The organism is Kaistia soli DSM 19436, from assembly GCF_900129325.1.
GTDB lineage: Bacteria > Pseudomonadota > Alphaproteobacteria > Rhizobiales > Kaistiaceae > Kaistia > Kaistia soli.
In genome coordinates, this window is sequence record NZ_FQUP01000002.1 from 78,668 (window position 1) to 305,692 (window position 227,025).

The 227,025-nt window shown below is 65.5% G+C and carries 222 protein-coding genes, 3 tRNA genes and 2 pseudogenes (1 of these 227 running past the window's edge); 97 read left to right on the plus strand and 130 right to left on the minus strand.

Features of this window, described 5'->3' with window-relative positions; genetic code table 11:
* The 4 genes from BUB39_RS25765 to mmsB form a co-directional block, all read left to right on the plus strand.
* Window positions 1-540: substrate-binding domain-containing protein (locus BUB39_RS25765; protein WP_244540214.1), on the plus strand; the 540-nt coding region annotated here is incomplete at its 5' end.
* A gap of 282 nt (window positions 541-822) precedes the next feature.
* Window positions 823-1,893 carry a multiple monosaccharide ABC transporter substrate-binding protein gene (chvE, locus tag BUB39_RS09765; protein ID WP_073054105.1) on the plus strand — a complete coding sequence of 357 codons (1,071 nt, stop codon included), beginning with the start codon at window positions 823-825 and terminating at the stop codon, window positions 1,891-1,893.
* A 105-nt stretch (window positions 1,894-1,998) separates the two neighbouring features.
* Window positions 1,999-3,534, plus strand: a complete 1,536-nt coding sequence (gene mmsA / locus BUB39_RS09770; RefSeq protein ID WP_073052969.1) for a multiple monosaccharide ABC transporter ATP-binding protein — start codon at window positions 1,999-2,001, stop codon at window positions 3,532-3,534.
* Window positions 3,531-4,820, plus strand: coding sequence for a multiple monosaccharide ABC transporter permease (gene mmsB / locus BUB39_RS09775; protein ID WP_210187059.1), 1,290 nt, complete (start codon window positions 3,531-3,533; stop codon window positions 4,818-4,820). Before mmsA ends, mmsB begins: the two co-directional genes overlap by 4 nt.
* Window positions 4,821-4,865: 45 nt before the next feature.
* On the opposite strand, the gene BUB39_RS09780 is transcribed toward mmsB, so the two are convergent.
* From BUB39_RS09780 to BUB39_RS09790, 3 genes are read right to left on the minus strand one after another with little or no spacing between them, the layout of a single operon-like run.
* Window positions 4,866-5,849, minus strand: a complete 984-nt coding sequence (locus BUB39_RS09780; protein ID WP_073052971.1) for a cupin-like domain-containing protein — start codon at window positions 5,847-5,849, stop codon at window positions 4,866-4,868.
* Window positions 5,850-5,882: 33 nt separating this feature from the next.
* Window positions 5,883-6,977, minus strand: a complete 1,095-nt coding sequence (locus BUB39_RS09785; protein WP_073052972.1) for a GNAT family N-acetyltransferase — start codon at window positions 6,975-6,977, stop codon at window positions 5,883-5,885.
* A 38-nt stretch (window positions 6,978-7,015) separates the two neighbouring features.
* Window positions 7,016-8,449 carry a lipopolysaccharide biosynthesis protein gene (locus BUB39_RS09790; RefSeq protein ID WP_073052973.1) on the minus strand — a complete coding sequence of 478 codons (1,434 nt, stop codon included), beginning with the start codon at window positions 8,447-8,449 and terminating at the stop codon, window positions 7,016-7,018.
* A gap of 151 nt (window positions 8,450-8,600) precedes the next feature.
* On the opposite strand from BUB39_RS09790, the gene BUB39_RS09795 reads away from it, so the two are divergent.
* The 11 genes from BUB39_RS09795 (at window position 8,601) to BUB39_RS09850 (ending at window position 17,033) form a co-directional block, all read left to right on the plus strand.
* Window positions 8,601-8,858, plus strand: coding sequence for a sulfurtransferase TusA family protein (locus BUB39_RS09795; RefSeq protein WP_073052974.1), 258 nt, complete (start codon window positions 8,601-8,603; stop codon window positions 8,856-8,858).
* 100 nt (window positions 8,859-8,958) lie between these two features.
* On the plus strand, window positions 8,959-9,897 hold the full coding sequence (locus tag BUB39_RS09800; protein ID WP_073052975.1) for a Gfo/Idh/MocA family protein: 939 nt from the start codon (window positions 8,959-8,961) through the stop codon (window positions 9,895-9,897).
* A gap of 580 nt (window positions 9,898-10,477) precedes the next feature.
* The gene (locus BUB39_RS25000; protein WP_073052977.1) at window positions 10,478-11,233 is read left to right on the plus strand and encodes an extensin-like domain-containing protein; all 756 of its coding nucleotides are present in this window, start codon (window positions 10,478-10,480) and stop codon (window positions 11,231-11,233) included.
* 59 nt (window positions 11,234-11,292) lie between these two features.
* Window positions 11,293-12,126, plus strand: coding sequence for an SDR family oxidoreductase (locus BUB39_RS09815; RefSeq protein ID WP_073054107.1), 834 nt, complete (start codon window positions 11,293-11,295; stop codon window positions 12,124-12,126).
* 32 nt (window positions 12,127-12,158) lie between these two features.
* A complete protein-coding gene (locus BUB39_RS09820; protein ID WP_244540215.1) occupies window positions 12,159-12,701 on the plus strand; it encodes a TspO/MBR family protein in 543 nt (180 codons plus the stop codon).
* Window positions 12,702-12,772: 71 nt separating this feature from the next.
* The gene (locus BUB39_RS09825) at window positions 12,773-12,964 is read left to right on the plus strand and encodes a twin transmembrane helix small protein (protein ID WP_073052979.1); all 192 of its coding nucleotides are present in this window, start codon (window positions 12,773-12,775) and stop codon (window positions 12,962-12,964) included.
* Between the two features lie 7 nt (window positions 12,965-12,971).
* Window positions 12,972-13,544, plus strand: a complete 573-nt coding sequence (locus BUB39_RS09830) for a cob(I)yrinic acid a,c-diamide adenosyltransferase (protein WP_073052980.1) — start codon at window positions 12,972-12,974, stop codon at window positions 13,542-13,544.
* Window positions 13,545-13,553: 9 nt separating this feature from the next.
* Window positions 13,554-14,273: a rhomboid family intramembrane serine protease gene (locus tag BUB39_RS09835; protein WP_073052981.1), complete on the plus strand. Its 720-nt coding sequence runs from the start codon at window positions 13,554-13,556 to the stop codon at window positions 14,271-14,273.
* Window positions 14,274-14,367: 94 nt separating this feature from the next.
* Complete coding sequence (locus BUB39_RS09840) at window positions 14,368-15,117, plus strand: electron transfer flavoprotein subunit beta/FixA family protein (RefSeq protein WP_073052982.1); 750 nt, start codon at window positions 14,368-14,370, stop codon at window positions 15,115-15,117.
* A 1-nt stretch (window position 15,118) separates the two neighbouring features.
* Window positions 15,119-16,057, plus strand: a complete 939-nt coding sequence (locus BUB39_RS09845; RefSeq protein ID WP_073052983.1) for an electron transfer flavoprotein subunit alpha/FixB family protein — start codon at window positions 15,119-15,121, stop codon at window positions 16,055-16,057.
* Between the two features lie 94 nt (window positions 16,058-16,151).
* Window positions 16,152-17,033, plus strand: a complete 882-nt coding sequence (locus BUB39_RS09850) for a 3-hydroxybutyryl-CoA dehydrogenase (RefSeq protein WP_073052984.1) — start codon at window positions 16,152-16,154, stop codon at window positions 17,031-17,033.
* Window positions 17,034-17,078: 45 nt separating this feature from the next.
* On the opposite strand, the gene tlpA is transcribed toward BUB39_RS09850, so the two are convergent.
* Window positions 17,079-17,717 (minus strand): thiol:disulfide interchange protein TlpA, encoded by a 639-nt coding sequence (tlpA, locus tag BUB39_RS09855; protein WP_244540216.1) that lies wholly within the window; start codon window positions 17,715-17,717, stop codon window positions 17,079-17,081.
* A 47-nt stretch (window positions 17,718-17,764) separates the two neighbouring features.
* Here tlpA and argH point away from each other — a divergent pair, with 47 nt between their 5' ends.
* The 6 genes from argH (at window position 17,765) to BUB39_RS09885 (ending at window position 25,174) form a co-directional block, all read left to right on the plus strand.
* The gene (gene argH, locus BUB39_RS09860; protein WP_073052986.1) at window positions 17,765-19,165 is read left to right on the plus strand and encodes an argininosuccinate lyase; all 1,401 of its coding nucleotides are present in this window, start codon (window positions 17,765-17,767) and stop codon (window positions 19,163-19,165) included.
* A gap of 95 nt (window positions 19,166-19,260) precedes the next feature.
* The gene (gene lptM, locus BUB39_RS09865) at window positions 19,261-19,458 is read left to right on the plus strand and encodes an LPS translocon maturation chaperone LptM (protein ID WP_244540217.1); all 198 of its coding nucleotides are present in this window, start codon (window positions 19,261-19,263) and stop codon (window positions 19,456-19,458) included.
* 43 nt (window positions 19,459-19,501) lie between these two features.
* Window positions 19,502-20,770: a diaminopimelate decarboxylase gene (gene lysA, locus BUB39_RS09870; protein WP_073052987.1), complete on the plus strand. Its 1,269-nt coding sequence runs from the start codon at window positions 19,502-19,504 to the stop codon at window positions 20,768-20,770.
* 121 nt (window positions 20,771-20,891) lie between these two features.
* Complete coding sequence (locus BUB39_RS09875) at window positions 20,892-22,091, plus strand: MFS transporter (protein ID WP_073052988.1); 1,200 nt, start codon at window positions 20,892-20,894, stop codon at window positions 22,089-22,091.
* 37 nt (window positions 22,092-22,128) lie between these two features.
* Window positions 22,129-22,512: a VOC family protein gene (locus BUB39_RS09880; protein WP_073054111.1), complete on the plus strand. Its 384-nt coding sequence runs from the start codon at window positions 22,129-22,131 to the stop codon at window positions 22,510-22,512.
* An 88-nt stretch (window positions 22,513-22,600) separates the two neighbouring features.
* Window positions 22,601-25,174, plus strand: a complete 2,574-nt coding sequence (locus BUB39_RS09885; RefSeq protein ID WP_175561813.1) for a TIGR02302 family protein — start codon at window positions 22,601-22,603, stop codon at window positions 25,172-25,174.
* A 10-nt stretch (window positions 25,175-25,184) separates the two neighbouring features.
* Here BUB39_RS09885 and BUB39_RS09890 read toward each other — a convergent pair whose 3' ends face one another.
* The 3 genes from BUB39_RS09890 to BUB39_RS09900 are packed head-to-tail and all read right to left on the minus strand — an operon-like array spanning window position 25,185 to window position 26,616.
* Window positions 25,185-25,577: a response regulator gene (locus BUB39_RS09890; RefSeq protein ID WP_073052989.1), complete on the minus strand. Its 393-nt coding sequence runs from the start codon at window positions 25,575-25,577 to the stop codon at window positions 25,185-25,187.
* 18 nt (window positions 25,578-25,595) lie between these two features.
* On the minus strand, window positions 25,596-26,135 hold the full coding sequence (gene hpt, locus BUB39_RS09895) for a hypoxanthine phosphoribosyltransferase (RefSeq protein ID WP_073052990.1): 540 nt from the start codon (window positions 26,133-26,135) through the stop codon (window positions 25,596-25,598).
* Window positions 26,136-26,139: 4 nt separating this feature from the next.
* The gene (locus BUB39_RS09900; protein WP_073052991.1) at window positions 26,140-26,616 is read right to left on the minus strand and encodes an FxLYD domain-containing protein; all 477 of its coding nucleotides are present in this window, start codon (window positions 26,614-26,616) and stop codon (window positions 26,140-26,142) included.
* A gap of 259 nt (window positions 26,617-26,875) precedes the next feature.
* On the opposite strand from BUB39_RS09900, the gene ftsE reads away from it, so the two are divergent.
* The 4 genes from ftsE to BUB39_RS09920 all read left to right on the plus strand — a co-directional run bounded on the left by ftsE (window position 26,876) and on the right by BUB39_RS09920 (window position 30,133).
* Window positions 26,876-27,535 (plus strand): cell division ATP-binding protein FtsE, encoded by a 660-nt coding sequence (gene ftsE / locus BUB39_RS09905; RefSeq protein WP_073052992.1) that lies wholly within the window; start codon window positions 26,876-26,878, stop codon window positions 27,533-27,535.
* Window positions 27,528-28,490, plus strand: a complete 963-nt coding sequence (locus BUB39_RS09910) for a cell division protein FtsX (RefSeq protein WP_073052993.1) — start codon at window positions 27,528-27,530, stop codon at window positions 28,488-28,490. The genes ftsE and BUB39_RS09910 overlap by 8 nt, the downstream gene beginning before the upstream one ends.
* A 79-nt stretch (window positions 28,491-28,569) precedes the next feature.
* Window positions 28,570-29,322 (plus strand): YdcF family protein, encoded by a 753-nt coding sequence (locus tag BUB39_RS09915; RefSeq protein ID WP_175561814.1) that lies wholly within the window; start codon window positions 28,570-28,572, stop codon window positions 29,320-29,322.
* Window positions 29,323-29,356: 34 nt separating this feature from the next.
* Window positions 29,357-30,133 carry a lysophospholipid acyltransferase family protein gene (locus BUB39_RS09920; RefSeq protein ID WP_073052994.1) on the plus strand — a complete coding sequence of 259 codons (777 nt, stop codon included), beginning with the start codon at window positions 29,357-29,359 and terminating at the stop codon, window positions 30,131-30,133.
* Window positions 30,134-30,147: 14 nt separating this feature from the next.
* Here BUB39_RS09920 and BUB39_RS09925 read toward each other — a convergent pair whose 3' ends face one another.
* Window positions 30,148-30,684: a gamma-glutamylcyclotransferase gene (locus tag BUB39_RS09925; protein ID WP_073052995.1), complete on the minus strand. Its 537-nt coding sequence runs from the start codon at window positions 30,682-30,684 to the stop codon at window positions 30,148-30,150.
* Window positions 30,685-30,755: 71 nt separating this feature from the next.
* Between BUB39_RS09925 and BUB39_RS09930 the strand changes: the two genes are divergently transcribed.
* The 5 genes from BUB39_RS09930 to BUB39_RS09950 all read left to right on the plus strand — a co-directional run bounded on the left by BUB39_RS09930 (window position 30,756) and on the right by BUB39_RS09950 (window position 37,038).
* On the plus strand, window positions 30,756-32,027 hold the full coding sequence (locus tag BUB39_RS09930; RefSeq protein ID WP_073052996.1) for a DUF2125 domain-containing protein: 1,272 nt from the start codon (window positions 30,756-30,758) through the stop codon (window positions 32,025-32,027).
* Between the two features lie 39 nt (window positions 32,028-32,066).
* Window positions 32,067-32,945, plus strand: coding sequence for an aldose 1-epimerase (locus BUB39_RS09935; RefSeq protein ID WP_073052997.1), 879 nt, complete (start codon window positions 32,067-32,069; stop codon window positions 32,943-32,945).
* Window positions 32,946-33,218: 273 nt separating this feature from the next.
* Window positions 33,219-33,773, plus strand: a complete 555-nt coding sequence (locus BUB39_RS09940) for a hypothetical protein (protein ID WP_139251434.1) — start codon at window positions 33,219-33,221, stop codon at window positions 33,771-33,773.
* A 2-nt stretch (window positions 33,774-33,775) separates the two neighbouring features.
* Window positions 33,776-34,525 carry a hypothetical protein gene (locus tag BUB39_RS09945; protein ID WP_073052999.1) on the plus strand — a complete coding sequence of 250 codons (750 nt, stop codon included), beginning with the start codon at window positions 33,776-33,778 and terminating at the stop codon, window positions 34,523-34,525.
* Window positions 34,525-37,038: a phage head spike fiber domain-containing protein gene (locus BUB39_RS09950; protein ID WP_073053000.1), complete on the plus strand. Its 2,514-nt coding sequence runs from the start codon at window positions 34,525-34,527 to the stop codon at window positions 37,036-37,038. Before BUB39_RS09945 ends, BUB39_RS09950 begins: the two co-directional genes overlap by 1 nt.
* Before the next feature lie 33 nt (window positions 37,039-37,071).
* Here BUB39_RS09950 and BUB39_RS09955 read toward each other — a convergent pair whose 3' ends face one another.
* The 3 genes from BUB39_RS09955 to BUB39_RS09965 are packed head-to-tail and all read right to left on the minus strand — an operon-like array spanning window position 37,072 to window position 40,019.
* Window positions 37,072-38,034 (minus strand): prephenate/arogenate dehydrogenase family protein, encoded by a 963-nt coding sequence (locus BUB39_RS09955; protein ID WP_073053001.1) that lies wholly within the window; start codon window positions 38,032-38,034, stop codon window positions 37,072-37,074.
* Window positions 38,034-39,152, minus strand: a complete 1,119-nt coding sequence (locus BUB39_RS09960; RefSeq protein ID WP_073053002.1) for a pyridoxal phosphate-dependent aminotransferase — start codon at window positions 39,150-39,152, stop codon at window positions 38,034-38,036. The genes BUB39_RS09955 and BUB39_RS09960 overlap by 1 nt, the downstream gene beginning before the upstream one ends.
* A gap of 3 nt (window positions 39,153-39,155) precedes the next feature.
* Entirely contained in the window at window positions 39,156-40,019 is an 864-nt protein-coding gene (locus tag BUB39_RS09965) for a chorismate mutase (protein ID WP_175561816.1), read from the minus strand.
* A 186-nt stretch (window positions 40,020-40,205) separates the two neighbouring features.
* Between BUB39_RS09965 and metX the strand changes: the two genes are divergently transcribed.
* Window positions 40,206-41,384, plus strand: a complete 1,179-nt coding sequence (metX, locus tag BUB39_RS09970) for a homoserine O-acetyltransferase MetX (RefSeq protein WP_073053003.1) — start codon at window positions 40,206-40,208, stop codon at window positions 41,382-41,384.
* 9 nt (window positions 41,385-41,393) lie between these two features.
* Window positions 41,394-42,053 (plus strand): methionine biosynthesis protein MetW, encoded by a 660-nt coding sequence (gene metW / locus BUB39_RS09975; protein ID WP_073053004.1) that lies wholly within the window; start codon window positions 41,394-41,396, stop codon window positions 42,051-42,053.
* A gap of 14 nt (window positions 42,054-42,067) precedes the next feature.
* Here the strand turns inward: metW and BUB39_RS09980 are convergent, their stop codons facing one another.
* A complete protein-coding gene (locus BUB39_RS09980) occupies window positions 42,068-42,847 on the minus strand; it encodes a class I SAM-dependent methyltransferase (RefSeq protein WP_244540218.1) in 780 nt (259 codons plus the stop codon).
* 104 nt (window positions 42,848-42,951) lie between these two features.
* On the opposite strand from BUB39_RS09980, the gene gloB reads away from it, so the two are divergent.
* The 5 genes and pseudogenes from gloB (at window position 42,952) to leuC (ending at window position 47,302) form a co-directional block, all read left to right on the plus strand.
* Window positions 42,952-43,725 carry a hydroxyacylglutathione hydrolase gene (gene gloB / locus BUB39_RS09985; RefSeq protein WP_244540219.1) on the plus strand — a complete coding sequence of 258 codons (774 nt, stop codon included), beginning with the start codon at window positions 42,952-42,954 and terminating at the stop codon, window positions 43,723-43,725.
* Window positions 43,722-44,162 carry a cupin domain-containing protein gene (locus BUB39_RS09990; RefSeq protein ID WP_073053006.1) on the plus strand — a complete coding sequence of 147 codons (441 nt, stop codon included), beginning with the start codon at window positions 43,722-43,724 and terminating at the stop codon, window positions 44,160-44,162. The genes gloB and BUB39_RS09990 overlap by 4 nt, the downstream gene beginning before the upstream one ends.
* 155 nt (window positions 44,163-44,317) lie before the next feature.
* A pseudogene (gene rplS / locus BUB39_RS09995) lies at window positions 44,318-44,692 on the plus strand (50S ribosomal protein L19); the annotation flags it as partial.
* Between the two features lie 97 nt (window positions 44,693-44,789).
* Window positions 44,790-45,605: a class I SAM-dependent methyltransferase gene (locus tag BUB39_RS10000; protein WP_073053008.1), complete on the plus strand. Its 816-nt coding sequence runs from the start codon at window positions 44,790-44,792 to the stop codon at window positions 45,603-45,605.
* Between the two features lie 278 nt (window positions 45,606-45,883).
* Window positions 45,884-47,302, plus strand: a complete 1,419-nt coding sequence (gene leuC, locus BUB39_RS10005) for a 3-isopropylmalate dehydratase large subunit (RefSeq protein WP_073053009.1) — start codon at window positions 45,884-45,886, stop codon at window positions 47,300-47,302.
* A 44-nt stretch (window positions 47,303-47,346) separates the two neighbouring features.
* On the opposite strand, the gene BUB39_RS10010 is transcribed toward leuC, so the two are convergent.
* Complete coding sequence (locus BUB39_RS10010; protein ID WP_073053010.1) at window positions 47,347-47,655, minus strand: hypothetical protein; 309 nt, start codon at window positions 47,653-47,655, stop codon at window positions 47,347-47,349.
* A gap of 136 nt (window positions 47,656-47,791) precedes the next feature.
* Here BUB39_RS10010 and BUB39_RS10015 point away from each other — a divergent pair, with 136 nt between their 5' ends.
* Together BUB39_RS10015 and leuD are read left to right on the plus strand one after the other, a co-directional pair.
* A complete protein-coding gene (locus tag BUB39_RS10015) occupies window positions 47,792-48,205 on the plus strand; it encodes a metallopeptidase family protein (protein ID WP_073053011.1) in 414 nt (137 codons plus the stop codon).
* 95 nt (window positions 48,206-48,300) lie between these two features.
* Window positions 48,301-48,906, plus strand: a complete 606-nt coding sequence (gene leuD, locus BUB39_RS10020; RefSeq protein ID WP_073053012.1) for a 3-isopropylmalate dehydratase small subunit — start codon at window positions 48,301-48,303, stop codon at window positions 48,904-48,906.
* A gap of 84 nt (window positions 48,907-48,990) precedes the next feature.
* On the opposite strand, the gene BUB39_RS10025 is transcribed toward leuD, so the two are convergent.
* The 4 genes from BUB39_RS10025 to BUB39_RS10040 all read right to left on the minus strand — a co-directional run bounded on the left by BUB39_RS10025 (window position 48,991) and on the right by BUB39_RS10040 (window position 51,190).
* On the minus strand, window positions 48,991-49,266 hold the full coding sequence (locus BUB39_RS10025; RefSeq protein WP_073053013.1) for a DUF1344 domain-containing protein: 276 nt from the start codon (window positions 49,264-49,266) through the stop codon (window positions 48,991-48,993).
* A 65-nt stretch (window positions 49,267-49,331) separates the two neighbouring features.
* Window positions 49,332-49,604, minus strand: a complete 273-nt coding sequence (locus BUB39_RS10030; RefSeq protein ID WP_073053014.1) for a DUF1344 domain-containing protein — start codon at window positions 49,602-49,604, stop codon at window positions 49,332-49,334.
* A 68-nt stretch (window positions 49,605-49,672) separates the two neighbouring features.
* Entirely contained in the window at window positions 49,673-49,945 is a 273-nt protein-coding gene (locus BUB39_RS10035) for a DUF1344 domain-containing protein (protein WP_073053015.1), read from the minus strand.
* 360 nt (window positions 49,946-50,305) lie between these two features.
* The gene (locus BUB39_RS10040) at window positions 50,306-51,190 is read right to left on the minus strand and encodes an HpcH/HpaI aldolase/citrate lyase family protein (RefSeq protein WP_139251435.1); all 885 of its coding nucleotides are present in this window, start codon (window positions 51,188-51,190) and stop codon (window positions 50,306-50,308) included.
* A 97-nt stretch (window positions 51,191-51,287) separates the two neighbouring features.
* On the opposite strand from BUB39_RS10040, the gene pdxY reads away from it, so the two are divergent.
* From pdxY to BUB39_RS10060, 4 genes are all read left to right on the plus strand, one after another.
* A complete protein-coding gene (pdxY, locus tag BUB39_RS10045; protein ID WP_073053017.1) occupies window positions 51,288-52,151 on the plus strand; it encodes a pyridoxal kinase in 864 nt (287 codons plus the stop codon).
* A complete protein-coding gene (locus tag BUB39_RS10050; protein ID WP_073053018.1) occupies window positions 52,148-52,864 on the plus strand; it encodes a DUF429 domain-containing protein in 717 nt (238 codons plus the stop codon). Before pdxY ends, BUB39_RS10050 begins: the two co-directional genes overlap by 4 nt.
* A gap of 102 nt (window positions 52,865-52,966) precedes the next feature.
* Entirely contained in the window at window positions 52,967-53,383 is a 417-nt protein-coding gene (locus BUB39_RS10055) for a DUF3830 family protein (RefSeq protein ID WP_073053019.1), read from the plus strand.
* Between the two features lie 94 nt (window positions 53,384-53,477).
* Window positions 53,478-53,987, plus strand: a complete 510-nt coding sequence (locus BUB39_RS10060) for a heme-degrading domain-containing protein (RefSeq protein ID WP_073053020.1) — start codon at window positions 53,478-53,480, stop codon at window positions 53,985-53,987.
* Window positions 53,988-53,999: 12 nt separating this feature from the next.
* On the opposite strand, the gene BUB39_RS10065 is transcribed toward BUB39_RS10060, so the two are convergent.
* A complete protein-coding gene (locus BUB39_RS10065; protein WP_073053021.1) occupies window positions 54,000-54,839 on the minus strand; it encodes an SDR family oxidoreductase in 840 nt (279 codons plus the stop codon).
* 133 nt (window positions 54,840-54,972) lie between these two features.
* Here BUB39_RS10065 and BUB39_RS10070 point away from each other — a divergent pair, with 133 nt between their 5' ends.
* Window positions 54,973-55,347 (plus strand): winged helix-turn-helix transcriptional regulator, encoded by a 375-nt coding sequence (locus tag BUB39_RS10070; protein ID WP_073053022.1) that lies wholly within the window; start codon window positions 54,973-54,975, stop codon window positions 55,345-55,347.
* Between the two features lie 7 nt (window positions 55,348-55,354).
* Here the strand turns inward: BUB39_RS10070 and BUB39_RS10075 are convergent, their stop codons facing one another.
* From BUB39_RS10075 to BUB39_RS10100, 6 genes are all read right to left on the minus strand, one after another.
* Window positions 55,355-56,221: an RNA polymerase factor sigma-32 gene (locus tag BUB39_RS10075; protein ID WP_073053023.1), complete on the minus strand. Its 867-nt coding sequence runs from the start codon at window positions 56,219-56,221 to the stop codon at window positions 55,355-55,357.
* 215 nt (window positions 56,222-56,436) lie between these two features.
* Complete coding sequence (locus tag BUB39_RS10080; RefSeq protein WP_073053024.1) at window positions 56,437-57,036, minus strand: CarD family transcriptional regulator; 600 nt, start codon at window positions 57,034-57,036, stop codon at window positions 56,437-56,439.
* Between the two features lie 459 nt (window positions 57,037-57,495).
* Window positions 57,496-57,834, minus strand: a complete 339-nt coding sequence (fdxA, locus tag BUB39_RS10085) for a ferredoxin FdxA (RefSeq protein ID WP_073053025.1) — start codon at window positions 57,832-57,834, stop codon at window positions 57,496-57,498.
* A 116-nt stretch (window positions 57,835-57,950) separates the two neighbouring features.
* Window positions 57,951-58,349, minus strand: a complete 399-nt coding sequence (locus BUB39_RS10090) for an RNA-binding S4 domain-containing protein (protein ID WP_073053026.1) — start codon at window positions 58,347-58,349, stop codon at window positions 57,951-57,953.
* A gap of 17 nt (window positions 58,350-58,366) precedes the next feature.
* Window positions 58,367-61,651 carry a helicase-related protein gene (locus BUB39_RS10095; protein WP_073053027.1) on the minus strand — a complete coding sequence of 1,095 codons (3,285 nt, stop codon included), beginning with the start codon at window positions 61,649-61,651 and terminating at the stop codon, window positions 58,367-58,369.
* Window positions 61,652-62,258: 607 nt separating this feature from the next.
* Entirely contained in the window at window positions 62,259-63,116 is an 858-nt protein-coding gene (locus BUB39_RS10100) for a DUF3108 domain-containing protein (RefSeq protein ID WP_073053028.1), read from the minus strand.
* 273 nt (window positions 63,117-63,389) lie between these two features.
* Between BUB39_RS10100 and rpmB the strand changes: the two genes are divergently transcribed.
* Window positions 63,390-63,692, plus strand: a complete 303-nt coding sequence (gene rpmB, locus BUB39_RS10105; RefSeq protein ID WP_073053029.1) for a 50S ribosomal protein L28 — start codon at window positions 63,390-63,392, stop codon at window positions 63,690-63,692.
* 65 nt (window positions 63,693-63,757) lie between these two features.
* Here the strand turns inward: rpmB and BUB39_RS10110 are convergent, their stop codons facing one another.
* The 4 genes from BUB39_RS10110 to BUB39_RS10125 form a co-directional block, all read right to left on the minus strand.
* Window positions 63,758-64,792, minus strand: a complete 1,035-nt coding sequence (locus BUB39_RS10110; protein ID WP_084527219.1) for an esterase-like activity of phytase family protein — start codon at window positions 64,790-64,792, stop codon at window positions 63,758-63,760.
* On the minus strand, window positions 64,789-66,684 hold the full coding sequence (gene cobT, locus BUB39_RS10115) for a cobaltochelatase subunit CobT (protein WP_073053030.1): 1,896 nt from the start codon (window positions 66,682-66,684) through the stop codon (window positions 64,789-64,791). Before cobT ends, BUB39_RS10110 begins: the two co-directional genes overlap by 4 nt.
* 13 nt (window positions 66,685-66,697) lie before the next feature.
* Window positions 66,698-67,684, minus strand: coding sequence for a cobaltochelatase subunit CobS (gene cobS, locus BUB39_RS10120; RefSeq protein WP_073053031.1), 987 nt, complete (start codon window positions 67,682-67,684; stop codon window positions 66,698-66,700).
* Between the two features lie 92 nt (window positions 67,685-67,776).
* Entirely contained in the window at window positions 67,777-68,394 is a 618-nt protein-coding gene (locus tag BUB39_RS10125) for a J domain-containing protein (RefSeq protein ID WP_073053032.1), read from the minus strand.
* Window positions 68,395-68,464: 70 nt separating this feature from the next.
* Here BUB39_RS10125 and BUB39_RS10130 point away from each other — a divergent pair, with 70 nt between their 5' ends.
* The gene (locus tag BUB39_RS10130; protein ID WP_073053033.1) at window positions 68,465-68,728 is read left to right on the plus strand and encodes a BolA family protein; all 264 of its coding nucleotides are present in this window, start codon (window positions 68,465-68,467) and stop codon (window positions 68,726-68,728) included.
* 7 nt (window positions 68,729-68,735) lie between these two features.
* Here BUB39_RS10130 and BUB39_RS10135 read toward each other — a convergent pair whose 3' ends face one another.
* From BUB39_RS10135 to BUB39_RS10145, 3 genes are read right to left on the minus strand one after another with little or no spacing between them, the layout of a single operon-like run.
* On the minus strand, window positions 68,736-69,422 hold the full coding sequence (locus tag BUB39_RS10135) for a cyclic nucleotide-binding domain-containing protein (RefSeq protein ID WP_073053034.1): 687 nt from the start codon (window positions 69,420-69,422) through the stop codon (window positions 68,736-68,738).
* A 12-nt stretch (window positions 69,423-69,434) separates the two neighbouring features.
* A complete protein-coding gene (gene aroB / locus BUB39_RS10140) occupies window positions 69,435-70,562 on the minus strand; it encodes a 3-dehydroquinate synthase (RefSeq protein ID WP_073053035.1) in 1,128 nt (375 codons plus the stop codon).
* Window positions 70,559-71,185 (minus strand): shikimate kinase, encoded by a 627-nt coding sequence (locus BUB39_RS10145; protein ID WP_073053036.1) that lies wholly within the window; start codon window positions 71,183-71,185, stop codon window positions 70,559-70,561. Before BUB39_RS10145 ends, aroB begins: the two co-directional genes overlap by 4 nt.
* Before the next feature lie 162 nt (window positions 71,186-71,347).
* On the opposite strand from BUB39_RS10145, the gene BUB39_RS25465 reads away from it, so the two are divergent.
* The gene (locus BUB39_RS25465; RefSeq protein WP_175561820.1) at window positions 71,348-71,494 is read left to right on the plus strand and encodes a hypothetical protein; all 147 of its coding nucleotides are present in this window, start codon (window positions 71,348-71,350) and stop codon (window positions 71,492-71,494) included.
* 2 nt (window positions 71,495-71,496) lie between these two features.
* Entirely contained in the window at window positions 71,497-72,465 is a 969-nt protein-coding gene (xerD, locus tag BUB39_RS10150) for a site-specific tyrosine recombinase XerD (RefSeq protein WP_073053037.1), read from the plus strand.
* Window positions 72,466-72,469: 4 nt separating this feature from the next.
* Here the strand turns inward: xerD and BUB39_RS10155 are convergent, their stop codons facing one another.
* Window positions 72,470-73,105, minus strand: a complete 636-nt coding sequence (locus tag BUB39_RS10155; RefSeq protein ID WP_073053038.1) for an NrsF family protein — start codon at window positions 73,103-73,105, stop codon at window positions 72,470-72,472.
* 16 nt (window positions 73,106-73,121) lie between these two features.
* Entirely contained in the window at window positions 73,122-73,670 is a 549-nt protein-coding gene (locus BUB39_RS10160) for a sigma-70 family RNA polymerase sigma factor (protein WP_073053039.1), read from the minus strand.
* Between the two features lie 190 nt (window positions 73,671-73,860).
* Here BUB39_RS10160 and BUB39_RS10165 point away from each other — a divergent pair, with 190 nt between their 5' ends.
* Window positions 73,861-74,961 carry an AI-2E family transporter gene (locus BUB39_RS10165; protein WP_073053040.1) on the plus strand — a complete coding sequence of 367 codons (1,101 nt, stop codon included), beginning with the start codon at window positions 73,861-73,863 and terminating at the stop codon, window positions 74,959-74,961.
* Window positions 74,962-75,070: 109 nt separating this feature from the next.
* Here BUB39_RS10165 and BUB39_RS10170 read toward each other — a convergent pair.
* Window positions 75,071-75,147 (minus strand) — tRNA-Arg (locus BUB39_RS10170).
* Between the two features lie 352 nt (window positions 75,148-75,499).
* On the opposite strand from BUB39_RS10170, the gene BUB39_RS10175 reads away from it, so the two are divergent.
* Both BUB39_RS10175 and BUB39_RS10180 read left to right on the plus strand, forming a co-directional pair.
* Window positions 75,500-76,186, plus strand: coding sequence for a thermonuclease family protein (locus tag BUB39_RS10175; protein WP_210187060.1), 687 nt, complete (start codon window positions 75,500-75,502; stop codon window positions 76,184-76,186).
* Window positions 76,186-77,691, plus strand: coding sequence for a M48 family metalloprotease (locus tag BUB39_RS10180; RefSeq protein WP_084527222.1), 1,506 nt, complete (start codon window positions 76,186-76,188; stop codon window positions 77,689-77,691). The genes BUB39_RS10175 and BUB39_RS10180 overlap by 1 nt, the downstream gene beginning before the upstream one ends.
* Window positions 77,692-77,731: 40 nt before the next feature.
* Here BUB39_RS10180 and BUB39_RS10185 read toward each other — a convergent pair whose 3' ends face one another.
* Both BUB39_RS10185 and ilvD read right to left on the minus strand, forming a co-directional pair.
* Window positions 77,732-78,025 (minus strand): hypothetical protein, encoded by a 294-nt coding sequence (locus tag BUB39_RS10185; protein WP_073053042.1) that lies wholly within the window; start codon window positions 78,023-78,025, stop codon window positions 77,732-77,734.
* Between the two features lie 40 nt (window positions 78,026-78,065).
* A complete protein-coding gene (ilvD, locus tag BUB39_RS10190) occupies window positions 78,066-79,916 on the minus strand; it encodes a dihydroxy-acid dehydratase (RefSeq protein ID WP_073053043.1) in 1,851 nt (616 codons plus the stop codon).
* Between the two features lie 264 nt (window positions 79,917-80,180).
* Between ilvD and BUB39_RS10195 the strand changes: the two genes are divergently transcribed.
* A complete protein-coding gene (locus tag BUB39_RS10195; RefSeq protein ID WP_073053044.1) occupies window positions 80,181-81,224 on the plus strand; it encodes a TerC family protein in 1,044 nt (347 codons plus the stop codon).
* Here BUB39_RS10195 and BUB39_RS10200 read toward each other — a convergent pair.
* The 10 genes from BUB39_RS10200 to BUB39_RS10245 form a co-directional block, all read right to left on the minus strand.
* Window positions 81,211-82,623, minus strand: coding sequence for a glycosyltransferase family 4 protein (locus BUB39_RS10200; protein ID WP_073053045.1), 1,413 nt, complete (start codon window positions 82,621-82,623; stop codon window positions 81,211-81,213). The genes BUB39_RS10195 and BUB39_RS10200 overlap by 14 nt on opposite strands.
* A gap of 102 nt (window positions 82,624-82,725) precedes the next feature.
* Window positions 82,726-83,895: a M20 aminoacylase family protein gene (locus BUB39_RS10205; protein WP_073053046.1), complete on the minus strand. Its 1,170-nt coding sequence runs from the start codon at window positions 83,893-83,895 to the stop codon at window positions 82,726-82,728.
* 80 nt (window positions 83,896-83,975) lie between these two features.
* The gene (ureG, locus tag BUB39_RS10210; RefSeq protein ID WP_073053047.1) at window positions 83,976-84,602 is read right to left on the minus strand and encodes an urease accessory protein UreG; all 627 of its coding nucleotides are present in this window, start codon (window positions 84,600-84,602) and stop codon (window positions 83,976-83,978) included.
* A complete protein-coding gene (locus tag BUB39_RS10215) occupies window positions 84,599-85,312 on the minus strand; it encodes an urease accessory protein UreF (protein WP_175561822.1) in 714 nt (237 codons plus the stop codon). The genes ureG and BUB39_RS10215 overlap by 4 nt, the downstream gene beginning before the upstream one ends.
* Complete coding sequence (gene ureE / locus BUB39_RS10220) at window positions 85,309-85,929, minus strand: urease accessory protein UreE (RefSeq protein ID WP_073053048.1); 621 nt, start codon at window positions 85,927-85,929, stop codon at window positions 85,309-85,311. Before ureE ends, BUB39_RS10215 begins: the two co-directional genes overlap by 4 nt.
* A 58-nt stretch (window positions 85,930-85,987) precedes the next feature.
* The gene (ureC, locus tag BUB39_RS10225) at window positions 85,988-87,700 is read right to left on the minus strand and encodes an urease subunit alpha (RefSeq protein ID WP_073053049.1); all 1,713 of its coding nucleotides are present in this window, start codon (window positions 87,698-87,700) and stop codon (window positions 85,988-85,990) included.
* A 12-nt stretch (window positions 87,701-87,712) separates the two neighbouring features.
* Window positions 87,713-88,021: an urease subunit beta gene (locus tag BUB39_RS10230; RefSeq protein WP_073053050.1), complete on the minus strand. Its 309-nt coding sequence runs from the start codon at window positions 88,019-88,021 to the stop codon at window positions 87,713-87,715.
* Between the two features lie 17 nt (window positions 88,022-88,038).
* Entirely contained in the window at window positions 88,039-88,308 is a 270-nt protein-coding gene (locus BUB39_RS10235; protein ID WP_073053051.1) for a DUF1272 domain-containing protein, read from the minus strand.
* Window positions 88,309-88,317: 9 nt separating this feature from the next.
* On the minus strand, window positions 88,318-88,620 hold the full coding sequence (locus BUB39_RS10240; protein WP_073053052.1) for an urease subunit gamma: 303 nt from the start codon (window positions 88,618-88,620) through the stop codon (window positions 88,318-88,320).
* A gap of 30 nt (window positions 88,621-88,650) precedes the next feature.
* Window positions 88,651-89,523 (minus strand): urease accessory protein UreD, encoded by an 873-nt coding sequence (locus BUB39_RS10245; RefSeq protein ID WP_084527223.1) that lies wholly within the window; start codon window positions 89,521-89,523, stop codon window positions 88,651-88,653.
* Between the two features lie 231 nt (window positions 89,524-89,754).
* On the opposite strand from BUB39_RS10245, the gene BUB39_RS10250 reads away from it, so the two are divergent.
* On the plus strand, window positions 89,755-91,068 hold the full coding sequence (locus tag BUB39_RS10250; protein ID WP_073053053.1) for a D-alanyl-D-alanine carboxypeptidase family protein: 1,314 nt from the start codon (window positions 89,755-89,757) through the stop codon (window positions 91,066-91,068).
* Complete coding sequence (locus tag BUB39_RS10255; RefSeq protein WP_073053054.1) at window positions 91,065-92,186, plus strand: CobW family GTP-binding protein; 1,122 nt, start codon at window positions 91,065-91,067, stop codon at window positions 92,184-92,186. Before BUB39_RS10250 ends, BUB39_RS10255 begins: the two co-directional genes overlap by 4 nt.
* 26 nt (window positions 92,187-92,212) lie before the next feature.
* Here the strand turns inward: BUB39_RS10255 and BUB39_RS10260 are convergent, their stop codons facing one another.
* The 3 genes from BUB39_RS10260 to acnA form a co-directional block, all read right to left on the minus strand.
* Complete coding sequence (locus tag BUB39_RS10260; protein ID WP_073053055.1) at window positions 92,213-92,875, minus strand: HAD family hydrolase; 663 nt, start codon at window positions 92,873-92,875, stop codon at window positions 92,213-92,215.
* Between the two features lie 35 nt (window positions 92,876-92,910).
* The gene (locus BUB39_RS10265; RefSeq protein WP_073053056.1) at window positions 92,911-93,675 is read right to left on the minus strand and encodes a DUF1223 domain-containing protein; all 765 of its coding nucleotides are present in this window, start codon (window positions 93,673-93,675) and stop codon (window positions 92,911-92,913) included.
* 134 nt (window positions 93,676-93,809) lie between these two features.
* Complete coding sequence (acnA, locus tag BUB39_RS10270) at window positions 93,810-96,503, minus strand: aconitate hydratase AcnA (protein WP_073054129.1); 2,694 nt, start codon at window positions 96,501-96,503, stop codon at window positions 93,810-93,812.
* A gap of 1 nt (window position 96,504) precedes the next feature.
* On the opposite strand from acnA, the gene BUB39_RS25470 reads away from it, so the two are divergent.
* The 3 genes from BUB39_RS25470 to ccmB are packed head-to-tail and all read left to right on the plus strand — an operon-like array spanning window position 96,505 to window position 98,065.
* Entirely contained in the window at window positions 96,505-96,807 is a 303-nt protein-coding gene (locus BUB39_RS25470; protein ID WP_175561824.1) for a hypothetical protein, read from the plus strand.
* Complete coding sequence (gene ccmA / locus BUB39_RS10275) at window positions 96,807-97,400, plus strand: heme ABC exporter ATP-binding protein CcmA (RefSeq protein ID WP_073054131.1); 594 nt, start codon at window positions 96,807-96,809, stop codon at window positions 97,398-97,400. Before BUB39_RS25470 ends, ccmA begins: the two co-directional genes overlap by 1 nt.
* Window positions 97,397-98,065 carry a heme exporter protein CcmB gene (gene ccmB, locus BUB39_RS10280; RefSeq protein ID WP_073053057.1) on the plus strand — a complete coding sequence of 223 codons (669 nt, stop codon included), beginning with the start codon at window positions 97,397-97,399 and terminating at the stop codon, window positions 98,063-98,065. Before ccmA ends, ccmB begins: the two co-directional genes overlap by 4 nt.
* On the opposite strand, the gene putA is transcribed toward ccmB, so the two are convergent.
* Entirely contained in the window at window positions 98,062-101,913 is a 3,852-nt protein-coding gene (putA, locus tag BUB39_RS10285) for a trifunctional transcriptional regulator/proline dehydrogenase/L-glutamate gamma-semialdehyde dehydrogenase (RefSeq protein WP_073053058.1), read from the minus strand. The genes ccmB and putA overlap by 4 nt on opposite strands.
* A gap of 319 nt (window positions 101,914-102,232) precedes the next feature.
* Here putA and BUB39_RS10290 point away from each other — a divergent pair, with 319 nt between their 5' ends.
* The 5 genes from BUB39_RS10290 to BUB39_RS10310 all read left to right on the plus strand — a co-directional run bounded on the left by BUB39_RS10290 (window position 102,233) and on the right by BUB39_RS10310 (window position 107,174).
* Complete coding sequence (locus tag BUB39_RS10290) at window positions 102,233-102,793, plus strand: F0F1 ATP synthase subunit delta (RefSeq protein ID WP_073053059.1); 561 nt, start codon at window positions 102,233-102,235, stop codon at window positions 102,791-102,793.
* Window positions 102,793-104,322 (plus strand): F0F1 ATP synthase subunit alpha, encoded by a 1,530-nt coding sequence (atpA, locus tag BUB39_RS10295; RefSeq protein WP_073053060.1) that lies wholly within the window; start codon window positions 102,793-102,795, stop codon window positions 104,320-104,322. Before BUB39_RS10290 ends, atpA begins: the two co-directional genes overlap by 1 nt.
* Window positions 104,323-104,385: 63 nt before the next feature.
* Window positions 104,386-105,267: a F0F1 ATP synthase subunit gamma gene (locus BUB39_RS10300; protein ID WP_073053061.1), complete on the plus strand. Its 882-nt coding sequence runs from the start codon at window positions 104,386-104,388 to the stop codon at window positions 105,265-105,267.
* Window positions 105,268-105,293: 26 nt separating this feature from the next.
* Window positions 105,294-106,742 carry a F0F1 ATP synthase subunit beta gene (atpD, locus tag BUB39_RS10305; RefSeq protein ID WP_073053062.1) on the plus strand — a complete coding sequence of 483 codons (1,449 nt, stop codon included), beginning with the start codon at window positions 105,294-105,296 and terminating at the stop codon, window positions 106,740-106,742.
* Window positions 106,743-106,769: 27 nt separating this feature from the next.
* Entirely contained in the window at window positions 106,770-107,174 is a 405-nt protein-coding gene (locus BUB39_RS10310; protein ID WP_073053063.1) for a F0F1 ATP synthase subunit epsilon, read from the plus strand.
* A 76-nt stretch (window positions 107,175-107,250) separates the two neighbouring features.
* Here the strand turns inward: BUB39_RS10310 and BUB39_RS10315 are convergent, their stop codons facing one another.
* From BUB39_RS10315 to phaR, 21 genes and pseudogenes are all read right to left on the minus strand, one after another.
* The gene (locus tag BUB39_RS10315) at window positions 107,251-107,769 is read right to left on the minus strand and encodes an RNA pyrophosphohydrolase (protein WP_073053064.1); all 519 of its coding nucleotides are present in this window, start codon (window positions 107,767-107,769) and stop codon (window positions 107,251-107,253) included.
* A gap of 67 nt (window positions 107,770-107,836) precedes the next feature.
* Complete coding sequence (locus tag BUB39_RS10320) at window positions 107,837-108,112, minus strand: hypothetical protein (RefSeq protein WP_073053065.1); 276 nt, start codon at window positions 108,110-108,112, stop codon at window positions 107,837-107,839.
* A 61-nt stretch (window positions 108,113-108,173) separates the two neighbouring features.
* Entirely contained in the window at window positions 108,174-109,508 is a 1,335-nt protein-coding gene (locus tag BUB39_RS10325) for a S41 family peptidase (protein ID WP_073053066.1), read from the minus strand.
* Window positions 109,505-110,860, minus strand: coding sequence for a murein hydrolase activator EnvC family protein (locus BUB39_RS10330; protein ID WP_244540220.1), 1,356 nt, complete (start codon window positions 110,858-110,860; stop codon window positions 109,505-109,507). The genes BUB39_RS10325 and BUB39_RS10330 overlap by 4 nt, the downstream gene beginning before the upstream one ends.
* A gap of 123 nt (window positions 110,861-110,983) precedes the next feature.
* Window positions 110,984-111,463 (minus strand): 23S rRNA (pseudouridine(1915)-N(3))-methyltransferase RlmH, encoded by a 480-nt coding sequence (gene rlmH, locus BUB39_RS10335; RefSeq protein WP_073053067.1) that lies wholly within the window; start codon window positions 111,461-111,463, stop codon window positions 110,984-110,986.
* 15 nt (window positions 111,464-111,478) lie between these two features.
* The gene (gene rsfS / locus BUB39_RS10340) at window positions 111,479-111,880 is read right to left on the minus strand and encodes a ribosome silencing factor (protein ID WP_073054136.1); all 402 of its coding nucleotides are present in this window, start codon (window positions 111,878-111,880) and stop codon (window positions 111,479-111,481) included.
* A gap of 153 nt (window positions 111,881-112,033) precedes the next feature.
* Window positions 112,034-112,681, minus strand: coding sequence for a nicotinate-nucleotide adenylyltransferase (locus BUB39_RS10345; protein ID WP_073053068.1), 648 nt, complete (start codon window positions 112,679-112,681; stop codon window positions 112,034-112,036).
* Window positions 112,678-113,973: a glutamate-5-semialdehyde dehydrogenase gene (locus BUB39_RS10350; protein ID WP_073053069.1), complete on the minus strand. Its 1,296-nt coding sequence runs from the start codon at window positions 113,971-113,973 to the stop codon at window positions 112,678-112,680. The genes BUB39_RS10345 and BUB39_RS10350 overlap by 4 nt, the downstream gene beginning before the upstream one ends.
* An 11-nt stretch (window positions 113,974-113,984) precedes the next feature.
* A complete protein-coding gene (gene proB / locus BUB39_RS10355; protein ID WP_073053070.1) occupies window positions 113,985-115,160 on the minus strand; it encodes a glutamate 5-kinase in 1,176 nt (391 codons plus the stop codon).
* Window positions 115,157-116,200, minus strand: coding sequence for a GTPase ObgE (gene obgE / locus BUB39_RS10360; protein WP_073053071.1), 1,044 nt, complete (start codon window positions 116,198-116,200; stop codon window positions 115,157-115,159). Before obgE ends, proB begins: the two co-directional genes overlap by 4 nt.
* The gene (locus tag BUB39_RS10365) at window positions 116,197-116,751 is read right to left on the minus strand and encodes a GNAT family N-acetyltransferase (RefSeq protein WP_175561825.1); all 555 of its coding nucleotides are present in this window, start codon (window positions 116,749-116,751) and stop codon (window positions 116,197-116,199) included. The genes obgE and BUB39_RS10365 overlap by 4 nt, the downstream gene beginning before the upstream one ends.
* Window positions 116,726-117,451, minus strand: a complete 726-nt coding sequence (locus BUB39_RS10370; protein WP_073053073.1) for a GNAT family N-acetyltransferase — start codon at window positions 117,449-117,451, stop codon at window positions 116,726-116,728. The genes BUB39_RS10365 and BUB39_RS10370 overlap by 26 nt, the downstream gene beginning before the upstream one ends.
* Before the next feature lie 117 nt (window positions 117,452-117,568).
* Window positions 117,569-117,841, minus strand: a complete 273-nt coding sequence (gene rpmA, locus BUB39_RS10375) for a 50S ribosomal protein L27 (protein WP_073053074.1) — start codon at window positions 117,839-117,841, stop codon at window positions 117,569-117,571.
* Window positions 117,842-117,961: 120 nt separating this feature from the next.
* A pseudogene (gene rplU, locus BUB39_RS10380) lies at window positions 117,962-118,264 on the minus strand (50S ribosomal protein L21); the annotation flags it as partial.
* A 181-nt stretch (window positions 118,265-118,445) separates the two neighbouring features.
* Window positions 118,446-119,150: a tRNA (guanosine(37)-N1)-methyltransferase TrmD gene (gene trmD / locus BUB39_RS10385; RefSeq protein ID WP_073053076.1), complete on the minus strand. Its 705-nt coding sequence runs from the start codon at window positions 119,148-119,150 to the stop codon at window positions 118,446-118,448.
* A complete protein-coding gene (rimM, locus tag BUB39_RS10390) occupies window positions 119,147-119,701 on the minus strand; it encodes a ribosome maturation factor RimM (RefSeq protein WP_073053077.1) in 555 nt (184 codons plus the stop codon). Before rimM ends, trmD begins: the two co-directional genes overlap by 4 nt.
* Before the next feature lie 195 nt (window positions 119,702-119,896).
* Window positions 119,897-120,259: a 30S ribosomal protein S16 gene (gene rpsP, locus BUB39_RS10395; RefSeq protein WP_073053078.1), complete on the minus strand. Its 363-nt coding sequence runs from the start codon at window positions 120,257-120,259 to the stop codon at window positions 119,897-119,899.
* 61 nt (window positions 120,260-120,320) lie between these two features.
* Entirely contained in the window at window positions 120,321-121,859 is a 1,539-nt protein-coding gene (gene ffh / locus BUB39_RS10400) for a signal recognition particle protein (protein WP_073053079.1), read from the minus strand.
* 279 nt (window positions 121,860-122,138) lie between these two features.
* The gene (locus BUB39_RS10405) at window positions 122,139-122,654 is read right to left on the minus strand and encodes an invasion associated locus B family protein (RefSeq protein WP_073053080.1); all 516 of its coding nucleotides are present in this window, start codon (window positions 122,652-122,654) and stop codon (window positions 122,139-122,141) included.
* A gap of 197 nt (window positions 122,655-122,851) precedes the next feature.
* Window positions 122,852-123,241 (minus strand): YkvA family protein, encoded by a 390-nt coding sequence (locus tag BUB39_RS10410; protein ID WP_073053081.1) that lies wholly within the window; start codon window positions 123,239-123,241, stop codon window positions 122,852-122,854.
* Window positions 123,242-123,359: 118 nt separating this feature from the next.
* A complete protein-coding gene (gene phaR, locus BUB39_RS10415; protein WP_073053082.1) occupies window positions 123,360-123,953 on the minus strand; it encodes a polyhydroxyalkanoate synthesis repressor PhaR in 594 nt (197 codons plus the stop codon).
* A 288-nt stretch (window positions 123,954-124,241) separates the two neighbouring features.
* Between phaR and BUB39_RS10420 the strand changes: the two genes are divergently transcribed.
* Together BUB39_RS10420 and phbB are read left to right on the plus strand one after the other, a co-directional pair.
* The gene (locus tag BUB39_RS10420) at window positions 124,242-125,423 is read left to right on the plus strand and encodes an acetyl-CoA C-acetyltransferase (RefSeq protein WP_073053083.1); all 1,182 of its coding nucleotides are present in this window, start codon (window positions 124,242-124,244) and stop codon (window positions 125,421-125,423) included.
* A 55-nt stretch (window positions 125,424-125,478) separates the two neighbouring features.
* Window positions 125,479-126,207 carry an acetoacetyl-CoA reductase gene (gene phbB, locus BUB39_RS10425; protein ID WP_073053084.1) on the plus strand — a complete coding sequence of 243 codons (729 nt, stop codon included), beginning with the start codon at window positions 125,479-125,481 and terminating at the stop codon, window positions 126,205-126,207.
* A 43-nt stretch (window positions 126,208-126,250) separates the two neighbouring features.
* On the opposite strand, the gene BUB39_RS10430 is transcribed toward phbB, so the two are convergent.
* From BUB39_RS10430 to htpX, 5 genes are all read right to left on the minus strand, one after another.
* Complete coding sequence (locus BUB39_RS10430) at window positions 126,251-127,987, minus strand: NYN domain-containing protein (RefSeq protein ID WP_073053085.1); 1,737 nt, start codon at window positions 127,985-127,987, stop codon at window positions 126,251-126,253.
* 97 nt (window positions 127,988-128,084) lie between these two features.
* Entirely contained in the window at window positions 128,085-129,701 is a 1,617-nt protein-coding gene (gene purH / locus BUB39_RS10435; protein WP_073053086.1) for a bifunctional phosphoribosylaminoimidazolecarboxamide formyltransferase/IMP cyclohydrolase, read from the minus strand.
* 80 nt (window positions 129,702-129,781) lie between these two features.
* A complete protein-coding gene (locus BUB39_RS10440; protein WP_073053087.1) occupies window positions 129,782-131,554 on the minus strand; it encodes a heparinase II/III family protein in 1,773 nt (590 codons plus the stop codon).
* 148 nt (window positions 131,555-131,702) lie between these two features.
* Entirely contained in the window at window positions 131,703-133,070 is a 1,368-nt protein-coding gene (locus BUB39_RS10445) for an RsmB/NOP family class I SAM-dependent RNA methyltransferase (protein WP_084527229.1), read from the minus strand.
* Window positions 133,067-134,014, minus strand: a complete 948-nt coding sequence (gene htpX / locus BUB39_RS10450) for a zinc metalloprotease HtpX (protein WP_073053088.1) — start codon at window positions 134,012-134,014, stop codon at window positions 133,067-133,069. The genes BUB39_RS10445 and htpX overlap by 4 nt, the downstream gene beginning before the upstream one ends.
* Before the next feature lie 118 nt (window positions 134,015-134,132).
* Between htpX and BUB39_RS10455 the strand changes: the two genes are divergently transcribed.
* Both BUB39_RS10455 and BUB39_RS10460 read left to right on the plus strand, forming a co-directional pair.
* On the plus strand, window positions 134,133-135,434 hold the full coding sequence (locus tag BUB39_RS10455; protein WP_073053089.1) for an SAM-dependent methyltransferase: 1,302 nt from the start codon (window positions 134,133-134,135) through the stop codon (window positions 135,432-135,434).
* Window positions 135,435-135,460: 26 nt separating this feature from the next.
* Window positions 135,461-135,652 (plus strand): DUF1674 domain-containing protein, encoded by a 192-nt coding sequence (locus tag BUB39_RS10460; RefSeq protein ID WP_073053090.1) that lies wholly within the window; start codon window positions 135,461-135,463, stop codon window positions 135,650-135,652.
* A 78-nt stretch (window positions 135,653-135,730) separates the two neighbouring features.
* Here BUB39_RS10460 and acs read toward each other — a convergent pair whose 3' ends face one another.
* From acs to tsaD, 7 genes are all read right to left on the minus strand, one after another.
* Window positions 135,731-137,683, minus strand: a complete 1,953-nt coding sequence (acs, locus tag BUB39_RS10465) for an acetate--CoA ligase (RefSeq protein WP_073053091.1) — start codon at window positions 137,681-137,683, stop codon at window positions 135,731-135,733.
* A 138-nt stretch (window positions 137,684-137,821) separates the two neighbouring features.
* The gene (locus BUB39_RS10470) at window positions 137,822-138,427 is read right to left on the minus strand and encodes a class I SAM-dependent methyltransferase (protein WP_425292902.1); all 606 of its coding nucleotides are present in this window, start codon (window positions 138,425-138,427) and stop codon (window positions 137,822-137,824) included.
* Between the two features lie 71 nt (window positions 138,428-138,498).
* Window positions 138,499-138,918 (minus strand): EVE domain-containing protein, encoded by a 420-nt coding sequence (locus BUB39_RS10475; RefSeq protein ID WP_073053093.1) that lies wholly within the window; start codon window positions 138,916-138,918, stop codon window positions 138,499-138,501.
* 12 nt (window positions 138,919-138,930) lie between these two features.
* On the minus strand, window positions 138,931-139,209 hold the full coding sequence (locus BUB39_RS10480; RefSeq protein WP_073053094.1) for a YciI family protein: 279 nt from the start codon (window positions 139,207-139,209) through the stop codon (window positions 138,931-138,933).
* A gap of 83 nt (window positions 139,210-139,292) precedes the next feature.
* Window positions 139,293-140,261, minus strand: a complete 969-nt coding sequence (locus BUB39_RS10485) for an NAD(P)H-dependent glycerol-3-phosphate dehydrogenase (protein WP_073053095.1) — start codon at window positions 140,259-140,261, stop codon at window positions 139,293-139,295.
* Complete coding sequence (locus BUB39_RS10490; RefSeq protein ID WP_244540221.1) at window positions 140,258-140,746, minus strand: NUDIX domain-containing protein; 489 nt, start codon at window positions 140,744-140,746, stop codon at window positions 140,258-140,260. Before BUB39_RS10490 ends, BUB39_RS10485 begins: the two co-directional genes overlap by 4 nt.
* Before the next feature lie 23 nt (window positions 140,747-140,769).
* Window positions 140,770-141,861 carry a tRNA (adenosine(37)-N6)-threonylcarbamoyltransferase complex transferase subunit TsaD gene (gene tsaD / locus BUB39_RS10495; RefSeq protein WP_073053096.1) on the minus strand — a complete coding sequence of 364 codons (1,092 nt, stop codon included), beginning with the start codon at window positions 141,859-141,861 and terminating at the stop codon, window positions 140,770-140,772.
* Window positions 141,862-141,991: 130 nt separating this feature from the next.
* On the opposite strand from tsaD, the gene hemC reads away from it, so the two are divergent.
* The 6 genes from hemC (at window position 141,992) to ku (BUB39_RS10525) (ending at window position 147,424) form a co-directional block, all read left to right on the plus strand.
* The gene (gene hemC, locus BUB39_RS10500) at window positions 141,992-142,933 is read left to right on the plus strand and encodes a hydroxymethylbilane synthase (protein WP_073053097.1); all 942 of its coding nucleotides are present in this window, start codon (window positions 141,992-141,994) and stop codon (window positions 142,931-142,933) included.
* 4 nt (window positions 142,934-142,937) lie between these two features.
* Window positions 142,938-143,639 carry a uroporphyrinogen-III synthase gene (locus BUB39_RS10505; RefSeq protein WP_073053098.1) on the plus strand — a complete coding sequence of 234 codons (702 nt, stop codon included), beginning with the start codon at window positions 142,938-142,940 and terminating at the stop codon, window positions 143,637-143,639.
* Between the two features lie 63 nt (window positions 143,640-143,702).
* Complete coding sequence (locus BUB39_RS10510; protein WP_073053099.1) at window positions 143,703-144,839, plus strand: COG4223 family protein; 1,137 nt, start codon at window positions 143,703-143,705, stop codon at window positions 144,837-144,839.
* A gap of 9 nt (window positions 144,840-144,848) precedes the next feature.
* Window positions 144,849-146,363, plus strand: a complete 1,515-nt coding sequence (locus BUB39_RS10515) for a heme biosynthesis protein HemY (protein ID WP_073053100.1) — start codon at window positions 144,849-144,851, stop codon at window positions 146,361-146,363.
* A gap of 92 nt (window positions 146,364-146,455) precedes the next feature.
* Window positions 146,456-146,531 (plus strand) — tRNA-Thr (locus tag BUB39_RS10520).
* An 80-nt stretch (window positions 146,532-146,611) separates the two neighbouring features.
* Entirely contained in the window at window positions 146,612-147,424 is an 813-nt protein-coding gene (gene ku, locus BUB39_RS10525; protein ID WP_073053101.1) for a non-homologous end joining protein Ku, read from the plus strand.
* A gap of 6 nt (window positions 147,425-147,430) precedes the next feature.
* On the opposite strand, the gene ligD is transcribed toward ku (BUB39_RS10525), so the two are convergent.
* Both ligD and ku (BUB39_RS10535) read right to left on the minus strand, forming a co-directional pair.
* Window positions 147,431-150,031, minus strand: a complete 2,601-nt coding sequence (gene ligD, locus BUB39_RS10530; protein ID WP_073053102.1) for a DNA ligase D — start codon at window positions 150,029-150,031, stop codon at window positions 147,431-147,433.
* Window positions 150,032-150,034: 3 nt separating this feature from the next.
* Entirely contained in the window at window positions 150,035-150,895 is an 861-nt protein-coding gene (gene ku, locus BUB39_RS10535; RefSeq protein WP_073053103.1) for a non-homologous end joining protein Ku, read from the minus strand.
* Between the two features lie 158 nt (window positions 150,896-151,053).
* Here ku (BUB39_RS10535) and BUB39_RS10540 point away from each other — a divergent pair, with 158 nt between their 5' ends.
* Entirely contained in the window at window positions 151,054-151,437 is a 384-nt protein-coding gene (locus BUB39_RS10540) for a GFA family protein (protein WP_073053104.1), read from the plus strand.
* A gap of 15 nt (window positions 151,438-151,452) precedes the next feature.
* Here BUB39_RS10540 and BUB39_RS10545 read toward each other — a convergent pair whose 3' ends face one another.
* From BUB39_RS10545 to BUB39_RS10605, 13 genes are all read right to left on the minus strand, one after another.
* Window positions 151,453-152,388: a GGDEF domain-containing protein gene (locus BUB39_RS10545; protein ID WP_073053105.1), complete on the minus strand. Its 936-nt coding sequence runs from the start codon at window positions 152,386-152,388 to the stop codon at window positions 151,453-151,455.
* A 115-nt stretch (window positions 152,389-152,503) separates the two neighbouring features.
* The gene (locus tag BUB39_RS10550) at window positions 152,504-154,393 is read right to left on the minus strand and encodes an ABC transporter ATP-binding protein (protein ID WP_073053106.1); all 1,890 of its coding nucleotides are present in this window, start codon (window positions 154,391-154,393) and stop codon (window positions 152,504-152,506) included.
* A complete protein-coding gene (locus BUB39_RS10555) occupies window positions 154,390-156,252 on the minus strand; it encodes an ABC transporter ATP-binding protein (protein WP_073053107.1) in 1,863 nt (620 codons plus the stop codon). The genes BUB39_RS10550 and BUB39_RS10555 overlap by 4 nt, the downstream gene beginning before the upstream one ends.
* A gap of 313 nt (window positions 156,253-156,565) precedes the next feature.
* A complete protein-coding gene (locus tag BUB39_RS10560) occupies window positions 156,566-156,763 on the minus strand; it encodes a hypothetical protein (protein ID WP_073053108.1) in 198 nt (65 codons plus the stop codon).
* 215 nt (window positions 156,764-156,978) lie between these two features.
* The gene (locus BUB39_RS10565) at window positions 156,979-157,356 is read right to left on the minus strand and encodes a COG4315 family predicted lipoprotein (RefSeq protein ID WP_073053109.1); all 378 of its coding nucleotides are present in this window, start codon (window positions 157,354-157,356) and stop codon (window positions 156,979-156,981) included.
* 90 nt (window positions 157,357-157,446) lie between these two features.
* Window positions 157,447-158,085 (minus strand): hypothetical protein, encoded by a 639-nt coding sequence (locus BUB39_RS10570; protein WP_073053110.1) that lies wholly within the window; start codon window positions 158,083-158,085, stop codon window positions 157,447-157,449.
* A 67-nt stretch (window positions 158,086-158,152) separates the two neighbouring features.
* On the minus strand, window positions 158,153-158,959 hold the full coding sequence (gene xth, locus BUB39_RS10575; RefSeq protein ID WP_073053111.1) for an exodeoxyribonuclease III: 807 nt from the start codon (window positions 158,957-158,959) through the stop codon (window positions 158,153-158,155).
* Window positions 158,960-159,293: 334 nt separating this feature from the next.
* Window positions 159,294-159,944, minus strand: a complete 651-nt coding sequence (locus BUB39_RS10580; protein WP_073053112.1) for a LolA family protein — start codon at window positions 159,942-159,944, stop codon at window positions 159,294-159,296.
* Window positions 159,945-160,030: 86 nt separating this feature from the next.
* A complete protein-coding gene (locus tag BUB39_RS10585; RefSeq protein ID WP_084527231.1) occupies window positions 160,031-162,574 on the minus strand; it encodes a DNA translocase FtsK in 2,544 nt (847 codons plus the stop codon).
* A gap of 22 nt (window positions 162,575-162,596) precedes the next feature.
* Window positions 162,597-163,772, minus strand: a complete 1,176-nt coding sequence (locus tag BUB39_RS10590) for an aminotransferase class I/II-fold pyridoxal phosphate-dependent enzyme (protein WP_073053114.1) — start codon at window positions 163,770-163,772, stop codon at window positions 162,597-162,599.
* Between the two features lie 221 nt (window positions 163,773-163,993).
* The gene (locus tag BUB39_RS10595) at window positions 163,994-165,343 is read right to left on the minus strand and encodes an ammonium transporter (protein ID WP_073053115.1); all 1,350 of its coding nucleotides are present in this window, start codon (window positions 165,341-165,343) and stop codon (window positions 163,994-163,996) included.
* A 154-nt stretch (window positions 165,344-165,497) separates the two neighbouring features.
* Window positions 165,498-165,836: a P-II family nitrogen regulator gene (locus BUB39_RS10600; RefSeq protein WP_073053116.1), complete on the minus strand. Its 339-nt coding sequence runs from the start codon at window positions 165,834-165,836 to the stop codon at window positions 165,498-165,500.
* A gap of 276 nt (window positions 165,837-166,112) precedes the next feature.
* Window positions 166,113-166,976: an acyl-CoA thioesterase gene (locus BUB39_RS10605; RefSeq protein ID WP_073053117.1), complete on the minus strand. Its 864-nt coding sequence runs from the start codon at window positions 166,974-166,976 to the stop codon at window positions 166,113-166,115.
* A gap of 110 nt (window positions 166,977-167,086) precedes the next feature.
* Between BUB39_RS10605 and BUB39_RS10610 the strand changes: the two genes are divergently transcribed.
* Window positions 167,087-168,328, plus strand: a complete 1,242-nt coding sequence (locus BUB39_RS10610; RefSeq protein WP_073053118.1) for a ubiquinone biosynthesis hydroxylase — start codon at window positions 167,087-167,089, stop codon at window positions 168,326-168,328.
* Between the two features lie 6 nt (window positions 168,329-168,334).
* Here the strand turns inward: BUB39_RS10610 and BUB39_RS10615 are convergent, their stop codons facing one another.
* The 4 genes from BUB39_RS10615 to BUB39_RS10630 are packed head-to-tail and all read right to left on the minus strand — an operon-like array spanning window position 168,335 to window position 170,770.
* The gene (locus tag BUB39_RS10615; RefSeq protein WP_073054141.1) at window positions 168,335-168,493 is read right to left on the minus strand and encodes a Trm112 family protein; all 159 of its coding nucleotides are present in this window, start codon (window positions 168,491-168,493) and stop codon (window positions 168,335-168,337) included.
* A gap of 51 nt (window positions 168,494-168,544) precedes the next feature.
* Window positions 168,545-169,219: an LON peptidase substrate-binding domain-containing protein gene (locus tag BUB39_RS10620; RefSeq protein ID WP_073053119.1), complete on the minus strand. Its 675-nt coding sequence runs from the start codon at window positions 169,217-169,219 to the stop codon at window positions 168,545-168,547.
* A 12-nt stretch (window positions 169,220-169,231) separates the two neighbouring features.
* The gene (gene trxA, locus BUB39_RS10625) at window positions 169,232-170,203 is read right to left on the minus strand and encodes a thioredoxin (protein WP_425292903.1); all 972 of its coding nucleotides are present in this window, start codon (window positions 170,201-170,203) and stop codon (window positions 169,232-169,234) included.
* Between the two features lie 36 nt (window positions 170,204-170,239).
* Window positions 170,240-170,770: a prolyl-tRNA synthetase associated domain-containing protein gene (locus BUB39_RS10630; RefSeq protein ID WP_073054143.1), complete on the minus strand. Its 531-nt coding sequence runs from the start codon at window positions 170,768-170,770 to the stop codon at window positions 170,240-170,242.
* A gap of 214 nt (window positions 170,771-170,984) precedes the next feature.
* Between BUB39_RS10630 and BUB39_RS10635 the strand changes: the two genes are divergently transcribed.
* The 4 genes from BUB39_RS10635 to BUB39_RS10650 all read left to right on the plus strand — a co-directional run bounded on the left by BUB39_RS10635 (window position 170,985) and on the right by BUB39_RS10650 (window position 176,558).
* Window positions 170,985-171,059: transfer RNA gene (locus BUB39_RS10635), tRNA-Gly, on the plus strand.
* 541 nt (window positions 171,060-171,600) lie between these two features.
* Window positions 171,601-173,628, plus strand: coding sequence for a hydantoinase/oxoprolinase family protein (locus tag BUB39_RS10640; RefSeq protein ID WP_073053121.1), 2,028 nt, complete (start codon window positions 171,601-171,603; stop codon window positions 173,626-173,628).
* Window positions 173,628-175,346 (plus strand): hydantoinase B/oxoprolinase family protein, encoded by a 1,719-nt coding sequence (locus tag BUB39_RS10645; RefSeq protein WP_084527233.1) that lies wholly within the window; start codon window positions 173,628-173,630, stop codon window positions 175,344-175,346. Before BUB39_RS10640 ends, BUB39_RS10645 begins: the two co-directional genes overlap by 1 nt.
* 147 nt (window positions 175,347-175,493) lie before the next feature.
* Window positions 175,494-176,558 carry an Ldh family oxidoreductase gene (locus BUB39_RS10650; RefSeq protein WP_073053122.1) on the plus strand — a complete coding sequence of 355 codons (1,065 nt, stop codon included), beginning with the start codon at window positions 175,494-175,496 and terminating at the stop codon, window positions 176,556-176,558.
* Window positions 176,559-176,578: 20 nt separating this feature from the next.
* Here BUB39_RS10650 and BUB39_RS10655 read toward each other — a convergent pair whose 3' ends face one another.
* The 14 genes from BUB39_RS10655 to BUB39_RS25880 form a co-directional block, all read right to left on the minus strand.
* The gene (locus BUB39_RS10655) at window positions 176,579-177,013 is read right to left on the minus strand and encodes a DUF1810 domain-containing protein (RefSeq protein ID WP_073053123.1); all 435 of its coding nucleotides are present in this window, start codon (window positions 177,011-177,013) and stop codon (window positions 176,579-176,581) included.
* Window positions 177,014-177,034: 21 nt separating this feature from the next.
* A complete protein-coding gene (locus tag BUB39_RS10660; RefSeq protein ID WP_073053124.1) occupies window positions 177,035-178,321 on the minus strand; it encodes a DUF763 domain-containing protein in 1,287 nt (428 codons plus the stop codon).
* A gap of 63 nt (window positions 178,322-178,384) precedes the next feature.
* Entirely contained in the window at window positions 178,385-181,849 is a 3,465-nt protein-coding gene (locus BUB39_RS10665; RefSeq protein WP_073053125.1) for a YhaN family protein, read from the minus strand.
* Window positions 181,849-183,126 (minus strand): metallophosphoesterase family protein, encoded by a 1,278-nt coding sequence (locus BUB39_RS10670; protein ID WP_073053126.1) that lies wholly within the window; start codon window positions 183,124-183,126, stop codon window positions 181,849-181,851. The genes BUB39_RS10665 and BUB39_RS10670 overlap by 1 nt, the downstream gene beginning before the upstream one ends.
* Window positions 183,127-183,193: 67 nt before the next feature.
* Window positions 183,194-183,955 (minus strand): ABC transporter permease, encoded by a 762-nt coding sequence (locus BUB39_RS10675; RefSeq protein WP_073053127.1) that lies wholly within the window; start codon window positions 183,953-183,955, stop codon window positions 183,194-183,196.
* Window positions 183,952-184,884: an ABC transporter ATP-binding protein gene (locus BUB39_RS10680; RefSeq protein ID WP_073053128.1), complete on the minus strand. Its 933-nt coding sequence runs from the start codon at window positions 184,882-184,884 to the stop codon at window positions 183,952-183,954. The genes BUB39_RS10675 and BUB39_RS10680 overlap by 4 nt, the downstream gene beginning before the upstream one ends.
* Before the next feature lie 110 nt (window positions 184,885-184,994).
* Window positions 184,995-185,948 carry an SIS domain-containing protein gene (locus BUB39_RS10685; protein WP_073053129.1) on the minus strand — a complete coding sequence of 318 codons (954 nt, stop codon included), beginning with the start codon at window positions 185,946-185,948 and terminating at the stop codon, window positions 184,995-184,997.
* A gap of 39 nt (window positions 185,949-185,987) precedes the next feature.
* Window positions 185,988-186,845, minus strand: coding sequence for a carbohydrate ABC transporter permease (locus tag BUB39_RS10690; RefSeq protein ID WP_073053130.1), 858 nt, complete (start codon window positions 186,843-186,845; stop codon window positions 185,988-185,990).
* A complete protein-coding gene (locus tag BUB39_RS10695; protein ID WP_244540223.1) occupies window positions 186,845-187,771 on the minus strand; it encodes a carbohydrate ABC transporter permease in 927 nt (308 codons plus the stop codon). Before BUB39_RS10695 ends, BUB39_RS10690 begins: the two co-directional genes overlap by 1 nt.
* A complete protein-coding gene (locus tag BUB39_RS10700) occupies window positions 187,768-189,024 on the minus strand; it encodes an ABC transporter substrate-binding protein (RefSeq protein ID WP_073053131.1) in 1,257 nt (418 codons plus the stop codon). Before BUB39_RS10700 ends, BUB39_RS10695 begins: the two co-directional genes overlap by 4 nt.
* Window positions 189,021-190,028, minus strand: coding sequence for an N-acetylglucosamine kinase (locus BUB39_RS10705; RefSeq protein WP_073053132.1), 1,008 nt, complete (start codon window positions 190,026-190,028; stop codon window positions 189,021-189,023). Before BUB39_RS10705 ends, BUB39_RS10700 begins: the two co-directional genes overlap by 4 nt.
* Window positions 190,025-190,861 carry a DeoR/GlpR family DNA-binding transcription regulator gene (locus BUB39_RS10710; protein ID WP_073053133.1) on the minus strand — a complete coding sequence of 279 codons (837 nt, stop codon included), beginning with the start codon at window positions 190,859-190,861 and terminating at the stop codon, window positions 190,025-190,027. Before BUB39_RS10710 ends, BUB39_RS10705 begins: the two co-directional genes overlap by 4 nt.
* Window positions 190,862-190,961: 100 nt before the next feature.
* On the minus strand, window positions 190,962-192,473 hold the full coding sequence (locus BUB39_RS10715; RefSeq protein ID WP_073053134.1) for a glycosyltransferase family 39 protein: 1,512 nt from the start codon (window positions 192,471-192,473) through the stop codon (window positions 190,962-190,964).
* Window positions 192,470-192,595, minus strand: coding sequence for a hypothetical protein (locus tag BUB39_RS25880; protein ID WP_280174646.1), 126 nt, complete (start codon window positions 192,593-192,595; stop codon window positions 192,470-192,472). Before BUB39_RS25880 ends, BUB39_RS10715 begins: the two co-directional genes overlap by 4 nt.
* Window positions 192,596-192,785: 190 nt before the next feature.
* Here BUB39_RS25880 and BUB39_RS10720 point away from each other — a divergent pair, with 190 nt between their 5' ends.
* Complete coding sequence (locus BUB39_RS10720) at window positions 192,786-193,109, plus strand: rhodanese-like domain-containing protein (RefSeq protein WP_073054149.1); 324 nt, start codon at window positions 192,786-192,788, stop codon at window positions 193,107-193,109.
* Between the two features lie 2 nt (window positions 193,110-193,111).
* Here the strand turns inward: BUB39_RS10720 and BUB39_RS10725 are convergent, their stop codons facing one another.
* A complete protein-coding gene (locus tag BUB39_RS10725) occupies window positions 193,112-193,840 on the minus strand; it encodes a FadR/GntR family transcriptional regulator (protein WP_073053135.1) in 729 nt (242 codons plus the stop codon).
* 412 nt (window positions 193,841-194,252) lie between these two features.
* On the opposite strand from BUB39_RS10725, the gene BUB39_RS10730 reads away from it, so the two are divergent.
* The 4 genes from BUB39_RS10730 (at window position 194,253) to arfA (ending at window position 198,905) form a co-directional block, all read left to right on the plus strand.
* Entirely contained in the window at window positions 194,253-195,530 is a 1,278-nt protein-coding gene (locus tag BUB39_RS10730; RefSeq protein ID WP_073053136.1) for an ABC transporter substrate-binding protein, read from the plus strand.
* An 84-nt stretch (window positions 195,531-195,614) separates the two neighbouring features.
* The gene (locus tag BUB39_RS10735; RefSeq protein ID WP_084527234.1) at window positions 195,615-196,493 is read left to right on the plus strand and encodes a carbohydrate ABC transporter permease; all 879 of its coding nucleotides are present in this window, start codon (window positions 195,615-195,617) and stop codon (window positions 196,491-196,493) included.
* Window positions 196,490-197,317, plus strand: a complete 828-nt coding sequence (locus tag BUB39_RS10740; protein WP_073053137.1) for a carbohydrate ABC transporter permease — start codon at window positions 196,490-196,492, stop codon at window positions 197,315-197,317. Before BUB39_RS10735 ends, BUB39_RS10740 begins: the two co-directional genes overlap by 4 nt.
* A gap of 67 nt (window positions 197,318-197,384) precedes the next feature.
* Window positions 197,385-198,905 (plus strand): arabinosylfuranosidase ArfA, encoded by a 1,521-nt coding sequence (gene arfA, locus BUB39_RS10745; protein ID WP_210187072.1) that lies wholly within the window; start codon window positions 197,385-197,387, stop codon window positions 198,903-198,905.
* A gap of 68 nt (window positions 198,906-198,973) precedes the next feature.
* Here the strand turns inward: arfA and BUB39_RS10750 are convergent, their stop codons facing one another.
* Window positions 198,974-199,414 carry a winged helix-turn-helix transcriptional regulator gene (locus BUB39_RS10750; RefSeq protein ID WP_084527235.1) on the minus strand — a complete coding sequence of 147 codons (441 nt, stop codon included), beginning with the start codon at window positions 199,412-199,414 and terminating at the stop codon, window positions 198,974-198,976.
* Window positions 199,415-199,511: 97 nt separating this feature from the next.
* Here BUB39_RS10750 and BUB39_RS10755 point away from each other — a divergent pair, with 97 nt between their 5' ends.
* The 4 genes from BUB39_RS10755 to BUB39_RS10770 all read left to right on the plus strand — a co-directional run bounded on the left by BUB39_RS10755 (window position 199,512) and on the right by BUB39_RS10770 (window position 201,849).
* Window positions 199,512-200,270 (plus strand): SDR family oxidoreductase, encoded by a 759-nt coding sequence (locus tag BUB39_RS10755; RefSeq protein ID WP_073053138.1) that lies wholly within the window; start codon window positions 199,512-199,514, stop codon window positions 200,268-200,270.
* 63 nt (window positions 200,271-200,333) lie between these two features.
* Window positions 200,334-201,077, plus strand: coding sequence for a heme ABC transporter permease (locus tag BUB39_RS10760; RefSeq protein ID WP_073053139.1), 744 nt, complete (start codon window positions 200,334-200,336; stop codon window positions 201,075-201,077).
* Window positions 201,074-201,256 carry a heme exporter protein CcmD gene (gene ccmD, locus BUB39_RS10765; protein ID WP_073053140.1) on the plus strand — a complete coding sequence of 61 codons (183 nt, stop codon included), beginning with the start codon at window positions 201,074-201,076 and terminating at the stop codon, window positions 201,254-201,256. Before BUB39_RS10760 ends, ccmD begins: the two co-directional genes overlap by 4 nt.
* Window positions 201,253-201,849 (plus strand): DsbE family thiol:disulfide interchange protein, encoded by a 597-nt coding sequence (locus tag BUB39_RS10770; RefSeq protein WP_073053141.1) that lies wholly within the window; start codon window positions 201,253-201,255, stop codon window positions 201,847-201,849. Before ccmD ends, BUB39_RS10770 begins: the two co-directional genes overlap by 4 nt.
* Before the next feature lie 4 nt (window positions 201,850-201,853).
* Here the strand turns inward: BUB39_RS10770 and BUB39_RS10775 are convergent, their stop codons facing one another.
* The 4 genes from BUB39_RS10775 to dapF all read right to left on the minus strand — a co-directional run bounded on the left by BUB39_RS10775 (window position 201,854) and on the right by dapF (window position 205,829).
* Window positions 201,854-202,480, minus strand: coding sequence for a septation protein A (locus BUB39_RS10775; RefSeq protein ID WP_073053142.1), 627 nt, complete (start codon window positions 202,478-202,480; stop codon window positions 201,854-201,856).
* Window positions 202,481-202,514: 34 nt separating this feature from the next.
* Entirely contained in the window at window positions 202,515-203,603 is a 1,089-nt protein-coding gene (ftsY, locus tag BUB39_RS10780) for a signal recognition particle-docking protein FtsY (protein ID WP_073053143.1), read from the minus strand.
* Entirely contained in the window at window positions 203,600-204,853 is a 1,254-nt protein-coding gene (mtaB, locus tag BUB39_RS10785) for a tRNA (N(6)-L-threonylcarbamoyladenosine(37)-C(2))-methylthiotransferase MtaB (protein ID WP_073053144.1), read from the minus strand. Before mtaB ends, ftsY begins: the two co-directional genes overlap by 4 nt.
* A 91-nt stretch (window positions 204,854-204,944) precedes the next feature.
* The gene (dapF, locus tag BUB39_RS10790) at window positions 204,945-205,829 is read right to left on the minus strand and encodes a diaminopimelate epimerase (RefSeq protein ID WP_073053145.1); all 885 of its coding nucleotides are present in this window, start codon (window positions 205,827-205,829) and stop codon (window positions 204,945-204,947) included.
* Window positions 205,830-206,101: 272 nt separating this feature from the next.
* On the opposite strand from dapF, the gene BUB39_RS10795 reads away from it, so the two are divergent.
* On the plus strand, window positions 206,102-207,418 hold the full coding sequence (locus BUB39_RS10795; protein WP_073053146.1) for a nicotinate phosphoribosyltransferase: 1,317 nt from the start codon (window positions 206,102-206,104) through the stop codon (window positions 207,416-207,418).
* Window positions 207,419-207,702: 284 nt separating this feature from the next.
* Window positions 207,703-209,220: an ABC-F family ATP-binding cassette domain-containing protein gene (locus BUB39_RS10800; RefSeq protein WP_073053147.1), complete on the plus strand. Its 1,518-nt coding sequence runs from the start codon at window positions 207,703-207,705 to the stop codon at window positions 209,218-209,220.
* Between the two features lie 18 nt (window positions 209,221-209,238).
* Here the strand turns inward: BUB39_RS10800 and BUB39_RS10805 are convergent, their stop codons facing one another.
* Window positions 209,239-210,498: a glucoamylase family protein gene (locus BUB39_RS10805; RefSeq protein ID WP_073053148.1), complete on the minus strand. Its 1,260-nt coding sequence runs from the start codon at window positions 210,496-210,498 to the stop codon at window positions 209,239-209,241.
* Window positions 210,495-212,282 (minus strand): ABC transporter ATP-binding protein/permease, encoded by a 1,788-nt coding sequence (locus BUB39_RS10810; protein WP_073053149.1) that lies wholly within the window; start codon window positions 212,280-212,282, stop codon window positions 210,495-210,497. Before BUB39_RS10810 ends, BUB39_RS10805 begins: the two co-directional genes overlap by 4 nt.
* 225 nt (window positions 212,283-212,507) lie before the next feature.
* Here BUB39_RS10810 and glpK point away from each other — a divergent pair, with 225 nt between their 5' ends.
* The 3 genes from glpK to BUB39_RS10825 all read left to right on the plus strand — a co-directional run bounded on the left by glpK (window position 212,508) and on the right by BUB39_RS10825 (window position 216,844).
* Window positions 212,508-213,995: a glycerol kinase GlpK gene (gene glpK, locus BUB39_RS10815; protein WP_073053150.1), complete on the plus strand. Its 1,488-nt coding sequence runs from the start codon at window positions 212,508-212,510 to the stop codon at window positions 213,993-213,995.
* Window positions 213,996-214,071: 76 nt separating this feature from the next.
* Window positions 214,072-214,404 carry a hypothetical protein gene (locus BUB39_RS10820; RefSeq protein WP_073053151.1) on the plus strand — a complete coding sequence of 111 codons (333 nt, stop codon included), beginning with the start codon at window positions 214,072-214,074 and terminating at the stop codon, window positions 214,402-214,404.
* Window positions 214,405-214,456: 52 nt separating this feature from the next.
* Window positions 214,457-216,844 (plus strand): carbohydrate-binding family V/XII, encoded by a 2,388-nt coding sequence (locus tag BUB39_RS10825; RefSeq protein WP_073053152.1) that lies wholly within the window; start codon window positions 214,457-214,459, stop codon window positions 216,842-216,844.
* Window positions 216,845-216,945: 101 nt separating this feature from the next.
* On the opposite strand, the gene BUB39_RS10830 is transcribed toward BUB39_RS10825, so the two are convergent.
* On the minus strand, window positions 216,946-217,428 hold the full coding sequence (locus BUB39_RS10830; protein ID WP_073053153.1) for a cyclic nucleotide-binding domain-containing protein: 483 nt from the start codon (window positions 217,426-217,428) through the stop codon (window positions 216,946-216,948).
* Between the two features lie 16 nt (window positions 217,429-217,444).
* Complete coding sequence (locus tag BUB39_RS10835) at window positions 217,445-218,128, minus strand: response regulator transcription factor (protein ID WP_073053154.1); 684 nt, start codon at window positions 218,126-218,128, stop codon at window positions 217,445-217,447.
* On the opposite strand from BUB39_RS10835, the gene BUB39_RS10840 reads away from it, so the two are divergent.
* Window positions 218,063-218,800, plus strand: coding sequence for a L,D-transpeptidase family protein (locus BUB39_RS10840; RefSeq protein WP_244540224.1), 738 nt, complete (start codon window positions 218,063-218,065; stop codon window positions 218,798-218,800). The genes BUB39_RS10835 and BUB39_RS10840 overlap by 66 nt on opposite strands.
* 99 nt (window positions 218,801-218,899) lie before the next feature.
* Window positions 218,900-219,478 (plus strand): nucleoside 2-deoxyribosyltransferase, encoded by a 579-nt coding sequence (locus tag BUB39_RS10845; protein WP_073053155.1) that lies wholly within the window; start codon window positions 218,900-218,902, stop codon window positions 219,476-219,478.
* A gap of 12 nt (window positions 219,479-219,490) precedes the next feature.
* On the opposite strand, the gene BUB39_RS10850 is transcribed toward BUB39_RS10845, so the two are convergent.
* A complete protein-coding gene (locus tag BUB39_RS10850; RefSeq protein WP_073053156.1) occupies window positions 219,491-220,159 on the minus strand; it encodes a YggS family pyridoxal phosphate-dependent enzyme in 669 nt (222 codons plus the stop codon).
* 163 nt (window positions 220,160-220,322) lie between these two features.
* Here BUB39_RS10850 and leuS point away from each other — a divergent pair, with 163 nt between their 5' ends.
* The 3 genes from leuS to holA all read left to right on the plus strand — a co-directional run bounded on the left by leuS (window position 220,323) and on the right by holA (window position 224,670).
* Entirely contained in the window at window positions 220,323-222,941 is a 2,619-nt protein-coding gene (leuS, locus tag BUB39_RS10855) for a leucine--tRNA ligase (RefSeq protein WP_073053157.1), read from the plus strand.
* Complete coding sequence (lptE, locus tag BUB39_RS10860) at window positions 222,928-223,530, plus strand: LPS assembly lipoprotein LptE (protein WP_073053158.1); 603 nt, start codon at window positions 222,928-222,930, stop codon at window positions 223,528-223,530. Before leuS ends, lptE begins: the two co-directional genes overlap by 14 nt.
* Window positions 223,531-223,620: 90 nt before the next feature.
* On the plus strand, window positions 223,621-224,670 hold the full coding sequence (holA, locus tag BUB39_RS10865; RefSeq protein ID WP_084527237.1) for a DNA polymerase III subunit delta: 1,050 nt from the start codon (window positions 223,621-223,623) through the stop codon (window positions 224,668-224,670).
* A 1-nt stretch (window position 224,671) separates the two neighbouring features.
* On the opposite strand, the gene BUB39_RS10870 is transcribed toward holA, so the two are convergent.
* The 3 genes in view from BUB39_RS10870 to rsmG are tightly spaced (at most 31 nt apart) and all read right to left on the minus strand, a layout consistent with a single transcriptional unit that may run on beyond the window.
* The gene (locus BUB39_RS10870; RefSeq protein ID WP_073053160.1) at window positions 224,672-225,538 is read right to left on the minus strand and encodes a ParB/RepB/Spo0J family partition protein; all 867 of its coding nucleotides are present in this window, start codon (window positions 225,536-225,538) and stop codon (window positions 224,672-224,674) included.
* Between the two features lie 31 nt (window positions 225,539-225,569).
* Window positions 225,570-226,418, minus strand: coding sequence for a ParA family protein (locus tag BUB39_RS10875; protein ID WP_073053161.1), 849 nt, complete (start codon window positions 226,416-226,418; stop codon window positions 225,570-225,572).
* A 22-nt stretch (window positions 226,419-226,440) separates the two neighbouring features.
* Window positions 226,441-227,025: the 3' portion of a 16S rRNA (guanine(527)-N(7))-methyltransferase RsmG gene (gene rsmG / locus BUB39_RS10880; RefSeq protein ID WP_073053162.1), read on the minus strand. The gene runs 51 nt beyond the window's last position; only the last 585 of its 636 coding nucleotides appear in the window; its start codon lies beyond the right edge, outside the window — the gene reads right to left on this strand; it ends in the stop codon at window positions 226,441-226,443.

A 227,025-nucleotide genomic window follows, 5' to 3' on the forward strand; every position in this document is an offset into this window, starting at 1 on the left:
GCGATGTCGGTCCTGCAGCCGCTGATCGACAACGGCACGATCAAGATCGTGTCCGGCCAGACCGGCATGGACAAGGTCGGTACGCTGCGTTGGCTGGCCGCGACCGCCCAGGCCCGCATGGACAACCTGCTCTCGGCCAACTACTCGGACGGCAAGCGCGTCGACGGCGTTCTCTCGCCTTATGACGGCCTGTCGCGGGGCATCATCGCCTCGCTCCGCGGCGTCGGCTACGGCACCGCCGACCAGCCTTGGCCGATCATCACTGGTCAGGACGCCGAGACCGCCTCGGTCAAGGCGATCATCGCTGGCGAGCAGTATTCGACCGTGTTCAAGGACACGCGCGAACTCGCCAAGTCGACCGTTGAGCTCACCGACACCGTCCTCTCGGGCGGCAAGCCGGCCAATCTCGACACCACCACCTACAATAATGACGTCAAGGTCGTTCCCTCGATCCTGCTGACGCCGCATGAAGTGGACAAGTCGAACTACCAGGCACTCGTCGTCGACTCTGGCTACATCAAGGCCGACGAACTGAAGTAAGCACCAAGGACTAAGGGAGGCTCCGCCAAGGCGGGGCCTCTTTTCTTACCCTAGCCAGTCGTTGCAGGCCTGAATGGACCGAACCCGGCATTGACGATGCGCTTCGTCGATCGCTCACCAGCGATGCCGGTCGGGAAATCCGCGACCGCCAGGATCGGCTTCAGCCAGGGGAACGGGCGGCGCACGAATGCGCCGGCCGTGAAGGTCGAAGCAAGTTAGCGAATTTGCGTCGTGCAGGCGCCGCTGTCCGGCGCAGGCATCCTCAACCGGGAGAGAAATATCGTGAAGTTTTATAAGGCAGCGATCGGCGCCCTTGCGCTGGGCGTGGCTGCTCTGTCGACGGCCGCTCATGCGGAAGACAAAGGCCTGATCGGCGTGCTGATGCCGAGCAAGACGGTCCAGCGCTGGATCAATGACGGCGACTTCGTCAAGTCGCAGCTCGAGGCGAAGGGTTACACCGTCGACCTTCAGTATGCGCAGGACAACATTCCGAACCAGCTGAGCCAGCTCGAGAACGAGATCACCAAGGGCCCGAAGGCCCTGATCATCGCCTCGATCGACGGCACCACGATGACCGATGCGCTGCAGAAGGCTGCCGATGCCGGCGTCGTCGTGGTCGCCTATGACCGCCTGATCAAGAAGACGCCGAATGTCGATTACTACACGACCTTCGACAATTTCGGCGTCGGCGTCATCCAGGCCAACTCGCTCGTCAAGGGCCTGAAGGAACGCTTCCCCGATACGAAGCCCTGGAATGTCGAGCTGTTCGGCGGTTCGCCCGACGACAACAACGCCTTCTTCTTCTACAACGGCGCGATGTCGGTCCTGCAGCCGCTGATCGACAACGGCACGATCAAGATCAAGTCCGGCCAGACCGGCATGGACAAGGTCGGTACGCTGACATGGCTGGCCGCCACCGCCCAGGCCCGCATGGACAACCTGCTCTCGGCCAACTACTCGGACGGTTCGCGTGTGGACGGCGTTCTGGCGCCGAATGACGGCCTTGCGCGCGGCGTCATCGCCTCGCTCCGCGGCGTCGGCTACGGCACCGCCGACCAGCCCTGGCCGATCATCACTGGCCAGGACGCCGAGACCGCCTCGGTCAAGGCGATCATCGCTGGCGAGCAGTATTCGACCGTGTTCAAGGACACGCGCGAACTGGCCAAGTCGACCGTCGACCTGCTGGATACCGTCCTTTCGGGCGGCACGCCGACCGGCCTCGACACCACGACCTATAACAACGACGTCAAGGTCGTCCCGTCGATCCTGCTGACCCCGGTCGAAGTCGACAAGGCGAACTACGAGAAGCTCGTGGTCGACTCGGGCTACATCAAGGCCGACGAACTCAAGTAATCACGATCCTGAACGGGGGGCTCCGCCACGGCGGTGCCCCCTTCTCGTCGTGCGGGCGAGGCGCTAACGTCTCCGCGCCCGATGCCTTTGCCGGAGCGGCTCTCCATGTCTTCATACATTCTCGAGATGCACGACATCACCAAGACCTTTCCAGGGGTCAAGGCACTGTCGAACGTCAATCTCAAAGTCGAGGAAGGCGAAATTCACGCCATCTGCGGCGAGAACGGTGCCGGTAAGTCGACCCTGATGAAGGTGCTTTCGGGCGTCTATCCGAGCGGCGACTACGAGGGCAAGATCGTCTATCGCGGCGAGGAATGCCACTTCAAGGGCATCCATGACAGCGAGGAAAAAGGCATCGTCATCATCCACCAGGAACTGGCCCTGGTCCCGATGCTGTCGATCGCCGAGAACATCTTTCTCGGCAACGAACATGCGCGCTGGGGCGTCATCAACTGGCACGCCAACGAAGCGCGCACACGGCAGCTGCTGGCCAAGGTTGGCCTCGGCGAAGACCCGAAGACCCTGATCACCAATATCGGCACCGGCAAGCAGCAATTGGTGGAGATCGCCAAAGCGCTCAGCAAGGATGTCGAACTCCTGATCCTCGACGAGCCGACCGCGAGCTTGTCGGAAAAGGACAGCCAGGCCCTGCTCGACCTGCTGCTCGAGTTCAAGCGGCAGGGCATCACGTCGATCATCATTTCGCACAAGCTGAACGAGATCAATCGCGTCGCCGACCATGTCACGGTCATTCGCGACGGCCGGACGATCGAGACGCTTGATCGCAGCCAGATCAGCGAGGACCGGATCATCACCTCGATGGTGGGCCGCTCGCTGGAAGATCGCTATCCGCCGCGTGACCCGCAGATTGGCGAGCCGATCTTCGAGGTGAAGAACTGGTCGGTCTATCATCCGCTGCATGCCGAGCGGCAGGTCATCAAGAATATCGACATCACTGTCCGCAAGGGCGAGGTCGTCGGCATCGCCGGGCTCATGGGCGCAGGGCGCACCGAATTCGCCATGAGCCTGTTCGGACGCAGCTATGGCCGCAAGATCAGCGGCGAGGTGTTCCTGCACGGCAAGGCGATCGACGTCTCGACGGTCGGCAAGGCCGTCGAGCGCGGCCTTGCCTATGTCACCGAGGACCGCAAGGTCTTCGGGCTCAACCTGATCGATACGATCAAGAACAACATCACGATCGCCAATCTGAAGGGCGTCTCGAATGTCGGCGTCATCGACGACCTGAAGGAACTCGACGTCGCCAACGACTATCGGCGGAAGACGAATATCCGCTCGCCGAGCGTGTTTCAGAAGACCGGCAATCTCTCGGGCGGCAACCAGCAAAAGGTCGTGCTGTCGAAATGGCTCTTCTCGAGCCCCGAAGTCCTCATTCTTGACGAGCCGACGCGTGGCATCGACGTCGGCGCGAAATATGAGATTTACACGATCATCGCGCGCCTCGCCGCCGAAGGCCGAGCGATCATCGTCATCTCGTCTGAAATGCCCGAACTCCTTGGAATCTCCGACCGCATCTACGTGATGAACGAGGGCCGCATCGTCGGGGAGATGGCCGCGAGCGACGCCAGCCAGGAGAAGATCATGCGCGCCATCGTGCGCGGAGAAGGAAAAGCTGCATCATGACCGATACTGCACCCACACCGCAGACCGGGGTCGCGCAGGACGTAGCCGGCGGGCCGCGCGTCCCCGTGTCGACCTTCGCATCCAATCTGCGCGAATACGGGCTCGTGCTGGCGCTGATCGCCATCATGGTGTTCTTCCAGTTCACGACCGGCACCCTCTTCAAGCCGGTCAATCTCAGCAATCTCGTCCAGCAGAACAGCTTCATCATCGTGATGGCGCTCGGCATGCTGCTCGTCATCGTCTCCGGCCATATCGACCTCTCCGTCGGATCGGTCGCCGGCTTCATCGGCGCGCTCGCGGCGATGATGATGGTGATCTGGCCGCTGGGCGGCTTCCTCGGCAACCCACTGGTGGTCTCGATCATCTGCCTCCTGATCGGCGGCGCGATCGGCGCGGCGCAAGGTTATTGGATCGCGTATCACCGAATACCGAGCTTCATCGTGACGCTGGCTGGCATGCTGGTCTTCCGCGGTCTCTGCCAGGGTCTCCTCGGCGGCGGTTCTTCGGTCGGCCCCCTGCCGGACAGCTTCAAAGCGCTGAGCTCCGGATTCCTTCCGGAAGTCCTGGGCACCTGGACACTGATTCCCCCGACGGTGAACGCGGCTGGCAAGACGATTTTCGGCAGCGGTGTCACGCTCAACCTGACGACGGTCGTGATCGGCATCATCGCCGTACTCGCTTTTGCGATCTCTGGCGTCAGCGCCCGCCGGACGCGCGAAAAGCATGGCTATGAGGCCGAGCCCTTCGCCCTCTTCGTCGTCAAGACGGTGGTCATTGCGGCGCTGGCTCTGTTCTTCGTGTACCAGTTCGCAGTCTATCGCGGCTTTCCGATCGTCCTCGTGGTGATGGGTATCCTGGTCGGAATATTCGTCTTCATCACGCGGCACACCACCATCGGCCGCCGTGTCTACGCCATGGGCGGCAACATCAAGGCGGCGCAGCTCTCCGGCATCAAGACCGAGCGGCTGACGCTGTTCGTGTTCATCAATATGGGCGTGCTTTCCGCGCTCGGCGGACTGATCATCGCCGCCCGCCTCGGTCAGGCCGTTCCGGCGGCGGGTCTCGGCAGCGAACTCGACGTCATCGCGGCGGTGTTCATCGGCGGCGCCTCCGCAATGGGCGGCGTCGGCCAGGTGATGAGCACCGTCGTCGGCGGCTTCATCATGGGCGTCATGAACAACGGCATGTCGATCATGGGTGTCAATGTTGACTGGCAGCAGGTCGTCAAGGGCCTGGTGCTGCTCGGCGCCGTCATCTTCGACGTCTACAACAAGAACAAGGGCTGAGCCCTATACCCGGGCCGCCGCCGGCGGCTCGGGTCTTCTCTGGGATCAGGTCTTCCCGGCCTTTCCGTAATAGTAATTCGCGGCCCGGCCGAACAAGGCTGTCCGCAGCATCCGCCGCATGGCTTCGCCGCGGCGCAGAGGCTCCAGCGGCAGCCGCGCGATGTCGTACAGCGCCACCTTGACGCCATCGAGCCAGCGGCGCTGCCCAGGCGGAGCCTGTGGTATGCCAAGCCGCCGCAACACGGCGTTGGCGAAATAGAGCTTGTTGAGCCTCCGGCCCTCGGGCGTCTTCCAGGTGATCGCCATCGAGATCGACCAGTCGTCGCCGGTCTCGACCCAATGCGGCCAGGTGTAGGGCAGAAACATGCCATCCCCCGCCTTGAAGGCGAACACCTGTTCGCGGCTCGCATAGTGATCCCGGAAGCGGTGGTTGCGATGCTTGCCCGGGAAGGTCTCGAGACCCTCTTCGTCTATGATCGAACGGTCGCGGTTGTCGAACACATGCATCGCTTTGTCGCCATGCAACTGGACGAAGAGGTTCTCCTCATAGTCGAGATGGAATGGCGTCACGGCATGAGCCGAGGAGACGAAGATGAAGCCCATCGGCTCCGTCATTCCCGCGCTCCTGCGGTCCCGATGACCTGACGCACGGGCGGCCTCATCAAGTACCGCTTCGACGACGCGTCCATATTCGGGAATCGTCTCGACATTTTTCAGGACCATCCAGGCCCCAGCCGTCTCGATCTGACGCACGATCTCGGTCGGCTCCAGATCGACGCCTGGCGTCTCTTCCGGCTTCTGATCGACCTTGAGACGTCCCGAGTTATATTCGAGCCGGTCGCGCGGCATCCCCGCCGCAAGCTGCGCGAGCGCGTCAAGCTGCAACAGCGGGTGCGCTGCCAGGAAATGGCGGTAGGCAAAGGGTTCGGCGGGGAAGCTGCGCGCCATCTTGCCGGGATCGAGCGCGATCAGGCGCGCTTCACCCGAGCCATTTTGTGTCTCCGCACGCGTGGCAACGAATGCTGTCATCCCATGCACTCCCCTGCTTGCCTTCGCGGCCGGTCACGACCGCCGGATCAAGGCACGCAGGTCAGTACGCGCCCCCAGCTCCGTTTCCGCAAGAAGGACGCCAAGAGAGAAGAACCGCCCGCCACCGATTGGTCCTATGGTTAAGGTGCCGACCGCCTGACGCTCCGGCCACAGCCTGTCGATCATCGGATGACCGGCGCTGGCGAGTGAATCGACGATCTTGAGGGCTGGATCGGCGGTGAAGGCCTCGGAGGCGGCGAGCATGACCTGCACGCCGGGGGAGAAGCGGCCGAGGCTTTCGTCATGCGCGATCTTCCACGTCACCATCGTTCCGCCGCTGCGAAACGACGTCAACATGGCAGCAGGCCGTCCATCGACGGCAAGTGTATCGATCCGTATCTGCCCGGGCTCCGCCGCGGCAACGACCGCGCGGACGAAGGCGAGCGCCTCGCCCTTCATCGCCAGAGCAGTGCCGCGCGTGCCCTTCCAGCCGCTCTGCTCAAGAGCTAGGAACGCATCGAGCGCCACCATGAGACCCGGCCCGGCTGTCACCGTCGAGAAGGTCACCGAGCCGCTATCGCCGAGCCGGCGCAGTTGGCGGCCGAGTTCTTTACGGGTCTTAGCCGGTAAGGACGCCCGGACTCCGCCTTCGAGAGAGCCGGGATGCAGAACCGCCCGACGATGCTCACCAATGATCCGCACTGGCCGTCCAGAGGCTTCGGCGTGCCGCCGGAGCGCCTCTGCCGCGACACCGCCGAGCGGCAGATCGGGGAATACCAGGATCCGCCGGCCCGACCTTTTACCGTCCATCGCCGCGACGAGGCGAGCGACCGCGAATTCGGGATCGTCGGGATCGATCAGCGGCGTGCCGAGCGGGCCGTAGAGGTGCGTCCAGACACCAACGGCCGGTGCGATGCGACCGAGCCGCATCGCCGCCACCGGCGCCAGAGCCGCGAGACGGCCCGTCTCGCCCGTCGGCGCGAGAATGGCGACAGAAGTCGCGGCCAATGTGTCGAGCGCGGACCGAAGGACCGTCGGCGCGAAGAAGGGATTGGCGTCCGGCGATAAATTCGCGAGGTCGCGCCAGCCTTCCTCTATTTCGGACGGAACGTTTGGACGTTGCGACACGCTCGAAGAGGCAGTTCTATCCGCCGGTCCGCCCCGGCTCACCGCGCCTCTCCGTCACGAAGGACGATCGAGGAGCCGGGGACGAGGACATGCACGATCGAGCAGCGCAGCCGCATGCGCCAGCGAACCGCGAGATAGACGGCGATCGACTCGACCGCCAGCGCTGTCGTCGTTGCGATCGCCGCGCCCTCGAGGCCGAAATGCGGGATCAGCGAGTAGTTCAAAACCAGATTGACCAGGAACGTCGCGGCATAGACGGCGGCGCATATGCGCTGCTCGCCCGCCATGGTGAGGATGCTCTCGGCCGGACCGATCGATGCGCGAAAGAGGAGCCCGATCGAGAAGATAAAGAGCAGTCCATAGCCGGCGGTGAAGCTCGGGCCGAAAAACGACAGCAGCAGGCGGCCTGCGACGAGCAGGACGATAACGGCGCCGACAGACGGCCAGAAAGTCCAGTGCAGCGAATCCCGCACCACCGCCTCGAAGCGGGCACGGTCTCCGGCCGCATAATATTGCGAGAAGCGGGGCATCAGCGCGGCACGGACGGCAAAATAGACAAAGTGAACCAGCGCCAATGTCTTTACCGCCGCGAAATAGACGGCGACCTCTTCCGGCGGCCGCAGTTGGCCAACGATCAGGATGTCGACATTGGTCAGGAGATTGAAGAAGCCTTCGACCAGAAAGATCGGCAGGGCGATGGTGATCCAGGTGAGCGACTTGAAGCGCCTGATACCATCTGGCACCACCTTTGCGGTGCGGCGGCGTATCGCCAGCATCTGCCACAGACCGGTGGCATAGGTCGCGACGATGGCAGCGGCCATCGCCGTCGTAGCGTCCGCTGCCGCGCCGAGCCGGATCGTCCCCAAGGTAAAAGCGATGATCAGTATCGGGCGGATGATGAAGGTCGGCCAGAGCGCGAGATCCGGCCAGTTGAAGCCGCGGGCGAGACCATCCTGGATTTCACCCAGCGCCAGCATCGGAATGCAGATCGCCGCAAGATAGAGCGGCATCACGTAATAGCTTGCGATGCGATCGCCGAGCAGCCAGATGCCGAGAAGACCCAGTCCGGCGATGGCCGTGGAGCTGGCGATGCCCTGCAGGCGGCTGCCGAGAATGATGCCGCGCAGGAGTTCCAGCTCGCGCTGTTCGCCATATTCGGGGATGAAGCGGACAATGGCCGTCTGGATGCCGAAGCAGGCGAGGCCGCCGATGATCACGGCGCCGACCCAGACCACGACATAGACGCCATATTCGAAATCGCCCATCCAGCGCGCGAGCAGAACCTGGCTCAGATAGGCGATGAATGCACTGACGATGCGCACGAGGAAGGTCGTGACCGCGATGCGCTGCGTGACGGCCCGCTCGTCCTTGCCGGTGACGAGCGCATCGATGCCGGCGGCCAGCCCCTTGAGCGGCTTCTTCAGCGGGGCGGGGGCCCAGCGCTCGACCATGCCAGCGAAGGAAAGGCGCAACGGAAGCCGGCTCCTCGTCAATCATCGGCCGCCGAGCGGGGATCGGCGGGCGCTGGAGTCTCTACAAGTTTCTGCTTTAAGAAAGCGTTGGTCGGAGCGCTCAGCGCCAGCCGAACCGGCAGCGTTGCTAAGATAGCGTAAAGGGCGGGATATGACGGAGGGAATATCGGAGCTCGATGCCATCGGTCTCGACTGTCCCTTGCCGGTGCTGAAGGCGCGCAAGCGGCTTTCGTCGATGCAGCCCGGCGAACGCCTTGCCATTCTCGCCAGTGACCCGATGGCGGCGATCGACATGCCCCATCTCTGTCATCAGGACGGACATGCCCTGATCGAGCGCACGGAGAGCGAGGCGAACGGCGTACGAATCCTTTGTTTCATCGTGGAGCGCGGGCAGAACCGCCCCGCTTGATCTCGACCCCTGCCGCTATTGCGCATAGTTTCGGGCGAAAGCCGGCGCCGCCGGTCAGGACCATGACAAAGCGGGCCGTCGCCGACGGCGCGGAGGGGATATGACAAGACGAAAGATCGCCATCATCGGGCTCGGCAAGATTGCGCAGGACCAGCACCTGCCGGTTGTCGACAAGAACCCGGCTTTCGAACTGGTGGCGGTAACGAGCCAGCGCGGTATCACCCATCGTGGCCTGCCGACCTTCAAGACACCGGCTGAAATGTACAAGGCGATTCCCGATATCGACGCGGTCGCCATCTGCACGCCGCCGGATGTACGTCATGCGATCGCCATCGAAGCGCTCGATGCCGGCAAGGACGTGCTGCTCGAAAAGCCAACCGCCGCGACCCTCGCCGAGGCGGCGGATATCGAGGCGCATGCGCAGAGGCGCGGCCGCGTCATCTTCGCCACCTGGCATTCGCAGTATAATCCGGCAGTCGAGGAGGCGCGGTCCATTCTCGCCGGCGCTGGCGTGAAGTCGCTCAAGATTTCCTGGCGCGAGGATGTGCGCAAATGGCATCCAGGCCAGGACTGGGTATGGGAGCCCGGCGGCTTCGGCGTGTTCGATCCCGGCATCAATGCTTTGTCGATCTTCGTGCGCATTTTGCCGGTGACGCCCTTCGTCAAGAGCGCCGAGCTGACCTACCCGGCCAATCGGCAGACGCCGATCGGCGTTCAGATCGTCTTTTCGAGCACGGATCCGGATGGGCCTGCGCTTGCCGCGGACTTCGACTGGCGCGAGCAAGGTGACGAGAAGTGGCATATCGAGATGGAGACGAAGAGCGGCCACAAGCTGCGGCTCTTCCGCGGCGGTGCTTCGCTGAGCGTCGATGGCAACGTCACGGTCGAACAGCCCAGCGAAGAATATGAGCGCATCTATGAGCGCTTCGCCGAACTGCTCGACAACCGGCAGAGTGATTTCGACATCACGCCGCTGCGCCTCGTCGGCGACGCGATGATGATCGGCAAGCGGCTGACCACCGACGCCTTCGACTGGTAAAATTCCTTCGACATTTGAAGCCTAATCCAGCGGGCAACCGATATGCTCCTGCGCCGTTTGCACTAGAGAGCGGCGCGGGAGAGAGCATTTGCAGTGGAAATCGGGCGCCAGGGCTGCCGTCGCATCGGCCATGATGTTTCTGGCAACGTCAGCCGTTGTGCCTCAACCCGCGATAGCCCTGACGCCGGGTGAACTGCTTCAGAAGATCATTCCGCGCGGCCAGCAACCGCAGCCGCACAAGCGCTCGCGCATGAAGGCACAGTCAAAACCGGCGCCGGCGCCCCCGAAGCCGCCTCTGCCGGCGTCAAAGCCCGACACCGGCTCTGCGCCGGCATCACCTGAGTCGCCAGCGAAAGAGACGAAGCCGGCGACGTCCGAGGCGCCGCCGTTACCACAGCCTTCGCCGGTTCCTGAGGCCGAGCAAGCTTCTCCCGCCGCGGCACCCGATCGGGAGCCGCTTCCCGAAACACCGCCAAAGCCGACGCCAGAGCCGAAGGCGGCACCATTGCCCGAACCGAGCCCGCCGCCGCCCGCGCCGCCCGCGCCTGCCACCGAGTCGACGATTCCGCCGACGCCGCCATTGGCCGAGCCCACCCCGCCAGCCGGCACCGTCATTCCTCCGGCGGATGCGCTTGGCCCGGTCATCCCACCCGTGCAGCCGTCGATTCGACCGCCCACCCCGCCGGTGCTGGCGACGCCGCCTGCTGCAGAGCCTGCTGCGCCTCTGCCGGAGGAAAAGCCCGAGACGACAGAAAAGGGTCCGCCACGTCAGCAGCCTAGCGCCGCGGAACTCGCCGCGTGCCGCAATGGTCTTGCGAGCCTCGCGATCACGGCCGAGGCAGAGCCACCGCTGTTCGAGGGAGAATGTGGCGCGCCCGATCCCTATAAGGTGACCGGATTTCAGTCAGATGCCGTGACGCTCGTCCCGGCGGCGACGATCGACTGCGGCGCCGCGACAGCACTGACGCACTGGGTCGCCGAAGACGTTCAGTCGGCGGCCAAGGCTGCATTCGGCGCGCCGGTGACCAAGATCGCCGTCGCCGGATCCTACACCTGCCGCGGTCGCAACAATGTGCCGGGTGCCCGACTTTCCGAACATGCCTTCATGAATGCGATCGACATCAGCGGCTTCACGGTTGCCGGTCGGATGATCACCGTTACCGAAACCGAAGGGCAGTCTGCGGCTGACGCAGCCTTCATCACGACCGTGCGCAAAGCTGCCTGCGCCCGCTTTACAACGGTGCTTGGCCCCGGCTCCGACCCGGAACACGCCACGCATCTTCATCTCGATGTGCTGAAGCGTGGCCGCAACGGCGATTACCGCATCTGCGAATAGGCATCGACCGCTTGGCGGCAGAACGGCCCATCCTGTAGCCTCCCGCCATGGCTGAAACCTTGTCTCTCCAACGCTCCATCCTCATCACCGGTGCCTCCTCCGGCATCGGGGAGCACGCCGCCCTGACGCTGAAGGCGCGCGGCTGGCGCGTCTTCGCGACCGCCCGGAAGGACGAGGATCTTGAGCGCCTGAGGGCCGCCGGCATCGAGGCGCATGCCCTCGACTACGAGGATGAGGCTTCGATCGAGCGAACCGCTGAAGCCGTGTTAACAGCGACGGGCGGCCGGCTCGACGCCCTGTTCAACAATGGCGCCTACGGCCAGGTTGGCGCCGTCGAGGATCTCTCGACCGACGTGCTGCGGCGGCAGTTCGAAGTGAATGTCTTCGGCTGGCATACGCTGACGCGGCTCGTGTTGACGGCCATGCGGCGTGCCGGCAGCGGGCGTATCGTGCATTGCTCATCCGTGCTCGGCATCGTCGCTGGCAAGTATCGCGGTGCCTATGTCGGCTCGAAATTCGCATTGGAGGGGCTTGCCGATTCGATGCGGATCGAACTTGCGGGCAGCGGCATCGACGTCGTCCTGATCGAACCCGGCCCGATCGCCACGCGCTTCACCCAGAACGCACTCGCCAATTTTCATGCGACGATCGACATGACCGCCTCGGTGCATCACGCCGGCTATGAGGGGCAATTGGCGCGCCTCACCGGCCAGCGGAAGCCCTCCCGTTTCAAGCTCGGGCCCGAGGCCGTCACAGCGGCGCTGATCCATGCGCTCGAAAGTCCGCGCCCGCGCATCCGCTACCGCGTGACGATGCTGACGAAGCTGGCGGCGATCATGAAGCGCCTGCTGCCGGCGCGATGGCTGGATGCGCTCATCGGACGCAACTCATGACGGGGAACGAACGCTGAAAGCAGGCGTTTCGGTTGCTGGTTCGTCAGTTTGGTGTCTTGATGTTAGTGAGCTCCCTCGGCGCGAGTCGATTGAACGTGCCCGCAAGTCGATTTCCGATCGTCAGCCTGATCGCTTGTCTTGTCGTCTGCTTCGCTGCCGCAGCCATTGGCTCGGCGGCGACACTTCCGTCGATTCCGATCTGGTATGAGGGGCTCGCGAAGCCCGACTTCAACCCGCCGAACTGGCTGTTCGGGCCAGTCTGGACAATTCTCTACGCTCTAATGGCTGTCGCGCTTTGGCGCGTGGTGAACAATTCCGCCGGGGCCACCCGTCGTCGCGCCGTCGCCATCTTCTCGGTCCAGCTCATCCTCAACGCGGCTTGGTCGGTGGTGTTCTTCGGCCTGCATTCGATCACCGGCGGCCTCATCACTATCGCACTGCTCGACGTCGCGATCCTGGCTACGATCGCGCAGTTCGGCCGTATCGACCGGCTGGCAGGCTGGTTGCTTGTGCCCTATGTCATCTGGGTGAGCTTTGCCGCCCTGCTGAACCTCGCGATCTTCATTTTGAACTGACCCGATTGGTATGTCGGCGGCGGCGCAGCTAGAGTGGCGCGCGTCGCGCAGACTGCAATTGGTCGGAGTTCATGAGCACCCTTTTCCATTTTCTCATCCCGATTGCCCTCGCAGCGGTCGTGATCGTGCTGTTGCTCGGTCTCTTCAACATGCTGCGCGGTGGTTCGCCCAACCGGTCGCAGCAGTTGATGCGGCTGCGGGTCCTGCTGCAGTTCGTGGCGCTCTGCATCATGATGCTCGCCCTGTATTTCTCTTCTCGCTGAGGTCGACATGGTCGCGCTCAATCGCATCTATACCCGCACCGGTGATGACGGCTCCAGCGGCCTCGTCACCGGCGAGCGGAGACCGAAATCGGACCTGCTGTTCGAATGCATCGGAACGGTGGACGAGGTGAACGCGGCGATCGGCGTCGCGCGCACCGAACTCGAGGCCGAACCGATTGTCGATGCTATGCTCGGGCGCATCCAGAATGATCTGTTCGATCTCGGCGCCGACCTCGCGACGCCCGAGGAAAGCCTGAAACCCGGACGGCCGGCGCTTCGCGTCAGCGACCGGGAAGTGGAGCGGCTGGAAGGCGAGATCGACGAGTTGAACGATGTGTTGGAGCCGCTGCGCTCCTTCGTGTTGCCCGGCGGATCGCGCGCTGCGGCCGCGCTGCATGTGGCGCGGACGGTCGCGCGGCGCGCCGAAAGGCTGACCGTCGCGCTGGCGGCGCGGGAGCGCGTCAATTCGCCCGCCTTGCGCTACATCAATCGCCTGTCGGATTTTCTTTTCGTCGCGGCACGATTCGTGAATGATCGGGGCACAGGCGACGTTCTCTGGGTGCCTGGCCAGAATCGCTGAAGGCGCCCGATGTTCGTTCCGCTGCACGACCAGAATCCGCTGCGCTACATCAAGTTTCCCTGGGCGACGCGCGGCATCGTCGTGCTCAATGTGCTGGTCTTCATGTTCTACCAGCGCGGTGGCAACGCGGACGCCGAAGCGGCGTCGGTCATGGCCTTCGGCCTCATTCCCTCGACATTGATGGGGATCCATGTCCGCACGCCAGGAATCTTCCATGCGCCGGAATGGATGACTTTCATCACGTCCAGTTTCCTGCATGGCGACATCTGGCACCTCGCCGGCAACATGCTGTTCCTCTGGGTCTTCGGCGACAATGTCGAGGACGCGATGGGCCATTGGCGCTTCATCCTGTTCTATTTCCTCTGCGCCATTGGCGGGGGACTGGCCCATGTCGCCGTCGCGCCAGGCTCTGACATGGCGCTGATTGGGGCATCAGGTTCGGTCGCCGGTGTCATCGCCGCCTATTTTCTCCTGCATCCGCGGGTCAAGATCTGGATCCTGCTGCTGTTCCGCATTCCGCTGCGGCTTCGAACCGTCTGGGTGCTCGGCTTCTGGATCCTGCTGCAGCTTTACAATTTCCTGTTCGGCCCGCCCGGCGAGATCTCGTGGGCGGCGCATCTCGGCGGCCTGACGACCGGGGCGGTTCTGATCCTGATGATGCGGCGACAGGGCGTGCCCTTGTTGGCGCGCGAGGAGCCCGAACTCATCACCGCCGAGCCAGTCGTCTGACGGCCGCGGCCGCGTTGACTCGCCGTTTTTGCACCGATACCGTCCGCGGCCGTTGACAAAGGGGCAACGCCCCGAACGAGAGCGACATCCGACAATGAAGATTCTGGTGCCCGTCAAGCGGGTCGTCGACCGCAACGTGAAGGTCCGCGTCAAGGCGGACGGCAGCGGCATCGACCTCGCCAACGTCAAGATGGCGATGAACCCGTTCTGCGAGATCGCGGTCGAGGCGGCGCTTCGCTTGAAGGAAGCTGGACAGGCAAGCGAAGTCGTCGTCGTCTCCGTGGGCAACGAGAAATCGGCCGAGACACTGCGTACTGGTCTCGCAATGGGCGCCGATCGCGGCATCCTGATCAAGACCGACGCCGAGCGCATCGAGCCGCTTGCGGTCGCGAAGCTGATCAAGGCGCTGATCGCGACCGAAGCGCCCGGCCTTGTCATTCTCGGCAAGCAGGCGATCGACGACGACAGCAACCAGACCGGCCAGATGCTCGCAGCCCTGCTCGGTTGGCCGCAGGCGACCTTCGCCTCCAAGATCGAGCTCGGCACCGAGACGATCGAAGTGAGCCGGGAAGTCGATGGCGGCACCGAAACGTTGAGCCTCGCACTGCCGGCCGTGGTCACGACGGATCTCCGCCTCAACGAGCCGCGCTATGCCTCGCTGCCCAACATCATGAAGGCCAAGAAGAAGCCGCTCGACGAGACGACGCCGGACGCGCTTGGCGTCGATATCGCGCCGCGCCTCGCGGTTCTGAGGACGGTCGAGCCGCCGCGCCGCGCCGGCGGCGTCACGGTCGCGTCGGCCGCCGAGCTGGTCGCTCGGCTCAAGGAAACGGGAGTTCTCTGAGATGTCGACGCTGCTGATCGCCGAACATGACGGACAGAGCCTCAACCAGGCGACAGCCAAGGCCTTGACGGCCGCCCGCGCCCTCGGCGCACCGGTCGACATTCTCGTCGCCGGCTCTGGCGTCCGTACGATCGCCGAGGAGGCGGCAAGGCTCGACAGCGTTTCCCGCGTCCGCCTTGCCGATGATCCCGCCCTCGCACATGCACTGGCCGAACCCCTGGCGGAACTGGTCCTCTCAATCGCTGGCGACTATGCCGCGATTGTTGCACCGGCAACGGCGAACGGCAAGAATCTGCTGCCGCGTGTTGCCGCACTGCTCGACGTCATGCAGGTTTCCGAAGTCACGGCCGTCTTGTCGCCCGACACGTTCGAGCGTCCGATCTATGCCGGCAACGCGATCGAGACTGTCCAGTCGCACGATAAGATCCGCGTCCTGACCGTCCGCACCGCCGCATTCCCGCCGACTGAAGCGGGCAGCGCCACAGCGCCGATCGAGACCGTTGGCGCCGCTCCGACACCGCCGCGTTCTCATTTCGTCAGCGAGGCGCTGACGACATCCGAGCGTCCCGAGCTCGCCGGCGCGCGCATCGTCGTCTCCGGCGGACGAGCGCTTGGATCGGCGGAGACGTTCGAGGCCGTCATCGCGCCGCTGGCCGATCGGCTGAAAGCTGCCATCGGCGCCTCACGGGCGGCCGTTGATGCGGGCTATGCAGGCAATGACCTGCAGGTCGGACAGACCGGCAAGGTCGTCGCGCCCGACCTTTACATCGCGGTCGGCATTTCGGGCGCAATCCAGCATCTCGCTGGCATGAAGGATTCGAAAGTGATTGTCGCCATCAACAAGGATGGCGAGGCGCCGATCTTCCAGATCGCCGATTACGGTCTGGTCGAGGATCTCTTCACGGCGGTTCCGGCCCTCGTCGCGGCGCTCGACGCCTGAGGCGATGCTGCGGTTTGGCTTAGACGGGGCGGATGCTTTGCTCTAAGCTTTCTGCGAGCCCGTATCCGCCGAAGAAGAGGCGTCCGCCAGGACCATGAACAACGCGATTTCGACAATCGGCGTCATCGGCGCCGGCCAGATGGGCAATGGTATCGCCCATGTCAGCGCCCTCGCCGGCTTCGAGGTCTATGTGCATGACATCGCGGAAGAGCGGGTTCGCAAGGGCCTCGCCACGATCGACGGCAACCTATCGCGTCAGGTTCATTCGGGCCGGATCAGTGAGGAAGATCGCAAGAGCGCGCTCGCACGCGTCAGGCCGGCGGTGACGGTCGACGCTCTCGCCGGCTGCGATCTCGTCATCGAGGCCGCGACCGAAGACGAAGCGATCAAGCGCAAGATCTTTACCAGCATCTGCCCGGCGCTCAGGCCCGACGCGATGCTGGCGACCAACACGTCCTCGATCTCGATCACCCGCCTTGCCTCGGCTACCGACCGGCCCGAGCGGTTCATCGGCATTCATTTCATGAATCCGGTTCCCGTGATGCAGCTCGTCGAGCTCATCCGCGGCATCGCGACTGAAGACGAGACTTTTACGGCCGCTAAGACCTTCGTCGCCAAGCTTGGCAAGACGGTAACCGTCTCGGAGGACTTCCCGGGCTTCATCGTCAACCGCATCCTGCTGCCGATGATCAACGAGGCGATCTACGTCCTCTACGAGGGCGTCGGGTCGGTCGAGGCGATCGACGCGGCGATGCGACTCGGTGCCAACCATCCGATGGGCCCGCTGCAGCTTGCCGATTTCATCGGGCTCGATACCTGCCTTTCGATCATGCAGGTGCTCTATGAGGGCCTTGCGGATTCAAAATACCGACCCTGTCCGCTGCTGGTAAAATATGTCGAGGCTGGATGGCTCGGCCGCAAGACCAATCGTGGATTCTACGATTATCGCGGCGAGCATCCGGTGCCGACGCGGTAGGACCGACATCGCGCGTTCGGCGCTGCTTCGGGGCTGGAGTTAGAGTTACGCGCCTTTCCGTGCCGCGGTGATCAGCGTCTTGGCATCATCCGAATCCCACTCCGCCGGGCCGGACATCACGCCGAGGGCGCAGCCTTTGCCGTCGATCAACACGGTGGTTGGCAGGCCGACGGCCATCGCCTCGCTCTTAAGGCTGGAGAAGATCTTCGTCGTCGGGTCGGCAAAGAGCGGCAAGGCCTTGACGCCGATCTGCTCAAGAAAGGCCTTCGGCTTGCCAGGGTCCTGCGTGTCGATCGAGACGGGAACGACGGCAAAGTCGGCCCCGGCTTCGCTTTCCGCGAGGCGGTCGAGGGCCGGCATCTCCCTGCGACAGGGGACGCACCACGTCGCCCAGAGATTGAGAAGCACCGTCTTGCCGCCGAAATCGGCTAGGCTCGCCGCGGTCCCGTCGCCCTTCTGGAAGGCGAGATGGCTGAGCGAGACCGGCCGATCGGCGATCTGGAAGCCGGCAACCTCGCCTTTGACCAGCGGTTTCAGCAGGCTCGCGGCCTCCACGGCCGCCGAACAGTCGCCGCTTGCCACCGGGCCGACATTGCCATCAGCGCCTCCCCTCACGTATACGACCGCCAATCCCGCAGCGATGCCAGCCACCGCCGCGAGCCCGATCACCAGGGGAAGGCGCATCCTGCCGCCTCTATCAGCCATTCCGGATCTTTCCTGAGAGAGCGTTCATGAGCAATTCGATGTGGGGCGGCCGCTTCTCGCAGGGGCCCGCCGCGATCATGGAAGAGATCAACGCGTCGATCGATTTCGACAAGAAGCTCTACCGCCAGGACATCGCCGGCTCGAAGGCCCATGCGATGATGCTCGCACGCCAGGGAATTATCGGCGCGGACGATGCCGAAAAGATCGTCGCTGGTCTAGACACGATCCTGCGAGAGATCGAGGACGGCAGCTTCACCTTTTCGCGCGCGCTTGAGGACATTCACCTCAATATCGAGTCGCGGCTGAAGGAACTGATCGGCGAGCCCGCCGGCAGGCTGCACACCGCCCGCTCGCGCAACGACCAGGTGGCAACGGACTTCAAACTCTATGTCCGCGACTGGCTCGACGGCGTCGACGCGGCGCTCGCCGGCCTGCAATCGGCCCTGGCCGACAAGGCCTTCACGCATGCAGGCCTCGCAATGCCCGGCTTCACCCATCTGCAAAGCGCGCAGCCGGTCACCTTCGGCCACCATCTGCTCGCCTATGTCGAGATGCTCGCGCGCGATCGCGGCCGCTTCCGCGATGCACGCGCGCGGCTCAACGAGAGCCCGCTCGGCGCAGCAGCGCTCGCCGGCACGTCGTTCCCGATCGACCGCTTCGATACGGCGGCGGCGCTCGGCTTCGACCGCCCGACCGCCAATTCGCTCGACAGCGTCTCAGACCGGGACTTCGCCATCGAGGCGCTCGCGGCAGCCAGCCTCTGCGCGCTGCATCTCTCGCGCTTCGCCGAAGAGATCGTCATCTGGTCGTCGGCGCAGTTCCGCTTCATCCGCCTGTCGGACCGCTTCACCACCGGCTCCTCAATCATGCCGCAGAAGCGCAATCCCGACGCCGCCGAGCTGGTGCGCGCCAAGACGGGACGCATCATCGGTGCCCAGACGGCGCTGATGATCGTCATGAAAGGGCTGCCGCTCGCCTATCAGAAGGATATGCAGGAGGACAAGGAACAGGCCTTCGACGCCTTCGAGAGCCTAGAACTGGCCATTGCGGCCACCGACGGCATGGTGCGCGACATGGAGCCGGAGGCCGCGACGCTGAAGAAGGCGGCAGGGTCTGGCTTCTCGACTGCGACCGATCTCGCCGACTGGCTGGTGCGCGCCCTCGGCCTCCCCTTCCGCGAGGCGCATCACGTCACCGGCCGTATCGTAGGCCTTGCCGCAGACCAGGGCGTCGAGCTGGCGCGGCTCCCGCTTTCGGCGATGCAGGCGGTTCATGCCGCCATCGACGACCGCGTCTATTCCGTGCTCTCGGTCGACAAGTCAGTCCGCAGCCGCACCAGCTACGGCGGCACTTCGCCGAAGAATGTCCGTGCGCAGGCCAAGCGCTGGCAGCGGACGCTCGAGCGTGAGCTGCGCACGAAAAGTTAGGGGTGACGGCCGGCCGCGATCGTCTAAGATCGCCGCGCGTATCCGTCGGCCCCGCTGCCGACCGCGTTAGTTTGACACCGACCTGGAGCTGCCCCTTGGCCGCGCTGACCCGCCTGATCCTCATCGCCTCCGCGCTGGCGCTCGCCGGCTGCGGCGTCAAGGGCGCGCTTGAGCCGCCGCCGGGCGGCGAGCAGGCCAAACAGGCCGAGGAAGCTTCGAAAGCCGGGCAGAAGGTCGACACGTCCTCCCCGCTCGTGCCGGACCGCAAGCTCTGGATCGATCACCTGCTCTGACGCTGCGTCGACGCGGCACGAAGGCCCTTCGGGGTAGACCCTCATGAACCATTTTGAATATCGCGACGGCGTCCTCTTTGCGGAGGATGTTCCGGTCGAGAGTATTGCGGCGGCCGTCGGCACGCCGTTCTATTGCTACTCAACCGCGACGCTCGTCCGTCACTTTCGCGTGTTCCGCGATGCGCTGGCCGGGCTCGATACGCTGATCTGCTACGCCATGAAGGCGAATTCGAACCAGGCGGTGCTGAAGACCCTCATTCGCGAGGGCGCCGGGCTCGACGTCGTCTCGGAGGGCGAACTGCGCCGCGCGCTGGCAGCCGGCTGCGACCCAGCAAAGATCGTCTTTTCGGGCGTCGCCAAGACCGAGCGTGAGATCGCGCTAGCGCTCGACGCCGGCATCCAGGGCTTCAACGTCGAGAGCGAGCCGGAACTCGCCCGCATTTCGGAGATCGCCACCGCCAAGGGCGCAACGGCCCGCATCTCGATCCGCATCAACCCCGATGTCGACGCCAAGACACACGCCAAGATCACGACGGGCAAGGCCGAGAACAAGTTCGGCATTCCCTGGCAGCGCGCCCGCGCCGTCTATGCCGAGGCGGCGCGCTTGCCCGGACTCAAGATTTCCGGCGTCGACATGCATATCGGCAGCCAGATTACGGACATGGCGCCGTTCGACGAGGCTTACGGGCTGCTCGCCGAACTGGTGATCCAGCTTCGCGAGGACGGCCACGCCATCGACCATGTCGACGGCGGCGGCGGCCTCGGCATTCCCTATAAGCTCGGCGATCCCCCGCCGCCCGATCCGGCGGCGTTTGCGGCAATTGTCAAGAAGCGGCTCGGCAATCTCGGCGCGAAGATCCTGTTCGAGCCCGGCCGCATGATTGTCGGCAATGCCGGCATCCTTGTCGCCAGCGTCGTCTACATCAAAGAAGGCTCGTCCAAGACATTCGTCATCGTTGACGCCGGTATGAACGACCTGATCCGACCAACGCTCTATGAGGCTCATCACGACATCCAGCCCGTTCGCTTGCCGAAGCCGGGCACGGCGGAAATCATCGCCGATGTCGTTGGCGGCGTCTGCGAGACCGGTGACTATCTGGCGCTAGATCGCACGATGGCCGCCCTCGCTCCCGGCGACCGGGTCGCCGTGATGACCGCCGGCGCCTATGGCGCGGTGCAGGGCTCGACTTACAACACCCGCCCGCTCGCGGCCGAAGTGCTGGTCGACGGCGACAAGTTCGCCGTCATCCGTCCGCGCCAGACCTATGAGGCGCTGATCGGCATGGACGTCGTGCCGGAGTGGCTCGCCTGACGCGCCGACGCTGATTCCGGAGAATATTCGCGCACGCCTGTCGACTGCGCTCGAAGCCGTTCGTCTAGAACATGGCGGCCATGCCGCCGCCTCGGCGAAGCGGATCTCGGGAGCGAGCGCCATGACAGTTTCCTATCGTTGGGTCATCGTCGGCCTCGGCGCCCTGATGGGATGCGTCGCCATCGGCGCCATGTTCTCGCTGGCGGTCTTCCTCGAGCCGATGGCGGTCGATACCGGCTGGTCAAGGGCCGGCATATCGAGCGCCATGACGCTCAACTTCCTGGTGATGGGCATAGCGGGCTTCGGCTGGGGCGCAGCGAGCGACCGGTTCGGGCCACGCGTCGTCGTGCTCGCGGGCGCTCTCCTGCTCGGGCTCGCTCTCGTTCTGGCGAGCCGCATGCATTCCCTCCTCGCCTTCCAGCTGACCTTCGGCATTCTGGTTGGCATATCGGCAAGCGCCTTCTTCGCGCCGATGATCTCTGCCGTCACCGGATGGTTCGACACCAATCGCAGCCTCGCCGTTTCCCTGGTTTCGGCAGGCATGGGCATGGCGCCGATGACGATCTCGCCCTTCGCCCGCTGGCTCATCTCGGACTATGACTGGCGCTTCGCCATGCTGGTCATCGGCATCGCCAGTTGGGTCCTGTTGCTGCCCGCGGCCCTGCTGGTCCGCGGGCGGGATGCCGGTCCGTTGCCGCCAGACGGGTCCGGGGAGGCGGCCGAGGGCGGCATGTCGGCTCGGTCGGCCTTCGGCACGCCGCAGTTCCTCGTTCTCGGCCTCACTTTCTTTGCCTGCTGCGCGGCACATTCCGGCCCGATCTTTCACATGGTCAGCTATGCCATCGTCTGCGGGGTGACGCCGATGGCAGCCGTGAGCATCTACAGCGTCGAAGGTTTGGCCGGCCTTGGCGGCCGCCTGCTGCTCGGCGTCTTGGCCGACCGGATCGGCGTCAAGCCCGTGCTGATCGCCGGCCTGGCCATCCAGGCACTGGCGATCGCCGCCTACAGCGCCATCAGCGAGCTCGGCCAGTTCTATGCCCTCGCCATAGTGTTTGGTGCCGCCTATGGCGGGGTGATGCCGCTCTATGCCGTGCTGGCGCGCGACTATTTCGGCCAGAAAAGCCTCGGCGCGGTGCTCGGTGCCGCCGGGTTACTCTCGTCGATCGGCATGGCCCTCGGGCCTGTACTCGGCGGCTGGATCTACGACACGTTCAACGGCTACGCGTGGCTGTTCATCGGATCCGCGATCGTAGGCCTCGGCGCCGTTGCCGTCGCTCTTGCCTTCCCGCCTGCCGGGCAGAAGGCTCTTCAACCGGCATAATCTTTCGGCGGGGCGCCGATCGACAGGAGAAGCGATGATGATCCCGAATGCGATCGAGGTGGTGACGTTGTTCGTCGACGACATCGCCGTGTCAAAGGCCTTTTACCAGACCGTCTTCGCGCCAAAGATCGTCTATGAGGATGCTGTCTCCGCAGTGCTGGCTTTCGAGGGCGCGATGGTCAATCTGCTCGCGGCGTCCCAGGCTCCGCCTTTGGTCACGCCCGCCCCGGTGGCGCCCGCGGGCAGCGCCAGCCGTGTACTTCTCACGATCCGCGTGACCGATGTCGATGCGACCTGCGCGAAGCTTGAAGAGGCCGGCATCGCCCTGCTGAACGGCCCAATCGACCGGCCCTGGGGCCGCCGGACAGCGGCTTTCGCCGATCCGTCCGGGCATGTCTGGGAAGTTGCCATGGAGATTTGAGGGAGAGCCGCCCTTCCCTTCGCCCTCGCATCGCCCCATCTCGACTGCTAGAGTTCAGCAGGGCGGGCTTTGGACGAGTGGAGTGGACATGACCGAGCCTGCCGGCGACAGGCCCATCATCGATGTCGACGCGGCCACGCGCGAGGGCAGTTTGCCAGCCGCCGCCGAGGTGGTAGCGCGGCAGCGTATCGCGAAGGTGGCCCGGCGCGCCCGCTATGCGCTGGCCTTCGAGATGGCGTGGCCGAAGCTCGTGCCGCTGCTTGCGCTCGCCGGTGCGTTCCTCATCATCTCCTGGCTTGGTCTCTGGCCCCTGCTTCCCGACGTCGCGCGGTTCGGGCTTCTCGGCCTTTTCGGAACGGTGGCGCTCTTTCTGCTCGTCCCGCTGCTACGGATACGTTGGCCGAACCGCGATGCGGCCATGAATCGTGTTGTCCGTGAAAGCGGCACGCCGCATCGCCCGGCCGCAGCGTTTGCCGACGAACTCGCCGCCCCGACCGAAGATCCGCTGACGCTGGCACTCTGGCGCGCTCATCGAGCACGACTGCTTGCGGGGCTTGGCCATCTCAGGGCCGGCTGGCCGTCGCCCGGCATGAACGCGCGCGATCCCTATGCACTGCGCTATCTCGTGCCTCTACTGCTCGTCGTTGCTTTCATGGCTGCCGGGGGCGATCGCGAAGCTCGTATCGCCGATGCGCTTCGCCCGGGCGTGACGCCGGCCGAGGCCGCGCCGCGCATCGACGCCTGGGTGACCCCGCCGGCTTATACCGCCCGTCCGCCGATCTTTCTGACAGGGGAGGCCGCCCGCCTTGCGGCGATCGACGGTCCGATCACCGTGCCCGAAGGCTCGATCGTGACGATCCGCATGCCGGAAGACGGCACGATGGCGGTCAACGCCTCAACGACGGATGGTAAGCCGGTTCCGCTTGAACTCACACGAGCCGAAAATTCTGTCGCCACAGCGCCAGAACCGGCCGGAGCCGCCGCTCAAGGTGAGCGGCGCTTTGCGCTCTCCGAACCCGGCACGGTTGAGATTGCACGAAACGGCACGGCGCTCGCGCGTTGGCGCTTCGCCGTGACGCCGGATAAGCCGCCGACCATCGAACTGAAGCGCGAACCCGGCGCTACCGCCAGCGGCGCACTTTCGCTGGCCTATGAGGTTTCGGACGACTATGGCGTCGCCTCTGCCAAGGCCGAAATCACGAGCGCCGAGCCGCCCCCCGCGGGCGATGCAGCCCGGCCCCTGGTCGCCGCGCCCGAATTGCCGCTCAGCCTGCCGCGCCTCAGGATGCGCGAGGGCGCCGGCGAAACGATCCGCGACCTCTCCTCGCATCCCTGGGCCGGTGCCAAGGTGCGCATGTCGCTCGTCGCCACCGACGAGGTCGGCCAGACCGGCCGCAGCGCGCCTGTAACCTTCGTTCTTCCGGCCCGCAATTTCTCCAATCCGCTGGCGCGGGCAGTCGTCGAGCAGCGCCGCACGCTGGCGCTTGATGCGGGCAAGGCCGGCTATGTTGCCAGCGCCCTCGACGCGATCACGCTCGATCCGACGAAATTCAAGGATGACGGCGTCTACCTGTCGCTGCGCGCCGCCTATCACCGCCTGACGGGCGCGCGGGACGACGAGGATCTCCTCTCGGTGGTCGATTTCCTGTGGCAGATCGCGCTTGGCATCGAGGATGGCGATCTCTCGCTGGCCGCGCAGGATCTGCGCGCCGCGCAGGAGCGGCTTAAGAATGCCATCGAGAACAATGCCAGCGATCCCGAGATCGACAAGGCGATGCAGGAACTGCGCGAGGCGATGAGCCGCTATCTTGAAGCGCTCTCCCGCAATGCTCAGCAGAATCCCCAGAATCGCAGCCAGCAGCCGAACCAGAATGCGCGGACGCTGACGCCGCAGGATCTCAAGAAACTGATGGATCAGATCGAGGACCTCGCAAAGTCCGGTTCGCGCGAGGCAGCACAGCAGATGCTCTCCGAACTGCAGCAGATGATGGAGAATCTCGAGGCCGGCCGCTCGCAGCAGGCGGGCGAGGATCAAAGCGGCCCGATGAGCCAGGCGCTCGACAAGCTCGGCGACATGATTCGTCGCCAGCAGGAGCTGATGGACAAGACCTTCAAGCTCGATCCCGACACCGACGGCAGCGGCGCGGAGCAGCAGCCGATGACGCCGGAGGAACGCCAACAGGCGCTCGACGCCCTGCGTCAGGGTCAGCAGGACCTCGCCAAGGCGCTGGAACAACTGCAGAAAGACATGCAGGGCCAAGGTATGCAGGGTGACGGCAAGCTGGGTCAGGCTGGCCGGGCCATGGACGGCGCAGCTCAGCAGCTTGGCGAGGGTCAGCCCGGCGCTGCGGTCGGTCGCCAGGGCCAGGCGCTTCAGGCGCTGCGCGACGGCGCGCGCGGCCTTGCCGAGCAGATGGCGCGGCAAAATGGCACCGGCACCCGCCAGGGCGCCAATGGCAACCAGCCCGGTCAGGATCCGCTTGGCCGCGAGCGAGAGCGGCAAGGCCGCGACACCGATCTGGGTTCATCGGTGAAGGTGCCGGACGCGATCGACACCCAGCGTGCCCGAGAAATCCTCGATACGATCCGCAGGCGCCTCGGCGAAGCGGCGCGGCCGCTGATCGAACGCGATTATCTGGAGCGGCTGCTTGAGCGCTACTGAGCGGCGGCCGCTAGGCGGCCTCCGGCGCGCGATTGCGGCCTGCCGCGAGCGCACCGCCGACGGCGGTGCGGATCTCAGCCAGCGAGAACGGCTTCGGGACGACGTCATGCACGATGCGGTCGAGCCCGTCCGCGCGTTCACGCTGATCGGCATAGCCGGTCATCAGCAGGATCGTCAGCTCGGGAAACTGCGGCGCGACCTCCATCGCCAGCGCGATGCCGTCCATCATCGGCATGCGGATGTCGCTGAGCAGAAGATCGAAGGCGCCGGCTTCAGCCTGCAACCGATCAAGCGCATCAGCGCCGTCCTCCGCCGTCGCGATCTGATGACCATCGAGCGAGAGTGCCCGAGCGACAAAGGCGCGGACCGAATCGTCGTCTTCCGTGACTAGGATGCGTGCCATGCCGCTTCCTCGCTCCTCTTAATCCTCGACAACACCGACAAAAGGCAACTCACGGAAGGCATGCGCGGCATCCATGCCATAGCCGACGACGAAGAGGTCGGGACAGACGAAGCCGACATGATCAGCCTCGAAGGCAACGGCCCGCTTGCCGGGCTTTTCGAGCAGCACGGCGACACCAACCCGCGCCGCGCCGCGCTCCTGCATCAGCGAACGGGCGAAGGTGAGCGTGCGGCCGGATTCGAGAATGTCGTCGATGAGCAACACGTCGCGGCCGGCGACATCGCTCTCGATATCCTTGACCACGCGCACCTTGCCGCTCGATTCGGTTCCGGCGCCATAGCTCGAAAGCGAGATGAACTCGACTTCCGGCGCGAGACCCGAGGCATGCAGCGCGCGAATAAGGTCGGCCGCAAAGACGAAGCTGCCCTTGAGGATCGAGATCACGAGGAGATTGTCGTAGTCGCTCGCCGCGATCTCCGCCGCGAGTTCACGGTTCCGGCGGTCGATCGTCTCGACGTCGTAAAGAATTCGGATCGAGCGATCGCGCACGACAGGCATGACGTTATCCCTTCGTCCCGGGCAGCGCGAAGCTCACCGAGACCTTTCTGGCTGGATCGGGCGGCGTGGCGAGCCGCGTACGGAATTTCTGTGTAGCACCGGCCTCGAGCCGCCGCTTGTCCGGCTCGGCCTGCCAGCCGCCGACCCGCTCGCCGGCTCCGTCGATGAGGACTAGCCGCAGCGGGGGGACCTCGACCGTCCCATCGGTCACGTTGCGGATCGTACCCTCGACGACAAGCCCGGTGGCGCCCGCGGCGACGTCGCGCAGCGTATGGACGTCATCGAAGGCGAGGCCCGTCCGGTTCACATCGAGGCCGAGATGCCGATAGAGGCTGGCAAGGCCGGGCGCCGCTGCGACAATCGGCAGGCGAAAAAGCACAGCGCCGCCCACAACCGCGACCAGCAAGGCGAGCGCGACCAGCGTGCGGCCGTCCCACGCCCGCCGCTCTATCGCCGCCTCAGCCTCGATCCGGTTCGACACGCCCTTGGAGCCTGTTCATTGACTGGCGCAACTGGGCGCCGCGATCAGTTTGAACCCGATTCGCCGGGGCTGCATAGGAAGACATCGTCGCCTACGCCGCCCCGCCTTTGCCTTGATCGGATGCCATTTCATCGTCATGAACCACCGGGCGTTCGCAAATCGTTAACGCTGATGTCGGCAAGGTCACAGCAGAGACAGGCGGCGGCGGAAAGGTCCGGCGGCCATCCATTGGCCTTCAGGCGGAAACGGGGAAACTGCGGTGATCCGCTTCGAAAATGTCGGCCTGCGTTACGGAATGGGGGCCGAGGTCCTGCGCGATCTCTCCTTCCAGATCGCACCGCGCTCGTTCCAGTTCCTGACCGGGCCATCCGGCGCCGGCAAGTCGACGCTGCTGCGCCTGCTTTTCCTCTCGCTCCGGCCGACGCGCGGCCTGATCTCGATCTTCGATCGTGACGTCGCGACGCTGCCGAAGTCTGACCTGCCGGCACTGCGCCGGCGCATCGGCGTCGTGTTCCAGGATTTCCGACTGCTCGACCATCTGACCACCTTCGAGAATGTTGCGCTGCCGCTGCGCGTCCTCGGCCGCGAGGAGGCGACCTACCGTGCCGACGTGATCGAGCTCCTGAAATGGGTCGGCCTCGGCGACCGCGTGCAGGCGCTGCCGCCAATCCTCTCCGGCGGCGAGAAGCAGCGCGCGGCGATCGCCAGGGCCTTGATCGGCCAGCCCGAGATTCTGCTCGCCGACGAGCCTACCGGCAATGTCGATCCGCCGCTGGCCAAGCGGCTCCTCCGCCTCTTTGTCGAACTGAACCGGCTCGGGACTTCGGTGGTGATCGCCACCCATGATATCGGCCTGATGAACCAGTTCGACGCCCGCCGCCTCGTCCTCCACGAAGGGCGCCTCTCCGTTTATGAGTGAGACATCCCCCCTGAAGGCGCTCGCGGCCGGGCCGGCCCGCCGGCAGGGCCCGCGCCCGACGCCACCCGGCCCGATCGTCCCGGCGGGATCGATCGCCGGCCGCTCGCTGACCATCGTCGTGGCGATCATGAGCTTTCTCGCCTGCCTGACGCTCGGCGCCGTGACGCTGGTCCGCGACGCCTCGCTCGACTGGCAGTCCGACATCGTGCGCGAGATCACGATTCAAGTCCGCCCCATCGATGGAGTCGACACCGACGCCGAGGCTCAGAAAGCGACCAATCTCGCCGCCTCGACGCCGGGCGTCGCCAGCGCGCGGCCGCTATCCTCATGGGAAAATGCGCAATTGCTCGAGCCTTGGCTCGGCAGCGGCCTCGACATGAGCGACTTGCCGATCCCGCGTCTCATTGTCGTCGAACTCGCCAATCCCGACGCCGTCGATCTCACTCAGCTCTCGACTCGCCTCACGCAGGAGGTGAAGGGCGCGAGCCTCGACGACCACCGAAGCTGGACCGACAGACTGAAGGCGATGGCCAACGCGACGGTCATCATCGGCTTCTCGATCCTCGCCCTGGTTTTCGTTGCGACGGTGCTTTCCGTCGTTTTCGCGACGCGCGGCGCGATGTCGTCAAACCGCGACATCGTCTCGGTGCTGCATTATGTCGGAGCCGAGGCGGGCTTCATCGCGCGTGAGTTCCAGCGCCATTTCCTCATTCTCGGTCTCAAGGGCGGCCTCTGGGGCGCCGCCGGGGCGACATTGATGTTCCTGGTGCTGTCCTTCCTGTTCGGCCGCTCGATCGCGACACCGGAGGGCGACCAGGTGTCCGCACTGTTCGGGCGCTTCGCGATCGGCCCGACCGGCTATGTCGGCGCGCTCGGCATCGCCATCCTGATCGCCCTGATGACCGCAATCACCTCGCGGCTCACAGTCTTCCGTCATCTAGCGTCGATCGAATGAGAACCGGATGCCGTTCGAAAACGTTGAATGAATGCTTGTTGCCAAGATCCGGCTTGATTCTGATAGCATCATTGAACGCATGACCGACGCGGCCCGATCCGATATCGCCGTTAACGGCCGCTCATCCCCTTCGGGACGGGCGACATATCGTGCGCCCGCGCCTCAGCGTCGCCATCGGCTGCTGTCGCCCCATTTCTTCATTTTTGCAGTGCTGTTCCTCCTCGGCCTCGTGGCCTTTGATTTCATTCGCTTTTCCGATGGCGTCGCCCGCCTCGCCGCCCCTTCGGGCATCAAAGCAGAGGGAATTGTAGCGTTGACCGGAGGCGCCGCGCGCATCGACGGCGCGCTGGCGCTCCTCGCCGACGGGCGCGGCGAGCGGCTGCTGATCTCCGGCGTCAACCCATCCGTAGGCCGGCGCGAGATCGCACGCGCCGTCGACAACGAATCACGCGTCGCATTCGACCAGAGCGTCGATCTTGGCCACAGTGCCCGCGATACGATCGGCAATGCCGACGAGGCCAAGGCTTGGGCGCGGAAGAACGGCTTCCGTTCTCTGATCGTCGTGACGAGCGACTATCATATGCCACGCAGCATGATCGAACTCTCCGGCGCAATGCCGGATGTCGCGCTGATCCCTTATCCGGTCTCCAATCCGCATCTCGATATGGGCCGTTGGTGGCGGCATGTCGCCTCGGTGAAGCTTCTCATGGCCGAGTACCTGAAGTATACGCTGGCCCGGGCGCGGCTCGCCGTCGAGTCGCCGTGGGGGACGACGGCCACCGCTCCGGTGGAGACCGCCGCCACAGGCAAGACGGCAGACGGATCGCGCTGATACGCACCACCGGCGCCGCAACGGGACCGTCCGAATGCTGATCATCCGTTCGTTCCTGTTCCATATCGCCTTCTACGCGATCATGGCCGTCATCATCGTGGTGACGCTGCCTTTCTATTTCTTCCTGCCGCACAGCGCCGCGATCCTCATCGTCAAGGCCTGGACTGCGACGACGATGTGGGCGTTGCGCGTCGTCGCTGGCATCAGCATCGAGATCCGCGGCCTCGAACGGCTGCCGAAGAACGCCGCGCTTATCGCGCCAAAGCACCAGTCCGCCTTCGAGACGATGGCGCTGTTTCCGCTGCTGAAAGACCCGACTTTCGTGATGAAGCGGCAACTCATGCTGATCCCGCTGTTCGGCTGGTACACTTGGAAGGCCGGCATGATCGCGGTCGACCGCGCGGGCGGCTCGAAAGCGTTGCGGAAGCTCGCCGCCGACAGCAAGGCGGCGGCCGCCGAGGGCAAGCAGATCATTCTCTTTCCCGAGGGAACGCGCCGCCCGGTCGGCGCGCCGCCCGACTACAAGTTCGGCATCATTCATCTTTACCGCGAGCTGAAAGTGCCGGTGATCCCGATCGCGCTGAATGCCGGCCTCTATTGGCCGCGCCGCAGCTTCATGCGCTACCCCGGCACCATCATCATCGAAGTGCTGGAACCGATCCCACCCGGGCTTGATTCGAAGACATTTCTCGCCCGGCTGATCGCGACCATCGAGCCGGCGACGGATCGACTGGTGGCCGAGGCCGCCGCGGGCGCTCATCCGCCACCGATTCCTGCGGCGGCGGCCCGACCCGCAGCCGCCAAAGCCTGACGGCCGCGATGCAGTCAGACGCTGCGGCCGCTCTCGCCACCGAGCGCGCCGGCGAGCCAGACCATCAGCCGGTCGTCGATGCCGACCGATGCGAGATGCTCTGCCGTCGCCAGCACATAGTCGCGGTTCTGCCCCGAGACGCCCGCGCTGTCACGCACCAGCTCAAGCACCTCCTCGCGGCGAAGCTTGCCGGCATATTGCCTGTGACTACGATCGACGACGTAGGTCAGCGCCGTGACCGTCACACCGCCCGCGAGGCGCACCGGCCGAGTGACCTCATGATAGACATTGGTGACCAGCTCACGAGCCCGGAGATAGGCGAGCACCTCGTCGCGATCGACTTCAGGGATGCGGAAGGCGACGCCGCGGCACGAGCCGCCTTTATCGAGCCCCAATACCAGTCCAGGCTTCGACTCGGTGCCGCGATGGACGAAGGAAAACACACAGAGCGCCCGATGCTCGCCGTGGAGGCGCGCGGGAACGCTTTCGGCAAAAGCAAAGCCAGGCCGCCACATCAGCGAGCCGTAGCCAAACACCCAGAGATCGGCCATCACCATCGTTCCTGTCTGGAGCCGTTCCGGCCTAGCAGCGGGCGAAGCGAACTTCAACGGAGAGACCTGCCGTGAGCAGCGCCACCGACACGCGGCCAGCCCCCACGAGACCCGGCAGAGGCCGCCGTCGCTTCCAAATCCTGCTTGTCTTCATCATCGCGATTGCGCTGCTGTGGACGGCCGGCTGGTTTGGCCTGCGCCATTATGTCAGTGGCAAGCTCGATGCTCTTGAGGCGCGGGCTGGCGCCGAGGGCGCGGTGCTCACGTGTGGCAATCGTTCGATCGGTGGCTTCCCCTTCCGCTTCGACGTGACCTGCATGCCGATAGCCGCCGCCTGTCCGGCCGAGGCTGTCTCGCTTGATATCGCCGGCATCGAGGCCATCGGCATGGCCTATAATCCGAACCGCGCGATCTTCGCCGCCAAGGGCCCGCTCGCTCTCAAAGCGCCGGGTGGCGCCAGCGTCGACGCCAACTGGACATCGCTGCAGTCTAGCATTCGCATGGGCTTTTCGGGATTGAGCCGCTATTCGCTGGTCACCGACGGCTTCGACGCGACGCTCGCCGATCCTTCGCGGCTCGCCGCGCCGATCCCGCTCCGCGCCCAGCACGGCGAGTTCCATGTCCTGCCGGATCAAGCCGGTGCCGATATGCTCGACGTCTTTCTGTCACTCGACCAATTCACGGCCTTCATCCCCGGACGACCCGTCCTGCCGCCCGTCGACACCGACATGGCCGTTGCTGTTCCGACCAGCGTGGTCATGGCGCACGGCGATCGCGCCGCAGCCTGGATCGCGTCGGGTGAGCCGATCCGTATCGATCAGCTCGACACGACGATCGGCGGCGTCGCTTCCTCCATAACCGGCGAGCTCACGCCGGCCACCGACGGGCTGCTGAACGGCCGACTCACCGTGCGGCTCGACCAGCTCGACCGTCTGCCCGACCTTCTCGAGACGCTGAAGCCCGGCAGCGGCGCCAAGGCACGGCAAATGATCGGCCTTGTCTCGGCCTTGCTGCGCCCGGTGACCGTCGACGGCAAGACCTGGCGCGAGGCCACGGTCACGGTGGCCTCCGGGCGCGCTATGCTCGGCTTCATTCCGCTCGGCGTTCTGCCACGCATTGGCCCTGAACCCGTTGTCCAACCGCCGGTTTCAGCGCTGCCCTTGCCCCTGCCGGATACCTCGACAGCTGAGGAGCCGGCAGCGCCGGCCCCCTCGGCACCGGCCGCTTCTGCCAACCCGTCTGCGGCGATCGCGCCTGGCGGCGAGAGTGCCGGCAAGCCGCTGAATCCGCAGCCCAACGCGGCGACCAGGTCGCCGATCAAGCGCTGTGCCATTGCCTCCTGACGAGCCAGCCGAGCAGCGCGGAGGGCCAGCGAGGTTCCTATGATCGAACTTTCGGACGGCGATCTCCAGCTAGGGTTGGTTCCCGATATCGGCGGCAGCCTGGCTTATTTCCGGTTTCGCGGACGTGACGTGATGCGGCCGCTGTCGCCAGCCGACGCAGCGCGCGGCGATGTCGAGGGCACAGCCAGTTTTCCGATGCTGCCCTTCGCCAACCGCATCGCCGACAACAGGTTCGTCTTCGATGGGCGGACATACCGCGTCGCCCCGAATATCCCAGCCGCACCGCTCAACGTGCATGGCAGCGGCTGGAAGTCCGTATGGACGGTCGATCGTGCGGCGGCCAGCGAGGCCTTGCTTTCACTCGATCATCCTGCCGATGACACGGATCCGTTTTGCTATCGCGCGACGCAGCATGCGGTCATCGAAGATGGCAGCCTCAATCTGACGATCGGGATCGAGAATCGTGGTCAGCAGCGCATGCCATTCGGCTTCGGCCATCACCCGTGGTTTCCGCGTGATCCTGATACCGCGATAACCTTCGCCGCCCGTGAGTTTTGGCTCGAAGGGCCGGGCGGCATCATCAGCGACCAAATCGCCATTCCGCCGCAACTCGACTTCTCGAGCGGCCGCGGCTTGCCGCACGGCTGGCGCAACAATGACTATGGGGGCTGGGATGGTCGCGCCGAGCTGCGCTTCCCCTCGCGCGGGCACGGCGTTCGCATCGACGCCGATCCGGTGTTCGGGCATCTGATGCTCTATGCCGATCCGAAGCGAGACGTCTTCTGTCTGGAGCCGCAGACGCATGTCTCCTGCGCCTTCAGCCGGATGGTCGGCGATGGCGCTGATCTCGGCGTGATCGTCCTCGCTCCCGGCGCAATCGCGAGCGGCACGCTGCGATTCTCGCCTTTCCCGCTCTGAGACGGCGGCCACACCCCCGGAAGAACAGAGCCGCTCACCGCTCCTCGCCACCGTGAGCAGCAGCGCGTCTTCGCCTACTGGGATCGGCCCATGCGGGGGGCGTCCCAATGAACCGCCGACGGGCGGGGCGACGCGGTCCCTTACCCGGCTTGCCGCTAGAGGTGGCCCCGCCACTTGCAGCGCTCGCCTGAAGTCACCTCATGCCGACCTAATAACCTGGGGTTGTATTTTTAGCGTGACTTCTGCAATCTGAAATTGTATATCTGATTGCAGATGACAGCGCAGCGCGGTCCTGCTCACCACCACCCCCAAGCGCATCGTCATCCGCCGCCACCTGCCAGACAACCGAGCCTCGAGACCGCCTTCGCGCGGCAGCCCATGCTCGTCTTCAGCAACCGACTCCCGGAGCAAATGAATCCGATGCCTGTTCGAAACGATATGTCGATCTGGCGAGGGAACAACGCCCCCGCCCTTGTCTGGACTCTCCCCGAAGAGATTCCGATCACCGGCTCGGCCTTCTTCCTGACGATCGGAGCCTCCGGGTCACTCCTCGTCGCCAAGGATACGACGAGTGGCTCGCTGCTGATCGACCCGACGTCGCGCGAGTTGCGCTGGGATTACACAACCGCCGAATCTCGACTGATTCCCGCCGGGCAGATCGCCGAATACGAGATCGAGCGGCACACGGCCGGCGTCGAGATCACTGAGATTTACGGGTTCATGACTGGCCTCGGCGGCCTCAACACCGATGCAAGCCCCTCCGAAGGAGGCTCGCTCGATTTCTCCAATTCCGACAACTCCAATCTTCAACTGATGGGATGGATCTGACCATGACCGCCACGCTCACGACCAAGCAGATCAAGGACGGCGCCGGCAACGTTTTCCAGCAGCGCGTGCTCGACGTCTCGGGCACCGGCGCGGGTCCGTTCCTGCCGCTCTATGGTGTCTCGGATCAGGATGGCGCCGGCCCCATCGACATCGCCGCGCTCGTCGATACGATCACCGCAGCGATCGCTGCCGGCGCTGCCGGCGCGGCCACGGCCACGGGGCAGAGCGCTCTCGGCGTGCAGATCGGCGAGGTCCAGGCGGAGCCGACCACAAATACGGTGCTGAGCCGCCTGAAGGCGATCGCAACCGGCCTCGGCTCCGTTGTTCTCGCGACGGGTACGTCCGTCATCGGCAAGGTCGGCCTTCAGATCGGTGGTAGCGACATCAACGGTGGCAATCCGCTGCCGGTGACCGGCGGACAGGTCTCGGTCTTCTCGGCCAGCATCGCCGCGGCCGGTACGCTCTCGGGCGCTGTCGATCTCGGTCTCTACAGGCTCTGCCGCATCGTGATGCCGGCGAGCTGGACCGCAGCCGTCCTCACCTTCCAGACGAGCCCTGACGGGACGAACTGGTACGACCTCTATGATGCGGGCGGTTCTGAATACACCGTCCAGGCCGGAGCGGGCCGCGGCATCGTCGTGCCTCTCTCCGACTTCCTGGGCACGCGCTATCTGAAGATCCGCTCCGGCACGTCCGGCGCCGCGGTGGCGCAGTCGGGCGGCGCGTCCTTCACCCTGGTCGGAGCAGCCTGATGCATGCGATCATTGGGCGCGATCGCGCGCTGCTCGCCAAAGCGAGCACCCTGGTAGCCGCGCATTATGCCGACCACATGCGCGAAATCTTCTGGGCGGCGGACCGGCTGTCGAACGCCAACGACGCCTTCATGCAATCGTCGGTCGCGGCATCGTTCGGCCGAACGACGGTCCGGCAGCATGTCATGTCGACCGGGCTGCTCGGCCAGGATAAGGCCGGCCTCCTGTCCTACGACTACGACATCGCCGGCAATTTGCTCGGCGCCTTCCTCGAGGGAGCCAGCACCAACAACGCCATCCAGTCCAACCGGTTTGACCAGGCATCCTGGACCAAGACCCGCACCAGCGTCACGATCGGTGCCACGACCGGTCCCGATGGCACGACAAGCGGCCAGAAACTGGTTGCCGCGTCGAGTTCGGCGGCGACCCATACCATCGGGTCGAATGGCACGGCGCTGACGGCAGGCAACCCCGTCACCGCTTCCATCTACGCCAAAGCGGCGGAGCTCTCCTGGATTGGCGTCAGCATCAGCGGGCAGGCTAACTCGCTGACCTTCTTCAATCTCGCCACGGGCGCCGTCGGCACGATCGGCACGGCGATCGCGACAGCGCGCATCGTGCCGGCCGGCAATGGCTGGTATCGCTGCATCCTCAGCATGGTCGCCGTATCGACGGCGTCGACCGGCATTTCCATGCGACTCGCGACCGGCGATGCCGCCGACACCTTCGCCGGCGACGGGACCTCAGGGATCTATCTCTTTGGCGGGCAGATCGAATTCCTGCCCGCCGTAACGTCGCTGATGACGACATCCGGTAGCAATGCCTCGCGATCGGCAGACCAATATTTGTTTGGCCCGACCTTCACCACCGATCTCGGACCTGCCGCCGGCCTGCCTTGCCGCGGCTTTGTCCAAGGCGGCGGCGCCATGATCGAGCAGTTCGACACCGAGAGCGACGGCACCAGCACGTTTACGATCTGGTCGCTCTACACGGACAGCAGCAACTATATTGAGCTCCGGATCGCTGCAGGCGCCTACCAGTTTGTCGGGGTCTCCGGCGGCGTGACAAAATGGAGCATCTCCGGCGGCAGTTATGCGCCTCGGGCTGTCGTCACCGTCGCCGCGGCCTGGATGGCGGGCCGGGCGGAGTTGTGGGCGAACGGCGTCAGCATCGGGAGTGCAACCCCCGATGCCGTGCCGAGCGTTCAGGCGCTGACCTTCTTCCGTGATCGCAGCGGCGTGAATCCGGCCTATGGCCACAGCCGGCGCCACGCTTATCTGGCGACGCCGCCCTGGTCGGCGCTGTCGTCGCTATCGACGACGACCGGCTGGTCCAGGCTCGGCCGCGCAGGCGCAACGGCCGTCGTGCCGGCCGTGAAGGCCGCGCTCGCCGTATTCAACAGCACCTATCCGGCCTATTCGACCGAAACGCCGACGATCACGGTCTACAATCCCTATGACGACAGCGGCGTTTCCGGATGGACCACCTATCCGGTCGCCTCCTACAACTTCTCCCTCAACCAGCGCTCCGACTGGTCGTTCATCTTCCAGTATCCGGCGACCGGCAGCACCAACGATTATTACCAACCGCCGAACGGACGCGGTGTGGTCGCGTTCCGTCACACCGGGACCAGCTTCGCCTTCCGCGGCCGCTCAGGCGACCGCCTGGCCGTGTTCGTCGATGGCAAACCGCTCGCCGGCGGCTTCATCGAAGTGCCGAGCGCGAGCGGCTACAGCTCCGTCAACACGCGGATCGTGTTCGGCAGCGCCGCATCGCGCAACATCGTCATCTTCGCCAGCAATTTCGGTTTCGGCGGCATCCGCGTGCCGAGCGGCGAGAGCATCACTGCGCTGCCGCTCTCGGACTATCCCTCGATCCGCTGCATCACCGACAGCTACGGCTTCCTTTCGTCGGTGGACTGGGCGAGCGGCCCCTATTGGGAGATGGCCGTGCCTCTCGGCCTTTACCGCTTCGGCACCAACCCCGTCGGTGGGTCCGGATATCTGACGGCTGGCCAGGGAACGCCATTCCTCGATCGCAAGAGCCTGCTGCTCGGCGGTACTCCGATGATCACCGGCATCTTCGGCGGCATCAATGACGGCTTCACGGACGGCAGCGGCCGCGGCATCCAGAGCTATGCCGCGGAACTCTTCACCTATGTGCGGTCGCAGAATCCTAACACGATCCTGCTGGTCGGCGCCTCCTGGTACCAACCGGCGTCGGGCCTCAGTTCGCCGCGGGCCAAGCGCGACCTGATCAAGACGGCGTTGACGGCCGGCTCGCCGGCCGACCATGGTTCGCCGGCCTTCGCAGGGGATCCTGGACCCTGGGTGTTTCTCGATACGGTCGATTGCAACTGGTCCAATTCCTCGGGCGCCAGCGGCACCTTCGGCACGTCGCCCTTCGTCGGGGCAGACGAAGTCGGCGACGGGACACACCTGACGGTCCCCGCCGTTGTCAGCAAGGGCGCCGCGATGGCGGTCGGCGCGCGGGCGGGTCTGCTGGCTCTTTGACCTCTGGCGTCGGACCTATGGAAGGGAGGCCTGTCAATCGGCGGGCGTCTCTTCCTGCGCCCGCTTTGTTTCGGCCGCCGCGTGATCGTTGCGGCCGAAATCGGCCGCGGCCGTATCTTGGCCGAGCGCGACAATCGAGCGCCGGATGGCGCGGGTCCGCGTGAAGAGATCGAGAAGCGTGTCGCCGTCGCCGTTGCGGATCGCGCGCGTCAATGTCGCGAGATCCTCATTGAAGCGCCCGAGCATCTCGAGCACGGCATCCTTGTTGTTGAGAAAAATGTCGCGCCACATCACCGGATCCGAGGCAGCGATGCGGGTAAAGTCGCGGAAACCAGAGGCCGAGAATTTCAGCACCTCAGACCGGATGCCGCCTTCAAGTTCAGCCGCCGTGCCGACGATATTGTAGGCGATGAGATGCGGCAGATGGCTGGTGATGGCGAGAACGAGATCATGATGCTCCGCCGACATCGTCTCGACATTGGCGCCAAGCGCCCGCCAGAACGCCACCATCAGCGTGACCGCCTCGGGGTCGACCTCGGGTGCTGGCGTCAGCACGCACCAGCGATTGTCGAACAGCGCCGCGAAACCAGCATCGGGGCCCGAATATTCCGTACCGGCGATCGGATGTCCCGGCACAAAGGAGACCGTACCAGGCAAATGGGGCTGCATCGCGCGGACCACCGACGCCTTGACCGAGCCGACATCGGAAACGATGGCGCCGGACTTGAGGCGGGGTCCGATCTCGGCGGCGACGGCGCCACACGCCCCGACCGGCACGGAAACGATCACGCAATCCGCATCGGCGACCGCTTCGGCGGCGGTCGAGACATAGCGGTCACCAAGGCATAGTTCCTCAGCCCGCCTCAGAGTCTCCGGACGGCGCGTCGTTACGACAATCTCGCCGACGACACCAGCCCGCCGGGCCGCCAGCGCGATGGACGCCCCGATCAGGCCGATACCGACCAGTGCGAGGCGTGGAAAAATCACCTCGGCCATCAGGAACCGCCTATCATGAAGGCCTTGAGACCGGCAATCGCAGCCTCGTTGGCTTCGGCCGAGCCGATGGTCATGCGGAGACTGTCTCCCAGTCCATAGCCGGCGATCCCGCGCAACACGACACCGAGCGCAAGCAGGAAGGCCTCGGCCTTGGCTGCGGTATGCCCGCCTGCCTTCGGAAAATGAACCAGCACGAAATTGCCGACGCTTGGCGTCACTTCAAGGCCGATGGCTTCCAGCGCCTTGGTGACGCGTGGCAGCCATTCCTCATTATGAGCCACGGACGCTTCAACATGCGCATGGTCTTGGAGGGCGGCAACGCCGGCATTGATCGCCGCAGTCGAGACGTTGAACGGGCCTCGGATGCGGTTGAGCGCATCAACGAGATGCGCCGGGCCATAAAGCCAGCCGATCCTGAGCGATGCGAGGCCATGAATCTTCGAGAAAGTCCGCGTCATCACGACATTCTGCGCCTGCCCGACCAGTTCGATGCCGCTTTCATAGTCGTTGCGGCGGACATATTCGGCATAGGCCGCGTCGAGCACGAGCAGGACGCGCGGCGGCAGCCCGGCATGCAGGCGGCGAATTTCACTAAAGGGCAGATAGGTGCCGGTCGGATTGTTCGGATTGGCGAGATAGACGATGCGCGTCTTGGCGCTGACGCGATCGAGGATCGCGTCGACATATGCCGTGTAGTTCTTTTCCGGCGCGACGACGGGTATGCCGCCCGCCGCGCGGATGGCGATCGCGTAGACGAGGAACCCGTATTCGCTGTGGATCGCCTCGTCGCCGGGCGAAAGATAGGCGTGGGCGATGAGGTTCAGAAGTTCGTCCGAGCCGGCACCGCAGACGATGCGCGACGGCAGGATGCCGTGTGCGGCGCCGATTGCCTCGCGGAGCGGCGGGGCGGAGGAATCGGGATAGATCTCGAGGCCGTCTGCGCTCGCCTTGAAGGCGGCGATCGCGGCTGGGCTCGCGCCGAGCGGCGATTCGTTCGCAGCCAGCTTGTAGAGACGGCTGCCTCCCGTTGCTGTCGTTCGGCCTGGATCGTAAGCGGCGATGTCCAAAATGCCGGCACGCGGCTGCGGCCGATCCGGTCCGGTCTTCGATGTCGTCATGGCCTAAGCTCCGGCAACACTCTGGTAGAGGACATGATCGACCGCGATATCGCCGATGGCGATGCCACGTGAGAGCGCCCCGATCTGCGCGACATCGTCGAAACCAGCCCGTGCAGAAAGGTTGGCGACCGACGTCGCGGCGGGCAGCGCCACCAGCAGTTCGCGCCCCGCCTCCGCCATCACGGTGCCGCTCGCCGCCCGAATGGCGCGCGACGCCTCGGGCGCGAGCGCCGTCACGGCGAAAAGCGCCAGATCGGGTGGGGTCGGGTCGGCAAGCTCCGGCGCGATGACGAGCGCTGGCATTTCAGCCGGCCGCCCTGCCACGGCGATGAACGGCGCGAGCGCGATGATGCGCGGGCCGGCCGGTCGGCCGAGGGCACGCCACCAGGCGCCAGCAGCGGCGGGCTGCGCCAGCGCGACCACGCCAAGATCCGTGCCGCTCTCACGGATATGATTGATCGTATCGAGTGCGCCCTGCTGGCGGTGGAGCGCCACCGTGAAGCCGAACAGGAAGCGCGCGACGTCGCGCATCGCATCCCCATGCGCCGTCGAGCCAGGCCCTGGCGTCCCGGCGTCATACGCAACATCGAACGGCGCCTGCATGCGCGTAAAGGTCGTGATGATCTCGCGCCAGATATGCTCGACCGTCCAGAGCGGCAGCGCGCCCTCATGACGGGCGACTAGGCGGCGCATCATGTCGGCCTCACGGCCCGGCCGGAACGCGGCGCCCGGCCGACTAGTGCCCTTGACGCGGATCAGCGTGCCGATCGCGGCGCCACGTTCGATCAGCCGCTCGTGCATCTCGGCATCGAGCCTGTCGATCGTCGCCCGGATCGCGGCGAGCTGGGCCGCATCCTTCTCGCTCACGGAGTTCGTCGTCTCTGTCGCGGCCATCATCAAGGGAGGGTTCGAGCGTCAAGAATGGGCAGCGCCAACGCGGCCCGGCGGGGGCCGATTCATAGGCAAGCCATCCCGCGAAAGCAAAGAAAACATTGACAGGCGAGAGGGCCAGACCCTAGCTAGACGCCCATTCCTAGCGGTCACGAACCGAACATGGCCTCCTACAGGCACACCATCGATGGCGCCGGCCAGGCGCGCAGCGAAGCCGATACCCCTTCCAGCCGCGTGATGCGCTTCGGGCTCGACCAGCCGCTCCGGCTTGATTCGGGACAGCTCATCGCGCCGCTGCAGATCGGCTACCAAACCTACGGCATGCTGAACGCCGATCGTTCCAACGCGATCCTCGTCTGCCACGCATTGACCGGCGACCAGCACGTCGCGAGCGACAACCCGGTCACCGGCAAGCCCGGCTGGTGGGAGACGGTGGTCGGCCCCGGCAAGCCGATCGATACCAACCGCTTCTTCGTGATTTGCTCCAATGTCGTCGGCGGCTGCATGGGCTCGACCGGCCCGGCCTCGACCAATCCCGAGACAGGCGAGCCCTACGGCCTGGCGCTGCCACTCATCACGATTCCCGACATGGTGCGCGCGCAGGCGATGCTCGTCGATGCACTCGGCATCGACCAGCTCTTCTGTGTCGCCGGAGGCTCGATGGGCGGCATGCAGGTGCTGCAATGGGCGGTCGCCTATCCCGAGCGCGTTTTCACCGCACTGCCAATCGCCACCGGCCCGCGCCATTCTTCGCAAAACATCGCGTTCCACGAAGTCGGCCGCCAGGCGATCATGGCCGATCCCGACTGGCTGGCCGGTCGCTACCTCGCCGAGGGCACGAGCCCGCGAAAGGGTCTCGCTGTCGCGCGCATGGCCGCACACATCACCTATATGTCCGACGAAGGCCTGCACCGGAAATTCGGCCGCAACCTGCAGGATCGTGATCGGGTCGCCTTCGGCTTCGACGCCGATTTCCAGATCGAATCCTATCTGCGGCACCAGGGGCTGACCTTCGTTGAGCGCTTCGACGCCAACTCCTATCTCTATGTCACCCGTGCGATGGATTATTTCGACATCGCCGCTGACTATGGCGGGCGTCTCGCCAATGCATTCATGGGATCGAAGACGCGTTTCTGCATCGTCTCATTCACGTCCGACTGGCTATTCCCGACCGTCGAGAGCAAGACCGTGGTGCGGGCACTGAATGCAAGCGGCGCCAGTGTTTCCTTCGTCGAGATCGAGACGGATCGCGGCCACGATGCCTTCCTGCTCGACGAGCCGGTGCTGTTCGCCTCGATCCGCGGCTTCCTGTCGTCCGCCGCCGCTGCCCGCTGGAAATAGGGATCGAGCATGCAACCCCTGGCGGCCCCCATTCACGGCGAACTCTCCAAGCGCCTCGATCTTTTGGTCATTTCTGAGCTCGTCGAGCCAGGCAGCCGCGTGCTCGATGTCGGCTGCGGCGACGGCGAGCTGCTGACGCTGCTTGCCGAGACGCGCGGCGTCGAGGGACGCGGCATCGAACTGTCGCAGGCCGGTGTCAACCAGTGTCTCGCGCGAGGCCTATCGGTCATCCAGGGCGATGCCGACACGGACCTGGTCGACTACCCCGACGACAGCTTCGACTATGTCATCCTGTCGCAGACCATCCAGGCGACGATGCATCCGCGCCGCGTGCTGAGCGAGATGCTGCGCATCGGCCGACGCGTGATCGTCTCGTTCCCGAATTTTGGTCACTGGACCGTGCGCACGTCCCTCGGCTTCCGCGGTCGCATGCCGGTCACCGAGAACCTGCCCTATAGCTGGTACGACACGCCCAACATCCATTTCTGCACCATTCGTGACTTCGTGCAGCTGTGTCGCGACGTAGAGGCCGAGATCGAGCGGGCCGTGACGCTGAACGCCGGCGGAACGCGGATGACGCTGAACGCTCCCTGGTGGTTCTGGAATTTGTTCGGCCAGCAGGCCGTCTTCTTGCTCTCGCACCCCGACACGCCGAAACGCAGCGGATAAGGGGCAGCGGCGCGCTAGACCCCGCGCTCACCGGGCTTCATCGCCTGTCGGCGACTGCCGGCTGGGATCAGCGCGGGCGCGAGCACCGACACACGGCGGCTCGATCGTCGGGCCGGAACGCCCTGATACATCAGCTTTGTCACCTCGACGATCAGGACCCCCGGAAAGGCCGGCCACAGTACGCGCCCGACTTTGTCCCAGCCCTTACCGCTCCTCAGGAATAGCCGGCTTGAGGAAGGCGGCGCGAACAGCGCGCCCGACCAGCCGATCTCGCTGAATTGTGTCTCACGAAGCAGCGTCGCGATCTGCCCGCGCGAGAAGGGGCGGCCATAACCGAACGGTGTGCGCTCGACGCGGGCCCAGATGCCGCGCCTGTTCGGCACGGCGATGATCAGCCGTCCGCCCGGCACCAGCACGCGCCACAGTTCGCGCAGGAGATCGCGCACGTTCGCGGTCGTTTCCAGGCAGTGGATGGCGAGAATTCGATCGATCGAGGCGTCGGTCAGCGGCAGCATGTCCTCATGAACCAACGTCGCGACATTGCCGCCATCGGCCGACCAGTTCATCACGCCCTGCGCCGCCGGCATAAACGCGAGAACCCGCTCGGCACCTTTCGAAAGCCCTTCGAGATAAGGCGTCGCATAGCCGATGCCCAGCACCCGGTCGCCGGCAACGCTTGGCCAATGCGCCTCAATGCGCGCAGCGATCAGCCCGCGCGCCACCGTGCCGAGCCGCTCCGCATAGAAACTGCGCAGATCGACAATATCGGGCGATATGGTCTGGCCTTCTTCCAAGGCGCCGGGCTCCTGACGAAAGGGACTGCGAGTGTAGGAAGGCTTTCCGCTTGGCGCCAGCCCGCCGCGCTTGATAGGGTCCGCCCTCCCCGATGGAGATCGCCATGACCCTCGAAATCGTTCAGTTCCCCTGTCTCAGCGACAATTACGGCGTGCTGCTGCACGATACCGCATCGGGCCGCACCGCCTCGATCGACGTGCCCGAGGCGGCGCCCGTTCTCGCGGCGCTGGCCGAAAAAGGTTGGACGCTCACCGACATCTTTACCACCCATCACCATGCCGATCACGTTCAGGGCAACCTCGAGGTCAAGGCGGCGACCGGCTGCACGATCACTGGGCCGGTCGACGAAGCCGACCGCATCCCTGGCATCGACATCACCGTCAAGGACGGCGACAGCTTCGACTTCGCCGGGCAGACGGTGCGCGTCATCGCGACGCCCGGCCACACCCTCGGCCATATCATCTATCACCTGCCCGATGCCAAACTGGCCTTTGTCGGCGACACGCTGTTTGCGCTCGGCTGCGGCCGCGTGCTGGAGGGCACGCTGGAGCAGATGTTCGATTCCGTCGAGAAGGTCGGCGCCCTGCCATCGGATACGGTGCTCTATTGCGGGCATGAATATACCGAGGCCAATCTCCGCTTCGCTCTGTCGATCGAGCCCGACAACGCGGCCCTTGTGACCCGCGGCGAGGAAATCCGCCGTCTCCGCGCTGCAGGGCAGCCAACCTTGCCGACGACGGTCGCGGCCGAACGTTCGACCAACCCGTTTCTGCGCTCGGATGCCCCTTCGGTGCGTGCGGCGGCCGGCCTGCCGGATGGCGAGCCGGCCGAGGTCTTCGCCGCGACGCGACGCGCCAAGGATGTCTTCAAGGGATGACGGCGCTCAGTGAGCTTTCCGCCGATGCGGTGATCGCGCTTCTCGACCTCGCGCCGCATCCCGAAGGCGGCTTTTATCGCCAGACCTTCAGGGACAGTGCGACTTATGAAGGCCGTCCGGCCTCCACGGCGATCTACTTCCTGCTGCGAGGCGGTGCGCCGTCGCATTGGCATCGGGTCGATGCGATCGAGACCTGGCACTACTACGCCGGGGCCCCGCTGGAACTCGGCCTCTCGGAAACCGGCGAGACCAGCGAGGTGCTGCGTCTCGGGATCGACCTTTCAGCCGGAGAGCGCCCCCAGGGCATCGTTCCGAAAGGCTGGTGGCAGGCGGCGGCGAGCCTTGGCGCCTGGACGTTGGTTGGCTGCACCGTCGCGCCCGGCTTTCGCTTCGAAGGCTTCGAACTGGCGCCGCCCGGCTGGGCGCCGGGAGGCTGAGAGCGGCGCCTTTCGCACGGTTTGGTCTGGACTTTCGGTGCCGCATCGGCTAGATGCGCGCAACCGTAGCGGCAGCAAGACCGCCGGTGAACCAAATGAAAACAGCGCACCGAAACGCTCGCGCTTCCCGAAAGCGCATCGGCAGGAGTTGAACCATGACCAATATCATCGACGAGCTCGACAAAGAGCAGATCGAAAAGATCACCGCGCTTCGCGCCGTTCCGGCCTTCGCCCCCGGCGATACCGTGAAGGTCAATGTGAAGGTGGTCGAAGGCACCCGTTCGCGCGTGCAGGCCTATGAGGGCGTCGTGATCGCCCGCGCGGGTGGCGGCCTCAACGAGAACTTCACCGTCCGCAAGATTTCCTATGGCGAGGGCGTCGAGCGTGTCTTCCCGGTCTATTCGCCGCTGATCGACTCGATCGAAGTGGTCCGTCGCGGCAAGGTCCGCCGCGCCAAGCTCTATTATCTCCGCGACCGCCGCGGCAAGGCTGCCCGCATCGTCGAGAAGACCGAGCCCCGCAAGGAGAAGGCGAAGGTCTGAGACCTTACGCCGTCCGCATCTGCGGCAGGTTTTTCGAAGGGGCGGTCCATTGGGTCGTCCCTTTTTTTATTGCCGGAGCACTGCCTTGGATCCGTTCAAGCTCAGCAATCGCCAGAATTGGGACCAGCGGGCTGATATCCACGCCCTCGACCGCACCGGCTTCTATGCCATCGACGCCTTCCTCGCCGGCGAGGACACACTCTATCCGATCGAGAAGGCCGAGATCGGCGATGTCACCGGGCTGAAACTCGCGCACTTCCAGTGCCATATCGGCGTCGACACGCTGTGCCTGGCAAGACGCGGCGCCGCGGTCACCGGTATCGACTTCTCGCCACGCGCGATTGCACAGGCCCAGGCTCTGGCCGGGCGCGCGGATCTGGCTGCAAAATTCGTCGAGGGCGAGGTCTATGACGCACCGGCGCTGATCGGCAATGATTTCGACGTCGTCTTCACGTCGTGGGGCACGATTTGCTGGCTCGACGACATCAATGCCTGGGCGGCGGCCGTCGCCGGCGTGCTGAAACCCGGCGGGCGGCTTTATTTCGCCGACACCCATCCCGCGATCGAACAGCACGAGCAGATCGAGGGCTCGATCCGCCTCCATTACGACTGGCGCTCGGCCAAGGAGCGGCCGGAGCGCTTCGATTCAGCGACCACCTATACCGGTGACGAGACGCCCTTGGCCGTTGCCTATGCCTTTGAATGGATGCGCGGCGTCTCGGACGTGATCGGGGCGCTGCTCAAGGCCGGCATGCGGCTCGACTTCCTGCATGAGCACGAGTTGCTGCCGTTCAAACTGTTCCCGATGATGGTCCCAGCGGGCGACCGGCTGTTCAAACTGCCCCCGGGTGTCCCGCGTGCACCGCTCGCCCTGTCGTTGCAGGCGACACGTATCCGCTGACGCGCCCGGCGCCGACACGGCATTGTTCTTCGGGCCGACCGCTGCTATCTAGAACCGTTATGAACGACGCCCGCGCCTCCATGCACTGCCCGACGACCGCGAATTTCGCGTCGATGGACGATCATGCGCGCTTGCCGTGGCGGTTTTTCTCGCGTCTCCAGGCGACCGAGGACCGCGGCCGACTTTGACGGGGCCGCGTGCTGGCCAGATGCCGGCGCCGATTGCCCCCGATCCAACGCTGCCTCCTTCTTCATCTTCGCTTTGCCAGGAACGACGTCATGACCGCGTCCGATCAGAAACCCCGCACCCTCTATGACAAGATCTGGGATGACCACGTCGTCGAGGAGACCCCCGACGGCACCGCCATCCTCTACATCGACCGTCATCTCGTGCATGAGGTGACGAGCCCGCAGGCCTTCGAAGGCCTGCGCATTGCCGGCCGCAAGGTGCACCAGCCGACGCGCACGCTCGCCGTCGTCGATCATAACGTGCCGACCACTGACCGCTCGAACGGTATCGCCAATCCGGAATCGGCGCTGCAGGTCGCGACGCTCGCCGAGAACGCCGCCGACTTCGGCGTCGAATACTACTCCGAGCGCGATCATCGCCAGGGCATCGTCCACATCGTCGGGCCCGAGCAGGGCTTCACGCTGCCGGGCATGACGATCGTCTGTGGCGACAGCCACACGTCGACGCACGGCGCCTTCGGCGCCCTTGCCCATGGCATCGGCACGTCGGAAGTCGAGCATGTGCTCGCCACGCAGACGCTGCTGCAGCAAAAGGCGAAGAACATGCGCATCACGGTCGACGGGAAAGCCCCCGCCGGCGTGACCGCCAAGGACATCATCCTCGCGATCATCGGCGAGATCGGCACGGCGGGTGGTACCGGTCATGTCATGGAATATGCCGGCGAGGCGATCCGCGACCTGTCGATGGAAGGCCGCATGACCGTCTGCAACATGTCGATCGAAGGCGGCGCGCGCGCCGGCCTGATCGCGCCGGACGAGAAGACCTTCGCCTATATCAAGGGTCGGCCGAAGGCGCCGACCGGCGCGGTTCTCGAACGCGCCCTGCGCTATTGGGAAACCCTTGTTTCGGACGAAGGCGCGCATTTCGACAAGGAAATCCGCCTCGACGCCGCCAAGCTGCCGCCGATCGTCACCTGGGGCTCATCGCCCGAGGACGTCGTCTCGATCACCGGTGTGGTGCCCAATCCCGACGACATCGCCGATGAGAACAAGCGCACCTCGAAGTGGCGCGCCCTCGACTATATGGGCCTGAAGCCGGGCACGCGGATGGTCGACATTCCGGTCGAGCGCGTCTTCATCGGGTCCTGCACCAATGGCCGCATCGAGGATCTGCGCGCTGCAGCCGGCATGATCGGCGGCAAGACGGTCCGCGAGGGCGTCAATGCCATGGTCGTTCCGGGTTCCGGTCTCGTGAAGGAACAGGCCGAGGCCGAGGGTCTCGACGTGATCTTCAAGGCTGCCGGATTTGAATGGCGCGAGCCCGGCTGCTCGATGTGCCTCGCCATGAACGATGACCGCCTGAAGCCGGGGGAGCGCTGCGCCTCGACCTCGAACCGCAATTTCGAAGGTCGGCAGGGCTTCAAGGGCCGGACGCATCTCGTCTCGCCGCAGATGGCGGCAGCCGCGGCGATCGCCGGTCATTTCGTCGACATCCGCGACTGGCGCTGAACACGAGCGCCGGGACCGGCGATCGCCGATCCCGGCCGCTCACGTCACCAGCCGCGACGAACGAAATGGCAGCGCTCGCCAACCACGACGCGCTTGGAATGCCAGCCATTGTAGCCGCGGACCTTCACCGTGCGCAGGATCGGCTTGCACACCCGGACCGGACCGCGGACATGGCGCTCGCCATGCCACTGATTACCGTTCCAGCCGGGGCCGCGATGGCCCTGCCAGTCGCGCTGATCGACCTGGACAGGCGCCGGAGCCCGATAGGGTTCGGCGCTTGCGCTGGAAACGCCGAAGACGCCGGCAGTGATCGCAACGGCGGTAGCGGCCGTGATGAGGGCGGATTTCAGCATGATGCTCTCCTCGTTTCGATCCGTCCCGTGCGGGGCGGCTGAAATGGAGAAGAGCGCATTGGGCCTGAACCTTGCCTGAGGCAGGTGTTCAGCCCCCGTTCAGGCGACGAGACCGGCGCCGAGGGAGACGAAGCCGATGACCGCCCAGCCGCTGGAGATGTTGAAGGCGCCCTCGCTCGACGATTTCGAGGCGCTCGGACGCGTCGCACTCAAGGGGTTGCCACGGGAATTCCTGACACTGATCGGCGATGTCGAGATCCGTGTCGACGATTTCCCGACGCGCGAGGTTCTGGATGATCTCGTCATCGAGTCGGAGTTCGACCTGCTTGGCCTCTTTGTCGGTGTGGGCCTTGCCCATGCCGGTGCGACGGCGGTCACCGGAATGATGCCAAACCGCGTCTGGCTCTATCGCCGTCCGATCCTCGATTATTGGGCGGAGCATGACGAGACGCTCGGCGCCATCGTTACGCATGTGCTGATCCACGAGATCGGCCACCATTTCGGCCTCTCCGACGACGACATGGAGGCTATCGAGGAGGCTGCAGACTGACGACCGGCCTCGCTTGGCCGCCGCTTGACCACCGCGCCGCACGGGCGCATCACCTGTTAAACCCCGTCTTTCAGGACGATCCGAGGACGACCGCCATGGACAAGTTCACAACGCTGACCGGTGTCGCAGCCCCGCTGCCGCTCATCAATATCGACACCGACATGATCATCCCGAAGGATTATCTGAAGACGATCAAGCGCACCGGCCTTGGCAAGGGCCTGTTCGCCGAGATGCGCTACAAGGACGACGGCAGCGAGAATCCGGACTTCGTGCTGAACAAGCCGGCCTATCGACACGCCTCGATCATCGTCGCGGGCGATAATTTCGGCTGCGGCTCGTCGCGCGAACATGCACCCTGGGCGCTGCTCGACTACGGCATCCGCTGCGTGATTTCGACGTCATTCGCCGACATCTTCTACAACAACTGCTTCAACAACGGCATCCTCCCGATCCGGGTCGACAAGGAAGACCTCGACAAGCTGTTCGACGATGCCGAACGAGGCGAAAATTCGCGCATCACCATCGACCTCGCTGCACAGGAAATCCGCGGCCCCGACGGGGGCGTCGTGCATTTCGACATCGATGCCGAGCGCAAGGAGAAGCTGCTGAACGGTCTCGATGATATCGGGCTCACCATGGTGAAGCAGCCGGAGATCGCGACATTCGAGGCAACCGTGGCCGAGGAACGCCCCTGGGCCTGATACGGCGCTGACTTGATGCAGAAACGGCGTCCGGTCTCACGACCGGGCGCCGTTTTGGTATTCCGACTGAAGTTCAGCTTGGACTTAGTTGATGTCCATGCCGTCCTGGATCGCCGGATGGGGATCGAACGCGCCGATGCCCTGCTGGCCATTGGCGGTCACGCCGACTTCCTGGCCGGGGAGAAGGCCGTAAAGCACGGTGCCATTGGCGAACTGGAACGACTGGCCGGACTTCAGGGTCAGCGTGCCGGCGGCCGGGTTGACCGTCTCGACGGTGCCCTGGATCTGCTCGGCGGCGAAGGCCGCGGCGCCCGAAGCGAGGAAGGCGAGCGAGGCGGCGGCGATTGCGAACTTGCGCATGATAGTACTCCTAAGGATTGAATTCTGGGCGCCGCAAGGCGCCTGAGGTTTAGCGATGTCGGGTCTTAGTTGACGTCGCCATCACGATTGGCCGGATGCGGATCGAAGGCGCCGATGCCCTGCGAACCATTGGCGGTCACGCCAACTTCCTGGCCGGGGAGAAGGCCGTAAAGCACGGTGCCGTTAGCGAACTGGAACGACTGGCCGGACTTCAGGGTCAGCGTACCGGTCGAGGCATTGACGGTCTCGACGGTGCCCTGGAACTGCTCGGCGGCGAAGGCCGCGGCGCCCGAGGCGAGGAAGGCGACCGAGGCCGCGGCGATTGCAAACTTGCGCATGATAGACTCCTTAGCTTGAATTTTGGGCCCCTTGGGGCGCAATGACTTGGATTGTGAAGGGCTCGGGCTTAGTTGACGTCGCCGTCACGATTGGCCGGATGCGGATCGAAGGCACCGATGCCCTGCGAACCGTTGGCGGTCACGCCGACTTCCTGGCCGGGGAGAAGGCCGTAGAGCACGGTGCCGTTGGCGAACTGGAACGACTGGCCGGACTTCAGGGTCAGCGTACCGGCGGCCGGGTTGACCGTCTCGACGGTGCCCTGGAACTGCTCGGCGGCGAAGGCCGCGGCGCCCGAAGCGAGGAAGGCGAGCGAGGCGGCGGCGATTGCAAACTTGCGCATGATATTATCCCGTAATGATGTTCTGCCGTGACGACGATCAGTTGGCTTACTGTTGCCACCGATCGTTGCCGGTGAGCCTGATATGGGATTCTCCCCCGGCGGAACAACTCACGCAATTGTCATTCACACGCCCCTTGAACCACTACGACGAACGTCGGTTCCGCATTTTGCGATTCCTGCAGAATAATTTCTCGACAGATCGGCCTGGCGTGGAATGACCGACCGGTTCAATCCGTCATTGTTCACCATTTTGCACTGCACTGTTAAAGAAATAGCGACGCTTATGATAAGCCTTCCCTATTGTCAGTGATGTTGTTTCACAATCCTGTCAGGCTTCCGCGAACGATCCTCGCGAGGCCGTCACCCACCGCGTGATGCAATGACTTCAAAGCGGGCAATAAGGCGCTTTGCCGCTTCCGCATGCAGCCGTTCGACGATCCTGCCCTCAACCGCCAGGACGCCAAGTCCGACATGGCGCGGCTCGTCGAACAGCCCCGCGATGCGACGCGCCTCGGCAAGCGCTGCCTCGTTCGGCATGAATGCGCGATTGGCCGCCTCGATCTGGCGGGGATGAATGAGGCTCTTGCCGTCGAAACCGCAGTCAAGCGCCTGAAGGCATTCGGCCTCGAAGGCTGCTACGTCGGAGAGGTCGTTGAAGACACCGTCGATCACATCGAGCCCGCCGGCGCGCCCCGCCGCCAGCACACCCATCATCCAGGGCAGCATCGGCGCCCTTCCCCGCACCTGGCGCGCGCCCGTCTCCGCCGCGAGGTCGTTGAGCCCGAGCACCAGCGCCGTGAGCGGATAGTCGCCATCGGTAGCGAGCGCGATGGAAAGTGGATCGGCGACGGCTCGCGCCGTCTCGATCATCGCCCAGATCGGCACGGTCACCCCGGGTGCCGTCTCGGCCGCCGCGCGCCTGAACGCTCCAATATCCGCCGCTGTGGCGATTTTCGGCAGCAGGAGACCATCGGGCTGAGCCGGAAGGATCACTGCAAGATCCGCAATGCCGAGGCCCCCCGCCAACGGATTGAGACGTACGACGACCTCCGGAGCGTCAGGACGGCGTGGCACGGCCAGCAACGCTGCGATGCGCTCGCGCGCGGCGGCCTTTTCGGTCGGCGCGACGGCGTCCTCGAGATCCAGGATGACAGCGTCGGCCCCGAGCCCCAGGGCCTTTTCAAGCGCGCGCGGATTGGCACCCGGCACATAGAGCACAGAGCGGCGCGGGCGGCTGGACGGCATCGTCATGTCCTCGCATATCGGCAATGGCAAAGCAGGCATGCGGCGCGGCCGGATCGAATCGGCTAGGGTCCGCAGCTCAGCTCGAAGGTAGCAACAGATGCCGATCAGCCCGAAGCCTGCTGTTCTCGTCCTCACATCGGAGGTGGTACGCGGCGCCGTCGGCGGTCGTGCCGCCGGCTTCACGCTGGAGCGGCTCGGCTTTCCGCTCTGGACCGTTCACACCGTAACCCTGCCCTGGCACCCTGGCCACGGCCGCGCCAGCCGGATCGTGCCGGACGAAGCGTCCTTCGCCGCCCTGATCGACGATCTTCTCCGCGCGCCCTGGCTTGGCGAGATCGGCGGCATTCTGACCGGCTATGTCGGCGCCGCAACCCAGCCGGCCGCTATCGCCCGGCTCATCGACGCCATCAGGCGGACCAACCCAGACGTTCTTTATCTCTGCGACCCCGTGATGGGCGACAATGGCGCACTCTATGTGCCCGAGGCCAACGCCGCGGCGATCCGCGATTACCTCGTGCCCCGCGCGGATATCCTGACGCCAAACTTGACTGAACTCGCCTTCCTCGCCGGCCAGCCAATCGCAACTCGTGACGAAGCCGTCGATGCCGCGCGAGCCCTCACCGCGCCACGCGTCGCCGTCACGTCTGCGCTTTCCGGCGGGGGCGAGACAGAGACCCTCCTTGTCACGGCGGATGCGGTCCTGTCCGCGCGCCACGCCCTCTTCGATGGACGCGTCCCGAATGGCACGGGCGACCTCTTCGCTGGATTGATGCTGGCCCGTCTCCTCGACGGCGCGGACGACAGCGCGGCACTCGGGCAATCAACGGCGACCCTGGTCGATCTTCTGTCCGCCGCGCGCTCCCTTGGCGCCGACGAACTGCCTCTGGCAACCCTGCAGGAGCGCCTCGTCACGCCGGAAGCGCGCGTGACGGTGCGGACCGACGCAGCCGTTGTACCGTGACTGCCTGGGTCGCCGGCGTCGATGGCTGCAAGGCCGGCTGGATTGCGGTCCTCGTCGCCGACGCGGGCGCGACCGAAATCGTTGTGACCCCACGCTTTGCGGACATTCTCGCACATCGGTACGCGCCATCGATCATAGCCGTGGACATGCCGATCGGCCTTCCTGATCGAGTCGGTCCCGGCGGCCGGGGTCCTGAGCGGCTGGTGCGTGCGAAGCTTGGCAACCGTCAATCGTCCGTCTTTGCGATCCCGCCACGATCCGCCGTCATGGCCGAAAGCTATGCCGAGGCGACGAGTGCATCGCTGGAAGCATCGACACCGCCACGCAAGGTCTCGCGCCAGGCTTTCGGGCTCTTTCCGAAGATCCGTGAAATCGATGCCCTGATGACGCCGGCGCTTGAGGACCGCCTTTACGAGAGCCATCCGGAGCTGGCTTTCTGGGCCCTGAATGGGCAGCGTCCGATGGCATTGCCGAAGAAGGCGCGGGGCGTGCCTCATCCGGCCGGTCTCAACGAGCGACGCGCTTTGCTTATTCACAGCGGCTACGATGCAGCTCTTCTATCGACGGCGCCGCGCGGAGCGGGCCCGGACGACGTGCTGGATGCGGCAGTGCTCGCCCTAATCGCCCGGCGCATCGCGGGGGGCAAAGCGGAGTCCTTTCCGTCCATGCCGGAGCGCGACGCGAAGGGCCTGCGCATGGCGATCTGGGCCTGAGTCGCTCTCGGCGGCTTGACCTTCGCGGTCTGGGCAGGACAATGATCGCAGCAAGGCGTTCGCCAGACCGCCGCCCCTTCGTCAGAGGACATCCGCAGCACCATGAGCAAAGTGAAGATCACCGCCGGTCCCTACACCTTCCTGGGTGAGTTCGAGGAAGAGGCGGCGCCGAAGACTGTCGCGGTGTTCAAGACGCTGCTGCCCTATCGCGAAAAGATCATTCACGTCCGCTGGAGCGGCGAGGGCTGCTGGATTCCGCTTGGCGACCTTGATCTCGGCCTCGGCTACGAGAATCACACCTCCTATCCGGCACCTGGCCAGTTCATTCTCTATCCCGGCGGCATCAGCGAAACTGAGATCCTGCTCGCCTATGGTGGCGTGCACTTCGCCTCGAAGCTTGGTCAGCTTGCCGGCAATCACTTCCTGACAATTACCGAGGGCAAGGAAAACCTGACCGCACTCGGCAAGGCGACACTCTGGAAGGGCGCACAGGACATCCTGTTCGAGGCCGTCGACTAGGTTGCACCGACGCAGCCAGGCGCGACGGCGCGCGCCGCGAGATGCGCCCCGGCAATACAAATTGCCGCGGCGCTGACGCCACAGGGAGGAAGCCATGACCGATGATGCGACGCTGCTTGACGATTTGCTCGAGCAGGAGAAACGGCTCGTCTTCGACCGTTTCGACAACGACACCGCCATCCTACTCGGGACGCGGATTCTGGAGCGGGCGCGCGCCGGCAAGCAGGCAGTCGTCGTCGACATCTCGCGAGGCGATCAGCGCCTGTTCTATGCAGCGCTTGCCGGGACCAGTCCGGACAATGAGTTCTGGGTCGCCGGCAAGATCGCGGTCGTCAAACGCTTTGGCCATTCGTCATTCTATGTGGGCCAGAAGGCCCGTATTCGCGGCGTCGACTTCGCGACGGCATCCCTGGTCGACCGGGAGCAGTTCCGCGCCCATGGCGGTTGCTTCCCGATCATCGTCGCGAATGTCGGCATGGTCGGCACGGCGACGGTTTCCGGCCTGCCCCAGGCCGAGGATCACGCCCTGGTTGTCGCGGTCATCGAGGATGTCCTCGCCGAAATCGGTTCCGGCGAGGCACGCACGGAAGTCTGGACCGCCTGAGCGCCCGCAGAATCAAGCCTTGAGTGCTGCGGCGTTGTCAGCCGCGTAGACCGCGAGCGCCCGCGGCGGCTTGCCGGTCAGCGTTTCGACGTCGCCGGTGACAAGGGCCGTCCATCCCGCACGGACGGGATAGAAGATCGACGCGAGAAACGCCGCATAGTCCTGCGGCACGCCGGCACCGGTCAGAATTCCGATGAAGGCCTCGTCGCTGATCGCCGTATAGGTCACGGATTTACCGATAACGGCGGAGAGAATGGCGGCCGCCTCGGCATAGCCAAGCGCCTCGGGGCCGGTCAGGCTAAAGGCCTTGCCGTCGAAGGCATTGGAGGTCAGGGCTGCAGCCGCGCTCTCAGCGATATCGCGCACATCGATGAAGCTGGTCTTGCCTTCGCCCGCCGGAACGGCGATCTGGCCATGGTCGATGCCCGGCTTCCAGAAAGTCTGGAAATTGTCAGCGAACCAGTTCGGCCGCAGGATCACATAGGGCGTGCCAGACTTCTCGAGTGCAATCTCGACCTGGCGATACGGGATGCTGTCATCGGCTTCGACGCCGAAGACGCTGAGGAACACGACCTTGACGCCACGCTCCGCCGCTGCGGCAACGACCGGAAGCAGCAACTCTTTGGCGTTCACATAGCCGGTTGGCAACATGACGAAGGCGCGATCAACGCCGTCGAACGCCGCCTCGAAGGTAGACGGATCGGTGATGTCGAACACGACGCCCGCAGCGCCTTCGACTGGCTTGCCCGCCCGCGACGCAGCCTTAACCTTCTCGCCTTTCGTAAGCAGCATCCTGACCAGCGGCTTGCCGATATTGCCGGTCGCGCCGAGCACGAGAATTCCGTCTGCCATTGTGATCCCCTTCGGTATCGATTGGAAACTATCTATCGAAGTGATACATAGATCCCAATATGGAAGCGCGGAAGAGGGCACTTCTTGATCACGAAGTAACCTCAGGGAAACCGGCTACTCGATCGGATCGCTGATGTCGCAAGCCTATGATGTCTACAATGACCGTTGCCCGACGCGGATGGTACTCGACCGGATCGCCGATAAATGGGCTGTGCTGATCCTTGACCGGCTGCAGGACGGGCCAGTGCGATTCAATCATCTGCGCCGCGATATCCACGGGATCTCTCAGAAGGTCCTGTCTCAGACATTGAAAAAGATAGAGCGCGACGGCCTTGTCTCGCGCACGGTCTATGCGACCGTTCCGGTGACAGTCGAATATGCGCTGACGCCTCTCGGGCGAACATTGACCGAAACTGTCCGCACCCTCGCCCATTGGGCCGAAAAGAACATGGATGCGGTGCTGGCGGCGCAGCAAGCCTATGACGCGGCGACCGCACCGCCCAGATGATCGCGCTCTAGGAAACGCCCATCGGCTGCGGATGATCGCGCAGCAGCGCGGCCTTCACCTTTTCCATCGCGCGGCCCTCGATCTGGCGCACGCGTTCCTTGGAAATGCCAAGCGCGACGCCGAGTTCTTCCAGCGTCACGGTCTCCTCGCTCAGCCGTCGCGCCTTGAGGATGCGGGCCTCACGCGGTGACAGCACATCCATCGCCTGGTGCAGCCAAGTCGACCAGCGCGCGCCATCGATTGCCTCGCCGACGCGCTCGTCGGGCAGCGGGGCATCGTCGACGAGGAAGTCCTGGCGGTCCGAGGCGGTTGATTCACCGTCGCCAACCGGCGCATTGAGGGAAGCGTCCGAACCGGAAAGCCGAGCATCCATCACAGCGACATCGTCGGTCGAGACTCCGATCGCCAGCGCGATCTGCTGATAGACTTGGCGGCTATTACCGGCTTCCCCATTGCGGGAAAGCTTCGCACGCAGCCGCCGCAGGTTGAAGAACAGGGCTTTCTGCGTCGACGAAGTGCCGCCCCGCACGATCGACCAGTTGCGCAGGACATAGTCCTGGATGGCCGCCCGGATCCACCATGTCGCATAAGTCGAGAAGCGAATCTCGCGCTCCGGCTCGAATCGCGCCGCTGCCTCCAGCAGGCCGACATTGCCCTCCTGGATCAGGTCGCTCATGGGCAATCCGAAATGCCGAAAGCGCGCTGCGATCGCAATGACGAGACGCATATGCGCCTGTGTGAGCTGGTGCAGGGCTGCCTGATCGTGCCGATCACGCCAAAGGACCGCGAGGTTGTGTTCCTGCTCGCGCTCCAGATAGGGAGCCTGCATGGCCGCCTTCACGAACTGGCGGCTCGAAGTTGTCGACATGGCCATTCGCTGGAGTCCCCGTTGTCATTCCGCCCGCATTCACAGGGTGATACGGATGGGCGAGGAGAACGGTTGCGTCTGCCATGCGCACATTGGCGTGATCGGACCATTGCCCCGGGCCGATCGCGACCTAAAACGAAACGCCCGGCTGCAAGGCCGGGCGTTTTGCACATATTCAGTGACGCGACGCGGAGAACCGCGTCAATTCGGCGCAGCAGCGATCACGCCGCCTCATCATGCGACTCGTCGCCATCATCTTCAGGCTCAGCCTCGGCACTCGCATCCTCGGCCTTGCCACCGCGACGCGGGCTCTTGGCGAGATTCTGCTCGATCTGGCGCACTGCCTCGGTCTCGGAGATCTCACTGACGGCAGCGATCTCGCGCGACATCCGGTCGAGCGCCGCCTCGTAGAGCTGACGCTCCGAATAGGATTGCTCGGGCTGGCTGTCGGAGCGGAAGAGATCACGCACCACTTCAGAGATCGCGATCAAGTCGCCCGAATTGATTTTCGCCTCGTATTCCTGCGCACGACGGCTCCACATCGTACGCTTGACGCGCGCGCGGCCGCGGATCGTCTCCAGCGCCTTCTTGACCGTGGCAGCATCGGAGAGCTTGCGCATGCCCACCGCCGTCGCCTTCGCGACGGGGACGCGCAGTTTCATTTTATCCTTCTCGAATGAGATCACGAACAGCTCGAGCTTCATGCCGGCCACTTCCTGTTCCTCGAGACCAACGATCTCGCCGACGCCATGCGCCGGATAGACGATGCGCTCGCTCGTCTTGAAATCGGAACGAAGAGTGGTCTTCTTGATTGCGGCCATACTCGTGTAGACTCCTTGCGGTTACGGTCCCGGCTCGCCAAGCCGAAGGCCGGACATGACGCGCACAGCGTCAGATCCATCGCTCCTGCGTTCCGGGACGGTGCCAGTGCGCGCGAACACTCCGGCGGCGAACCACCCGGATTCGCCTTGCCAACTGTCAGCCGATGGAAAAAATCGTGTAGCTCGCCCGAAGGTCGCGGTGCCGCGCGCTTTCAAGTCACAAATAAGCCCGCTTGCGCCGCTCATCGCTGCGCAAGAAGGCCATTTCGCTATCGAAAGAGGAGACTTACCAACAACCAAACACCAACCAGGTGCGGCGACGCCGTAGGTTTTTACCGACTGTGTTGGGTATATATCACAAAAAGCCGGAAAAACAAAGCGTTACAAAGCACGTCCCCGCGATCGCCCATTAAGGGACGCGCGCGCGACCTTCAGCGACCGACGCGAAACAGGGACGGCTCAGTCGCCTTCGCCCGGCTTCGGCGAGAAATGCGCCTCGAACTTGCCGGCAACCCCGTCGAAGCTTGCGGCGTCAGCCGGCGGCTCCTTGCGTAGCGTAATATTGGGCCACTTGTCGGCATATTCGGCGTTGATCTTCAGCCACTTGTCGAGGCCAGGCTCGGTATCGGGCTTGATCGCCTCGGCCGGACATTCTGGCTCGCAAACGCCGCAATCGATGCACTCGTCCGGATGGATGACGAGCATGTTGTCGCCTTCGTAGAAGCAGTCCACCGGGCAGACTTCGACGCAGTCGGTATATTTGCAGCGAATGCAGTTATCGGTCACGACATAGGGCACGGCAATCTCCTTGCCCGGGACGCGTCAGCCGCAGGCAGTGGCATGGGGTATCCGGTTTGCCGGGAGGGTGCAAGGATCGGAAAACCCTAGAGCCGACCCCTCGGCGAAATGATCATTCAGTCTTCGCCATCGTCGCGAAACGGTGTTCCACCGAACGCTGAGCCGGTAAAATGGAACGCGTCTATCGCCCGTCTGTCGCGCTTGGTGGGCCTCTCTCCGCCCGATGCCGGCCGGATGGGCGCGGGCGGCGTGACATCCTCGTAGAGCGTCTGAGCCTCGGGCGCGGGCCCTCGGCGAACGCCTGGTGCCAGCACCTTCAGCACGCGCACCTGGCGCTCTAGCGTCAATGTCAGCACGTCGCCGACGCGGACGAGGCGGCTGGGGCTGTCAATCCGGTCACGATTGACGCGGACCGCCCCAGACAACACCAGCTTCTGCGCTGTGGTCCGCGTCTTGGCGAAGCGCGCAAACCACAGCCATTTGTCGATGCGCTGGGGGCCCGCCTCCTCGCTCATCGCAGCAAGACCCGCCGTCAGCTGCCGCGCTTCTTCGCCTCAAGATCGGCCTTCAGGGCGGCCAATGCGGCGAAGGGCGAGTTGGGATCGATCGGCCGTTCACGGCGCGGCTCCTCGCGGCGCGGCTGCGGCGCCCCGCCATGCTTGCGCTGGTCGGGTCGATCCTGATGACGACGATCGGGACGCTCGCCATCGGCATGCGCCGGCCGATCATGCGGCCGCGGCGCCGGACGATCGGGACGTGGACCACGCTCGTCGCGGCGCCCAGGCTTGGCGTCGCCGCCCTGAGGCGGGCGACCCTGACCCGGACGATCCTGCTGCGGACGCCCATGACGACGCCCCTCGCGCGTCTCCGCTGGCGCTTCCTCTGCACCAGCCTGCGGCTCACCGCGATGGCGCCCGCCGCCACGGCGCTCACCCTGCTCGCGCGGGGGCCGGCGATCAAACCGTCCGGGACGCCAAATTTCGATCATCTCGGGTTCAGCCGGCGCCGCCGACTCGGCAACCGTGACGGCCTCGGTCACGGCCTCGGTTTCGGCCGCGATGGCACCCGATGCATCGTCCGTTTCGGCGACCGGCTCGGCTTCGGCAACAGCGTCCGACGCCACAGCCTCGCCCTCGCCAGCGGCCTCGACATCAACCGGGTCAGCCGTTTCCAGCTCTGCCGCAACGACTTCGACCGGTTCAGTCCCCTCCGCGACGACGGGTTCGTCGCTCACGGGCGCGGCATCGGTCTCTACGGGGCTTTCCTGGGCATCAGTGCCGTCGGAAGCCGCCTCGGCCACAGCTGTGGCGGGCGCAGCCTCTGATGCAGCCGCCGCCGGCTTCGGCGGAGCGGGCCGACGGTCGAGACGATAGCCGAGCGACTTCAGCACGCCGGCGAAATCCTCGCCCGAGCAGCCGAGCAGCGACATCATCGACACGGTCACGGTGAAGCCATTGCCGTCGACCGCGCCTTCCGGCGGAACGAGATTGTCGGAGGTCGGCTTCCAGGCGATCAGCGGGCGGATGATATCGGCCAGCCGCTCAAGAATATCGAGACGCACGGCGCGGTTGCCGGCGATGCGATAGCCGACGACCCGATAGAGTGGCCGCGCGAAGGTCGGGTCGACCAGGATGGTCGTGCGGCCCGAAGCCGAAAGCTGCGGCAGCTCGGCGAGACCGGGCGTATCGAGACCCTGGTTCTTGAGCGCCCAGAGCAGTGCATTGAGCGCGCTCGGCGCCGGCTTCAACAGCGCTGGCACATAGACATGATAAGCGCCGAAGCGAACGCCGAGTTTCCGAAGCCCGGCGCGCGATTCCTGGTCGAGTGCCTTGAGCTCATCGGCAAGTTCGGACCGGTCGAGAACGCCCTGCCCCTCGACGAGGCGGAAGGCGATGCCGCGGGCGGCAGCCGTCAGCTCTGCGCCGGCGAGCAGATCGAACAGCGGCTTCAACAATGTCTCGACATGGCTCTTCAGCCAGAGATCGACACGATCCTGAACGCGCTCGCGGGCCGGGCCAGTCAGCCCGTCATCGGCAAGCAGGACGAGGCGCGGCTTCAGCGCATCATCCGTCGACACGATCTTGGCGATCGGAGCGCCAAGCCAGCGCAGCGTGCCATCGACGGAGAGCACGAGTTCGGGATTGGGCGCCCGGCCGAGCTTTTCGGCTCGCCGGTCAAGTTCGCCTGCCAGCGCCTTATGAGCCACAGCTGCAATCGCCTTGGCATCCGGTCCATCGGCCTTTGGGTCAGGCGTGAAGCGGAAACCCTGCAGGCTGCCGACATGCTGTCCCTCGACCAGCACGTCGCCGGAGGTTGTGATTTCTGCTTCGAGCATCGCGTTTTCTCTTAGCCGCTTCATGAGAACGCTGGTGCGCCGATCGACGAAACGCTGGGTCAGCCTCTCGTGGAGCGCGTCGGAAAGACGATCCTCTATCGCGCGCGTGCGCTCCTGCCAATGGCGAGGATCACGAAGCCAGTTTGAACGGTTCGCCGCGAAGGTCCAAGTTCGGATATGCGCGATGCGATTGGCGAGCGTATCGATGTCACCATCAGTCCGGTCCGCGAACGCACATTGCCGGTCAAACCAATCCTCCGCAATAGCCCCGTCGCGTGCGACGAAACGGAAGATCTCGCTGACAAGCTCGGCATGATTGGCCGGGGCGATGCGGCGATAGTCGGGAATCTGGCAAATATCCCAAAGGAGTTGCACCCGTTCGCGCGATGTCGCGAGGTCCTTCACCTCGGGATCGCGGCCGACGCGATCGAGAACCGTGACATCGACAGAAGGTGGCGCCTTCGACAGGCCCTCTATTCCAGGCGCGCGATCGAGGCTCGCCCGCAGCGTTTCCAGCGACCGGAAGTCGAGGGTTCGGTTGCGCCACTGCAACGTCCGCACCGATTGAAAATGATGATTCTCCAGCGCCTCGACCAAATCGTCGTCGAGTGGATCGACCTGTCCGGTGACGCCGAATGTGCCGTCGCGCGTGTGGCGGCCGGCCCGGCCGGCGATCTGGCCAAACTCGGACGCAGAAAGGCGGCGATACTGATAGCCGTCGAATTTGCGCTCCTGCGCGAAGGCGACATGGTCGACGTCGAGATTAAGCCCCATGCCGATCGCATCGGTGGCAACGAGGAATTCGACATCGCCGGACTGGAACAGCTCGACCTGAGCGTTGCGCGTGCGCGGCGAGAGGGAGCCGAGCACCACCGCCGCGCCGCCGCGCTGCCTGCGGATCAGTTCGGCAACCGCATAGACCTCATCCGATGAGAAGGCGACGATCGCGGAGCGGCGCGGCAGTCGCGTAATCTTCTTCGAGCCGGCATAAGTCAGCATCGACATGCGCGGCCGCGTGATGATCGTGACGCCGGGCAACAGCTTCTCGATGATGCCGCGCATCGTCCCCGCGCCGAGCAGCAGCGTCTCGTCCCGACCGCGGAGATTGAGGATGCGATCGGTGAAGACATGCCCGCGCTCAAGATCCCCGGCCAGCTGGATCTCGTCGATTGCAAGGAAGGACGCGTCGGTCTGCGATGGCAGCGCCTCGACGGTACAGACCCGGTAGCGCGGATGGGCCGGGATGATCTTCTCTTCGCCGGTGATCAACGCGACGGCCTCTGTGCCAACCCGCGCGGCAACGCGGCCATACACTTCGCGTGCCAGAAGACGCAACGGCAGCCCGATAACGCCGCTCGAATGAGCGAGCATCCTCTCGATGGCGAAATGCGTCTTGCCGGTATTGGTGGGCCCGAGCACGGCCGTCACGCCACGGCCACCGGCTCCTGCGCCAGCACCGGGCGGTCTGTTAGAATCCGTCATCGCGTGGGTTGTCTCACCTCGGCGGATCTTGCGGGCAGGCACACCTTTGCAAAGCACGCCGAGACCCGAAATGGGAACGTCCTGCGAACAAAGCCAGCCCGAATCGCTGACTCGCACGCTGTCCCCTTCTGTTCTGCAGACTATATGGTGTGCGAGCGCGCTCGATCCACCGGCGCCTTCACGCGGCGCCGAAAAATGGGCCTGGAGGCGCGCCTCAGGTGATCATTAACGAGACTTGAAGATCGGGACTCGCATTCGAGCCATCGGCCTTAATCTTCGCGTCGAACCAAGAACGGAGGATGGACGAATCGGATGGAACCGGGTGTTCGCGTTACGTTTCACCCAGATCTGGTGCCAGCGCGACAGCCGGGCACAAGAGCGGCGCTCTAGCCTTTCTACGCTCGTCACCGGTTTCGATTGTGTCGTTAAGATTTGACGCAAATTCCGCGAACTTGTCCCACCGTGGCACGGACCACGTCTTAATCGAGTTTCATCGGCTCAATATCCGGGAGCTACCTAATAGATCATGCTCCTTCGATCGACATCGATGGAGCTGAGCATCCCGGCTCCGTGATGCCACTGGCGGCAATGTCAGACCGGGCCGAACTCAATTGGCGGCGGCTGCCCGCTCATCCCGGCCGGTGCTGGCGAACCGCGAAGCATGGATGGTCAGAACGCCTGCTTCCGTGCCGATCTGCATCCGGTAGGGAAGCATCAGTCCGATGTCCTCTGCCGGCGCCAGCCAGACCTCGAGATTGGTGTTGGCCTCCATGAACTTCACTTCCTCGCGGCTCGGCCGATGCCCGGCAACCGGCACATAACGCGCACCGCAGACATAGACGGTGCCGGAATAGGAGCCGTTCTCGCCCTTCACCTCGGCCGTCGACTTGTAGAACAGGCGGATATCGAAGCGCTGCCAACCATCGAAGACAGGGATGGTCCGATTGCAGGCACGCGCCATATCGCCCTTGTAGAGCGGCGCAATCATCGCGGAGAGCGGATCGACGATCTTGTGCTTGTGTTGCGGCAGCAGCGGCACCCGGTCAGCCTTGATCGGCAGCGGCGGCAGCGCGGCCACCGAGACGATCGTGCCCGAGCGCATGCGCATATTGACGACGCTTGAGGTCTGGCCGCTCTCCGTTGTGTCGAGATAGTAGTCGTTCGGCAGGACGGTCGTGCCCGCGATCTGGCCACTGCTCTTGAGAAGTCCGGTGCCGTCGGAGACCAGACGGCTGATGCCGCTGGTGGTGCCGCGGATCGTCATCGTGTAGCGGCTGCGCTCGACAGTTGCGTCCAACTTGAAGCGGCCGATCGTGATGCCGTTGAGGCCCATCGTATAGCTCGCCTCGACCTGGCCGCTGCGTGGCAGCGCCGTCGGCGCCCGCGCCGCGGCTGGAAAGCTGCCGGCCAGCGCCACCAGCATCACTGCGGGTCGCAGCATCCGGAACATCCGGCTCGGGATCATGGGGTTACTCCTCATCCGGACCGTGCGCGCCATCGCGGCCGTTCGCTGATCTCATGATTTCGTTAACCATGATGCGGGTCGTTTCTGACTAAAGTGTTAGCTTCAGTCTCGACATCGTCATTTTGCGTTCTGCATGACCTTCAGCTCGCGCAAGCAGCGAGGCCGCGCTTGACGTGCCGGGCTGCGGTGACTATGAGATGCGCCACTTATCCAGAATATGGCCGTGATGACTGCCGAGGCCGGCGCGCGCGGCGGAAGAGAAGGATCTTTGTTATGTCCCGTGTCTGCGAATTGACCGGCAAGGCGGTGATGACCGGCAATACCGTCAGCCATGCCAACAACAAGAGCCGTCGCCGCTATCTGCCGAACCTCGTCAACGTGACGCTGATCAGCGACGCGCTTGGCCAGAGCTTCAAGCTGCGCGTCAGCGCCTATGGCCTGCGCTCGGTCGAGCATCGTGGCGGCCTTGACGCCTTCCTCGCCAAGGCTGACGTCAGCGAGCTTTCGGCCAAGGCACAGCTTCTGAAGCGCCAGATCGCTAAGAAGACGGCTGCAACGGAAGCTGCTGCCGCCTGATCGGCAGCGGATCGAAGATTTGGAAAAGGCCGCCTCAGGGCGGCCTTTTCATTTCAGCTACTGGTTCACTCGGCCACGGCGACGGCTGGGCCGGTCCAGACGAATTCGAGCAGCAGCGTCCGCTGGAGGGGATTGAGATTGTCATCCGAGACGATCGTCACCCGGGTCTTGCCATCGGGATCAGTCGAAACGGCCAAGCCTTCCATATTGTCGATCTGCTCGGACATCGCGGCTTCGAGCGCCACGGGCCCGTCAAGCACGGCACCCGGGCGGATGGCATCGCCCGCGATACGACGTAGCCGCATATTGACGCCAATTGGCAGTGCCGAGACTTTGCGCTCCAGCAGCAATAGATCGCCATTCGGCATGAAGGCGCCGTCTGTCACGTCATAGTCGTCGCTGCGGACAATAGAGAAGGCGCCGGCCTGCTTGCCGCTGACGATGAAGGCGCGATGATTGCCGTCCGCGTCCAGCGAGCGCTCCGTGACCAACACGGGGGAACCGGCGAGTGGTCCACCCAGCGGCGCCACCGCGACCGTTTCCAGACCCTGATTGGCGACCAGCCCGCGCGCCGCGCGCGGCACCGCCACGATCTCCGCCCGCGCGAGCGCGGGGTCGCGGGTGAAGGCGTAGAATTTCAGGTCGTTGCTCTGCTCGAACGTCACGTAAGCGCCATTGCCGGAAGACGCGAGGCGCACCGATTCCGCATCAGAGCGAACGCGGCGCGTCAGCGGGCGCCCGCGGATGTCGCGCATCGGCCCCCACCGCGTCGCCTCGATGCCGGTCAGACGGCCGGCGTTGCGCACTAGGCGGCCGGAAAACCATTTGCCGCGGTCGGACACAGCAACGAAGTCCGTGCCATTGGGACGAACGTCAAACCCGGAAAGCCCGCCGAAGCCCTTCATTGGCGATGAAAGCACGAGCCCACCGCGAAATTCGAACTCGCCGAACTGCGTCTCCGGACTGACGCGCCCGAACGACGCGATCGGTTCGACATGGACGTCGATCGGCGCCATGCCAGGCTTGGTCTGGCTCGCCGCACCGGTAGCGGCAATCGGCAACACCGCCGCCAAGAATAGCGACAGGACGGCACGCCTCACCCGGCGCGCCTCCGCCGCATCTGGGGCGCGGCTGCGAGCGTCTTCTCGTCGAACAATTCGGCGAGCTTTTCGGTCATCGCGCCGGCAAGTTCCTCGGCATCGACGATGGTAACGGCGCGCTTGTAGTAACGCGTGACGTCATGACCGATGCCGATGGCGATCAGTTCGACCGGCGAGCGGTTCTCGATCTCGTCGATGACGAAGCGCAGATGCCGCTCAAGATAATTGCCGGTATTGACCGAAAGCGTTGAATCGTCGACCGGCGCGCCATCCGAGATCATCATCAGGATCTTGCGCTGCTCCGTCCGCACCAGCAGCCGCTGATGCGCCCAATCCAGCGCCTCGCCGTCGATGTTCTCCTTCAGCAGGCCCTCGCGCATCATCAGCCCGAGATTGCGCCGCGCACGCCGCCAGGGCGCGTCAGCCGCCTTGTAGATGATGTGGCGAAGGTCATTGAGCCGGCCCGGCGCCGCGGGCTTGCCGGCCTGCAGCCACGCCTCGCGCGACTGTCCGCCCTTCCAGGCCCGCGTCGTAAAGCCGAGGATTTCCACCTTGACGCCGCAACGCTCCAGCGTCCGCGCCAGGATATCCGCGCAGGTCGCGGCCACGGTGATCGGCCGGCCGCGCATCGAGCCTGAATTGTCGATCAGCAGCGTCACCACGGTGTCGCGGAAATCCGTGTCCTTCTCAATCTTGAAGGATAGCGGCTGCATCGGATCGGTGACGACGCGGTGAAGCCGCGCCGGATCGAGGATGCCTTCTTCGCGGTCGAAATCCCAGGAGCGGTTCTGCTGCGCCATCAGCCGGCGCTGCAGCCGGTTGGCAAGCCGACCGACCGCGCCCTGCAGATTGGCAAGCTGCTTGTCGAGGAAACCACGCAGCCGATCGAGCTCGGCGGAATCGCAGAGGTCCTCGGCCTTGATCGTTTCGTCAAAGCGAACCGTGAACGCCTTGTAGTCGGTCGTCGGCGTGGCTCGGAGTTGGGGCGGCTCAGGCCGGCGTTCCTCGCCGGCATCGCGCGCATCCTCGCTCTCGTCGCCTTCGCTCTCGTCCTCGGCGCCTGTCTCGGTCGTCTCGGTCTCGCCGGCGTCGGTTTCCTCGCCGCTCGCCTCGGAATCTTCCGAAGCCTCGCTTTCGGCCTGCTCGGACTGGTCCGAGCCGCTTTCCTGCTCAGCGCCCGAATCCTCGGATGCTTCGCCGTTCTCCTCATTGTCGTCGTCGTCGCCCTCGCCGAGTTCATCGCCCATTTCGAGCGAGGCGAGCAGCGAGCGGACTGCGGAGGCGAAGCGACGCTGGTCGCCGACGGTCGTTTCCAGCCGTGCAAAGCCGTCGCCGGCCTTGTCTTCGATCCAGTCACGCCAGAGATCGACGATCCGGCGGCTTGATTCGGGAGGCGGCAGCCCCGTCAGCTTCTCGCGCACGAGCAGCGACACGGCATCCTCGAGCGGCGCCTCGGCGCGTTCGGTGATGTCCTGGAAATTGCCGCGGTGATAGCGGTCCTCCAGCATCGCGGCGAGATTGCCGGCAACGCCATCCATCCGCCGCGCGCCGATCGCTTCGACGCGGGCCTGCTCGACCGCATCGAACACCGCGCGGGCATTCTTGCCCTCGGGCGCGACGGACCGGTGCAGCGCTTGGTCATGGCAGGCGAGGCGAAGCGCCATCGAATCGCCGAGCCCGCGCGTCACCGCGATCTCTTGCGCCGTCGGCTTGCGTCCGGGCTCGGGCAGCCGCGCCCGAAGGCCCGTCAGCACCGGCCGGTCATTGGAGAAGGTGACTTCGAGATCGGCCTTGCCGGAGATCGCGCGCACGCAGCCGGCCACCGCGCGCTTCAGCGGCTCGATCGCCGCTTCGCCCGGCTTTGGCTTCGGATCACTGTTGGAGCCGCTCATTGCGCGCGCCGCATCAGGACAGAACGACGTTGGCCGCCGACTCGGTCAGTTCCTCGCCGAACGCCCGCTGGTAGAATTCGGCCACCAGCGACCGCTCAAGCTCGTCGCATTTGTTGAGGAACGTGACGCGGAAGGCGAAGGCAATATCGCCGAAGATCTCGGCATTCTCGGCCCAGGTGATGACCGTGCGCGGGCTCATCACAGTGGAGAGATCGCCATTGACGAAGGCGGAGCGGGTCATGTCGGCGAGGCGGACCATGCGACCGACCAGCGCGCGGCCCTTGGCGTCGGCAAAATGCTTGGCTTTCGAAAGGACGATGCCGACCTCGTTGTCATGCGGCAGATAGTTCAGCGTGGTCACGATCGACCAGCGGTCCATCTGCGCCTGGTTGATCTGCTGCGTGCCGTGATAGAGGCCCGACGTATCGCCGAGGCCGACCGTATTGGCGGTGGCGAACAGGCGGAATGCCGGATGCGGACGGATGACACGGTTCTGGTCGAGCAGCGTCAACCGGCCCGAGGATTCGAGCACGCGCTGGATCACGAACATCACGTCGGGCCGCCCGGCGTCATATTCGTCGAACACCAGCGCGACATTGTGCTGATAGGCCCAAGGCAGGATGCCGTCGCGGAACTCGGTGACCTGCAGGCCGTCCTTGATGACGATCGCGTCCTTGCCGATGAGGTCGATACGGCTGATATGGCTGTCGAGGTTGACGCGGATGCACGGCCAGTTGAGGCGGGCGGCGACCTGCTCGATATGCGTCGATTTGCCCGTGCCGTGATAGCCGGTCACCATCACGCGGCGGTTGCGCGCGAAGCCCGCGAGGATCGCAAGGGTGGTGACGCGGTCGAACAGATAGTCCGGATCCGCATCCGGGACATGCTCGTTCGCCGCCGAATAAGCGGGAACGATGAGATCGCTCTCGAAGCCGAACGTCTCCTTGACCGACACCTCGGTGTCCGGAAGGGCCGTGCGGTCGCTCGTGGTATCAGTCATGTTGGCTCCGTCGCGTCCAAGGGACGCTTTCGGTCGGTTTCGCGTCGGAAGGGACCGGGATTGAAGATGGCCAGGAGAGGCCGTTTTTCGTTCTAGCAGAAGCCGGCGGCCTTGAGGAAGTTGTAAGCCTGGATGATTTCGCGAAGGCGGTCTTCGGAACCGCGATCGCCGCCATTGGCATCCGGGTGATAGAGCTTCACCAATTGCTTGTAGCGCGCCTTGATCGCTTCGGCTGCTTCGCCGCCTTCGAGATCGAGCGTGTCGAACGCCTTGCGCTCCAGCGTCTTCAGATGGCGCTTCGGCGTCTCCTCAGGCGGCGGCTTGAACCCGCGCTCGAACATGTCGAACGGATCGCGGATGCCGCCGGTCCAGTCGCTCGCCGCAGTGCGGCGGACATTCTCGCGCTTCTCGCCGGCGCTGTTGACGCCCATGGTCCAGGTCGGGCGATGCCCCGTCAGCGAATCCTTCTGATAGGCGGCGATCGCGTCGTCGCCCATGCCGGAAAAGTAGTTGTACGACTTGTTGTAGAGACGGACGTGATCGATGCAGAAGTGGTGATACTCGCCTTCGCGGTTCCGCCCCTTCGGTGCCTTGTGCGTGCCCGGCCGGTCGCAACCCGCCCAGCTGCACTGGGTGGTCGACTCCTTCAGCATCGCGTCGCCATCCGGCTTGATGCGGATGCGGTCGAAGATTTTTGAATCGAGCTTCATCGGCTGATTATGCTAGCCACCCATCGCCCGAACAAGGCGATGTTTGGAATGGGGTGAACGGGAGAGAGCGATGGATACCAGGGACCGGATCGCCAAGGTGCTCACGGAAGCCCTGCAGCCGGCACGTCTAGATGTGATCGACGAGTCGCATTTGCACAAGGGCCATCATGGCGCACGGCCGGGTGGAGAGACGCATTACCGGGTCAAGATCGCCGCCGAGGCCTTTCGCGGCAAGAGCCGGATCGAGATGCACCGGACAATCAACGCCCTGCTCGCCGACGAGCTCGCCGCCGGCGTGCACGCGCTCGCCATCGAAGCCGCGGCGGCCGAATGACCAGCCGCTAGGCGCGCGTCTTCTGACGACCCGCGGCCAGCAGCTTCTTCGCCAGCGCCCTGCCCATCGCGTGATAGATCCCGGCAGAGATGCGCGGATCCGCCTGGCCGGCCAGTCGGAGTTGCTCGGTGTCGAGCGCGATCACCTGAAGCGGCCCCGCCGCGCGGATCGTCGCCGTCGACGGCGCGTCGGCCAGGAAGGCAACCTCGCCGATGAACGCGCCGCGCCCGAGCCGGGCTGCTATCCTGCCGCCAAGCTCGACCTGCGCCTTGCCCGCGGCAACGAGATAGATCGCACGGACGGCCTCGCCCGTGTTGATCAGCACGGAACCATCGTCAAGATCGACCAGTTCGCCGAATTCGACCAGCCGAGACAGTTCCTCGTCGTCGAGATCGGCAAGGCTGTCACGCAGCAGCGCGCCGCCAGGGACCGCGTCGACGATCCGCCGCGCGGCCAGAAGCGCCTTCAGGCGATAGAGATTGATCGCGATGAACAGGCTCATCCAGGCGATGCCGGTATAGAGCGGCGTCGGGGTCAGCGCGAAATAGACGATCAGGAAGGCGAAGGAGAGGATCAGGAAGACGCGCAGCCAGAGGATATTCGTCAGGAACAGCGACACCGCCATCAGCAGAAAGCCGATATGGCCGGGGATATCGATCCGGTTGCCGAAAAAGAGGCTCAATATGTCGAGCATCGCCGCTCCCGCTCAAAGGCTGTCGGCGAGGAAATCCCGGACGGCGGCCGGGGGCACGTCCTTCGCGATGAAAGCCTTGCCGACGCCATGTGTCAGGATGAAGGTCAGCGTACCGCGCGAGACCTTCTTGTCCTGCGCGATCAGCGCCATCAAGCCGTCGGCATCGGGCAGCGTACCTTCAATGTCAGCCAGTTCGGTGGGCAGTCCGACTCCGGCCAGATGCGCTGTGACCCGCGCCGCGTCGTCGGGCGAGGCAAGGTTCATCCGCGCCGAGAAGCGATGCGCCAGCACCATGCCGATCGCGACGCCTTCGCCATGCACGAGGCGCTGCGAATAACCGGTCGCCGCCTCGAGCGCATGGCCGAAAGTGTGGCCGAGATTGAGCAGCGCCCGTTCGCCAGTCTCGTGTTCGTCCGCCGCAACGACGCGCGCCTTGGCCCGGCAACTCGTCGCCACCGCATGCTCGCGCTCTGGCCCGCCGGAAAAGACGCCGCGCCAGTTCGCCTCCAACCAGGCGAAGAAGCCCGGATCGTCGATCAGCCCGTATTTCGCCACTTCGGCATAGCCGGCCCTGAGTTCGCGCGGCGGCAGCGTATCGAGCACGCCCGTGTCCGCGATGACGAGGCTCGGCTGGTGGAAGGCGCCGACGAGATTTTTGCCTTCCGGCGTATTGATGCCGGTCTTGCCGCCGACGGAGCTGTCGACCTGCGCGAGCAGCGAGGTCGGCAATTGCACGAAGCGCATGCCGCGCCGCACGATCGCCGCGGCAAAGCCGGCGAGATCGCCGACGACGCCGCCGCCAAGCGCGATGACGACATCGCCGCGCTCCAGCCGCGCGGCGAGAACCGCGCGGACGACATGTTCGAGATTGGCGAAATTCTTGGTGCCCTCGCCGGGCTCAACCTCGACAGCGACGGAGCCGATGCCGGCCGCGTTAAGCACGCGGGAAAGATCGGCGCTGTAGAGCCCGCCGACGTTCCGGTCGCTGACAATGGCAGCGCGAACACGTGGCAGCCGGCGGGCGATTTCGGCGCCGGCCGAGGCGATGAGGCCACGACCGATCAGGATGTCATAGGAACGGTCGCTGAGTGCGACGCCGACGCGGATCGGTTCGACGAGCGGCGGGGATAATGTTGTCACGTCGGAGGCCTTTCGGATACGTCTTCGGCGCTGGGAGAGCCGCCCGCCAGGAAGCCGGCAAGGGCCGACAGGGTCTCCTCGGCAACGATTTCATGTGGCACGTCGCGGGAGACGACATGGATATCGGCGGTCGCGTAGACGGGATAGCGCTCATCCATCAGCCGTCGCATCGTCGCTTCGGGATCCTCGGTATGGAGCAGCGGCCGGTTGGAGCGCTTGCGCACGCGCGCCATCAGGATATCGAGATCGGCGCGTAGCCAGATCGAGACGGCGCCAACTGCGATCGCCGCCCGCGTCTCCGGGCTCATGAACGCCCCGCCGCCGGTCGCCAGCACCTTCGCCCGCTTGTCGAGCAACCGTCGGATCACGCGCCGCTCGCCGTCACGGAAATAGGCCTCGCCATGCTTGGCGAAGATCTCGGGAATGGTGGCGGCGGCCGCCTTCTCGATTTCGGCATCGGCGTCAACGAAAGGCAGCTGCAGCCGCGCGGCGATACGCTTGCCGACCGAGGTCTTGCCGGCGCCCATCAGGCCGACAAGGACGATCGCTCGCCCGCCGAGCCGTTCGACCAGCTCAGCGACCGATCTCGCCGCATCCTCGCTTCGTATCGCGTCCTGTTGCATCCCTGCCCGCCGCCTCCGCCAATACGGACAAAAGAGGTAGAGCCGCAGCGGACGCGTGCTGTCAAGCGAGGCCGGCCGTGCGCGCCATGGTGCTTGCCAGCGGCGCGCAGCGTGCCATAAGCAGGATATCAGACTGGAACCCCGCGCCGGGACAGAGCCCGCATGCCGACGCTGTCGCGTTTCATCATGGTCCTGATCGTGCTGGGCCTCGCTGCCTTCGGTGCCGTCTATGCCCTAGCGACCTTCGTCGAGCCGAAGCAGCGGGAAATCACCATCCGCATCCCGACCGACAAGCTGTTGAAAGACTGATCATGGACCGCGAATCGCCAGCGCCGCCCGCCTTCCTGAGCGATCTCGAATCCTTCCTGGAAATGATGAGCGCCGAGCGCGGGGCCTCACCCAACACGCTCTCCTCCTATCGCCGCGACATCGAGGACTATGCGGGCTTCCTCGCGCGCCGCAGGTCCAATGTCCGCAGCGCCGACGCGGCCCAGTTGCGCGCCTATCTCGCCGAACTGGAAGCGCGCGGCTTTGCCGCTTCGTCGGCGGCGCGCCGGCTCTCGGCTATCCGCCAGTTGCATCGATTCCTGTTTGCCGAAGGCATCCGTAAAGACGACCCTTCGGGCATCATCGCCGGCCCGAAGCGCAAGCCCGCGCTGCCGAAGATCATGTCGGAGGCCGAGGTCGACCGGCTGCTCGAGACCGCCGAGGCAGCGATCGGCCGGGCGGAAACCCCTGCAGCGGCCCTGAAGGCTGCACGTCTCGTCGCCTTGCTCGAAACGCTTTACGCGTCGGGTCTTCGTGTTTCCGAACTGGTGGCGCTACCGGCTTCGGCCGCACGACCCGACCTTCGCATGCTGATGGTCCGCGGTAAGGGCGGCAAGGAGCGCGTCGTGCCGCTGACGGCGCGCGCCCGCGAGGCGATCGCCCGCTTCATGGCACTTCGCCGTGCTGCCGAGGGTGATCGGCCGGCAGGTCCTTGGCTATTTCCGGCGATCAGCGAAAGCGGCACGCTCACCCGTCAGGCCTTTGCGCGCGAAATGAAGGAGCTGGCAAGCGCCGCCGGCATCAAGCCGGAACGCATCTCGCCCCACGTGCTCCGCCATGCCTTTGCCAGCCATCTGCTGCAGAACGGCGCCGATCTCCGCATCGTCCAGCAATTGCTCGGCCATGCCGACATCTCGACGACGCAGATCTATACCCATGTCCTCGAGGACCGCCTGCGCAGCCTCGTGACCGACCATCATCCACTGGCGCGCGCCGGCGAGATCGACGCCTGATCGCCTACCAGGCGAGGACGCGGCGGCCTATCAGGGCGCCGGCTAGGGTGAGCGCGGCGATGCCGATTCCATACCAGACCAGCACGAACAGCGGCGAATCGTCGGTGCAGTGGAGCGCATAGAGCGCCGCCCCGAGGCCGCCCGCGGCAAGCCCGGCACAAGCACCGGCAAGGCCCGGGCGCGTCGGTGCGCCCTTGCGCATCGCTAGAAGCAGCGCCACGAGGATCGGCGCGCCCATCAGCGGCACGAGAACCATGCAGTAGCGGGCATTGTGACCGATGAGGCCCGGCATCCAGGTTTCGGGTGGCGTCACGCCGAGCACGGCGGCGATACCGAGCGCCATCATTCCGCCCGGGACGAGAAGTGCGATCACCGCCGGGACGGCCTTGATGCCAGGACGCGCGAGCCGCAACAGCAGCACGAGTGCGACGACAGCGAGGCTCAGCGTCAAGGCGAATTTGAACGGCAACCAAGGTGTCGCCAGCATCGGCAGGAAGTCCGCCCTGACGCGAAGCAGCAGCACGAAAAGCAGCCCGGCGACGGCAAACCCTGCCGGCAGCAGCATCGTGACGGCCCGACCCGGGCTCGCTTCGCGCGTAGTGTCGGCAGCGAGGCCGCGAATAAGATCGTCCGTCCTCATGTCCTGAACCTCGCCATCAATCCTGTGCCCTCAGCCGGGACGCAAGGCTCGCGAAGCCGCGATGCAGCGCGACCCGCACGGCACCCGGCGTCATTCCGTGCTTCCGCGCCGCCTCGGCAACGGAGGCACCCTCGACGGCCACTGCCCGCAGGACCGCGCGCTGCTTCGTCGGCAGTTCGGCGAGATGGCGCTCGACGTCCGCGGCATCGGTTCCAGGCCGCTCTTCGGCGGCCGGCAGGATGTCGGCGAAGTCCTCGATCGGTATCTCGATCCGCCGGCCACGCTTGCGCACATGATCGATCAGCTTGTTGCGCGCCACCGTGAACAGCCACGGCCCGAACGGGTCGCTCGTCCGCCAAGTGTGTCGCTTCAGGTGAATCGCCAGCAACGTCTCCTGCACGATGTCCTCACATGCGTCGACCGACTGGCCCATGCCGGCAAGGCGTCTCCGCACAGATGCGCGAAGCGCCGGCGCAAGCTCGCGCAAAAGGCTCTCATAGGCGGCTTGGTCACCGGCAAGGGCGCTACGCATGAGGGACGCCCATGCCTCTTCGCGATCGATCATCAAATGCTTCCGAAGGCCTGTTCGTCCGCAAGACCCGGATCGTTACATGAAGGACAGGTTTTTTCCCGCTTTTCCTTGCCTTTAGCACAGAACCAAACGCCGCCGAGCGCAGATGGATCGAAACTCATGGTGGCGCATTGTTACGGACGCGTGGCACGGGGGCCCCGCGATAATCATCGGGTGCAGAGCGATGTCGGACCCTATCGTCAAGTTCGAGGTGCCGACGACGGAAACACGTCCGATCGAGTCGCCGGACCTCACGGCGCCCGACGGCCCGCTGCCCTCCGATCCGAAAGTCGTCCTTCAGACGGTGATGCTATTCATCGCCGTCATGGCCGTTTGTTATTTCGCTTCGGCGATCATCCTGCCGATCGTTCTGGCCTTCGTTCTCAAGATGCTGCTGCAGCCGGGCATGCGCGCCTTTGATCGGGTGCGCATTCCGCGCAGCATCGCTGCGCTGCTTTTGATCATCGGCGTCTTTGCCGTGATCGTTGCGCTCGGCGCCGCGATGTCAGGACCGGCCGCCGACTGGGCCGGCAAGCTACCTGAGGGCATGGCGAGACTGGAGGAACGGCTGAAATTCCTCGCGCGCCCGCTGCACACGCTGCAGACCTTCCTCAGCCAGTTCGACGGCAACGCGTCTTCGAGCGATGGGCCTTCGCTCTCCGCCACCCTGATGAAGGGTACACAGCATTTCGCGTCCGGCTTCTTCGAGACGTTGCTCGTCCTCTATTTCCTGCTGATCTCCGGCGACACGTTCCTGCGCCGCCTTGTCGAGATCGTGCCGAATTTCCGCGACAAGCGCCGCGTCGTTGAGATGTCGCAGCAGATCGAAGACAATGTCTCGGCCTATCTGATCACCATCACCGTCATGAACGCGCTGGTCGGCGTCGCGACCGGCGTCGCGATGTATCTCTGCGGCCTCGGCGACCCGCTTCTATGGGGTGCCATCGCCTTCGCCTTGAACTATGTCCCGATCATGGGACCTGCAGCTGGTGTGGCGCTGTTCCTGATGGCGGGCCTCCTGACCATCGATCCGCTCTTGCAGGCGTTGCTTCCGGCTGGGCTCTATCTGCTGATCCATCTCATCGAAGGAGAGAGCGTCACGCCGATGCTGCTCGCTCGGCGCTTCACGCTCAATCCGGTGCTGGTGATCATCTCGCTGATCTTCTGGTTCTGGATGTGGGGCGTCCCCGGCGCGATCCTCGCCGTGCCCATGCTGGCCATCGCCAAGATCGTCTGCGACGGCGTCAAGCCGCTCAATCCGCTCGGTCGCTTCCTCGAAGGCTGAACACAGGCAACAGCGTGTCAGCCTTGCAAAGGGTCGCAGCGACGCCCGCCGCGATACGCCAGTCCCCGGCGGCAAGTAGCAACCGCATGCGATCGGCCGGAGTGGGAAATGGCGTCCCGGAAGGGATTCGAACCCCTGACCTACGGTTTAGGAAACCGTTGCTCTATCCTGCTGAGCTACCGGGACGCGGAGATCGTCCCTCTAGCATAGACGTTGCGCCGCGTGCACCCCCGCCGACTGATCGCCCGACAGGAAATCATGCCATCATGACCACGAAAACGGTCTCTTCGGCAGGTGTTGCAGCGTTGCGACGCGGCGGCGACACTGGCTGCGAAAGCGCCATCGCGGGTTCAGCGCGCGGTCGCGCCGTGCAAAACTGACACTTATGGGCGAAACTTCTTTCCCCACGAAATGGCTGGCCTGGCGGCCCGGCACAGTCAGACTGATGCTGGTGCTGTCCTTCGCTCCGATGGCAGCGCCGGCTCTCGCGAGAGCAGAGTGCATCCTTCAGCCAGGCGACGGCGGAACAGTTGCCGCGGTGATCGATGGCGCCACGCTGCGGCTGGACGACGGCCTTGTCGTCCGCCTCGCCGGGATCGCCGCGCCCGAGCCGCCGCTCGCGGCGACGCCGCCGGCCTGGCCACTTGCCGCAGCCTCGCGCGAAGCGCTCGTACGGCTTGCGCTCGGCAAGGATGTTGCACTCGAGTTCCCAGGCGCAGATCGTGATCGCTATGGCCGCGCCGTCGCGGTCGTGACCGCGGAGGGGGCAGCCGGATCGCTGGCCGAAGCCCTCCTCGCCGAGGGTCTCGCGCGCGTGATGCCGGGAGATGAGGCCTCAGACTGCCTGTCCCCGTTGTTCGCAACTGAACGTGAGGCTCGCGAAAAGCGGCTTGGCCTTTGGGCCGATCCGTATTACGCCATCCGCGCGGCGCGCGACCCGGCCCTTGTCGATCGGGCTGACGCTTACGATCTGGTGGAAGGGCGCGTTGTTTCCGTCGGCGTCCGCGGCAGGGTCGCCTATCTCGATTTCGGCAGGGACTGGCGAACAGATTTTACGGCGGTGGTGGTCGAGCCCGCGGGCGAGGCGCTTGCGGCGCTCGGACGGGCGCCGGTGTCGCTCAAGGGCCGTCAGGTCCGGCTGCGCGGCTGGATCGAACGACATGACGGACCGAGCCTCCGGGTGACCAATCCCGCGCAGCTTGAACTGTTGGACGACGGTGATTGATGGCGAATGATAGCGCTGTAGGCGGCAACATCTCCGGGACGGCCAGGCGGCGGCCCGGGATCGCGGCAGCGCTTCTTGCCGCGATTTTGCTCGCCGGTTGCACCACGGCCTCGCTGGAGGGCACTTACGGCCCGCCGCCGACAGTCGCCGGAGCGCCGACGCAGCCGCCTGTCGATCCCGAGCAGGCCCGCATCGGCGCCGAGCAGCATCCGCGCATCGTCGCGAGCTACGGCGGCGTCTATCATGACGACAAGCTGGAACAGACGCTGGCCCGCATCGTCGGCCGCGCCGTCGCTGCTTCGGATGATCCCTCGCAGTCCTACCGCATCACGATCCTCAACAGCCCCTCGGTCAACGCTTTCGCGCTGCCGGGCGGTTATCTCTATGTGACGCGCGGCCTGCTGGCGCTTGCCAATGATTCTTCGGAAGTCGCAGCGGTGATCGCGCACGAGATGGGCCACGTCACCGCCAATCACGCCATGCAGCGCCAGAACAAGGCGCAGGCCGCCGTCATCGTCAGCCGCGTCGTTACCGACGTGTTGCAGGACGGCGATGCCGGCAAGGTGGCACTCGCTTCCAGCCAGCGCACGCTCGCCGCCTTCTCGCAGCAGCAGGAGCTCGAGGCCGACGCAATCGGCGTGCGTACCATCGGCAAGGCCGGATACGATCCTTTCGCTGCCGCGCGCTTCCTCGATCTCATGGGGCGCTATTCCGCCTACAAGTCGGCCGGCACCGTGCAGGACAAGCGGCCCGACTTCCTCGCCAGCCATCCGGCAACGCCGCAGCGGGTCGAGCTCGCGATCCGTGCCGCGCGGCAGTTCGGCGCGCCCGGGATCGGCGAGGTCGATCGCGACCGCTACCTCGCCGGGATCAATGGCATCGTCTATGGCGATGACCCGTCGCAGGGCTTCGTGCGCGGCAAGACCTTCATGCATCCGAGCCTCGGCGTCGGCTTTACCGTTCCCGATGGCTTCGTGCTCGACAATACCAGCGATGCGGTGCTTGCGACCGGACCCGACGGAACGGCGCTGCGCTTCGATGGCGCCAATTTGCCGGCCGGCTCATCGCTCTCCGCCTATATCGCGTCCGGCTGGGTCAACGGCCTCGACACGACGACGATCAAGACCTTCACGGTCAACGGGCTCGAGGCGGCGTCCGCCCGCGCCGAAGCCAAGGGGTGGGTGTTTCGCATCGCCGTCATCCGCGTCGGCGACAGCGCAACCTATCGCTTCATCTTTGCCAATGAGAGCGACACGCCGGGCCTCGAAAGGGCCGCCGATGCAACCGTCGCCAGTTTCCGGCGCCTGACGCCGCAGGAGGCCGCCGCGCTTCAGCCGCTGCGCATTCGCGTCGTGACGGTGCAACCCGGCGATACGATCGCCTCGATGGCAGCCAAGATGCGAGGTGTCGAGCGGCCGGAGGATCTCTTCCTGATCCTGAATGACATCAAGCCGGGCACAGGACTTCCCGCCGTAGGCGAGAAGGTCAAGATCGTCGGGGAATAGCGGCGGCGAGTCAGGGAGCTGTCGGCAGGCGAAGGATCGCTTAGAGCGCTTTGACGCCGCGGTATTTCCGGTAGAGCACGATGAACACGGCGGCGAAGAACAGTGCCGCCGCAGCGTCGACAATGACCGTCAGCAGAAACTCATAAGGCTGGTCGGCATAGAAAAGCACACCCCGGCGGCCATAGAGCCAGCCCTGCGTCGCCGCCAGCCCGAGCTGCAGGACGGAGAACGCGGTTGCCACGGCAGCAAAGGCGAGAACGGTGATCGACCCGAACGGCATCTGCCGGAACTCCTGGATGAGGGCGTGCCGGGCATCCGGCCAATCGAGCGCCACGGCGGGACAATCCCGCCGTCGCTGGTGACAATTCCCGCTGCTACTCGACCTGCGTCACGTCGCGGACGGCGCCGCGGTCAGCGCTCGTGGCCATCGCGGCATAGGCGCGGAGCGCCGGGGTGACATTGCGCTTGCGCGGTGCCGACGGCTTCCACCCTGCCTTGCCCTTGGCGTTCATCGCCGCACGGCGCGCCTCAAGCTCGGCATCGGAGATGACGATCCGGATCGTGCGGTTGGGGATATCGATCTCGATGGTGTCGCCGGGCTCGACCAGCGCGATGGCGCCACCAGATGCTGCTTCCGGCGCTGCATGGCCGATGGAAAGCCCCGACGTGCCGCCGGAGAAGCGGCCATCGGTGATCAGCGCGCAGGCCTTGCCGAGCCCGCGCGACTTCAGATAGCTCGTCGGATAGAGCATCTCCTGCATGCCGGGTCCGCCCTTCGGGCCTTCGTAGCGGATGACGACGACGTCGCCTTCCTTGACCTTCTTGTTCAGGATGCCGTGCACGGCGTCGTCCTGGCTCTCGAAGATCACGGCGGGGCCAGTGAATTTGAGGATCGATTCGTCGACGCCGGCCGTCTTCACGATGGCGCCGTTCGGCGCGAGATTGCCCTTCAGCACCGCCAGGCCCCCATCCTTGGAGAAGGCGTTCTCGACATCGCGGATCGCGCCGGTCTCGCGATCGAGGTCGAGCTCGTCCCAGCGCGAGGACTGGCTGAACGCGACCTGCGTCGGCACACCACCGGGCGCCGCTCGGAAGAATTCACGCACGCTCTCGCTGTTGGTCTGGCGGATGTCCCAGCGCTGGATCGCCTCGCCGAGCGTCCGTGCGTGCACGGTCGGGAGGTCCGTATTGAGGAGCCCGGCGCGGGCCAGCTCTCCAAGGATCGCCATGATACCGCCGGCGCGGTGAACGTCCTCCATATGGACGTCCTGCTTCGCCGGGGCGACCTTGGAGATGACGGGCACGCGACGCGAGAGACGGTCGATATCGTCGAGCGTGAAGTCGATCTCGGCCTCATGCGCCGCCGCCAGGATGTGCAGGACCGTGTTGGTCGAGCCGCCCATGGCGATATCGAGCGCCATGGCATTCTCGAAGGCGCCGAAGGAAGCGACCTGACGCGGCAGAACGCTCTCGTCGTCCTGCTCATAGTAGCGGCGAGTGATGTCGACGATGAGGTGCCCCGCCTCGACGAACAGGCGCCTGCGATCCGAGTGGGTGGCCAGCGTCGAGCCGTTGCCGGGCAGCGACAGGCCGAGCGCCTCGGTCAGGCAGTTCATCGAATTCGCGGTGAACATGCCCGAGCAGGAGCCGCAGGTCGGGCAGGCCGCGCGCTCGATCGTCGCGACATCCTCGTCCGAGGTGCGCTCGTCGGCCGCCGCGACCATGGCGTCGACAAGATCGAGCGCCACCTTCTTGCCGTGCATGACGACCTTGCCGGCCTCCATCGGACCGCCTGAGACGAACACCGCGGGGATGTTGAGGCGCAGCGCCGCCATCAGCATGCCGGGCGTGATCTTGTCGCAGTTGGAGATGCAGACCATCGCGTCGGCGCAATGGGCGTTGACCATGTATTCGACGCTGTCGGCGATGATCTCGCGCGAAGGCAGCGAATAGAGCATGCCGTCATGGCCCATCGCGATGCCGTCATCGACGGCGATCGTGTTGAACTCCTTGGCGACACCGCCGGCCTGCTCGATCTCGCGCGCCACGAGCTGGCCGAGATCCTTCAGATGGACATGGCCTGGCACGAACTGCGTGAACGAATTCACCACCGCAATGATCGGCTTGCCGAAATCGCCGTCCTTCATGCCCGTCGCGCGCCAGAGGCCGCGGGCGCCGGCCATGTTGCGGCCATGGGTGGTCGTGCGGGAGCGATAGGCAGGCATGGTATAACCTCGCATCAGTGGCGATCGTGCCATCAGGAGACGGCTCCGCGCGCTTCGGAAGCGTGCGGTGGTGGGTAGATAGTCTCGTTGCACCAGAATCCGAAGGGTGTCGAGTTTTTTTGCCGGTCGCCCGCCCTTGAAACCACGGTTGCGACCTCTTAGCTCCCACTTCACGAGCGGGGTCCGGGCCCCTCTGGCGGTGCGTCGCCCACCGCGATGTCGGACCCTTGAAGCCCATCGGCACGGCGACGATTGCTCGTACCCATGGAAATCGCCTCCGTTCTACCGGAATTCCTGTTCGTGGATTTCCTCGGCCAGCCTGTCGCAGTCTGGCTTGGATTCGTCGTCATCATCGTCGCGCTGCTCGCCTTCGATCTCGGCTTCGCCAATAAGGGCGATCATGAGATCGGCATTCGCCGCAGCCTTGTGTTCTCCGCGCTCTACATCGCTGTCGCGCTCGCCTTCGGCGCATGGGTCTGGTGGCAGATCGGCGCCGATTCCGGCATGGATTATCTGACCGGCTTCGTCGTCGAGAAGAGCCTTGCCCTCGACAACATCTTCGTCATCTCGCTGATCTTCACCGCCTTCGCGGTTCCGCGCGCCTATCAGCATCGCGTGCTCTTCTGGGGCATTGTCGGCGTGGTGATCCTGCGCGCGATCATGATCGGCCTCGGCGCGGCGCTGATCAGCCAGTTCGGCTGGATCCTCTATCTCTTCGGCGCCTTCCTGATCCTGACCGGCATCAAGATGCTGATGGCCGGCGATGAAGAGCCGGATATCGAGAAGAACCGCATCGTCCGCCTGGTGCGAAAGTTCATCCCCGTGACCCGCGAGCTGCATGGCAGCCGCTTCTTCGTTCGCGTGCCGCATGGGCCCTCGGGCAAGCTGACGCGGATGGCGACACCGCTCTTCCTCGCGCTGATCACCATCGAGATCATCGATATCGTCTTCGCGGTCGACAGCGTGCCGGCGGTCTTCGCGATCACCACCGATCCGTTCATCGTCTATACGAGCAACATCTTCGCGATCCTCGGTCTTCGCGCGCTTTATTTCGCGCTGGCTGCAGCCGTGCATCGCTTCCACTATTTGAAATACGCGCTCGCCCTCGTCCTGATCGTCGTCGGGGCCAAGATCTTCTGGTCGCATCTCATCGGACCGGTGGATTCGCTCGTTTCGCTTGGTCTGACGGTCGGCCTCCTTGCCGGCGGCGTGATCGTTTCGCTCTGGCGCACCCGCAACGAACCTCTGGAGACCGCTCTGCCGAAGAGCGAACTGGTCGCGATTCCGCCGCAGATCAGATCGCCGTGACGCGGCCGAGCGCGGTCATGATGTCGTCGGCGACCATGTCCCAGGTCCGCAGCCGGTCGCGCCTGATGCGCTGCTCGAATGAGGCCCGATAGGGTTCATCACTGATCATCCGCAGGATGCCATCGAGCATGTCCTGCGGATCATGCGGATCGACATAGGCCACCATGTCGCCGCCGACTTCCGGCATCGAACTGGTGAAGGAGCTGACGACCGTCTTGCCGAACCAGAGACTCTCGCCGATCGGCAATCCCCAGCCCTCATAGACCGAGACGCAAACCGAGAAGAGGCAGCTTTTGTAGAGATATGCGAGGTCGGCATCCGACGGGCGTTCAACGATAGCGATCATCCCGTCGCAGCAGCCCGAGCCGCGCATCAGGTCGTCGAAGTCCTCTTTCTGACTGCCGCTTTTGCCGGCGAGGATGAGGCGCGGGGCTCCGAAGCCGAGCCGCTTGTGGATCTCCATCCAGACGCGCGCCAACGCATAGACATTCTTCCGCGATTCGATCGTCCCGACGCAAAGGACGAAGGGGAACCGCGACGCATTGAGCGTCCGCGCGTGAACCTCTTCCGGGACGTCGCGCTTGGACAGGAACACCACCTCCGGTTTCGAAAGCGCCGTCCCCCGGTCCGGCTTCGGAGGCCGGGACGGGAATTCATGGGCCAGCGGAATGACGTGGCAGGGCCTTCTGGCAGCGCCGGACTTGTCGATGAAGGCAATCAGGTCGCGGCGCGTCGCCTCGGAATTGGCGAGATAGACGTCGACGATCCCCGACATGGTCTGGAGCCAGTCGAAGAACTTCCTCGGCACATAGTCGCCGACATGCTCGGGCGTCGCCAGCGGGATCAGATCGTGAATGAACTGGACGACACCGACGCCGTCCGCCCGCAAGCCCTCGAGACGCTCAATATAGGCTGTCATTCCCCACGTGGCGCCGGGAATGAAGATCGTATCGCCGGCCCGTGGCCCCGCCTCGACCCGCCCGGGAAGGGGAAGCGCCCCCGTCAGCCGCCAGCTGATGCGTCGCTGGCGAAACCGGCTGCCGCCTGAAAGGAGATTGAGCGCGATGTTGCGGACACGGTGCACCCGCCGCAGGCCAGAGGACCTGTAGCGTCGCCTGAGATAGTCGTTCAGATCGACCGAACCGTCAGAGCCGGAAACACCGAAATAGCGGCAGAACTCGCGATGATCGAAGCGGTAAGCCCCGCTGAAGAAGTCGATGTCATGATACGATAAGTCCCCCGTCCTCGGGTCAAACCGTATTAATTTGACGTTGCGCGCCGAAATGCTGTTGGCATAGCGGCGAATGACTTCGATACTGACCCTCTGGATTCCGGAGAGGCTCGAGTTATCTCGGGCATAGTCGACGAGGTCGCTGACGTCGATGAAGAGTCTAGGCATAATTCAAGCTTACCGATCTCGATAAGCCGATTGATCATAGAATCACTCTAAATTGAAGGGGCGATGCCGAGTCAGAGCGCCGCAGCCTCGACGCGGATGCGGCTATCCGCTTGCCAGCGCTGTCTCGACCAGCTTGGCGAGGTAGGACGCGCCGACCGGCAGGGCCTCATCGTTGAAGTCATAATCGGAATTATGCAGGCCAGCGCTGTCGCCATTGCCCATGAAGATGAACGCGCCGGGCCGTGCCTCCAGCATGTAGGAGAAGTCCTCGCCACCCATCATCGGCGCCACGGCCGTATCGACATGGGACGGGCCCGCGATCGCGCTGGCGACGCCTGCGGCGAAATCGGTCTGGGCAACGTGATTGACCGTCACAGGGTAATTTCGGTTGTACTCGACCTCGATCCGCGCGCCGGAGGCAAGCGCGATGCCGGCTGCAATCGTGCGGATGCGTGCTTCGGCAAGGTCGCGCATCTCCGGCATCAGCGTCCGCACAGTCCCGACCAGCCGGGCGTTGCCGGGGATGATGTTGTGCGCCTGTCCGGCATGGAACTGCGTGACCGACACGACCGTCGCCTCCAGCGGATCGACCGAGCGCGACACGATCGTCTGCAGCGCCGTAACCAACTGCGCCCCGGTTACGATCGGATCAACAGTCACATGCGGCTTCGCAGCATGGCCACCAACCCCGACAATCTCGATATTGAATTCGTCCGTCGCCGCCATGATCGGGCCGGGGCGGATCGCGAAGCTCCCGACCGGGATGCCCGGCATGTTGTGCAGTCCATAGACCTCGTCAATGGCGAAGCGGTCCATCAGGCCGTCCTCGACCATGGCGCGGCCGCCGCCGCCGCCCTCCTCCGCAGGCTGGAAGATGACGACCGCAGTGCCTTCGAAGTTGCGTGTTTCGGCCAGATAGCGCGCCGCGCCGAGCAGCATCGCCGTATGCCCGTCATGACCGCAGGCATGCATCTTGCCGGGCACTGACGAGGCATAGTCCTTGCCGGTCGTCTCGAGGATCGGCAAGGCGTCCATATCGGCGCGCAGCCCGATCGTCCGTCCGCTGGCGCTGTTGCGGCCGCGGATCACGCCGACAACGCCTGTGCGGCCAAGGCCTGTCACGACTTCGTCGACGCCGAATGCCTTGAGGAGACCCGCGACCGTCGCCGCCGTGCGGTGCACGTCATAGAGCAGCTCGGGATGGCGGTGGAAATCGTGCCGCCAGGCGACGATGTCGTTCTGGAACTCGGCCAGACGGTTGATGATCGGCATTTCGCACTCCGCGGGCGGCGTCAAAGGTCAACTCTAGCTGCACTGCAGCAGAAAATCACGCCGTCACCGCGCCCTCCGCGTCAGGCGGCGGCCTTCAAACCGCCCGCGGCCTCGATGAAGGCGACGACGTCATCGACATTGTGGCCGGAGCGGACATTGGTAAAGACGAAGGGACGATGACCCCGCATCTTCTTCGAATCGCTGTCCATCACCTCCAGCGAGGCCCCGACCATCGGCGCGAGGTCGATCTTGTTGATGACGAGCAGGTCCGAGCGGGTAATGCCCGGTCCTCCCTTGCGCGGAATCTTGTCGCCGGCCGAGACGTCGATGACATAGATCGTGATGTCGGCGAGTTCCGGCGAGAAGGTCGCCGCGAGATTGTCACCGCCGGATTCGATCAGAATGACGTCGAGCGCCGGAAAGCGACGGTTGAGATCGGCAACCGCCGCGAGATTGATCGAGGCGTCCTCGCGGATCGCCGTATGGGGGCAGCCGCCTGTCTCGACGCCGAGGATACGGTCAGCTGTCAGGGCTCCCGAGCGGGTCAGGAACTCCGCGTCTTCCTTGGTGTAAATGTCGTTGGTGATCGCGGCGATGTCGTAGCGGTCGCGCAGTTTCTTGCAGAGCGCGTCCATCAGCGCGGTCTTGCCGGAGCCGACAGGGCCGCCGACACCGACGCGTAGTGGGCCGTTAGGGGAGCGGGTCATGAGCGGAACAGCCTCGTATATTGAGTTTCGTGTTTCATGCTGGCGATATCGGCTCGGAAGGCCGCGCCCCCGAGCGCTTCGAGCGGCAGTCCCTCGACGCTGTCGACGACGCGCGCGACCACGGGCCCGAGCCTTGCAATGATCTTCTGGCCGTCGGTCTGGCCAAGCGGCACCGCGCGCAGCCCTGCCGAGATGATATTGGCCGCGAAGGCGTGCAGATAGGCATGGACCGCCGGCCGGCGCGGCACACCATGCGCGGCAGCGGTGACCGCAACGGCCACCGCATAGGCCGGTCCTTCGGTCCCATCGATGATCGCGGCCGCGCGCTCCAGCACGGGGTTCGGCCAGGCCGCACGCACCGCGATGAGAAAGGCGCGCCCCTGCGCCAGCGCCTCGAGCCGGCGCTCGGCGCCCGGCTGGAAGGCCGCGGCGAGATCGACGATGTCGCGCAGCGCCGCCGCATCATCGATCGCCGCCGCTGCATGGGCGAAGAGGATCGCGTCGGTCCGGCCGGCGCCATGCATCAGGATGTCGCCGACCCAGGCCTCGAGACTTGGCGCGTCGGTGACCGTTCCGTCCTCGATTGCCCATTCGAGGCCATGGCTGTAGCTGAACGCCCCGACGGGAAAGGACGGCGACAGCCAGGCGAGCAGCCGATGCAGCGCATGCGGATCGACCGCATCGCCGAGAACGGGATCATGGAAGGTCACGACCGGCCCCGGTGCCCACCGCCATGCTCATGGCCATGATGACCGTGGTCATGATGGTCGTGGCCGTGGGAATGATCATGAGCATGCCCGTGATGACCATGGTCGTGATCCGCCCGCTTCGGCGCTGGGTGGTCATGGTCATGGTCGTGATCGTCGGCCGGGCTGTGATCGTGGCCATGCACTCGGCCATGGCCATAGGCGCCGCCCTCGGGATTGAACGCTGCTTCGACCGGGGCGACGACGGCGCCGAGCCCTTCCAGCATCGCCTCGATGACGTGGTCGCGGCGGATGCGCAGGCGGTCGCCAAGCAGTTCCGTCGGCAGGTGCCGGTTGCCGAGATGCCAGGCGATGCGCACCAGATGAGCGGGATCGCGCGCCGTGACCTCCGCCAGCGTCTCCGGTGCTGCTTCGACCGCGATGATCCGTCCGTCCTCGAGCATCAGCCCGTCACCATGGCGCAGCGCCACGGCTCCGGGCAGATCGAGCAGGAAAGCGCTCCCGCCCTTGGCGGACATCGCAACCCGCCGCCGATGCCGCGCGTCGAAATCAAGCACAACGGTATCGGACGCGGCTTTCGACCACAGGCCGGCGGGATAGACGGAAATGGCGCGGATCATCGTCAACTCTTTCCGGCCGCCGGCTCTGCGCCGAGGCGGCCTTGGCTATAGCCCCGAGCTAGAACAGGAAATAGCGCTGGGCCATCGGCAGCACGTCGGCGGGCTCGCAGATCAGCAGCTCGCCATCCGCGCGCACTTCATAGGTCTCGGGATCGACCTCGACATGCGGCATGGCATTGTTATGGATCATCGACGCCTTGCTGATGCCGCCACGCGTGTTTTCGACCGCGACCAGTTCCTTGGCGACGCCGAGCTTTCCAGAAAGGCCGTTCTCCGTTGCCACCTTGGAGACGAATGTCACAGACGAGTTGGTCAGCGCCTTGCCGAACGCGCCGAACATCGGCCGATAATGGACCGGCTGCGGCGTCGGGATCGAGGCGTTGGGATCGCCCATGGGCGCCGCCGCGATCATGCCGCCCACCAGCACCATATCCGGCTTCACGGCGAAGAAGGCCGGCGACCACAGCACGAGATCGGCGCGTTTGCCGACCTCGATCGAGCCGACATGGAGCGAGAGCCCCTGCGCGATGGCCGGGTTGATCGTGTATTTCGCGATGTAGCGCTTGGCGCGAGCATTGTCGTTGTCGCCCGTCTCGCCCGGAAGGCGGCCACGCTGCAGCTTCATCTTGTGCGCGGTCTGCCAGGTGCGCATCGGCACCTCGCCGACCCGGCCCATCGCCTGGCTGTCCGACGACATGATCGAGAACGCGCCGAGATCGTGCAAGATATCCTCTGCCGCGATCGTCTCCTTGCGGATGCGGCTCTCGGCGAAGGCGACATCCTCTGGGATCGACGGATCGAGGTGGTGGCAGACCATGAGCATGTCGAGATGCTCTTCGAGCGTGTTGCGCGTATAGGGCCGCGTCGGATTGGTCGATGACGGGATGACGTTCGGCAGCGACACCACGCGGATGATGTCCGGCGCGTGACCGCCACCGGCACCCTCTGTGTGGAAGGCGTGGATCGTCCGGCCTTTGAAAGCCGCGATCGTGTCCTCGACGAAGCCCGACTCATTGAGCGTGTCGGTGTGGATCATCACCTGGACGTCGTGCTCGTCGGCGACGGACAGGCAGCAGTCGATCGCCGCCGGCGTCGTGCCCCAGTCCTCGTGCAGCTTCAGGCAGGACGCGCCGGCCTCGATCATCTCGACCAGCGCCTCAGGCCGCGACGCGTTGCCCTTGCCGGAGATCGCGATATTGACCGGGAAGGCATCCATCGCCTGGATCATGCGGGCGATGTGCCAAGGACCCGGCGTACAGGTGGTCGCGAGCGTGCCATGCGCCGGCCCTGTACCCCCGCCGACCATGGTGGTGACGCCGGACATCAGCGCCTCCTCGATCTGCTGCGGGCAGATGAAGTGAATGTGCGAATCAATGCCGCCGGCCGTCAGGATCTTGCCCTCGGCGGCGATCACTTCCGTGCCGGGGCCGATGATGATGTCGACGCCGCTCTGCACATCCGGATTGCCGGACTTGCCGATCGCGACGATCCGGCCGTCCTTCAGCGCGACATCGGCCTTGATGATCCCCCAATGGTCGAGAATCACCGCATTGGTGATGACGGTGTCGACGGCGCCGCCGGCCCGCGTCACCTGGCTCTGGCCCATGCCGTCGCGGATGACCTTGCCGCCGCCGAACTTCACTTCCTCGCCATAGGTGGTGAGGTCGCGCTCGATCTCGATGATGAGATCGGTATCAGCGAGACGGACCTTGTCGCCCACCGTCGGCCCGAACATGTGGGCATAGGCGTGGCGGGAAATCTTGGCAGCCATGTCCGTCTCCTGTCAGGCGAGCGTGCCCATGATCTTCTGCTGAAAGCCGTAAACGGTGCGGGAGCCGCCATAGGGCACGAGCGTGACGGTGCGGCCCTGGCCGGGCTCGAAGCGCACAGCGGTACCGGCGGCGATATCGAGCCTCATGCCGCGCGCCTTGTCGCGATCGAAGCTGAGCGCGGCGTTGGTCTCGTAGAAATGATAGTGGCTGCCGACCTGGATCGGACGGTCGCCGGTGTTGGCGACTTCAAGCGTCACGGTCGGCTGGCCGACATTCAGTTCGATGTCGCCATGGCCAGTGATGATCTCGCCTGGAATCATGGGGTCCCCTCGCCGGTTCAGGCGCCAGCGGCAAGCATGCCGCGGCGCTCAAGACATGGTTGTTCGTCCCTGACGACGCGGCGCGTCGAGGGCGGGTTGGCGACGAGTTTGCCCGCCGGCCGGACTGGCCGCGCCGTCAGGCCGCCGCCGCAGTTCGGGCAGACGCCGCCATAGACGGAAGCAGCGCAGTCCGGGCAGAAGGTGCATTCGAAGCTGCAGATCATCGCATCGACCGCCGGCGGCAGGTCGCGGTCACAGCATTCGCAATTGGGGCGAAGCTCCAGCATGGGTGCCCCCTAGCGGATCGGCTGGTGCACGGTGACGAGCTTGGTGCCGTCCGGGAACGTCGCTTCGACCTGCACGTCGTGGATCATCTCGGCGATGCCGTCCATGACCTGCGCGCGGGTCACGACATGCGCCCCGGCCTCCATGAGATCGGCGACTGTCCGGCCATCGCGCGCGCCCTCAACGACATAGTCGGTGATGAGAGCAATGGCTTCCGGATGGTTGAGCTTGACGCCCCGCTCCAGCCGCTTGCGGGCGACGATCGCCGCCATGGCAACCAGCAGCTTGTCCTTCTCGCGCGGTGTCAGATTCATTGCTTCAGACCCTGTTCGTCCGTTCGTGCATCAGCATGACCACACGCGCGGCATCGGCCGCCCGCGCAAGGTCAAGATCACGCTTTCGACGTCGTGCCGCAAGGCCTGTCCGTTCGCAGCCAGAAACCGGACGGTCAGGACATCGCCGAAGGTGCTGGCGCTGGCCTCGCCTTTGCAGTCCTCCAGCCGTGCACGCACGGCACCAAGCCGCGCCGCGGCATCCGGGGCCACCATGACGAGGCTCGCCACGGCGACGCCGCCTTTGGCCGTCGCGCCGCGCTTCAGCAGCGCCTCCGCATCGCCGTCGACAACGATGCCGTCGGCGTAGATCAGCCGGCCGCCGCGACGGACGCGCCAGCGGTCGGCAAGCGAAACCGTGGTCAGGTTCTCACCCATGGCGGTTCGGCCGAAGACATAGGCCTCCAGCATCAGCGCCGTCGCATCCTCGGCCAGTTCGACCTCGAGGCTGCGCGTGATCGCCGAGCGATCGAACAGGATCGTCTCCTGTGGCAGCCAGTCGACATGGCCGCCAGTTGCGACGGCAATCCGGTTCTCGACCCGCGCCGGCACTGCCCCGGCGGAGCGGCGATAGATGCGTTCGGCGGCCTGGGTCGTCACGGTCATGGAGACGCCGGCGCCCACATCGGCCTCATAGACGAGATGGTCTCCGCCCGTGATGCCACCCGCCGTGTTGAGCAGAACCGCATCCGGGGGTAATCCGGGCTCGCCGCGCGGCAGGCGGACCTTGCAGCAGCCCTCCTGGATGAATTCCGTCAGCCGTGTCGCATCGCCATCGCGGCGAAAGCCGACGCGCGCCCTGCCCCGCGACCGCTGCATCCGCGCCGCGTCTGACGGCTTGGAGGCATCGGGGCTATGCGGCACGATCACTGCGAGATCTGGCATGAAGGCACGGTCTGATCCGCTTCCAATCACACGACAAACATTGTGGCGCAACGCGCGGCGCGCGCCATGGGAGGGTGAGAATTCCATGCCGCCGAGCACGGCGCAAGGCGCCTGAATCCCCAATTCCTGCCTCGACTTTTGCAAAGAGGCGTCGCTTTGGGCTATGAAAGGCGCGGTTCGCCGCCGACAGACCCATCCCTTTTCGCTCGCAACGACCAGGATCTACCCGTGATGCGTTCGCTCGCCCGCCTCATCGTCGCGCTCATGCTGCTCTTCCCGGGTGCGATGGCCGCCTTCGCGGTCGAGACGCCGTATATTGTCGTCGACATGGCGAGCGGCCGGGTCCTTTCGCAGCGCAACCCGCACCAGATGTGGTACCCCGCATCGGTCACCAAGCTCATGAACGCCTATGTCGTCTTCAAGGCGCTGCGGGCCGGCGAAGTCTCGCTTGCAACCCGCGTGATCGTTTCGAAGAACGCGCTGGCGGAGCCGCCGAGCAAGATGGGCTTCAAGGTCGGCACCGCGATCGATCTCGACAACGCCATGAAGATGATGCTTGTCCACTCCTCGAACGACATCGCCGTCGCGGTCGCGGAGACGGTTGGCGGCAACGAGGCGGCGTTTGTCGCGCGCATGAATGCCGAGGCGGCGCAGCTCGGCATGAGTTCGACGCATTTCGTCAATCCGAACGGCCTGCCCGGTCCCGGCCAATATACAACCGCGCGCGACCTCGCAGTGCTCGCCCGCACCATCTGGACCGAATTTCCCGAATGGCGGCCGATCTTCTCGATCACGGCGATCCAGTCGGGCAAGCGCGTGCTCAAATCCGCCAACAACCTCCTCGATCGCTATCCCGGAACGGTTGGCATGAAGACCGGCTTCATCTGCTCATCCGGCTTCAATGTCGTCGCAGCCGCGCAGCGCGGCGGCACGACAATGCTCGCCGTGGTGCTCGGCATGGACAATGCCAAGGATCGCGCCGAGCTGGCCGCACGGCTGATGAATGACGGCTTCGAGGGTCGCTCGAAGCCGGGGCCGGCGCTTGCAGGCTTCCGTGGGAACTCGCCGTTACCCTACGCGATCGACATGCGCGACGAGATCTGCAAGCGGAAAGATCGCGGCGAACACGAAGTCGACGCCGAGGCGGCCCAGATCAGCTCGCTGGTGCCGAAGTTCAAGGTGATGGATCCCGTCCCGGTTACGACGCTCGGCCTCATGACGGCGGACGGAACCATCAAGGCGGTTTCGACGGATCCCGATCCGGCCGCGCCTGCCGTCAAGAAGAAGGCGGCGGACAAGAAATCGGCCAAGAAGACCGCGAAGAAGGCGGCCAAGGCACCGGTCACGGCAACCGGCGACAGCGAACTGCCGGCCGATGCTGCCAACGCCTCGGCCGCGACGCCCGACGCCATACCGGCGAGCGACGTGCCGACGACCAAGAAGGCTACCAAGAAGAAGGCCGCGGCCCCGACCAAGCTCGAGATCGGCGTCCCCTTCGATTCGACCGACATCGCGCCGCTGCCGGATCAGGGCGAACTGCATTGAAGCCGCCCGTCCCGCTCACGGTGCTGACCGGCTTCCTCGGCGCCGGCAAGACGACATTGCTGAACCGCCTGCTTCAGGATCCAGCGCTCGCCGGAACGGCCGTCATCATCAACGAATTCGGCGATGTGGGCCTCGATCACCTTCTGGTTGGCGAGTCCGAGGACGGCATCATCGAACTGTCGTCGGGCTGCCTCTGCTGCACGATCCGCGGCCAGCTGGCAACGACGCTGGAGGCGCTGCTGCGTGCGCTCGACAACAAGCGCATCGCGCGGCTCGATCGCGTCGTCATCGAAACGACCGGCCTCGCCGACCCGGCGCCCGTGCTGCAGAGCGTGCTGCTCCATCCCTATTTGTCGCTGCGCTACCGTCTCGACGGTGTCGTCACGGTGGTCGATGCGGTCAACGCCATGAAGACGATCGCTGCCCATGACGAGGCGGCGCGTCAGATCGCAGTTGCCGACCGAATCGTGTTGACCAAGACCGATCTGCCGGCGGCCGATCCGGCGGTAAACGACGCCATCCGCGCGCTGAACCCCTCGGCGCCAATCCTCGCTGCCGTCGGAGATGCACCCACGGCCGCACAGCTCTTCGACAGCCAGCCCTTCGCCATCGCCGGCAAGATCGCGGCCGTCGAAGACTGGCTTGCGGCCGAGGCGCATGATCATCACGCGCACGATCATGATCACGCCCACGGCCATGATCACGGCGCACGACACGATGTCAGCCGTCATGACGCCCGCATCCGGACGTTCACGGCGATCCGGACCACGCCGATCGGACGTGCCAGCCTCGAAAGTTTTCTCGAACGGCTCGCCCGCAATCACAGCAGCCATCTGCTGCGGGTGAAGGGGCTTGTCCAGACCGTCGATGATCGCGATCGGCCGCTGGTGGTCCAGGCGGCGCAGACGGTGTTCCATCCGCCCGAACGTCTCCCCGCTTGGCCGAGCGAGGACCATCGCTCGCGCCTCGTCCTGATCGTCATCGATCTGCCGGAGGAAGCTGAAGCGGCGATCGTCGCCTCCTTCTCCAGCCTTCCCTCGATCGATCACGCCGACGCCGAGACGCTGGCCGACAATCCGCTGGCGATCGCCGGATTTTCGGGGCGGTTCGCGCGCTAGCGTCCACGGACTGATTGCGGCCGCCTTCAGTCCGCCATCGGCCCGCCGAGCTGCAGATGCTGCAGGCGGGGATGGTGGCTGATATCCGCCGGTGATCGGAAGATCGTGCCATCCCACCCGGCGTTCCGGGCTGAGGCCACGATTTCCGGCTGGTCATCGAAAAAGAGCGGGCGCCTTGCCGCATCGATGCCGAGTTTCTGGTTGATCGCCTCGAAAAAGCGAACATCTTTCTTCGGATAGCCGAGCGCGGCGCTGTAGAACATGCCGTCGAAATGCCTGGAAAGGCCGAGCTCGTTCCAGAGATAGGCCGCGCGGTGATGCTCCTGGCCCGTCGCCATGTAGAGCTGCACATCGCCGCTCTGCTTCAAGGCTGTCACCAGACGCAGGACTTCGTCGTTGAGGTTCGAATCCTTTTCAAACCAGTAGCCCATGAAGTCCTCCACCCGGCCGTGATAGCCGACCTCAGGCAGGACTTCCGCCAGAGCGTCCGCGAGGTCGCGGCGACCGATGACGCACTGGTGCATGAGGGATTCGGATCGCTGTCCGGCCGAGCCGAAAAAGCGGGACTGAAAGGCTGCTCGGTCGACGCCGAGATCCACGGTCAGCGTCGCATCCCACGGTTTTCGCAGGGCGAGATCGGCGTGCCACCCGTCAATCAGGACGCCATCGACGTCGAAGAAGATCAGCATGGGCTGCAAGGGGCTCCGGCTCCAAAAGGCCAAGCCTACCAGCCGCCGGTGGCCTTTTCGACATGCGCGGCGCCAATGATCTGGCCCGGCGCGTCGTCAGCGCCCGTCTCCTGCAGCAGGATAGCGCAGCCGTCCGTGCCGCTCTCGCGATATTCCGCCATCGGCAGGTCGACCTTGACCGGCTCGCCGCGCCATACGGCAATAGGGCGCAGCCTGCGGACGACATTGTAGTAGCTGAGCGTGCGATTGCGGTTCTCGCCGCGCGCGATCGGCACTTTGACGTGGCGCTCGTAAAGCGCGAGCCACAGCGTCGCCTTGCGTGGGCCATCGCGGTCTGCCGCTCCGACCGACACGCGGATCGCGTCGCCCATCATGCCGACCTTGATCGGCACCGAGGGCGCAGGACCCGCAGCGATGGCCGTTTCAATCGCCTTTTCGTCGCTGCCGACGATATGAACACGGCCATTGACGACCATTTGCGGCGTGTAGACCTGCCTGTCGCCACGGGCGGCAGCATAGGCCTTCTGGCGGCTGGTAAACTCGTGCTCGGCGAGCGTGTCCTTCCAGCCCTGATAGTCCCAATAGTCGACCGAGAACGACAGCGCGACGATATCGGGCCGCTTGGCGAAGGACTCCAGCGCCTCGTCGGCCGGCGGGCAGGAGGCGCAGCCTTGGCTGGTGAACAGCTCCAGCACGGCCTTCACCTGCTCGTCGCCATCCCCCTCATCGGCAGCGCCGGCCGCGCCAGCGATGAAGCCGGAGCAGATCAGGATCGCCGCGATGGACGGAAGGCGGGACATGCGTTGAAAAATGCGCTTTCGAGGGGGACCGCCAGTTGCGGCTCAGGTCACTCAGATACGACCGCACCCGCTCGCGAACCAGTCAATTCAAGGTGACCGGCGCCACAGCGCCGGTCACGATCGCGCCTGAAGGCTCAGGCGACGAGGTTGCGCAGCACATATTGCAGGATGCCGCCATTCTTGAAGTAATCGAGCTCGTCGAGCGTATCGATGCGGCAGAGCAGCGGCACGACCTTGGTGGTGCCGTCGGCGAAGGTGATCTCCGCATCCAGCATCTGGCGCGGCTTCAGATCGCCGGCAATGCCCCGGATCGTCACCGTCTCGTCGCCCTTGAGGCCGAGCGTCAGCCAGGAGACGCCTTCCTCGAAGACGAGCGGCACGATTCCCATGCCGACGAGGTTCGAGCGGTGGATGCGCTCGAAGGACTGCGCGATGACGGCGCGGATGCCGAGCAGCTTCGTTCCCTTGGCCGCCCAGTCACGCGAGGAGCCGGTGCCATATTCACGGCCCGCGAACACGACGAGCGGAACGCCCTCGGCCTTGTATTTCATCGCCGCATCGAAGATCGGCATTTCAACGCCGTCGGGCCAATGGCGGGTGAAGCCACCTTCCTTGCCGCCCAGCATCTGGTTCTTGATGCGGATATTGGCGAAGGTGCCGCGCATCATCACCTCGTGATTGCCGCGCCGCGTGCCGTACTGGTTGAAGTCGACCGGACGGACCTGATGGTCGCGCAGATAGACGCCCGCCGGGCTCGCTTCCTTGATCGAACCGGCCGGCGAAATGTGGTCGGTGGTGATCGAATCGAGGAAGAGCCCCATCACGCGCGCATTGATGACATCCGAGATCGGCTCGGGCTCCATCTTCATGCCCTCGAAATAAGGCGGGTTCTGCACATAGGTCGAGCCATTGTCCCAGGCATAGGTCTCGCCCTTCGGCGCCTGGATCTTCTGCCAGTTCGCATCGCCCTTGAAGACGTCGGCATATTTCGCCTTGAACATCGCCTGCGTGATGTTGGCGGCGATGAATTCGGCGATTTCCTTCGAGGATGGCCAGATGTCGCGGAGATAGACCGGCTGACCGTCCTTGTCCGTGCCAAGCGGCTCGGTGGTGAGGTCCACCTGCAGCGATCCGGCCAGCGCATAGGCGACGACCAGCGGCGGCGAGGCGAGATAGTTCGCCTTCACGTCCGGATTGACGCGGCCTTCGAAATTGCGGTTGCCGGAAAGAACGGCGGCAGCGACGAGGTCGTGCTCATTGATGGTGCGGGAGATATCTTCCGGCAGCGGGCCGGAATTGCCGATGCAGGTCGTGCAGCCAAAGCCAACAATGTTGAAGCCGAGCGCGTCCAGGTCCTTCTGCAGGCCCGACTTGCCGAGATATTCGGCGACGACCTGGCTTCCCGGCGCCAGCGACGTCTTGACCCACGGCTTGGAGCTCAGGCCCTTGGCCAGCGCATTGCGGGCGAGCAGGCCGGCGCCGATCAGCACCGAGGGATTGGACGTGTTGGTGCAGGAGGTGATGGCCGCGATCGTCACGGCGCCGTGGCCGAGATCGTAGTCATGGCCGGCAACGGCGGCGCGCTTGCCGGCCTCTCCCGGCTTCTTGAACTCACCTTCGAGCGCTGCAAGGAAGCCGCTCTTCGCATCGGTCAGCACGACGCGGTCCTGCGGACGCTTCGGACCAGCCAGCGACGGCAGGACGGTGCCGATATCGAGTTCGAGCACATCGGTAAACACGGGATCGGCGGTTGAGGCATCGTGCCAGAGGCCCTGCGCCTTCGAATAGGCCTCGACGAGCGCGATGCGCTCCGCCTGGCGGCCTGTCTCGTCCAGATAGTCGATCGTCTCGGCGTCAACCGGGAAGAAGCCGCAGGTGGCGCCATATTCCGGCGCCATATTGGCGATCGTCGCGCGATCGGCAAGCGTCAGATGGCTGATGCCTTCGCCATAGAACTCGACGAACTTGCCGACGACGCCCTTCTTGCGCAGCATCTGCGTCACGGTGAGCACGAGATCGGTTGCTGTGATGCCTTCGCGCAGCGCACCGGTCAGGCGGAAGCCGACCACCTCCGGCACGAGCATCGAGATCGGCTGGCCAAGCATGGCCGCCTCGGCCTCGATGCCGCCGACGCCCCAGCCAAGCACGCCGAGGCCGTTGACCATCGTGGTGTGGCTGTCCGTCCCGACCAGCGTGTCGGGATAGGCGATCTCGTCGCCGGTCGCCTCGTCCTTCCGCGTCCAGACGGTCTGGGCGAGATATTCGAGATTGACCTGATGGCAAATGCCGGTGCCCGGCGGCACGACACGGAAATTCGAGAAGGCCGACTGGCCCCATTTCAGGAAGCGGTAGCGCTCCTGGTTCTGCTCATATTCGCGATCGACATTCTGCTTGAGCGCGGTCGAATTGCCGAAGAAGTCGACGACGACTGAGTGGTCGATGACGAGATCGACCGGCACCAGCGGATTGATCTTTTCCGGATTGCCGCCGAGCGCCTTCATCGCGTCGCGCATGGCGGCGAGATCGACGACGGCCGGAACGCCGGTGAAATCCTGCATCAGCACGCGGGCCGGGCGGAAGGCGATCTCGCGGTCGCTCTTCTTGGTCTTCAGCCATTCGGCGATGGCGCGGATATCATCGGCGCTGACCGTGCGGCCATCCTCGTTGCGGAGGAGATTTTCGAGCAGCACCTTCAGAGAGAAGGGAAGGCTGGAGATCCCGGGGAGCCCGTTCTTCTCTGCATCCGGCAGGCTGAAATAGACATAGGACTGTCCGCCGACCTGAAGGGTCTTGCGGGATTTGAAGCTGTCGGGATGCGGGGTGCTCACGATGGATCTGGCCCTCGGTTCGATCGAAAGAAACCTGACCGAAGCCGATGCACGAACCATGCCCGCCTCGATCCGGCGAAACCGGCAGGGCGACCGCACGAACTGCCGCGAAGCAGCAGATGCGGCGCGCTCTCAAGCGCCGGTCCGGACTATCTGTCCTCGCCGCGGCGCGGCCCCGCGCCGGGTTGCAGGGCTTATAGTGAATTTCGTAAGGAGAAGCCACAACGAGGAAAGTCGCCGCGGCTGGAACGGTTCGAATTCGCCGCTCCTCTTCGGCTCGCCGCCAGCGCGGGAGGTCAAGTGATCCGTCTCGACGTCAGGGAGCTTGCCGTCGAGCGCGGCGGCAGAGCCGTCCTCGCCGGGATCGGCTTCCAGCTCGCCGCCGGCGAGGCGCTGGCCCTTACCGGCGCAAATGGCGCCGGAAAATCGACGCTTCTGCGCGCTGTCGCCGGCCTGGTGCCGTTGACCGGCGGGCGGATCGACTGGCAGGGGAGCAGCGAGCCGATCGGCGAGTCGCTGCATTATTTCGGCCATCTCGACGCGCTGAAGCCAACCCTCGCGGTGGCCGACAACCTCGTTCTGTGGTCAAAAGTCGCAGGAGCCCCGGGCCTGCCGGTGATCGAAGCGCTGGAACGGGTCGGGCTCGACCATCTCGACGACATGCCGGCTGCCTATCTTTCGGCCGGGCAGCGTCGCCGGGTCGCTTTCGCCCGTCTCCTCGTAGTGCGACGGCCGCTCTGGCTGCTCGACGAGCCGACCGCCGCACTCGATGCCAGCGCTGAGGCGACATTCGGCGACCTCCTCGCCGATCACGTTGCGTCGGGCGGCCTCGCTCTCGTCGCGACGCACCGCCCCTTGCCGATCCCGGCCGCGACGCTGAGGCTCGGCGCATCATGACGGGATTCTTCCTCGCCCTTGTCAGCCGGACCGCACGCCTTTCGCTGGGCGCCGGCGGGGGTGCGTTCACCGGCCTCGTCTTCTTCCTGTCGGTGGTGGCGGTCGTTCCCTTCGGCGTCGGGCCGGACATGCCGCTTCTCGCGCGCATCGGCCCAGCGATGCTGTGGATTGCCGCGCTGCTCGCGACGCTGCTCGGTCTCGACCGCCTGTTCCAGGACGACCGCGACGACGGATCGCTCGATCAGATGATCCTCTCCGGCCTACCGCTCGAACTCATCGTCCTCGCCAAGGCGATCGGCCATTGGCTCGCCACCGGCCTGCCGCTCGTCGTCGGCGCGCCGCTGTTCGGCCTGATGCTCGGGGCCGACAGCCGGTCGATCCTCTTCGTCACGCTGACGCTGCTGATCGGCACGCCGGCGCTGACCTTCATCGGCGCGATCGGCGCGGCGCTGATAACGGCCATGCGCCGCGGCGGTCTGATCGTGGCCGTTCTGGTGCTCCCCTTCACGATTCCCGTGCTGATCTTCGGCGTCAGCGCGGTTGCCGCAGCGAGCGGCGGCATCGACCCGGCGACGCCATTGATGGTGCTCGCCGGGCTCGCGCTCGCATCTCTGGTCGCCGGTCCGATCGCCGCGGCGGCGGCGCTCCGGGCCGCGCTGGACTAGCCGATCGACATCAGGCTGGCATTGCCGCCGGCCGCCGCCGTGTTGATGCTCAGCGAGACTTCCTCGACGAGACCGTCGAGATAGAACGTCTCGCGCCCGGCTGCGAGGCCGTCGCTGGAGACGGCGTGAACCGCAACGAGCGGGCCCTCGCGGGCCGCGATCCGCTCTGCGAGAAGCGCGAGACGATCGGCATCCCCTTCGTGGAGCACCGCGCCGAGCGGCATGTCCTCGGCATCCTCGACGACATCGATACGCCGCGCGATTTCCGGTGGCAGACTGCCAAGCAGACCGGCGCTGGCCTCGCCGGGCGACAGCAATGCGCGATTGCCAGTCGCCAGAACCGCGCCGAGCGCCGTCATTAGTCCGCCCGACGTCTGCGCGCTGATCAGCACGCGCCCGCGCGGGCGCGTGAAATAGCTGTCGCGCTGGCCGACCGGCCCCGCGAGGATTTGCTCGGCACCGACATTGCTGCGCGCGATGAAGCCGCGCACGCGCGCCGCGGCGTCTGAATCGCCCCGACGGGCCAGCCAATCGGCGAAGGCCGACGCGACGGGGTCCGGCGTACCGGATGGGAGCGCCGCCCCAGCGGCATCGTCATGAGGCTGTACGAGCCGGCCGAGATAGAGCGGGCCACCCGCCTTTGGCCCGGTGCCGGAAAGGCCGTTGCCGCCGAACGGCTGCACGCCGACCACCGCGCCGACCACATTGCGGTTCACATAGAGATTGCCGGCATGGATCCGCGCGGTGACGGCCGCGATGGTCTCGTCGATGCGCGTGTGCAGACCGAAGGTGAGGCCATAACCGGTGCCGTTGATCGCGTCGACCAGCAGGTCGAGACCATCGCGCCTGTAGCGCAGCACATGCAGTACCGGACCGAATACCTCGCCGGGCACGTCTTCGATCGCCTCGATCTCGATGAGCGCCGGCGCGACGAAGCTGCCATGCGCACCGGCATCGCCCTGCGCAAGCCGGTGGACCTTGAAACCGCGCGCCGCCATTGCAGCAATATGCGCCTCCAGCCGTTCCGCCGCCTCCTGCGAGATGACCGGGCCAATATCGGTCGAGAGCAGCGCCGGATCGCCGATCGACAGTTCGGCCATTGCGCCCTTCAGCATGGCGATCATCCGGTCGGCAACGTCCTCCTGAACGCAAAGCACGCGCAGCGCCGAGCAGCGCTGGCCCGCGCTGTCAAAGGCGGAAAGGATCGCGTCGCCCGCGACCTGCTCGGCGAGCGCAGATGAATCGACGATCATCGCGTTCTGGCCGCCGGTCTCGGCGATGAGCGGAAGCGTGTGGCCCTCGGGCGTCAGACGGCTGGCGAGGCTGCGATTGATCGCCCGCGCGACATCCGTCGATCCGGTGAAAACCACCGCGCGGACCCGCCGATCGGCGACCAGCGCCGCACCGACATCGCCAGCGCCGGGAAGAAGTTGTACAGCCGCCGTCGGCACGCCGCTCGCCCGGAGGATGCGGACCGCCTCGGCGGCGATGAGCGGCGTTTCCTCGGCCGGCTTCGCCAGCACGGGATTGCCCGCCGCAAGCGCCGCCGCCACTTGGCCAGTGAAGATCGCGAGCGGAAAGTTCCACGGGCTGATGGCGACCACCGGACCGAGCGGCCGATGCGTATCGGCGGCAAAACGTGCCCGCGCCTCGCCGGCATAATAGCGCAGGAAGTCGACAGCCTCGCGCACCTCGGCGACGGCGTTCGGGATGGTGCGACCCGCCTCGCGGACGATGAGCCCGACCAACTCCGGCAGACGCGTTTCGAGCGCATCGGCGGCGCGCTCCAATGCCGCGGCGCGCTCGCTGGCTGGCGTCGCGCTCCAGATCGGCGCGATCGCCTCGGCCGCAGCGAATGCCGCGTCGATGGCGTCTGGCGAGGCTACAATCATGCCGCCAACGCGGTCACGCCGGTCGGCCGGATTGAGAATGTCGACCTCATCGCCGGCAAGCGCGTCAGCACCAACCAAAGGTGATGCACACCACGGCGTCGCTGCGCTGCCGATCAGGGCGACGGCGAGCGCCGCAAGCCTCTGCTCGTTGGCAAGATCGATCCCGGCCGAGTTCTGCCGCGCCGCGCCATAGAGTCCGCGTGGCAGGGCGATCTTCGGATGCGGCGCGCCGACAGGCTCGACCGCCAGCGCTTCCGTGACGGGATCGGCGATCAGCGCCTCGACCGGCACCTCGGTATCGGAGATGCGGTTCACGAAAGAAGTATTGGCGCCGTTTTCGAGCAGCCGCCGCACCAGATAGGCAAGCAGCGTGTCATGCGTGCCGACGGGCGCATAGATCCGGCAGGGCCGGCCAAGCTTGTCCTCGCCGACAACCTCTTCGTAGAGCGGCTCGCCCATGCCGTGCAGGCACTGGAATTCGTATTGGCCCGGATAGTAGTTGGCGCCGGCCATCTCCATCACCGCGGCGAGCGTCTGGGCATTGTGCGTGGCGAATTGCGGGAAGATCGCATCGGGCGCGGAAAGCAGGCGCCGGGCGCAGGCGAGATAGGAGACGTCGGTGTGCAGCTTGCGCGTGAAGACCGGGAAGTCCTCAAGGCCGGCTTCCTGCGCGCGCTTGATCTCGCTGTCCCAGTAGGCGCCCTTGACGAGACGCACCATGATGCGGCGCCGGCTGCGCCTTGCGAGATCGATCAGCCAGTCGATGACGAACGGGCAGCGCTTGCCATAGGCCTGGATGACGAAGCCGATGCCGTTCCAGCCGGCGAGGTCCGGATCGAAGGCGAGCGCCTCAAGGAGATCGAGGGAGATCTCCAGCCGGTCGGCCTCCTCCGCATCGATGTTGAGGCCGATGTCGTAGCGCTTCGCCAGCACAGCGAGGTCCTTCAGCCGTGGCAGCAATTCCGTCATCACACGGTCGCGCTGGGCACGGGCATAGCGCGGATGCAGCGCCGAGAGCTTCACCGAGATGCCCGGCCCCTCATAGATGCCGCGCCCCCCGGCCGCCTTGCCGATCGCGTGGATCGCCTGCTCATAGTCGGCGAGATAGCGCGCCGCATCGGCGGCTGTCATCGCCGCCTCGCCGAGCATGTCATAGGAATAGCGGAAGCCCTTCGCCTCCATGCGGCGACTGTTGGCGAGCGCCTCGCCGATCGTCTGTCCGGTCACGAACTGCTCGCCCATCAGCCGCATGGCGATCTCGACGCCCTTGCGGATCAGCGGCTCGCCGCCCTTGCCGATCAGCCGCGTCAAAGCGGCGGAAAGCCCCCGCTCGCTGTTGGTGGTGTTGAGCTTGCCGGTGACGACGAGGCCCCAGGTCGCCGCGTTGACGAACAGCGAGGGGCTGTGTCCGACATGCGCGCGCCAATCGCCGGCCGAGATCTTGTCGCGGATGAGCGCCTCGCGGGTGGGACGATCGGGAATGCGCAGCAGCGCCTCTGCAAGGCACATCAGCGCCACGCCTTCCTGGGTCGACAGCGCATACTCCCGCACGAGGCCATCAACGCGGCCGGCCGGCTCCTTGAGGCGCAGCCGCTCGACGAGCCCACGCGCCGTCTGCGCCGCCCGGGCATTCGCCGCTGGGTCAAGCCGGGCCTGGGGAATCAGCAGCGGCAGGCATTCCGTCTCCGGCATGCGTGTCGCCGCCGTGATCCGCGCCCTGAGCGCGCTTTGCGGGGGGAGATCGCGTGCGAACGCGACGAATGGGCCTTGCAGAGGCTGTGCGAGAGGCTCCGCCTCTTCCTCCGCGTCGAAGCGCTCGCCGCGCTCGGCCTTCTCGATCGCGGCAATGACGCCGGTCCGAGCCAGCCAATGCGGCGAACGCCCCACCAGGCCTGCGGCGGCCTTGAGCCGTGCCCGCAACGCCTCATCCACCTTGATCGCTATCGTTCCCGACATCGTCCAGATCCCCAGCCGCGATGAAAAGGTAATACCATTCCTCAAATGAGGTGTCACCTTCTACGCGAACAGCGTCCTCAGTGGTAACACCTCCATCCTGCACCCCTCGCCGCCCATTTCCGTCGTCCGCGCAAGCATTCTCGACCCCTAGGCGAGTTGCGACGGGCGGGATGCTGTGCTAACGAACGCGCGGCTTACGGGCGGGCCATTCTCGACGGCTTCTAGCCGCTTCGACAAAATCCAATCCGTTCAGTGTGTTGCACGGCAGCGACCGGAGCGGGACCGAAGCCCGGTCGTGGCGGCTTAAAGCGAGGATCAGGTGGCGGAAGAGAAAAGCATCGTCTCAGGGGTGTCCGGGCGCTACGCCACGGCCCTTTTCGAGCTCGCGCTCGACAGCGGCGCAGTCGACGCCGTCGAGGCCGACCTTTCCCGCTTCACCGACCTGCTCGCCGAAAGCGACGACCTGACCCGCCTCGTGCGGAGCCCGGTCTTCGCCGCCGAAGATCAGTTGCGCGCCGTTTCGGCCGTGCTCGCCAAGGCGGGCATCGGCGGGCTCGTCGCGAATTTCATCAAGGTCGCCGCCGGCAATCGCCGGCTGTTCGTCCTGCCCGGCATGATCGCCGATTTCCGCCGTCTCGCAGCTGCTCATCGCGGCGAGGTGACGGCTGAGGTGACCAGTGCCGAGCCGCTCAGCGATGCCGCCACGGCTGCGCTGAAGGAGGCCCTGAAGGCCAAGATCGGCAAGGACGTCACGCTCGTGACGCAGGTCGATCCGGCCCTCATCGGCGGCCTCGTCGTCAAGGTCGGCAGCCGTATGGTCGACACGTCGCTGCGTTCCAAGCTCAATTCACTCAAGATCGCCATGAAAGAGGTCGGCTGATGGACATCCGCGCCGCAGAAATCTCCGCAATCCTCAAGGAGCAGATCAAGAACTTCGGCTCCGAGGCTCAGGTTTCCGAAGTCGGACAGGTTCTGTCGGTCGGCGACGGTATTGCCCGCATCTATGGTCTCGACAATGTCCAGGCCGGCGAGATGGTCGAGTTCCCGGGCGGCACCCGTGGCATGGCGCTGAATCTCGAGACCGACAATGTCGGCGTCGTGATCTTCGGCTCCGACCGTGACATCTCGGAAGGCGACACCGTCAAGCGCACGGGCGCCATCGTGGACGTTCCGGTCGGCAAGGCCCTGCTCGGCCGCGTCGTTGATGCCCTCGGCAACCCGATCGACGGCAAGGGCCCGATCGAGACCACCGAGCGTCGCCGCGTCGACGTCAAGGCACCCGGCATCATCCCGCGCAAGTCGGTGCATGAGCCGATGCAGACCGGCCTCAAGGCGATCGACGCCATGATCCCGGTCGGCCGTGGCCAGCGCGAGCTGATCATCGGCGATCGCCAGACCGGCAAGACCGCCGTCGCGCTCGACACGATCCTCAACCAGAAGTCGGTCAACGACACGGGCGATGAATCGAAGAAGCTCTATTGCGTCTATGTCGCAATCGGCCAGAAGCGCTCGACCGTCGCACAGTTCGTGAAGGTGCTCGAGGAGCGCGGCGCGCTCGAATATTCGATCGTCATCGCTGCTACCGCTTCCGACCCTGCCCCGATGCAGTATCTCGCACCCTTCGCCGGTTGCGCGATGGGCGAGTATTTCCGCGACAACGCCATGCACGCCCTGATCGTCTATGACGATCTCTCCAAGCAGGCCGTCGCCTACCGCCAGATGTCGCTGCTGCTGCGCCGTCCGCCGGGCCGCGAAGCCTATCCGGGCGACGTGTTCTATCTCCATTCCCGCCTGCTCGAGCGCGCAGCCAAGCTGAACGATGACAATGGCAACGGTTCGCTGACCGCCCTGCCGATCATCGAGACGCAGGCCAACGACGTGTCGGCCTACATCCCGACCAACGTGATCTCGATCACCGACGGCCAGATCTTCCTCGAGACGGACCTTTTCTATCAGGGCATCCGTCCCGCCGTGAACGTCGGCCTTTCGGTGTCGCGCGTCGGCTCTGCCGCCCAGATCAAGGCGATGAAGCAGGTTGCCGGCCCGATCAAGGGCGAGCTGTCGCAGTATCGCGAGATGGCTGCCTTCGCGCAGTTCGGCTCCGATCTCGACGCCACGACCCAGCGCCTGCTCAACCGTGGCGCCCGCCTCACCGAACTCCTGAAGCAGCCGCAGTTCTCGCCGCTGAAGGTCGAGGAGCAGGTTGCGGTGATCTATGCCGGCGTGAACGGCTATCTCGACAAGATCCAAGTCGCCCAGGTCGGCCCGTTCGAGCAGGGTCTGCTCGCCGTGCTGCGCACCGAGCACAAGGACCTTCTCGACCTGATCCGCGACAAGCGCGAGCTGAATGACGAGATCCGTTCGAAGCTGAAGGCCGCTCTCGACGCCTTCGCCAAGAACTTCGCCTGAACCTAGGGAAGGGCCGGTCCGCCTCGCGCGGTCCGGCCTTCATTCCGCTCGACAGGGACGCTCATGCCGAGCCTCAAGGAACTCCGAAACCGTATCGCCTCGGTCAAGGCGACGCAGAAGATCACCAAGGCGATGCAGATGGTCGCCGCGGCGAAGCTTCGTCGCGCCCAGGCTGCCGCTGAAGCCGCCCGCCCCTATGCCGAGCGCATGGGTGCGGTGCTGGCCAATGTCGCGGCCGGCGTCGCCGGACAGTCTGATGCGCCGCGCCTTCTGGCCGGCACCGGCGCCAACCAGACGCATCTCCTGATCGTCTGCACGGCCGAACGCGGCCTTTGCGGCGCGTTCAACTCGTCGATCGCCCGTCTTGCGCGCGAGCATACGCTCGCGCTGCAGCGACAGGGCAAGACGGTCAAGATTCTGTGCGTCGGCAAGAAGGGCTACGACGCCCTGCGCCGGCTGTTCCAAAACGAGATCATCGAACTCATCGAGCTGCGGAGCGTCAAGCAGATCGGCTTCGCCAATGCGGACGCCATCGCCCGCAAGGTGCTGTCGCTCTATGCCGACGGACAGTTCGACGTGGCGACGATCTTCTATTCGAAGTTCCGTTCGGTCATCCAGCAGATCCCGACGGCGCAGCAGTTGATCCCGGCACAGGTGCCGACCAACGACAACGCCGCCCCGACCACGGCGGCGATCTACGAATATGAGCCGGACGAGGCGACGATCCTGGAGGATCTCCTGCCGCGCAACATCTCGGTCCAGATCCTCGGCGCACTCCTTGAGAACGTCGCTTCGGAGATGGGTGCCAAGATGTCGGCAATGGACAACGCGACGCGCAATGCCGGCGAGATGATCAAGAAATACACGCTGCGCTACAATCGCACGCGCCAGGCGATGATCACCAAGGAACTGATCGAGATCATTTCGGGCGCCGAGGCGCTCTGACCGGACTTTTGGAAGGCGAGAACACCATGGCGAATACCACCAATCAGAAGGCCGACTCGGGCCGCATCACCCAGGTGATCGGCGCCGTCGTCGACGTTCAGTTCGAAGGCCATCTGCCGGCCATCCTGAACGCGCTCGAGACCAGCAACAATGGCAACCGTCTCGTGCTCGAAGTGGCCCAGCATCTCGGCGAATCGACCGTGCGCTGCATCGCCATGGACGTGTCCGAAGGCCTCGTGCGCGGCCAGCCTGTGCGCGACACCGGCGTGCCGATCCAGGTTCCGGTCGGCGTCGGCACCCTCGGCCGCATCATGAACGTCATCGGCGAGCCGATCGACGAAGCCGGCCCTGTCGAGGCCGAAGGCCTGCGCCCGATCCATGCGCCCGCACCGTCCTATTCGGAGCAGTCGACCGAAGCTGAAATCCTCCTGACCGGCATCAAGGTCGTTGACCTGCTGGCGCCTTACGCCAAGGGCGGCAAGATCGGCCTGTTCGGCGGCGCCGGCGTCGGCAAGACCGTGCTGATCCAAGAGCTGATCAACAACGTCGCCAAGGTGCATGGCGGCTACTCGGTGTTCGCCGGCGTTGGCGAGCGCACCCGCGAGGGCAATGACCTCTATCACGAGTTCATCGACTCGAAGGTAAATGCCGATCCGCACAACCCCGATCCGGCGGTGAAGTCCAAGTGCGCCCTGGTGTTCGGCCAGATGAACGAGCCGCCGGGCGCCCGCGCCCGCGTCGCGCTGACCGGCCTCACTGTCGCTGAACACTTCCGCGACCAGGGCCAGGACGTGCTGTTCTTCGTCGACAACATCTTCCGCTTCACCCAGGCGGGTTCGGAAGTGTCGGCGCTGCTCGGCCGTATCCCCTCCGCGGTGGGCTATCAGCCGACGCTGGCCACCGACATGGGCCAGCTGCAGGAGCGCATCACGACGACCCACAAGGGCTCGATCACCTCGGTTCAGGCCATCTACGTGCCGGCCGACGACTTGACCGACCCGGCACCGGCCACCTCCTTCGCCCATCTGGACGCGACCACCAACCTGTCGCGCGCCATTTCCGAGAAGGGTATCTACCCGGCGGTGGACCCGCTCGACTCGACCTCGCGCATGCTGACCCCGGCCATCGTCGGTGAAGAGCATTACGCGGTCGCCCGTCGCGTGCAGCAGATCCTGCAGCGCTACAAGGCCCTGCAGGACATCATCGCGATCCTGGGCATGGACGAGCTTTCCGAAGAGGACAAGCTCATCGTGTCGCGCGCCCGCAAGATCGAGCGCTTCCTGTCGCAGCCCTTCGACGTCGCCGAGGCCTTCACCGGCCAGCCGGGCGTCCAGGTGCCGATCGCCGACACGATCAAGGGCTTCAAGGGCCTTTGCAACGGCGACTACGACCACCTCCCCGAGCCTGCCTTCTACATGGTCGGCACAATCGAGGACGCCATCGCCAAGGCGAAGAAGCTCGCGGCCGCGGCCTGAGCGTCTGACGAGAAGAGGTAAGTTCCCATGGCCGATCCGTTCCCGTTCGAACTCGTCTCGCCCGAGCGCCTGCTCCTCTCGGAGCCGGCTCTCTCGGTCGTCGTGCCGGGATCGGAGGGCGAGTTCGAGGTTCTGAAGAACCACGCGCCCTTCATGGCGACCATCAAGCCCGGCGTTGTCGTCGTGACGCTGGCGTCCGGCCAGGCCCAGCGCTTCTTCGTGCGCGGTGGCTTTGCCGATGTGAATGCGAATGGCCTGACGATCCTCGCCGAGCAGGCGATCCCGGTCGAAAGCCTCAATGCCGAGGACATTGCGAGCCAGATTCGCGATGCCGAGGAAGATGTGACCGACGCGCGCGACGACGCCTCCAAGACGGCTGCCGCGACGCGGCTGGCTCAGTTGAAGGATGTCCAGGCGGTGCTCGGTCACTGACCGCGCTCAACGCTCCATGCAAAAAGGCGCCGGATCACCGGCGCCTTTTTTTGTTACCGCGAAGTCTGACCTCTGCTCACGCGGCCAGATGGCTGAACGCCGCCACGACCTGGTCATAGACCTTGCGCTTGAATGGAACGATCAGGCCGGGCAACGCCTCGAGCCTTTCCCAGCGCCAGGAAATGAATTCCGCCTCGTATTTGCCGCCTCCCGGCGCCAGCACGTCGATCTCGCTCTCCTCGCCCTCAAAGCGGAACGCGAACCACTTCTGCCGCTGGCCGCGATATTTGCCCTTGAGCGCGATGCCGACGAGATCGGCCGGAAGGTCGTAGTCGAACCATCCTTCCGCCTCGGCCAGCAGGGAAACCGACTTGATGTTCGTCTCCTCATAGAGCTCGCGATAGGCGGCCGGCAGCGGCGCCTCGCCCTCGTCGATGCCGCCCTGCGGCAGCTGCCAGACAGGATCCCCGGCCACGAGCTCGGCATTCGGCGAGCGTTCGCCAATGAAGACGTGTCCTGCTTTGTTGAACACGACGGCGCCTACGCACGGCCGATAGGGCAGTGTCGCGGGATCGACCGGCTTCTTTTTCGGCATAGGACGTCTCCGGATGCGAGAGGGTGCGGCAGCGGCCATGACCGGCGCCGAGACTATGAAAGGCGGATCAGGGGTCGCGGATGATGATCTGGCCGTTCGGGTCATCCGGCTCGGCCGGCGGCTCGGGCTGAGGCGGCGCGGCGGCGACCGGTGGCGGCAGCGGCGGCACATCGACGGTGACATGCGGCTGGCCGCCGTAAGGATCACCCTTCAACACCGCCCATGCCGCAAACGCTGCGACGATGAGGAGCGTCGGACCAGCGAGAAACGGCCAGATCGGCAACGGGCGGCGCCGCGCGGCCGGGCGGTCGAGACCGAGGGGGGCGCTATAGTCGTCGGGCACGTCCGCTCGCTGTCGTCGGGCGTTGAAAGGAAAACGGCGCCCTCGGGGCGCCGTCATGGACCTAGTTCGGCACGGCCGCCTTGGGGTTCGGCGGGAAGGCGCTGTTGGCCTGCTTGCCATCCAGAAGGCCGATCGCCTGCTGGAGCTGCTTGTCGTCCTTGGCATCCGGCGGCACATAGGCCTGCGAGCCCGTGCCCTCGTCGCCGCCCGCCTCGTTGGCGAGATGGCCCTTGAGCGATGCCTCGCCCTTGGTGTCGGTGACCTGGTCCTTCAGTTCCGGCGGCAGGTCCTGCACGACCTGGATGTCCGGGTCGATGCCCTTGGCCTGGATCGAGCGGCCCGCCGGCGTGTAGTAACGCGCTGTGGTGAGGCGGATCGCGCCGTTGGAGCCGAGCGGAATGATCGTCTGCACCGAACCCTTGCCGAAGGAACGCGTGCCGAGAATGGTGGCGCGCTTCTGGTCCTGCAATGCGCCGGCGACGATCTCCGAGGCCGAGGCCGAGCCGCCATTGATCAGCACGATCACCGGCTTGCCATCAGTCAGGTCGCCGTCGCGGGCGTCATAACGGGCGTTCTGGTCGGAATGCCGGCCGCGCGTCGCGACGATCTCGCCCTGGTTCAGGAAGGCATCCCCAACCGCAACCGCCTGATCGAGCAGGCCGCCCGGATTGTTGCGAAGATCGAGGATATAGCCCTTGAGCTTGTCCTTGCCGATGTCCTTGTTGAGCTTGTCGACGGCACTCTTGAGCCCGTCGAAGGTCTGCTCGTTGAACGAGGAGATGCGGATATAGCCGATGTCACCCTCGGCCCGCGACTTGACCGACTGGATGCGGATCACGTCACGCACGACCTTGACGTCGAATGGCTTGGCCGTGCCCTTGCGAGCAATCTGCAGCGTGATCGGCGTATTGACCGCGCCGCGCATCTTCTCGACCGCCTGGTTCAAGTTCATGTTCTGAACCGAATCGCCGTCAATGGCGATGATCAGGTCGCCAGCCTGGATGCCGGCCTTGGCCGCTGGCGTATCGTCGATCGGCGACACGACCTTGACGACGCCGTCCTCCATCGTGACCTCGATCCCGAGCCCGCCGAACTCGCCGCGGGTCTGGACCTGCATGTCCTTGAAGTCTTTTGGATTCATATAGCTCGAATGCGGGTCGAGCGAGGTCAGCATGCCGTTGACGGCCGCCTCGATCAACGCGCTGTCATCCGGCTTCTCGACATAGTCGGCGCGGATGCGCTCGAACACGTCACCGAACAGATTAAGCTGCCGATAGGTGTCCGAGACAGCGGCGTGGGCCGCGCTCGGCACAAGACCGGGCACCTGAGCTACCGTGATAGCCGCCGTGGCGCCGATGATCGTACCGGCCAGGAGAAGCGAAGCATTCCGAATCATCCGCCAACCTTTTCGTCGCTGGATCGCGCCCACCATGGGGCCGGGTCGATCGAGGTACCGTCTTTTCTGAATTCGACATAGAGCAGGGGCTGCTGCGCGCCAATACTTTCAGCGCTCACGCTCGCAAGCTGGCGGGTTCCCATTACGCCGACCGGCTCGCCCGCAAGAACGAATTGCCCGAGTTCGACGTTGATGCGCTCCATGCCTGCCAAGAGCACATGATACCCGCCCCCGGCATTGATGATCAAGAGTTGCCCATAGGAGCGGAAGGGACCTGCATAGACCACCCAGCCATCGCTGGGCGAAGAAACGCCGGCGCCGGCGCGTGTGGCGATCGAGACGCCAGCCGTCGTACCGCCAAGCCCGTCGGCATCGCCGAAGCTCTTTACCTCGACGCCGTTCACCGGGCGCGGCAGCAGGCCCTTGGTGTCGGCAAAGGCGACGGCGGGCTCGATGCGATTGGCGGCGCCGAGATTGTCCGGCTGGCGCGTCGCCTCTCCGGACTCGATCGCCGCCTGATTCCTGGCCTCGGCCGCCTTGGCGGTCGCAGCGGCATCGGCCGAGGCGGTCACCTGCTTTTCAAGCGAATCGATGAGATCCTGCAAGCTGCTTGCCTGCGCGGCGAGTTGTTCGGAACGCGTCTGTTCGGTGGCGAGCGCCACCTCGGAGGCCGTGCGCGCCTTCTTCTTTTCCGCGACCAGCAGCTGGATGCGCGTCTGCTCTTCAGCGAGGGCCGTCGCGTCAGCGCGCACCCTGTCGCGCTCGCGCGCCTTTTCGTCCTTGAGCGCCAGGAGATGCTGAAGATCCGCGGTGAGCCCGTCGGCCTCGGTGCGCAACTCCGGGACGACGGCGCCGAGCAGCATCGCACTACGCACGGCGGCGAGCGCATCCTCGGGTCGGACGACGATCGCCGGCGGCGGTTTGCGGCCCATGCGCTGTAGAGCGGCCAGCACATTCGCCAGCACCCCACGTCGGGTGGAGAGCGACGCACGGACGGTCTTTTCCTCGTCGAGGAGGCTGCTCATTCGCGTTTCTGCTTCGCCGAGCTGGCGCTCGAGCTGCTTCGCCCGTTCGCCCGTTTCGACCATGCTTTGCGTCAGCGACGCGCTGTCCTTGTCGAGCTTGTCGATTTCCGCCTTCAGCTCGTCCTGCCGCGCCCGCGTCACCTCGATGTCATGGGTGATGGCGTCAAGCTCGGCGCGTCGTTGCGCCCGTGCCGCCTCGGCAGGATCGGCCGGCGCTTCCGAAGCGGACGGCTGAGTCCCCGGAGCCTGCGCCTCGGATCGCCCCGGCCAAAGCGAAACACTCGCTGCGGCGAAGGCGACGAGAGCAAGGCTGAGCGAAAGCGGCAATGGTCGGATCAAGGAACGGCCCGGATGGCGGCATTGGCTCGTCCGGACGAAGCGAGGCGGTCTTCGCCGCCGGAAGTGCACGAACGCCATGCTGAGCGCAAATTGCGGCCGAAGCTGGACGCGTTACACGCGATGATAGGGATGACCTGAGAGGATCGTCGTTGCGCGATAGATCTGCTCGGCGAGCAGGAGCCGCACGATCTGGTGTGGCCATGTCATCGCCCCGAAGGCAAGCCGCTGGTCCGCCCGCCGCCGCAATGCCTCGCCATGGCCGTCGGCACCGCCGATCGCGAAGACGATGTCCCTGACGCCGCTGTCGCGCAGACTGCCGATCCGCTGTGCAAAGCCGTCGCTGGAGACCGTATCGCCGCGCTCGTCGAGGGCGACCAGCCGCGCGCCTTCCGGCAGCGCACCGATCAGCGCGGTGGCCTCCTGCGCCATCCGCTCGTCAGCGCGCCCCGCCCGACTCTCTGGAAACTCCCGGACGGCGAAGGTCAGCCCCAGTCCACGCCCGGTCTGGCCGGCGCGCTCGAGATAGCGCTCAACAAGCAAGCGCTCGGGACCGGCCTTCAGCCGGCCCACAGCGACAATGGTGATCTGCATCGCAGCTCCGGAGAACTACTCCTCCGGCGCTTCGGCGACGGGACGGATCCCGCTCCCCTTCGGCGCGTCGGGCGACCACATCTTCTCGAGATTGTAGAAGCTACGCACCTCGGGCCTGAAGACGTGAACGATGACATCGCCCGCATCGATCAGCACCCAGTCGCAATGCGGCATGCCCTCGACGCTGCCGACCCGACCGCCGGCTTCCGTGATATCACGATCGAGATGGTCCGCGATCGCGCCGACATGACGCTGCGAACGCCCTGTGGCGATGACCATGTAGTCCGCCAGAGCCGATTTGCCCGCAATGTCGATCGAGACGATTTCCTCGGCCTTCGAATCATCGAGGCTTTCGAGGATGGTTCTGAGAACGTCGTCCGCCGCAATCTGCCGGCGAACCGCCGTCTTATGAGGCAGGCGATCATTCGCAGCCTCGGTTTGGATTGCCGTCGTCAGTGGTTGATCCTTTCGCCAAAAGGCGCGCTTGATCCGGAAATGGATCTGATCATTCTCTCTCCCTGCGGCACGATGTCCGCATGATGAGAAGATAGGCACGAGCGGGTGAAGCTTTCAAGACCGCGCCGATTCCTTAATCGATCCTGCCCGCAACGCCGTCGAAGACATCGCGACACGCGGCCCATGCAGGAAAACCCAGGCCGGCGTCGCATGTCCCGGCAGGAGGGCGGCATCCGACTCGTCGAGCCTGAACCGGGCCAGTGCTTGCGCGGCGGGCGAGGCCATCGCGCGGAACGTGCTCGCCGGCCGGTCATAGACGGCGATCGGCATCGTCTGGGCGATCTGCCGCCAGTGGCGCCAGCGGTGAAACTGGCAAAGATTGTCGGCGCCCATAAGCCACACAAGCTTCACGCCGGCAAGCCGCCGCGCGAGAATCGCCAGCGTATCGGCCGTATAGCGGGTCTTCATCGACGCTTCGACGGCCGTGACCACGATCCGCGGGTCATTGGCCATGGCCTCGGCTGCCGCCAGCCGGCGGGCCAGCGCGCCTGGCGCATGATCCTTGAGCGGATTGCCGGGCGTCACCAGCCACCAGACCGCGTCAAGGCGCAGCCGACGGATCGCCATGAGGCTGAGGGTCAGGTGCCCCGCATGCGGCGGATCGAACGACCCGCCGAAAAGGCCGATACGCTGCCCGGGCAGCGCGAGCGGCAAACGGAGCGCCGATCCGGGCGCCGGATCGGCGGCATCGTCGGTCGTCACGGCCGCGTCTGTCCGCTGCCATGGACGCGATAGTTGAACGAGGTCAGCTGTTGGGTGCCGACCGGCCCCCGGGCATGCATCCGCCCCGTGGCGATGCCGATCTCGCCCCCGAAGCCGAATTCGCCGCCATCGGCGAACTGCGTCGAAGCATTGTGCATCACGATCGCCGAATCGACTTCCGCCAGGAACTTTGCTGCCGCCGCTTCATCCGCCGTCAGGATCGCGTCGGTATGATGCGAGCCATAGTGTTCGATATGGTCGATCGCGGCGTCGATATCGTCAACGATACGAACTGAAATGACGGAATCGAGATACTCCGTCGACCAGTCGGCCTCGGTTGCGGGGCTCGCTTCGCTGACGAGCGCCCGCGTCTCGGCGTCGCCGCGAATGCTGCATCCAGCCTCGATCAGCGCGCGCACGATCGGCACCAGATGCGTCGCGGCGGCGGCGCGATCGAAGAGTAGCGTCTCGGCCGCGCCGCAGACACCGGTGCGCCGCATTTTCGCGTTGACGATCAGCGGAATCGCCATCGCAAGATCGGCCTCGGCATGGATATAGATATGCACGATGCCTTCGAGATGGGCGAAGACAGGCACCCGCGCTTCGCTCTGCACGCGCGCGACGAGACTCTTGCCGCCGCGCGGGACGATGACGTCGATGGCACCGCCAAGACCGCCAAGCATCGCGCCGACGGCGGCGCGATCGGCCGTTGGCACCATCTGGATGGCATCGGCCGGCAGGCCCGCGGCTTCGAGGCCACGCACCAAGGCTGCATGGATCGCATGCGAGGAGCGGAAGGAATCCGAGCCACCGCGCAGGATGACCGCATTTCCTGCCTTGAGACAGAGCGCGCCGGCATCGGCGGTGACATTCGGCCGGCTCTCATAGATGACGCCGATGACGCCGAGCGGCGTGCTGACGCGCTCCATCTTCAATCCGTTCGGCCGCTCCCAGGCGTCGAGGACGATGCCGACGGGATCGGGCAGTCCTGCGACTTCCTCGACCCCCGCGGCCATAGCCTCGATCCGCTGCGGATTGAGCGTCAGCCGATCGATGAAGGATGCGAGCGCACCCTCCTTCGAGACCGCGGCGACATCGAGCGCATTGGCGGCGAGAATCGCCGGCGCATCCGCACGGAGAGCGGCGGCCATAGCATTGAGGGCCGCATTCTTGACCCCGGCCGGCGCCAGCGCGAGGCGCCGCGCCGCGGCGCGCGCCCGGCGGCCGATCGCGTCCATCGTCGCAGCGACGTCATCGATGGAGTCGGTCCTTTCGAGGGCCGTAAGGCTCATGTCATCCGCTCCTATTCGCCCCGGAGGGCCATGTCGTCGCGATGGATCATCGCGGCGCGGCCGGCATAGCCGAGGATATTTTCAATCTCGCCCGAATTGCGCCCGGCGATCCGCTCTGCATCGCCCGCATCATAGGCGACCAAGCCGCGACCGACCTCCTCGCCCGCCTCGCCCTGGATCAGGATCGCATCACCGCGCTGGAAACGGCCTTCGACACGGCGGACCCCTGCCGGCAGCAAGCTCTTGCCGGCGCGAAGCGCACGGACGGCGCCGGCATCGATGACCACGAGGCCGCGCGTCTCCAGATGTCCCGAGATCCACTTCTTGCGCGCGGTGACCGGGTTCGCCTCGGCCAGGAACCAGGTTGCCGGCGCGCCTTCCGAGATCCGGCGCAGCGGGTTGCTCGGCTTGCCAAGCGCGATCACCATGTTGCAGCCGGCGCTGGTCGCGATCTTGCCGGCCTCGACCTTGGTACGCATGCCGCCGCGGGAATATTCGGACGCGGCCCCGCCGGCCATCGCCTCGATCTCGGGCGTGATCCGTTCGACGACCGGAATGAACCGTGCGGCGGGATCGGTATGCGGCGGCGCCGTATAAAGGCCATCGATATCCGACAGCAGAACCAGGAGGTCCGCCCCCATCATAGAGGCCACGCGCGCCGCGAGGCGATCATTGTCGCCATAGCGGATCTCGCTCGTAGCGACGGTGTCGTTCTCGTTGATCACCGGCACCGCGCCCATGCGCAGCAGCGTGGTGATCGTCGAGCGGGCATTCAGATAGCGGCGGCGTTCCTCGGTATCGCCGAGCGTCAGCAGGATCTGGCCGGCGGTGATCTGGTGCGCACCGAGCATCTCGGAATAGGCGCGGGCAAGCGCGATCTGGCCGACCGCCGCCGCCGCCTGGCTCTCCTCGAGCTTCAGCACACCGCGCGGCAGGCCAAGTACCCCTCGCCCAAGCGCGATCGCACCCGAGGACACCACCAGCACGTCGCGTCCGCCGGTCGCGAGGCGCGCGACGTCGTCGACGAAGGCAGCGAGCCAGTCGGCCCTGAGCGCGCCCTTCTCCCGGTCGACCAGCAAAGCCGAGCCGATCTTGATCACGATGCGGCGAAAGCTCTCCGGTTTCAGCGACGCGAGGTCGGAGCGGCCGGGGAGCAGGGCGCCGGACAGGGCCTGCCCCTCGCTCATGGCTGCCACGTCTCCGGACGAGGCGAAGGAATATCGTTCGGATCGGCGACGCGGCCCTCGTCGATCACCCTCCCGAGCGCTCGCAACGCTGCCTCGATGCCCTGACGCGTCGCCGCCGAAAGGATCAGCGGCTTCTGGCCACTGGCCTTCTGCAGCGCCTTTGTGCGCGCTTCGAGTTCTTCGGCGGGAATGGCATCCGCCTTGGACAGGGCGACGATCTCGCGCTTCTCGGGCAGCCCAGCGCCATAGGCATCGAGTTCGCCACGCACCACGCGATAGGCCTCGGCAGGATCCTCCTGCGTCCCGTCCACGAGATGCAGAAGCACGCGGCAGCGCTCGACATGGCCGAGGAAGCGATCGCCGAGGCCGACACCCTCATGCGCGCCCTCGATAAGGCCCGGAATATCGGCGAGCACGAATTCGCGCCCGTCGCTGCGCACCACGCCGAGGCCGGGATGCAGGGTCGTGAACGGATAGTCGGCGATCTTCGGACGCGCAGCCGTGACGGTGGCGAGGAAGGTCGACTTGCCGGCATTGGGCAGCCCGATCAGTCCGCCATCGGCGATCAGTTTCAGCCGCAGCCAGATCCAGCGCTCCAGCCCCTCGAGGCCGGGATTGGCGCGGCGCGGCGCCTGGTTGGTCGAGGTCTTGAAATGGGCGTTGCCAAAGCCGCCATTGCCACCCTTGGCCAGCAGGATTCGCTCGCCGACCCGGGTCAGGTCGGCGATCAGCGTCTCGTTGTCCTCATCAAAGATCTGCGTGCCGACCGGCACCTTCAACGTCACATCGTCGCCCTTGCCACCCGCCATGTTGCGGCCCATGCCGTGGACGCCTGTCTTGGCCTTGAAATGCTGCTGATAGCGATAGTCGATCAGCGTGTTGAGCCCGTCGACGCATTCGACCCAGACGTCGCCGCCCCGGCCGCCGTCGCCGCCGTCGGGGCCGCCGAACTCGATGTATTTCTCGCGCCGGAACGAGACCGAGCCGGCCCCGCCATCGCCCGAGCGGATGAAGACCTTGGCCTCGTCGAGAAATTTCATGGTTTAAACTCTTCATGACGCGCGCGCGTCAGTTGGGTGTCGATATGCGCAAGATCGCGGTCGAGCGCAAGATTATGCAGCCTTGAATGGCCCGAAACGACGAAGCCGAACCGTGTCTGGATCGCCAGGGAGCGCTGGTTGCCCTCGAAGACGCCGGAACGGATGGTCGCGACATCAGGGCTTTCGAAGGCCGCCGCGATCAGCGCGCCGACCGCCTCGGTCATATAGCCCTGCCCCCAATGACGACGGGAAAGCCAATAGCCGAGCACGGGCTCCGCCCCCCGGCCGCGCAACGACGCGATGCCGACGAGCCCGCCGGCATCGATGCCGACGACGCGATCCTCGCCCACCGCCCGCTCCGACCTCTCCCACGCGATGAAGCGCCGCGCTTCATCGAGCGTATAGGGATAGGGGACGCGGGAAAGCCACCGCGCCACCTCGAAATCGCCGAGGCCCTCGACGAGCGCCTCGGCATCGCTACCGAGGATCGGACGCAGCGTCAGCCGCTTCGTGCGCATCGTCCAGTCAGGCGGCATCAATTGCGTCACCATCGTCTCGCGCCTTGCGGCCCTCGCGTACGAGCCTAGCATGACCCTGCCCGGTCCCGACATCGGCCCGCTCGCCGGCGCCGCCCGCCTCCCGCGTTGCGGCCCGCTCGCTGCCCCAGGACTTGAGGCTCGCCCAGACCCGCTGCTCGAGCACGAAGCGCTCGACCGGAACCGTGCCGCGTGTCGCAAGCGACCGGACCAGCCCCGTATCGCGGAACTGGAAGCCGCACTTCTCCGCGACGCGACGCGCCGACCCGCTCGTCACCCGGATGGCGCACCACAGGCGTTCGGCCCCGCCCTCCTCGAAGGCGTGATCGACGACCGCATGGGCGATCTCGGTTCCGAAGCCCCGACCCCAGAAGGGTTCGGCGACCCAGAACGACAGTTCGAACCCGCCCGGCCAGGTGTCGCTCGGGCGATGAAAGCCGGCACCGACCAACTCACCCGAAGCGACGGAAAGGGCAACCAGCGTCGTGCCGGGCGCCTTGCTCGGGACGCGGGCGCGCTCGATCCAGCCTTCCGCGTCGGCGCGCTCATAGGGGTAGGGCACGTCGAACAGGCTCATCGCGACGCGCGGATTGCCCACGGCAATTGCCAGCGCCGCGGCGTCGCCAGGCTTCGGGGCCCGAAGGCGCAGCCGCCGCGTGAAATAGCCCCGTGCCTCGTCGTCGCTCGTCTCGTCTTCGCGTGTCGCCTCGGGCATCGCTGCCTCCCGTCGGGCCAATGAAAAAGGGGAGATGGTGTCCCATCTCCCCTCGTCACTGACCGTCACGGTCCACCGGGTCGATGCGACACCGGCGTTCCATGGGAAGGGCCGGTTTTATTCTGCAGCCTCCACCGCCGTCGGGGCGACGGACACGTAGATGCGGCCATTGGCTTTACGGCGGAACGCGACATTCCCATCCGTCACGGCGAAGATCGTGTGATCCTTGCCGAGGCCAACGCCAGTGCCTGGGTGCCACTGCGTGCCGCGCTGACGAATGATGATGTTGCCCGAAATGACGGACTCGCCACCGAACTTCTTCACGCCGAGACGGCGGCCGGCCGAGTCACGGCCGTTGCGCGAGGAACCGCCTGCCTTCTTGTGTGCCATGATCGAACTCCAATCTGACTGGTGCATCGCTTGCGCGATGCGCGGCTCACGGGTGCCCTAACGGGCCGGAGCCATGAAAATCCTGGGCTTGCCTTCGAAGCTCTCGCTTCAGGCCATCTTGATCCCGGTGATCTTGACGACCGTGAGGCTCTGCCGATGGCCGCGGCTGCGCTTCGAATTCTGGCGCCGACGCTTCTTGAACACAAGAATCTTGCGCGTGCGGATCTGGTCGACGATCTCGGCCGAAACGCTGGCGCCAGCGACGGTCGGCGCACCAATGGTGGTGCCGTCCTCGCCGCCGACGAGAAGCACCTCGTCGAAGGAAACCGTATCGCCGGCTTCGCCGGTCAGAAGCTCGACTTCGAGCTGGTCGTTGGCGGCAACGCGATACTGCTTGCCGCCGGTTTTGATGACTGCGAACATTGTTCTTTCCAGTTGTTCAGCCGCGCCTCGAAGGGCGAGCTTCTTCAGTCAGGTTCATTGGGTAATAACGGCGCCGTCTTTCGACACGCCGAGATCGGTCGCTGTTATACGGCGGGAGGCCTATCTGTCAACCCAGAAACGGCCGGAACCCCGCGGTTTTCTGCGGATGGCGACGAGATGCTCAGCGATCGAGCAGGTCTGGACGACGCTCGCGGGTGATCCGTTCAGCCTCAGTGCGGCGCCAGCGGGCGATCGCCGCGTGGTCTCCGGAAAGCAGCGTCGGCGGGATGCTCCGCCCCTCCCATTCGCGCGGCCGCGTGTAATGCGGGTATTCGAGCAGGCCACCCTCGAAGCTCTCTTCAGAGCCCGAATCAGCCGCGCCCATCACGCCCGGCAACAGGCGGACAACGGCATCGAGCAGCACCATCGCGCCGAGCTCGCCGCCTGAGAGCACATAATCGCCGATCGAGATCTCCTCGAGGCCTCGCGCCTTGATCACCCGTTCATCGACGCCCTCGAAACGGCCGCAGAGGATCAAGGCGCCCGGCCCTTCGACAAGATCGCGCACGCGCCGCTGGTCGAGCGGCCGGCCGCGCGGGCTCATCAGGATGCGAGGCCGCGTGTCCCCTGCCGGAGAGGCAGCATCGATCGCGCGCGCCACGACGTCGGCCCGCATGACCATGCCGGGGCCACCGCCAGCCGGCGTGTCGTCGACATTGCGATGCCTGCCCGTCGCATGGGCACGGATGTCGAGCGCCTCCAGCGACCAGAGACCTTCAGCGAGCGCCCGCCCCGACAGCGAAAGGCCCAGCGGTCCGGGAAACATCTCGGGATAAAGCGTCAGCACGCTCGCCGCGAAGGGCGAACGGGGCGCCGGCGCGCTCACGCCTCGTCCTCGGCGCCGGCCTCGCCATCATCGTCTTGCCGCGCCTCGATTTCGGGCGGCGGCTCGACGACGATCCGGCCGCCGGCAATATCGACGACCGGCACGACGGCGCGGGTAAAGGGCAGGTAGAAGCTCCGGCCTCCCGGCGCGGGCATGATCTCGATCAGGTCGCCGGCGCCGAAATTCTGCATCGCGACGACGCTGCCATAGGACGCGCCGTCGGCAAGCTCGGCGCGCAGCCCGACGAGATCGGCATAGTAGAAGTCGTCCTCCTCATCGATCGTCGGCAGGACCGACCGATCGACGGAAAAACGCCGGTTGCGCAGCGTCTCGGCGGCGGTGCGATCCCCGATGTCCTTGACGCGCGCGACGATACCCTCGCCCTGCGGACGCACCGAAATGAACTCGACGACGCGGCCGTCGTCGAGCGTCACCGGGCCGTAATCGGCGACGCCGAGCGGATCCTCGGTATAGGCTTGGAGCTTCACCTCGCCGCGAATGCCATGCGCGGCACCGAACTGGCCGAGAATGACGCGGTTGTCGTCAGCCATGCGGATATCCCTGGCATGCAAGGCAACCGGCGGCTCCGATCGCCACGCCTGCAACGCGGTCGGGCTAAAGCCCGATCCTTCGCTGCGCTGGCGCCTTCATAAGCAGGATTGCCGGGTCAAGCCCGGCAATCGCACGAAGACTACGATCAGGCCCGGAGCCACATTGCGAGGCACCGGAGACGATCGCAAAACCCACTACTCGGCGGTGGCGGCAGCAGCGGCCTCGGCCTTCTTGGCGCGCTCGGCGACGCGCTCCTGGGCCTTCTTTCCGGGCACGGCCTTCTCCGGATTGTTGCGCGCTTCGCGCTTCAGGAGGCCGGCTGCGTCGAGGAAACGCTCGACGCGATCGGTTGCCTGCGCGCCGACCGACAGCCAATGCTTGGCGCGCTCGATGTCGAGCACGACGCGCTTCTCATTGTCCTTGGAGAGCATCGGGTCGAACGAGCCGATACGCTCGATGAAGCGGCCGTCGCGCGGCGAACGGGCGTCGGCGATGACGATGCGGTAGAACGGACGCTTCTTGGCGCCAGCACGGGCGAGACGGATCTTGAGGGACATTGTCTTCCTTTCGGTATCGTTCTGAGTGTCTTCAATCGAATAGCGAGACGCCGCAGCGCCGTTATTTCTTCTTTCCGGGGAAGCCGGGGAAACCACCGCCAAGACCCGGCAGCCGGTTGCCGAGACCAGGCAATCCCGCAGGCATACCAGGGCTACCCGGAAGGCCCTTGGGCAGGACAGGCGCGCCGGAACCCATTTGCTTGGCGAGCTTCTCGAGTTCGGCTGGATTGATGTTGGGCATGCCGCCCATGCCGCCCCCGCCGAGCGCGCCCATCATCTTGCCGAGCATGCCCCCGCCCTTCTGCTTGCCCATGGCCTTCATCATGTCGGCCATCTGGCGATGCATCTTGAGCAGTCGGTTGATCTCTTCGACCTTGGTACCCGAGCCGGCGGCGATGCGCTTCTTGCGGCTGGCCTTGAGGATATCGGGATTGCGGCGCTCGGCCTTGGTCATCGACGAGATGATGGCGATCTGCCGCTTCATCATGCCATCGTCGAGATTGGCGCCTTCCATCTGCTTCTTGATCTTGCCGACGCCCGGCATCATGCCGAGCATGCCCGACATGCCGCCGATCTTCTCCATCTGCCGGAACTGGTCGGCCAGATCGTCGAGATCGAAGATGCCCTTGCGCATCTTCTCGGCCGCCTTGGCGGCCTGCTCCATGTCGATATTCTGCGCCGCCTTCTCGACGAGGGAGACGATGTCGCCCATGCCGAGAATGCGGTTGGCGACGCGGCCGGGATGGAAATCCTCCAGCGCGTCGGACTTTTCGCCCGTGCCGAGCAGCTTGATCGGCTTGCCGGTCACGGCGCGCATTGAAAGCGCGGCACCGCCGCGGCCATCGCCATCCGTACGGGTCAGCACGATGCCAGTGATGCCGACACGCTCATCAAAGGAACGCGCCAGATTGACGGCGTCCTGGCCGGTCAGGCTGTCCGCGACGAGCAGGATCTCGTGCGGCTTGGCGATGGCCTTGATGTCGGCCATCTCCATCATCAGCGGCTCGTCGATATGCGTGCGGCCGGCAGTGTCGAGGATGACGACGTCATAGCCGCCGAGCCGCGCGGCCTGCTGCGCGCGCGTCGCGATATCGGTCGGCGACTGGCCGGCGACGATCGGCAGCGTATCGATGGAATTCTGCTGGCCGAGGATGCGGAGCTGCTCTTGCGCGGCCGGACGGCGCACGTCGAGCGAGGCCATCAGCACCTTGAGCTTCTGCTGCTGCGTCAGGCGTCGCGCGATCTTGGCCGAAGTCGTTGTCTTGCCCGAGCCCTGCAGGCCGACCATCATGATCGCGACCGGGGCCGGGGCATTGAGGTCGATCGGCTCGGCTTCGGAGCCGAGCATCTCGACGAGCTGGTCATGGACGATCTTGACGACCATCTGGCCGGGCGTGACCGAGCGGATGACGTCGGCACCGACGGCGCGGGCGCGCACCTTGTCGGTGAACGAGCGCACGACATCAAGCGCGACGTCCGCCTCGATCAGCGCACGGCGCACCTCGCGCATGGCCTCGTTGACATCGGCCTCCGACAGCGCACCGCGGCGGGTGAGCTTGTCGAAAATGCCTGAGAGGCGCTCGGACAGGGTGTCGAACATCGGAACCTTTTCCTCAAAGGGATCGTGACCGATCCGCCGAATGGACAATGGCGATCGCCGCCCGCGGGCGCGACGCGCTGGCGGACGTTGACCTCCGGACTCTCAGGTCCGGTCGGCGGCTCGGAGGAAACCTCTTCGCGAATGACCGCGGCTTCTACGTGGAAGCGGCGGCAAAGTCAATCAAGGCCGGCCGAGCGGAACGCTGGGACCGGCCTTGTGAAGGAGAGCAACATCAACGCCGATGCGCTGCCCGCTCTGCCGCTGGACGATCGGCGCGGCTCAGCGCGCGACCGGGCAGTTCTTGATAACGGCGTCGAGCGAGGCCGAGATGCCAGCGAGGGAATAGGCGTCTGTCGTCACCGTCCCGCGCTTCGACGTCCCGGAGACCGACATCGCGTGGCCCTTGCGCATGGCCGCCAGCAGCGAGGTCTCCTCGGCAGCGTTCTCGACCCAGGCGCCGTCGTCCTTGGTAAACATCGCGAATTTCTGGCCGTCGATGTCGATCGTAACCTTCGAGCCTTCCTTGAACGGATAGCCGATGATCACAGACACTTCGCTCTTCACATTCTCGGCCGGGCGGGCCGTGATCATGAAATAAGCCGGGTCGCGGTTGAGGCCGTCCGGCTTCTGGCTCTTGGGCTGCGAGGCCGCGTAGCACACCTTGCCCTTCTTGTCGGCATAGGCGTAGGCGCTCCAGTCCTTGAAGGTCCCGACGCGGTTCGGGGTCTGCGCTTCGGCAACGCCGATGGTGCCGGCGGCGATCAGCACGGCAGTCGCGATCCTCAATACATTCATTTTCAATCCACCCAATGACCAGCCGCCCCGCGCCCGACCGGATATCGCGCGCTCCCATGCCTCAAACTGCAAATTGCAGCTTAACATTTCGTGAACCAAACCAGATGCCGCCGCAACTGCGGGGCGCCTACGAATTGGTCCGGTCATTGGGGCAATACTGTGACTGTCGCGTCCAGCGCCGCGCGCCGCGCGATGCGTCAGGCCCGGCCGGCATCCTCGCCGGCGAGCGCGCGCCGCGCCGCCTCGCGGTGGACCGGCTTCAGATGCGAGCCGAGCATCGTCAGCGCGGTCATCAGCACGGTCGCGTCGTCGGCAAAGCCGATGCCGGCGAGGAAATCCGGAACCACGTCGATCGGCATCACGAAATAGGCCAAGGCCGCAATCAGCATCGCGCGGACGCGAAACGGCGTATTGGTGTCGAAAGCGCAGAAATAGGCTGCGACCGCATCCTCAGCGAACGGAATGTTGCGAGCACCGCGGCGCAGCACCTTCCAGAAGTCCCGGCGCACGCGCTCCTCGCGCGCGCCATGGTCCTTGCCGGCTGCATTCCCCTTGCCGAGTATCTCGCCGAACAGCGGCCGCGCCATCGCAGTCTTCCTTCGCCAGATGCGGCCAAACGGCCGTACCGGCATGATGTAGGAAGCTTTGCGTCCCGCACAACGGCACGCGATCAGTGATCGATGCCGAAGCTCGGAGACCCGGTGCTCAGCCCTTGCCGGCGAGCTGGTCGATCTTCTTCTGCATCTCGTCGAGCTGGCGCTTGAGCGTGTCGAATTCGCCGTCGACGCGCGCCTCCGTCTTTGGCTCGACACGTCCACCAACAGGCGACGCCGGCAGATCGCCGCGCCCGCCGCTGAACGGCAGGAACATGCGCATCGCCTGCTCGAACATCTCGGTGTTGCGACGCACCGTCTCCTCGATCGCCGTGAAGGCACTCGGGCCGAAGGCATTAGCCATCTGGCCGCGCAGCTTGTCGGAATCGCGCGTCAGGCTGTCGATCGAGAAGTCGAGATATGTTGGAACCAAATTCTGCATCGAATCGCCATAAAAGCGGATCAACTGCCGCAGAAATGTGATCGGCAGTAGATTATGGCCTTTGTTTTCCTGCTCGAAGATGATCTGGGTCAGAACCGACCGCGTGATATCTTCACCCGACTTCGCATCGAAAACCACGAAGTCTTCGCCAGTCTTCACCATCACCGCAAGATCTTCGAGCGTGACGTAAGTTGAGGTGCCGGTATTGTAGAGGCGACGATTCGCGTACTTCTTGATCGTCGTCGGTTCTTGATCCTTGGCCATGCCTACTCCCATGATGACCGTCGCGCGACCGGCAGCTCGCCGGCATCGACCGGCTCTACGCCGATGCGACAGAAACTCCTCCCCGCAACCGGAGGATAGGGACTTTTTCGGCGCGCCGCCAACGATTTGTGCATTGCATTGCTGCAGCTTTGCTGCGCACACGATGCGCCGCAACAAGGGACGAGTCTTGCCCTCGGTTGACAGCGCTGCCGGCCCGGTCTTGGATCGCGGCATATCCTCGATCATGCCGATACCGCCGGATCGGCCGCAGGAAACGGGAGACGAGGCATGGCTCATCAGAACGACATTGTCATCGCAGCAGCGGGCCGCACGGCCGTTGGTGCCTTCAATGGCGGCTTCGCCAATACGCCCGCACACCAGCTCGGCGCCGCCGTCATCAAGGGCGTGCTCGAACGGGCCGGCGTCGAGGCCGGCGAGGTCGACGAGGTCATTCTCGGCCAGGTCCTGACCGCGGCACAGGGTCAGAACCCGGCCCGCCAGGCTTCCATCGCCGCCGGTCTCCCGATTTCGACCACCGCCTGGGGCCTCAACCAGGTCTGCGGCTCAGGGCTGCGCGCCGTCGCGCTCGGCATGCAGCAGATCGCGACCGGCGATGCGTCGATCATCGTGGCGGGTGGCCAGGAATCGATGTCGCTGTCACCCCATGCCGCCCATATGCGCGCCGGCACCAAGTTCGGCGACCTGAACCTCATCGACACGATGATCAAGGACGGGCTCTGGGACGCCTTCAATGGCTACCACATGGGCGTGACCGCAGAGAACGTGGCCCGCGAATTCCAGATCAGCCGCGAGCAGCAGGACGAATTCGCGGTCGCCTCGCAGAACAAGGCCGAGGCCGCGCAGAAGACCGGCCGCTTCAAGGACGAGATCATCCCCTTCGTCATCTCGGGCAAGAAGGGCGACGTGACAATCGAGAGCGATGAACACATCCGTGCCGGCACGACGCTGGAGGCGGTCGCCAAGCTTCGCCCTGCCTTCGCCAAGGATGGCACCGTCACCGCCGCCAATGCCTCGGGCCTCAATGACGGCGCCGCCGGCTTCGTGCTGATGACAGCCGCCGAGGCCGAGCGCCGCGGTATCACGCCGCTGGCCCGCATCGCTTCTTGGGCGACTGCCGGCGTCGATCCGAGTGTCATGGGCACCGGTCCGATCCCGGCCTCGAAGAAGGCTTTGGAGAAGGCCGGCTGGTCGAAAGACGATCTCGACCTCGTCGAGGCCAACGAGGCCTTCGCCGCGCAGGCCTGCGCCGTCAACAAGGGCCTGGGTTGGGATCCGGCCAAGGTCAACGTCAATGGCGGCGCGATCGCCATCGGCCATCCGATCGGCGCATCCGGCGCTCGCATCTTGGTCACGCTGCTGCATGAGATGGCGCGCCGCGATGCCAAGAAAGGCCTCGCGACCCTCTGCATCGGCGGCGGCATGGGGATAGCGCTCACCGTCGAGCGCTGAGCACAGCCATTCGACGGCCGGGTCAACCGGCCTCAATCACGGGGGAAACATCACGATGGGTAGAGTTGCGCTCGTCACGGGCGGCACGCGCGGTATCGGCGCCGCCATCGCCACCGGCCTCAAATCGGCCGGCTACACGGTTGCGGCCACCTTCGCCGGCAATGTCGAAAAGGCGAATGCCTTCAAGGCCGAGACCGGCATCGCCGTCTTCCAGTGGGACGTTGCCGATCCAGACGCCTGCGCCAATGGGGTTACTGCCGTCACAAGCGAGGTCGGCCCCGTCGACGTGCTGGTCAACAATGCCGGCATCACCCGCGACGGCTGGTTTCACAAAATGGACCACACCGCCTGGTCGCAGGTAATCGCGACCAATCTCGGCTCAATGTTCTCCATGACGCGCCCCGTGATCGAAGGCATGCGCGACCGAGGCTTCGGCCGCATCATCAATATCTCCTCGATCAACGGCCAGAAGGGCCAGCTCGGTCAGGTGAACTATTCGACGGCCAAGGCCGGCGTCATCGGCTTCACCAAGGCATTGGCGCTGGAAAACGCCCGCAAGGGCATCACCGTCAACTGCATCTGCCCGGGCTATATCGATACCGACATGGTCGCCGCCGTGCCCGAGAAGGTGCTGGAGGGCATCATTGCGCAGATCCCGGTCGGACGGCTCGGCAAGGCCGACGAGATTTCGGCGCTTGTCGCCTATCTCGCCTCGGACGCCAGCGCCTTCATGACCGGCGCCGTGCTCACCATCAATGGTGGGCAGTATATGGCGAACGGCTGACCCAGCCGTTCAGCCGGGACTCAATCAATTCCGGCGTGACGACTCAGCCGCCCGCCGGCTTCCGGTTCTGGTTATAGGCAGAGAGAATGCGCTGGATCTCGTCGCCGATATCGGCGTCGACTTCCGCTTCGACCGCACTTTTCGCTTCCGACGCCGGCGTATCCTTCGGCGTGACGGTCGGTGTCGGTGCGCCTTCGAGCCGCGGCTCTATCCTTACATCAGGCACCACGACGGGCGGCGCGGTTTCGGCACGCCCGGGCTCGACGGCCTGGACCGCCTCGGCAATCGCCGCGAGCAGCGAGCTTTCAAAAGGATCGAGCGGCGTCTCGGCTGGGCGGGCGCCATTTCTCTGTCCGGGTGCACGCGGCACGGGCGGCCGCACGGCCGGGGCGGCGCGAACGGGAGCCGGCTCGATCTCGACGTCCGGGGCGACACCGTCCTCGGCCTCGTCGCCCTCCTCGTCGGCAGCATCGGCAAGCGCGACAAGATCCTCGTCGCTGTCCGGGACGTGGTCCACCGACGCGTCGACTTCCGCTGGAAGGATCGCATCATCAACCGCCTGGACGACGGGCTCAGCCTCGACAGGCTCGACTTCGACCTCGTCAACGGCTTCTCCGGAAGCATCCTCATCGACGAGGTCGATATCCGACGCCTCCGCGACAACCGGCCCGGCCATCACCACGGCTTCGGCAGCAACGGTCGCGGCGACAGGATCGGGCGACGCGAGGATCGGCGCAGGACCTTCCGTCACCGCCACGTCGGCCTCTGCAGGCGGCACTTCGGCCAGCGGCGGAACGACTGTCGGCTCGGCGACAAGGCTGCCACCGGCGATCCAGGCATGCACCTGGCGCTCGACGCGCGGATCGATCTCGATCCCGGCATGGCGGGCGAGGTAGATCACCTGCTCGCGGAAGACATCGGCCAGCCGCTGCGGCGTGTCGTTTTCGGAGAAGACATGGCCCTTGAGGGCAAGGCCCTTGACGACAAAGGCGATCTGCCGACGCGAGGCCTTGCGCCCGCCCGCGATCAGCCGGCCGGCGACATTCTCCGCCGTATCAAGGAAGTGATACCCATGTTCAGCGATCTCGGCGGTCAGCGCACCGAAGAGCTCGGCATAGACCTTGGGCGAAAACAGCGGGACATTGGTCGCGTTGTGGATGCGGCGCGCCAGAGCGGCGAGATCCTCGCGGCCGGACGCCTGCCGCGCGGCAACCTCATCCTCCTCGTCCTCATCCGCCGTGTCGGCGCCTTCGAGGCCCGCGAGCAGCGCGGTCAGCACTCGCTCTTCCAAAATGCCGTCGGCAATCGCGCGATAGCTGCCAGCGGTCGCGGCCGTCGCGAAGATGGTCGCGGCGCGGTTGTGGGCGCGCAGGCGATAGATAAGCGGCGTGAAATCAGTATCGGCGCCGAGCAGGATGAACTCGTCGAACGCCGTCGTATGGCCGAGCGCATCCAGCGTATCGATCGTGATCTGCACCTCCGCCGAATTGCGCTCGCGGCCAGGGAGAGTCGGACAATCGACGATCTGGAAACCTTGCGCGACGAAGCTGTCGCGCGCCTTGCCGAGCGAGCGCGGATCGGCATAGCAGCGGCGCATCAAAACGCGCCGCTTCGCCTGACCGAGCTGATCCGAATCGATCAGTGTCCCGGCTTCGACCGCCTCCAGAAGTGCGCCGGGCCGCGCTGCGAACCGGCGCGCGAGGGCGGGATCGCGCGCATGAAGAGCGAGATGCAGACTGTCATAGTCGATGAAGAGAACAGTCTTCAGCAAATCGGTCATGAACGCTCCCGGTCGGATCTTCTGCCGGTTTCACCCCCCAAAGGCGGAGGGGCGGCCGGCCAATCGGGCCGAACCTTGGTCCCCTTGGCCGGCAGCGTCAATGCCGGAAATGCCGGACACCCGTGAACACCATGGCAAGGCCGGCCGCGTCCGCAGCTTCGATGACGAGATCATCGCGCATCGAGCCGCCGGGCTGGATCACGGCCGTGGCGCCGGCTTCCGCTGCGGCAAGAAGGCCGTCGGCAAAGGGGAAGAAAGCGTCGGACGCGACCACCGAGCCAATGGCGAGGCTCTCGGAAAGACCCGCCGCCTTGGCCGCCTCCGCTGCCTTGCGCGCGGCGATAGTGGAGGAATCGACGCGGCTCATCTGGCCGGCCCCGACGCCAACCGTGGCGCCATTCTTGGCGTAGACGATGGCGTTCGACTTCACATGCTTGGCGACGCGGAAGGCAAAGACCAAATCGGCGATTTCGGCTGCCGTGGGTTGCCGCTTGGTGACCACCTTGAGATCGGCCGCCGCGACATGGCCCGCATCCCGATCCTGCACCAGGAAACCGCCGGCAACGGAGCGGAATGTGAGGCCGGATGCCCGCGGATCGGGCAGTCCGCCGGCGACCAGCAGGCGGAGATTCTTCTTCGCCGCGACGATTGCGATCGCTTCCTCGGTGGCATCGGGCGCGATGATCACCTCGGTGAAGATCTCGACGATCTTGCGCGCCGCGTCGGCGTCGAGTGTCTGGTTGAGCGCGACGATGCCGCCAAAGGCCGAGACCGGATCGCAGAGCAGAGCCCGCTCATAGGCTTCAGCGAGGCTGGCGCCGGTCGCGACGCCGGCGGGGTTGGCATGTTTGATGATCGCAACGGCAGGGGCGAGCGCCGGATCGAACTCCGCCACAAGCTCATAGGCGGCGTCGGTGTCGTTGATATTGTTGTAGGAGAGCTGCTTGCCCTGCAATTGCCGCGCGGTGGCGACGCCCGGCCGCTGCTCGCCGGTGACATAGAAGGCAGCCCGCTGATGCGGGTTCTCGCCATAGCGCAAAGTCTCCGCCAGCTTCCCGCCAAGGCTCCGCCAGGCAGGCGCAGGCTCGTCGAGCGCTGCCGCAAACCACGTCGAGACGGCGGCGTCATAGGCGGCCGTGCGGGCGAAGGCCTTGGCAGCGAGGCGCTTGCGGTAGGCGAGCGGCGTTGCGCCGTCATGCGCGACCAGCGTCTCGAGCAGCGCGCCGTAGTCGGCCGGATCAACCAGGATCGCCACGAAGCCGTGGTTCTTGGCGGCAGCACGCGTCATGGCCGGGCCGCCGATGTCGATATTCTCGACGATATGGGCAAAGTCGGTGGTCGCCGCGATCGTCTTCTCGAACGGATAGAGATTGGAGACGACGAGATCGAACGGCTCGATGCCGTGCTCGATGAGTTCGGCGGCGTGGACCGGATCGTTGCGCAGGGCCAGCAGGCCGCCATGCACCTTGGGGTGCAGCGTCTTGACGCGGCCGCCGAGGATTTCGGGAAAGCCGATGAGGTCGGCGATGTTGATCACCGGGAGGCCGGCACTGACGATCGCCTTGGCTGTCGAGCCGGTGCCGAACAGCTTGACGCCGCGTTCATGCAGCGCCCTGGCGAGATCGAGCGCGCCGGTCGTGTCGAACACGGAGAAAAGCGCGCGCTTCATCGGGACGAGGTCGGGCAGATCGACCTTCGGGGGCGGCACAGCCATCATGACCTCGCAGAAACAACGGAACCTTGGGGACCGGCGCGCGATAGCATGATTTCGCGCCGTGTACAGCCCCTTGCGCGTCAGGCATCGCCCTCGTCGAAGCCGAGCATTTCGGTCTCGCCGGCTTCAGAACGTCGGCGCGGTCCGCCCTCGGCAACCTTCTCGAAATGCCAGTGCACGGCATCGGCATGCATCGCGCGGCCATAGACGACGATCTGCTCCGCACGGCGGCTGCCGCGGATGTCGGAAAGACGGATGCTTTCCTCGATCAGCACGTCATGGCCGGCAGCCTCGAACTCCCAACCCGACCCATCGGGCAGCACCAGCAGTACCGCCTGTCCAGCCTTGATCCGGCTGGCTTTCACGGCTGGGTGCAGGTGGAAGCGGATCGCAAATCCATCCTTGCCGCCGCGCGCCACCGGACCGCCATTCGGGCTCGTGAAGCTGTCGACGCCGTCAAGCCGCGTCCCCTCGCGCGGCAGGAACAGCCGCCGCTCGTGGCGGATGCCGAAGCGGCCGACATAGCCGTCATGCGCCGCGGTCACGAATGTCTGGCCGCGCTCCTCCTGCCGCGACGATTCGACCATGCCAGGGCCGGCGATGATGATCTCGCCAAGGCGGCCGGCAAGGAGACCGCCGGTCAGGAAGCGGCAGGACGAGGTGTCGTTGAGCGTCACCGTCGAATGCGCCGCCGTCGTGCGGGCAAGACGCCGGAGAGCCAGGGCGTTCGGCCCCGGAATGCCGCAATTCACTACCAGTGGCTGGCGTCCGATGCTCATCTCGAAGGAAAGGCAGCCAGCATGCGCCTCGGCCGACAACGCCGGCACCGGTGCTGCGCCCGTATCCATGACGATGATGGTCTCGCCCGCTTCCAGCCGTTGATACCCCGAATGCGGCGCATTTCGCAGCGGCGAACCGCGCGCGTCGTCATGCGCAAGGACCGTCGCGAGCAGGCCGAGCTGAGTCTCGCCCATGCCGTTGAATTTGGCGAAGGAGCCGTCGCCAAGGCGGAAGAACCGCAGCATCGGCATCATTCTGTCGATGGCGCCGAGCAGCGCCGGCGACGGCTGCAGCCCGCGCGCCGTGAAGGCCTGGCGCAGCGGCAGCAGGTCGACGAGGATATCGAGCACAGCGGCGGGATTGCGACCGACATGGCCGCCATCTGGAAGGACTTGCCGCGCCAGTTCCTGATCGACGAGCCGCGAGGCCTGGCGGACAAACCGGTTCTGGTCGGCAAGTGAGAGCGCCGCCGCGGCCAGCGTCATGGTGACGGCAAGGCGCGGCCGTCCGGGCGGCACGTCATGCACGACGCGGCGCAGCTGTCGCACCTGCCGGGTCAAGGCGCGCATGAAGCGGCGATAGAAGCCGTGATCGCACCCTTCGAGGACCAGCGGCGTCTGGGCGAGCCATGACGCGATGCGGCGCGCCGTCACGACAGGGTCGCGAGCAACCGGATCGTGGCTCTTCTGGAAGCGGATCCACTCGTCGATCAACGCCCGCGCATTGGAGCGCGACACCGTCAGCTCCGAGGCGCGCAGATGCCGAAGCCAGCCGAACCCGTGCAGCGCGGCGGCCCAGGACCGTGACGGCGCCTCGATCTCGAACACCGAGAACCCTGCGACATCGACCGCCTCGCCACTGAAGACATAGCGGCCGGCATAGATATCATGCGCAATGGTCGGATCGGCGGTTCTCAGATCCGTCGGCGCGATCAGCAGGCGGTCCGGAACCGGGCCGAGATGGCGCCAGCGATAGAGCACGCCGGAATGGAAGGCATAGCGGGAGCGTCGCCAGGCCGAAGCCAGCGCGAACCGGACGAGCCGGCCCTGCCCCGCCTCACTTCCAAATGCCATGCCGATAGGTTCCTTTCCGCCGCGCGCGGCGCGGACATGCGAATCGTCCCGAGACGGGATGAAGCAATCTATCGGCGGCCTCAAGCGAATTGAACCGCCCTTGCCGCCGGAAGCTGCCGTCTCCAGCCGTAGTCTGATCCACTTTTCGCTAAGTTTTCACGAACCGCGCCGCGAAGAAGCCGTCGAGCCCGCCCATGCGCGGCTCGACCGCGGGGAGGTCCGTCGGCAGGCTACGCAGCAAACCGCTGCGGCAGAGTTCCGTGAGCCCGCCGATTTCGGCAGGATTGATCGGCGACAGCCGAAGCGGCAGCTTGGCGAGCGCCCGCTGAACCTGGATCTCGCCCTCGGCCGGCTCAAGCGAGCAGGTCGAATAAACGAGCACGCCACCAGGCTCCAGGAGATCAGCCGCGCGCGCAATGAGTTCGGACTGCAGCTTGGCGAGCGATGCAATGTCGGCCGGCCGCTTCAGGAGGGCAACGTCCGGATGGCGGCGGATGGTACCGGTCGAGGAGCAGGGCGCGTCGAGAAGGATCGCGTCAAAGGTCCTGCCGGGCTGCCAGTCGAGGATGTCAGCCGCAACAAGCTCGGCATCGAGGCCGATGCGATCGAGATTTTGCCGCACGCGATGCAGTCGGTCGATGGAGATATCGACGGCTGTAACCTTCGCGCCGCGCGCCGCGAGCTGCAGCGTCTTGCCGCCTGGCGCGGCGCAGAGATCCGCAACATTCTTGCCCTCGACGGCACCGAGGAGACGGGCCGGCAGGGCCGCGGCGGCGTCCTGTACCCACCAGGCACCTTCGGCGAAGCCTGGCATCGCCTCGATCGAGCGATGCGCGACAAGACGCACGCTGCCAGTCGGCAGCACGGCGCCCTCGAGTCGTTCGGCCCAAAGTGCCGGCTCGGAGCGGACGGTCAGATCGAGCGCCGGCTCCTCAAGATGAGAAATGGCGATGGCCCGCGCCGTCTCTGCGCCATAGGCCTTCGTCCAGCCGGCAGCGAGCCAGTCCGGCGTGTTCAGCACCGCCTCGTCCTGGCTGGCGAGGATCGCGTCACGCCCCTCGGTCAGCCGACGCAGCACGGCATTGACGAGACCCTTGAAGTGGCGCGCGTCATGGTCCTGGCTGGCGAGATCGACGGCGATCGATACTGCCGCATGATCGGCAACATCCATGAACAGGATCTGCGCCGCGGCGACATGCAGGATCGCGGCGAGATGCCCCGATTTGCGCGGCAGGCTCTTTTCGAGGAAACGGCCGAGCGCATCGACAATTTGGCCGTGCCGACGCAGCGAAATGCCGAGGATCGCGCGGGCAAGGGCCCGCTCGCGCTGGTCGAGGCTCGAAAAGGGGCCGTGCGGATCATCAAGGACGCTGTCGGCCGGATGGTGCTCGGCGAAGACGGCATGCACGGCGGCGATCGCTGCGACCCGCGCCGCCACTCCTGGCGCCAGCTTCACCGGGGGACGCTTGCCGCCCTTGGAACGATCGGATTTGGCCGCCGCCGGACGCGGGCTCAACCCCAGGGTCCCCGGCGCGGCGAAGCGGGGGCTGCCGTCCGCCGGTTGCCGAAGCCGCCGGGCAGGCCGACACGACCGGCGCTGGAACTTGGCTGTGACCGCTGGGTGCGATCGAGTTCCATCAGCGCCGCGATGCGGTTTTCAGTCGCCGGATGGGTCGAAAAGAGGTTGTCCATCCGCTGCCCCGAGAGTGGATTGATGATGAAGAGATGCGCCGTGGCCGGATTGGCCTCGGCGGCGGGATTGGGAACATGCGCCGCGCTGCCGGCGATCTTCGAGAGGGCCGAGGCGAGCGCGCGCGGATTGCCAGAGATCTGGGCGCCAAGCCGGTCTGCGGAATATTCGCGCGTCCGGCTCACCGCCATCTGCACCAGCATTGCGGCGATCGGCGCCAGAAGGGCCGCAGCGATGGCGCCGAACGCTCCGAGCGGACTGCGCTCATCGCGATGTCCGCCGAAGAAGAAGGCGAAATTGGCCAGCATCGAGACCGCGCCAGCGATCGTCGCGGTGATGGTCATCGTGAGCGTGTCATGATTCTTCACATGCGCCAGTTCATGCGCCATGACGCCGGCGACCTCTTCGGCGCTGAGCGTCTGGAGCAGCCCCGCGGACGCTGCAACCGCTGCGTTCTGCGGATTGCGGCCGGTGGCGAAGGCGTTGGGCTGGGGAGAATCGATGATGTAGACCCTGGGCATCGGCAGGCCGGCCCGGGCGGCGAGGTCGCGGACGATGCCGTAATACTGCGGCGCGGTCCGTTCGTCGACCTCGCGGGCGCCGTACATCGACAACACCATGCGATCGGCGTTCCAATAGCTGAAGACATTCATCGCCGCCGCAATTGCGAGCGCGATCAGCATGCCCGACTGTCCGCCGACCAGATACCCGACCGCCATGAAAAGGGCGGTCAGGGCCGCGATCAGCATGGCGGTCCGCATCATGTTCATGCGACAGAGCCGCCAGTCGGGCGGCCTCCCTCTTGTGTGACCCCCATATGATGGTAGTGCATGAAGTCGTGGGCAAGGCTGGGAAAGGCGCGTGGACGGCGCCGGCGGGGGTTCTGAGATGACGACGACGGCACGGTTCGAGCGCCTCAAGGCACTGATCGCCCATATTCGCGAAACGCTCGGCGTATCCCTCGCCTTCCGCCTCTGGGATGGAACCACCATCCCGGCAGATGCCTCGCCCGACGCGCTGACGATCGCCATCGCCGACGAGGGAGTGATCGCGGCGCTGTTCCGCAAGCCGAAGATCGACACGCTACTCAATCTCTATGTCACCCGGCGACTCGACCTTCTGAACGGCACGCTGTTCGATCTCGTCGCCGAGCGCCCGAAGATCCGCAGCCGTGACGTGCGCCGCGCGCTCGACAAGAAACTGGTGCTGCGTTCCCTCGGCGATTTCATCTTCCGCTCCCGCGGCGGCCCTTGGCCGCTCGAGGCGATCCGTGGCGACAAGGCGCAACGCGACGGCAGCGAGACCGCCAACAAGGAGAACGTCCACTATCACTACGACGTCTCCAACGCCTTCTACGCGCTCTTCCTCGATCCGGAGATGGTCTACACCTGCGCCTATTTCCGCGACTGGGGCAACGACATCGCCACCGCGCAGCGCGACAAGCTCGACATGATCTGCCGGAAGCTGCGCCTCCAGCCCGGCGAGACGCTGCTCGATATCGGCTCCGGCTGGGGTGCTCTGGTCTGCCATGCTGCACAGCATTACGGCGTCAACGCCGTCGGCGTGACGCTGGCCGACGAGCAATATGTCTTTGCCCGCGAGAAGGTGACCCGGCTCGGGCTGCAGGACAGGATCCGCTTCGAACTGCGCGATTACACGCAGGTTCAGGGCCAGTTCGACAAGATCGCCTCGATCGGCATGTTCGAGCAGGTCGGCATTCCGAACTATCCGACCTATTTCCAGACCGTGCACCGCCTGTTGAAGCCCGGCGGGCTCTATCTGCACCACGCCATCGCCCGGCCGGCCAAGCGGACCGAGAAGGCCTTCCGCCGCACCAATCCTGAATATGCCGCCATCCGCCGCTACATCTTCCCGGGCGGCGAACTCGATCATCTCGGCATGTCGGTCGCCAATCTCGAGCGCTACGGCTTCGAGGTGCACGATGTCGAGGGCTGGCGCGAGCATTACCAGCACACGCTGCGCCATTGGCACGATCGCCTCCTGGCTCGCTATGATGAAGCGGTCGCCGAAGTTGGGGAAGTGAAGACGCGGCTGTGGCTTGCCTATATCGCCGGCTGCTCGGTCGCCTTCCAGCGCAATTCGGTGACGATCAACCAGACGCTCGCCTCGCGTCGCCAGCGCGGCCCGTCGGGTCTCCCGCCGACGCGCGCCGATCTCTATATCGGCTGAAGAACCCGCGATTAGGAGGCGCTGTCATGACGGAACCCAACGAGACGCCGGCGCGGCCGCTCAGCCCGGCGGCCGAACGCGCACTCGCCGAAGCGAAGGCGCGCCGCACTGAGATCGACGCCGCCAGCCAGCGTCCGCGCGAGATTCTCGGGCGCGAAGGGCCCGAGCCGATCCGCTATGGCGACTGGGAAAACAAGGGCATCGCCAGCGACTTCTGAGCGATCAGTTCCTGGACCATCGGCGGCATCATGCAAAAGGCAGGCAAGGGCACCGGAACCGATGCCCTGCCCTTTCCGTCAAACGACTTCCTTCTTCCGGTTCTGCCGGTTGGCGATCAGGTCCTCGACCACCGCCGGGTCGGCGAGCGTCGAGATGTCGCCGAGCGCGCCGAACTCGTCCTCGGCGATCTTGCGGAGGATACGGCGCATGATCTTGCCCGAACGCGTCTTCGGCAGGCCCGGCGCGAACTGGATGAGATCCGGCGTCGCGATCGGCCCGATCTCCTTGCGCACCCACCCGGCGAGTTCCTTGCGTAGCGCATCGCTTGGTGCAACGCCCGCCATCAGCGTGACATAGGCATAAATGCCCTGCCCCTTGATGTCGTGCGGGTAGCCGACGACGGCCGCTTCCGAAACGCCGGAATGCGCAACGAGGGCACTCTCGACTTCGGCGGTGCCCATTCGGTGACCCGAGACATTGATGACGTCGTCGACGCGACCGGTGATCCAGTAATAGCCATCGGCATCGCGCCGGCAGCCGTCACCCGTGAAATACATGTTCTTGTAGGCGGAGAAATAGGTCTGCTCGAAGCGCTCGTGATCGCCATAGACCGTGCGCATCATGCCCGGCCAGGCATCGAGGATCACGAGATTGCCCTCACAGGCCCCCTCCATGATCTGACCTTCGGCATCGACGATCGCCGGCTGCACGCCGAAGAACGGCCAGGAGGCCGAGCCTGGCTTCAAGGGCGTCGCGCCGGGCATTGGCGTGATCAGGTGGCCGCCGGTCTCGGTCTGCCACCACGTGTCGACGATCGGACACCGGTTGTCGCCGACGACGCGGTAATACCACTCCCACGCCTCGGGATTGATCGGCTCGCCGACTGAACCGAGCAGGCGCAGCGAGGCGCGCGACGTAGACTTGACGGGACCGTCGCCCGCCTGCATCAGCGCGCGGATGGCCGTCGGCGCCGTGTAGAAGATCGTCACCTTGTGCTTGTCGATCACCTGCCAGAAGCGGGCATTGGTCGGGTAGTTCGGCACACCTTCGAACATCAGCGAGGTCGCGCCATTGGCGAGCGGCCCATAGACGATATAGCTGTGCCCGGTGACCCAGCCGACATCGGCCGTGCACCAGAAGATGTCGTTCTCCTTCAGGTCGAACACCAGTTCATGCGTCATCGCCGCATGCAGCAGATAGCCGCCGGTGGTGTGCAGCACGCCTTTCGGCCGCCCGGTCGAGCCGGAGGTGTAGAGGATGAACAGCGGGTCTTCCGCGCTCATCTCCTCCGGCGGGCACGCGTCGGACACCGTCGCCGCCATCTCATGGTACCAGAAGTCGCGGCCGGCATGCATCGCGACCTCGCCACCGGTGCGGCGGATGACCAGCACCTTCTCGTCGCCGATGGTCTTGGTGAGCGCCGAATCGGTATTGTGCTTCAGCGGCACTTTCTTGCCGCCGCGCAGTCCCTCGTCGGCCGTGATCACCAGCGTCGAGCGGCAGTCTCCGATGCGCCCGGCGAGGCTGTCCGGCGAAAAGCCACCGAACACGATGGAATGGATCGCACCGATACGGGCGCAGGCGAGCATCGCCATTGCCGCCTCGGGAATCATCGGCAGGTAGATCGTGACGCGGTCGCCCTTCGAGACGCCGAGCGCCTTCAGGACATTGGCGAAGCGGCAAACCTCGGCATGTAGCTCGCGATAGGTGATTGAACGACTCTCGGAGGGATCATCACCTTCCCAGAGGATCGCGACCTTGTCGCCGCGTGTCGCCAAATGACGGTCTAGGCAGTTCGCCGCGACATTGAGCGTGCCGTCCTCGAACCAGCGGATATCGATATTCCCCGGGGCGAAGGACGTGTTCTTGACCTTCGTGAACGGCTTGATCCAGTCGAGCCGCGCCGCCTGCTCGCGCCAGAATCCGTCGGGATCCTCGACCGAGCGGCGATACATGTCCTGATAGGTGTTGATGTCGACATGCGCCGAGGCGGCCCACTCGCTGGGGACCGCATGGATGATCTCGTGCATTCTATCCTCCCTCATCCGCGCCCGCGCACGCCTGCGAGTGCGGCAACCTCCGTTGGTCACTTAATCCGTTCCGCGCCGAAGCCGCAACAACGCCGCGCGGCGACGGCAGGGGCGCGCTGTCGCAGGCCTTCGGCAGTGTCAGGCCGGAAGGATCGTCAGAATGTCGACGGCCTTCTCGTCTGAATCCTCCAGCGCCGCTTCGACGGGCACCGTGATGGCCGCGCGAAGGATCGTACCACTCCCGGGCCGGTAACTGCGACCGGGGTCGCCGACCACGACCGTCACGCCGGACGCGGCGAGTTCCCGGAGCCAGGGCAGGATCGCCGCCGTCATCGCGCGGTCGTAGAAGATATCGCCGCAGAGCATGACATCGGCATCCACGGCCGACCCGACGAGATCACCGATCATCGGCGACACTTCGACGCCATTGGCCGCGGCGTTGAGGGCGATCGCCGCAATCGCGAAAGGATCGATCTCCACCGATGTCACGGAGCTTGCGCCGGCAAGCGCCGCGGCGATGCCGACCAGCCCCGACCCCGCCGCGAAATCGATCACGCGGCGACCGCGTACCAGTCCCGGGTGGTCGAGCACATGGCGGGCAAGACCCCTCCCGCCGGCCCAGGCAAAGGCCCAAAACGGCAGCGCAGCGCCAATGACGCCGATCTCGTCCTCGCTCCGCTGCCAAAGCAGTGTCGCGTCATCGGCCTGCCAGAGCCGGATCTCGGGCACATGCGGCACCGGCAAGAGCCGCGTCTCCGCCTGGATGAAACGAATGCGGGCAGCCGCGTCGTCGGGGACGGCGCCGCTTGGCCGGGTCAGGGTGAGATGCCCGCCATCTCACAGACGATATCCCATTCCGCGTCGGTCACGGGCTGCACCGAGAGGCGCGAATTGGAAACAAGCGCCATGCCCTTGAGCCGCGACTCGGCCTTGGCGGCGACCAGCGTCACCGGCGTCTTCACCGGCCCGACCGCGCGGATATCGACGCATTCCCAGGTGCCGCTGTCATCGGTCGAATCGGGATGGATCTCCTTGACCACCTCGACGACGCCGACGATCTCCTTGCCTTCGTTGGAATGGTAGAAGAAGCCCCGATCGCCGACCTTCATGGCGCGCATATGGTTGCGCGCCTGATAGTTGCGGACGCCGTCCCACTCCTGCCCGGCCTCACCTTTGGCGACGAGGTCCTGGAAGGAGAATGTGTCCGGCTCGGATTTATACAGCCAATGCGCCATGGCGAATGCTCCTCAGGCCGGCTTGCCCCAGCCCCAGCGCCACGCCTTGACTTCGACCGACTTGAACAGGCCTGCCTTGGCATAGGGATCCTCGGCAAGCAACGCCCGCGCCGCCGCCTCGTCCTCGGCCTCGACGATCAGCATCGAGCCGACCATGTCGCCCTTGGCGTCGAGAAACGGGCCGGCGATCGGCACGGGCGCCGTCTTGAGCCAGTCGAGATGCGCCGGGCGCGTCGCGACGCGCTTCTCGAGCGCGCCGTCATGATCGGTGAGGATGGCAACGAAATGCATGGGGACGTCTCCGAAAGGTCCGCCGCACGTTAGGTGCGCCTTTCGGGCTGGTAAAGAGCCCGAAAGGCGAATGGCGGCAGCCTCTATTCCGTCTCGTGCTTCAGTGGCCGGCTCATCAGGGCGGCCATCGCGCCGTCAATATCGATCTCACCCTCGACCACCGCCGCCACCTGCGCCGTGATGGGCATATCGACGCCGAGACGCAGGGCGAGCGCGCGTGCCACGGCAGCTGTCGCGGCGCCCTCCACCAGGACATGAGCCGGCACCTCGCCCCGGCCAAGAGCCAAGCCGTAGGAGAAATTGCGCGACTGCGGCGAGGAGCAGGTGAGGACGAGATCACCGAGCCCCGAAAGACCCATCAAGGTATCTGGCCGCGCGCCCAGCGCCGCGCCGATCCGTCTCAACTCGGCGAAGCCGCGCGCCGTCAGCGCCGCGGCGGCACTGGCACCAAGAGCCCGTCCCGCAACGATGCCGACTGCGATCGCCAGCACATTCTTGAAGGCACCGCCAACCTCGACGCCGATCATGTCGGTTTCGGCATAGGGACGGAAGCTGGACGAGCCGAGCGCCTGGCAAAGTGCCATGGCCAGCTTCGGTTCGGCGGCGGCGATGGTCACGGCCGTCGGCAGGCCGCGCGCCACATCGACGGCGAAGCTGGGCCCCGACAGGACGGCCGGCGCCGCCGGCGGCAACGCCTGCTCCAGCACCTCGGTCGGCCTGAGCTCGGTGCCGCGCTCCAGCCCCTTGGCGCAGAGCACCACTGGCGTGTCGTCGGCGATGCCGGCAAGCCCGGCCACAACGCTGCGCACCGTCTGCGTCGGGGTGACGATCAGAATCGCATCGGCGGTGATGACATCACCAAGCCGATCCGTCACCGCCATGTCGGGCGGCAGCGCAATGCCTGGCAGGTGCTCGCGGTTCTCGCCGGTCGCGTGGATGTCGCTGACGTCGCGTCCATAGAGCGTCACCTCCCGCCCCGCGCGATGGGCAGCCAACGCCAGCGCAGTGCCCCAGGCCCCAGCCCCGACAACGGCGATGCGCTCAAGCTTCATCGGCCCGGAACCTCAAGGTCGAGCCTGACCAGCAGTTCAGGCAACAAGGCATCGAGCCGCCCGAACAGCACCGGCGGCGGGAGGAGCGGCACAAAGGAAAACGCCATGCGGATCGGCGGGCCGCCACCATCCGGCGTCTGCTCCGTCCACGCCCAATTCTCGGCGGCAACGTCATCGAGCGCGACATGGAAGAAGGTACGGTGATGCTGGAAGCGGACGGCGCCGCGCTCGAACGTCTCCGACTGGAAGACATAGGTCATCTCGCCGAGCGGCTCGAAAGCGCCGGGCGGCGCGAGACCCGTCTCTTCCAGCAATTCACGCCGCGCAGCCGCTTCGAGCTCTTCGCCATCCTCGACCGTGCCCCCGGGCACTTGCACGCCGACCTCGGGAAAGTCCGGCTCGGTGAAGATAAGCAGCTTCTCATGCCAGGTCGCGTAGATGACAACCTTACGGCGGAAGCGGATTTCCGGACGCGGCTTTCGCACGGGTGTCTCCCTCATGCCTTCGCTCATGCCTTGGCACCTTTCATGCCGGAACCGATCATCGGCAGCGCAACGGTATCGAGGGGCCAGCGCGGCCGCGCCGGCGCGTCGAGCCCGTCGGCAAGACCAAGCGCCAGTCGCTCCGCACCCGCCCAGGCGATCATCGCACCATTGTCTGTGCAGAGTGCGAGCGGCGGCGCGACGAGGCGGAAGCCGCGCGCCTCCGCTTCAGCCGCCAGGCCGGAACGAAGCGCACGATTGGCCGCGACGCCGCCCGCGATCACCAGCACCGGCACAGCGATCGCGGGGAATTCGGCACGGAAACGGTCGAGCGCATGAGCGATCCGATCCGCGACTACCGCTGAAACCGTCGCCTGGAATGCGGCCGCGAGATCGGCGACATCGCCGTCCGAAAGCGGCGCGGCGGCTTCGGCGGCCTGACGCACCGCCGTCTTGAGGCCGGAGAAGGAAAAATCGGCGCCGGCACGGCCGAACATGGGGCGCGGCAGCGTGAAGCGCGATGCATCACCGCTCGCCGCTGAACGCTCCACCGCTGGGCCTCCGGGATAGGGCAGTCCGAGCAGCTTGGCGGTCTTGTCGAACGCTTCACCGAGCGCATCGTCAATCGTCGTGCCCCAGCGTTCATAGGCGCCGACGCCGCGCACCAGCAGGATCTGCGTATGGCCGCCCGATACGAGCACCAGCAGATAGGGAAACGCGACAGCATCGGTCAGCCGCGCCGTCAGCGCATGTCCCTCGAGGTGATTGACGGCGAGCAGCGGCAGTTCGGCCGCGAAGGCGATCGCCTTGGCCGTCGTTAGGCCGACGATGACGCCGCCGATGAGGCCTGGGCCGGCGGTCGCGGCAACGGCATCGAGATCGGCAAACCCGACTCCGGCCTCGGCCAGCGCCGCCTCGATGACAGCATCGATCGCCTCGACATGCGCGCGCGCCGCAATCTCCGGCACGACGCCGCCGAACGCCGCATGATCCGCGATCTGCGACAGCACGATATTGGAGCGGATCATGCCACGACCATCGTCGCTCCGATGCACGACGGAGGCCGCGGTCTCGTCGCAACTGGTCTCGATGCCCAAAACGAGCTGGCCGGCAGTCACGAGGGCGTGCCTTTCGACGGGGAGTGGCTGGCGCCGCCGTCCCGATTGCCGCAGCCCCTTCCATCGTCGGAGGGAGCGACTAGACTGCGCGCCGATCAATCCCGCCCACCTAGCATCCGGAGCCGACCGCGTGCAATCCGCCCCTTCCGCTCCGCTCCTTCGCATTGGCACGCGCGGCAGCCCGCTGGCGCTGGCCCAGGCGCACGAGACGCGCGCAAGGATCGCATCCTTCTACAGTGTCGATCCGGACGAGATCGAGATCGAGGTGATCCGCACCTCCGGCGACCGCATCCAGGATCGGCCACTTTCGGAAGCGGGCGGTAAGGGTCTGTTCACCAAGGAGATTGAGGAAGCGCTGATCGCTGGCCGCATCGATCTCGCGGTTCATTCGTCGAAGGACATGCCGACGGCTCTGCCCGAAGGGCTGGAACTCTCGGCTTTTCTGCCCCGCGAGGATGTGCGCGACGCCTTTCTTTCGCCCGTGGCGACGACGCTTCGTGAGCTTCCGCAAGGCGCAGTGCTTGGCACGTCCTCGCTCCGCCGTCGCGCGATGGCACTCAGCCTCAGGCCGGACCTCAAACCGGTCGAGTTTCGCGGCAATGTCGAGACGCGGCTGAAGAAGCTCGCCGATGGCGTCGCGCATGCCACGCTGCTGGCGCTGGCCGGCCTGAAGCGGCTCGGCCTCGAAGCGCATGCAACCTCGATCATCGAGCCTGACGATTTCCTTCCCGCCTGCGGGCAGGGCGCCGTGGCGATCGAGACTCGAATTGGCGACGAGCGCACCAGTGGCCTCGTCGCCCGCATCAATCACGAGCCGACGCAAATCGCGCTGAGCGCCGAACGCGCTTTCCTGACACGGCTCGACGGTTCCTGCCGGACACCGATCGGTGGCCTCGCCACCATCGAAGGGGGCGTCGTCACGTTCCGCGGCATGGTGCTCTCGCCCGATGGCCGGCAGTCCGAATCGGTCCGGCTGGAAGGGTCGGTCGCCGATGCCGCCCGGCTCGGCTTCGACGCCGCGGGCGAACTGATCAGCCGCGGCGGCACCGCCTTCTTCCGCGCGGACGCCTGACGCGATGCGGCTGCTCGTGACGCGGCCGGAGCCCGACGCCAGCCGCACGGCTGCGACGCTCGCGGCACGCGGCCATGCGCCGATCCGCGCGCCGATGCTGTCAGCCGCGTTCCTGCCGCCGCCATCCGCAATCAGGCCTCCGGCCGCAATTCTCTTTACCAGCGTCAACGCGGTCCGCGCGGTCGCCGCATGGCCGCAGGAGGTACTGCCGCGCGACGTGCCCGCCCTCGCAGTCGGCCAGCGCACGGCCGACGAAGCGCGTGCAGCGGGCTTCTCCGATACGCGCTCGGCAGACGGCGACAGTACGGCATTGGCATCCCTTGCCGCGGAAATCCTCGATCCCCTGGCCGGGCCGTTGCTCTATCCGACGCTGGCCGTTCCTTCGGGCGATCTCGCGGCGAGGCTCCAAGCGGCGGGCTTCACGGTCAACCAGATCGAGGCCTATCGCATGATTGCAGCGACGGCCTTGCCGGAGGCAACTGAGGCGGCCATCGCCGGTGACGCCGTCGACGGCGTTCTGCTCTATTCGCGCCGGACCGCTGAGACCTTCGTCGCCCTGACCACCGCGCTGAAACCGCATCTCGCCGCATTGGCCTTCTACTGTCTCTCCGCCGAGGTCGCGATAGCCCTCGACACGGGCCATATCCACATCGCGGACGAGCCGAATGAGGCCTCATTGCTGAAGCTCCTCGAAGCCGGAACATAGGCAGAGGGCATCCGTTGACGGATTGCTCTATAGTTGGGTTTGCGAGAAACGAGATCGAGGGCCATGGCCGAAGACGACGACACCCCATCCGCAGCCGAAAGCACCGGTTCGCCGCGCCAGAAGCGGCCGCCCGTGACGATCGACCTCGAGGCTGAGGCCGTCACGCCGGCGCGTCCGGCCGACCCGGCGCCGGAGGCAGCGACGGAGTCCGGCGCCGATCCATCGCCTGCGGCTACCGAGGCGACGACAACGCCGCCCGATAGCCTGGCGCGGCGCCTTGTGCCCCTCGGCGTCGCGGCCGTCGTCGGCGGCCTCATCGGCGGTGCCGCCGGAGCGCTGTTGTTCGCGCCGCAGACCGACACGATCACCTCGGCCAGCATCGACAGCCGCTTCGCGACGCTCGCAAGCCGCCTCGATGCGCTGGAGGCGAAGAGCGGCTCCACGACCGCATCTGGCCCGACCATCGATCCCGAGCGAATCACCGCGCTCGAATCGGCACTCGCCCGGCTTGAATCGGCACCACCTGCCACCGGCAACGGCACCGCGACCGTCGATCTTCAGCCCATCGAACAGCGTCTTGCTGCGTTGGAAGCGCGTCCGGTCGAACCGCCGGCGCCGGCCGTCGATCTCCAGCCGCTGGAACAGAAGCTGTCGACGCTCGACAGCCGCATCGGCAATATCGAAGCGCATCCGCCGTCCGATCCGGCAACCGAGGCGGCGGCGCGAACGATCGCGCTGACAGCCCTTCGACAGGCGGCGCGCAGCGACAGGCCTTTCGACGCCGAACTGGCCTCCTTCCGGACGCTCGGTGGCGACGAGGCGCAGCTCGCCGCCCTGGCGCCGCTCGCGGCCAACGGGGCGCCGTCGGTCGCCTCGCTACAGGCGTCCTTCCCGGCCGCCGCCGACGCGGTTCGCAGCGCCAGCCGCCGCATCGATCCGGAAGCCGGGTTCATTGACAGGCTCGCGGCATCGGCCGGTTCGCTCGTGTCGGTAAAGCCCGCCGGCCCTGTCGAGGGTAGTTCTCCCACCGCCATCGTCTCACGCATGGAATCCATGGTCGACAAAGGCGATCTCGCCGCCGCGCTGGCCGAGAGCGACGCGCTCGACGCCACATCGAAAAGCGCGCTGGCCGGCTGGGCGGATGCGGCGCGCCGCCGCGTCGCGATCGATCAGGCGCTGGCAGCGCTGGGCGGGAACTGAGGAGGCACGATGATCCGCATCCTCATCTATATCGCGCTCGTCTTCGCGGCCGCCGCCGGCTTTGCCTGGCTCGCCGACCGTCCCGGCGAGATCACGCTCGCCTGGCAGGGCTATGAGGTTTCAACCAGCCTGATGGTCGCTGCCGTCACGATCGCCGCCGCCTTCGTGCTCGTCGCCATCCTCCTCTCGATTCTGATGGCCGTCATCCGCGCCCCGAGCCTCCTGGACGGCTGGCTGACCGGGCGTCGCCGCGAGCGTGGCTATCGTGCACTCTCGCGCGGCATGATCGCGATGGGCGCGGGCGACGTCAAAAAAGCGAAGCGCCATTCCGCCGAAGCCAGGAAGATCCTTGAGGGCGAGCCGCTGACTTTGCTGCTCGCAGCCCAGACGGCTCAGGCGGCCGGTGACGGTGCCGGCGCGCGCGCCGCTTTCGAGGCGATGCTGCCAGAATCAGAGACCCGCCTGCTCGGCCTTCGCGGCCTCTATGTCGAAGCAGAACGGGCGGGCGAGCACGAGGCAGCACGGCACTATGCCGAGGAAGCCGTCAAGGCGGCGCCAAGCCTCGGCTGGGCGGGCGAAGCGCTCTTCACCTACCAATCTTCGGCTGGCGACTGGCGTGGCGCCCTGCAGACCCTCGGGTCCAACCTGCAGGCCAAGCTCGTCGACAAGACAAGCGCCCACCGCCTGCGCGCGGTGCTGCTGACCGCGCATGGCCTTGAACTGGAGACCGGAAGCCCGCATGAGGCGCTGGCCGCGGCGCTCGAGGCGGTCCGCCTCGCACCCGGCCTCGTCCCGGCGGCGACGCTGGCGGCACGCCTCTCCGCGCGCCAGGGCGATATCAAGCGGGCCATCAAGGTGCTCGAGGCCGCCTGGAAGCAGGAGCCGCATCCAGAGCTTGCCGAGGCCTATCTGTCGGTTCGCCCGGGCGATGCTGCCGGCGATCGACTGAAGCGGGCCCAGAAGCTCGCGGATCTCCGGCCGTCGAGCCCGGAAAGCGCCTTCGCGGTCGCGCGTGCGTCGATCGACGCACGCGAATGGCCCGAGGCCCGCCGCGCACTGGGTACGCTGCCGGAAAGCGGCCAGACCGAGCGCTATTGGCTGCTGATGGCCGAGATCGAGGATGGCGCCGAGGGCGACCGTGGACGTGTGCGCGAATATCTCGGCCGGGCCGTGCGCGCGCAACGCGACCCCGTGTGGATGGCAGACGGTTATGCGTTCAGCGCCTGGGCGCCGCTGTCGCCGGTCAGCGGGCGACTCGATTCGTTCGAATGGCGCACGCCGAGCATGGCGCTGGCAGAAGATCCGCGACCGCTGCTCAACATGGATCTTTCGCGTGCAACGCCCGCCGAAACAGAGCCGGAGCCGGCACCCCCGATCGCTCCGATGGTGATCGAAGCCAATCCTGCCCCGAAAGCAGCCACGAACGGCACGGACACGCCGAAAACAACGCCTCCGCCGCTGCCTGATGATCCCGGCATCGACGAGGAGCGGCCGGCAACCGTGGATCGGCTGCGCCTGCAATAGACGACAACGCCCGTGGCGGGCTTGAAACCCGCCGCGAATGTGGCTATGAACGCGCCGTCTCCGCCCGGGACGAAAACCGGGCCCGACGTCGTGCCGCTTTAGCTCAGCTGGTAGAGCACATCATTCGTAATGATGGGGTCACAGGTTCGAATCCTGTAAGCGGCACCACTTCTTCCTCATCCCTTCGATAGTGTGGAACCCTCGCCGGTGCGCCGCATTGAATCGCGTTGCGGAGCGGGAGGCATGTGATGGCGCCACGGCCCTTCTGGAAGGGATATCTGAAGCTCTCGCTGGTGACATGCGCTGTGTCGATGACGCCGGCGACCAGCGACAGCGCCAAGGTCCGTTTCCACACCATCAATCGCGCCACCGGCAATCGCGTCATCAGCCGCTATGTCGATGCCGCCACCGGCAAGCCCGTCGACGATGACGACATGGTGAAGGGCTATCCGCGCGGCGAGGATGACTACGTCTTGCTCGAAGATGACGAGCTTGACGCCGTAGCCCTCGACAGCACGCGCACCATCAACATCGAGACCTTCGTTCCCGCCGACAGCATCGGCTGGATCTGGTACGACAAACCGCATTTCCTGGCGCCCGACGACGAAGTCGGCACAGAGGCCTTCGCGGTGATCCGGGCCGCCATGGAAGCGACGAAAACCGTCGGCATCGCGCGCCTTGTCCTCTATCGGCGCGAGCGCGCGGTCATGCTCGAGCCGCGCGAAAACGGCATCGTGCTGTGGACGCTGCGCTATGGCGACGAAGTGCGGGATGCTGAACCGTATTTCGCGGGAATTGAAGACGAGAAGCCCGATACCGAAGGGCTCGATCTGATGCGGCGCCTGATCGCCAAGCGGAAACAGTCCTTCGATCCTGCTTTGCTCGCCGATCCGGTCGAGGAACGGCTGCATGAGATGATCGCCGCCCGTAGCAAGACGCGGCGCCGCCGCAAGAAGCCCGTCGAGGCAGAGGCACCCGCCGAAACCGGCAATGTCATCAACATCATGGATGCGCTGAAGCGCAGCCTTGCAACGGAAAAGAAGCCGGCTAAACGACGTTGACCTAGCCTATCTGGACTTGCGGCCGCGCTTTGCTTTCGGCACTTCAAGCGGCGCTGCGGCGGCCTGCAGGTCGGCCCAGGGATCAGAGCCTCGCGCAGCGATATGTCCGGGGGCGTTGGCGACAGTGAAATGGGCCGGCCCGATATCGGGTCCAAGTTCATCCCAGGAAAGCGGCATCGAAACGGCGGCGCCTGGCCGGGCACGCGTCGAATAGGCAGCAACGGCCGTCTGTCCGCGCTGATTGCGCAGATAGTCGATGAGGATCTTGCCGCCGCGCTTCGCCTTGGCAATCGTCGCCACATAGCGGTCCGGTGCATCGCCCGCCATTGCTTCGGCCATCGCCTTGGTGAAGGCCTTTGCCGCCGGCCAGTCCGCCTTCGGCTTCAAGGGCGCAACGACATGCAGACCCTTGCCGCCCGACGTCTTCACAAAGGCCGCGAGACCCGCCGCCTCGAAGCGGGCGCGGACATCCGCTGCAGCTTCGATGACTGCAGCCCAGCTGACGCCCTCCCCGGGATCGAGATCCATGATGATCCGGTCCGGACGCTCCCAGTCAGCCAGCGTCGACCCCCAAGGATGGATTTCAAGCGTCGCCGACTGCACCAGCGCCATCAACCCGTCGAGACTGTCGATGCTGATGAACGGTGGCTCATTCCTGGCCTTGGGATCAGGCACCAGCCGCACGGCTGCATTGACCCCCTTCCAGGCATGCTTCTGGAAGAACTTTTCTCCGTCGATGCCCTCGGGGCAGCGGAGCAGCGCCAGCGGCCGGCCGACGATATGCGGCCCGATGAAGCGCCAGACTTCGGCGTAATAGTCCGCGAGCCCTTCCTTGGTGATGCCGGCATCAGGCCAGTATATCCGGTCCGGATGCGTGAGCTTCACCGTCCGCTTCGGCGGCTTCGGCACCGGGGGCGCGGCTCCTTCCTTGGCGACTTTCGCTCGTTCGCGCACGATTTCGCTCGCCGGCTTGTCCTCGCGCAATCCACGGAACGAAGCATGCCTGAGATGGCCATCACCCGTCCAGGCACGGAATTCGACTTCGGCCACCAGCACCGGATCGACAAAGCGTGCGCCGCGCCGCTCGTCGGCAGTCAGTGCCTCCGCGAACGGGCTCTTGTCGACGGCGATCGCCTGAAGTCGCCGATAGAGATCGCGCGATACGCTCGCCGTAAACCCGGTTCCGACACGTCCGACATGATCGAGGCCATCGGCGTCATGGACGCCAAGCAGCAGCGAACCGACGGCATGCTGCGTCGCCGTAGAGGGAACATAGCCCCCGATGACGAACTCCTGGCGCGCCGAACACTTCGATTTGACCCAGCTGCGGCCGCGGCCCGATCGATAGGGCGAATCCGCGACCTTGGAGACGACACCTTCGAGGCTGAGACGGCAGGCATGGCGTAGAACCATCTCGCCGCTCTCAGGGAAATGCGCGCTGTAGCGGAGCGAAGGGCCGCCCGCACCGATCAGCCGCTCCAGCGTCTCCTTGCGCTTGATGAGGGGAACGCGGGTGAGGTCCTCTCCGTCGAGATGGATCAGATCGAAGGCATAGAAGACGAAGCGATCGCTGCGGCCCTCGCTGAGATCGGCCTGAAGGGCTGAGAAGTCCGACGCGCCGGCCGCCCCTTCGACGACGAGCTCACCATCGATCATCGCCGCCTGACATGGCAGCGCCGCGAGGGCAGCGACGACATCGGTGCCGAACTTGCTGGTCCAATCGAGCCCGGTGCGCGTCAGCAGGCGAACCTCGCCGTCGGCAATGCGGGCGATCAGGCGGTAACCGTCAAATTTGATCTCGTGCAGCCAGCGCGCGCCCTCTGGTGGCGCCGCTACCAGCGTCGCGAGTTCCGGCGGCACGAAGTCCGGCATCTTTGCCTTCCGGGCTTCGGCAGGCCGCTCTGTCTCGGGCGCGGGCGCCGAAGAGGCCGGCACCTTGCCGGATGACGCCGCCTTGCTCTTGGCCGTCGTCACCCGGACCGGCTTGGCGGCGGCGGAATCAGGCTCTTCGATCTTGCCCGTCTTCGACGACCAGCCCGGCGGCTCGCCGGCCACCTCGGAGATGGAACGCCCGGTCTTCGCGGAATCCGGCGCCTCTTCGAGGATATCGGGGGCATCGTCTGTCCGGGCAAATTCATCATCGCCCTTGATCAGCAGCCAGTTCTCGCGCTTTTCACCCGGTTTGCCATGCATGCGGACGAGGTGCCAGCGTCCCTTGAGGCGCTCGCCGTCGAGCGAAAACTCCAGATGCCCCTTGGCATAGCCCTTGTGCGCATCGCCGATCGGCGTCCAGGTGCCGCGGTCCCAGACGATGACCGTGCCCCCGCCATATTCGCCTTTTGGAATCGTGCCCTCGAAGTCGCCATAGTCGAGCGGATGGTCCTCGACATGGACGGCGAGCCGCTTCTCTTCCGGGTTGAGGCTCGGCCCCCGGGTGACCGCCCAGCTCTTCAGAACACCGTCCATCTCCAGGCGGAAATCATAGTGAAGGCGCGTCGCATCGTGCTTCTGGATGACGAAACTGTTGCCGCTTTCCGCCGCCGCGCTGCCCTCCGGCTCCGGCGTCGTCTTGAAATTGCGCTTGCTGCGATAGGTTTCGAGCGCCATCGATCAACTCGCCTTGCGTCGCGGGGCTGGCTGCGGCTTGTCGGCCGGTGCCTTGCGCTTCGCGGGCTTGCCCGCCGGCTTGCTGGCACTCATCGCGGCCGCGCTTTCGCGGAGCGCCGACAGGAGATCGCCCGATGCCGTGCGTTTCACCGGCTTCGGCTTCGCAATCTTGCGACCCTCTATCTTCGCCTTGACGAGTTCGGCCAGCGCCGCCTCATAGCGGTCGTCGAAGGCCGCCGGATCGAAGGTGCCAGCCTTGGTGTCAATGATGTGCTCGGCGAGTTCAAGCATCTCGCCTTTGATATCCAGCTTCGGAATGTCGCCGAAGACCTCCTTCGAGGATCGGACCTCATAGTCGAAATTGAGCGTCGTGCCGACGAGACCCTTGCCACAGGGGCGGATCAGCAGCAGGCGCACGCGGCGGAACAAGACGGCCTCCGCCAGCGCCGCGACCTTCTCGGCCTGCATGCCCTCGCGGATCAGATCGAAGGCCTCCTCGGCATGGCGATCAGCGGGGGCGAGATAATAAGGGCGATCGAGATAAACATCGTCGAGGCCAGCGCAGGGAAAGAACGCCGAGACCGTCAGCGTCTTGTCGCTTTCGGGCACCGCCGCCGCGATCTCCTCGGGCTCGAAGATGATCGGATCGCCCGACCCTGTGTCATAGCCCTTGACCTGATCGTCGCGCTCGACTGGCTTTTCCGTCTCGCTGTCGACGAAGTGGCGCTCGATCCGGTTGCCGGTTCTGCGGTTAATGGTGTGGAAAGCGATCCGCTCCGATGTGGAGGCGGCGGTATAGAGCGCGACAGCCGCGCTGAGCTCGCCGACCTTGAGGTGCCCCTTCCAGTTCGCCCGTGGCGCCATGCCTTAGCCCTCCGCGGGGGATTCAATGCGCCATCGCCCGGGATCGTTCCGAAACCTTGCGCAGCCTAAGTCAGATAAGGACCGGACCGCGATCAGCGGGAACGACGTGCGGGTTTGGCGTTTTCTTCTTCGCATGTGTCAGTCGGGAGAAACAGAGCATGTCACGCAAGCGAACCGGCGGCTGCCTCTGCGGGGCGGTCCGCTTTGAACTCGATGGCGAGCCATTCCTGATCGGCGTCTGTCATTGCGCCGATTGCCGCAAGGAAAGCGGCAGCGCATTCACCTTTTACGCAAAATGGCCGCGGGCGGCCTTTCGGGTGACGGGCGAAACGCGGACCTATGCAGGCCGCGATTTCTGTCCTGCCTGCGGAGCGCGTTTGTTCAATCTCCATGCGGAGGATGTCGAGCTGCGCGTCGGCAGCCTCGACGAAGCGCCCACCACCATCGGATCGCCGAGCCAGGAGGGTTGGATCAAGCGCCGCGAAACCTGGCTGGCACCGATCGGTGGAGCGAGCCAAAGTACCGAGGACACTCCGCGCTGACCAATGGGGCGCAGCTCAGCCGATAGCAGGCGCGTCCGTCAGCCCCTGCCCATGCAGGCGGATGCAGTCGCGCCCGGCGAGCTTGGCCGCATAGAGCGCTCCGTCCGCCTTGTCGAAGAGCCGTGCGGCCGTATCGCCGTTCTCGGCTACCGCGATCCCGGCCGAGAAGCTGTAGATGAATTCCGGCTGCTCCGGGATCGGCCGGGTGTCCCGGATGAGGCACAACATTCGACCGAGGATTTCCGCCGCTTGCTCCCCATCCGTGTCGGGCATCACCAGCACGAACTCCTCGCCGCCAAAGCGGCCAAAGCAGTCTGTCCGGCGGACGGTCGCCTGGATCCGATGCGCGAAGTCGCGGAGGATCTGGTCGCCGGTCTGGTGGCCAAAGCGATCATTGACCACTTTGAAGTGATCGAGGTCGAGAAGTGCGACGCTGCCGATCACGCCCTCGCGCCTCGATGCGCCGGCGATCATCTCGCTAACCCTTGCAAGCACGAAACGGCGATTGGCGATGCCGGTCAGTTCGTCGGTGAAGGAAGCCTTGATGGCGAAGTCGCGGGCCTGGCGGACGGCGCGCTCGTCTGGCCGCAGGTCGGTCACGTCGCTGGCGATGCAGAGCATCCAGCCGTCGCTCTGCACGGTCTCGGTCATCCAGAGCCAGCGTCCGTCATAGAGGTCGGTCTCGAAGGCGCGATAGCCGAGCTTGCCCCGGCGCGACTGGGTGGCAACCAGCCATTGCTCGAAGTCGTTCGTCTTCAGCACCGTGCCGCGCTGCAGCGCGAAGTTCCGCCGCATGATCTCCGACCACAGCGGACGTTCGTCCTCGCCGAGGAAGAACGCAGCCCGAAAGGCCAAATTGGCGAACTGCAGGCGATCGAATGAATCATAGGCTGCGACAAGTACTGGCGCCTGCTGCCAGAGACTCGTCAATATGAGCGGCAGATCATCCATGCGTCGATGCAAAACTCGAAGGGAATCCGTGTTCCGGTCGGCTGCCCCCGAAGCAGACCCGATCACGCCGTATATACTGCCATCCCGGGCAGCTTGTACAATCGCCATCGAGATATCAGCTCGTCATGCGCGGCGCGCCACCAGCGATCAGTTCGGCCGGAATGTCGTCGAACGACGCGTAGTTCATGCTGTAGAGGCGGGCGTAGAGGCCCTTCTTTTGCATGAGCGCGTCATGGTTGCCCTGTTCGACCAGCGTGCCGTTCTGCAGCACGATGATGCGATCGGCGCCGCGGATGGTGGCGAGACGATGGGCGATGACGAGGCCCGTGCGGCCCTTGAGAAGGATCGCCAGCGCCTTCTGGATCTGCCGTTCGGTATAGCTGTCGATATTGGCCGTCGCTTCGTCGAGAACGAGGATCTGCGCATCGGCAACGAGCGCGCGGGCGAAGCTGATCAGTTGGCGCTGGCCCTGCGAGATGTTGCTGCCACGCTGTTCCAGTTCGCTGTCATAGCCCTTCGGCAGCTGCATGATGAACTCATGCGCCCCAACCGCTTTGGCGGCTGAGATCACCTCCGCCCGGCTCGCCTCGGTCTTGTGATAGCGGATATTGTCGAACACCGTGCCTGAGAACAGGAACGGTTCCTGCAACACCATCGCGATATGGCGCCCGAGCGAATCCTGCGTCACGTCACGCACATCGCGCCCGCCGACCAGCACCTGGCCGCTCGTGACGTCATAGAAGCGATGCACCAGCGCCATCGCGCTGGTCTTGCCCGATCCCGTCGGCCCGACGAGAGCTACCGTCTCGCCCGGATTGACGCGGAACGAGACGTCATGCAGCACCGGCTGCCCGGGCACATAACCGAACGTGACCTTGCGGAACTCGACAGACCCGTCCATGTCCTCGGGCAGGGCGACCGCATCAGCTTTGTCCGTGACGTCGACGGGAACGTCCAGCACCTCGGAGATGCGCTGGCCCGACGCCATGGCGCGCTGCATGACGCTGTATTGCAGCGTCAACGACCGGATCGGGTCGAAAAAGCGCTGGATATAGAACAGAAACGCCACCATCACGCCGATATCGAGGCTTTTCGACAGCACCATCGAGCCGCCGACGACGATCACCGTCGCCATGGCGATGCCGGTCAGCGTGTCGACGATCGGCACCATGACCTGCGCATACTTGGCCGCGAGCAGGTTGGCGTCGCGATGCGCGCGGACCTTCTCGTCATAGAGTTCAAAATTGACGCGCTGCCGGCTCATGCTCTGAACCGTTCGCACGCCGTGAATGCCCTCCGCGAGCGCGCCATTGGCGATCGACGAGGTCTCGTGCGCTTCCATGAAGGAGCGCTTGGCGAGCGGCAGCCAGAACAGCCGAACGATGAACAGGACCGGCATGGTCGCCAGGGTCAGCAGGCCGAGCCGCGGATCGAGCCAGAGCAGGACCACGACGATACCCGCGAGCAGCGCGATGTCGCCGATGGAGAGCACCGAGGTCTCCATGAACTCCTGCATCGAATTGACGTCGCCCTGCAGGCGCGACATCAGCCGGCCGACCTCCGTCTTGTCCATGAAGGAGAGCGACACCCGCTGCAGGTGGCTGAACATCGCCCGGCGCATGTCGAACAACACCCGTTCCGCCGCACTGCCGACAACAGTCTCCTGCAGATAGCTCGCGCCGTAGTTGACGAGGATCGTCGCCGCAAAGGCGAGCGCGCAGGAGACGAGCACAGCATGATCGGCGACGCCACCGGCCATACCGCTGTCGATCGCCGTGCGAATGATCAGCGGAATCGCGAGCTGCGTCAGCGTGAAGACGAGCACCGCCGCGACGGAAAGATAGACCTGGCCGCGATAGGGCGCGACGAAGCTCCAGATCCGGCGAACGATCTTTGGGTCATAGACCGCGCCGAAGATCTCCTCCTTCTCGCGATGCGAGCCCACAACGGCCCGGGGCGGACGTTCTGTTCCGGCGATAATGGCCTTCTCGGACCGGATGCTCATTCGGCAGCTCCCTGCAGGGCGTCCTCGACCGGAGGAAGCTGGAGGTCGTGCAGCGCACGGTAACGCCCGTCGGCAGCGAGAAGTTCGGCATGCGTCCCGCGCTCGACGATGCGCCCATCCTCGATGAACAGAATTTCGTCGGCATGCATCAGCGAGGAAAGCCGGTGCGAGATGATGAGGGTGGCACGCTCGGCGGCATGCGCGCGGATCGCGGCGCGGATGCGCTGCTCCGTGCCCGCGTCGACGGCCGCGGTCGAATCATCGAACACCAGGATCGCATGGCGGAGGATCAGGCTGCGCGCAATGGTGAGGCGCTGGCGCTGGCCACCCGAAAGCGACGCGCCACGTTCGCCGACGATCGTGCCGTAGCCGGTCGGCAGGCCGACGATATAGTCGTGCAGCTGCGCCGATTCCGCGGCGCGCGCGATCCGCTGCTCTTCAGCCCAGGGATCGCCATAGGCGACATTATTCTCGATCGAGGTCGTGAAGAGAAATGCATCCTGCTGCACGACGCCGACAGCCCGCCGCAGCGATTGCAGCGTTACGTCGCGGATATCCTGTCCGTCGATCGTGATCCGCCCGGCAGAAACGTCATAAAAGCGCGGAATGAGATGGGCGATGGTCGACTTGCCGCTGCCCGGCGGGCCGACAATGCCGATTGTCTGGCCCGGGCGCGCGGTGAAGTCGATGCCGACCAGCGCGGGCTTCTCGGCGCCGGGATAGGTGAAGCCGACACCTTCGAATGCGAGTACGCCATCGCGAAGTTCCAGCGGCTTGGCGCCGGGCTTGTCGGCGATCGTGATCTCCTGGTCGAGCAGCTCGAACAACCGGCGGCCGCAGGTCGAGGCGCGGGCGAAGGAATTCACCATGAGCCCGAGCTGTCGCACCGGCATCTGCAGGATCGTCATGAATGTGAGGAACGAGGCGAGCGTGCCGACCGTCATCGTCCCCGCGGCAACGCGCCCGCCGCCGACCCAGAGCACGAGCCCCATGGCCGCGAAGAAGGAGAAATTCATCGCGCTGGTATTGCGGACGCGGATCAACACGCGCTCATGCGCGAGATTCAGCGCCCCCTCCGAGATGCGATCGAACTTCGAGAGCTCGAAGGCCTGCGCCGCGAAGGCGCGCACGACGCGGATGCCGCCGAGATTCTCGTCCATCACGCGGGTCAGCACCGCCAGCCGCTCCTGCAGCTCCAGCCAGGTGGAGCGCAGCAGCAGCTGCGTCACCGAGGAGCGCCAGGCAACGAAAGGCACGAAGGAGAGGCTGAGCAGGCCGAGCAGCGGATCGGTCGAGATCAGCAGGATCGCGCCGAAGCCGATCAGGACCGTGAGCAGCACCATGCGCACAAGGCCGGTATTGAAGAACATCCGGACACCCTCGATGTCGAGGATGCCGAGGGTGATCAGGTCGCCGGTATGGACCTTGTCATGAAAGCTGAACGAGAGGCGCTGCAACTTCTCATAGGTGGCAAGCCGCAGCTCATAGCCAAGGTGATGCCCCACCGAGTCGCCATAGTAGTTCTGCGCCATGGTGAAGAGACCGCGCAGGACGCTGACGGCGAGCAAGGTCGCCGCGGTGATGAGAAGCGCATGCTGCGCGGCGACGGCGCTGTCGGCGTTGGCGCTGAGAATGCCCTGCGCTTCGTCCACCGCCCGGCCGAGCAGTCGGGGGATCACCAGTTGAAGCGTTGCCGCCACCAGCGTCGCCAAAACGGCGGCGCTCGCCTGCCAAGGATGGCGCAGCGTCAGCCGCGTGATTCGGGCGAGGGTCCCGAGGCCTTTCCCCCATCCCGCCGCCTTCACATGGGCAAGCGATGTCTCGCGCTGTTCCGCGCGCGTTGCAGCAGTAAGTGTCACCGGATCTGTCCAGACTAACCGTTCGGAGGGTCCCCACGGGATATGCGGAGAACGAAGGCGTCGGCTTCGGGGCCGTTGGCGCGCCCCGGGGTCGGCGGTCGTGATCGTGCGCCTTTATCCCGTTCAATCAAGATCGGTAAGGCTTACCAATGAATTTTGGTATCGATTCGTGTCAGCTTCAGGGCAGACGTGGCATCGATGACACAGAGAAATTTGCCGAGAGACTGCCGGCATAAAAAAGCCGGCCACCCTGCAGGCGGCCGGCTCTCGATCCTCAGCGCGGCACATGGAAGCGCCGAGCATCATGGTTGCTTCAAGGCTTCGTCTTGCCCGCCGGCGCTTGCTCGGAAAGGCCCGCAATATCAGGTGGCGGGAGATCGCCTTCCGCAATGGCGTCGTCGCGCTTCTTGCGGAGTTCCCGGGCGCGCTCGCTGTCCGGTTGCGGTTGATTGACCTCGGCTGCTTCGTCGAGATCGACGAGCGGAACGACGGGCATCACGGGTGTCGACATGATTTGCTCCTCCTGAGACGCCGGATCAGCCGGCCTATGCAGAGGAAACGACCTGTCGCGGGTGCGGTTCCACATCCAGCGGCGGCTTAACCGGATGGAAACCAAACCCTGCCACTCTCACTTCGTGGACGCGTTCCGCGTGTTTTTCCGGTTGTCCATGCAGACAAGGCAGCCATCTCTGCGGCAGCAGGGATGGCTGTCCTCGTCTCAGGGGTCTATTTCGCGACGTGCCAGACGCCGCCTACGCCCTCGCCCGTGACATCGCCGGACTTCATGTCCTTGACGAACGTATAGAGCGGCATGCCCTCATAGGCCCACATCGCCGTACCGTCCTTGCGCTTGACGATCGTCCAGTCGCCTTCGGCCTTGTCGGCTGAGGTCGCCATCAGGGGCGGCCAGGCGGCGGCGCATTTGTCGTAGCAGTTCGAAACGCCCTTGGTGTCCTTGTCGAAGGTGTAGAGCGTCATGCCCTTGGCATCGACAAGCACCTCGCCGGCAGAGGTCTTCATCATCTTGGCGGGCGCAGCCGAAGCGGCGGCTGAAAAGGCGGTCAGGGCGACAAGGCTCGCCATGGCAACGAGAAGCGGCTTCATTGGAACTCTCCCTCGATTGTGGTCCCGGCCCGGCCGGGTCGAACGATGAACAGCCCGGCACAACTTCTATTCTCCGCTCACGAAAACGTGTCAGCGCAGATAGGTCTCGGGATAGGCCCGGCTGGCGCGACAACCAGTTGGGCGGCAGAGGAAGACCAGCGTCAGGTCCGGCCAGCAGGACCGCCGTTCTGCTCCCGCGGCGGCGACATACTGGATCAGCAGCTTGAATTCGATGAAGCGCGGCTCGCCACCTTCGCCGAGATCGGCATAGACGGCCAGGCCGTCATGGCCCGAGCGCTGGATCGCGCCGGCAAAGGTCGCGCCGGGGCTGATGGCGCCCTGCTTGAGGAATATACCAGCGCGGCAGGTCACGAAGCCGGGCGGCGCCATGAACTTGGCATAGGTGCGATCGCCCCGCACATGCGTGAGCGTGGCCGTGCCGCGATAGCCCGCGGCGACGGCTTCTGGACGGACGTAGCGAACGATATCGGAGGCATCCCCCGCCTCGCCGGCACAAGAAAATCCGAGCGTTTCGCAACCCGCTGCCGCGAGCATCGCCGCGGCATCCGGATCCTCTTGCATCCAGCCTTTGATCGCGGGTGGACCGGAGCTGCGGAGGTGAAACTCCTCCTGATAGACGCGCGGCAGAATTCTCAGGCCGGCAGGCATCTCCGCCCGCGCCGGGACAACGAGAAGAACGACAATCGAGAGCCACAAGCCGAAGCGCATGGCAGCCTCCGCCGCGCCGGCTCATTCTATCACGCCGGAACCCGGACGGGCAGAGGCGCGCATCGGCTCAGGCAGCGAGGCGCAGGATCACCGGCACATGATCAGAAGGGCGATTCCAGCCACGCGCCTCGCGCTTGACCTCAAGGCCGAGCAGCCGCCCGCTCAGCGGCGGCGTTACCCATATGTGGTCGAGGCGGCGGCCGCGATTGGACGCCTGCCAGTCGGCGGCGCGATAGCTCCACCAGGTGTAGAGTTTCTCTTCCGGCGGCACGAAATGGCGCATCGCGTCGATCCAGCCACCGGACTCCCGCACGGCCTCGAGCAGCGCCGTTTCGACGGGCGTGTGGCTGACGACGCCGAGCATCTGCTTGTGCGACCAGACATCCTGCTCCAGCGGCGCCACATTGAGATCGCCGACGAGGATGGTTGGCCCCAGCGTTTCCGCGCCGCGCAGCCAGCCCTTCATCTCCTCCAGAAAGGCGAGCTTGTGGGCGAATTTCTCATTCACGGCCGGATCGGGCTCGTCGCCGCCGGCGGGGACGTAGAAATTGTGCAGCGTGATCGGGAGCGCGCCCGGGCCAGCGATGTTCACCGCGACGTGGCGCGCATCGTCCTTGCCACAAAAGCCACGCCGAATGTGTTCGGTGATCGGTACCTTCGCGACCACGGCGACGCCGTGATAGCCCTTCTGCCCATGCACGACCTGATGCTCGTAGCCGAGCTTTCGGAAAGCGCCCGCGGGAAAGTTCCCCTCGATGCACTTGATCTCCTGCAGGCAGAGCACGTCCGGGCGTTCGGCTTCCAGGAAAGCGCTGACGAGGTCGATGCGAAGGCGCACCGAGTTGATATTCCAGGTGGCGATGCTGAGGGGCATGGGCGATCCGATGGCGGGGCTGAGGAAGTCCTAGCCGCTTGGGCCGAACGCGCCAACTGCAGATCGAACCCGCACGACAAAAGAAAACGCCCAGCCCCGGGGGGGAGGCTGGGCGTTGCGCTTCCGAAGCGCCTGCGCCCGTCGCGAACCGGAGTTCAGCGGCAAGGCGCCTGGGGCGGGTACCATCTCGGCGAGACGGGGGGCACTGCCGGGGCGATGGTGGCCCGCTCTGCTCTAAGATTTGGGAAAGCCGGTCCGGGATTCAAGTCTTTTGTCAGGGAGCCTTAACGTAAGCCGTTCACAAGAATGCGAGCGGGGGCTGCTCGGCGGCGGCTTACTTCGAATTCGGCAGGTAGTAGTCGATCTTGAAGTTCTTCGGATCGGCCGGCTTGCCGAGCTCGACGTCATAAATCGCGACGGACGTATCGAGACCCTGGGAATCTGTCACGACCCACTGGCGCAGCGCCAGCGTCCGGCTGTCGAAGATGAGCTTCAAGCTGCCATCGCCGAGGCTGGAGCTCTGCGTCAGGACCAGCGCGATCAGATCCTGCTCTTCGGTCATCTGCCGCACGATATTGGCCGATGTCAGATCGACGCGATCGGACAGCAGATAGCGCAGTGGCGTCTTTGACAGCGGATAGAGGTCCTGCGTCATCACCTTGGCGTCGAGCACCGACACTTGGTTGCCGTCGCAGATTACGTCCATCTTCACGGGCGGGCTGTAGTGGAAGCGCAGCTTGCCCGGGCGCGAGATGAAGAACACGCCCTCGGATTCCTCGCCATTCGGCCCATACTGGATGAAACGGCCCTGCATGGTGCGGATGGCGTTGAAGGAGTCGCTGATCTTCTTCAGCGTCGCCGCCTGCTGGGCAGTGAAGGCGGCGAAGGCCGGTCCTGCGAACATCCCGGACGCGGCAACGCCGGCCATGGTTGCGAGGAAGGTCCTGCGGGTCGGGCGGGCAGCCCCTGCGAGCGTCACGATCATCCTGTCCTTCGTGTCGTGGTCGCTTCTGCGACCGTCTTCCCCGTCACCCCGCCAGCTAGTGGTCCAGCATGGCGATTTCGCGGCGGTCAGAAGCGCTCCGCCTCGTTCTCGACCAGGATCTCGCGCTTGCCGGCATGGTTGGCCGGGCCCACAAGGCCTTCCTTTTCCATCCGCTCGATCAGCGAGGCGGCGCGGTTGTAGCCGATAGAAAGCCGCCGCTGGATATAGGAGGTCGAGGCCTTGCGGTCTCGAAGCACCACGGCCACGGCCTTGTCGTAGAGATCGTTCGACTCCTCGCCGCCGACAAGGCCTGCCGCTGCATCGCCGCCGATTTCGCCCGTCTCGCCGTCATCCTCGGTGATCGATTCGAGATAGTCGGGATGGCCCTGCGTCTTCAGATGGCGGACGATCTTCTCGACATCCTCGTCGCTGACGAAAGGCCCATGCACGCGCTGGATGCGCCCGCCGCCGGCCATGTAGAGCATGTCGCCCTGGCCGAGCAGCTGCTCGGCGCCCTGTTCGCCAAGAATGGTGCGGCTGTCGATTTTCGAGGTCACCTGGAAGGAGATGCGCGTCGGGAAATTAGCCTTGATCGTGCCGGTGATGACGTCGACCGATGGGCGCTGCGTCGCCATGATCACATGGATGCCGGCGGCGCGGGCCATCTGCGCGAGCCGCTGCACCGCGCCCTCGATATCCTTGCCGGCGACCATCATCAGATCGGCCATCTCGTCGATGATGACGACGATATAGGGGATCGGATCGAGCGGGAGTTCCTCCTGCTCGTAGATCGCCTCGCCCGTCTGCTTGTCGAAACCGGTCTGAATAGTGCGGTTCAGCACCTCGCCCTTGGCCTTGGCCTGGCCGACGCGCGCATTGTAGCCGTCGATATTGCGCACGCCGAGTTTCGACATCTTGCGATAGCGATCCTCCATCTCGCGCACGGTCCACTTAAGCGCGACGACGGCCTTCTTCGGATCGGTGACGACGGGTGTCAGCAGATGCGGAATGCCGTCATAGATCGAAAGCTCGAGCATCTTCGGGTCGATCATGATCAGCCGGCAATCCTGCGGCGTCAGCCGGTACAGCAGCGACAAGATCATGGTGTTGATCGCGACCGACTTGCCCGAGCCGGTGGTTCCGGCGACCAGGAGATGCGGCATGCGGGCGAGATCGACGATGACGGGCTCGCCGCCGATCGTCTTGCCGAGGCTGATCGGCAGCCGCGCCTTCGAGGTCTCGAAATCGGCAGCGGCCAGCATCTCGCGCAGGAACACCATCTCGCGCCGCTGATTGGGCAGCTCGATGCCGATGGCATTCTTGCCGGGTATGACCGCGACACGCGCTGCCACCGCACTCATGGATCGGGCGATGTCGTCGGCAAGCCCAATGACGCGCGAGGACTTGATACCCGGCGCCGGTTCGAGCTCATAGAGCGTCACGACCGGACCGGGCCGTACATTGATGATCTCGCCGCGGATGCCGAAATCGTCGAGCACGCCCTCGAGCACGCGCGCATTCTGCTCCAGCGCCTCGCTGTTGATGCGCGTGCGCGGATCGGCCGCTTTCGGCTCGGTCAGCAAGGCAAGAGCTGGCAGTTCGAAGGTTTCGTCGCGCAGGAGCGAGGGCTGCGCCTCGGCGCTGACCCGCTTGCCCTGGCGTGGGCGGGGCGCAGGCGGCGTCACGCGGCCGGAGTTCACCGGCAGCGGCGGCAAGACATCCTCGTCGTCGAGATCGGAGTCGAAATCGCGAGCCACTGCGGCGCCGGGCCGCTTGCCAGCGCCAGGTTCGAGACGCGGCTCGGTCCGCCGTCCCCGGCGCGGCATGGCATCCGGCTGGGCAGCCAGCAAACCATCTGTCTTCCGCCGCCCGAACATCCGCGCAAGGCCGGCCCGAGCCGAATAGCCGAAATGAGCGAGCGCCCCGAGCGGCACCGTAAAGAGGCCACCACTCTCGTCCTCTTCGCCGATGAATTCGTCCGGCTCCTTGAGCGCGGCACCGCGGCGCGCGACCGGCTTGACGACCGGGCTGGCCGCCGCATCGGCATTTCTCGCGCGACCGCCGATGAACCCAGCAGCATGCAGCATGAGCACCCCGGCCAGCAGCACATAGATTGTCTGCGCAATGGTCGCGGCCCGATCCTTCGGCGGCGCGCCGAGGATTTCGGCCGGGATGCGCGCGACGAGATCGCCGAACACGCCACCCATGCCGGACGGTAGCGGCCAATGCGCGGTCACCGGCAGGAAGGCCAGGGCGCCCGAGGTGGCAAGGGCCGCGAGCACCCAGCTTGCGAGCATCACCTTGCGAAAGGGACGGCCACCAAACAGGGCTCGCCAGCCCCAGAGCACGACAGGCAGCAGCAGCGCGATCGAACCGAGGCCGAGGAACTGCATCAGCAGATCAGAGGTCACGGCACCCGGAAAGCCAAGAATGTTCGAGACCGGCTTTGCCGCCGCATAGGACAGCGAGGGGTCATCGACCGCCCATGTCGCAAGGCTCGCCGCCACCGCCGCGACGCCCGCGAGCATTGCGAGGCCTGCGGCGAGGCTGACATGGCGCCCGAAGAACCGGCGCAGGGCGTCACCTTCCTCTGAGGGCATCGGGAGCGAGACGGATCGAGTGGGGCGCATGCTGGTCTTGGTCCCTCGAGGATCAGCCGAGCACCTGCGCCATGCGGCGCAGCGCTTCGGTCGTCGTCGCGATGTCCTGGACCATCGCGACGCGGAGGAAGGAACGGCCGGGATTGTCTCCGGCAGCTGTGGGCAGGCAGAGATAGGCGCCGGGAATCGTCCGCACGCCGGCCTCAGACCAGAGGCGGACCGCCGCCTCCTCGCCGTCGCCGACATCGAGCCACAGGAAGAAGCCGCCTTCAGGCACGGCAACGCCGAGGATTTCCTGGGCGAGCTCGAATTTCGCGTTGTATAGGGCGCGGTTCTCCGCGACATGCGTTTCGTCGCCATAGGCCGCGATGGCGACGGCCTGAATTGGCGTTGGAACCTGCGGCGCCGCCATATTGCGCAGCCGCGTCCAGTCGCTCAGGAAGACCGGATCACCCGCGGCAAAGCCGGCCCGGAGCCCCGGCAGGTTCGAGCGCTTCGAGAGCGAATGAAACGTGACGATATTGGCAAAGCCGTCGCCAAGCGCAGCCGCCGCTTCCAGGACGCCCGGCGGCGGAACGTTGCGATAGATCTCGGAATAGCATTCGTCGGCGAAGATCATGAAATCATGCTGCCGCGCCGCCACGATCAGACTGCGCCAGTCCTCGAGCGTCGCGACGCTGCCCTGCGGGTTGGTCGGCGAGGCGACATAGAGCGCAATGGTTCTGGCAAGCACGTCGGGCGCGACGCGCGAAAGATCGGGCAGATGCCGCTGCTCCAGCCCGGCTTCGATCAGGACGATCTCGAGACCCGCGGCTTCCGCCCCGGCCGCATAGGCCTGGTAGAATGGGTTCGGCAACAGGACGGCCGGCCGCGCAATGCCGGCGGCGCGCTCCCGCGCACCAAGAGCGGCGAAGAACAGGCCCTCGCGCGAGCCATTGAGTGGCAACACCATGGTTTCGGCGTCGATCGGACTTGCGGCGAGGCCATAGCGGCGGTTCAGCCACGCGGCAATGGTGCTCCGAAACGCATCCGTGCCGCGAATCGCCGGATAGCGCCCGAAGAGATCGAGATTGGCGGCGATGATTGGTCCGACAAAGGACGGGATCGGATGCTGCGGCTCGCCGAGGCCGAGATTGATCGGCGTCAGACCCGGCGCGATCCCGGCCAGCCTGTCGTTCAGTTTCTGAAACGGCGAGATCGCCCTGCCGGCGCTCGTCGGGCCGCCCATATTGCCGATTCCTCGTAATGTTCCGTTCGCGACAAACCTAGGGCCACGGTGGTTAAGGCCGCTTTAACCATCGGCCTGCCGCGGGCGACAGATGGTCTCGATCAGCCTTCGCGCACAAAAAAGAGGGGCCCCGGCGAAACCGGGGCCCCCTAGTCTTGGGAGGAACGTCATCCTGCGGAGGCAGGCCGAAAGGCCGGCGCCCGAAGGCGCCGGCCAAAGGCTTAGCTGTGATAGGCGCGCTCGCCGTGCTCGACGATGTCGAGGCCTTCGCTCTCGACTTCGGGACGCACGCGGAGGCCGATGATGATGTCGACGACCTTGTAGAGGATCAGCGAGCCGACACCCGACCAGACGATCGTGAACAGGACGGCCTGGATCTGCACCCAGAGCTGGTGACCCATGGTCACGCCCTCGGCATAGCCGACGCCGCCGAATGAGGTCGAGGCGAGGAAGCCGGTGCCGATGGCACCGACGATACCGCCAACGCCATGGACGCCGAAGACGTCGAGGCTGTCGTCATAGCCGAACGCGTTCTTCACCGTGGTGACGAAGAAGAAGCAGACGATGGCGGCGACGAAGCCGAGGATGATCGCGCCGACCGGACCGGCAAAGCCAGCAGCCGGAGTGACCGCGACGAGGCCGGCGACGACGCCCGAGATGGCACCGAGCATCGACGGCTTGCCGCGAACGATCCATTCGATGAACACCCAGCCAATCGCCGCACCGGCGGTTGCAACAAAGGTGTTGATGGTGGCGAGGCCCGCGATCGGGCCGGCCGAGAGCGCCGAACCGGCGTTGAAGCCGAACCAGCCGACCCACAGCAGGGAGGCGCCGATCATCGAGTTGGTCAGCGAATGGGGCGGCATCAGATCCTTGCCGAGACCCGCACGCTTGCCGACCATGATGCAGCCGACGAGGCCCGCGATACCGGCATTGATGTGAACGACCGTGCCGCCAGCGAAATCAAGCGCGCCGGCGGTGAACAGCCAGCCCGTCGACTGCCAGACCGAGTGTGCGACCGGGATATAGATGAAGGTGACCCAGAGGATCATGAACAGCAGCACGGCCGAGAACTTCATGCGCTCGGCGAAGGCGCCGACGATGAGGGCCGGCGTGATGGCCGCGAAGGTCATCTGGAACACGACGAAGACATATTCCGGAATGGTGCCGGAAAGCGTCTGCGGCGTGATGCCGGCGAGGAACGCCTTGGAGAGGCCGCCGATGAAGGCGCTGCCGTCCGTGAAGGCGAGCGAATAGCCGTAGAACACCCAGATCACCATCACGACGCTGGCGATCAGAAGGCACTGCATCAGCACCGAGAGCATGTTCTTGGCGCGGACGAGGCCGCCATAGAACAGCGCAAGGCCCGGCACGATCATCATCAGCACGAGCACGGAGGAGATCAGCATCCAGGCGGTATCGCCCGAATTCAGCACCGGAGCCGCGGCAGCCGCAGCAGCAGGCGCCGCCTCGGCGGCGGGCGCGGCATCCTGGGCGGAGGCGAACGCGGTCAGGCTGAGCAGCGTTCCCGCTGCTCCCATGAGAGAGTATTTGGCATTACGCAGATTCATCAGACCTCTCCTGTCGGACCGCTCTTCCGGTCGACTGATCCCATCGGCGATGGCGCGACCCATCCCCCGGCTCCTGGCTGTCATTTCATTTCGATCCGTCATCGTTGCCCTTGCTCGCGCTGTTCGTGAAATCCACTGGTTTCAAGCCCGAGCGTCAGAGCGCGTCGGTATCCGTTTCGCCCGTGCGGATCCGGACGGCCTGGTCGATCGAATAGACGAAGATCTTGCCATCGCCGATCTGGCCGGTCTTGGCGGCGCCCGAGATGGCGTCGATCACCTTGTCGACGGACTCGGTTGCAACGGCGACTTCGATCTTGAGCTTCGGCAGGAAGCTGACGGCGTATTCGGTGCCACGATAGATTTCCGTATGGCCCTTCTGCCGGCCATAACCTTTGACTTCGGTGACCGTGAGGCCCTGCACGCCGATCGCGGTCAACGCGTCACGCACTTCGTCGAGTTTGAATGGCTTGATGATCGCCATCACGATTTTCATGTCTCAGTTCCCGTCTCTTTTTGCGGCGGGTGAACCGCAAGGATCGAATGGTCGACCGGCATGCCGCCCGATTGACGCCGCTGCGCCAGCCCATAGGGAATCAAGGTCCGTGCCAACTCTCGCAACTTCGGCAAAAAGTTCAAAAATCGCGCAAACGCGGCCGATGCTTGTCGCGAAAAGGACAGAATTCGCCGCAGATCGGCGTCCAAAATTCGCAATATGCACAAGGATTAGGCATAACGGCGACGAGATTGGATCAGTTCGCCCGCTGGTTGCTCACGGTTGGTGATCTCTCGCCTGACGCACAAGGCCTTCCTGGGCGACGGAGGCGACGAGGCAGCCAGCCCGGTCGTAGAGCGCGCCGCGATTGAAGCCCCGCGCACCGCTGGCGGACGGACTGTCGCAGACATAGAGCAGCCAGTCGTCGAAACGGACGGGGCGATGAAACCACATCGCGTGATCAAGGCTCGTGACCATCAGGCCGGGATCGAACACCCACCGCCCTTCTGCGATCAGCGTGGTGTCGAGCAGGGTGAGATCGGAGGCATAGGCCAGCACGGCACGCACGACAGCCGGATCGTCCGGCAATGCCATCCGGGCGCGGATCCAGCTCGCCTGGCTCTGCTCGGCCCCGCTCCGACCGAGGAAGGCCTCGAGGTCGACGGGCCGGATCTCGATCGCACGCGGCTTGCGCCAAAAGGTGAGCGCCGAGGCTGGTGCCCGGGAGGCGAGCGCGGCGAGCAGCGCGCTTTCGTCCGGAAGCGCCTCCGGCGCCGGAACGACCGGCATCGGCGCCTGATGGGCAAAGCCCGGTTCCTCGATGTGAAACGAGGCCGCCATGGCGAAGATCGCTTCACTGCCCTGGCTCGCCACGACGCGTCGCGTCGAAAAGCTGCCGCCGTCACGAATGCGCTCGACCGCATAGTCGATGGCGCCATCCGGATTGCCTGGGCGCAGGAAATATCCATGCAGAGAATGCACCAGCCGGGCCGGATCGACGGTCCGCGAGGCGGCGATCAGCGCCTGGCCGATGACCTGGCCGCCAAACACGCGCCGCCAACCGGGATCGACGCTGCGACCCCGGTAGTGGTTGATTTCAAGGGGTTCGAGATCAAGTATCCCAAGGAGGTCGTCGGTCACCCTTGGCTGTCCCCTCGTCTCAAGCCGTCCGTCTGCGCGCCATTCCAGTTGCGGCGCAGCCGGGACGGTGTCAAGCCGGGTCGCAAAACCCGTCAACCAACGGATACAGCATGACCGCCACCGATGACGCCGCCGCGCCGCCCCTCGACGTCCTGATCGCCGGCGGCGGCTATGTCGGGCTTTCGCTGGCCCTGGCCCTGAAGCGGGGGGCACCTTCGCTTGACGTGGCGGTGGTCGATCCGGCGCCCGCGGGCGCAGCTGCACGCGACGGTCGCGCCTCAGCCATCGCCAGCGCCGCCCGCGAGATGCTGACCGCGCTCGGCGTCTGGTCGACTCTCGAGCCGCTCGCCCAGCCCGTCGAGGATATGATCGTCACCGACAGCCGCACACGCGACCCGGTGCGGCCCGTGTTCCTCACTTTCGCGCGCGAAGAAGGCAGCGCGGCGCCGTTCGCCCATATGGTGCCGAACGGTGCCCTGGTCGCGGCGCTGTCCGACGCCGCCGACCGTGCAGGCGTTACGCGGATTGCCGGGAGCGGCGTTACGGATTTCGAGACAGGTACGGCGTTTCAACGCATCACGCTCGCCGACGGCACGACGAGGCGCGCCCGTCTCCTAGTCGCGGCCGATGGCGCCAAATCAAGGCTTCGCGCGCTCGCCGGCATTCAAACCGTCGGCTGGGGTTATGGCCAGTCTGGCATCGTCGTCACGGTCAAGCATGAGCGGCCGCATCATGGCCGGGCCGAGGAACATTTCCTGCCCGCGGGGCCCTTCGCGATCCTTCCGCTGCCCGACAATCGCTCCTCATTGGTGTGGACGGAGAGTACCGAGACGGCCGATCGGCTGGTTGCCGCCGATCCGTTCACCTTCGCCATCGAACTGGAGCGCCGCTTCGGACATCATCTCGGCGCGATCACCGCCGAGGGAACGCCACGCGCCTATCCACTCGGCTTGATGATCGCCCGCCGCTTCGTGGCGCCGCGTTTCGCGCTTTGCGGCGATTCGGCGCATGCCATCCATCCCGTGGCAGGGCAGGGGCTCAATCTCGGCTTCAAGGATGCGGCCGCGCTGGCCGAAAGCGTGGTGGAAGCGGCCCGGCTCGGCTCCGATCCGGGCTCCGCCGACGCCCTGTCGCGCTATGAGCGCTGGCGCCGGTTCGACACAGTGCAGATGGGCATGGTGACGGACGGCCTCAACCGTCTCTTCTCCAACGACAGCCCGGCCCTGCGCATCGTGCGCGATGTCGGCCTGGGGCTCGTCGATCGGCTGCCGGGGCTGAAGCGCCGCTTCATCGGCGCCGCCGCCGACGCAGACCCGTCAGCACCCAGGCTGCTGCGGGGCGAGGCGATCTGACGAGGCTTAATCGTCGGCGAGCGGACGCGCCTCGTCGGGCAGCATGATCGGGATGCCATCGCGGATCGGATAGGCGAGCCGCGCTGCGCGGCTCACCAGTTCCTGCTTGGCCTCGTCATAGGAAAGCGCCGTCTTGGTGACCGGGCAGACGAGCAGCTCCAGCATCTTGACGTCGATCCGGGCGGCCGGGCGTTCGAGAGCAGCCAACTCCGCCCCCTATTGCAGCAGCGGCGACGGGCCGCCATCGCCCCCGCGCGCCAAAGACATCTCGGTCAGCGCGATCAGCGTCTCGGCGCGGGCACGAAGATCCGCTGCCTCGAGAAGCGCCTGCTTCTCTGCCGGGCCATAAGGGCTCATCATCGACAGCGCATTGACCAGCGTCTCGTTCGACGTGCGGCCGATATTGTCCCAGTCCGCCTCGAGCCGGTTCGCCTCGAGATAAGCGCGGAACACGTCGAGCAGTTTGGTGCGCTCGACGGCCTCGGCGCCAGCGTTTTCGGCGAAGTCCGCGTTGAAGTCCTCGGTCGAGACCCGGCAGATCCGGAAACCAGCCCGGCCGGGCAACTCCGCCACCAGCTTGAACCGCGCAATGCCGGTCAGGCAGATCATGTAGCGCCCGTCATCGGTCTCGGCATAGGACGTGACGCGGCCGACGCAGCCGATTGCGGACAGCGCCGGCTCATCGCCATCCGATGCAGATCCGGCCGGCTGGATCATGCCGATCAGCCGGTTGCCGGCCATGGCCTCGTCGACCATGGCGAGATAGCGCGGCTCGAAGATATTGAGCGGCATCTGCCCACGCGGCAGCAGCAGCGCTCCAGCGAGTGGAAACACCGGAACGCTGTCGGGAATGTCCCGTGGGCCTTCATAATGGGCCTTGCCAACCTGCATGCGGACTTCGCCTTACGAGAACAGGATCGAGGAGAGCCGACGACGCCCTGAAAGGGTGGCCTCGTCGGTCGGTCCCCAGGCCTCGAACAGCTGGACCAGCTGCTTGCGTGCCTTGTCTTCCTCCCAATTGCGATTGACGCGAACGATTTCAAGGAGGAGGTCGGTCGCCTCCTCGCGATCGCCCTTGGCATTGCGCAGAAGCGCCAGATCGAACAGCGCTGCGAAATCCTTGCGATTCTCGGCAATGCGCGCCCGCAATTCGCCTTCCTCGCCGAGCTCGGCCGTCTGCTCGATCAGCGCGAGCTGTGCCCGAACAGCGGCGATCTGCGGATCAGCGGCCTTGGCTTCGGGAACGCTGTCAATCAATGCCTTGGCCTGGTCGACCTGGCCCATCGCAAGATGGCAGCTCGCGAGACCCGCCAGCGCCTTGACGTTCTCCGGCTCGGCCGCCAGCACGGCCGCGAAGATCTGCGCCGCGTCAGCAACGGCGCCCGCCTCGATCAGTGCACCCGCTTCCTCCAGCGCAGCGTCGATCTCGGAAGCACCGCCGGGACCGGCCAGCTTCTCGATGAACGCCTTGATCTGGCCCTCGGGGACAGCGCCCATGAAGCCGTCGACCGGCTGACCGTCGACGAAGGCGATGACGGCAGGGATGGACTGGATGCCAAGCTGGCCCGCGACCTGCGGATGGTCGTCAATGTTCATCTTGACGAGGCGCACCGCACCCTTGGCACCCTTCACCACCTTTTCGAGCACCGGGGTCAGCTGCTTGCACGGCCCGCACCATGGCGCCCAGAAATCAACGAGAACCGGCTGGCGGCGCGATTCCTCGATGACGTCCTTGGCAAAGGTCTGAGTGGTCGTGTCACGGACAAGGTCTCCGCCGGCAGGCGCGGGTTCCTGCTGATAGGACGACCCGAAGCTGTAGCTGGGCTGGTTCATGAGCGTCACGCCTCGATTGTGTGGCTGCCGGTGGCCCGGCACGTTTCAGGTGCAGAAGATGGAACTTCGCGGCGCGATTTACAAATCCGCAGCTAGTTCGGCCATGCCGAAATCGATGACGAGCGGCTCATGGCCTGTCGCCCGCACGAAAGCGAGAAGATCGCCGGCCGCGATGCAGGTTGAGGCAGTATTGACGAGCGGATGGAAGTTCGCTGCCTCGCCCTCCAGAAAGCGGCGGTCGAGCACAAGCGTGACGCGCGGCGGGGCGTCGTTCAGCAATGCGAACGGCGTAACGGATCCGGGCGTCACGCCGAGGACGTCAAGGAGCAGGTCGGCCGAACCGAATGAAAGCCGGCCCGATCCACCGATGGCCTCATGCAGCCGCTTCAGGTCGACGACGCTGTCCTCGACCGCGACGACAAGGAAGAGCCGCCCCTTCTTGTCCTTGAGAAACAGGTTCTTGCTGTGCAGGCCGCGCATCTCAAGTCGAAGACGCTTGCCGTCAGCCACGGTGAAGAGCGCCGGATGCTCGATCGTCTCCGTCGCGATCCCGAGCCCCTCCAGAAAGCCAAACAGATCCTCGCGCGATTTGCGAGTCGGCGCGCCCACCGGTACAGGCTGGAGAGGCGAATGCGGCAGCGGATCGGACTTGGGCACAGGCGATTCTCCGGCGCGAAAGGCACCGGAAACGGCGCCGCGCTGCTCTTCTAGCCCCTCGCGCGGGGGCGGCCAATGCCCCCTGTGGATCGCCGGCAAATTGCCTGTTGCAATCCTCCGGACCATAAGTCATAAGGTGCGCCGTCCGGCAGCGTCGGGCACGGAAGCGGGTGTAGCTCAGGGGTAGAGCATAACCTTGCCAAGGTTAGGGTCGAGGGTTCGAATCCCTTCGCCCGCTCCAAAATTTCCAGGCAAATCAAGAAAATCGCCCTTCGGGGCGATTTTTGCTTTTGGGCCTTGTTTCGCGTTTCGGCGATTTTCGGCCCGTTCACCCTGTGTGATCGTCCCGGCCGAACGCACGGCGCCCTCCTGGCCCAATCTCCCACCACATCAACTACCACGCACAGGCTCGCGCACGTCCTGTCCGCGCCCGCAGTCCGCACGACGCCCGTGCGTCGATGCTGCTTTTCGCCTTGTCGCGGTCGACAGGAAAAACTGCTGCCCGACCGTTGACAGAAGTCAATCATTGATCACTATAGGAAATATATTCGTTCAACGGAAATTTGGTTCCGATCATGCAGCTTGTTTCTCACAGCGGCATTCGGGCGGCTGGCATATGCCGATCGCGCGCCGGATCGCTGACGCGGCATTCGGGCGAGGTTCGGGCTATGGACGTCGTATCCCTGAGGCCGTTAGGCGGCGGTGCCCCTCGCCCCCGAAACGATCGCTTTCGCCAAGGGCCTTCTTCCTAGGCGAACCCAAAGAATTTCACGGAGACAAGCATGGCAACGCGGATCGGCGTCGATATCGGCGGCACATTCACGGATCTCGTCTACTATGACGAGGGCAGCGGGCAGACGACCGAAGGCAAGGTGCCGACCGTTCCGCACGCGCCCGAGGAAGGCGTTGTCGCCGCGATCAAGGGCCATGTCCCCCCGGCTGTCATCGAGGCGGCTGAATTCTTCCTGCATGGCACCACGGTCGGTCTCAATGCGCTGCTAGAACGACGGGGCGCCAAGGTTGGCCTGATCGCGACGGAGGGCTTCCGCGACGTGCTGGAAATCCGGCGCGGCGACCGCACCGAGATGTACAACCTGTTCTGGAAGCAACCGGCGCCGCTCGTGCCGCGTCGCCTGCGCCTCGAAGTGCCCGAGCGCATGATGGCCAATGGCCAGGTGTTCCGTCCGCTCGAAGAAGGCGCCGTTGCGCCGATTGTCGCGGCCTTCGCCGCCGAAGATGTCGACAGCATCGCCGTCTGCCTGATGAACGCCTATGCCAATCCGGCGCATGAATTGCGGGTCGAGGCGCTGATCCGCGAAGCAGGCTTTACCGGCGGAATTTCACTCTCGCACCGCATCTCCGGCGAATATCGCGAATATGAGCGGACCTCGACGACGGTGATCGACGCCTTCGTGCGGGCCCGGATGTCCAACTATCTCCGCCGCCTCGACGAGCGCCTCCGCGAACTTGGCTTCAAGGGCACCAGCCTCATCACGCGCTCGGGCGGCGGATCCATGACCTTCGCCGAAGCCGAAGAACGCCCCTTCGAGACGATCATGTCTGGCCCGGTCGGCGGCGCGCAGGGCGCCAGCGAACTGGCCACTGCGCTCGATATCCGCGCGCTGATCACCGCCGATGTCGGCGGCACCAGCTTCGACACGGCGCTCATCCTCGATGGCGCGGCGCAGGTGCTGTTCGAAGGCTCGATCGACCAGATGCCGGTGCAGACCCCCTGGGTCGACGTCCGCTCGATCGGCTCCGGTGGCGGCTCGATTGCCCACGTCGACATCGGCGGCCTGATGCGCGTCGGCCCGCGCAGCGCCGGCGCCGTGCCCGGCCCCGCCTGCTATGGCAAGGGCGGCACCGAGCCGGCCATGACCGACGCGGCCGCGGTGCTCGGCATGCTCGGCACGGGCAAGCTCGCCTCAGGCATCAACCTCGCTTTTGACAAGGCGTCGGACGCGATCGAACGGGTCGGCGCGGCCATCGGCCAGAATGTTGAGGCGACGGCCGTCGGCATCATGCGGATCTCCGCCTCCGCCATGGCCAATGCGATGCGGGAAGTATCGGTCGAACAAGGCCTCGACCCGCGCGAAATGACACTGCTGCCCTTCGGTGGCGCCGGACCGCTGATGGCCTGTCTGCTCGCCGACGAACTCGGCATGCAGCGCATCGTCGTTCCGCCGCTCGCTGGCAATTTCTCCGCCTGGGGGCTGCTCGGCGCCGACATGGTCCAGGCTGCGGCGCGCACACGCATCATGCCGCTCGCCGACGAGAACCTCGCATTCGTCAACGATATTCTTACCGAACTGTTCGAATCGATCGGCGGTCGCGGTGCGCATCTTGGCCGCGATGCCGAGCCCTCGGCCCGGCTCGATCTGCGCTATCGCGGCCAGGAGCACTGGCTGTCGATCGATATCGAGCTGGAGGACCGTGCGATCACCGAAAGCGTCGCCAGCATCGCCGACCGCTTCCGCGCCGAATATGCGCGCAGCTTCGGCAGCACGATGAATGACGGGATCGAGATCGTCTCGATCCGCGCGACATCGCGCATCCCATTGCCGCGCCGGCAGATGACGCCGCGCCCGATCGAGGCGAGCGGTGCGGCCGAGGAAGCCTTCGAGGCCTATTCGTTCCGCCTCGGCAAACGCGTGCCGTTCCGCCTGATCGACCGGGCCGCCATCGGCGAGGCCATCGACGGCCCGGCGATCGTCACCGAGAGCACGGCGACACTCTATATCGATGCGGGCTGGCAGGTACGAACCGGCGCCATCGGCGAACTGATCCTCGAGCGAAAGGCGCTGAACTGATGAACGCCCGCAGCCCCATCATCCACAAGGCCGGCATCGCCCGTCGCGCCGGAGAGCACAATGCCGACCCGATCACGACCGAGGTCGTGCGGCACGCGCTCAATTCGGCCGCCAACCAGATGAAGCGCGCCCTCATCCGCACCGCGTTCTCTCCGGTCATCTACGAAGTGCTCGATTTCGCCGTCGCGATCTACGATCCGGAATACCGGCTGCTGGCGCAGGCGCCGAGCCTGCCGATGTTCATGGGCACGCTGAACTTCTGCATCGAGGCGGCTGTCGAGGCCATCGGCGGGCGCGAGAAGCTCTATGACGGCGACATGCTGATGTACAACTGGCCCTACGGGACAGGTTCGCATCCGCAGGATCTCGTCGTCATCATGCCGGTCTATCTGCGCGGCGAGACGCTGATCGGCTACACGGCGATCAAGGGCCATTGGCTCGATATCGGCGCCAAGGACCCCTACTGCACCGACACGGTCGACGTGTTCCAGGAAGGCACCGTCTATCCGGGCGTCAAGATCTACAAGCGCGGCGAACTCAACGACGACATCTACCGCATGATCCTCGCCAATAGCCGCGTGCCAAAGGCTGTCGCCGGCGATCTCGACGCGCAGGTGACGGGCTGCCGGGTCGGCGCCCGCAGCTTCCTTGAAGTGGTCGAGCGCTACGGCCTCGAAAGCTTCACGGGCGCGATCGAGGCGATGTTCGATCATGGCGAGCGCGTCGTCCGCAGCTATTTTGAGAAGATCCCCGACGGACGCTATGTCGGCCGCGGCGAGATGGACGACAACGGCGTCACCAAGGACAGCATCCCCTTCGAGATCGCCGTCGAAGTCTCCGGCTCCAACGTGCGCATCGACTTCTCGCTTGTGCCCGACGAGCAGGGCGGCCCGGTCAACTGCCCACTCCCCTCGACGATCTCGGCGAGCCGCGTCGCGATCACCATGCTCGCCGGCTATGGCGAGGCGCCGCATGAGGGCCACTTCCGTCCCATCGAGGTCGTCACCCGGCCCGGCTCCATGTTCCATCCAGAGCCGCCGGCGCCTTGCTTCCTCTATGGCTGGCCGGCGCTGCAGGCGATCGAGGTCATCTACAACGCGATCTCCAAGGCCCTGCCGAAGGCGGTGCCCGCTTCTTCGGGTGGTTGCATCTGCTCGGTCGTCTGGTGGGGGCGCCGCGAGGCGACAGGCGAGCCCTGGGCCGACGGCGCGCCGCATCCGACCGGACAGGGCGCCTGGGACGGCGGCGACGGCGGCACCATGCTGCACATCTCCGAATCCGCCACGCGCTTCACGCCGATCGAGGTCTGGGAGGCGCGCAATCCCTGGCTGATCGAATGCCTGGCACTGGCGCAGGATTCCGGTGGTGCCGGCCGCCACCGCGGCGGCGCCGGCCTCGAGCTTCACTTCCGGATGCTCGAGGAGACCAATATCACCACGGTGTTCGAACGCTCGAAGAACAAGCCGTGGGGCCTCGAAGGCGGCGGCGAGGGGCGCGCGAACAATGCCCGCGTCCGTATGCCGTCCGGCGAGGTTCTCGATATCCCGAAGACCACGCGCTTCGTGGTGCCGAAGGGCGGCGTGCTGGAACTCAAGACCGGCGGCGGCGGCGGTTATGGCCCGCCCTCGGAGCGGCCGAGGGAGATGGTCGAGCACGATCTTCGCGAAGGCTACATCTCGGCCGAGTTCGCCGCGCGGCACTATCCCCACGCCGGCTGAAACGACGGCGTGAAGCTGATCGCAGCGGACCGCCGACATGCGGTCGCCGGCCTTCCGCCACGCCGACCCGTCGCAAGACGCCGCGCCGCGACTGGTGCGGCGTGTCGGGCCGCGGCCCGACAGAGACTCCTGGGAGGGACCACGCCCATGGCAACCGAGACCATCGCGGACCTTGGCGCGCAGCCGGCCACCGACAGACGCTTGTCGCTTGACGAAGTGACGGCGCTCGCTCGCCGCATCCTGCTGTCGAACGGCGTTTCAGCCGCCCAGGCCGAGCCGATCGTGCGCACGGTGACCGCTGCCGAGCGCGACGAATGCCGCTCGCATGGGCTCTACCGCCTCCTCACTTATATCCGCTCGATCCGACTCGGTCAGGCCAAAGGCAATGCCGAGCCGACGCTGCATGATGATGGCGGCGCTCTTGTCCGCGTCGAGGGCTATCGCGGCTTCGCGCCGCTGGCCTTTGACCGTGGTCGCGCCCTGCTCGTCGAGAAGGCGCGGCGGAACGGCATCGCGGCGCTCGTCATCCGCGATTGCCACCACAATTCCGCGCTCTGGGCCGAGGTCGAGCCGCTGGCAGCCGAGGACGGCATTGCCGCCATCGCCTTCAATCCGACCCATAGCTGGGTGGCGCCGGCTGGCGGATCGCGCCCGCTGTTCGGTACCAATCCGATCGCTTTCTCCTGGCCGCGACCGAACGGCGAGCCCTTCGTCTTCGATTTCGCGACCAGCGCCGTGGCGCGCGGCGAGATGGAGCTGCATCGGCGCGGCGGCCGCCCGATACCGTCCGGCTGGGCTGTCGACGCGGCCGGACAGACGACGACCGACGCCGCCGCCGGCCTCGCGGGCGCAATGCTGCCGTTCGGCGGCTACAAGGGGACCGGCATCCAGATCATGATCGAACTGTTGGCAGGGGCGATGATCGGCGATGCCATGAGCTATCAGTCATCCGACGCCGATGCCGGTCATGGCGGCGTGCCGCTGCATGGCGAACTGATCATCGCCTTCGATCCGGCCCGCTTCCGCGCCGGCCGCGAGGGCGATCCGCTGGCCGACGCCGAGGGGCTGTTCGAGCGCTTCGGCGCGCAGCCCGGCGCGCGGCTCCCATCCGAGCGGCGCTATGCGGCCCGGCGCCGGACGGTGGTCGAGGGCGTTCTCGTGCCGCGGCCACTGCACGACGAACTGGTCGCGCTTGCCGATGCAGGCGAATGACCTGATCCGCCAACCCTGCCCTAGCCGAGCATGGACACCGTCAACGGGTCCATGACCCCGTCGCACCAGCGCTTGAGCGCGGCGTGGAAACAGCTTTCGGGGTTGCCGTCGGCCAGTGCGAACAGACTCATCGACGAGCGGAATTTCATATCGTCTGGCGCGCCGAACAAGGCGTTGAGCGAGGGCGCGTTGGCGGCAAGCACGAGGTCCGTTGCGCTCCGAAGTCGAGCCCCAAGCTGTGGATGGGCGAGATAGGCCCGCGCTTCGGCCAGCGAATCGATGCCATAGAAGAGGGCTGTCTGCGACCGGCCAAGCGCCTTCAATTGCGGGAACACGAACCACATCCAGTGGCTGCGCTTGCGGCCAGCCGAGAGTTCAGCGACGACATCGGGCCAGATCGGTTGCTGCGCCGTCACGAATCGCTGCAGGTCAAAGGGATCGTCGGCGTTGCTCATCGTCCTCTCCGCTTGGTGACGTCAGCGCGCGGGATGCCGGATGGCATCGCCATCGGCAAACAGGTCCGGTTCGGCCGGCGGCGGCTCGGGGCCGAAGACACTCATCCCGCCATAGCTGTGCGATCGCTGCCGCTCCCCCGCGACGAACGCCTCGAAGCTTGGGCCCCGCGCATCGCGTTCCATCCGCCGCGTCGCATCGTCGAGCCGGCGGATGGCCTCGAGCCGCTCGTCATTGCCGAGCTTCGCCTTTGTCATGGCCGATTTGAGCACGCCGATCGTCTCGTCATAGACCTTGAGCGGCACTGGATAGGGATGGCGATCCTTGCCGCCATGGGCGAGCGAAAACCGCGCCGGATCCGCGAAGCGGCAAGGCGCGCCGTGAATGACTTCGGCGACGAGGGCGAGCGAACGCACCGTCCGCGCGCCGACGCCGGGCACCATCAGCAGGTCCTGGAAATCCGTCGGCCCGCTCTCAGCCGCCGCGGCCAGCGCGCCATGCAGGCGGCGCATGATCACGTCCTTCGGCCTGACATCGTGGTGTTCAGGCATCACAAGATACGGCAGCAACGGCGCTTCGGGCGGAGGCGGCGTCAGCGGCACGCCGGCAAGGGCCGCCGCCTCGCGCACGATACCATCCGGGCCTATGTCTTTGAGGAGATCGATCTGGCCCCGCCGCGAAGCGTCGGCCCGTCGATCGGTCAGGTTGACGATCTCGCCCTGGCCGTGCCCATCGATCGCGGCATGCGGCGCGTCGACGAAGCTGGTCAGCCCCTCGGACAGCCAGTGGTAACGCCGAGCCAGCCGTGAATCGCCGTTCATGCCCTGCTGCACGACCACCCATTGGCCGTCATCGGCGACGATGAAGCCATGCAGATAGAGATCGAAGCCGTCCTGCACGGCTGCGCTGTCGACCTTGGCGACGAGCCGGCTCGCCGCTGCCAGCGCCACGCCGTCAAAGCCAGCCCGGTTGCCGGCAATGATCAATTCGTCCGGCGTCTTCCGCGACTGCGCGCCACGGCCGCCGCAGACGGTGAGGCCGAGTTCGCCGGAAAGCGGCGCCAGACCGCGCTTCAGCGCCCCGATCACGCTGGTGGTGATGCCCGAGGAATGCCAGTCCATGCCCATGACGGCGCCGAAGGACTGAAACCAGAAGGGATGCGCAAGGCGGCGGAGATATTCCTCGCGGCCATAATGGTGGACAACCGCCTCGGTGATGACCGCACCAAGCTTCGTCATGCGCTGGCCAAGCCAGGCCGGCACGCGTCCGCCATGAAGCGGCAGATCAGCACTGCCCGCGCGACGTCCCATGGCAAGCTCCGAGAACGAAAGACGAACGGATTTCTAGCATGCGGCGGCGGCGCTGCAAACCGTTCAGTCGATGTCAAGCCGATGCACGCGGACGCCCGGACAAACGCTCTCGGCGATCGGGATGAGATGCTGGTGATGCGTCAGGTAGATCACCTGTCCGACCTCCGCCATGCCTGCAAAGAGGCGGAAGGCCTCTTCGGCGCGGAAATCATCGAAGCTCTCCATGATGTCGTCGGCGATGAAGGGCACTGCACGGCGCGTCTCGGCGAATTCGTGATAGCCCGCGACGCGCAGCGCCAGATAGAGCTGGTAGCGCGTCCCCTTCGAGAGCTCGGCCGCGGCCTTCGAACCGCCACCGGCAACAAGTGCAATGAGCCGCTCGCCCTCCTTGTCGGCCTGCGAGGCTAAGCCGGTATAGGCGCCGCGGCTGATGGTCTGGAACGCCTCCGAGGCACGCGCCATCATCTGGCTGCGATGCTTCTCGCGATAAAGCCGCAGCGCCGCTTCGGCCGCGCCGATGCCGGCGCGCAGCCTCAAATAACGCAGCGCCCCCTCCTCGATCTCGACCAGCAGGGTGCGCCGCCGCGCCTCGACGGCTGCGGCCGCGCCATCGCCGCCGATTGCCGCGAGACGGTCGGTGGCCGCGCTCCTTTCCGCGAAGAGCTGCTGGCATCGCCCGACAAGATCCTCGAAACGTTGCTGCAAGGCAGCCTTCTTGGCGGCCAGCGCCTCCTGGTCCGTCGCGGCGAGCACCTGCTCGGCCTCGCTCGCATCCATCATGCCCAGCGCCGCAGCGATCTCCTGTTCCGCGGTTCGGATTTCAGCCAAGAGCCTCGAGCGCTCGGCGATCGCCGCAAGGCCATGCGCCACCTCGGCCAGCCCCTCGACACCGAAATGCTCCGTCATGGCATTGATTTGCCGCCTAATGACCGCCTCTTCGCGCGCGTGTGCCGCCTGCGCGGCGGCGTTGTCGGAGAGCCGCGCCGACAGCGCAATCCGTTCCTTGTCCGCATCGCGCGCAGCGTTGATCCGACCCCTGATGCTCTGAGCCAAGGCGACGGTCTCGCCGTCGCTCGCCATGCCAAGCCTTTCCGCCCGCTCGACAAGGGTCGCGCGATAGGCCTCCCGGTCGCTCTCCATCTTGCCGATACGATCGGCAAGGCTGGCGACCTTGCCGAGCAAGGTACCAAGCGACGTCAGATGGTCGAGGATTTCGCGGACGGCGCCGACGGGAGGATCGACGGCGGCCAGCCAACTGTCCGCCAGCGCGGCCCGCCAGTCGGCCGACCAGGCGTCATCGTCGGCGACGGCCTCGGCATGCGCCCGGACCCGTCGATCGACCTCGCCTTGCCGCTCAATGACCTGGCGCTGCAAGGCGCCGGCCGCCGTGATTGTCTCGAGGCCAGCTTCGGCGCCAGCTTGCAGCACGGCGAGGCTTTCCGACGAGTCGCAGGCCCATCCGGCCTCCTCCAGCACCGAGACAAGGCGTTCCTTTGCCGCCTTATCAATTATCTCGACCTCGCGCGCTGCTGCGTCCGCCGCTCGGATATCCATGCGGGTGTCGAGGGCCCGTTCGCGCCGGCGCAGCCAGGTTTCGAAGCCACCAAGGCCGGCCGTCTCCATCAGGCCCGGCACGAACCGCGTGACCGTCGCCTCAACGCGCTGACGATCGGCTTGCAGACGCTCGGCCGCCGCCGCTAGCAGCGCGGCGGCGCGCTCATGCTCGGCCTTCGTGATCGCGTGCGCCTGCGTCACCTGCGCGTAACGGGCCGTGTCGGCGACATGCGCCAGCCGCTCATTCGCCGCGATATCATCCCGACGCATCGCGGCCTCGAAGGCCGTAGCGCTGTCGGCATCAAGCCGCGCGCGATGATGGGCCCAGGCAGCCTCGCGCTGCAACCGGATAGCCGACGCCTCGTGGTCGCCGCCCGGCCCTGCAAGCGCGGCGAGCGCTTGCAACTCGGCCGCCTCGCGTGCCAGCTGCGTGCCAAGGCGGTCGACATCGCCGCGATGCAGCGTCACTTCGCCGGCGCCGCTCTCCAACCTCGCCTTCCAAGCCGCGATCTCCGCCGCGTCGGGGACGATCATCAGAGCCAGTGCTTCGGCATCGCCCTGCCAGGGCGCGAGCGCCGCGAGACTATCGGCAAGCGCCGTCTCGGCCGCGGTGCGATCGCGCCGCGCCCGCTGGAGCCGCCCGTCGATATCCGCGGCACGAAGGCTCTTCAGCGTCGCCGCCAGCCGCGCAATGGCCTCCGGCGACGCGGCCGGAGGCGTGGCGCCATCCCCCTGACGGGATTCGGCCTCCCGGAGGTTCGCCCGCGCCGCGACAAGCTCAGCCTCGGCCGTCGCGCGCCGCGCGACAATGCCGGACCGCGCCTCCACCAGCGCCATCAGCCGCGCGGCCCGTGGCGCCGTGATCAGCAGACGATGAGGATCGGGCGCGTCCGCCTGGCCGATCCGCGCCAGGAGACCGGCGATCGTCCGCTCGACCTCGGCGCGCTCAAGGTACCGCGCCGGCAGATCATGCGCGGCCGTCCTATCTCGCGCGGCCAGTCCGTCCAGGAGATCGAAGGCCTCGGCCTCGGCCAAGGCGGCCGGATCCTCGACCAGTGCCGCCAGCTGACGCTCGAGCCCCGACGCTTCGTCGCGTTGGCTGGCCCGCCGTGTCGCGAGCGCGATGTCGGCATGCTGCAAGACGGGCAATTCGGCAGCCCAACCGGCCGGCGGCTCCGGCAGATCAGCCAGCGGCACCAGGTCCGCGCGCGCCGCACGAAGCGACGCCAGCCGGGGCAGGGCGCCGAGCTGACGTGTCAGCGCGTCGATCTCAGCCTGGACCCGTCCCCGCTCCGCCGTCGCCGCGTCATAGGCGGCGGCCGCCGTGGTCTCAGCTTCGACGAGCCTTGCATAGGTAGAGGCCATCGTGTCGATCGCCTCGCGCTCGTCCTTGAGCACAGCGAGCCGCGCCTTCATCGCTGCGAGGTCAGTCTTCCGCCCCGAAGGCTTGTGAAAGGCGTCTGCCTCCTGCTTCAGCCGTTCGAGGCGCTGGCCGAGTTCGGCAAGACCAGCGCTCGCCGAAAACAGCAACTGGCCAAGATCGCCGCGACTGGCGAGAATGCTCTCGCCACCCGCCACCAGCGTCTCGTCGTCGAGCGAAAACATGGTGCGATAGGCGTCGCGCGTGATGCCGCCAAGTTCGGCGAGGATTGCGGCATCGGGCAAGACCTGGTCGGCCGGATCGAGCAGGCTGTTCTGCGGCTTCTTGATCCGGGTGAAGGCCCGCGCTTGCCCCTCGAGTTCGAGCTCTCCCTCGATCCGCATCGTGGCATAGGGGTGTAGGAAGTTGTACGGGCTCTGCGCGCCGATGCCGTAAAGCAGGTCGAGATAGGCTGCCAGCGTCGTCGATTTGCCGGCCTCGTTAGGCCCATAGACGATGTGGAGATCCGGACCGGTCGCCGGCCGAGTACCGAAATTAAGGCTGCGGCCGGTGAAGCGGCCATAGCGGGTCAGTCCGAGCCGATCGAGCCGCATCAGTCGCCGGTCCCGGCCGGCGCATCCGCCTGCAGCCGCGCGAGCACATCCTCGATGCCATCGGTGGCGAGCGTCTCCATCAGCCGTGCAGCGGTCTCTTCATCGGCCCCCAGCAGATCACGGAGATCAGGAGGCAACAGCCCGCGCAGCTGTCCGGCCCATTCGCCGAGCATGGTGCGATAGGCGGGCGCGCCGAGCACGTCGCTTTCGACCAGTCGCGCCAGTTCGACAAGTGGATCGGCCCCATCGCCGGCAAGGACGGGATTGTCGACCGCGAGCACGATCTTCTCGACATGCGTCTCGCCAAGGCCGGCGGCCGCCGCGTCCGCCTCGGCCTTCAAGAGGTCAGCGTCGCGGCGCATGCGCCAGGCGAGCGGGGTCGCACCCGTGATCTCGACACGCGTCACGAGATGCGGCGAACGGGTCTCGACGCGGGCAGTCCGCAGCGATCGCCCGATCGCCGCGACGAGATCCGGCCATTCTGCGATGCCGGCCGCGTCGACGCGGACGCGGCCGAATTCGGCGATGCTGGTCAACCGCTCCTCGACGCGGAGGGAGCGGTCATCGAGTACCGTGACGAGGCTGACCGATTTTGGCCCGGCCTCGTTGATGTCGCGCCCTTGCGGCATGCCGGCCATGACCACGGTCGACCTGCCGTCATGGGCGACGCGGGCATGGATGTGGCCGAGCGCCCAATAGTCGAAGCCGTGCGCCTGGAGGTCGGCGAGGCTGCTCGGCGCATAGGCGTCATGGCCCGGCGCGCCGGCAAGGCTCGTATGCATGACCCCGATATTGACCGCATCGGCAAGCGGTGGCCGGTATCCTGGCAGGAGACTCTCCAGCGCCTGCGCCTTGGCAAAGCTAAGGCCATGCACGACGATCGGCACCTCGCCGCGCGGCCGCTCGATCCCCACCGCCTCGGCCCGGCCGCGATAGAGCTTCACGCCCGGCGGCAGGACCAGTTCCTGCGTGATCTTCGACAGCGCGTCGTGATTGCCGCGGATGATGAAGGTCCGAATCCCTGCTTCCTCGAGCCGGCGCAGCTGGTCGGCGAGAAAGCGCGCCGTCTTCATCGAGGTCTGTTCGCCGTCATAGAGATCGCCGGCGATCACCAGCGCATCGACCCGCTCGGCGAGCGCCATGTCGATGATGCCGACAAAGGCCTGCCGCGTTGCGTCACCGATCAGCGCCGCGAGATCGGCATCACGCAGCGCCAGCGAGCGCAGCGGCGAATCGAGATGGATGTCGGCCGCATGGATGAAGCGATAGGCGGCGATCTCGGCTCTCCTCCCTGACGCGCTGCCGACAGGCTAGCACGTCCCGCCTATCGCGTTTCAAGCCGGCTCAGCGCTTCAACCGGTATCCGGTCTTGAAGATCCAGGCGACGATCGCGAGGCAGATGAGCATGAACACCACGGTCATCGCGAGGCTGATGCCGATGGCGACATCCGAATGGCCGTAGAAGCTCCAGCGGAAGCCGCTGACGAGATAGACCACCGGATTGAACAGCGTCACCGTGCGCCAGAATGGCGGCAGCATGTCGATCGAATAGAAGCTGCCGCCGAGAAAGGTCAGCGGCGTGACGATCAGGAGCGGCACGAGCTGCAGCTTCTCGAAATTGTCGGCCCAGATGCCGATGATGAAGCCGAGCAGCGAGAAGGTGATCGCGGTCAGGAGCAGGAAGGTGACCATCCAGAACGGGTGGTCGATCCTCATATCGACGAACAGCGCGGCCGTCGCCAGCGTGATCACCGCAAGCATCGTCGCCTTCGTGGCGGCGGCGCCGACATAGGCGATCACCGTTTCCATCGCCGAGACTGGAGCCGACAGCAATTCGTAGATCGTCCCGACGAAGCGCGGGAAATAGATGCCGAACGAAGCGTTGGAGATGCTCTGGGTCAAGAGGCCGAGCATGATCAGCCCCGGCACCAAGAAGGCGCCATAGCTGACGCCGGCGATCTCGTTCATATGCGGTCCGATCGCCGAACCGAACACCACGAAATAGAGCGAGGTCGAGAGGACCGGCGAGACGATGCTCTGCAGCAGCGTGCGCCGCGTGCGCGCCATCTCGAAACGGTAGATCGCGATAATGGCGTGAATGTTCATGGCGAGCCCCTCACCAGGCTGACGAAGATATCCTCGAGCGAGGATTCTTCCGTGCGCAGATCCTTGAGCGTAAGTCCCGCGGCCGCGACGTCGCCGAGGAGGGCTGCGATCGCGTTGCCGGCGGCCTCGGCTTCGTAGGTGTAGACGAGTTCCGATCCCTCGGCGGCGAGAACGAGGCCATAGGCGGCCAGGCTGTCCGGCACGGCGGCAAGCGGCGTGCCGAGCTCGATCGTCAGCTGCTTGCTGCCGAGCCGCTTCATCAGCTCGGTCTTTTCCTGAACCAGGATCAGTTCGCCGCGGTTGATGACGCCGATCCGGTCGGCCATCTCCTCGGCCTCTTCGAGATAGTGCGTCGTCAGGATCACCGTGACGCCGGAATCCGCCAGCGTCCGCACCACGCGCCACATGTCGTGCCTGAGCTCGACATCGACGCCGGCCGTCGGCTCGTCGAGGAACAGCACCTCGGGCTCGTGCGAAAGCGCCTTGGCGATCAGGACGCGCCGCTTCATGCCGCCCGAAAGCGTCATGATCCGGCTGTCCTTCTTGTCCCAGAGTGAAAGGTCCTTCAGCACCTTCTCGATATGGGCCGGGTTCGGCGGCTTGCCGAACAGCCCGCGCGAGAAGCTCGTCGTCGCGAACACCGTCTCGAAGGCGTCGGTGGTCAATTCCTGCGGCACGAGACCGACAAGGCTGCGCGCGGCACGATAATCGCTGACGATGTCATGGCCGCCGATGGTGACGCGCCCGGTGCTGGCGCGGGCGAGGCCGCAGACGATGCTGATCAGCGTGGTCTTGCCAGCGCCGTTCGGCCCGAGCAGCGCGAAGATCTCCCCGCGCTCGATCGTCAGCGACACGTTCTTGAGCGCGGTGAAGCCCGAGTCATAGGTCTTCGAGAGACCCTCGATCGCGATCATAGGCGGGACGGTCATGGGAAGGCGGCTCCTGTAGCCACGGGCCTCGGCGGCGCGAATCGCGGCGGGATCAGCGCCTCGTCAATAGCCGAACTCAGGCCCCGGCAACAGCGCCGCCGTGTCGTGGCTCAGGCGAGCGTCACGACCTTGGTCAGATGGCGCGGCTGCACCGTGTCGAGACCGCGCGCCTCCGCAACCCGCTCGCCAAGCAGCTGCAGCGCCGGCAGCACGGCAAGACCCGCGACTTCAGGCGCGACGGCGACGTCGATTGTGACATCGCCCGGGCCGCCGAAGCCGATGATCCGCGCGCCCTTCGCCTGCATCTCGCCGACGAGTAGCGCCTCGTCATCGGGCCGCGCATCGCCATAGAGCATGACGCCGACGGTGCGTTCGTCGAGCAGGCTGATCGGACCGTGCCGGTATTCGAGCGGATGAAAGGCCTGGGCGAAGGTCTGGCTCATCTCGAGCAGCTTCAGCGCGCCTTCGATCGCGATGCCGTAGAGCGGGCCGCCGCCGAGATAGACGAAATGCGAACGGCCGGCGATCAGCGCCTTGGCGGCACGGTCCGTCGCCGCGAGCGCGGCCTCAGCGGCGCCCACCACAGATTCGCCGACCGGCACGCCGATGAGCTGCAGTCCGAGCAGCAGCATGAGGCTGGCCGACGACGTCATCACGATGCCCTCGGCCGGATGCGTCTCGGCAAAGACGACGCGATCGGACTCCGCGGCAAGTCCGCTGCCGGCGGCGCAGGTGATGCCGGTAACACGGGCGCCGGCCGCGCGGCTCGCCTGGGCGGCGGCGATCGTCTCCGTCGTCTCGCCGCTGCGCGACAGGGCCACGACATGCGCCTGCCGCCATGCGGGCCAGTAGCTCTGCGGACGGTCGACCCATTCGCGTGCCGGTACGGCGATCGCCGCGCGGCCCTTGGCATTGGCGCTCGCGGCGAGCGACAGAGCGAGGTTATAGGACGTGCCGCAGCCGACAAAGACGGTCACGGGTGCCGCGGGCAGTCCTTCCTTTGGCGCCAGCGCGGCGCGCCAGAACGGAAACTGCTCGACGATGGTCTGTTCGGTGATGCCCATGATGGTCTCTTGTCGTTGTCGTTCTGGTTGCACGCCGCGCTATTTCACCGATCCGGCGGTGAGACCGCTGACCAGATAGCGATTGAGGAAGATCACGATGAGGATCGGCACGATCATGGCGATCGTCCCGGCGGCATTGATCAGTCCGTAATCGACGAAATTCTTGGTGGAGAATTCCGGGATCAGCACGGTGAGCGGCTTGGTCTTGGTCGGCGAGAAGATCAGCGGCACCATATATTGGCCCCAGGCGCCGAGGAACGTGATGATCGATGCCGCGACGAGGCCGGGCGCCGCGAGCGGCATGACGATCCGGAACAGGATCGTCATCCGGCCGGCGCCGTCGATCCGCGCCGCCTCCTCGATCGAAAGCGGCAGTTGCTGGAAGACGCTGCGCATCAGCCAGAGCGCCAGCGGCAGGAAAGCCGAGAGATAGATCAGCGTCACGCCGAGATAGGTGTCGAGCAGCTTCAGGCTCACCATCAGCCGGTAGAGCGGGATCAAGACCGTGTAACCGGGGATGGCGATGGTGGCGATGACGATGAAGAAGATCGTCTGCCGACCCGGAAATTCGAGCCGGGCGAAGGCATAGCCGCCGAGGCTGGCGAGAAAGATCGAGACGATCGTCGCCGCCAGCGCGGTGATGACCGAGTTGACCAGCGCGTTGCGGAACTGCGCCGCGACGGTCACGTCGTTGGAGGCAACCGTGCCGAAGCCGGCAAGCCGCTGATAGTGGTTGAGCGTCAGGTGCTCGGGAAAGAAATGGATCGGCTGCGACATCAAGTCGGGCGTCGGCGTGAAGCTGGTGGCGATCGCCCAGTAGATAGGACCGATCGACCACAGGATCAGCAGCAGCAGGCCGATGCCGGTCAGGATGCGCTGGGAAAGGCGGAGCTCCATCAGTCGAGCCTCGTGACGCGCTGCACGCGCAGGACATAGACCAGCGAGACGGTGAGCGAGGCGATCATGACGAGAACGCTGAGGGCCATGCCGTAGGAGAAGTGGAGGTTCTGGAACGCCTCGAGATAGACCTGCACGAGGATCGGCCGCGTGCCGCGCGCGGAGCCGGTGAGGATCCAGGCCTCGTCGAAGAAATTGAACGCCGCGACGGTCGACTGCGTCATGGCGACGGCAATGCCGCCGCGGATCAGCGGCAGCGTGATGTAGAAGAACATGCGACGCCGCGTGGCGCCGTCGATGCGGCCCGCCTCATAGAGATCGGAGGGGATGCTCTGCAGTGCCGCCAGCACGATGACGGCGGTGAGCGGCAGCATCCGCCAGACATGCACCAGCGACACCGCGAACAGCGCGATCGTGCGGTCGTTGAACCAGACGAATTTCTCGAAGTCGAGCCCGGCCGCAACCAGGAGGCCGTTGAGCAGGCCGAAGGCGGGATTGTAGATCCAGCCCCAGACCACCGCATTGACGACCCCCGGCAGCGCCCAGGGGAGGATGACGATCGCCAGCACATAACGGCGCCAGCGACCGGCCTGATTGATGAGGAGCGCCGCCGCGATGCCGCCCGCCGTCTCCAGCACGACGCAGATCACGACATAGACGACCGTATTGCGCCAGGATTCGTTGACGACCGGGTCTACGAGGAGATCGCGATAGTGCTGCAGCCCGATGAAGGGCTGCCCCGCCATCATCGGATTGACCCGGTGCAGGCTGTCCCACAGCGTCGAGGCCACGGGAAACAGCACCAGCGACAGCATGGCGATGACGATCGGGGCCGCGAGCATCAGGCCGAGCCGGGCATCGGCGGAACCGTCGATGCCCTTGTCGCCCTTGCGCCTGGCCGGAACGGCGGCGGCGGCCAGACTCACTGCTGCTGCGCCTTGACGGTTTCGTCGGCGATCGACTGGACAGCCTGCGCGACCGTGACTTCACCCTTGACGGCCTGGTTGATCGCGTTGGACACCGCGCTGGAGAACTGCGGATACCAGGTCGGCGTGCCCTGCGGGAACAACGCTCCGACGGTCGGCGCCTGCTCCACGAGGACGGCACCGCTGAGCAGCTTGCCGTCGTTGTTCAATTGCTCGAGTGCCGATGTCCGCGTCGGCAGGACACCGACGCCATAGTTCTTGATCTGGTAGTCCTTGCTGGTCATCCACTTGATGAAGGCAAGCGCCGCCTCCTTGTGCTCGGACGCGGCGGGAATGCCGAGTGCCTCCAGCAGGCCGTAGCTGCGCGTATTTCCGCTTTCGGTGGCCACCAGAATGGCCTCGATCTGGCCGGCGACCTTCGACTTCGCCGGGTCCGCGAACTGCGCGATACGACCGGGCTCGCCGCTGATCATGATGCTGGTCTGACCCTGGGCGAACATCGATTCGTTGATCTGGCTATCCTTTAGTCCGGTTGAAGCCGGATCGACCAGGCCGTCCTTCAGCGCCATGATCTCGAACTCCAGCGCCTTGTAGCCCGCCGAATCCGGCGTGGTGAAAAGCGGCTTGAAGTCCTTGTCGAAGAGTTCGCCACCAAAGGCCTTGGTCAGCAGATACCAGGAGGTCGAGGTGCCTTCCGACGTTGAAAGGGGCAATCCGATCGGATAGGTCGCGATGCCCTTGTCCTTGATTGTCTTGGCGGCCGCGACGAGCGCGTCGAGGGTCTTCGGCGTATCGGTGATGCCCGCGTCGGTGAAATGCTTGCGGTTGATGAGCATCACCCGGAAGTCGTTGCTGTAGGGAACGCCGAGCAGCTTGCCGTCGACCGTGAAGATCGATGAGCCGGCGATGTCCTTGACCGTCTCGGCGTCGATCAGCGGGGTGAGGTCCTCATACCAGCCGGCGGCGGCGAACTGGCCGGTCCACGACCAGTCGAATTCGGTGACGTCGGCCGGCGGCGTGCCGGCGATCAGGCCGGTGATCAGCTTGGGGCGGATATCGTCCCAGGACAGCATCTGCAGATCGACCTTGATGCCGGTTTCCTTCTCGAAATCGGCAGCAAGCGATGGCGACTGGCCGGAAGGCAGCAGCACGGTGATGCTCTGCCCGGCGAGCGGCTTGGCGTCGTCGGCAAACGCCGGCAGCGCCATGGTCAGCGCCGCGAGGGCGACAGTGGTTCTCAGCAGCACGTTCATCGGTCATCTTCCCCTTCTGGTAAGGTATCGCTTCGGCCATTCCTCGCGTGGACGGCATTGTTTTCGATCGAAACGGCGAGCCGTCCGATCCATGCTTCGTCCACGGGCCAGTCGAGGTCTTGGGCAGCACGCAGCAGCGCGCCACCAATGGGAGGAAGGCGCGGCGGTTCGGGCCGGGACCCGACCAATGCGGCCGTGCGCGCGCTGAGAATGCGGCTCGAAAAAGTGCCGCCGGCCGTGCTCCAGGGCAGGGCAGCGTCGTCGATACGCTGCCGCGCCGCGCGCACATGGGCCGCAAGATGCGCCGCCGCGGCGTCGAGGATACCGCCTGCGGCCGGATCACCCGCCTCGGCACGCGCATCGACAAAGCGGGATAGCGCAGCGATCTCCGAGCGCGCATGCTCGACCGAGGCGCGCCACGCGATCAGCGCGTCCTGAGGCGCTATGCGATCGAGTTGGAGATGATCGAGAAACGCGCGGAGAAAGTCGGGCGCTTCGACGCGTCCATCGATCGCCTGGCTGGCCAGCGCGATTGCCGCCGCACCGATCCAATGGGCGCTGCCCTCGTCACCGATCGCCTCGCCAAATCCGCCGACCCGCAGCATGCGGCCCTCGGCATCGCTCGCCCATGCCATCGATCCGGTGCCGGAAAGAACGAGCACGCCCGGTCCGCCGGCAAAAGCGCCGATATGCGCGGCCTCGACATCGTTCACGACGCGCTGGTGCACAGCACCGAAAAACGCGCGGACCTCCGCTTCCTGGGCCTTGCTGAGCGCTGCGATCTCGCCATAGGCCGGCAATCCTGCGACGACGGCTCCGATCGAGGGTCGCAGCGCTGCAAAAGGCGACAGCAGCGCTGACAGCGCATCGCGCCAGCCGGGCTTGTCCATCGGGTTGATGCCGGGGCCGGCATCGAAGGCTACGACCTCGCCCTCGCGATCGCCGACCGCGACCAGCGTCTTGCTGCCGCCGCCGTCGATACCGAGGACGAGAGACGCGCTCATGCCGCCTCTCCCTCGGGCTCGATCGCTGGATCGCCCGGGACGTCGCCGGATGAATCGATGATGAGCGGCCGGACACCGAGTTCAGCCAGCCGCCGGCGCCAGGGCGGCGTCAGCGCGGAGTCGGTGACGACCGTATCCGCCCCGGACAGCGGGGCGACCTTGTAGGTCGACATCGTGCCGAATTTCGACGCGTCCGCGACGACGAAGCGTTCGGCCGAGCGGCTCAGCATGCGCGCATTGAGGCTCGCCTCCGCCGCATCGATCGAATAGATCGCCCCATCCTCGCCGATCGCACTGGCGCCGAGGAAAAGCTGGTCGAACCACAGCCCGTCCAGCATGGCCTCGGCCTGCGGGCCGACCAGCGAGGCATTCTCGCTTCTCAGCTGGCCGCCCAGAACCACGACCTGCAGCTTCGGCACGTCGAGCAGTTCCTGCGCCACCGCGAGACCATTGGTAAAGACGCGCTGCGGGATCGGGTTGACCCGCATCAGCTTGGCAAGCTGCAGCACCGTCGTCCCGGCATCGAGGAACACGCTGCCATGCGGCTTCAGCGCGGCGTAGCACGCGCCGGCGAGCGCGCGCTTGGCGGCGAGGTTCTGGTTCGCGCGCTCCTGAAAGGCCACCTCGACGCTGGAGCCTTCGGCGATGCGGGCGCCGCCATGAACCCGGTCGATCGCGCCTTCATCTTCAAGGATCTGCAGGTCGCGGCGGATGGTGGCGAGCGAGGCGCCAACCGCCTCGGCAATGGCCTGGATCGTCGAAGGACCATTGGCATAAAGGTGGCTTCGGATGGCATCGAGCCGCCCCACCTTCATGCTGCCGCCCTGCGCCATGGCCGCTCCAGCCCTCTGAGCCATCGAAGAAACAAGCGAATACGATCAATCAATCCATAGGATATGATCGCCGTCAATCATGTTTCTGAGCGATTTTGATCTATTCGCTCACGACGGGCAGCGGCTGGCCGGCCGGGCGTTCGATGCGGTAGACGATATAGTCGGCGATCGCGACGCCGCGGAACTGCCGCGTGACCGTGCCGAGCGTCTCGACCGGCCCGAAGACGGATTTAAGCCAGGCGTCCATCGGATCACGCGTCACGACGAGCCCCGTGCCGGTCGTGTGATCGACCGGCCGGTCGAGGAAGGCGTAGCGCTCAGGCTCGTTCAGTTGCATCACCGGCACGTCCGGCAGCAGGCGGGCAAGTTCCGCATTGAGCTGGTAATCGAGCGTCAGGATATAGGTTGCGCCGCTGGCCCGGCGGATCGTGTCGATATCGCTCGCCAGTCCGCCCCAGCCGCGCGTGAGCCGCAGGATGGGATCGCGCGTGCCGAGCGCCGTGGTCGGCACCACGGTTGCGTAGAGAGCGGCAAACGCGACGAAGCCGAGCGCGACCGGCACCGTCGCCCGCCTGAGCCGCGCCATCAAGCTGCGTCCCTCGGCAGGGATCACGGTCAGTGCCGCTGCGGCGGCCACAGCGAAGGCTGGATAGAGAAAGCCGGTCCAGTTGCCTTCGACCCGGCTGCGCAGCGCATGAAAGATGAAATAGGCCGTCGGCACGAGAACAAGCGCCAAGATGAGGCGCCAGCCCATCGGCGAGCGCCAGGCAGGGCGGCAGCGCGGCGACAGACCGATCACCCCGAATAGGAAGATCAGCGGCGTCGCGAGCCCGAGCTGCGCACCAAAGAATTCGGCCAGGAACTGTGGCTCGAATTGCCAGTTCTCGGTCGTGCGCCCGCCCTGCTTGGCGACGGTCTCCCAGCCATGCGTCGCGTTCCAGATGAGGTTGGGCGCGAAGACCAGGATCGCGACCGCAAGCGCTGCCCATGGCCACGGCCCGAGCAGTCGTCGCCGCCACTGCGGCAAGAGCAATACCGCGACACCGAAGCCGGCAGCGAGAAATGCGGCCGAATATTTGGACAGGAGCGCCAAACCGGTCGCGGCGCCGACCGCGAGCCACCACACCGGCCGATCATGATCGACGAGCCAGGCGGCACAATAGAGCGTGGCGGCCGAGAACAGGATCAGCGGCGCATCGGGCGTCGCGACCGCAAGTCCGAAAAAGCCGAGCAGCGTCAGGTTGAAGAGCAGCGCCGCGATCGGTCCGGCGCGACGGTCGGCGAGCAACAGGCCGGCGGCGCGCCACACGAAGAAGCTCGCCGGAATGGCCGAGAGCACCGGCAGGAGACGCACGCCGAAAGCGGTGTCGCCGGCGATCATGGTGCCGCCGCGGATAAACCACGCGATCATCGGCGGATGATCGAGATAGCCCGCCGCAAGCCGTGTCGACCACAGCGCGTAATAGGCTTCGTCCGGCACCAGCGGCACCAGCGCGGCGATGGCGAGCCGCGCCAGGATCGTCGCGGCGATAAGGGAAAGAGCGAGCGGCCACCGCTCGATCCGCGGCAGGGCAATCGGCGTCGCCACGCTTTGGCCGACGGGATCGCTCATGGCCGGCTGTTCCGCGCCCAGAGCGCCGATCGCGCCGCGAGCCTGCCGCGCTCGTTGAAGGTCGGCACGACGGCCGTTAGCTGGAAAAGGCCCTGTTCAACCGCGACCGGTGGCTTTGCCATCGAAAAACTCCACGCCGGCGCAGGCGGATCGCGCGCGGCAGGAGAGCCGCGACTGCGCCTCCCCTGCGCGGGTTCCCGATACAGGGAGCATCGGCGCAAGTCCAGCCGGCGCGACCAAAACGCCCGACCCGTTGACGCGGGGCGGATGGTCCCCCTAGCTGAGAGCCAGCCTTCCAACGGAGACATGATGATGGCCGACCTGCATGTGCTCGAAAATCTCGATCCTGCGACCGTGGCGGAGGGCGTCGCCGACGGGCGATTCCTGCTCGTCGACGTGCGCGAGCCATCCGAATACGACACCGAGCATATCGAGGGCGCGCTGCTCTTTCCGCTGTCGACGTTCGATCCTGCATCGCTGCCCGATCCGGAAGGGCGGGCGATCGTGTTTCAATGCGCTGCAGGCGGACGCTCGGCGCGCGCGGCTGAAGCCGCGATGGCTGCGGGGATCCCGGGGCGTCATCTTGCCGGCGGTCTCGCCGCATGGAAGCGCGCCGGCCTGCCGACCACGCGCTGAACTCAGGCCGCGTCGACGGTCAGCGGCAGCAGGCGCTCGCGCGAAGCGGCCAGGAGGCGCTCCATCGCCTTGGCCGCTTCCGCCGGACGGCGGCCGACAATCGCGAGGCAAACGGCCTCATGCAGCGCGACGTCCTCGCTCGGCCGCGTCGTATGGCGCTGCAGCATCTCCGACGACACGCGCAGCGCCGACTTCACCGCACTGCCGATGGTCACGAACAGGCCGTTGTGGGAGGCGTTGATGATCGCAAGATGGAATTCGAGCGCGGCCTCGGAGGTCGTCTTGACCGGCAATCCCTCGAGCTGCGCCGCCGCCAGTTCGCGGAAGTGATGTTCGATCTGGGCGAGGTCGTCGTCGGTCCCGTCGCGAGCGGCGAGGAAGGACGCGCGCGGCTCAAAGCAGAACCGCATCTCGAAGATATCCTCGACGATCTTGCCGTCGAACTGCGTCTGCAGCCGCCAGGCCAGCACATCGCGGTCGAGCAGGTTCCATTCGGCGAATGGCAGCACCCTCGTGCCGACCTTCGGCGAAACTTCGACCAGCCGCTTGCCGGCAAGGCTCTTCACCGCCTCGCGCACGGTGGTGCGGCTGACACCGTAATATTCGCAGAGCTCGCTCTCGATCGGGAGCGCCGCGCCCGGCAGAAATTCGCCCGACACGATGCGGCTGCCGATATGATTGGCAACCTGCGCACTCATGGTTCCGACCGATAGAAGCTCGCGCTCCAGCATCCCGCGCTCTCCCGACACCGTTTCTTCCCCTACGCGGTTTTTCTTGGGTCGGCCACTCCAAACCGCAGCGCTCGGCCGGGCCCGACGCAGCAACGATCCGGTTGACAAAGCCACTGATCATCAAGATGATCGTCGCATATGATAATACCATTGGAGAGGAAATGGGGAGGGGTGGAGAGGAAAATCATCCTCCCGCGCGGCTAGGCCGAACCCAAAGCTGATTCCCGATTGATGGTGGCGCCCCGGGCGCCGAATATCTTGCAGGACCCATCCGCACGAAGCGTGCGGCTTGGTCCTCGAAGACGGCGGTGCCCATGCCCTATGGCTGCGGTCCGCCGAACAAAGCACATCGCCGGAGGGCGGGTCTTGTTGGAAGACCCGAAAGGCGATCGAGGATGGAGGAGACGTGAAGATGCGTGGATTGATGACGAAGGCGCTGGCGACGGCCGCGCTTCTGGCGCTGACCGTTGGCGCTCAGGCCAAGGAAACGGTTGTCTGGTGGGACTTCCTGTCCGGCGGCGACGGCGTTCGCATGAAGTCGCTGCTCGACCAGTTCAACAAGGAAAACCCGGATATCGATATCCAGGCGACGACCCTCGAATGGGGCGTGCCGTTCTACACCAAGGTCCAGACCTCGGCCGCCATCGGCCAGGGTCCTGATGTCATGACCTATCACCTGTCGCGCCTGCCGCTCGGCGCCTCGACCGGGACGCTCCGCGAGATCACCCCTGACGAGCTGAAGGCTGCCGGCCTCTCGGCCGACAACTATGGCCCCGCCAACTGGAAGGCGGCGCAGGTCGATGGCAAGCAATACGCCATCCCCTTCGATATCCATTCCGTCATTCTCTATTACAACAAGGACCTGCTGAAGAAGGCCGGTCTGCTCGGTGACGACGGGCTGCCGAAGGGTCTCGACGGCGCGGCCAATTTCGAGGCGGCGCTCGCCAAACTGACCACCGGCCCCGATCAGGTCGGCATGTCGATCCCGACGGCTGACAACGGCACCACCTGGCGCGTGTTCTACACGCTCCTTGGCCAGCAGGGCGGCGAGTTCATCACCGGTGACAAGGTGCTCGACGGCGACAACGCCGACAAGGCCACCAAGGCCCTCGCCGAAATGGCGAAGTGGACCAAGGAAGGCTGGGTCCCGAAGCAGACCGAATATCCGGCCTCGATCGCGATGTTCACCTCGGGCAAGGCCGCGATGCACATCAACGGCGTCTGGGAAGTCCCGACGATGGCTGACCTTGCCAAGAGCGGCAAGCTCGGCTTCGAATGGGGTGCCGTCCAGATCCCGGTGATCTTCGACCAGCCCGCGACCTGGGCCGACTCGCACTCCTTCGCGATCCCCGATCGCAAGGGCAACGAGCTCAGCCCCGAGAAGCTGAAGGCCGTGCTGACCGTCATCAAGTGGATGAACGAGCACAGCCTGTTCTGGGCGACCGCCGGCCATATCCCGGCCTATCTGCCGGTCACCAACAGCGAAGACTTCAAGAAGATGGAGCCGAACGCGACCTACTCGTCGCTGGCGAAGACCGCCGTGTTCGATCCGTCCTCGAAGATCGCCGGCGTCGCCTCGCCGATCTATGACGCGGCTTCGAACTACTTCATGCCCGCCTTCAATGGCGACGGCGAGCCCGCCGATGCGGTCAGCGCCGCCAAGGACGAGCTCCAGGGCCTGCTGCAGTAAAGCAGCGTTTCGACCATCCGGCCGCTCCCTGCCCGCACGGGCCGGCGAGCGGCCGGATTTCGCTTGCTGGCGAGGATCGAAAGCATGAAATTCGGACGTCGCGAGATCATAGCGGCCTATGTTCTGGTCGCCCCCTTCGTCATTTCCTACCTGGTGTTGTTCATCTATCCGACCATCAAGATGGTCGAGCTGAGCTTCACGAATGCCCCGCTGATCGGCGCCGGGGACTGGGTCGGACTCGCCAACTACGTCAAGCTGTCCAAGGACAACCTGTTCATCCAGGCCGCGCTCCATACCGGCTATTTTGTCCTTCTGACGGTCATTCCGACGACCCTGATCGGCCTCGCCATCGCGATGATGGTTTCGCGGCTGAATGGCTGGCTTCAGAGCCTCGTCCTGGCCGCCTTCTTCCTGCCCTACATCCTTCCCGTCACCGTGGTCTACCTGATCTGGACGTGGATGCTCGACCTGCAATTCGGCATCGCCCAATATGCAATCGAACTGTTCCATGGTTCGCGCGTCGCCGTCTTCCGCGACCGCTACTGGGCCATGCCGACGGTGGCCTTCGTGACCATCTGGTGGACGAACGGCTTCAACGTGCTCCTGTTCATCGCTGGTCTCAGGAACATCTCGCAGGACATCTATGACGCTGCCGCGCTCGATGGCGCCAGCCGCTGGCAGATGTTCCGCAACATAACCTGGCCGCTGGTCTGGCCTGTTACCGCGCTGGTCCTGACGATCCAGCTGATCCTGCAACTGAAGATCTTCGATCAGATCTACCTCTTCACGCAGGGCGGACCTTTCAATTCGACCTATGTGATGGTGCAGTTCATCTACAAGAACGCCTTCCAGCTCAATCGCGGCGGCTATGCGGCGACGGTTGCCGTCGCGCTCTTTGCCGTCATCGTCGTGGTCTCGGTGCTGCAGTACCAGGTGTTGCGCGTTCGCGGAGGCAAGTCATGAAGCGGCTGAATATCTCGGCGGCGATCCTGACCATCGTCACGGTCGCCTGCGCGCTGCTTTGGGCCTTCCCGCTCTACTGGGCCGTCATCACCACCCTCAAGAACGAGTACGAGGTCGTAGAGCCCGGCGTTGGTCTCTGGCCGAAGGTGTGGACACTTGGCGGTTACCTCTATGTCATCACCAACACGCAGATCGGCCGCTGGTATCTCAACTCCTTCGTCACCTCAGGGGCGGTGACGATCCTCGTGCTGATGATCAGCTCGGCGTGCGGCTATGCTCTGTCGCAGCTGCGTTTTCCGGGACGGACGGTCCTCTGGCTGATCATCCTGGCCAGCTTCATGGTGCCGATCCAGACGCTGATCGTCACGCACTTCATCCTGATGAACGATTTCGGATTTATCAATCGCTGGGCCGGCGTCGTCCTGCCCCAGCTGATCGTTCCCGTGGCAATCATCATCTACAAGCAGTTCTTCGATCAGATTCCGCGCGAGTATCGCGAGGCGGCCCTGATCGATGGTGCCAGCGAATACCAGCTCTTCTTCCGGGTGTTCCTGCCGATGAACTGGGGCATCACGACGGCGCTGGCCATCATCACCTTCATCGGCGCCTGGAACAACTTCCTGTGGCCGTTCCTGGTCGTCACCGAACAGAACATGATGAATGTCACCGTCGGCATCACGCAGGTGAAGGATGCCTTCGGCGTCCAGTATGCACGCAATCTTTCCGGCGCGGTGCTCGCCGCCCTGCCGGTCGCCCTCGCCTATCTCCTGTTCCAACGCCGCGTGACCGAAGCGATCATGCTGTCAGCCGGCATCAAGGGTTAGGTCCGCCAAACGCCGGCGCCCGAGGGCGCCGGTCTCCCCCCATTTGGCCCAGAAGGTCATCTCCATGCTGAAAGCCCGCCTCGTCGTCGACCGTGACTTCGTCCTCTCCGATCTCGACCGCCGCGTCTTCGGCGCCTTCGTCGAACATATGGGCCGCTGCGTCTATGGCGGCATCTACGAGCCCGGCCATGCCACGGCGGATGAGCAGGGCTTTCGCGGCGACGTGCTGGAACTGACACGCGAGCTGGGCGCGACGATCATCCGCTATCCTGGCGGCAATTTCCTCTCCGGCTACAATTGGGAGGACGGCGTCGGCCCGAGCGACAAGCGTCCCGTCCGCCGCGATCTCGCCTGGTTCTCGACCGAAACGAACCAGTTCGGCACCAACGAGTTCATGGACTGGTCGAAGAAGGCCGGCATTGAGCCGATGTTTGGCGTCAATCTCGGCACCAAGGGCCCCGACGAGGCCCGGCAGTTCCTCGAATACTGCAATCATGTCGGTGGCTCGACGCTGTCGAATCTCCGCCGCGAGCATGGCTACGAGAAGCCGCACGACATCAAGTTCTGGTGCCTCGGCAACGAGATGGATGGTCCCTGGCAGATCTGCCACAAGACCGCCGAGGAATATGGCCGTGTCGCGCTTGAGACGGCGAAGGTGATGCGCTGGGTCGACCCGACCATCCAGCTCGCCGCCTGCGGCTCATCCCACCGCAACATGCCAACCTACGGCTCGTGGGAATATGGGGTGCTCGACCACTGCTATGACGAGGTCGATTTCATCTCGCTGCACACCTATTTCAACAACAATGCCGATTCGACGGCCGAATATTTCGGCGTCATCGAGCTGCTCGACAGCTTCATCAAGGAAGTCGCGGCGATCTGCGATGCGGTTGGCGCCAAGCGTCGTTCGCACAAGAAGATCATGCTGTCGCTGGACGAATGGAACGTCTGGTACAAGACCCACAAGATCGAGCATATGCGCAAGCCCGGCTGGCCCGAGGCACCGCCGCTGATCGAAGAGGTCTACAATGCCGAGGACGCCCTCATCGTCGGCGGCGCCCTGATCGCGATGCTGAACAATGCCGATCGCGTCAAGACGGCGTGCCTTGCCCAGCTCGTCAATGTCATCGGCCCGATCATGACCGAGACCGGTGGCGACGCCTGGCGGCAGACGATCTTCCACCCGTTCGCGCTCGCCTCGAAATTCGGCCATGGCCGCGTGCTGCGCACCGTCGCGGAGTCGCCGAGCTACACCGCCAAGGCGTTCCCGGAAATCCCGTATCTCTATGCGACCGTCGTCGACAATCCGCTTGACGGATCGACGACGATCTTCGCCCTCAACCGCAGCCTGTCCGACTCCATGGAACTCGATGTCGAGCTGCGCGGCCTCGGCAAGGAGCGGACGCTGGTTGGCGCCACCGAGATCCATCACGCCAATCTGAAGGCCGTGAACACCAAGGACGCGCCGAACACCGTGTCGCCCAAGGTGAATGCCGACGTCGCGGTTGACGGCGAGAAGCTGCGCATCAAGCTGAAGCCGGCCTCGTTCAACGTCATCACGACGCGCGCGGCGCAGCCGGCGAACTGAGACAGCCGATACGTTCTCGATGCCGGGGCCGGCTATCGCCGGTCCCGTTTTCGTTTCTGCTGGACGGGTCAGTCGCGCGCTTCAAACGCGCAGCGTGCCGCCTCGATCGCGGCGCGATTCTGCTCGGCCCAGATCCAAACGCCGCAGAAGGCTTCGCCGAGGCTGAGGCCAAGGCTCGTCAGCTCGTACTCGACATGCGGTGGGATGACTGGCAGCACGGTCCGCGTCACCAATCCATCCGCCTCCATCTGCCTGAGCGTCTTGGTGAGCATCTTCTGGCTGATGCCCCCGATCAGCTCGCCGATGCGCGTGAAGCGCTGGCGTCCATGTTCGGCCAGCACTTCGAGCGCCAGCATCGTCCATTTGTCGGCCACGCGCCCGATGACCTGCCGCACCAATGCCTCGAGGGCGGGATCGAGCTGATCCGCGGCCGGCAGCGGACGGGGGTTAGGCCGCGGTAGATCCGTCGGCTGATGCGTTCCTCGAGACGGCGTGGCGACGCTGGACATGTCTACACTCTCCTTCTGGTAAGTATGGCTCTTTGGGGTGCCTACTTTCCATTCGTTCGTGTGCATCCTAGGTCATATCCGAACGAGGTGAAACATCATGCAGACCAGCGGCAACACGATTCTCATCACAGGCGGCGGCTCGGGCATCGGCCAGGCCTTGGCCGTCGCATTCCAGGGGCTTGGCAACCAGGTCATCATCGCCGGACGGCGGCAATCGGCGCTCGACGAGACGGTCGCCGCCGATCCCGGCATGGCCTCGGTGGTCTTCGATATCTCGGATCCCCTGTCGATCCGCGAGCTTGCCGGGGAGCTCGCATCCCGGCATCCCGGCCTGAATGTCGTCATCCACAATGCCGGCATCATGCGGCCGGAAGATCTTCTGGCGCAGCAGGAGGACTTGGCCGACGCCGAAGCGACGGTCGCCACCAATCTGCTCGGACCGATCCGCCTGACGGCAGCGTTGCTGCCGCAATTGCTCAGGCAGCCGAGGGCCGCGATCCTCACGGTCTCTTCGGGGCTCGCCTTCCTGCCGCTCGCGGCTACGCCAACCTACTGCGCGACTAAGGCCGCGATCCACTCCTACAGCCAGGCGCTGCGCCATCAGCTGCGCGAGACGTCGGTGCAGGTGCACGAACTCGTGCCGCCTTATGTGCAGACCGAACTGATGGGGCCCCGACAGGCGAGCGACCCCAACGCGCTGCCCCTGAAGGACTTCATCGCCGAGACGATGCGCCTCCTGCAGGTCCAGCCGGACGCGACTGAAATCCTCGTCGAACGCGTCAAGCCGCTGCGCTATGCCGAACGCGACGGCCACTTCGATACCGTCTTCGGGAAGTTGAACGACGGCACGCACTGATCGGCGGTCCTGCCCGGTTCGCCGCATTGCAGGCGACCGGGCGAGGCCGTATGACTTTGCGCCATGGCCCTTCTCGACCTCGCCAATCCTACCCGCTTCATGACGCTGGCCGACCGGGTCCTGCCCTGGCTGTGGAGCGCTGCGATCCTCGTGCTCGGGGTAGGGCTCTATCTCGGCCTCTTCGTCGCCCCGCCTGACTACCAGCAGGGCGAGACTGTGCGGATCATGTTCATCCATGTACCCGCCGCCTGGCTCTCGATGTTCGGTTATGGCCTGATGGCGGTCTCCGCGCTCGGAACGCTTGTCTGGCGCCATCCGCTCGCCGACGTTGCCGCCCGGGCGATCGCCCCGATCGGCGCCGCGTTCACGCTGATCGCCCTGATCACCGGATCGCTCTGGGGCAAGCCGATGTGGGGCACGTGGTGGGAATGGGATGCGCGCCTCACTTCGGTGCTGGTCCTGTTCCTCATGTATCTCGGCCTCATCGCGCTCTGGAATGCGATCGAGGATCCAAACCGCGCCGGCCGCGTCGCCGCAGTGCTGATCCTGGTCGGTTCGGTCAACCTGCCGATCATCAAGTTCTCGGTCGAGTGGTGGAACACGCTGCATCAGGGCGCCAGCGTCTTTCGTATGGGCGGCTCGACCATCGATGCGAGCCTGCTCTATCCGCTCCTGATCTCAGCGCTGGGCGCAACACTCCTCTTCCTCGCGCTGGTGATGATGGCGATGAAGAACGAGATTCTGCGCCGGCGTATCCGCGCGCTCCGCCTCGTCGCCGCCAGCGTTCCGGCCGGAGTTTCGGCGTGAGCGGTTTCGGCGAACATGCCGGCTATATCATCGGCGCGTACGGTCTCGCAGCCTTGATCGTGTTCGGCGTCGTCGCCTGGGTGCTCGTCGATGGCCGGGCCCAGCGCCGCCGCCTCAAGGAACTCGAGGCGAGGGGCATCCGCCGCCGCTCGGCCGCAAGGCGGGGCGAGACACCATGAGCGAGGCGCCGCTCGATCAGCCGAAGCAGCGCCCCCGCTCGCTCGGCCGGACCATTGCCGTACTGGCGCCGCTGGCTCTCTTTGCCGGGCTCGCTGTGCTGTTCCTCGTCAGCCTCGAACGCGGCGGCGATCCAAGCCTCGTGCCTTCCGTGCTGATCGGCAAGCCGGCGCCCGCCACAGATCTGAAGCCGGTCGAGGGTCTTGCACTGCCGGGCCTCTCGACGGCTGATCTTTCCAGCGGCAAGCCGATGCTGGTCAATGTCTGGGCGTCCTGGTGCGCGCCCTGCCGGCAGGAGCACCCGGTGCTGGAACGGCTGGCGCAGGATCCGCGGCTGACGCTGGTCGGCATCAACTACAAGGACCAGCCGGACAATGCCCGCGCCTTTCTCGGCCAGCTCGGCAATCCTTTCGCCCGAATTGGCGCCGATCCCACCGGCCGCACCGCGATCGACTGGGGCGTCTATGGCGTGCCCGAAAGCTTCCTCGTCGACGGCAAGGGCGTGATCCGCTTCAAGTTCATCGGACCGCTCACCGACGAGGCCGTGGCATCGACCCTGATGCCCGAACTCGACAAGATCGCCAACGGCGGCTGAACTGCTATTCGCGCTTCTCGTCCGGCACGGTGGTGCGCGTGATCAGCGGCAGCTGCGACAGCGTGAACAGGAAGGTGAGCGGCATGATGCCGAACACCTTGAACTTGACCCAGAGGTCTGTCGCCGCGACCGGATCCGCCATATAGGCCTGTGCGCCGCGCCAGATCACCTCGTTGAGGACGGCGAGCGCGAGGAAGAACAGGCCCCAGCGGAAGGTCAGCGTCCGCCAGCCTGCGTCGGTCAGGTGAAACACCGAATCGAACACATAACCGAGCAGGGACCGCCCGAAGGCGAGGCCGCCCAGCAGGATGACGCCAAAGAGCGCGTTGACGATCGTCGGCTTCATCTTGATGAAGGTGTCGTCATGGAGCCAGAGCGTGAGCGAGCCGAACACCACCACGATGATGCCGGTCACGACAGGCATGATCGGCAGCCGCCGCGTCAGCGCATAGGAGACGCAGAGCGCGATGAGGGTGGCGACCATGAAGGCGGCGGTCGCCGTGTAGATGCCGCCGCGCGTATTGGCAAAGAAGAAGACACCGAGCGGACCGAGCTCCAGAACGAGCTTCAGGATCGGGTTGATATCCTTGTGCTTCGGATCGTTGGGCGCGCGTTCGAAAAGGCTCGGCATGGGAAGATCCCGGCTGCGTGGTGATGGGGAACGATCAGCCGGCGAGGCCGGCGATCGCCCTTGCGAAATCCGCCGCTTCGAACGGCTCCAGATCGTCGACGCCCTCGCCGACGCCGATGAAATGGATCGGCAGGCCGAACTTGGTGGCGATCGCGACAAGAATGCCGCCCCGCGCGGTGCCGTCGAGCTTGGTCATGACCAGCCCCGTGACACCTGCGACGCGGCCGAAGATCTCGACCTGGCTCAGGGCATTCTGCCCGGTCGTCGCATCGAGCGTCATCAACACGGTGTGCGGCGCCGAGGCGTCGTGCTTCTTGATCACGCGGATGATCTTTTCGAGCTCCGCCATCAGTTCGGCGCGGTTCTGCAGTCGGCCGGCGGTGTCGATGAGCAGCACATCGGTACCGGCCGCCTGCGCTTCCTTGAGCGCGTCATAGGCAAGCCCTGCTGCATCCGCGCCGATGGCACGCGCGACAACGGTCGCGCCGGTACGCTCGCCCCAGATCTTCAGTTGCTCGACGGCGGCGGCGCGGAACGTATCGCCTGCCGCGAGCATCACCGATCGGCCCTCCGAGCGGAACTTCGCCGCCAGCTTGCCGATCGTCGTGGTCTTGCCGGTGCCGTTGACACCGACGACGAGGATGACATGCGGCTTGCGGGCAGGATCAATGACAAGCGGCCGGGCGACGGGCGCAAGGATCTTGCTGACTTCCTCGGCAAGGATCGCCTTGACCTCGTCGCCCCCGATCTCCTTGTCGAAACGTCCTTTTCCCAGCGCCGCGGTGATCGTCGCGGCTGCACTAAGGCCGAGATCGGCCTGGATCAGGACGTCCTCGAATTCCTCCAGCGTGGCGGCATCGAGCTTGCGCTTGGTGAAGACCGAGGCGATCCCCTCCGACAGCGCGCTGGACGAGCGCGCGAGACCCGCCTTCAGCCGCTGGAACCACGAGAGCTTCGGCGCCGGCGGCGCTTCGGGCACCGGTGGTGGCGCGGGAACGACAACGGGTTCCGGTACTGGCGCGGCGGGGCTTTCGAGAGCGACCTCGGGTTTTGCCTCCGGCTCCGGCGCGGCGTCGCCGAGGCCGAAGATGCGTTTGAAGAAGCCTTTTTTCTCCTCGGTCATGCTGAGGCGGCCCTTTCGATCGGCGTGGCGAGGAGGCCGGACGCCGAGCGGCCGGTGATATGCGCGTCGACGACCCGACCCGGCGCGATGCCGGCAATCGCGACCTCGGTGAAATGTTCGGTGCGGCCGCGGCCGCCGCGCTCGGTGAGGATGCTGCGCCGGGCGCCGATCTCACCCTCGAGAAAGGCGTCGACCCGCCGGCGCCCGATCGCCCGAAGCGCCGCCGCGCGCGCCTTGATCGTCTCGGCGCCGAGCTGCGGCATGCGCGCGGCGGGCGTGCCCGGCCTCGGCGAGAACGGAAACACATGCAGATGGGTCAGGCCGCAATCGTCGACGAGCGCCGCCGTCTGCCCGAACATCGCCTCGGTCTCGGTCGGAAAGCCGGCGATCAGGTCGGCACCGAAAACCGCATCAGGCCGCAGCGCACGGACGCGGTCGCAGAAACGGATCGCGTCGTCCCGGCTATGCCGGCGCTTCATCCGCTTCAGGATCATGTCGTCTCCCGCCTGCAGCGAGAGGTGGAAATGCGGCATCAGGCGGGGCTCGCTGCCGATCGCCGCCATCAGCGCCTCGTCGACCTCGATGGTATCGAGGGAGGAGAGACGGAGGCGCGGCAGGTCCGGCACCAGCTTGAGGATCGCGGCCACGAGCCGCCCTAGCGTCGGTCTGCCCGGCAGGTCGGCGCCATAGGCGGTGATGTCGACGCCGGTCAGCACGACCTCGGCATGGCCGCTCGCCACGAGATCGCGGATGCTTTCGACCACCGCACCCATCGGCACGGAACGCGAAGGCCCGCGGCCATAGGGAATGACGCAGAAGGTGCAGCGATGGTCGCAGCCGTTCTGGATCGCGACGAAGGCCCGCGTATGGCCCTCCATGTCGCGGGCCGCGTGGCCATCGGTCGCCCGCTCGCTCATGACGTCGCCGACGCGAAGCCGCGGGCCGTCGCCGCGCCAATCGGCCGGGCGCAGCTTTTCGGCGTTGCCGAGAATCATGTCGACCTCGGGCATGGCCGCGAAGCCGGCCGGATCGATCTGTGCAGCACAGCCCGAAACGATGATCGGGACGCCGGGACGCTCCCGCCGCGCACGGCGGATCTGTTGACGAGCCTGACGCACGGCTTCAGCGGTGACGGCGCAGGTGTTGACGAGCACGGCCCGATCCAGCCCGGCGGCGCGCGCATTGGCGCGCATCACCTCGGATTCGAGCGTGTTCAGCCGGCAGCCGAAAGAAAGGACGTCGAGGCTCATGCGATCCCGGCAAGGCAAGGGCAAAGGGCGCTGGTCAAAGCCATGCTGCGCCTCGGCTCTCTATGCCGGAAGCGGCCGGCAAAGGCCACCCTCAAGCATCGGCCCCCACGGAGGCGTGTTCGAGCCGGAGCGCTCCGTCCTCGCCGAAGCCGAGCCTGCCCTCATGTTCGAACGCGGCGGCACCCGTCATCATCACGTGATCGTCGTCGCGCCAGAGGATCGACAGCGTCCCCCCTGGAAGCGTCACAGCCACGGAGCGACCCGTACGGCCCGTCCGTGCCGCGGCTACGGCGACGGCACAGGCGGCCGAGCCGCAGGCGCGCGTGAGCCCGGCGCCGCGCTCCCAGACGCGCACCTTGACGGAGGCGGGTCCCGTCACCTGCGCCAGCGAGATATTGGCCCGCTCCGGGAAGATCGGATGATTTTCGAGCATCGGCCCGATGCGGCCAAGATCAAAAGCGTCGACATCCTCGACCCAGAAGATCGCATGCGGATTGCCGACATTGACCACTGACGGCGAATGCAGGATCGGCGCGTCGATCGGGCCGATCTGCAACTCGATTGCGCGCGTATCGGCAAATGGTTCTGCAAGCGGTATCTCAGCCCAGCCGAAGCGCGGCCGGCCCATATCGACGGTGATGTGGTCAGCATCATCAGCCATGACCGGCAGCAGCCCGGCCGAAGTCTCGAGCAGGAAATCCCGCTGGCCGCTTTCGCGTGCGAGCACGAGGCCAACGCAGCGCGTGCCATTGCCACAGGCGCCGGACAGCGAGCCGTCGGTGTTGAAGATATGCATGAAGGCGTCAGTACCCGGCGTCTTCGGCGGCTCGATGGTCATCAGCTGCTCGAAGGCGGTTGCCGGATCGGCAGCGATACGACGCGCTCGATCGGCATCCAGCCGCCAAGGCGCGGCGCGGAGGTCGAGCACCGTGATCTCGTTGCCGATGCCATTCATCTTGGCGAAGGGCGCGTCCATGACCGCTCCAGAAACTCAGTCGAAACTCGCTTCTATATGGCGGAAAGTCGATCGAATTGCGAGACCGGCCGACGGCGGCGCGGCGCACATGCTTGCGATGCGCGGCAGAGACTGATTGACTGCGTGAAACGCTTCAAGATACCGCCATGCGGTTGCCGGACGGGGAGCCGGCGAAGGATGCGGTCCGCAATGGGCCGGGTAATCCGCAAAGCCGCCGGTGGGATGCCACCCTGCCGGCTTGACGCCAGACCAGAACCGCCGATGGAACTCACATGACGCTCGACGTCGCGACACGCGTCTACAATCACGGCTTCCGCATCGATCCGATCGTGCGCACGCTGCTCGACACCGACTTCTACAAGTTCCTGATGCTGCAGCTGATCCGGGCCACCTCGCCCGATGTGCGCGCCACATTCGGCCTCATCAACCGGACGAAATCTGTCCGGCTTGCCGACGTCATCGATGAACGCGAATTGCGGGACCAGCTCGATCACGCCCGCACGCTGCGCTTCCAGAAGAACGAACTGATCTGGCTCGCCGGCAACACGTTCTATGGCGTCAAGCAGATCTTCAAGCCGGACTTTCTGGATTGGCTCGAGGACTTCCGCCTGCCCGAATATGATCTCCATCGCACCGCGGACGGCCAATACGAACTGCTGTTCGAGGGGCCCTGGTCCGAGACGACGCTTTGGGAAGTTCCGGCGCTCGCCATCGTCAGCGAGCTGCGCGCCCGCGCCGCCATGAAGGGCATGAGCCGCTTCGAGCTCGACGTGCTCTATGCCAAGGCAAAGGCCAAGCTCTGGGGCAAAATCGAGCGCCTGCGCGTGCTCGGACGCGAGGGACCGCTCAAGATCGCCGATTTCGGCACCCGGCGCCGTCACGGCTTCCTGTGGCAGAAATGGTGTGTCGAGGCGCTGCAGGAGGGGCTCGGCGACAATTTCGTCGGCACGTCCAACGTCAAGATGGCGATGGATGCCGGCCTCGAGGCGATCGGCACCAACGCGCATGAGCTGCCGATGGTCTATGCCGCGCTGGCCGAGAACGACGCCGCGCTGCATGACGCGCCCTACAAGGTGCTCAAGGACTGGGCCGAGATGTATGATGGCAATCTGCTGGTCATCCTACCGGACACCTATGGTACGACGGCTTTCCTGCGCGACGCTCCGGACTGGATCCTCGACTGGAAGGGTATTCGCCCGGATTCGAAGCCGCCGATCGAAGGCGCCGAGGAGGCGATCGCCTGGTGGGCGAGGCATGGCCGAGATCCGCGCGACAAACTGATCGTCCTGTCCGACGGCATGGATATCGACACGATCGAAGATGCGGCGCGCGCGCTTCGTGGACGGGTCAATCTCTCGATCGGTTGGGGCACAAACGTCACCAACGACTTCCGCGATTGCGCGCCAGACGGCAAGGACGACCGGCTGCAGGCGATCTCGCTCGTCTGCAAGGTGGTGGAAGCCAATGGTCGCCCGGCGGTGAAGCTCTCCGACAATGCCAACAAGGCAACCGGTCCAGCTGCCGAGGTCGCCCGCTATCGCCGCGTCTTCGGCCATGACGCCGTGGCGAAGCAGCCGGTTCTGGTCTAGCCGCCGCCTCTGCCGGATGCCCGGCAAGCGATAGCGCGGAATTTCCGCTCGCCATGCGCGGTCCTTCCGCGTTATTCTTGTCCCGTCTTTCAGCCTCGAACAAGGGAGGGCCGTGTGATCGCCATCAGGCACCACCTGACTTACGGCCCCTTCTCCGCCCTGCAGATGCGTTTGCAGGGCTGATCAGGCAGCGGACTTACGCGTCCCTCTTCCCGGTCGGCTCATCCCCGAACACCGCGCTCGCACATTCCGTCACGCGCTGCGCTGGACGAGAGACGATCCCAATGTCACTGATCACCGCCCGCTTACTCGGCATGGCGCTCGGCGCGCCGCTTTTCTCCAATCTCGACCTCGTCGTTCAGAAAGGTGACCGCATCGGTCTGGTCGCCGCGAATGGCCGGGGGAAGTCGACGCTCATGGGCTGCCTCGCCGGGCTCGTCGACCCGACGGAAGGCGCGATCCAGAACGCCCGCGGCGTCCGCATCGCCTTGATGCAGCAGGATCTTGGTGCCGAGGACCTCGCGCATTCCGTCCGCGCCGCGCTGACCGATTCCCTTCCCGCCGAAACCCGCGACTGGGATGCGTGGCGCGTCGACGTCGCGCTCGATGCGCTCGACTTCCCGGCGGACCTGCGGGATCGCCCGCTGGCGACGCTGAGCGGCGGCTGGCAACGCATCGCGCTGCTGGCCCGGGCGGCGCTCGACGAACCGGATGTCCTGCTGCTCGACGAGCCGACCAATCATCTCGATTTGGAGCGCATCGGCATCGTCGAACGCTGGATCGCCGCGCTGCCGAAGGAAACTGCCGTCGTCGTCGCGAGCCATGACCGCGCTTTCCTCGACGCCGTCACGTGGCGGACACTCTTCCTCCGCACAACCGGCTCGGCTGATTTCGCGCTGCCCTATTCCCGCGCCCGCGACAGCCTCGACGTGGAGGACCAAGCGGCGGCGCGACGCCACGAGATGGATCTCCGCGAGGCGGCACAGCTGCGTCGCCAGGCCGCAAAGCTGAACAATATCGGCGTCAATTCGGGCTCCGACCTGTTGACCGTGAAGACACGGCAGCTGAAGGCCCGGGCTGAACGGATCGAGACCGCGGCGAAACCCGCCTTTCGTGAAGAGTCCGCCGGCCGCATCCGCCTCGCCGAGCGTGGCGCGACCGCGCGGACTTTGCTCGCCATCGACACTCTCACAGTCACCACGCCGGACGGACGCAAGCTCTTCACGACCGGCAGGCTGTGGGTCCAGCCCGGCGACCGCGTGATGCTGCTCGGCGCGAATGGCAGCGGGAAGTCACAGCTGATGGACCGCCTCGCCCATGCCCTGCGCGGCGCGGATGTCAGTGGCATCAGAGCTGGCCCGTCGGTCATAACGGGCCATGTTGACCAGGCCCTCAGCCACATCGACGGCGGGGAGACGCTGCAATCCGCCATCGGCAGCCGTTTCCCGCTCGGCGAGCAGCGGATCCGCACGCTCTTGGCCGGAGCCGGCTTTGCGGTGGAGCGGCTGGCGCGGCCCGTCGCGACGCTGTCGGGCGGTCAGCGGGCGAGGCTCGCCATGCTCATCCTCCGCCTGCAGCAACCGAACTTCTATCTGCTCGACGAACCGACCAACCATCTCGATATCGAAGGGCAGGAGGCGCTCGAAGGCGAACTGACCGGCGGCGAGGCGGCCGCCATCATCGTCTCGCATGACCGCCGCTTCGTCGAGACGGTCGGCAACCGCTTCTGGCGCATCCAGCGCGGCCGCCTCATCGAGGAGGACGGGCCGGCCGAATTCTTCGCAGAAGCGATGCGCGGCTAGACCGGACGGCTGTCGAGGCTAAACCGTCGCGGCGAGATGCGGGCTCGTAAAGCCGAGCCGCGCCAACCCGCGGCGGACCATCGGGTCCGCCATCACGAGGTGCCACAAGAGACCGCTGCGATGGTTCTCGATCATCGCGATGATCGGACCCTGGTCGATGGCGAGATGCGTCTTCGCATACCAGCCGACCGTCTCGTTGAAGGCGTCGACAAAGCCATAGTCACGCCAGATGCGATCACCGAGATCCTCATAGAAGTGCCTGAGTGCCGGCATCACGAGATCGGGCGCATAGGGAAGGCTCGAAATCGCGGCGGTGGGCGCGATGACGCCGAGATCGTTGTCCGGGGCATGGGCCGAATAGCCCTCATGGCTGTCGCTCGCCGTCAGTCCCCAGCAATCCGGTCCATAACCGACGAAATTCTTCGGATTCCGGACGCAATAGGCCTGGTTGATCCTGATATGCGCAACGTTCTGCGCGAAATAATCGGCATAGGGATCCTTGAGCCCGCGCGGATCGAGGCCGAGGAAAGAGTAATGGGCGAAGAACAGCGGCCCGCCGCCATCCGGCCCGAGCGGAAGCAGGATATCCTCGTGCCGACGTCCGTTGAGGAAGGTCCGGCTCTGGGTGAAACCGTTATGATAGACCGCCGGATCGATGGCATTGCGCTCGGCGCCGGCCGCGAGCACGAGCGCGATCAAGCACTCGTTCCAGCCAAGGATCTCGTGGTTGAGGCCGAAGCCATGATTAGGGCTCCAGTGCCAGTAATAGGCCTCGCGGCCATCGCGCGTGAACCAGTCCCATTCGACCGCACTGATTAGCCCGTCGATGCGGCCGCGCAGCCAGGGCTCCTTGCCCGTATCGCGTGCAAAATACTGCCGCGCCGCAATCAGTCCCTGAAACAGCAGCGCCGTCTCGACGATGTCAGCGCCGTCGTCCTTGCGGCCGAAGCGGATCGCTCGGCCCTCAGGCGTCACGAAATGCGGCAGCGCCCCATGGAAGCTGTCGCAGCGCTCCAGGAAACGCAGCATCAGATGCAGCCGCTCGACGGCCGCCTCGCGCGTGATCCAGCCACGCTCGGCCGCGACGATGATCGCCATCGCGCCCATGCCCGAACCGCCTGTCACCAGCCAACCGTCATTGCCGCCGAAGCGATCGCGGGCCAGGCCGCTGCCCGGATCGGCGAAGTCCCAGAAATAGCGGAAAGTCTGGCGCTGGACCGTTTCCAGCAGCGCCTCGTCGGAGAGCCGGGGTTCCGCGGCCACGCGCAGGCTGGTCATGCCGTCTCGCCTTCCTTTGCGCCGAGGTCCGGTTCAGGGTCAGGCTCGGCACCGACCAGATTGACCGTCCGGCCATAAAAATCCGTCGCGGATGGGCGTCCAGCCACCGTGACCAGCCCGGCCGCTTTCAATTCGCCGTTGATGATCGACAGAAACACTGCCCGCTGACGCTCGTCCAGCGTGTCGATGGACTGCTCCGTGAAGATCCAGTCGGGCTTCAGCAGCAGCAGCCTGGCGAAGGTGAGCCGCTCCTCATCATCGAAGGAAAGCTCACGCGCCCAGCGCGCGCGGCGATCCAGCGAGCCGACAAGACGCGGCAGTTCCACGCGTTTCAGCGCTTCGGTCAACGCTTCTTCGGTGAAGTCTGAGGGTGACGCCGGATAGGTGATAGCCGAGCGCAGCGTTCCGTCGGGAATATAGGGCCGCTCCGGCAGGAACATCGTCCTGGCGCCAGGCGGCAGCGCGATGCGTCCGGAGCCGAACGGCCAGAGGCCTGCCAGCGCCGAGAACAGCGCGCCGCGCCCCGCACCTGTCTGATCGACAATCTGCAGCCGCTCGCCGGGCACGATATCGACACTGTCCGGATCGAGCGCCGCGGCGCCGCCTGTCCAGGTGATGCGGACGTGATCGAGCACGACATGGTCGCCCGCGGCCTCATAGCTCAGATGCTCGCTGCTCTGGCCGCGCGCCTCGAGCGAAGTCAGCGCTTCGCGGAAGGTCATCACGCGCGAGAGTGTCGCCCGCCAGTCTGCGATCGCGCTGAAATTATCGACGAACCATCGCAGGGAGCCCTGCACCTGGTTGAAGGCGCCGACCACCATCATGAGCTGGCCGAAGGTCAGCTGGCCACCAAAATAGCCAGGCGCCGCAATGACGATTGGCGCGACGATGCCGACCCAGCCATAGCCCGAGGTTACCCATGTCAGCCGTGCGATGGCATTGACCATCTGCCGCATGACGCCGAGCACGCGCTCGAGCTCTTCGCCGAGGCGCTTCTTCTCGTCGGCCTCGCCGGCATTCAGAACGATGCCGTTGGCGTTCTCGCTGACCTGCACCATGGCGAAGCGGAGATCGGCCTCGCGGGCATAACGCTCGACGCCGATACCGATCAACGGGCGGCCGACCAGCCAGCTGAGCAGGGAGCCTGTGGCGGCAAAGATCAGCGCGCACCAAACCATGTAGCCGGGGATCGCAAGCGTTGTGCCGTCGAACGACAGGCGGATGCCACTCGACAGCACCCAGAGGACGCCGATGAACGAGACGAGAAGCAGCGAGGACTGGAACAGCCCGATGCCCAGGCCGGCGGACAGTTCCGCGAGATGGCGCGCATCCTCATGCACGCGCTGGTCGGGATTGACGCCGATCTCGCCGGAATTGCGCAGCATGACGAGCCGCCGAGGCGCCAGCCATTGCTCGATGAGATCGCGCGTCAGCCATTTGCGCGACTGCAGCTTGATCATCTGATCGAGCCAGGTCTGAGCGACGTTGAGCGCCAGCAAAACGCCCGCGAGCCCGCCGAAAACCATCAGATAATAGAGAAACGAGCCGACATTCTTCTGTTCGATCGCATCGTAGAACGGCTTGTTCCACATATTCAGCGCGACCTGCATGGCGTTGGTCGCAAGAATGACGGTGATGATGCCGACGGAAAGCAGCACGAAGGTGCTGCGGCCGGAGGAGCGCCACAGCGCGAGGATGAAATCGGAAAACTGACGGGCGAGCTCTGCCGTATCGCTGAGGGGCCGGGCCGCAGGTTCCTGCTTTTCGTCGATCTTTTCCGTCATCGCCTCATCAGCCCGACACGGGGAGCGCAGAATAGCGAAGACCGTGGCAAAGTCGCGCCCCAATCGGCGGATCATCAGTGCCTCTTGCCCGGCGCGCCGCAAAGCTGCAACCGTGCAATGCGCGAGGCGCGGTCATGCGAGCCTTCACTTTCGTGTGACGAGAGCGCCGTTCGGCCGTACGGCAACCGATCGGCGCGGCTTAAAAATGAGAAGGGGAGGATTGGGTTGAGCGGTTTCATTTTGGCGATCGATCAGGGCACGACCTCGACACGGGCCATCGTCTTCAACGGCGGCGGCCGTATCCTCGGGGTTGGACAGCAGGAATTCCGGCAGCATTTCCCGCGCTCCGGCTGGGTCGAACATGACGGCGAAGAGATCTGGGATTCAGTCGTTGCGACGATCCGCTTCGCGCTCTCGAACGCCAAGGTAGCGGCATCCGACATCGCCGGCATCGGCATCACCAACCAGCGCGAGACGACGCTGATCTGGGATCGGTCGAGCGGCCTGCCGATCCATCATGCCATCGTCTGGCAAGATCGCCGCACAGCCGACTTCTGCGACACCCTCAAGGCCGAGGGTGCCGAGCCGATGGTTACGGCGAAGACCGGCCTGCTGCTCGACCCCTATTTCTCCGGCACCAAGATCGCCTGGCTCCTCGACAATGTCGAAGGCGCCCGCGCCAAGGCCGAGCGCGGTGAACTCGCCTTCGGCACGGTCGACAGCTTCCTGCTGTGGCGCCTGACCGGAGGCAAGGTGCACGCGACGGATGCGACCAATGCGGCGCGGACATTGCTTTACGATATCGGCGCCGGGGCATGGGACGACGAATTGCTTGCGCTTTTCCGCGTACCACGGGCGCTGCTGCCGGAGGTCAGGGACTGCGCCGCGGATTTCGGCGTCACCGATCCGCGGTTGTTCGGGGCGGCGATCTCCATCGGCGGCATTGCCGGCGACCAGCACGCGGCGACGTTGGGTCAGGCCTGCTTTCGGCCTGGGATGATGAAGGCGACCTATGGCACGGGCTGTTTCGCTCTGCTCAACACGGGCTCGGAACGCGTTCCCTCGACCAACCGACTGCTCACCACCATCGCCTATCGCCTCGACGGCCGCACCACATACGCGCTGGAAGGCTCGATCTTTGTCGCCGGCTCGGCCGTTCAATGGTTGCGAGACGGGCTGCATCTCATCGATCGCGCCGAGGCGTCGGGACCGATGGCCGCCGAAGCCGATCCGCATCAGGACGTCTATCTGGTGCCGGCCTTCACCGGTCTCGGCGCACCGTGGTGGGACGCACGGGCACGCGGCGCGATGTTCGGCCTGACCCGAGGCACCGGCCCGCGCGAGATCGTCCGCGCCGCCCTTGAATCAGTCTGTTTCCAGACGCGTGACCTGCTCGATGCGATGAAACGCGATTGGCAGGGTGGCGATGAAACCGTGCTGCGGGTCGATGGCGGCATGGTGGCCAGTGACTGGACGATGCAGCGTCTGGCCGACATCCTGGAAGCGCCTGTCGACCGGCCCGTGGTGCTCGAGACCACCGCGCTCGGCGCCGCCTGGCTGGCCGGACGCCAGAGCGGCACCTGGCCGGATGAAGCGGGCTTCGCAGAGAGCTGGCGGTGCGAACAGCGCTTCGAGCCCGCCATGGACGCGGCTGAGAGGGACGCACGGATCGCCGGATGGCACGACGCCGTCCGCCGTACGCTGACGCAATGAGTCTTGACGTTGGCGTTTCGTAAAGGGTTGCACGGCTACCAATAGACTCCATAAGTTTGTTGGAGTATCGGCGGCCATGCAGCGCGAACGCGACTTTGGACCGGACGTCTTCACCATGCGTCGACCGGCGATCGTCGATCGCGCCGCGGCCTTGTTCCGCCCGCGAGGCCGTATCCGGCCGCCCGCACTTTTGCCGCTGACCGAAGCTGAACGCAGCCATTACGTCGCCGCCGACTTCGCCTATGACCATGCGGGCGTAGAGTATTTTCGCGGCCTGAGCCGGCTGGAATCGCTCGACTACATCGATCTGCAGCGCGTCGGCCTCGACAATGACGACGAGGCCTTCCTTCGGCTCATCCAGCTCGGTGATCGTCACGCTTCCGCCATGCGGGTAGCCGACGATCGCTGAAAGGCCCGTCGGCGGGGGCGCCGACGCGCTTAACGATGTTCGGGAGGAACAATTGTCGCGCTATCGCTATGCTCTGGCTCTCGCGCTCGCCGCGACGGCCCTTTCGCCGCTGCCGTCACTGTCCCTCATCGCGCCTGCCTTTGCGCAGGATGCAACACAGCCGGCCGCTGGCCATCAGCAAGCTCCATCCTGGCCGAAGACCTATCCCGTCGCCAGCGAGACGCTGCAGATCTATCAGCCGCTCATCGAAAACTGGAACGGTGATCAGGTTTCGGGCCGCGCGGCGATCGCACTTGGCCCCAAGGATGGCACGCCGGTTTACGGCACGGCGCGTTTCTCGGCACGCGTTGCCGTCGACAAGCCCTCGCGCCAGGCTCATCTCGGCCCGATCTCCATTGACAGCGTCGATGTGCCAACCGACCGGTCGCAGGAGAGCCGGCTCAAGACAGCGCTGCAATCGCGCATCCCCGTCGGCGGCATGACCGTCGCGCTAGATCAGCTGCAGACGAGCTATGCCGCGGCCCGCGAACTCTCCGCCGAGCTCAGCGAACCGGTCCAGAATGATCCGCCGAAGATTGTCTTCACGGCCACGCCAACGCTGCTGGTGCTCGTCTCGGGCGATCCGGTGCTGAAGCCAGTGGACGACAGTTCGTCGTTCCGCCGCGTGATCAATTCGCACACCCTGATCCTCGTCGACAGCGCCAATCACTATCACGTCGAGGCGGCCGGTTACTGGTACCAGTCCGACAGTCTGGACGGCACCTTCGTCGAGACGTCCGACGTCCCGACTGCGCTGGTCGATGCCGCCAAGCTCGCGAGCAAGGTCTCCGAACCCGACGCCATGCTGCCCGAGGACGGCAAGCGGCCGGCCAAGGCGCCGGCGCTGCTGATCTCGACGGTTCCGACGGAACTGATCCAGACGACCGGCACCGCCGAGATGCAGCCCGTCGCCGGCACATCGCTGCTCACCATGTCGAATGCCGACCACGCCGTGTTCATGGAGCCGGCGACCAATAGCTATTTCGTCCTCATCTCGGGCCGCTGGTTCAAGGCGGCCGACCTCGCCGGCCCCTGGTCCTATGTGCCCGGAACTGGCCTGCCGGCCGACTTCGCCAAAATCTCGCCGAATGACCCGAAGGCCGGCGTGCTCGTCTCGGTCCCCGGAACCCCACAGGCCAAGGAAGCGACGATCGCCGCGACCATCCCGCAGACCGCAACGGTGAGCCGCCAGACGGCGCTGACGGTTGCCTATGACGGCGAGCCGCGGCTGGAGCCCATCACGGGCACTCAGCTTTCCTATGTGGTGAACACGGAAACCCCGGTGATCGCGATCGATGCCGATCGCTACTACGCCGTCTCGAACGGCGTGTGGTTTGTGGCCGCCAATCCGCGCGGCCCTTGGGCCGTCGCCGATGTGGTGCCGGACGCGATCTACACGATCCCGGTGTCATCACCGCTGCACTACGTCACCTACGTGCATGTCTACGCGTCGACCGCCGATCTCGTGACGGTCGGCTATACGCCCGGCTATTTCGGCGTCGCGATCAATGACGGCCTCGTCGTCTATGGCACCGGCTACAACTGCGCCGGCTATATCGGCACGGTCTGGTATGGCTGCCCAGCCACCTATGGTTATGGCGCAAGCTTCGCGCTCGATACCGCCGCGGGCTTCGCTTTCGGCTTTGCGGCCGGCGAGGCCTGGGGCGCGGCATCCCCCTGGTGGGGACCCTATTGGGGCGGCGGCCCGTGGGGCGGTGAGTGGGACCACGTCAATATCAACCAGACCAACATCTATGGCCGCTGGGGCGGCGCGGCGACCTTCAATCACGCCTGGGGCTATAACCCGGCCACCGGCAATGAATGGGCTGCGCGCTCGTCCTACGGCCATACGGCAGGCGGAACGGATTTCGCGGCCCGCTCAGGCGCTGCATTCAACCCATGGACCGGCAATGGCGCTGCTGGCCGCCAGTCGGCGAGCTACAATGCGAATACCGGTATCGGCCATGCCAGCGAAACCGGCATCACCGACGATGACGGCCATATCAGCGCCGACAGCCGCGGCGTCGCTGGCAATGCCAAGACGGGCAACGGCGTCGCCTGGAACAATGGCAATCTCTACACCGACCATGACGGCAACGTGCACCAGTACAGCGATGACGGCGGCTGGCAGCAGCACACCGCCAATGGCTGGCAGCCGGACCACGACCAGAGCACGCTGAACGACCTCAACAACCAGAGCGACTTCCGCGCATTCGGCGATACGCGCGTCAACGAATTCGCCGCGAATGGTGGCTTCGACGGCGGTGACCGGTTCGGGGGCGGGGACTTCGGCGGGGGCGACCGCTTCGGCGGGGGCGATTTTGGCGGTGATCGGTTCGGCGGAGGATTTGGCGGCGGGTTCGGCGGGGGTGGCCGGTTTGGGGGCGGCGGCCGCCGCTGACATCACGCGATGAGCGACCTGAATGGGCCGGGCCATCGCCTGGCCCATTTCACTTTGGGAATCTTATTGGCGGCGCGCCGAGACCGGACCGGCTTGACCGATCAGCTCGCGCGGGCTGGCGGGTAGGTGATGGCGTCGAGACGCGTCTTGACGCGGCCGACCTCCGAGACGGTGCCAGCCAGCTTATCGACCAGCTTGGTGTGCAGCCGCGCCGCGACATCGGGATATTCATTCAGCATTCGGCGCATCAGAACGCGGTCGATCTCGACGAGATCGCAATCGGTGGCGGCCCTTGCGGTGGCAGGACGCCGTGTCTCGACGAACAGCGCCGTCTCGCCCAGCAGGGCCCCTGGACCGTAGCGACCGAGCGGCAAAGGCTCGGGCCGATCCATGTCGACGAACTCGACCTCGCCATGCATGACGACAAAGCCCGACATGGCCGAAGCATCCTTGCGGAACAGCACGCGCCCTTGTGGAAGCTCGAGCCGGATGGCGCTGAAGGCGAGCAGGCGCAGATGATCGCTCGACAGATCCGAGAAGAGCGGAACGCGAATCAGCAGCGATATGTCTTCCGCGAGCGTCATCGCCCCCACACCAACATCATGGCACCAGCTTGTAGCCGCCGGCTTCCGTAATCAGCAGTTCCGCGACCGACGGCTCGCGTTCGATCTTCTGACGAAGACGATAGATATGCGTCTCCAGCGTATGCGTGGTGACGCCCGAATTATAGCCCCAGACTTCGTGCAGCAGAATATCGCGCCCGACGACCTTTTCGCCGGCCCGATAAAGGAATTTGAGGATCGAGGTTTCCTTCTCGGTGAGACGGATCTTCTGGCCGCGCTCGTCGAGCAGCAGCTTGGCGCTCGGCCGGAAGGTGTAGCGGCCGATGGTGAAGGTCGCGTCCTCGCTCTGCTCGAACTGGCGGAGCTGCGCCCGCAGGCGCGCCAGCAATACGGCGAAGCGGAAGGGCTTCGTCACGTAATCATTGGCGCCTGATTCGAGGCCGAGAATCGTGTCCGATTCGGAGTCATGCCCGGTCAGCATGATGATCGGTGCTTTGAAGCCGCCCTTGCGGAGCATCTTCACCGCTTCGCGGCCGTCCATATCGGGCAGGCCGACATCCATGATCATGAGGTCGACGGGCTCGCCGCGGGCGCGCTGGATGCCTTTCCCGGCGGTTGGCTCCTCGAGCAGTTCGAACTCCTCGTAGAGCGACAATTGTTCGACGAGGCTCTCGCGAAGCAGATCATCGTCGTCAACAACGAGGATTCGTCGTACAGCCATCTCATGCAGCCTTTTCGGTTTGCAGGTTCCCCCACCCGCGGTTCTGACCTTGAAATCATGTGGCAAAATCGGAACGGACAGAGTTTGACCGCAACCGTCACGCCGCGCAAGCAAGGCGCGCCAGGTCCGGGCCGGGGTGCCCTGGGGAAACGAAGCACCCGTCTCGAACTGAATAGGCGCCCCGGGACCACGTCGCAAGGCATCCTGATCATGAGCGGGCGCACCATCCCCTGCGCCATCGGGCGTTCGGGGATCAGCCTACGGAAGCGCGAAGGCGACGGAGCGACGCCCGTGGCGCGAATGGCGTTCGTTGCCGTCCTCTGGCGGGCAGATCGTGTCGCCCCGCCGGCGACGCTGCTGCCCCGCCGCGCCATTCGCCCGGAAGACGGATGGTGCGATGCCGCCTTCGATCCCAACTATAACCGGCTCATCCGCCGGCCCTATCGGAAAAGCCATGAAGCGATGAGCCGGGACGATGCGCTTTATGACATCGTGGTCGTACTCGACTGGAACTGTACCCGCCGCCTCCAGGGTCGTGGCAGTGCGATTTTCCTGCATCTCGCCCGACCCGGCTACAAACCGACAGAAGGTTGCGTTGCGGTCAGCATCGCCGACATGCGCTGGCTCCTGGCCCAGGCCGGACGACGCGCTCATCTCCAAGTGCGAACTTAAGGCGCGCCAAGGACCCGTTGTTTCCATTCATCGAAGCGCTAGGCTGCAAACCCCGTCAATTCCGCGCATCTTCGCGCGCGAGAGCAGCAGAGCCGATCGATGAGCCTCAAAGTCTATCTCGCCGGGCCCGAGGTGTTCCTGGCCAATGCCCGCGAACAACTCGACCGCAAGATCGCGCTGACCCGCGCCGCTGGCCTGGTGCCACTCTCGCCGGGTGATCTCGCGATCCCGCCGCAGCCGACCAAACGCCAGCTCGGCCATGCCATCAGCGACATCGACGAGCGGCTGATGAACGACGCCGACGCCATCATCGCCAATCTGACGCCCTATCACGGCCTTAGCGCCGATACAGGCACCTGCTTCGAGCTCGGTTATATGTGCGCCCGCGGCAAGATCGCTTACGGCTATACCAATGTCCTGGCCGACCTCCGCACGCGGGCGATCAGCTACTATGACGGCCAGATCCATGTCGACGCAGCCGGACGCCTGCGCGGCGCCGATGGCCTGATGATCGAGGATGTCGACATGGCCGACAATCTTATGATGCAGGGCGGCATCGAACGGCGCGGCGGCCAGGTTATCGTCCATGACGCCGTGCCCGAGGCGCTCTACACGGACACGACGGCCTTCGAGATCTGCCTGCGTCTGCTTTCAGATCGCGCGGCCGCCAAGACGTGATCGCAGAGGGCTTCAGCTGCGCCCGCCGAAGATTGCCGAGCCGACGCGCACATGCGTTGCGCCGAAGGCGATAGCTGTCTCGAAATCGCCACTCATCCCCATCGAAAGCCCATCGACGCCAGCCTCGCGGGCCAGCTTGGCGAGGAGCGCGAAATGCGGCCCCGGCGCCTCATCGGCCGGGGGAATGCACATCAGCCCGGCGACTGCGAGGCCATGCTCGCTGCGACAGCGCTTGACGAAAGCAACCGCTTCGCGCGGTGGGATGCCGGCCTTCTGCGGCTCAAGCCCGGTATTGACCTGGACGAAGAGACGGGGCGCGCGGCCTTGCCGCATCATTTCAGCGGCAAGCGCGGCCGCGATCTTCTCGCGGTCGACCGTGTGGATCACGTCGAAGAGCGCCACTGCCTCGCGCGCCTTGTTGGACTGCAAAGGCCCGATCAGATGCAGCTCGATATCCAGCGTCTCGGCGACGAGCGGGGGCCATTTGCCTTCCGCTTCCTGCACCCTGTTCTCGCCGAACAGCCGCTGGCCGCCCGCGAGCGCCGGCAGCATGTCGGCGGCCGGAAAGGTCTTCGAGACTGCAATAAGCTGGACCGAACCCGTTGCGCGCCCCGCCTCATTCTCAGCAGACGCGATGCGAGCGCGGATTGCGGCAAGGTTCTGTTCGACGGTCGCGTTCATCGGGCCCCCAGGTTTGAAGCAGCGCCTAGCATGTCACAGCCAATGGCTCAACGCCGGACGGCCTTTAGCGGTTGACCGCCATGCGCCTTTCTGGTGAAGGTCGCAGCCTGCCCTTCGGCGCCCTATTTTGGCGCTTTTTCTCGCATCACATCAAAAGACGACCATGGCGACAGAACGTTACAACCCGCGCGAGGCCGAACCCCGCTGGCAGCGTGTTTGGGCCGAGCGCGGCATCTTCGAAGCGAAGAATGGCGACCCGCGCCCGAAATACTATGTGCTTGAGATGTTCCCCTATCCGTCGGGCCGCATCCATATCGGCCATGGCCGCAATTATGTGATGGGCGACGTCGTCGCGCGCTTCAAGCGGATGAAGGGCTTCAACGTCCTGCATCCGATGGGCTGGGACGCCTTCGGCCTGCCGGCCGAGAACGCCGCCATTGAGCGCAACAGCCATCCGAAGCTGTGGACCTACGAAAATATCGAGACGATGAAGGCGCAGCTCAAGCTGCTCGGCCTCTCGCTCGACTGGAGCCGTGAGATCGCGACCTGCGATCCCTCCTATTATTCCGAGCAGCAGCGCATCTTCGTTGATCTGCATGAGCGCGGCCTTGCCTATCGCAAGGAGAGCGAAGTCAACTGGGATCCGGTCGACAACACCGTCCTTGCCAACGAGCAGGTCATCGACGGCCGCGGCTGGCGTTCCGGCGCATTGGTCGAGCGGCGCAAGCTCTCGCAATGGTTCTTCCGCATCACCGAATTCGCCGACGAGTTGCTCGCCGCGCTCGACGAGCTGGAGCGCTGGCCGGACAAGGTCCGCCTGATGCAGCGCAATTGGATCGGCCGTTCGGAGGGTCTGAGCCTTCGTTTCGCGCTCGATCCCGCGACCGCGCCGGCCGGCTCCGACGAAATCGAAGTCTATACCACGCGGCCCGACACGCTGTTCGGCGCCTCGTTCATCGCCATTGCTGCCAATCATCCGCTGGCCGAAAAGCTCGGCGCGGATCATGCGGCGCTCGCTTCCTTCATCCAGGAATGCCGCCGTGGCGGAACCTCGGCCGAGGCGATCGAGACGCAGGAGAAGCTCGGCTTCGATACCGGCCTCCGCGCCGAGCACCCCCTGGTGCCCGGCTGGACGCTGCCGGTCTATGTCGCCAACTTCATTCTGATGGACTACGGCACCGGCGCGATTTTCGGCTGCCCGGCGCATGATCAGCGCGACCTCGATTTTGCGCGGAAATATGGCCTGCCGGTGAAGGCTGTCGTCCTGCCGGAAGGCGAGGACCCCGACAGCTTTGCCGTCGCCGACATCGCCTATGACGGCGATGGCCATCTGTTCCATTCCGAGTTCCTCGACGGACTCTCCATTCCCGCCGCCAAGGAGGCGGTGACGCGCCGTCTTGAGGAGCAGACGCTCGGCAACCGCCAGCAAGGCAAGCGACAGGTCAATTTCCGCCTGCGCGACTGGGGCATCTCGCGCCAGCGCTATTGGGGCTGCCCGATCCCGATCATCCATTGCCCGTCCTGCGGCCCGGTTGCGGTGCCGAAGGCAGACCTGCCGGTCCTCCTGCCTGATGACGTCACCTTCGACAAGCCAGGCAACCCGCTTGATCGTCACCCGACCTGGAAACATGTGGCGTGTCCGCAGTGCGGCGGCGCGGCGACGCGCGAAACCGACACGATGGACACCTTCGTCGACTCGTCCTGGTATTTCGCCCGCTTCACCTCCGCGCCGGGCGAAGAGCCACTGACGCGCGAGGCGGCCGATTACTGGCTGCCCGTTGACCAGTATATTGGCGGCATCGAGCACGCGATCCTGCACCTGCTCTACGCGCGTTTCTTCACGCGAGCGCTGCGCAGCGCTGGCCGCATCGGCATCGCCGAGCCCTTCGCCGGCCTGTTCACCCAGGGCATGATCGTCCACGAGACCTACAAGGATACGGCCGGCAAATGGCTGTTCCCCGAAGAGGTCGAGCGTCTGGCGGATGGTTCCGCGGTGCGCGTCGGAACCGGCGAGCCGGTTACGGTCGGTCCGCCGGAAAAGATGTCGAAATCGAAGCGCAATGTCGTCCCGCCGGAAGTCGTGGCCGACACATATGGCGTCGATTGCGCGCGTTGGTTCATGCTTTCCGACACGCCGCCGGAGCGCGACAGCGAATGGACCGCTGCAGGCATCGAAGGTGCCTGGCGCTTCACGCAGCGCATCTGGCGCCTCATCAATGAAGCGACGGAACTCGCTGGCAAGGCACCAGGTCGCCCCGATGTTTTCGGCCCCGAATCGATCGCACTGCGCCGTGCATCACATCGTCTCATCGCCTCCGTCGAAGAGGATTTCGACCGTCTTCGCTTCAACGTGGCGGTGGCGCGCGTTCATGCCTTCGCCAACGTGTTTGGCGAGGCTATCGCTGCTGCCCGCGCATTGCCAGAAGTCCCGGCGGACCTGGCGTTCGCGCTTGATGAGGCTGCGTCCTACCTCATCGGATCGATCGGTCCGATGATTCCGCATCTTGCCGAGGAATCCTGGACGGTGCTCGGGCGCGATGGCATCGCAGCCGAGGCGCCATGGCCCGTTGTTGACCGCGCCTTGCTTGTCGAGGACGAGATGACCTTGCCGATCCAGATCAACGGCAAGAAGCGGGCGGAACTCACCATCTCGGCAACTGCCAGCCAAGCTGATATCGAAAAGGCGGTGCTGGAGCTAGAGGGCGTCACGCGCGCGCTCGAGGGCCGCGCACCAAAGAAGATCGTCGTTGTGCCGAAGAGGATCGTCAATGTCGTGGTCTGACCGGAAGGGCGCCTCGCGCCGGGCCTTTGGCTTCGCAGGCGTCGCCCTCATCGGAGCGCTCGCCGCCGGCTGCGTCGTCCGCCCCGTCTATATGGCAACGGCCGAAGGAGGGGCGCCGGCCGCCGATCTTTCGGCCATCTCCGTCGGCCAGGTCGGCGACCGCGTTGCGCAGGAAGTGCGCAACAACCTCATTTTCGCGTTCACAGGCGGCAAGCCGGCACCGGCGCCGCGATATGATCTCTCGATCGCCGTCAGCAATTCCGAAGCCCGCCTCGGCTTCGAGAAGGACGAGACGGCGCCGGCCTATCAGGTGACGGTGGCTGTGCGCTTCGAACTCAAGGACATCGCGAGCGGCCGGTCGATCATTCGCTCTACGTCGAGCGGCGTTGCGTCCTACGATCGCTCGAACCAGAACTTCGCGAATGTGCGCGCGCGCATCGACGCAGAAAATCGCGCGGCGCAGGCCGTGGCGGACCAGATGCAACTGCGGCTCGCAATTGCGCTCGCCAAGGAAGCGAGAATCACTGTGGCCGCGCCTCCGGTCGCGCCGAAAGTCGATGCACCGGCGATCATTGGATCCGGCACCTGACGCCTGACGCGCCGCGGGTTGAGCAGGGATACGGGGCCGGGCGCCGTATCCGCGCGGCGCCCGGCACCCCACGAAGGCGAACTCGCCTGCATGAAGGTTACGGCTATGGTTCAGATCAAGCCGCAGGATGCCGAGCGCTTCCTGAAGAAGCCTAATCCAGATGTCCGCGTCGTCCTCATCTATGGCACCGATGTCGGGCTCGTCTCGGAGCGGGCGGCGGCCTTCGCCTCCACCATTGTCGGCGCCAGCGATGATCCCTTCGCGCTCATTCGGCTGGACTCGTCGGAAATTGCTGCCGATCCCGGCCGGCTCGCCGACGAGGCGGGGACGATCGGCCTTTTCGGCGGCGATCGCGCTATCCGTGTTCGTGTCGCCGGCAACCGCCCCATACAGACGGCAGTCGAAGCCGTGCTCGCCAATCCGCCGCGCGACGCCTGGGTCATCCTGGAGGCGGGGGATATCAAAAAGGGCACGGGGCTTCGCAAGCTCTGCGAGGGCGCGCGCGGCGCGGCTGCAATTGCCTGCTATGCCGACGGCGTCGCAATGCTGGACGGCCTGATCGACGCTGAAATGGCCGCCGCTGGACTGTCCATCGACGACGACGCACGCGAACTGCTGCGAAGCCTGCTGGGCGCCGACCGCCTCGCCAGCCGCTCGGAAGTTCAGAAGCTGTCGCTCTACGCAACCGGGCTCGGTCGCGTTGACATCGAGGCCGTCAAGGCGATCGTCGGTGATGCCTCGGCGACGGCGGTCGACGAAGCCGTCGACGCGATGGCGGGCGGCGATGTCGCCGTGCTGGACCGCAGCCTGCGCAGGCTCGTCTCGTCCGGAACGCCGTCCTTCGTTGTCGCGGCAGCGGGGCTCCGCCAGCTTCAGCTACTGCATCGTATCTGCGCGGCCGTGGAAGAGGGGGCACCGGCCGAAAGCGCGATCGAGAGCGCAGCCGGCTATATCTTCCCGCAACGGAAGGCGAAGCTCGGCCAGCAAGTCCGCCTCTGGACCTCTGATCGCCTGTTCATGGTCGCCGAACGCGTAGAGCGGGCCATCTTCGAGAGCCGCATCAAACCGGCCCTCGGCGAGGCCATTGTCGAGAAGGCGCTGACCGGCGTCGCGCTCTCCGCCCGCGCCCGTCGGCGCTGAGCTATTCGCGCTTCAGGAGACGACAGAGCTCGTCGAGCTGCTCCAGGCTCGTATAGCGAATGCTGAGCTGGCCCGCGCCGTTGCCTTTGTGATCGATATTGACGGCAAGGCCGAGACTGTCGCCGAGCAGCTTTTCCAGCGCCCGCGTATCGGCGTCCTTATCACGGCGGACACGTGGCTGGCCGGCCCTGTCGGACGACTTTGTCAGGGCCTCGGCCTCACGCACCGTCAGCCCGCCCTCGACGATCCGCGCCGCCACGGCGGCAGGATCATCAACGGTCACGAGCGCGCGCGCATGGCCGGCCGTCAGTTTCCCCTCGCGGACATAAGCCTGCACGGGCTCAGGCAGCTTCAGCAGCCGCAACGTGTTGGCGACATGCGGACGGCTCTTGCCAATGACATCGGCCAGCGCGGTCTGGCTATAGGAGAACTCGTCGATCAGTTGCTGGTAGCCAAGCGCTTCCTCTAGCGCATTCAAGTCGGCGCGCTGGACATTCTCGATGATCGCGAGCTCCAGGGCCTCCTGATCAGAGACATTGTTGATGAGCACCGGCACGTCATGCAGACCAGCCCGCTGTGCCGCGCGCCACCGCCGCTCGCCGGCGATGATCTCATAGGCCTCGCCCGCCCCAACGATTGAACGCACCAGAATCGGCTGAACAATGCCCTTTTCGCGGATTGACGCGGTCAGGTCGGCCAGGTCGGCCTCCTCGAAGGCCTTGCGCGGATTACGCGGATTAGGCCTCAAAAAAGCGACGGGCACACGGCGGGACAGCCGCGAGCGTTCATTGACGACCGATTCCGTATCGACGTCACCGATGAGGGCCGCCAATCCCCGGCCGAGACGCCGGCGCGATCCGTCTTCCATTGGCTCTTCTCCTCAGTTCGAACGATGCGTGTCAGGCGGCGCGCAGCCGTTTTTCGCGCTGGATGATTTCCGACGCGAGGCGGAGATAGGCCTGACTGCCCATGCTCTTGAAATCATACAGCAGCACCGGCTTGCCATGCGACGGTGCCTCGGAGATGCGAACATTGCGCGGGATCACGGTGTCATACACCGCATCGCCCATATGCGCTCGGACATCGGCCACGACCTGGCCCGCCAGATTGTTGCGGCTATCGAACATGGTCAGCACGATACCATGCACGGAAAGCTCCGGATTGAGCGCATGCTTGACCTGCTCGACCGTCTGTAGAAGCTGACTAAGCCCTTCCAGCGCGAAGAACTCGCATTGCAGGGGCACCAGAATCGAATGTGACGCCGACAGCGCATTGATGGTCAGCAGATTGAGCGACGGCGGACAATCAACGAGCACGTAGGAGTAGTTTCGGCCACGAATCGAATCCGGCCGCTGCACATGGCTGGCAATTGCCCGCCTGAGCCGGAAGGCGCGATCCGAGCGGCCGGCGATCTCAAGCTCGACACCAAGGAGATCCATGGTCGACGGCGCAACCGACAGCCGGGGGACGGCCGTCTCCATGGCCACCTCGGACAGGATCGACTCGCCGACCATCAGGTCATAGGTCGAGCGCAGCCTCTGCTTGCGATCGATCCCGAGACCTGTCGAGGCATTGCCCTGTGGATCGAGATCGACGATCAGCACCTCTTCGCCGATCGCCGCCAATGCCGTTCCGAGATTGATCGCAGTCGTGGTCTTGCCGACGCCACCCTTCTGGTTGGCCAGCGAAATGACGCGGGGCGCCGACGCCAACAAGGACGGCGGAGAGAAGGAATGAGGCTCGGTCATCGGGCCCTCTCGATGGCTGCGATCAGGCCGAGCGGCGCTCGGCTTGCCTGATTTCGACAATCGAACTCTTCGCGTCGATCAAGCTCTTGTGTCTTACCAGATTCAACGCCCAAGATTGAGAGGCTTCCTTCAACTCGACGTCGAAATCCTCGCCTTTGTGCAAGGCCCCTTGAACGCCCAGCTTCGTGAGCGGCTCCGTGAGGTCAAGGAGGTCAGTGAGGCTGGCAAGGGCGCGCGCGCTGATAAACTCAACGGGTTCATTCCATTGTTTCAGAACCGATTCGATCCGTCCTTCGTGAACAACCGCGGCAGCGCCCGTCTCCCGTATGGCGGTTCGGAGAAACGCGCATTTGCGCTGGTTGGCTTCGACCAAGTGGACGCGTGCGCCTGGCTGATCAGCGAGAAGAATTGCAGTGATGATGCCGGGAAGCCCAGCACCGCTTCCGATATCGACCCATCGCAGCACGTTGGGGAAGAGGGCGACGAGTTGCGCCGAGTCGGCGATATGTCTCTGCCACACTTCGCCAAGCGTATGCGGCGATACGAGGTTCTGGGCCGGCTGCCATTTACGGAGCAGCGCGACATAGCGTTCCAGTCGCTCCGCTGT

Bases quoted from the DNA above. Each gene is read 5' to 3' on its own strand.
- BUB39_RS10820 (WP_073053151.1), top strand. From the start codon at position 214,072: ATGCAGCGCGAACGCGACTTTGGACCGGACGTCTTCACCATGCGTCGA.
- mmsB (WP_210187059.1), top strand. From the start codon at position 3,531: ATGACCGATACTGCACCCACACCGCAGACCGGGGTCGCGCAGGACGTA.
- BUB39_RS10090 (WP_073053026.1), bottom strand. From the start codon at position 58,349: ATGAGCGAGGAGGCGGGCCCCCAGCGCATCGACAAATGGCTGTGGTTT.
- BUB39_RS10705 (WP_073053132.1), bottom strand. From the start codon at position 190,028: ATGAGCGCGTCTCTCGTCCTCGGTATCGACGGCGGCGGCAGCAAGACG.
- BUB39_RS09845 (WP_073052983.1), top strand. From the start codon at position 15,119: ATGTCGACGCTGCTGATCGCCGAACATGACGGACAGAGCCTCAACCAG.
- BUB39_RS10580 (WP_073053112.1), bottom strand. From the start codon at position 159,944: ATGATCGTGACGCTCGCAGGGGCTGCCCGCCCGACCCGCAGGACCTTC.
- BUB39_RS09840 (WP_073052982.1), top strand. From the start codon at position 14,368: ATGAAGATTCTGGTGCCCGTCAAGCGGGTCGTCGACCGCAACGTGAAG.
- BUB39_RS09910 (WP_073052993.1), top strand. From the start codon at position 27,528: ATGAGTGAGACATCCCCCCTGAAGGCGCTCGCGGCCGGGCCGGCCCGC.
- pdxY (WP_073053017.1), top strand. From the start codon at position 51,288: ATGCCGATCAGCCCGAAGCCTGCTGTTCTCGTCCTCACATCGGAGGTG.
- BUB39_RS10300 (WP_073053061.1), top strand. From the start codon at position 104,386: ATGCCGAGCCTCAAGGAACTCCGAAACCGTATCGCCTCGGTCAAGGCG.
- ftsY (WP_073053143.1), bottom strand. From the start codon at position 203,603: ATGACCGAGGAGAAAAAAGGCTTCTTCAAACGCATCTTCGGCCTCGGC.
- BUB39_RS10870 (WP_073053160.1), bottom strand. From the start codon at position 225,538: ATGGAAGACGGATCGCGCCGGCGTCTCGGCCGGGGATTGGCGGCCCTC.
- BUB39_RS10775 (WP_073053142.1), bottom strand. From the start codon at position 202,480: ATGCCGAGCCTTTTCGAACGCGCGCCCAACGATCCGAAGCACAAGGAT.
- ureC (WP_073053049.1), bottom strand. From the start codon at position 87,700: ATGGCTGCCAAGATTTCCCGCCACGCCTATGCCCACATGTTCGGGCCG.
- phbB (WP_073053084.1), top strand. From the start codon at position 125,479: ATGGGTAGAGTTGCGCTCGTCACGGGCGGCACGCGCGGTATCGGCGCC.
- BUB39_RS10475 (WP_073053093.1), bottom strand. From the start codon at position 138,918: ATGGCGCATTGGCTGTATAAATCCGAGCCGGACACATTCTCCTTCCAG.
- lysA (WP_073052987.1), top strand. From the start codon at position 19,502: ATGAACCATTTTGAATATCGCGACGGCGTCCTCTTTGCGGAGGATGTT.
- BUB39_RS10740 (WP_073053137.1), top strand. From the start codon at position 196,490: ATGAAGCGGCTGAATATCTCGGCGGCGATCCTGACCATCGTCACGGTC.
- BUB39_RS09850 (WP_073052984.1), top strand. From the start codon at position 16,152: ATGAACAACGCGATTTCGACAATCGGCGTCATCGGCGCCGGCCAGATG.
- BUB39_RS10075 (WP_073053023.1), bottom strand. From the start codon at position 56,221: ATGGCCATGTCGACAACTTCGAGCCGCCAGTTCGTGAAGGCGGCCATG.
- BUB39_RS10010 (WP_073053010.1), bottom strand. From the start codon at position 47,655: ATGCTGAAATCCGCCCTCATCACGGCCGCTACCGCCGTTGCGATCACT.
- ku (WP_073053101.1), top strand. From the start codon at position 146,612: ATGGCGCCACGGCCCTTCTGGAAGGGATATCTGAAGCTCTCGCTGGTG.
- BUB39_RS10600 (WP_073053116.1), bottom strand. From the start codon at position 165,836: ATGAAAATCGTGATGGCGATCATCAAGCCATTCAAACTCGACGAAGTG.
- rlmH (WP_073053067.1), bottom strand. From the start codon at position 111,463: ATGCAGATCACCATTGTCGCTGTGGGCCGGCTGAAGGCCGGTCCCGAG.
- BUB39_RS09825 (WP_073052979.1), top strand. From the start codon at position 12,773: ATGAGCACCCTTTTCCATTTTCTCATCCCGATTGCCCTCGCAGCGGTC.
- BUB39_RS10440 (WP_073053087.1), bottom strand. From the start codon at position 131,554: ATGGCATTTGGAAGTGAGGCGGGGCAGGGCCGGCTCGTCCGGTTCGCG.
- BUB39_RS10760 (WP_073053139.1), top strand. From the start codon at position 200,334: ATGGCCCTTCTCGACCTCGCCAATCCTACCCGCTTCATGACGCTGGCC.
- BUB39_RS10700 (WP_073053131.1), bottom strand. From the start codon at position 189,024: ATGAACGTGCTGCTGAGAACCACTGTCGCCCTCGCGGCGCTGACCATG.
- BUB39_RS10015 (WP_073053011.1), top strand. From the start codon at position 47,792: ATGACCGCCCAGCCGCTGGAGATGTTGAAGGCGCCCTCGCTCGACGAT.
- BUB39_RS10325 (WP_073053066.1), bottom strand. From the start codon at position 109,508: ATGATTCGGAATGCTTCGCTTCTCCTGGCCGGTACGATCATCGGCGCC.
- BUB39_RS10100 (WP_073053028.1), bottom strand. From the start codon at position 63,116: ATGATCCCGAGCCGGATGTTCCGGATGCTGCGACCCGCAGTGATGCTG.
- proB (WP_073053070.1), bottom strand. From the start codon at position 115,160: ATGAGCGAGGGGCAGGCCCTGTCCGGCGCCCTGCTCCCCGGCCGCTCC.
- BUB39_RS09925 (WP_073052995.1), bottom strand. From the start codon at position 30,684: ATGGCCGATCTCTGGGTGTTTGGCTACGGCTCGCTGATGTGGCGGCCT.
- BUB39_RS10030 (WP_073053014.1), bottom strand. From the start codon at position 49,604: ATGCGCAAGTTTGCAATCGCCGCGGCCTCGGTCGCCTTCCTCGCCTCG.
- BUB39_RS10480 (WP_073053094.1), bottom strand. From the start codon at position 139,209: ATGCATTTCGTTGCCATCCTCACCGATCATGACGGCGCGCTCGAGAAG.
- BUB39_RS25465 (WP_175561820.1), top strand. From the start codon at position 71,348: ATGCCGACGCTGTCGCGTTTCATCATGGTCCTGATCGTGCTGGGCCTC.
- metX (WP_073053003.1), top strand. From the start codon at position 40,206: ATGGCCTCCTACAGGCACACCATCGATGGCGCCGGCCAGGCGCGCAGC.
- atpD (WP_073053062.1), top strand. From the start codon at position 105,294: ATGGCGAATACCACCAATCAGAAGGCCGACTCGGGCCGCATCACCCAG.
- rpmA (WP_073053074.1), bottom strand. From the start codon at position 117,841: ATGGCACACAAGAAGGCAGGCGGTTCCTCGCGCAACGGCCGTGACTCG.
- BUB39_RS10125 (WP_073053032.1), bottom strand. From the start codon at position 68,394: ATGAAGCTCGATTCAAAAATCTTCGACCGCATCCGCATCAAGCCGGAT.
- BUB39_RS10055 (WP_073053019.1), top strand. From the start codon at position 52,967: ATGAGCAAAGTGAAGATCACCGCCGGTCCCTACACCTTCCTGGGTGAG.
- BUB39_RS10430 (WP_073053085.1), bottom strand. From the start codon at position 127,987: ATGACCGATTTGCTGAAGACTGTTCTCTTCATCGACTATGACAGTCTG.
- ffh (WP_073053079.1), bottom strand. From the start codon at position 121,859: ATGTTCGACACCCTGTCCGAGCGCCTCTCAGGCATTTTCGACAAGCTC.
- BUB39_RS09920 (WP_073052994.1), top strand. From the start codon at position 29,357: ATGCTGATCATCCGTTCGTTCCTGTTCCATATCGCCTTCTACGCGATC.
- BUB39_RS10805 (WP_073053148.1), bottom strand. From the start codon at position 210,498: ATGACCAGCCTGCGCGTGGCCGCGGAACCCCGGCTCTCCGACGAGGCG.
- holA (WP_084527237.1), top strand. From the start codon at position 223,621: ATGAAGGTTACGGCTATGGTTCAGATCAAGCCGCAGGATGCCGAGCGC.
- BUB39_RS10080 (WP_073053024.1), bottom strand. From the start codon at position 57,036: ATGGCCGCAATCAAGAAGACCACTCTTCGTTCCGATTTCAAGACGAGC.
- BUB39_RS10735 (WP_084527234.1), top strand. From the start codon at position 195,615: ATGAAATTCGGACGTCGCGAGATCATAGCGGCCTATGTTCTGGTCGCC.
- BUB39_RS10570 (WP_073053110.1), bottom strand. From the start codon at position 158,085: ATGCGCTTCGGCTTGTGGCTCTCGATTGTCGTTCTTCTCGTTGTCCCG.
- BUB39_RS10485 (WP_073053095.1), bottom strand. From the start codon at position 140,261: ATGAAGCTTGAGCGCATCGCCGTTGTCGGGGCTGGGGCCTGGGGCACT.
- BUB39_RS10455 (WP_073053089.1), top strand. From the start codon at position 134,133: ATGACGACGACGGCACGGTTCGAGCGCCTCAAGGCACTGATCGCCCAT.
- purH (WP_073053086.1), bottom strand. From the start codon at position 129,701: ATGGCTGTGCCGCCCCCGAAGGTCGATCTGCCCGACCTCGTCCCGATG.
- BUB39_RS10665 (WP_073053125.1), bottom strand. From the start codon at position 181,849: ATGCGGCTCGATCGGCTCGGACTGACCCGCTATGGCCGCTTCACCGGC.
- ilvD (WP_073053043.1), bottom strand. From the start codon at position 79,916: ATGCCTGCCTATCGCTCCCGCACGACCACCCATGGCCGCAACATGGCC.
- BUB39_RS09955 (WP_073053001.1), bottom strand. From the start codon at position 38,034: ATGGCCGAGGTGATTTTTCCACGCCTCGCACTGGTCGGTATCGGCCTG.
- BUB39_RS09795 (WP_073052974.1), top strand. From the start codon at position 8,601: ATGACGGAGGGAATATCGGAGCTCGATGCCATCGGTCTCGACTGTCCC.
- BUB39_RS10850 (WP_073053156.1), bottom strand. From the start codon at position 220,159: ATGAACGCGACCGTCGAACAGAACCTTGCCGCAATCCGCGCTCGCATC.
- tlpA (WP_244540216.1), bottom strand. From the start codon at position 17,717: ATGCGCCTTCCCCTGGTGATCGGGCTCGCGGCGGTGGCTGGCATCGCT.
- BUB39_RS10310 (WP_073053063.1), top strand. From the start codon at position 106,770: ATGGCCGATCCGTTCCCGTTCGAACTCGTCTCGCCCGAGCGCCTGCTC.
- BUB39_RS10370 (WP_073053073.1), bottom strand. From the start codon at position 117,451: ATGCCCGAGGCGACACGCGAAGACGAGACGAGCGACGACGAGGCACGG.
- BUB39_RS10690 (WP_073053130.1), bottom strand. From the start codon at position 186,845: ATGGAGCTCCGCCTTTCCCAGCGCATCCTGACCGGCATCGGCCTGCTG.
- BUB39_RS10065 (WP_073053021.1), bottom strand. From the start codon at position 54,839: ATGGCAGACGGAATTCTCGTGCTCGGCGCGACCGGCAATATCGGCAAG.
- atpA (WP_073053060.1), top strand. From the start codon at position 102,793: ATGGACATCCGCGCCGCAGAAATCTCCGCAATCCTCAAGGAGCAGATC.
- obgE (WP_073053071.1), bottom strand. From the start codon at position 116,200: ATGAAATTTCTCGACGAGGCCAAGGTCTTCATCCGCTCGGGCGATGGC.
- BUB39_RS10770 (WP_073053141.1), top strand. From the start codon at position 201,253: ATGAGCGAGGCGCCGCTCGATCAGCCGAAGCAGCGCCCCCGCTCGCTC.
- BUB39_RS09780 (WP_073052971.1), bottom strand. From the start codon at position 5,849: ATGACAGCATTCGTTGCCACGCGTGCGGAGACACAAAATGGCTCGGGT.
- BUB39_RS09945 (WP_073052999.1), top strand. From the start codon at position 33,776: ATGACCGCCACGCTCACGACCAAGCAGATCAAGGACGGCGCCGGCAAC.
- BUB39_RS10800 (WP_073053147.1), top strand. From the start codon at position 207,703: ATGTCACTGATCACCGCCCGCTTACTCGGCATGGCGCTCGGCGCGCCG.
- BUB39_RS09950 (WP_073053000.1), top strand. From the start codon at position 34,525: ATGCATGCGATCATTGGGCGCGATCGCGCGCTGCTCGCCAAAGCGAGC.
- BUB39_RS10460 (WP_073053090.1), top strand. From the start codon at position 135,461: ATGACGGAACCCAACGAGACGCCGGCGCGGCCGCTCAGCCCGGCGGCC.
- BUB39_RS10845 (WP_073053155.1), top strand. From the start codon at position 218,900: ATGAGCCTCAAAGTCTATCTCGCCGGGCCCGAGGTGTTCCTGGCCAAT.
- BUB39_RS10510 (WP_073053099.1), top strand. From the start codon at position 143,703: ATGGCCGAAGACGACGACACCCCATCCGCAGCCGAAAGCACCGGTTCG.
- cobS (WP_073053031.1), bottom strand. From the start codon at position 67,684: ATGACTGATACCACGAGCGACCGCACGGCCCTTCCGGACACCGAGGTG.
- BUB39_RS10405 (WP_073053080.1), bottom strand. From the start codon at position 122,654: ATGAATGTATTGAGGATCGCGACTGCCGTGCTGATCGCCGCCGGCACC.
- BUB39_RS10165 (WP_073053040.1), top strand. From the start codon at position 73,861: ATGTCGGACCCTATCGTCAAGTTCGAGGTGCCGACGACGGAAACACGT.
- BUB39_RS10420 (WP_073053083.1), top strand. From the start codon at position 124,242: ATGGCTCATCAGAACGACATTGTCATCGCAGCAGCGGGCCGCACGGCC.
- ligD (WP_073053102.1), bottom strand. From the start codon at position 150,031: ATGGCGCTCGAAACCTATCGCAGCAAGCGCAATTTCAAGACGACGCCG.
- BUB39_RS10315 (WP_073053064.1), bottom strand. From the start codon at position 107,769: ATGCCGAAAAAGAAGCCGGTCGATCCCGCGACACTGCCCTATCGGCCG.
- hpt (WP_073052990.1), bottom strand. From the start codon at position 26,135: ATGCCTGTCGTGCGCGATCGCTCGATCCGAATTCTTTACGACGTCGAG.
- BUB39_RS10750 (WP_084527235.1), bottom strand. From the start codon at position 199,414: ATGTCCAGCGTCGCCACGCCGTCTCGAGGAACGCATCAGCCGACGGAT.
- BUB39_RS10720 (WP_073054149.1), top strand. From the start codon at position 192,786: ATGGCCGACCTGCATGTGCTCGAAAATCTCGATCCTGCGACCGTGGCG.
- BUB39_RS10145 (WP_073053036.1), bottom strand. From the start codon at position 71,185: ATGCAACAGGACGCGATACGAAGCGAGGATGCGGCGAGATCGGTCGCT.
- rpsP (WP_073053078.1), bottom strand. From the start codon at position 120,259: ATGTCCCTCAAGATCCGTCTCGCCCGTGCTGGCGCCAAGAAGCGTCCG.
- htpX (WP_073053088.1), bottom strand. From the start codon at position 134,014: ATGAACATGATGCGGACCGCCATGCTGATCGCGGCCCTGACCGCCCTT.
- BUB39_RS10595 (WP_073053115.1), bottom strand. From the start codon at position 165,343: ATGAATCTGCGTAATGCCAAATACTCTCTCATGGGAGCAGCGGGAACG.
- BUB39_RS10675 (WP_073053127.1), bottom strand. From the start codon at position 183,955: ATGAACATTCACGCCATTATCGCGATCTACCGTTTCGAGATGGCGCGC.
- gloB (WP_244540219.1), top strand. From the start codon at position 42,952: ATGACCCTCGAAATCGTTCAGTTCCCCTGTCTCAGCGACAATTACGGC.
- cobT (WP_073053030.1), bottom strand. From the start codon at position 66,684: ATGAGCGGCTCCAACAGTGATCCGAAGCCAAAGCCGGGCGAAGCGGCG.
- rimM (WP_073053077.1), bottom strand. From the start codon at position 119,701: ATGGCTGACGACAACCGCGTCATTCTCGGCCAGTTCGGTGCCGCGCAT.
- leuC (WP_073053009.1), top strand. From the start codon at position 45,884: ATGACCGCGTCCGATCAGAAACCCCGCACCCTCTATGACAAGATCTGG.
- ureE (WP_073053048.1), bottom strand. From the start codon at position 85,929: ATGATCCGCGCCATTTCCGTCTATCCCGCCGGCCTGTGGTCGAAAGCC.
- BUB39_RS10660 (WP_073053124.1), bottom strand. From the start codon at position 178,321: ATGGGACGTCGCGCGGGCAGTGCTGATCTGCCGCTTCATGGCGGACGC.
- BUB39_RS10725 (WP_073053135.1), bottom strand. From the start codon at position 193,840: ATGCTGGAGCGCGAGCTTCTATCGGTCGGAACCATGAGTGCGCAGGTT.
- BUB39_RS09890 (WP_073052989.1), bottom strand. From the start codon at position 25,577: ATGGCACGCATCCTAGTCACGGAAGACGACGATTCGGTCCGCGCCTTT.
- BUB39_RS10245 (WP_084527223.1), bottom strand. From the start codon at position 89,523: ATGCCAGATCTCGCAGTGATCGTGCCGCATAGCCCCGATGCCTCCAAG.
- BUB39_RS10550 (WP_073053106.1), bottom strand. From the start codon at position 154,393: ATGAGCATCCGGTCCGAGAAGGCCATTATCGCCGGAACAGAACGTCCG.
- BUB39_RS10540 (WP_073053104.1), top strand. From the start codon at position 151,054: ATGTCACGCAAGCGAACCGGCGGCTGCCTCTGCGGGGCGGTCCGCTTT.
- rpmB (WP_073053029.1), top strand. From the start codon at position 63,390: ATGTCCCGTGTCTGCGAATTGACCGGCAAGGCGGTGATGACCGGCAAT.
- BUB39_RS09830 (WP_073052980.1), top strand. From the start codon at position 12,972: ATGGTCGCGCTCAATCGCATCTATACCCGCACCGGTGATGACGGCTCC.
- BUB39_RS10810 (WP_073053149.1), bottom strand. From the start codon at position 212,282: ATGACGGAAAAGATCGACGAAAAGCAGGAACCTGCGGCCCGGCCCCTC.
- ccmB (WP_073053057.1), top strand. From the start codon at position 97,397: ATGACGGGATTCTTCCTCGCCCTTGTCAGCCGGACCGCACGCCTTTCG.
- BUB39_RS10650 (WP_073053122.1), top strand. From the start codon at position 175,494: ATGGCAACCGAGACCATCGCGGACCTTGGCGCGCAGCCGGCCACCGAC.
- BUB39_RS10655 (WP_073053123.1), bottom strand. From the start codon at position 177,013: ATGAGCAACGCCGACGATCCCTTTGACCTGCAGCGATTCGTGACGGCG.
- BUB39_RS10350 (WP_073053069.1), bottom strand. From the start codon at position 113,973: ATGAGCCTTACGGCCCTCGAAAGGACCGACTCCATCGATGACGTCGCT.
- BUB39_RS10060 (WP_073053020.1), top strand. From the start codon at position 53,478: ATGACCGATGATGCGACGCTGCTTGACGATTTGCTCGAGCAGGAGAAA.
- BUB39_RS10135 (WP_073053034.1), bottom strand. From the start codon at position 69,422: ATGCTCGACATATTGAGCCTCTTTTTCGGCAACCGGATCGATATCCCC.
- BUB39_RS10250 (WP_073053053.1), top strand. From the start codon at position 89,755: ATGCGTTCGCTCGCCCGCCTCATCGTCGCGCTCATGCTGCTCTTCCCG.
- BUB39_RS10620 (WP_073053119.1), bottom strand. From the start codon at position 169,219: ATGCAGGTTGGCAAGGCCCATTATGAAGGCCCACGGGACATTCCCGAC.
- BUB39_RS10265 (WP_073053056.1), bottom strand. From the start codon at position 93,675: ATGTCCCGCCTTCCGTCCATCGCGGCGATCCTGATCTGCTCCGGCTTC.
- BUB39_RS09960 (WP_073053002.1), bottom strand. From the start codon at position 39,152: ATGACGACATCGAAGACCGGACCGGATCGGCCGCAGCCGCGTGCCGGC.
- mmsA (WP_073052969.1), top strand. From the start codon at position 1,999: ATGTCTTCATACATTCTCGAGATGCACGACATCACCAAGACCTTTCCA.
- argH (WP_073052986.1), top strand. From the start codon at position 17,765: ATGAGCAATTCGATGTGGGGCGGCCGCTTCTCGCAGGGGCCCGCCGCG.
- BUB39_RS10680 (WP_073053128.1), bottom strand. From the start codon at position 184,884: ATGACCGTCCCGCCTATGATCGCGATCGAGGGTCTCTCGAAGACCTAT.
- leuD (WP_073053012.1), top strand. From the start codon at position 48,301: ATGGACAAGTTCACAACGCTGACCGGTGTCGCAGCCCCGCTGCCGCTC.
- BUB39_RS10835 (WP_073053154.1), bottom strand. From the start codon at position 218,128: ATGGCTGTACGACGAATCCTCGTTGTTGACGACGATGATCTGCTTCGC.
- BUB39_RS10040 (WP_139251435.1), bottom strand. From the start codon at position 51,190: ATGCCGTCCAGCCGCCCGCGCCGCTCTGTGCTCTATGTGCCGGGTGCC.
- BUB39_RS10230 (WP_073053050.1), bottom strand. From the start codon at position 88,021: ATGATTCCAGGCGAGATCATCACTGGCCATGGCGACATCGAACTGAAT.
- BUB39_RS10155 (WP_073053038.1), bottom strand. From the start codon at position 73,105: ATGAGGACGGACGATCTTATTCGCGGCCTCGCTGCCGACACTACGCGC.
- BUB39_RS10585 (WP_084527231.1), bottom strand. From the start codon at position 162,574: ATGCGCCCCACTCGATCCGTCTCGCTCCCGATGCCCTCAGAGGAAGGT.
- BUB39_RS10240 (WP_073053052.1), bottom strand. From the start codon at position 88,620: ATGAATCTGACACCGCGCGAGAAGGACAAGCTGCTGGTTGCCATGGCG.
- BUB39_RS09990 (WP_073053006.1), top strand. From the start codon at position 43,722: ATGACGGCGCTCAGTGAGCTTTCCGCCGATGCGGTGATCGCGCTTCTC.
- leuS (WP_073053157.1), top strand. From the start codon at position 220,323: ATGGCGACAGAACGTTACAACCCGCGCGAGGCCGAACCCCGCTGGCAG.
- phaR (WP_073053082.1), bottom strand. From the start codon at position 123,953: ATGGCCAAGGATCAAGAACCGACGACGATCAAGAAGTACGCGAATCGT.
- xth (WP_073053111.1), bottom strand. From the start codon at position 158,959: ATGCCCCTCAGCATCGCCACCTGGAATATCAACTCGGTGCGCCTTCGC.
- BUB39_RS10710 (WP_073053133.1), bottom strand. From the start codon at position 190,861: ATGGCGCAGGGCGGCAGCATGAAGGTGGGGCGGCTCGATGCCATCCGA.
- BUB39_RS10095 (WP_073053027.1), bottom strand. From the start codon at position 61,651: ATGACGGATTCTAACAGACCGCCCGGTGCTGGCGCAGGAGCCGGTGGC.
- acs (WP_073053091.1), bottom strand. From the start codon at position 137,683: ATGCACGAGATCATCCATGCGGTCCCCAGCGAGTGGGCCGCCTCGGCG.
- ku (WP_073053103.1), bottom strand. From the start codon at position 150,895: ATGGCGCCACGGGCGAACTGGAAGGGGCACCTCAAGGTCGGCGAGCTC.
- ureG (WP_073053047.1), bottom strand. From the start codon at position 84,602: ATGACCCGCTCCCCTAACGGCCCACTACGCGTCGGTGTCGGCGGCCCT.
- BUB39_RS10590 (WP_073053114.1), bottom strand. From the start codon at position 163,772: ATGGGCGGCCCGACGAGCGCCGGCAGGGCGATCTCGCCGTTTCAGAAA.
- BUB39_RS10130 (WP_073053033.1), top strand. From the start codon at position 68,465: ATGGATACCAGGGACCGGATCGCCAAGGTGCTCACGGAAGCCCTGCAG.
- BUB39_RS09885 (WP_175561813.1), top strand. From the start codon at position 22,601: ATGACCGAGCCTGCCGGCGACAGGCCCATCATCGATGTCGACGCGGCC.
- BUB39_RS10755 (WP_073053138.1), top strand. From the start codon at position 199,512: ATGCAGACCAGCGGCAACACGATTCTCATCACAGGCGGCGGCTCGGGC.
- lptE (WP_073053158.1), top strand. From the start codon at position 222,928: ATGTCGTGGTCTGACCGGAAGGGCGCCTCGCGCCGGGCCTTTGGCTTC.
- BUB39_RS09940 (WP_139251434.1), top strand. From the start codon at position 33,219: ATGACAGCGCAGCGCGGTCCTGCTCACCACCACCCCCAAGCGCATCGT.
- BUB39_RS10830 (WP_073053153.1), bottom strand. From the start codon at position 217,428: ATGACGCTCGCGGAAGACATATCGCTGCTGATTCGCGTTCCGCTCTTC.
- BUB39_RS10515 (WP_073053100.1), top strand. From the start codon at position 144,849: ATGATCCGCATCCTCATCTATATCGCGCTCGTCTTCGCGGCCGCCGCC.
- BUB39_RS09915 (WP_175561814.1), top strand. From the start codon at position 28,570: ATGACCGACGCGGCCCGATCCGATATCGCCGTTAACGGCCGCTCATCC.
- BUB39_RS10025 (WP_073053013.1), bottom strand. From the start codon at position 49,266: ATGCGCAAGTTCGCAATCGCCGCCGCCTCGCTCGCCTTCCTCGCTTCG.
- BUB39_RS10560 (WP_073053108.1), bottom strand. From the start codon at position 156,763: ATGTCGACACCCGTGATGCCCGTCGTTCCGCTCGTCGATCTCGACGAA.
- putA (WP_073053058.1), bottom strand. From the start codon at position 101,913: ATGTCGGGAACGATAGCGATCAAGGTGGATGAGGCGTTGCGGGCACGG.
- BUB39_RS10035 (WP_073053015.1), bottom strand. From the start codon at position 49,945: ATGCGCAAGTTTGCAATCGCCGCCGCCTCGCTCGCCTTCCTCGCTTCG.
- BUB39_RS10410 (WP_073053081.1), bottom strand. From the start codon at position 123,241: ATGGCGCGGCCGCTGTTCGGCGAGATACTCGGCAAGGGGAATGCAGCC.
- BUB39_RS09880 (WP_073054111.1), top strand. From the start codon at position 22,129: ATGATCCCGAATGCGATCGAGGTGGTGACGTTGTTCGTCGACGACATC.
- BUB39_RS10160 (WP_073053039.1), bottom strand. From the start codon at position 73,670: ATGATCGATCGCGAAGAGGCATGGGCGTCCCTCATGCGTAGCGCCCTT.
- BUB39_RS10200 (WP_073053045.1), bottom strand. From the start codon at position 82,623: ATGCCTAGACTCTTCATCGACGTCAGCGACCTCGTCGACTATGCCCGA.
- BUB39_RS10615 (WP_073054141.1), bottom strand. From the start codon at position 168,493: ATGCTGGAGCTGCTCGTCTGCCCGGTCACCAAGACGGCGCTTTCCTAT.
- BUB39_RS25470 (WP_175561824.1), top strand. From the start codon at position 96,505: ATGGATCTGGCCCTCGGTTCGATCGAAAGAAACCTGACCGAAGCCGAT.
- BUB39_RS09835 (WP_073052981.1), top strand. From the start codon at position 13,554: ATGTTCGTTCCGCTGCACGACCAGAATCCGCTGCGCTACATCAAGTTT.
- xerD (WP_073053037.1), top strand. From the start codon at position 71,497: ATGGACCGCGAATCGCCAGCGCCGCCCGCCTTCCTGAGCGATCTCGAA.
- BUB39_RS10685 (WP_073053129.1), bottom strand. From the start codon at position 185,948: ATGGGCATCACCGAACAGACCATCGTCGAGCAGTTTCCGTTCTGGCGC.
- BUB39_RS10645 (WP_084527233.1), top strand. From the start codon at position 173,628: ATGAACGCCCGCAGCCCCATCATCCACAAGGCCGGCATCGCCCGTCGC.
- BUB39_RS10260 (WP_073053055.1), bottom strand. From the start codon at position 92,875: ATGCTGATCTTCTTCGACGTCGATGGCGTCCTGATTGACGGGTGGCAC.
- BUB39_RS10875 (WP_073053161.1), bottom strand. From the start codon at position 226,418: ATGACCGAGCCTCATTCCTTCTCTCCGCCGTCCTTGTTGGCGTCGGCG.
- BUB39_RS10545 (WP_073053105.1), bottom strand. From the start codon at position 152,388: ATGGATGATCTGCCGCTCATATTGACGAGTCTCTGGCAGCAGGCGCCA.
- BUB39_RS10640 (WP_073053121.1), top strand. From the start codon at position 171,601: ATGGCAACGCGGATCGGCGTCGATATCGGCGGCACATTCACGGATCTC.
- BUB39_RS10795 (WP_073053146.1), top strand. From the start codon at position 206,102: ATGACGCTCGACGTCGCGACACGCGTCTACAATCACGGCTTCCGCATC.
- BUB39_RS10565 (WP_073053109.1), bottom strand. From the start codon at position 157,356: ATGAAGCCGCTTCTCGTTGCCATGGCGAGCCTTGTCGCCCTGACCGCC.
- metW (WP_073053004.1), top strand. From the start codon at position 41,394: ATGCAACCCCTGGCGGCCCCCATTCACGGCGAACTCTCCAAGCGCCTC.
- BUB39_RS09875 (WP_073052988.1), top strand. From the start codon at position 20,892: ATGACAGTTTCCTATCGTTGGGTCATCGTCGGCCTCGGCGCCCTGATG.
- BUB39_RS10505 (WP_073053098.1), top strand. From the start codon at position 142,938: ATGCGGCTGCTCGTGACGCGGCCGGAGCCCGACGCCAGCCGCACGGCT.
- BUB39_RS10730 (WP_073053136.1), top strand. From the start codon at position 194,253: ATGCGTGGATTGATGACGAAGGCGCTGGCGACGGCCGCGCTTCTGGCG.
- BUB39_RS09935 (WP_073052997.1), top strand. From the start codon at position 32,067: ATGATCGAACTTTCGGACGGCGATCTCCAGCTAGGGTTGGTTCCCGAT.
- BUB39_RS10235 (WP_073053051.1), bottom strand. From the start codon at position 88,308: ATGCTGGAGCTTCGCCCCAATTGCGAATGCTGTGACCGCGACCTGCCG.
- BUB39_RS10610 (WP_073053118.1), top strand. From the start codon at position 167,087: ATGACCGCCACCGATGACGCCGCCGCGCCGCCCCTCGACGTCCTGATC.
- BUB39_RS10365 (WP_175561825.1), bottom strand. From the start codon at position 116,751: ATGGTGACGCAATTGATGCCGCCTGACTGGACGATGCGCACGAAGCGG.
- BUB39_RS10715 (WP_073053134.1), bottom strand. From the start codon at position 192,473: ATGAGCGATCCCGTCGGCCAAAGCGTGGCGACGCCGATTGCCCTGCCG.
- mtaB (WP_073053144.1), bottom strand. From the start codon at position 204,853: ATGAGCCTCGACGTCCTTTCTTTCGGCTGCCGGCTGAACACGCTCGAA.
- BUB39_RS10205 (WP_073053046.1), bottom strand. From the start codon at position 83,895: ATGCCGATCATCAACCGTCTGGCCGAGTTCCAGAACGACATCGTCGCC.
- dapF (WP_073053145.1), bottom strand. From the start codon at position 205,829: ATGGACGCGCCCTTCGCCAAGATGAATGGCATCGGCAACGAGATCACG.
- BUB39_RS10180 (WP_084527222.1), top strand. From the start codon at position 76,186: ATGGCGAATGATAGCGCTGTAGGCGGCAACATCTCCGGGACGGCCAGG.
- BUB39_RS09800 (WP_073052975.1), top strand. From the start codon at position 8,959: ATGACAAGACGAAAGATCGCCATCATCGGGCTCGGCAAGATTGCGCAG.
- BUB39_RS10070 (WP_073053022.1), top strand. From the start codon at position 54,973: ATGTCGCAAGCCTATGATGTCTACAATGACCGTTGCCCGACGCGGATG.
- BUB39_RS25880 (WP_280174646.1), bottom strand. From the start codon at position 192,595: ATGGCAAAGCCACCGGTCGCGGTTGAACAGGGCCTTTTCCAGCTAACG.
- BUB39_RS10195 (WP_073053044.1), top strand. From the start codon at position 80,181: ATGGAAATCGCCTCCGTTCTACCGGAATTCCTGTTCGTGGATTTCCTC.